The following is a 230,686-nucleotide window of genomic DNA, read 5'->3' on the forward strand; positions in this document are numbered from 1 at the left end:
ATTGAAGGAGATTATTAAAAACGTTGGCAGCATATTCGTTTCACTGATTATGATTTTTTTAAGTTTACGTGTCTATATGTATTACACCACCTTTATAAGTGACAACTTAGAAGGCGTAGGCTATTTAGTAGCCTTGGTGGCTGGCAGTTTGGCTGTGATCGATGGACCAAACATTGTCCAAAAACTCTTTGGTATCGATGCTGGATTAAAAAATGCCTGGCATGTAGCCATGGGCGGTTATTTGGCATCGAAAACCATTGGTCCACCAGCAAAGAAAGCTGTTGGAACTGTAGCTAGTGGAGGAACTAGTTCGGTCATGCATTCAGGAGCTAGTGTAGCTGGGGCCCTTGCAGGGTTGGCCGGTAGTAAAGGAAAAGGGTCAGCTCAAAATAATGAAAAGCCTAGTCCCATTCAAGGGGCAATAGGAAGAGACACAGGAGAGAAACTTGATCAAAAATCTGGAATTACTCCGTCCAATAGGGGCCCTGAACAACAGCCTCAGCCCTTACAGAAAAACAACCAAAGTCCACAAACGGGTGGAGATTCTTCAATTCCACGGAATCAAGAACAACAGTCGGACTATGTATCTAGTGGCTCCATTCCTTCTATTCATGAAGAAATGCGAGGAGAGCGAAAGCAACAATCACCGAATACTAGACCAAAACCTCGTTTACATGAGGAAATGAAAAAAGGTAATCGACAAGTGGCAGCTTCAACAGAAGTAAAGAAGTCAGTAGATCAACGATCGAATGAGATGCCACTCGTTGACCAGGGGCAGGAAAGTAAACAAGCATCACATGGAGATCAATCAAAAGCACCCACAAGTACTGATGATATTCCTATGCCGAATCAGCATCGCACCGAACAGCGTACCATGGGTCAATATATGAAAGATCGAATGAAGGAACGATTTAACAACCATCACAAGGTTCAGAGGGCCAAACGCACCTATAACCTATCACGCAATACAACAGAAAACTGGAGACGTAACATTCAAAAACGCGAGCGAGGCTCTTAACCTTGTTGGCGTTTTTGTTTTGGAAAGGAGAAGATACGTTGCATTATAAAATTCCTTCTGAAATCGGAAGCGAACTAAAAATCAACCGTCTGTTCTACCTGACGGACTTACTTGTCGTGTTAATTATGGGAGGGGGCGGTTTTACCTTGCGTTATGTCGTGCATCCCTCTTTCATTTGGTATTACGCGACCTTTTGGATCATCTTGATGATGACCTGGCTTGTCCGGCCAAAATCAAACCCGAAAATGCGTATGGTGAAAGCCTTGGGATTAGCTGTGTTTCGAGATCGTATCACCTATTGTTCTATGGATACAGAAGAAAAAGAGAAAGGGGAGTCCTAAATGACATTCTCTGAAGATCATGAAGAACAGCAAGCTCTTTTCGATGAACAGCCTTTCAAGAAACGAAAAAAGAAATACAAAGGGTCAAAGCCTCAGAACAAGAAGCGATCGAAGGCCAAAGCGTCTATCGCTGAAATTATACCGATTCGAGACATGACAGATGATGGGGCTTTTCAACTTCAAGAGGATGAACGTTATATGGATATGATGCAGCTGCAAAGCAAGGATATTTATTCTCCTTCTATGGATGAAACGGAATACGACATTATGATGATGGCCAAGTTTTTTCAATCCTACGCTGCCGACATCAAAATTGTGTCGATGAACTTCCCCGTTGATATGCAGCGACAATTAGACGCAGTGGATCGAAGGATAAAAAAGAATACTTCTCCCTTATATGAACGTTTTCTCTTTAGGAAACGCGAAGAATTAGGCTTCTTAGAACAACACCGAACAAATCGGGAGTTCTATTTATTTATCTACGCTTCAAGCCTAAAGCAGTTAACAGAATACCGGAATAACTGTCAACGTTATCTGGGGCGGGTGGCTCCATTACTTCCTTTAACCGAAGAGAAGAAAATTGATTTGCTTTATAAACTCTACAACCAAAATTCCAAACTTGAAAAAAGGGGGTAGAAGTCATGTTTAGATTTTTGCAATCTAAAACAGACCAAGAACAAACAATGTCTAAGGGTTACAATCCGTACCTACTAGCCCATATCCAACCTCAAGGAGGGATCAACTTCCAGGAGTCTTATATTCGAAAGGGGGATGGCTATGAGGCAGGTGTTCATGTATATGCCTTTCCCAAAAATGTATCGGACTTCTGGCTAGAGCCGATCTTCAATATGGAGAATGTGATTACAACGATGGATATTGTGTCGGACGATCGATACAAAATTCGTGATGGGTTAAACAAAGGGATGGCTGAACAGAACTCCAGAATGATTAATGAAAAAGACAATGCTGGTATCATCGAAGCGCAAAACCATTACGACGATTTACGAGAACTCTACAATCAGGTGTCGGAACAAGGGGAAATTGTAAAGCGTGTGCATCTCCGCCATTACGTGAGTGCCCCAACAAAAGTTGAATTAGAAGATAAAGTGAAGGCCGTTCTATCAACCTTGCAAGATGAGAACTTTCGGGGGTCGATTTTCTTAAATGAACAAGAATATGAATGGAAAGCTCTTCTTTCGAGTTATGATGACCAGTCTAAGTATCGCAACAAACGGGAAGGTCAACCTATCCCGGCGTTAGGATTAGCTGGTGGTTTTCCTTTTCACTTTACGAGTTTACATGATCCTTACGGAACGTTCTATGGAACAACTTTGACAGGGGGCAATGTGGTATTTGATTTGTTTCATCGTGATAACCAGCGCAAGAGCTATAACGGTGTCATGGTAGGGGCCATGGGTGCTGGAAAGTCAACTACACTCAAGAAGATCATGTTGGACAATGCCATTAAAGGATATAAAGTAAGAACCTTCGACGTAACCGGCGAATTTGCGGAGTTAACGGAAGCTCTAGGTGGGAAACGAATTGCCTTAGACGGATCGGATGGAGTGATTAATCCATTACAGGTGTATAGAACGGCTGAAGATGAAACGACATCATTTACACAGCACTTATCCAAGCTGACGACGTTCTATAAGTTTTTGGCCCCGGAAGCCAATGATAGTGAACTAAAAGAGTATGAGAATCTTCTAAGGCAACTCTATGAAACTACTGGACTTTGGAACGAGGATGGGAGCTCAAACATCACCCAGCAACCGGTCCACTATTATCCGATCTTTTCTGATTTCCTTACCTTTATTGAGGATCAATTATATGAGGACATTAGCGAAGGGAAGGAATGGGAACAGGTGAGTCCAGAACGAAAAAAACGTCTCGAAAGCATTGAGTTAAATATCCGTAATCTTGTCGAAACATACGCTCACTTGTTCAATGGTACGTCTACCATTGAACATTTTAATGAACAACAAGTCGTTACCTTCACGCTCCGCGGTTTATCGCAAATGCGTGCGGAGGTCTTTCAGGCTCAATTGTTTAATGTGTTGAATCTCCTTTGGGATTCGATGCTTACGAATGGCGCCCCTCAGTTTGAGGCATACAACCGGGGCGAGTTGGCCTTTGAAGATGCAGTTCGTTATTTGATTTTAATGGACGAAGCCCATCACATCATTAATACAAAAAAGAAAAGTGAAAGTGCTCTTGAATTTCTCACGATATTTAGCCGTGAGGCGAGAAAATATTTTGGCAGTTTGTTGTACGCGAGTCACACGATTCGTGACTTTGTGCCGGAAGGATCCGATCAAAGCATGGTAGAAGATATTAAGAAGCTCTTCGAACTAACCCAATACAAAATTATTATGCAGCAGGATAGTAACAACCTGGATATGATGCAGCAAATCTTCGCCGGCCAATTAAGCCAGAGTGAGTTGCATGATATTCCGTATTTGCAGACAGGAGATACGATGCTGAGCATCCGAGCCGTTGAAAATATTCGCTTTAACGTAGAGGTATCGGATGAAGAGCTCGCTTTATTCGGAGGAGGTGCTTAACTAATGCCTTGGCCTTTAGTACTGGGGCTTATACCTCGAAAAGTTTGGCTCTGGTTAATTGGTATTATAACAGCCCTGTTCCTCCTTCAAATGGTTTTATATGCTTCAGCCATCGCCACGTTAATCGGCTATCAAAAGAGTAGTGAAAGTGAAGATGTTCAATCGGTCGACGTGGTGAATGGAACCGCACAGGTTTCAGCAGCTGTAGAGCGATACCGCCCTCTATTTGAAAAGTATGCAGCCAAATATGAGGTGTCCGATTACGTAGAGTTGTTGATGGCCAAGACCATGCAAGAATCTGGCGGGAAGCTCGATGATGTGATGCAGTCGAGTGAATCCCTAGGTTTGCCACCAAATACGATTGATGACCCCGAACGAAGCATTAAAGTCGGGGTTCAATATTTTGCAGATATGTTAAAGAAAGCTGGCGGTGATGTGAAGTTAGCCCTTCAAGCGTATAACTTTGGAGGAGGATTTATTGATTATGTTAAAGAGCACAATCACGGGGAGTACAGCAAGGACATAGCGATTGAATATTCTCAGATGAAATACCAAGAGTTGAAGCATACAGGCATGTATTCCTGTATTACTCCGGAGGCAGCTGCTCTTCAAGCTTGTTACGGCGATATTGGGTATGTAGAAGCTGTTTTAAGCTACCTGAAAGGAGGAGTTGTTGAAGGAGATGTCCGACCATCAGGAGATTGGGTTCTGCCGATTGCAGGAGCATTAAAACAGACATCAGATTACGGGATGCGGAAGGATCCTTTCAATGGAACATCGACGATGCACCGGGGGATGGACTTTGCATGTACGAACGCAGTGACCCCAATCCAAAGCGTTGATAACGGTCAAGTAGTAAGAGTCAGTAATGGAGGAACGGGGTACGGAAACAGCGTGATTATCAAACACGAAGATGACTTATTTAGTCACTATGCGCATCTTTATTCTGTGGATGTAGGTCAAGGGGAGGTGGTTCAAAAGAGTGAAGAAATAGGGACTTGTGGGACCACCGGAAACTCGACTGGACCTCACCTGCACTTTGAGGTATTAACGAAAAATCAGTATCGAACCGATGTGGATCCGGCTCCATACCTTGATCTGTAAACAAGTTGTATACAGGGAGGGATATGAATGAATAAACGAGTCTTATTTGGTTTGTTTCTTGGCTTTTTAATCGCTGTTACGGGGTATAACGTGTATGCCCAAATCAACGCATCAAACGATGAACTACAAGCCAAAGTTAAGCAATTGCAAGCTAATAAGCAACAGATCTTAAAAGAAAATCAGGAGCTGAAACAGACTCTCCAACGACAACATCCAGCCAAAATTCAAGCCCGCCACCGTACATTAGTGGATCAGATATCTGCGTTTGTTGAAACAGCTTTTGTGCACAGCAAAGGGACCTATCAGGAACGAAAAAAGCAAGCTCAATCGATCATGAGTGATGAGCTGATCAACACATTTTTTCCTACAGAAACCTATAGGGGGAAAACGAATACGAGCATAGATCATGTTCAGCTATTTATTGAAACGGGCAACCTAACTAGCAACCATGCAACGGTCCTGGTTCGGTTCTATCACACTCTTCATTCTTTACAGAATGATCAAGAACAAGTGTCGGGCGTGTTTTTAGAAATAGATGTCCAAAAGCAAGATGGGCGATGGAGAGTGGTGGACTTTAAGCAAGCCACGTAGGAGGGGAAATAAATGAAAAAACAGAGGAATGTGATCACGGAAAACACATCGAAAATGTATTTAATGGGGTTAAGTATCATGACGGCGACACTTCTCTTTTTCTTATGTTCTGGATTTATATGGGGAGACCAACACCATGGGGACATTCAACAAACTCCCCTGAATAAACAGATCAACTTGAAAGGATCTGGGGACATGATTGTTGAGGGTTGGGCCTATAATCCGAACCGTCAACTTATGATTGTTACTCTAAATATAGATAAATCTACGGATCTATTAGGGGATTCATTGGCCTTTGTTGCACAAGAAAAGGCTAATCCTCAACGAAAGATTCCGACGACAGTTGAGTACCATGAAGAAGGTCAATATGTGATTAGTATTCAAGACGTAAGTCCCTCTTTCGAGGTGATGGCTTTAGACATTTACAAGCACAAAGAAAAGGATGAGATTCTTCTTGGTGATCCTCAACAGGAGCTGAAGGGAGGTGAAGAAGTCAAAGAATTAGCGCGCATCTATACCGATCAACGAAAAGTTGAAACTGATCTATCATTGACCATTCAAGCGGAACAAGAATATGAATTAGCTGCTTTAACAAGAAATATCAAACAGGCTAAACAAACCATTCAAGATAATGAAAAGCAAATTCAAAGAATCGAACAAAAACTAATTGATCTGAATCAAAAACTAGTGGAATTAGAATCAGACCGACTGTATGAAACGGGCGAAGAAAAGGAGCAAACCAATACAAGAATTCAACAAATAGAAAATGAAAAAAAGAGACTCAATAGAGAGGCCGCAGAGAACGAAGCGACTACTCAAACTATAAAGGAGAAGCTTAAGATGTTAAAAGAAAAACGAGACATGATTGATAGCTAAAATCGAAAAAAATGAGAAAAAGCATCAACACAAGGACTACACATCCCCTGTGCAGGGACCACACACCAAAGCTGGAACACGAAGGTTTGTGCCTGTTTTGGCAACACAGTGACCGCACATTTGGGGATTTTCTTGTGCCCTCGTTTTGCCCGGCTCTGCCGGGATTCACACGCCAAGTGGGAACAAAAACCCCTTATGCTCTTCTCTATATTCACTAGTATTAGTGTCTTTATCAAAAGGAGTGATTGTAATGGAAGTAAGAATTCGTTATATGGATCCGAAAACTGTTCAACGAATTGACGAACTAGCGGAAGAAAAAGGATTAAGTCGGCAAGAGTTTTTACATGCTCAGTTGCATCAGTTAGCTGTATTTCGAGAAGAGAACCATCGTGAACAAAGACTGGAGCAATTAGTCGATCGAAACATCCAAACGATGGCTCATTGTTATACAGCGATTCGAGAAATGAATGATCTCTTGCAGATAGAAGAACCAGGTGAAGAAGCATGAGTGAAAACGTAACGCCTGGAGTGGTTTTAAAAACAAAATTCGTGACCGCAAATAAAAAAGGATTCCAAGATTATGTGCAATACGTAGACCGTGAAGAGGCCAAAGGAAAGGGGGATGTTCATCGGTCCATGTTTAGTTTATATAATCACTATATGGACGATCCAAATAAAACATCTGCTTTGTTTACTCAGCAGTCGGATCATTTATCGGTGGAAGGAAAGCAGGGCATTAAATCTTTGTTTGAACAAGCTCAAAAGAAGAATAGTATCATGTGGCAGGACGTCATTACATTTGATAATGATTGGCTTAAAAACCGAGGCGTTTATGATTCAAAGACACATACCTTAGATGAAGATGCTTTAAAGCAAGTGACAAGAAAATCCATGCAGTCGATGATGAAAAAAGAGGGATTACAAGAGAGTGCTGTTTGGTCGGCGGCCATTCACTATAACACCGATAACATTCATATTCATGTGGCCACAGTCGAACCAAATCCAACTCGTGATCGAGGGAAACGAAAACCAAAAACGTTAGACGCGATGAAAAGTGAAGTGGTCAATGGATTGTTAGATCGAACGCAAGAACGAAATCAAATTAACTCGTTGATCCGTGAGCATATGGTGAATGCAAAGAAAGAGAATAGCAGCATGAAATGGAGCAATAGAGAAATGAAACCTTTGTTTCTCGACGTGTATAATCACTTACCAAAGGATAAGCGACAGTGGCACTATAGCTATCAAACGCTGAATCCTCTTCGACCAAAGGTTGATGCATTAACGACAAGGTATTTAGATAAGTATCACGCCAAAGATCTGAAGCAGCTGCATGATAAATTGGACCAAGAAGTCAACGAATTAAAACGGGCCTATGGGGATGGCCCTAAAGATAAGAAGCGATACCAACATTACAAACAAAACAAGATAGATGATCTCTATAAACGAATGGGCAATGCGTTCTTACAAGAAATGAAACGTTACGATCATCAGCGGTATCCTAGACAAAAGATACAAACAAGTGCCTCTTATAAGTCCATGCCGTCAGGAATTCAATTGCAACGTTCTTTGAAAAGCATTCAACGATCATTTGGACAAACATATGATCAGTTTGTCAATGATTTGGATCATCAGAAGTTGGAAAGAGAAATCGACAGAGAAAGGTAGGGAATATAAATGGGAAGGCGTCAAAATGTTACGCTTCATGAAGAAACGATTGGGTTAATCAAAGAGTATCAAGAACATCATCATATTCGTTATCCTGGTGAAGCTTTAGACCGTATGATTAAGGAATGGGAAGCACAGAATTCGAAGGATCATTCTCAAGAATATGTGCTGAGTTTGATGGCTCAACGTTTTCAAGACGTGTTTTCTGAAGAAATGAAGCGTTTGCGGTTAGCAGCTAATCGAAGCGATAAAAATACACAAGTCCTTCTGGAATTAATGAACGGTTTTGCGATGGACCAAAACTTAGAAAACTGCGTGACCACACCGATCTTTGAGAGCCAAGCAATGAAAGATGCGAGACAAGCGGTGGAAGAAAGAATCAGTCATCAGCGTCAAAAGAGAATCAGTGACACAGAAACTCAACCAGCAACAAGCTAATGGTATTCATGAGGAATTATCCAACAAAGGAGTTGAAGGAATGCTTTTGTTTAATAGCAATTATGAAGTAGGTGTATTTAAGCGTTTAAGTGAAAATAATGAGCTCGTGATGGACGTGGGACAGGAGGAATATACCTTAACGTTAAGTGATGAGGAAATGGATGATCTAGAGCAGCATTTAGTGAATCAAGAAAACCTACTCGTTCCTTTTCATAAGAAAACAAAGGAACTGATATTAAATACAGAACCAAATTACGATGAGGAAGAAATGGAAGAGCTCATGAACATCAGTGAGGGAGCTGGGGATCATGGCGAAGACTAAACGTCCCTATAAACAGAAATCACCGGAAAAGGTCAAAGAGGAGATCCATCGACTGACAGAGGGGATGGAAAAAAGTATTACTAATCATTTTCATTCACCTGAACAAATGAAAGAATATCTAGACTTTATGGGGAAGTTCCATCGGTATTCTCCACGTAATACGGCACTGATTGATACACAGTTTCCAGGAGCTGAAGCTGTAGGTTCCTACGCCTTCTGGAAAGACAAAGGGTTTTCCGTAAACAAAGGAGAGAAAAGTCTAAAGGTTCTCGTGCCTAATCGTTTAGGCCAGCAGTTTCAAGATGAAGAAGGCGAATGGAAACCTTTGAAATATGCGACAAAAACAGAAAAGCAGCAAGTCAAAGACGGTCAACTCGATCAACGAGATGGCCGTCTTGTTTATTCTACCGGGAGTGTGTTTGACGTTTCCCAGACAACGGCAACTCAAAAAGATCTTCCTCAAATCTTTCCTAATAAATGGATCGATGGAGAGGTTGAAAACTACAGTCAGCTTCGACAAGGAATGGAAGCTATAGCCGATAAAAACAATATTCAAATTGTAGAGCCTTATGAAGAGTTAGGGGCAGCTAAAGGCGTAAGTTACACGGGAAGAGGGGAAGTCGCTCTTAATCCGCGTAACTCGGAGCGACAAGACACAAAGACTCTGTTACATGAATTAACTCATGCCAAGCTTCATACAAAGGATAACTTGAATGACTACACGAAACCTGAGAAAGAATTTCAGGCGGAAATGACAGCTTATACCGTTGCCTCTTATTTCAATATTGATACCAGTGACTACTCATTAGATTATCTGCATCACTGGACCAAAGATCATGAATTCAAAGGCCATGAAAAACTATTACAAGAAGTGCAGTCAACAGCTAAAGAATTTATTACAACCATTGAAGAATCTATGGGCCAAGAAAAAGAGGGGGAGAAAAATATGAGTGTTAAAGAACAGAAACTTGAAATGGAAGAGGAGAAACAGGAAAGAGAGATATTACCTTCAGAAAAGCTTCGGGAAATGTACAGAAGCCAAGTGAGTAAGGATGAGAAGGATAGCGGGCCTTTTGTTAAAGAAGAAAAGGGCGAAGAGGAATATTCCCATCAAGATTTCAAAGATGCTTATAAGAAGGAGCTTATGAACTTTATTGAACCAACAGTCGGAAAAGAATTGGATAAAGAAGAAAATACTGACCGACAAGAACGTTTAAATCAGATGCGTGCTTTTCAAGAGACTCATAGTAAAGAAGAGGTGTATCAACTAAAAAAGGAATCTCTTCAAGAATTGAAAGAACTTCCATTAACGGATCGTGGTGAGCAACGACTATCGCAAATTGAAAGTAAGTTGGACCGAGAATTCAATGAAGAAAAAGATAAAGAAAATACCACTTCGGAACTAAAGAATGGAAAGGGTAATAAGGAGACTTTACAGCAAAAAGAAAAAGTAGAGGTTGAACGATAGGCAGGGAGTTTTCTCCCTGTCTTTTTTTATATCCAATTTTAGAGAGGAGGAAGTGCTGCATGGCCAAACATGTAAGCGCGGACCAAGTGGAGGTTGCTCGTAATGTGGATCTGGTAGACTATCTTGAGCGTAAAGGAGAACCACTGAAGAGAGAAGGGAGGTACTATCGACACCAAGTACATGACAGTTTAGTAATTAAAGATCAAATGTATGCCTGGAACTCCAGAGACGAAAAAGGTGCTGGAGTCATTAACTTTGCCAAAATGTTTTATGGTATGAGTTTTCCGGAAGCTGTCCTTGATCTGAATGCCCAAGGTTATAAAGTTAAAGACAATTGCCAAGAGCAAAAGTTTAAGGAGCCTTATCAATATCCTTCTCATTATGAAGTGAACGATAGGACAAAGGCTAAGTATTACCTTACGAATGAACGGAAGATTCATCCTAAGATTGTGGATTGGCTTGAAAGTAAAGACTTAATCTCGCAGGACAAGCTCGGAAATGTGGTCTTTAAGTGGAAGCAACAGGGAGAGGTTGTTGGAGCAGACCGCCAAGGAACAACACCAATGAAAGATGGTCGCATGTTTAAAGGCATTGATAAGAATAGCCATGGCTCGGCTGGATTTTCGGTGGATATTGGCAAACCTAATTCCATTTACCTTTTTGAAAGCCCGATTGATGCGCTCTCTTACTGGAGTATTAAAAAAGGAAAGTTGCAAGATACTCGTTTGGTGTCTATGTCAGGCCTTAAGCGACAGACAATGATTGATGAAATCAAGCGGATGGGGAAGGAAGGTTTTAAGGTGAATCACATCACTTTTTGTACCGATAATGATAAAGCAGGGAGGGAGTTTGCTAAAAAGTATCAACGACTAATGAGTAAAGAAGTAACTAAAATTGACTTACCTACAAATAAAGACTGGAATAGAGAAATTAAGAAAGAAAATGAGTTGGTAATAGAACGGTAAAGTGAATAACCGAAAGAAAGATAATGGTTGAAATTTTATGTTTATTAGAATTATAGTTTATATGTAAGTGATACGACTCAAAATCGTGTTCCTCACGGAGTGTCGGTTCGAACCCGACCACCGGTACTAAAGTTCTTGAATTAAAGGGCTTTCTCAATGCGTTGAGGGAGCTTTTTTGCACCTACTTCACACGATTTACCCTCCCAAAGTCGTATGTTCCAACCCGTATGGATTCCAAAGAGGAATAAAACATGAGAAGGAACTTACAATTGTCCTCGAAAGAACTTGCTACACTCCACAATGATTTTCCACTTATTCAAAGTAGCTTTCAAGATTCACTTGAATTATTCAATTGAAAAATTTAAGATATAACCTTGATCGTGAAAATGAATTTGAAAGGTTCTCAAAATTAATGAATGCTATTGAATAAATATTGGGAGTCAAGTGGTGACTATCCTCTTTTTTTATGGAACAAAATTAGACATTAGGGTACAATTTACTAAAGGAAGATTTTGGAGGCTGTATATTGAATTTAAAAAAGAAATTGATTCCTTTATTGGAGCATTGAAGGAGTCAATATATCTATTCTATTACAAAGTGAACATAAATTGCTTCAGAACGACAAGAAGACTTTACTTTTTAGTCTGCTTGAAACAATGGCAAAAAGCGTTTTTGGAGAAATGTATCCTTCCAAAGCCACAGCGTTTTGAAATATTCATACTTAGATTTTGTGAATGGAATCATGCTGAAAGAGTTAGCTTACAACAATTAGCCTTACTATTGGAAATGGACGAATCCAAGATAATGGTTAGATTAAGAGAAGAAGTTTTCAAAGAACTTGATGCTCTTTCTGTTTCTTCTCCCTTACCATTTAGCCATGATTACAAAATCGAACAGGTAAGAGCATTAATGCCAAAAGTTCAGGCCTTGAAGAATACCCGTATTATATTCATTTCACACGGTTGAATCAGTATTTGGAAGTTGTTTATGAAGTCTTCAAGCGTAAAATAACCCATCTAGTCATAGTTGGGGGTTATTTTACGCTTGCTTTAAATACAAAGAATAGTTTTATCGTAGTTCAACGTTGTCATGTTGATTCGTTTAAGGCCTCACTCGTTCATCCAAGCGAAGTATCAAAACCAGCAATACTTAATAACGTAGCAAGTGTCATTGTTGCAAACCAACATCCAAGTGGTGATATAACACCATCCCTGGAAGATATTAACGTTTTAAAGATATTAGTCGAAGCTGGAAAGCTATTAGGTATCGAAGTGCTAGTTCACTTAGTAGTAAGTAATAATAACAATTTTTACTAGCCTGAAAGAAAGAGGTCATATTTAAAGGGAGAAACCACTCCCTTTTTTCTTTAAGCTACTACATGTAATCGCTATTAAGTGAAAATGATGAGGTGTTCCATGATAGAATATTAATATAGGGAGAAAGTATGGAGTTAAGAATATTAAATATAAGAAAGTTAAAGAATAATTAGAATGTTAGAATATTAGAATGAAATTTGTAGGGAGAGTTTTCGTTGAATCAGAAACTAAATGACTTAAAGAAAAACTTATGGGAAGTAGCCGATGAATTACGTGCAAATTCTGGTTTAAAAGCATCAGCATACTCGATTCCTGTATTAGGATTAATATTTTTAAAGTTTGCAGATGATAAATACGGACAATTCGAAGATGAAATTGTCAAAGAATATGAAGCATTAAAAGGTGGAAGACGTGAAAAGAAAATAGAAGAAATTGCAATTGAAAAATGTGGGTTTTATTTACCAGAACAGTCACGATACTCCTATTTACTTAATCTAAGTGAAGAAGAGAATGTTGCTAATAAAATAAAAGAAGCGATGGAAGGTATAGAGAAGTTTTCGCCCGAATTTGTTGGCGTATTACCAAAAGATAATTATCATGATTTAAATACCGATGATAATAATAAAATTTTAAATAGGTTATTAAGAAACTTTAATGATATCCCGACAGATTTTGAAAATGATATTTTTGGAGAAGTGTATGAATACTTTTTAGGAAATTTTGCATTAGCTGAAGGACAAGGTGGCGGAGAGTTCTATACTCCAAGAACGGTTGTACGTTATATGGTTGAAGTATTGCAACCATCAGAAGGTAAAGTTTTAGATCCAGCTTGTGGCTCAGGAGGAATGTTTGTTCAAACAGCACATTACGCACAAGCTCACAAAGTTAGAAATGGCGGACAACCTTTAAATTTAAGAGCTTACGGTGTCGAAAGAACTGGTGAGACAGTTAAATTAGCTAAAATGAACTTATTTCTAAATAATATACGTGGTGAAATAACAGAGGCAAACTCCTATTATGCTGACCCGTATAATTCTTTTGGGAATTTTGATTATGTATTGGCAAATCCACCTTTTAATGTAGATAATGTGGAATTAGACTTGGTGAAGAATCAGAATAGGTTCAATACTTATGGTGTACCACAAACAAAAGGAAAAAAGCCTAAAGTACCAAATGCAAACTATTTATGGATTAACCAATTTGCGACTGCTTTAAATGAAAAGGGAAAAGCAGCACTCGTTATGGCAAACTCGGCTTCAGACGCAGGGCATAGCGAAAAAGAAATCCGTAAAGCATTAATAGAAGATGGTAGTGTTTCGCAAATGGTTGCACTTCCATCCAATATGTTCAGTACAGTTACATTACCAGCAACACTATGGTTCTTTGATAGGCAAAAGAAAAAGAAAGATGAAATTCTATTTATAGATGCTCGAAATATTTTTACTCAAATCGATCGTGCTTTAAGAGAATTTTCGGATGAACAAATAAAAAACTTAGCAATAATTAATCGCTTATATGAAGAAGATAGCGAAAGTTTTTACGCTCTTATTAAAGAGTATGAGGAAAGTAGAGATAGTGCAACATCAGATGAAGAGAAAAAGTACTTCCAAAAACAGATTGATTGGTTATTAGAACGATTTCCAGATGGTAAATACCAAGATGTAATTGGCTTATGTAAGGTAGCGACACTTGATGGTGAAGATGGCATTATCGATCAAGATTATTCATTAAACCCTGGAAGATATGTAGGTGTTGTTATAGAAGATGACGGTATGACGGCAGAGCAATTTAAAGATAATTTAGCCGATTTAAATGATGAGTTGAAAAAATTAAATGAAGAAGCAAGAGGATTAGAAGTACAAATTGAAAAGAACTTAGATAGTTTGGTGATTGAATATGAGTAAGTGGAAAGTGGTTAAGTTAGGAGATGTATGTGAGTTAATAGCAAGAGGAATTACTCCTAAATATGTAGACTCTGGGATAAAAGTGATAAACCAAAAATGTATAAGAAATTTTAACATAGAATATACAGTTGCACGTAACACTGATAAAAATAATAAATATAACAAAGAAAAATTTTTAAAAGAAAACGATATATTAATTAATTCAACCGGGACCGGTACTTTAGGAAGAGTTGCTTTTTTTAAAGGGAATAAAAAAGAGGTATTAGTAGATAGCCATGTCACTATCGTTAGACCCAATAAGGAAATAATCCCCTCTTTTCTGGCATACTATCTCCATTTAAATGAAAATGTTTTAGTTGGATTAGGTAGAGGTGCAACTAATCAACAAGAATTAAATAAATCAGATTTAGTTAGGTTGAAAATTCAATTACCTGATTTGAAAACCCAAGAAAAAATAGGGAATCTACTTTTAAAATATTATGAATCAATAAAAAACAATAATCGTAGGATTGAAATCTTAGAACAAACAGCAGAAGAAATTTATAAAGAATGGTTTGTGCGAATGAGATTTCCAGGATATAAAAATACGAAATCTGATCAAGGAATACCTGGGGGATGGGAAGTTAAGAAACTAGGAAGTTTAATTAATATATCATCTAGTAAAAGAGTCTACTCTTCTGATTATGTAGAATCTGGAGTACCATTCTATCGTTCAAAAGAAGTAATACAATTATCGAATGGAGAAACCATTTCAGATATGCTTTACATTTCAAATGAGAAATATAGAAAATTTAAAGAGAAATTTGGTGCACCACAAAAAAATGATATTTTATTAACGTCTGTTGGAACGATTGGTGTCCCAATGTTAGTTAGAAATAATAATCCGTTTTATTTTAAAGATGGAAATCTAACATGGATTCAAAGCAGTTCTAATGCTAAGTTAGCTAATTATTTATACTATTGGCTAAAGTCAGGCGCAGGTCAGCAACAAATACTATCATCTACGATCGGTACATCTCAAAGTGCTTTAACAATTGAAAATTTAAAGAGAGTTAAGGTTATTATTCCTGAGGATACTGTTCTATCAAGGTTTAACCATCTTTTAAGTGATATTATCGAAAGTATAAATAATTTTACAACTCAAAATCAAAATTTAATAAGACAAAGAGACTTACTATTACCAAGGCTTATGAACGGTACGATTGAGGTGAAGTAAAGGAGGGGAATAGTGTGAGGAAGATAATCACTGAAGATATGATAGAACAAGCTTGTATAAAAGTACTGTCTAAAAATGATTATTACAAATTTATTAATGCAAATATTAGTGCGGATAAAGTGTTTGCTTCATTAAATGTTTTAGAACATGAAGATGATGGAACAGGCCGTTCCAACATACAAGAAGTAGTATTACCACAAGTATTCTATGAAAGTTTGCAAAGATTAAATCCACAAATACCTGACCGCTATTTTAAACAAATTGTAGAGAATTTTAGACTTCCTTTTACAGATAAGGAACTAGAAGTTGTTAACTATGAAAGATATAAACAATTAAAAAATGGTATTAATGTAGAGTTCGAAAAAGACGGAAAGAAACAATATGAAACTGTTCGTATTATTGACTTTAACTGTGCATCAAAAAATACGTTTACAATTGTTTCTCAAATGTGGATTAAAGGAGAAACCCAACATCGTAGACCAGATTTACTTTTATTCATAAATGGATTACCACTTGTTTTTATTGAGCTGAAAAATTCAGATGTAAAATTAATAACAGCATACAACAAAAATTTAAAAGATTATTTTCGTGATATCCCTCAATTATTTCACTTTAACCAATTATGTGTGCTGTCAAACGCATCTGAAACAAGAGTAGGGAGCTTTACTGCGAACTACAGTCACTTCTTTGAATGGCTACGTTTAACAGAGGACGATAAAGTAAATCGACAACAAATTCGTTCAGAAGGCACAAGTATTAAGTATTTGTTAGATGATCTCTTTAAGCATGAAACTTTACTGGATTATGTTGAAAATTTTATTCTTTTTGAAAATAAACGAACGAAAATTTTAGCTAAAAACCATCAATTCCTTGGTGTTAATAATGGTATTGAATCATTTGAAAATCGTAAAAAGTTAAATGGTAAACTTGGTGTGTTTTGGCATACACAAGGTAGTGGTAAGTCTTATTCAATGGCAATGTTCATTAATAAAATTAATAGAAAAATGACAGGTAACTTCACATTTTTAATGGTTACAGACAGGCAAGACTTGGACGATCAGCTTTACAAAAACTTTTTAAGAACAGAAACTGTAACCGAAGAAGAATCGGCAAACCCTAAAAATGGTGCAGCCTTGAGAAACGATTTACAAACGAATAAACCTTTTTTATTTACACTGATACAAAAGTTTCGCTATGACAAGGGAAAGAAGTATCCGATACTATCTGAACGTGATGACATTGTTGTTATTGTAGATGAAGCACACCGTACTCAATACAAATCATTAGCGGAAAATATGAGAACAGCTCTACCAAATGCACAATATATAGCTTTTACAGGAACACCCCTGTTAGGAGCGAAAAGACTTACAAATCAATGGTTTGGTGATTATGTAAGTGAATATAACTTTGCACAATCAATTGAAGATGGTTCAACTGTTCCTTTATATTACTCAAGAAGAGTTCCTGAAGTATGGTTAACAAATGATTTTCTCGAAGATGATTATCTAGAAATAATCGAAAACGAAAACCTGGCCCCTGAAGAAGAAGAAAAATTATCTAACTACTATTCTAAAACCAATGAAGTATTAAAACGTGACGACCGTTTAAATATTGTTGCAAAAGATATTGTTGAACATTTCCCTAACAGAGGATTTTTAGGGAAAGCGATGGTTATATCAGTAGATAAATTCACTACTGTACGAATGTATGACAAAGTAAAATATTACTGGAATGAAAAGTTGAAAAAGTTATATCAAGAACGTTCCAGTTCTCCTTCAAAAGAAAAACGGGGACGACTTAATAATCAAATTAAATATATGCAACAAGTAGAGATGGCTGTTGTGGTTAGTGAAGATGGCGACGAGGAAGAAAAGTTTAAAAACGAAGGACTAGATTTTAAAAAGCATCGTGAACGGATGAATCACATAGATGAAAATGGTCATGACATAGAAGACAATTTTAAAGATCCAAACAATCCTTTATCACTTGTATTTGTTTGTGCCATGTGGTTAACCGGCTTTGACGCACCAAGTACCTCAACTGTTTATTTAGATAAACCGATGAAGAGTCATACGTTAATGCAAACAATTGCACGGATAAATAGGGTGTTTCCAGGAAAAAAATCTGGTATAATCGTTGACTACTTAAACTTATTTAAATATATGAAACAAGCTCTTGGTGATTATGCAAATCCTGTTAATGATGACGATATGCCTGTGAAAAATATTGAGGAACAAATAAAGTTATTAGAAAATGTCATTCAAGAAACGATAGGGTTTTGTAATCAGCTAAATATAAATATAGATGCAATCCTTCAAAGAAATGAAACGTTTGATCAGATTCACCTCTTTCAAAAATATATAGATATATTGCTTGATAAAGATGAATATCTTGAAGAGTTTAAGATTTATGTGAATTTATGTAAGAACATTCATGAAGCTTGTAAACCGGAAATCTTTGAATTTGATTGGAATAATAATTATCTCCCTGTTATTTTTTACTTAGGTGATATGATTAAAGCTTCTGTGAGAGAAGAAAATATAGAGAGTGCAAAAATAGCACTTGGTAGGACACTTGATTTAAGTGTGCAATCAAGCTATGTTCTAGAAGATATTGGAGAAAATAAATACGAAATTACAACAATGAAAACATTAAATTTATCAGAAATTAATACCGATGATATTCGCCAAACAATCAAAAGATCGCCATATAAGAATATAGAAATTCAAGAATTAAAATTATTCATTGAAGAAAAATTAGAAAAACTTTTAGCAGATAATAAAACTCGTACTAATTTTGTAGAACGATATAAAGAATTAATCAATCGTTATAATGCTGGTAACTCGACAAACGAAGATTATTATGAAGATTTAGTCGATTTTGTAGATAATTTAAAACAAGAAGATGAACGCCATGTCAAAGAAGGTTTGACTGAAGAAGAGCTAGAAATATATGACTTGTTAAAGAAGGATAAATTATCGAAAAAAGAAGTAGAAAAAGTCAAACTATCTGCAAAAAAACTGTACGAATCTATTAGAAATGAACAAAGCAACACTAACGTTATTGATTGGTATAAAGACGAGCAACCGAGACAAGCTGTTAAATTTGAAATAGAAAAAATCTTAGATGAAACATTACCAGAAAGTTATAATAAAGATATGTTTAATTTAAAAACAGAAGTTATTATGACTCATTTAAAGGAAGAAGCTATGATGGAAAGTGCTGTCTCTTAGTGAGTAATTAAAGTTGGGCATCGGCAGAAATGTTGGTGCCTTTTTTATAGAGTCGATCCGGGACATTACAAAATCTAAAAAACAATTCTAAGTATAGTTCAAAAATTGAGATGGGAGTATGAAGATGAGTGAAGAGCTAATAAAACAATTGTTAAAACTAGCAATCACTAAACAACTTAATTTTCTATAGGGTCTGGGACATCAGTACCTGCTATTCCATTAATGGGAGCATTTAGATGGCAAGTCAACAAATGAGCAGTTATTTAGGTTTATATGTTAGGGTTTAACCTAACATATTATTATCCATCTTAAGTCCCCCAACACCCTTCCAAGCTATTGATTTAAACACATTTAGTGGACCAATTCTGGTCCAAACTCATCAAATTTTATATAAAATGCTCCGATTCAGTCCTAATGAGCTTTTATAAATGTAGAAATAATAGTATTCATTACAAGGTTCTCGGCAACGATCACTAGGACATTCACTTTGACAAAATGGAGGTCGTTTAGGGTCACGAATTAATGTAAGCATGATCGCACTTCTGACTGGATATTGACTGGAATCTTTATATTACTACATATGTCTTATTTGACTTCGTATTAATGAAGTAAAGTTGTAACACCGATTATATAAGGGTTTTTAAGTCTTATCTTCTACTATTTGTTAATACAGTGAATGGGCGGCATTATCTACATTGCCTTAAATCCATTACGATAGAGTTTTACTAAATTCGTTTTCTAAAATGAGGGCCTTGCTGAAAGTAGCAAGGCCTATTTTATTTGCAGCAGTTGGTAAGTTGTGTTTTGCAATAGAAAAGTACATAATAATGCAATGAAAAATACATAAGCTTGCCAGCCGATTTTGTTCAGTTGTTTTGCCTTGATAAAGCATGGCTGACTCTGTAACTATCTCCCGCAAATGTAAGTACATGGGCATGATGTATAACCCGGTCAACCAAAGCTGCCGTAAGTCTCGAGTCCACAAAAATACGATTCCATTGACTAAATTCCAGGTTTGAAGTGATTATGATGCTCTTCTGTTCATACCAATCCGTGATGAGTTGAAAAAGCAGCTCGGCTCCTTCTTTACTAAATGGAATGTATCCCATCTCATCTAAAATGATTAGATCCACTTTTTTAAAGCGATTCCTAAACAGTTGGAGCTTTCCTTCTCTCCACATTCTTTCTAACATATCAACTAGATCAGACACTCGGTAGAACCGGACCTCATAGCCTTTCTTACACGCCTCCCGGCCTAACCCTGTCGCTAAATGAGTCTTCCCTGTACCTGGAGAACCTGTTAGAACTACATTCTCTTTCTGAGAAATAAAGTGTAGATCTATCAATTCAGTACGATCTAGCTGAGGAGGAAACCTTATTTGATCTCCCCATTGAAAATCCGCAAGGTTTTTATAATTAACGAACTTTGCTTTTTTAATCAGACGTTCAGCTTTTGCTTCTTCTCTTAATTCAAATTCCTTACGGAAGAGTGCTTCTAAGTATTGCGTTTCATTTTCAAATGGAATTTTTTCGTAAATGTCAGCTACATAAGCCAATCGTAAGCTTTTACACATATCCCTAATGTTCATATTCGCTGCTCACCATCCTCTTTCGCGTTTGGTTGTAATAGGTCGTATTTGGACCAATCAACGTCGTAAGGATGGGAAGTAGAATCAGAGATTCTTTCAGATTGGTGTTGGAGGAGATCATAAAACCTTTCATTAATTTCCTCCATATCATGATTGATTAATAGGCTGATCAACCAATGCAATCGTTCTTTTCGTAAAGTAAGTGATTCAATATTTAAATAAGCTGCTATGCGCCCTGGCAAATATGGGTTATATCTTGAATAAGGAACTGATCTTGGTTTGGACGCCCAGGCTCTCATAATGGAAAGCCAAGGAATATTTCGGCTTTTGTTCATATATGGACGAAAGTCCGAGTGAAGAATTTCTCCGTAAGGAGAGGCCACTTTATAACGGTCCCAATAAAGTACTAGATGAAGATAACTAAAATTATATCCTTTAGGAATATGCTCTTTCTTGCTGTCTATAGTGATTTCTCCATACTTGTTAGCCGTCACCTTCATTTCTTTAAATATCGGATAATCTTCCTCCGGCAGAGCTAGGGCATGGTTCATTTCTTCATCAAGCAATTCTTGAATACGGACTTCCTTTGAGTAGTGAATTCGCTGACGATCTTGTACTAGTTTTTCATTTAAGATATTGGTTAGATCCTCATAGCTTTCTATGATTGGAGAAGGAGTAACGAAGTTATATCTTACATATCCTACTTTATTTTCAACGTGCCCTTTCTCATTCCCCTTACGCACATTACACGCTTGGATTTCAAATCTATAGAAATTAGCGAACTGAAGAAATTCATCTGTAAAGATGGCTTCGCCATCCTTATCCCTTGCTTTAATAACGGCGGCTTTCAAATTATCGATTCTAAGCTTTCGCGGTACTCCACCCAGTCGCTCGAAGATCTTCTTTAACCCGTATAAAAAGCATTCCTGATTTTCCCCCGGGAGAGGAACAGTTAAAGCTGCATTACTATAAGGTAGGCTCATCACTAAACAATGAACATCGATAAATTTCCCGTCTTTAACAGCTTCAGTTATTCCAAAGTCCACTTGGGCTTCAGCCGGGGGGTGATTTAACCTTTCACTATTTTTATCTTTAATTTCCTCTGAATTATTCTTTCCTTCTTTCCACTCAGCAATGAAATAACAGACGGTCCGGTAGGACCCTTCAAACCCATGACCTTGAAGTTGTTGAAATATGGTCTTATTTTTCCTTCTCAGTTTTGGCTTTAGTTTTCGATCTTCTATAAGCCAGTCCGTTACGATTTCTCCCCAATGTTCCTCATACATCATTCCTTTTCGAGCCATCTGTTTTTCTTTTGGGACTTGCTCTTCATCCGCATATTTCTTGGCGGTACGCCAATTCACTTGAGCCCGATTAGCGATTTCATTAATAGAAACGTCTTCATGATTTCGTAAAGTTTTGATATGATTGATTTTAGTCATTGCTAGCAATCCTCTCGACCTCCACTGTGTTTGATTCGACACCAATTACAGTAGAGTTATATTGGATGGCTGGCAAGGCTTTTTTTTTATCTAAAAAAGAAGTGCAGAGTTATGTACGTTTTCATTGCACATCTCTGTACTTCTATATTGCACTACACATAAGTTAATGAGTTATATTCTTTTCCTCGAATAATTCCACTTCCAATCGTTCAATTCTGCTTTGTAGAACACCCGCATAACCACACATATCTAAAAATACCTCCAATAACTCTTCATCCATGTTACCTTGATGTTTTTGGATTATTTCAGCCCATTCTTCTAATTTCTTTATTACATCCTCCATATTCAACACTCCTTTTATTATCATTCAATTACTATACGACATTTAGGGAAAATCATGTTTATTAAGAGGGTTTTACGTACGAACAATGGTGTGATTTATACGGCAAAATCTATTTGTCCCTCCAAAAAGTTATTAATTTACTGTATAATTACAAAAAATGCATAATTTAGGGAGGATTTAGGTTGAGTTATGGAACTAATTAATAGGGATGCAAGTGATAAGTATGAGGGATTCAGATACCAAAAGTTTAGACTTGCGAAAAAAATGCTTGAACTCATAAGAGAAAACCCTAGAACTAATATAGTAGCTATTCCAGAATATAGAGATGATGGGTATTTAGTTGGGGAAGACGGTAAACAAATATTAGAACAAAATAAAAAGTATAGTAAAAATTTCACTTTTATCAGTGAAGAAGTCAGAAAGTCAATAGTGAACTTTCTAGATAACTATTACGAGTTAAATTGTGACCCTTTTTTGCACTTTGTATTCTTTACAAATGTTGATTATGCAGGAGAAAGGAAAAGTGAATTTCTAGGTAAATTAAGTTTGACTCCTTTAACAAAACCAGTTTTAGAATATCTAATTACTCAGCAATATGGAGATGATGTTACAGAGTTTATATCAAAGGTTGTATTACATACATATGAAAATGAATACCGCATTAATAGTAAGAAACCTAATACTTATAAGGGTTATTACCGAAAAATACTTCAAATGAAAAGTAAAGATTGGATACAGTTTCTGAAGCAAGTTACTTTTCAATTTGGGGAAGGAGACTTAGAACAATTAGTTGTTGAATTGGATGCTGAAATTAAAGAATGTAAATCCTACAAAATAGATCATGTTAATAGAGAGGAACAAGTTAGGAGCTACCTTCTAGAAAAAATAGATATGAGAATGGCAGAAAAACACGTTACCCAAAAAATGTTGACTTATGAAACAGTGAGAAATGTTTTCCTTGAGGTTAGTAGCAGGATAAGTAGTCTTGAGTTCGATGAGTTACATGTGTATTGGAGAGAAATAAATGATGAATTAGATGAGGGTAATAAATATAGAAATCTAAGAGACAAGATAAACGCAGTTTGTAGTAGCTTCAAAGAAAAGACAATGAAAAGATATAATAGAGAAGCTACAACAGTGAGGGATGAAATAAAAAAGTATGATAAAAGGCAAATAAACGCTTTGAGGTATCGTGTATATGAAAGTATGGAAAGGTATTTTGATGACTTTTATTTCAAAGATAAATATACTCATGAAGAATTAAAGTCGATAGTGAAAGATATAAAAGATGTTGTGGTTAATGATATAGAATCTTTAAAAAAGGACTTTGATTATGGAGTGAAAAATAATATAACAGTACAAAAAATTGTTTTGTTATTAATAGATGAATGTTTTTATTCTTTTGATGAGGAGTAAATTATGAGGAATTTATTCGATATAAAACGGCTTATGTATAATAACAGTGAGGATCTATACTTTATCACTTATAATATTATACTACTTTTATACCATTTACATTGTAAAAGTGAAAAAAAACAGTTTAAAGATTATAGAAAATTAGCGTTCTTAATACCAATAATTTCAGATGAAAAGAAGACAAGAATACTTATTGATTATTATAAAGGAAAAGTAACACCAAACAACAATATACATAAAGAGTTAAACAGGATTTATTACGACTCTATAGAAAATATTATATTAATTAGGTATGTTTTAGTGATTATGGAAAGAAAAGGAATAATTAATTTAGTAGCAGATACCAATAAAACAAACCTTTTTATAAATGATATTGAAGAATTTGAATTATTTGCGGAAGATAAAAGGTTTAATACTGAAAAACAGAGAATATTAGCAATAAAGAAAAATATTAATAGTTTAAGTCGCTTAAATTATATGACTTTTGTAAATGAGTTTTTTAAAAGAAATGGAGTAGCTATATGGGAAAATTAGTAATAAACTCAGTCTTATATAAAGGAAAAGAATATTTTTATAAAAATGACAGTTTTCATACAGGTGTAAATATATTGGTTGGTGATAATGAAAACGGAAAATCTACCTTTACCTACCTTATAGTTTATGGATTAGGATTAAATGTTGATTATTTTAAACATACTAGTGATGAGCCTATAAATGAAATTGTAGGTGATTCCGATAATTCTATAGAAATTGAAATAACTATTAATAATTCTAAATACGGATTAAAGAGAAATATAGGGCATAACTTAATCACTGTTTATGATTGCAAGGAAGATTCTCATGTTACATATAGTTTAATTAGAAATGGATATGTATATAAGAAGGAAGGTAAGACCTTTTCAGATTGGATTCTTGAAAAGTTAGAAATAGACATAAGCGAAATAACTCAAAATTCTAGTACGCATAAAGTTAATTACGAAGATATTATGAGATATGTGTACCATGATCAAGTTACTGATAATAGGAAAATCATAAATGAATTTGGAATAAGACCTTCAGACTTTTACAAAAACAGCAACATTATGAAAAGAAGTATTTTTGAAATATTAATGTCTGGATATAATGAACAATATTATTCGGTTTACTATAAACTAAAGGAGTTAAATAAAGACCTTCAAGAGGAGAGAGAGAAAAAAAAATCGATAGAGCTCATAAAAGGAAACTTACATGATCAAACACAGCTATTGAGAGAAGAAGATTTAACAGAAAATCTTCTTGATATTAGAAAAGAGATAAATAGACTTGAAAGCGCCAGGAAAAAAATAAAAGAAGCGGGGCATCATTTTGGGGAAGAAGTGATTGAAAGGCTAAGTGAATTGCAAAAGGAAGTCGTTGCTTTGACCCATAAGTCAAAAAATATTGAGTTTAAGTTAACTGAAGTGGAAGAAGACTTGGTTAAATCGATAAGGGTTGGTGAAGATACTAAAAGTGAAATTGAACACATTGACAAAATATTATTTACTTCTCAGTATATAGATATAATTAATGAAGATAAATGTCCATTTTGCTTGGAAAAAATTGATTTGGAAGATGGTCACTGCATATGTGGTTCAGATAAGTATCTAGATTTTTCAAGATTTATATATTCCGATAAAGAGTACATAGAAATGATGAAGTCTAAAGTTAAAACATTAGAAACTATAAATTCAACTATTAAGGACTTTCAAGATGAATATAATTCTTTAGAAAAAGATCTTTTAAAAACTAAGAAAGATATATCATTAAGCATAGAGGAAATTAAGAGTATTACAAAGGATTTAGAATATAACTCTAATGCTCAAACTATTGATGAAGTAACTGATAAGATCATTAAACTAAAGGAAAAAGAACCAGAGCTTAAACTACTAATAGAAAAAGGAAAAGAGATAAATACCTCTATTAGAAAAATGAATAGGTTAGAGAAAGAAATATCTAAATACAAGAATGAGTTACAAAGGTTAGAGGAACAAAAAGAGAATGATTTACAAGGGAATATTGATAGTTTTGAGGATATATACAGTAATTATCTAAATGACTTCTATGGTAATGAAAGTTCACCTTTTGAGGTTAAGCTCGATAGAAATTATATGCCGTTACTAGGCGAGTATAAGCATCAAAGTTTTAATGTTCCAAAGAGGCTTTTCTATTATCTTACTATGTTGAAAATGTCGCTTGATAAAGATTATCAAATTAGTCATCCTAAGCTTTTGATAATCGATACCATGAAAGATGAAGGGATAGAAATTAATAAATTAAAAAAGCTATTTACTTATTTTGATGAATTTAAGGATAAAGATTGTCAAATTATTGTCACTTGTGGATATGATGAATATACAAAGGAATTAGAACCATATTTAATTGATCGTTTAAATGATAATGATAAGTTATTAAAAAAACGTAATATTAAAAACTAAATTAATTGGGGGTGCATTTAACCAAAAGTTTAAGTTTTCACGTCTTAATTTAATGGAGCTATACTACCCTCCTAATATGAGGAAGATTTCGAGCTGAGTCATAAGATTAAAGAATAATATCATTAAAAAAATCCTTGATAGAGTAACTTTCTTAAAATAAGGTGAAAAAATAAAAGAGGTGCTATATTATTGCACCTCTTTTAAAGTAGGAAACCTATCGTGCTTAAGAGTAATTTTTTGGTCACAACATGGTCACTGTTTGTGACCATATATTAGTACTTGTCCAATTCAAAACAACTTCATCCAATGATTCCGTAGCTCAGCTGGGAGAGCGCCACATTGACAGGGTGGAGGTCTTTGGTTCGAGCCCATCCATATTAAGTGCCGGAATGGCGTGATTTTTCATCCATGGAGAGGCCGTGTGGGAGGAGTTCTCTAAAGATAAAGGGAAATTAAGTAAAGTCGCTGAAAATATTATAAACGGTGTACATCATTTACCTGAAGTGGAAAGCAGTAACGATGATGAGGAAGAGGAATTTCCGGAAGGAAAAGTCTTATACAGAATACACAAAGGGCGTGAAAGGAAGAGTAGTGCTGTTAGAAAGAAAAAAGACAAGGCAATTGAAAGTGGGAATTTAAAATGCGAGATATGTAAATTTGACTTTCATGAAACTTATGGGGAGTTAGGATAGGGTTTTATTGAGTGCCATCATTCTATCCCGTCTCAAAGTTTAAGACAGGGGATAAAAAAACTTAAAGATTTAGTTTTAGTTTGTTCTAACTGTCACCGGATGCTTCATAGGAAAACGCCTTGGTTAACAAAGAAACAATTAAAAAGTCTAATAAAATGATAGGGGAGGAATTAAGATAATGTCTGATATAGTAAAAAACCAACATTACGTGCCCCAGTTTTATTTAAATTACTTTGCAAACAAAAATGGTCGAATATTTGTCTACGATAAAATAAATGAAAAGAAATTTCCATCGAACTCAAGAGGTATTGCTAGTGAAGGTTACTTTTATGACATTATAAAAGGGAAAATGCAAAGTATTGAGAAGTATTTAAACAGAGATTATGAAAGTGCATTTAGTAAATATCTGCCCTCGTTAATTCAGAGACTTGAAAATGATGAGGATTTCTATTTAACAAGTGATGATAAAAAAGAGATAGCCTCCTTTCTTTCCTTACAATACGTAAGAACAAAAAGATTTCGTGAAGAATCGGTAAGATTATTTACTAGCCAGGATATATATCATTCAGAGGCTTTCTTACCCCCGAAAATGGGACACATAATTTTATTTTCTGACCCGGATCTATTAGACAATATTTCAGCTAACTTACTCCAAAATTATTACTGGGTAATTGGAAAGAATGAAACGAGTGAATTCTTTTATACTTCAGATAACCCTTTTGCCCAAAGGGAATCCATGAGAGAAGTTCACAAAAAACATCAGAAAGAATTTGCTGATTTTTCGTTGTTAAGTTATGAAATTGCTCTCCCTTTAACACCCAAGTATTTAATTACATTCTATATTAAAGATAAACAATTCGAAGAACTAAAAGATATAGACGGCACAGTGTACAGTTTCAATAAAGACAATGTTCAATGGTTTAATAACTTACAGTTTATGAAGTGTTATCGTCAACTATACTCATGTACTGACGACTTCACTTTTGTTGAAAATATATGGGGAATGATGGGGGGAGAGTAATGTTTTCACATATGAGCATTTAGAGGAAGTACCGATTCATTTGAAAACTAAAAATCAATTATTAGATTTAGGTTTAGAACCTGACGACCAAAATGATGGATGTACCGATCTTATGGTCTATTCAATAGATTATACCGAAGCAAATAATATGACTCCTATGACCCATCGTTTATATGGTATTGCTGACATTAAGCCTCTTCAGGTGAATGACAATACGTTAACAATCGGTAATATATGTAAATCTTTATATGACTTATCTCTGATGGAAAATGTATCGTAAACTTCCCCTGATTGTAGAAAATCATCTATCGCCCAGTATTCAGGATTGCAGATGAATGTCCAATAACCTGTTGAAAGAAGTTTATTACTATTTCTTGTTTTGACTATTTCATAAGGCTTGTACCTTTTGATATTGTCATCTGTAGTAAATCTAAAAGTTCTTTCCTTATCGTAATACCATGGTTCATCAAAAAAATCCAGAATGGACAGCATTAAAAGACTTTGTATCTTTTCCTATATACTTTTTCAACCAGTCGGCTGCTTTTTGGATGGAAGGTAATTCTATTAACTCAACACCGTTTTCAAAAATAATTACCGGTTTGTCTCTTTTATTAACTGCAATCGGCTTCCTTAATTCCATAAAACCACTCCAATTTCCATAATATTTGTTATAATATACCACACATAGATTGTTAGGGAGGCACTGAATGAAATACGTTTATGTTATAAGCTTACATAATTTAAAAACTGAAAAACTCTACAATAAGGGAAAGTTAGCAATAGAGGGGTTAAGAATATCTAATAGCAGTAAGAGGTTGGAAGATATGATAGGTAGTGATAATGGTTTTTTCAAAAAAGCAGTTGGCGAATTGGAATTTAACAGTTTGTTTGAGAATCCATACATGTACACTACGGGTAAAATCCCTGAGGGCTATTACGTTGAAGATCATATTTCAAAAGTAGAATTTTTAGATGAACATATGAGGTTAACTCAATCATATTGCAATTATCTATGGATGGAAAAAGACAATGGTGTTTCTATGGACACAGGGTTTATATATATTAAAAGTGATGACAATACTCCCGTTACTGTTACCTCTAATGTAAGATCACCTATGTTTTCTAACGCTAACTGTAATAATGAACATGTAAAGTTTACGGATGAAGAATTGACGAATGTTAGAGAATTTGTTGAAATCCTGTTCAATAACCAGCATATTGACAAGAATAGCGAAGAGACATTAGAAATATTGAACGATAAAAAACAAACAACTAGGATAGAACGTTTTCTATATTTATTGCAAGCTTGTAGGAACCAATATGATTTGTCCAGTAGAATTGCAATGTACTGTACTCTTTTTGAAACACTCCTCTCCACAAGTAAAAGCGAATTAACTCATAAGTTAGCAGAAAGGACGGCTAGGTTGTTAGGGGAAGATGTCGAGGAAAGGTTGGATATATATAATACAATTTCTGACGCTTATAAAGTAAGGTCATCCTTTGTACATGGTGATAGAATTGACAAAAATAAACTTAAGAAGATAGACGTCCTAAAAAATATCTCGACTCAATTGGATGAGTATTTAAGAAACTTGATATTGTACATATTTAGCAACGAAGAACTTAGGAACCTTTATAGTGAAGACAACACTCAGGATATAGAGAGTCGGTTTAAAGAGTTAATTCTATCCTAAAAACTGTCGAACCATAAGGAAATCACTTGTATGATTGTTATAAATCGTGTGAACAGATTTTTTTATACAAAACCAATTAATTGCGAATTACGTTTAATATCAGTCCTTGAAGATACATAAAGGTAAATGAAAATTTAAGCACGACTCAAAATCATGTTCCTCATGGAGTGCCGGTTCGACCCTGCCTACCGGTACTATTTCTAACAACTCAAACCATTGGTATGAAGGGCTTTCCATAATCGGAAGCCTTTTTATTTGCCTTTTTATTTGCCTTTTTATATAACACTTTATTGAGAGGACAAGAAGCAAGGTTGAGGAGCTAACTAAGAATTAACTTACTGATCTCTCTTTAAGAGGTGGGAAATATCTAATCACTTGAGTTCCTGGCTAAATTGTACACTTAATTGCAGAGGAATATTTTAAGAACTACCTAGCATTAATGAAAATATGAGTGAAATCTGGCTATAAAAGAGTTTCATGATGGAGTTAGAAGTGGGGCTATTACTCCTAATAAAGATACATGCCAGCTCGCGATTAACTGACATACTTTTTGACATACTATTACTCATATTTGTTTAGAATTCAATGGTAAATGTATTTTAATTGAATTCTTTGAAAGCTTTAATCTACGATTTTTTGGAGTTTTAATATACTCTATTTACTTAGAAGAAACCATGGGCGGCATGATGTGATAGCCCCCAAAACCCTTTCATCATAGGGTTTGATAACAATTTGACTGGATTTTGGCTGGTTTAAAAATTGTTAACTAGATCTACAGGCCTCTCAAGAGTTCATAAACTTTTGAGAGATTCTTTTATCCTTAAATATGAGCCGGGGGAGGTATCTTCTACAAGTCAGTTACTATCTGTCGGAGAGGTAGCGTTAACATTCCAAGTGTATGGGCATATGATGGTTTATAATCATTTGCCCATGGAGGAATGTTGTGTGAATAACTTTTCTTATATGTATCCTTACCCGAACGCCTATGCTGATGTACCAATGTGTAATTGTAGAAGTATGATGGGTCCTGATGATTGGTACATGGCAAATAGACCAGGTTATGAAAATCAATGTTGGCGATATCCAAACACGCAGGTTTATACCGGTGCTAAATTTACAGATTATGGGAAAGAGCCCTTTGTAGTGAATATTAACCAAGTTACTCAGCAAAACAATACATTTCGAACTACTATATGGACGGGAAACCATTTGCAAGTAACATTAATGAGTATTAACGTTGGAGAAGATATAGGCTTGGAGGTTCACCCTGACGTGGATCAATTTTTACGTATTGAAAAAGGCCAAGGATTTGTTCAAATGGGCAATAGCGAAGATAATTTGAACTTCATAAGGCATGTCGGTGAGGACGCTGCTATTATGGTGCCTGCTGGTACATGGCATAATCTAACCAATACAGGCAATACGCCGTTAAAGCTTTACACAATCTATGCACCGCCTGAACATCCATTTGGTACCGTCCATCAAACAAAAGCAGATGCAATAGCTGCCGAAGATAGTTATGGTTAATTATCAAAAAATAGATTTATACTACAAAAGAGCACAATTCCTGAGTGGGTTTGTGCTCTTTAGGGTACGAAAAGCGCCATAATTAAACCGAAACTTGATATCAATAGAACTTCGCAGAGCAATACTTACAAATGTAGAGTCTCAATTTGCATATAAAATCATGATAAGTTTCTTTAAAGCTGTTTATGGTTCTAAACGAGCAATATAACCAAAAATCGGCTGCTTCTTTAGATAGGTTCGCTTTGAGTAGAAAGTAGGAGAGCCATCATTTATTTGCCTCACCTACATGAATCATCTCCTTCTGTGACCGTCAAGTAAAATGACACAATTTCTGCTTGTTAATTTGAAACACTTTGCTGCCCAAATATGGTTTTTCGGTGCTTCATTCGCCAACTGTCTTCATTTAAATGAATGATTTCCACTCGATGTAATATACGATCTAGAATCGCGGTTGTAATTGCCTGATCTCCTAATAATTCACCCCATTCTTTAGGGCCTTTATTGGACGTTAATATAATCGATGTTTGATTGTACAGATCATTGATCAAATGAAAAAACATATTGGATTCCTGTTTGTCCATTGCCATAAACATTAAATCGTCAATGATAACTAGATCTGCTTCTCGTATTCTCTTCATTCTCGTTTTCGATTTCCTTGTGATTTCTTCTGTCTTTAATACATGAATGAGGTCACCCATCGTAGTAAAAATCACTTTATATCCTTGATTGAGAGCCTCAATGCCTAGCCCAATCGATAGGTGGGTTTTGCCGACACCTGGCGGTCCAAGGAAAATAATATTATATAGCTGCTCCATCCACGTTAAGTCCTTTAACTGATTTAGTTTCTTTGAACTTAATGCTTTCTGTTCTTTTAAATCGTATTCTTCCAGAGTGCTGAAAAACGGGAACGTTGCCCATTTAAACCGTTTCTCTAATAGCTTTTCTTCTCTGCGCTTTTGTTCATAGGTTGCCACATCCAGGAGAAACTGAGTAAAGGATGCGTCCTTTTGCTCAGCTTCTCTTATGAGTGTAGGAAGATGGTTAGCTGTTTCGGTCAGGCGGAGGGTTTTCATCAAATCTTGTAATTGATTCAGCTGACTCAATTAGACTCACCCTCCAATATTTCAGTATAGGCATTTACTGTTCTCTTTTGGGCTTCCGTATCCATGAGCCAGCCTGAAATCTTATTTATTGATGATACAGCCCGGGCGTTATCGTTTACTGTATCATCAGCTTGGCGTTGTCGTTTGATGTATGAAACGATATCGCTAAAATCTGTCGCACTATAAAGATTTCTTTTCACACATTCTTTCAGTGCTGCTGATAAGATTGCCCCATTGTTCTCCTTTGTCTGCTTTAAAATAATTTGCAGCTGATCTCTAATATACCGAGGGTAGTTTTGCCGGATGATATTGAGATAGTCGTATGCGGAATCTACCTCTTCAAACCGTTTCGCAACCGTATCCATAAATGCATTGATGCCTTTTGTCCGATCGCGCGAATGGCTTCTATCCTTCACTAATTGGCCTTTTCCTTCAGGGATAGTGTGTTTTGCAATCAATTCTCCTGTATCGGTAATATAGATAAATAGTTGTTTATCTTCCGTTTCCTTGATACCGACGGTATCATATTTATGGAATGTTCCAAGTGGAAGAGAATACCGATTCGACAAATAACGAATTGTATTGTCCTTATGGACGCTTCTTGTTATACTATTTTCATAATTGCTTTTGATAGTTAATTTTTCTGTGACTGGTCTCAAGTGTTGCTTTTCCAAGGAGAACACTTCGACCGGTCTTTTTTTTGTTGTGTTATGGATTTTATAGTTCCCTGTTCGGTTTAGCCACTGCCAACCCTGCTCATTCCAGGAATCAATGTTGTGAAACACTCTATGTCTCGCAAAGTTATGCTTGATAAAGCCAACCACATTTTCAATTTTCCCTTTACTTTCTGGGTCAGCTTTTCTACAAACCCGAAGGTTTAAACGCCTGGTTTCCTTATAATGTTGAAACTCTTTCGTTAAGATAAGATCCCCGCCATTTTCACTGACCACGATTAAATTATCCTGATCATAAACGATTTCTCTTGGGATTCCGCCATACCACCGAAATGCATCTTCATGTGCTTCCATCACATCCTGGGTAGTGAAAGGTCGGTCTAACCATTTTTTATATTTGTATCTCGAGTTAGACAAAACAAATGCGATAAAGCTTAGCTTCACCCCTTGATTGTCAGGTGTTCTTTGTTTTGTATGACCAAAATCAACCTGCATTTGTTCTCCCATTGGCTGGTCAGGAATAGCTTCATAATTCCGTGGTAGAGTCTCTTTCTCTATTCTATATTCAGTACGTAATTCTCTAACGTAAGCACGAACAGTGCTCTCGCCAATCTCCAGTGATTCATACCTTTCCTGTAACCAATCTTGCACTTGTGCTGCCGACATATCAGGATGTTCTCTCAGCCAGGATAAAATTAACGCTTTGTAAGGATCTAACTTTTTCTCTCTCGTTTTTATACTTTCTACCCATTCGGCCATCTCCGAAGGAGACTTCTGAAGGTTGCGGTACACCGTTGATCTTGATACCCCCAACTTTTCCGCCACCTTCGATTTACTAAACCCTTGCTTAATTAACTGTTGAATCTCCATATACATTTCCCACTTATCCACCTTTTCTGCGCCCTCCATTGATGTCTGTATAATAATCTTACATATCATACAATGGGAGAACTATATATTTTACTGGTATATTTGGGTAAATAAGTGTTTCTTCTAATCTAGCGGAAACTGTCTACTTTAGTTTAGCAGTCACACCTTCCTTCTGTAAATCAAGATTTAACAAGGAATTTAGGAGTTACATGGTATATATGTTTTGTAATAATGTTCTAACGGAGGCTAAAGAAACACGTGTCTGCGTTTTATCCTTTTCTTTGATAGCGGCGGAAAGTTGATTTATACTCTCATACAACCCTTCATACTCTTCCTCATCTCCCAATAATTGCAATGTCCATTTTTTCCCTTCATATAAACTTTTTAATTCTGTAGTCCCATTTGTTAATTGTTCCCACTCGGAATGATTTAAAGAATTTTGAAGCTCATCGATTTGATTAAAAAATATATCCCCTCCTATCCGATTTGTACATCCTGTTACGATTACCAGTAAGAATAGAAGGATTCCTTTTTTTAACATAGTTAATTCCCCCTTTTGAATGTATAGTCCTATGTTGTCCAATAATAAAGAATAGTTTCAGATCAATGTTCATTTGTTAATTGGAGGGATTTTGAATGCCAGAATTTTTATTAACCTTAATTCGTTCTATTGTTGCTTTTATCTTGCTTTTGTTCATGGCCAGAATTATGGGGAAGAAACAATTGTCTCAAGTCACTTTTTTTGATTACTGTGTAGGGATTACAATAGGGTCTATTGCTGCCAGTATGTCCGTTGATCAAAATATAAAAATCTCGAACGGGCTCATGGCATTGATTATATGGGGGCTTTTTCCCTTAATATTGGCTTTTGCAGGTCTAAAATCCAAAACAATTCTGCAGCTGACGGATGGAAAACCTTCTATTATAATCGAAAATGGGGAAGTGAACGAGAAAAATCTTAAAAAGAATCAAATGGCGATAGATGAGCTTATGCTTTTATTGAGAGAGAAAAACATTTTCAAATTGTCGGATGTTGAAATGGCTGTATTGGAAACAAACGGCCAACTAAGTGTTATGCAGAAAGCAGATCAACAGTCTGTGACGCCAAGCACCTTAGGTATGAAAGTAGAAGAGGAGCATGGTCCAACCGTTGTCATTATGGATGGAAAACTGTTGGAGAAGGGGTTATTGGCATTAGGTTATTCAAAAGGGTGGCTTCAAGATGAGATAAAAAAGCAAGGTGTTCAGGACATTGAAGATGTTTTCCTGGCACAGCTGGACTCAAAAGGAAATGTTTACGTAGACCTTTATGATGGAAAAGCTAAGTCGCCTTTGATTCCAAAAAGTTCTTTATTGGTCGATACACTTGAAAAGGTGCAGGCAGACCTTGAAAGTTATTCAAAACAGACAGACTCTGAAGCTAGGGTGCAAGTTATATACCTTCAGAAAGCGATTCGGAACGTGATACCTTATATAAAATGATAGCGTGATCTGCAACATTTGTGAGAAGAAGGAAGATAATTCATATTTGACTGAACTATTTTAAGAATAGTATCTACTCAAAGGAAAAGGGGTAAAACGAAGAGGCTTTACTCTCTTTTTCTTGATTATTGGAAGCATAAATCTAGACAATTTGTAAATGATATAATACACTACGGAGTATAGTATATAAAGCAATGTAAAGGGGGATATATAATATGGAGTTTTCACAGGATTTAAAATTACGATTAAAGCGGGCAGAAGGACAGGTCCGTGGCGTGCACAAAATGATGGAGGAAGAAAAAGAATGCAAAGATGTCATCAGTCAGCTGTCTGCAGTAAGATCGGCCGTTGACCGCACGATCGCCACAATCGTTGCTGAAAATTTGCAACGATGCATTCAAGAACAGGCGGACAAGGGAGAGGATACCACGAAAGTAGTTCAGGAAGCCATCGAATTATTAGTCAAAAGCAGATAAGAAAAGTTAAGAAGCAATTAGATTTGCTTTTTAATTTTCATCTGTTACCATACCCATAGATGTATAAGTATGAAAGGGGAGCTAAACATGTCAGATCAAAAGAAAACGACCATCGTTTTGTTTAGTGGTGATTATGATAAGGCGATGGCGGCGTATATTATTGCAAATGGAGCTGCAGCCTATGACCACGAAGTAACAATTTTCCACACGTTCTGGGGGTTAAATGCCCTGCGCAAAGATAATAAAGTGTCAATGAAGAAAGGGTTTATGAAGAAGATGTTTGGGAAGATGATGCCTAGAGGTGCCGATAAAATGGGGCTTTCTAAAATGAATTATTTAGGCATGGGGCAAAAGATGATCAAAAATGTCATCAAGAAACACAATGCCATGCCTCTACCTCAATTAGTAGAAATGGCACAAGAGCAAGATGTGAAATTGATTGGTTGTACGATGACCATGGATTTACTTGGCCTTCAAAAAGAGGAGCTCCTTGACGGAATTGAATACGCGGGGGTTGCTGCGTATATTGGAGATGCAGAAGAGGGCAATGTTAATTTATTTATATAATTTTTTTGGAGTTATTATACCTGAACACGTATAAGTATAATGGTAGGTTATAGAATTAATTGTAACTAGGAGGGAAAGTTATGAAGGAAATTACAGCAAAAGAGCTAGAGAAGAAAATAAGAGATGGAGAAAAGGTAAACATTATTGATGTGCGAGAAAATAAAGAGGTAGCACAAGGGAAAATTCCTGATGCCCAGCATATACCGCTAGGGCAAGTGCAGGATCGAATGGATGAAATCGATAAAGAACAGCATCATTATATCGTTTGCCGTTCCGGTGGTCGCAGTGGCAAAGCATGCGGTTTTTTAAGTAAGCAAGGCTATGATGTAACCAATATGGCTGGCGGTATGCTTGATTGGTCGGGAGAAATAGAGAAATAAGGAGGTATTCACATGAATATTGAAGCAAATGAACGATTAGATGCTAAAGGATTAGCGTGCCCTATGCCGATTGTCAAAACGAAAAAGGCATTAACAAACTTAGAACCAGGGCAAGTCATTGAAGTTCAAGCAACAGACAAAGGGTCTACTGCCGATATAAAAGCCTGGGCGGAAAGCACAGGACATCAATACCTTGGTACGGTTGAAGAAAGGGAGGTATTGACACACTATGTGCGTAAGGCAAGTGAATCCGAAACAAATGGAGAAACAAAACACGAGGATGTTACAGAACTAGAAGATCTTCGAAGTAAAGTAGATGGAGATGAAGATCTATCGATTTTAGATGTACGTGAACCAGCAGAATTTGCTTTTGGTCATATTCCGGGAGCTATCAATATACCCTTGGGTGAACTTGAGGAACGTTTTGAGGAATTAAATGAAGATGATGAGCTGCACGTCATTTGCCGTACAGGTAGCCGCAGTGATCTAGCTGCCCAAAAGCTAAGTGGTAAAGGATATAAACATGTAAGAAATGTTGTTCCGGGTATGGCTGAATGGGAAGGTCCAACTGATAAAACTAATTAAAAAATATATTTTTGGAGGGATAAAAACATGGCAAATACGAAAGTCGCAATTATAGCAGCTAATGGAAGTCTCTTTGATGCGTATAAGGTATTTAATGTAGCTACAGCTGCTGCAGCATCCGATGCAGAAGTAGGAATATTCTTTACGTTTGAAGGGTTAAACCTCATTCATAAAGAAGGGCACAAAAATTTGCCCTTGCCAGAAGGGAAGGAACACTTTCAAGAAGGGTTTGAAAAAGCAAACGTTCCCTCTATAGAAGAGTTAGTCGGGATCGCTCAAGAAATGAATATTAAATTAATTGCTTGTCAAATGACCATGGATGTTATGAGTTTAGAAAAAGGTGATTTTGTTGAAGGAATTGAAGTAGGCGGAGCTGCTTCATTCATTGATTATGCGAAAGACGCTAATATGTCATTAACATTTTAGGTAAGGGAGGAGAAACAAATGACTGTAAAAACGATCACAACTGGTGAGCTAGCAAAGAAAGTTGTCAATCATGAAGAGACCTTGATATTAGATGTTCGGAATACGGATGAATTTGATGATTGGAAAATTGAAGGCGGTCAAGTCAAGGTTATTAACGAACCCTACTTTAATTTGCTCGATGGGATTGAATCTGTAGAAGGGGACTTGCAAAAAGACCAAGAAGTGATCGTCGTATGTGCGAAAGGCGGGTCTTCCCAAATGGTTGGCGAATTACTTGAGGAAGCTGGCTATTCTGATGTTTATTCCCTAGAAGGTGGTATGAAAGCCTGGAGTGAACACTTAGAGCCAACAAAAGTCGCTGATTTAAACGGCGGGGGAAGCCTTTATCAATTTGTCCGTCTTGGAAAAGGTTGTCTCTCCTATTTCATTGAATCTGATGGAGAAGCTGCGGTTATAGATGCCAATCGAATGACGGATATCTATGAAACCTTTGCAAAGGAAAAAGGTGTGAACATTAAGCATCTGATCGATACCCATTTACATGCGGATCATATTTCTGGTGGACGTCAATTAGCGGAAAACGTTAAAGGTACCTATTATTTACCTCCTAAAGATGCAACAGATGTTACGTTTGACCATACAGCTCTTCAAGAAGGCAGAGATATCGTTGTAGGAAATACGACGGTAAAAGTACAACCGGTTTATTCACCGGGTCACACCCTGGGAAGTACGTCCCTCATCATTGATGACCAATACCTTCTTACAGGAGATATCCTGTTCATTGAGTCCATTGGTCGTCCTGATCTAGCAGGAAAGGCAGAAGATTGGGTTGGAGATCTGCGTGAAACATTATATAAACGATACAAAGAACTCTCTAATGATTTGGTAGTGCTCCCTGCTCACTATTCCTTTGCCAAAGAACTTGGCAAAGGTGGTAAAGTGTCTGCCCGTTTGGGAGATCTTTATCAGAAAAATTCGGGTCTTCAAGTCGATGATGAAGGTGAGTTCAGGAAAATGGTGACGGATAACCTTCCGCCACAGCCAAATGCGTATGAAAAGATTCGCCATACCAACATGGGGAAAGTAAATCCGGATGAAGAAGAACGTAGGGAAATGGAAATTGGACCCAACCGTTGTGCGGTTCACGGGTAATTAAAAGGAGGAGAAAATCATGGAAGCAGTAAAAACATTAGATGCAACAGGCTTGGCTTGCCCAATGCCAATCGTCAAAACAAAAAAAGCTATTCAGGAATTAAACTCAGGGGACGTATTAGAAATTCATGCAACGGATCAAGGAGCTAAAAGTGATCTAGCGGCATGGGCAAAATCAGGTGGCCATGAATTATTAAAAGATACAGAGGAAGATGGCGTACTGAAATTTTGGATTCAAAAAGGCTAAGAGTGAAACAAAAAGGGGAGGACCGTGTTCTCCCTTTTTACTAAGGGGGAAGAGGATGGAACTAACGTTTATTTTAACGATATTTCTCATTGGCTTTACAGGATCCTTATTGTCCGGCATGCTGGGCATCGGTGGTGCCATTATCAATTACCCCATGTTACTCTATATTCCGATCTTGTTTGGATTTGAGGGATTAAGCGCTTACGAAGTATCCGGTGTTGTGGCTGTGCAAGTGTTTTTTGCGACATTATCTGGTGTTTGGGTCTACCGAAAAGGCGGATATTTAAACAGGAGTTTAATTGTAACCATGGGGATCAGCATATTAGTTGGAAGTTTGATCGGGGGATTTGGATCACGACTCTTAACAGAGGAAGGTATCAACCTTGTATATGGGCTATTGGCGATCCTCGCTAGTGTGATGATGTTCGTCCCCAAAAAAGGCATAGATAAAGCCAATCATGAAGAGCTTCATTATAACAAGTTCGTCGCGGCTGTTTTAACCTTTGCTGTTGGAATTGGGGCAGGCATTGTCGGTGCAGGAGGGGCTTTTCTCCTTGTTCCTATCATGTTAGTCCTATTAAAAATCCCAACCAGAATAACCATTGCGACTTCATTAGCTGTAACGTTTATTTCATCTATCGGTGCCACAACAGGGAAAATAGCGACAGGGCAAGTTCCGTTCCTTCCAGCCCTTGTTATGGTGGCAGCTAGTTTAATTGCCTCACCGTTAGGAGCAACTTTAGGTAAAAAAATCAATAGCAAGTATTTGCAAGGTATATTGGCATTATTAATTTTTGCTACAACCATTAAAATTTGGTTTGATATCCTATATTAATCTTGAACGGTCTCAATATAGGATTCAAGGGCAGGGTGATATTCTTTTTTGTAATGCCCCTTAGGACAGGATTTAACCACCTGGCTAGAGAGTAAACTTGTTCGATTTACTGTTAAATGTTCTTTGCATTGAGGGCATTTGTCTTTAAATAGATTCTTTATCGTCATATATTTTTACCCCCCCTTCAAAAGGAATTTTATAAAACTCATCTGTTTACTTGGTATTATAACAGGAAATTAAACATGATAAAAACGTTAGATTGGAGAAGTGAGTAGAGTGGGAGGACACCGATTTAATCCTGAAAAGGCTGATAAATTGTTAAGCGAGGACAGACAACAGCAATTACCTTATAAACAGATCATGGATATGCTGGAGTTAAATAAACATGATACTTTAGCCGATTTAGGTGCTGGAAATGGTTATTTCACTATACCTATGGCCGAGCATACGAAAGAACCTGTCTATGCCGTGGATATTGAGCCTAAAATGATTGAGATGTTAAAGAATAGGGCATCAGAAGCCCAGGTTAACAATATTGAGTATCTCGTTAGTGATTTAGAACATATCCCAATTGACTCACAATCGGTTGATAAAGTGATGGTCTCCTTGGTTATTCATGAAGTTCCGAGTATTGAGAATGCTTTAACTGAAATTAGGCGAATTTTAAAACCGGGGGGACTCGTTTTGTTTATCGAGTGGGAAGCAATTGAAGCAGACGATGGTCCACCAATCCATGAAAAAATTCCTTCAGAGGAATTGTCTGAGGCCTTACAAACTCAGGGTTTCGACACAACAATCTTTCAACTTTATTCAAGTCATTATGCCATTAAGGCAAAATGAGTTTAAGAGGTTAGGGTAAAGGGGACCTTATACAAAGTATTAGAAAGGGGACAGTACAATGTTTCATTATACAGTTGAAGCCAATCAAACAGTTGATGAATCAGTAAAGGTATTGGAAGAGGTGCTTAGAGAGGAAAAGTTTGGCGTTCTTTGGGATTTTGATATCAAAGATACTTTGAAGAGAAAGGGATTCGATTACAATCAGAACTATAGAGTTCTTGAAGTTTGTAATCCAGAGGCGGCAAAAGAAGTTTTAACACAAAACTTTATGGTCGGTTACTTTCTTCCTTGTAAGATTGTTGTGTATGAAGAGCAAGGAAAAACAAAAATTGGGATGCCTAAGCCAACAACACTCATTGAGCTAACGGGGGATGAATCATTAAAAGCATTTGCAGAAGATATTGAGTCTAAGCTTGTTGTATGTATGGACAAAGCCGCCAATAATTAATATCACTGCGGGTAAAATGTACTAGAAGATAAATGGATAATGTTTGAATTAGAGCCCCATTTCACGGTTTATAATCGCGAAAAGGGGGCTTTTTTTGCGCGCGGATTATACCTCAATCATTATTCCTTTTTTTGAATTCACTTATTTTCATGAAACTTTCACATTCCAGTTTTATGATATACATAATTTGATTTATAAAGGAGGGGGTTCAACTGTGCCAGCAGCTTGGGTAATAGGTCCTCTGATTATTAAAAGCTCCTTCATAGTACTGTTGGGGAGCTTTATACTAGGCTTTTTCTTTTTTCGAATCATTGGTCCCTTTTCAAAGTTAGAAACAAAGCAACGATTAAATGAATTAATTTCCCTGCTTATTGTATTTGTCATTTCACTTTGGATTGGAAAGATCATAATCAACTTTTCTACATTCTTAAGTGATCCACGTGCGATACTAGCCTATCCAAGTAATTCAGAGGCCTTTTATATTGCGCTATTATTCACTTTAATATATACCGAGTACAAATTAACTGATCACTATCAGGAGTTTCTAGTTCTACTCCTATCATTTATGTACGTTTTCCTATCTGCTTCCTTTGTTAATAAATTTATTCACATTACTTGGGGGTATGGTGTAGAGGATTGGGGCTACCTAATGTTATTGGTTACCCTCTTGATTGTCCTGATCCTGCTTCAGGGCAAGATAACAATTGCGCAACTGACGTCTGTCAGTATTTGGGGATGGAGTCTAGGGCAGTGGTTCCTATCCGTTTTTTATCAGACAAGTGTTTTTCAATTTGACTTAGACCAGAAGTTTTATAGCGTTATTTTTATTAGTAGTATAATATTATTTTTTTATAGAAAGAGGGTTACATAAATGGATGCTGCAGCTGATATTACGATATGGCTTGCCTTAGGTGCGGGTATTCTGTCTTTCCTCTCCCCGTGTACCTTGCCTATTTTCCCAGCGTACCTATCTTACATTACGGGGATGAGTGTGAAGGAAATTCAGGATCAAAATGAATGGAAGATACGTAGCAAATTGTTGTTGCATGCTGTTTTCTTCTTGCTTGGTGTTTCGATGATTTTTATTAGCCTGGGTGTAGGTGTCTCCTTTTTGGGACAATGGATCCAAGGACTGTTATCAGGTGAATCTGGATTATTCCTCCAACGGATTGCTGGTCTTTTTATTATCATTATGGGACTTTTCGTTGCAGGGTGTCTCCAAGTGACATCGTTTATGAAGGAAAAACGTTACCACTTTTCTAAAAAGCCAGTTGGGTATTTAGGGACTATCTTCGTTGGAATGGGTTTTGCAGCAGGGTGGACACCTTGTATTGGTCCGATCTTTGCATCCATTCTAGTTGTAGCAGCTAGTAATCCAACGCAAGGAGCCTTATATACGATCATGTATGTCATCGGGTTTGCGATCCCGTTTTTGGTACTTACCTTTTTCCTTGGATCCACAAAATGGATTGTACGATATAGCCGAAAAATTATGAAAGTAGGGGGAGCCGTTATGATTGTTATGGGTGTATTTCTATTTACAGGGCAAATGGCTCGCTTATCTAACCTTTTATTGCGGCTGGTACAAGATAGTTGGTTCTCTAACTTAGGATAAAAGGAGGGATTTACACATGAAAAAGACGTTAATTATCATTGTTATGATTGGAATGTTTGGATGGGCAGTGTATGATCTTGCTTTTCAAGCGGATTCTAAATCAAATCCAAATACAAGTGAAGAAATGGAACAAGAGGTACCTGACTCTTCTAATGATAAGGTGAACAACACTTCCGGTACAGAAGCTTCCGTTGGACTAAACATAGGTGATATCGCTCCCGACTTCAAGCTTCAGACGTTAAAAGGTGAGAACGTAAAATTATCAGATTACCGCGGAAAACGAGTAATGGTGAATTTTTGGGCTACTTGGTGCCCTCCATGTCGAGCTGAAATGCCGGATATGGAGAAATTCTATCAAAATAAGGACGTGGTAATTTTAGCTGTTAATTTGACTCAGACAGAGGGCAATTTGCAGGAGGTGAAAGACTTTGTGAATGAGTATAGGTTATCGTTTCCTGTATTATTAGATAATGAAAGCAAAGTGGCTATGAATTATGAAATACGCCCGATCCCAACTTCTTTTATGATTGATTCAAATGGAATCATTCAACACAAAGTCCTGGGTGCGTTAAATTACGAACGTATGGTTCAAGAGTTCAAAAAGATGAAATGATCCTCTCTTGTTAAGTACAATAAGGTGGAGGTGATCCCATGAAACAAACCATATTAGTTGTAGAAGATGATCCATTAATCCGTGAACTTGTTAGTATTTACTTAAAAAAAGCCGATTATGAGGTAATAGAAGCTTCTGATGGGGAAGAAGCAAAGAAAGTCTTTTTAGCTTACCATCCATGTTTAATAATTCTCGATTTAATGCTGCCTAAACTGAGTGGGGAAGCATTGTGTAAATGGGTTCGGGAACAGGAACAAACTGAAGTGTCGATTATCATGGTCTCTGCTAAAGCACGTACTAATGATAAGATTAGTGGATTAAAATTAGGTGCGGATGATTATTTAACAAAGCCGTTTGATCCTGAAGAACTTGTCGCACACGTTGAAGCAGTTCTGCGGAGAACGGGACAGTTTTGTCAAAAGATTGTCTATGAAGGCCTGTGCATAAAGCCGCGAAAAGGAGAAGCTCTACTTTACGATGAGCCACTTAGTTTGACCAAACATGAATTCAATCTTCTTTATCATTTTATGGAAAATCCAAATGTGGTTCTTTCGAGAGAAGCTTTAATTCATCAACTATACCCCTTAGCTGATAAAACGATTTTGGATCGTACCATTGATGCACACATTAAAAAGCTTCGGGTGAAAATCGAGGATAATCCTGCATTACCAAAACGTATCTGTACTGTTCGAGGAATGGGGTATAAGTTTGTTCAATAAAATGTCATGGCTTCCAAAACGATTTTTATGGCGTCTAACCCTTTTAAATATAGCTGTTGTTTCTGCTTTTATCGTTCTTAGTAGTTGGGCTATTTATAACACGGCTTGTTTTTAGTCGATGGAATGGCATTTATGAATGTCGATAAACAGGCCCAATTTAATTCAACTCTTTTTCATTATTTATGGATTTTCAGCCTTACGGCGATTGTTGTTGGTAGTATGATCCATTTTTACTTAACAAAAAAACTGATACAACCGTTAAGAGAGTTGATTGAGTCTACTAAAAGTATGAAACGAGGCCATTACCCAAATCCTATTGAAAGTAACTCCAAGGATGAAACAGGGGAATTAATAGGACACTTTAATGGGTTAGTAAGGCAATTACAGAACAATCACCAACATCGACAAAAGCTAGTATCTGACTTATCGCATGAATTCCGCACGCCCTTATCTAATTTAAAAGGATACCTTGGTGCTTTAAAAAATGGTGTGATTGAAGGTGATCAACACCTGTACCAATCGCTTTATGAAGAATCTAAGCGTCTTACCAACATGCTTGAACAGCTGGAGCAATTAAAGGAATGGGATTATGTCTCACACCAATCTTTTTCCGAAAAAGAGTCTGTAGATATGGCTTTATTAATTGATCAGTCCGTAGAGATGTTTCGATGGTCCCTAGAGAAAATAGGGGTTTCAGTAGACGTTCAAGCAGATCATGGGAAGGTGAATGTCTATAATGAAGGGATCCAGCAGGTTATCAGTAATTTGCTCGACAATGCCATTCGTTACTACCAAGGTTCTGGCCCAATTGTGATCAAGGGTAAATTACAGGAGTCCGAATACAAGGTTTCCGTTGCAGGTCCGGGTCAACCTATACCGACAGAAAAACAGAACAAAATATTTGAGCGATTTTATCGAGTGGATTCCTCTCGTAACCGCGAAACAGGAGGGACAGGGTTAGGGTTAGCGATAACAAAAGAAATTGTAGAACATCATAATGGAAGGGTTGGCGTCAGTTCAAGATGTAATCATCATACCTTCTGGTTTATTTTACCTCTTTGTTAATATTGATTACCAAGGACTTCTCAGCAAAGGACTTTCTTATATAAAACACCAATAGGTAGATCCAATAATTTAGCAAAGTTAAGTCATACCTGTCCCTAAAAAGTATTTACAATCTGATATTTTAATTTTTAGGAGCTGACAATTCTTAAACAGAGCATAAACAATTAGAAATAAAGTTGCGGATAGACCACGCATTGTAACAACTTGTGTTGGTGTAAAGCCTATTTCATAGAGATACGTTACAAATACACTGATTATTCCTCATAACGATGCCCCGGCACTAATTAATAACAATGTGGATTTGTTTTCCATCGGTCTATTCCTCCACTGTAATTTTTTATGTCTTTTTATTACTTATACAAATGAAGAGACAGACGCCCCTCAGGATACTTTCTGTGTCGCTGCATAAAGTTCATCCTCTTTCTTCGGTATGGTTAAGAAAATGACAGCAACAATTATGCAAATACCTCCTAACAGTTGGTAGGCTCCGAATGATTCGTTTAACCAGGTCACTGAAATGATTGCGGCCACCAGAGGTTCAATGCTAGCTAAAATGCTGGTTTCTGTGGGAGATAGGTATTTTAAGCTTCCGATATAAGATAGAAATGAAAGAGTTCCGGTTATAATAATTAAGATCATCATAGAGAAAGTGTTCATGGTTAATGTTTCGGTTAGGGAGTAAACACTAAATGTTTGGTGAGATAAAAATAATACTACTCCTCCAATGAACATGCCCCAGCCGACAATGACTACGGTCCCCCACTGGTTGATAAGAGACGCAGGATGGAGTGTATAGAAAGTAAAACCAAGCATCGTCAGAACACCAAAGACGATGGCTTTTTTTGATAACATAACATTCTCCACTGATCCATTGGTAATCAAAAAGTAGAGTCCCGTTAATGCTGTAATGATAGCTAGGAATTGCGTAAGAGACGGCAGTCTTTTAATCTGAATGGCGACGTAAATGGTGATCAAAACGGGTCCAAAGAATTGAAACAGCATCGCAGTGACGGCATTGCTTACGTGGATGGCTTCAATGAAGGCATATTGAGCTCCCAGCATGCCAAAAACAGCAAAAATAATAAGTTGGATCCAATGACGGGGGTGCTTCCAAATCCCGAAAACATTCTTCTTACGGAAGAATAGGTAACTCAAGATAAAAAAACCTGCTAACAACAATCGAACGACCAAAAAGTTTATGGATGATAATTCAGTATGATGAAAGAGCCATTGAATCATAGGACCGGACAGTCCCCATAACGCTGCGCCACTAATAATCATTATAAGACCTATACGGCGGGATTTCTTCATGATGGAGTCCCCCTTGTAATTTTTTCTTGATTTTAGCAAAAAGAACTGGTTAATATGGATGTATTATAATTAAAAACTGATACTATTGTAAGTATCAGTTTTATCAAAAATAATGGGGTCAGTAATATATGTTGGAATTAACACCGAAGCTTAATCCACATGGTGGAGAACCGTTATATGAACAGTTATATCACCATATTAAACAAGAAATGGAATTGGGAAATTTAACATCTGGGACAAAGCTTCCTTCTAAGCGAAAGCTATCCCATCATCTGCAAATCAGTCAGAATACAATTGAAACTGCTTACGGACAGCTTGTTGCGGAAGGTTACATAGAAGCACGCCCCCGCAAAGGGTTCTTTGTATGTGAAATGGAACAAAACCTATACGAGATACAGAGAAGCGTCCAGTACGTAGAAGAAAGATTATACGGTGACCATGATTTTACCTATAATTTTGCTTATACAGGGGTGGATACCGATTCATTTCCATTTGGACTATACCGTAAGTTAGCAAGTGAAGTAATACAAAACGATAATAAAGCTGTGTTAATGATGGGGCACCCGCAAGGTGAATGGGAGCTGCGACAAACCATTGCGGAATATATATACGAATCCCGTGGTGTGCGATGTTCTCCAAGTCAAATTATTGTCGGAGCCGGGACGCAATATTTAATGAAAATTTTATTTCAGCTGCTGCAAGGTAGTATTTTTGCTGTGGAAGATCCTAGTTATCACCGTAAAATGGTTACGTTCGAAAAGGAAACAAAGCATGTAGAGATGGTCCCGCTCGATGAAGACGGGGTGCTTATCTCACATTTAGAGGAAAGCGAGGCGGATGTGGCAATTGTTACACCCTCCCATCAATTTCCATGCGGGATGATTATGCCTATTTCAAGGCGAATGCAGCTGCTAAATTGGGCGGAAGAGAAGGAAGAACGTTATATAATTGAAGATGATTATGACAGTGAGTTTCGCTATAGAGGGAAGCCAATTCCGGCATTGCAAGGGTTGGACTCAAATGACAATGTGATATATATGAGCACATTTTCTAAAGCGTTACTGCCATCGTTGCGTATAAGTTATATGGTTCTGCCTAAACCGCTTGCTCAAGTGTACCAAAAAGACTATTTCTTTTATGCGCAGACTGTTTCACGAATTGATCAGGAAATTTTACAGAGGTTTTTACAGGAGGGGTACTGGGAAAGGCATATCCAGAAAATGAGGGGTGTCTATCGTAAGAAAAGAGATGCACTTGTTTCAGCGATTTCAACATATTTTCCGGAATGCGCCGAAATCATTGGTCAAGACTCGGGCTTGCATATATTGGTACGTGCCAACAATGGTATGACAGAGCATGGACTCATTGCACAGGCGGCAATATACAGTGTAAAAGTATACCCTGTTTCGGATTATGGGATGAATGATAACAAAACAGTACTACTTGGCTTTGCGGCTTTGTCTGAGAAAAAAATACAGAAAGCCGTTCAGCTGTTGTCGGAAGCATGGTTTGGGTAGATGTTAAATAAATAGTAGGCTAAGCTCATCTTCTAGATAAGAAAATAGGATTGGGGGGGAAAACCAATGAACTCAAAGGCTTTCTTTATGGCATTCATCACAATTATGATATGGGGATCGACTTTTGCTGCTATTCGTGCCAGCTTACATGGCGGCTACACTCCAGGACATTTAGTCCTTATACGTTATCTTATAGCGTCAGGAGCTTTTCTCCTTTATGCTCTGTGGCCAAGCGTCCACTTTCGGTTACCGAAAAAGGAAGACCTAATCAATATCTTCATCCTTGGATGGATTGGTATTAGTATCTATCATCTAGGGGTAACGTTTGGTGAACAAACCATTTCAGCCGGAACAGCAGGAATGCTGATTGGTTCAGCTCCAGTCTTTACTGCATTAATTGCTGTCATGGTATTAAAAGAACGTCTGGGCTTTTTTGGGTGGATAGGTCTAGGGATTGGTTTAACGGGGATTATATTAATTACCCTTGGATCCGCAGGTCCAGCCTTAGACATCTCCGGAGGAGCATTTCTAGTATTAATGGCCGCTGTCGCCACATCGATATTTTTTGTATTTCAAAAACCTTTCTTAAAACGTTATCGTCCGATTGAATTGACGGCTTATTTTACATGGGCGGGGACGTTACCATTTTTTTGTTTCTTTCCTGGACTCTTTCAATCCGTTCAAACCGCAACGATGGAAGCCAATCTATCAGCCCTTTATGTCGGCATTTTCCCCGCGGCGATTGCTTATGTCACATGGGCAACTGCTCTTTCGTTAGGTAACGCTAGTTCCGTTACTAGTATGATGTATTTGGAACCAGCGATAGCGATCCTCATTGCATGGATTTGGCTTCATGAGTGGCCCAGTACCCTTTCCCTTGTTGGGGGAATTATTGCAATTTCCGGCGTAATTATCGTTAATGGGTTAGGAAGAAAGTCTCGAACGCCAATAAAGAACACAGTATAAGAATTGAATAGTTATGATCAGATTGAATTGTTTTCGCCTTAGGAAGCATACGTAATTAATCTATCAAGCGAGTGAATCCAATCATTAGTCTAGGAAAGCATATGAAAATTGTCGTGTGCAACTCGGTCTATTTTCCGTGTCGCGCAAAAAGGTGTTATATTTTAGGACTTATATTAATGTACTATTCCAGATAGGAAACATACCTGTAAAGGAATGAGTTAATGGGTTTGATTTATAAGCTTTTTAAATAGTAGCCCGATTCCTATCCCCGGCGCCACGCACAATATGGGTAACCACATGGGGCCCAATAATACACCCATGACCCTCAAATCCGGAGAATAGATTAGTCCAACAGTTACGAAGTAGGCAGAAATTACAAATGGCAAAAATGAAAAAGGTTTTTTTCCACCCCCGGCATCTTTATAAGCATCCCATGCCGAAAACATATAAAGACATGGATAAAACATTAACCATTGATAATTCGTTTGTTCAATCGCTTTGTCAATTTGCCCATGAAAACTTAAAAGGATTACTTTGTTAAAGTTGGATTGAACATTCACCAGAAATTCCAGTGCAATTAAAAGGAAGCCTTTAAGGAACTTACCATTTAAAATTTGTCCAAAACCTGGAAATGCAATACTCCAAAAAAGTCTTTCATATTTATTATATTTATTCATACTACCCATCCAAATAATAGAAGTTATGTTTATTCACTTATAATTCCCTAGGGGTATCTTCCTAATGCTACAGAAAGAGAAAGACAATGCGTATATGCATTGCCTATATACCTTTAACTAATCTATTCTTTTGATAGTTTTCTCCTGTCTGCTGCTTGAGGGGGTTCTTCCATCCACCCATGTTCAATCATGATCTTGCCTCCATCTTCAGCAAAGTCAAATGTATCTTTCATTATTTTATTCAATTTTAATGTTAAGTCATTCCGCATACTGAATGCAGATCCGAAAGTATTCCCACTGAGACTAAAGACAGATAACATATTGGTAATATACATCATTAACTTATCAGAAAAAGGTGAGAGGGTTGATTCTGTTATTTCACCAGCCCAAATGGAGGGCGGGTGAATATCACTTTCCAATAAGATATCTTGCATGGTGGTGGTGACCTGCTTGGCAAGTTCTTTTCCTCTAGCAAAGTATTTCTTCGATTGATCATTCTCGGCAACTTGTGCAAAGCTTGTCATCAACTGTGTTCCAATTGCATTAATTTCTAGAGATTGATACAGTAAACCAATTTCTACCGTATTAAGAACCCGTTTCGGCTTTAAAATGTTCATACCGCTCATATAGCTTGTCTTATCAACATACTCAACTTCTTTTGGTAAAGGAACAATTGGCGGGTGGATCAAAATTCCCTGTTCCAAAAGGTATTCCGTGACCTGATTAGAGGTATCTTGTAAATCATCAATAAACCTATTATATAACTGGCGAATATCCTTTCGGTAAGACATCCCCAGGTGCAAAGTATACAAGCCCATCAAAACCTCAGTCATCGTACGTATAAAAAACAAATCAAAACCACCGTCATATAATCGGGGAGCTTCTTTGTTTACGTCCTTTCCAGTATATCCTTCAGGAACCACGGCACCTTCCCTTTCAAAAACGGTTTTGATTGCCTCAACATTTAGGGTTTCCTTATTATAATGGTTTTGAAATATTGATTTTACTACTTCATCATTACTTAGTTCAAGAAAATACTCTAAGACTCTTAGCAGCATTGTTTTTTCCATATAAGCCTGCCACAAATTCCCTAATTCGGAAGCTGATATTTTAGCTTGTTCACTGTTCAAGTCTAATACCTCCCTAAAATTCAAATTGTATATCAATTATAACTTTCCCCATTTTATGGTTTTTAATAATGGGATGCTGTTCATACAAATTCAAAATCATAGGAGTGTTAAAAAAGCTGAGGGCGATCAGTTAAATAAGCTTAAGGTGTTTTATTGGCTATATTTTTACATGTTGGTGAAAGATGGCTAAACAAAAAGAGTAGACAAGCCATGATGTAATCTTTCTAAGATCCTTTGATCTACATGAGGAGTGGAACACTGCAAAGAATGTGGATTAGAATTTCGCTAGTTTTAGTCCATATTAGTTGGTTTTCCGTCTAACTGCATCCTTGAAAACGTTTTTTTAGGGCTTTATCCTAATAAATTACTGTTAGTCTTACTATGTGAAGAGACGCCTAAATGGGAGGTCAAATCGATCTGACCACCAAAAAGACGGTGACCACATAATTGACCACGTATTACCTAAAAGGGTATGAAAATGGACGAAATTGCTTTAGGTATTGGAAGGGGATTTATTGGTATTTGTCAGTTATGAATGGGAACGTATGTTTGTGAAGTCGTGTGATTAAACGAGTGATGTAAAAGTATGAAAAACCCTTAAACTGGAAATTCCAGGTTTAAGGGTTTTTGTGTTTACTAATGGAGCTGTTACTTCTCATGGAAAATATCAGAAATAAAACTGGTCAACGTCTGGGCTTAGCTAGCAACAATTTATGTGAAAGCAGCCATAGTTTAAAAACCTTGTGGCTAAGGTGAAAAGTTCTAGAAGTTATTTCTCTCCTTTTCACACTTATAGGCGATCGTACATATTATTTGTCTAAAGAGGTGGTGAACGATGGAGGGAAAAAACGTGAATGTGGAACATGATCCTTTTGCGATAGAGCATGAAGAATGGAAAAAAAGACAAATAAGATCTAGGTTCAAACAATTACTTACAATTTCTTCGCCAATATTTATCTTAATTTTATGGGAGTTCTTATCTAGAACAGGGCTAGTTGATGCAAGGTTTTTCCCGCCGCCGACAGAAATAGTAGGAACGTTTGTGGCGATGGGAACTAGCGGGGAGTTATATAACCACATAGGTATCTCGTTATATAGAATATTTGCTGGGTTTCTGCTTGGGGTCATCCCTGGAGTAATCCTTGGCCTTTTAATGGGATTGTATTCTCCGCTGCGTCATTTCTTTTCGCCGCTTGTCATGGCGCTTATGCCGATCCCGACATTGGCCTTATTGCCCATAATTTTAATTATTTTCGGAGTTGGTGAAGTATCCAAAATTGTAACGATCGCAGGAAGTGTGTTTTTTCCGGTGGTCATCAATACAGTGGCAGGTGTCGTGAATATTGACCGGATTTATTTAGATGTAGCGAAAAACTATGGAGCTAATTCTAAAGATTTCTTCTTTAAAATTGCATTGCCAGGATCTCTTCCGGTCATGATCGAGGGAATTCAAATGGGGCAGGCTATCGCGTTGCTAACCATTGTAGCTGCTGAAATGATGGGCGCCAATTCTGGGATTGGATATTTGATTTGGACCTCATACAATGCTTTCTTATTGAAAGAAATGTATGTCGGCCTTGTACTCATTTCGTTCTTCGGATATCTATTCTCGCTTATATTAAGAGGGTTTCAAAGAAAGTTATTGCCATGGAGGTAACAGAGCGGAGAGGTGATGACATGGATCATAAACCGAAAATTGCGATTCAGGATCTGACGAAAGTGTTTTACAAGAAAGCCAGTAGTGTTACAGCTTTAGAAGAGATCACGATGGACATTGAAGATGGAGAGTTTGTTTGTTTAATTGGACCGAGCGGGTGTGGGAAAACGACATTGCTGCGAATTCTTGCTGGCCTGGAAAACCCAAGTACTGGTACATTTACCATTGACCAAGGGAAGGAAGACCGTCCGCTGCAATCTATGGTCTTTCAAGAACGAGGTGTAATTCCTTGGTTAACGGTGGAAGAGAATGTGGCTTTCGGTCTTAAAATGAGACATTTACCGAAACAGACAGTCAAAGAAAGGACCGCCTATTATTTAGCCAAAGTTGGACTTGGTAAGTTTGCGAAGCTGTATCCAAAAGAGTTATCTGGCGGGATGAAGCAGCGGGTCAGTATAGCACGAGCTTTTGCTAATGATCCGGAAATATTATTAATGGATGAACCTTTCGGCGCTCTCGATGAACAAAATAAATTTATTCTTCAAGAAGAATTATTAACGATATGGTCAGAAACGAAAAAGACAGTCCTTTTTATTACACATAGCATCGATGAGGCTTTATTGCTCAGTGACAGGATTCTATTAATGAGTTCTCAACCTGGGAGAATTATCGCTGAAAAGATTATTGATTTACCTCGTCCGAGAACGATGGAACAAGTTCGAGCCAATCAGACGATGGCAGATAACTTCGTTGAAATTTGGAATCACTTGCAAGACGAAGTGCAAGGTTCAAGAGTTTAAGTAGATAAGAGGAGAGATGGAACATGAAAAAGTTAACAATCCTTTATGTGCTTCCGTTGTTATTGTTTATTTTAGTTTTTAGTGGATGTTCTTCTGGACAGTCCGATCCATCTTCGGACCAAGGACACTCAGGGGATAAAGTTACGAATGAAGTAAATGAAAGCAATCCATCCGGTGACTTAGCTCCGCTTAAAGAGAAAGCAACTGTTGTCATCGCGGAAGATGGCTCAGCTTCTGGAGCGGGATTTTATATCGCCAACGAGAAAGGGTACTTTGAAGACTACAATATTGAAGTGGAATTTGTGCAATTCGCAAATAGTGATGATATGCTTCCTGCCCTGGCTGCCGGGGAAATTGATATTGCAGGGGGAGTTTCAACAGCATCATTTTTTAATGCGATTGCTCAAGGAATTGATGTAAAAATTATTGCTGATAAAGGGCACAATATTAAAGGAGATTCTTACTTTTCTTTTGTTATTCGCAACGACTTAAAGGATGAAATAGAGGAGTATTCCGATTTTAAGGGTAAGCGTATTGCCGTCTCTTCCCAAAATGCTGTAGATGATTATATATTTCATAGAATGTTAGAACATGCCGGTTTAACAGAAGAAGATGTCGAGTTTGTATTGATGTCAGACTTTGGTAATATGCTCGCTTCAATTGGCAGCGGCTCTGTTGATGCAGCGCTTCAAATTGAACCTCTTATTACTCAGGGGATTCAAGAGGGGATTCATACACGATTTGGTGATACAACTGACTATGCGCCAGAAGCACAAATCGCTATGGTACTAGGGGCACCTGATTTCATTAAAGAAGAAACAAATGTGTCACTGCGTTTTATGGCAGCGTATTTAAAAGGAGTTCGTGATTACAATGATGCCTTTATTAAAGGGGAAGGAACCGATGAAATCATTGAGATCATGACGGAATATACGGCGCTGAAAGATCCAAATCTATGGGGGGAAGTTGCGGTAACAGGATTAAATCCAAATGGTGAAATGTTTATAGAAGACATTAAGAAACAATATAAGATGTATAAAAATAATGGAGCGATTCGAGGAGAGATAGATTTCGAGAAAGCGATCGATACCTCTATAACTGAAAGGGCGGTTGAAAAGATCGGAAAGTATGAAAAATAAAAAAGGAAAAAAGCAGCTGGAATAGAAAACAATCCCAGCTGCTTTTTATATATGTTTACATAATGTTTTTCACGGAAATTAAGATGGATGTTTTTGTTGCAGCAGAAATCGGAAGTAATTTTCAATTTGATTAATTTCTTCAGTTTGAACAGTAAGCCATGCTTCTTTATCGAAAATGACAGGTTTATCATAGCCTTTGTCTTTTAAGAAGAGTTTGATCTCTCTCATTTCATCCTCTTTTTCGTCGCTTAACCCCAGAAGGTAGTCGGCGGTCGTCCTTAAGGCATAAGCAATTTTTGAGAGATCCTCAAGATCTGGCGAAGTATATTGACGTTCCCAGTTCGATACAACTTGTGCGGAAACGCCTACCTTTTCAGCAAGCATCGTTTGAGTCAGATGTCTCTCTTTTCTTAATGACCGAATGCGTTGATAAATCAAGTCAAACGCCTCCTTTCTGCTATTATAGCACATTAGTAACGAAAGTCGATACCTTAACTAACGAGATATTTTACAACAACTAACGGTTTACGTTACTATGATTAACGCAAACCGTTAGTTGTAATTTGGAAGACGCGTATAACGTGATTGTAGTATAATGGAAGCGGCAGGAAGGGGGGGTTGAATATGAAGGACAAGGTAGTAAGTATCGTTGGACCTACTGCGGTTGGCAAATCAAAATTGGGTATTGAAGTGGCTAAACGTTTTAATGGAGAAGTCATTAGCGGAGATTCGATGCAGATATACCGTGATATGAACATTGGGACAGCTAAGGTAACAGAGAAGGAAATGGAAGGTATTGTTCATCACATGATCGACATAAAGGATCCTGAGCAATCATTTTCTGTTGCAGAGTTTCAAAATCGAGTTCAATCACTTATCAAAGATATTGCTTCTCGGGGGAAATGCCCTGTACTAGTGGGCGGCACGGGGTTGTACATAGAAGCAACCTTACATAATTTTAACTTTTCTACTCAAGAGAAAGATGCACGTGTGCAAGAACGTCTTGAAAACCAACTTAAAGAGTGTGGGAAAGAACAAATGTACCAGCGTCTAGTAGGAATCGACCCTATCCAAGCAGAGAAAATTCACCCTAACAATGAGCGGCGGGTTTTAAGGGCACTTGAAGTTTATGAAACGACTGGAAAAACGATGAGTGAATATCAAGAACAGCAACAGGCGGCATCGCCTTTTCACCCTGTTGTTATCGGCCTTGAAATGGAGCGGGAGTTGTTATACGAACGTATTAACGACCGTGTCGACCAAATGATGGAGGAAGGCTTGCTTGAGGAGGTTCGAATGCTCTATGATCGTGGTTTGGAAAAGCATCAATCGATGAGTGCCATTGGTTATAAGGAGTTTATCCCGTACTTTAAGGGTGAGTGTACGCTGGAACGTGCTATAGAGCTTTTAAAACGCAATTCCAGGCGCTATGCTAAGCGGCAGTATACCTATTTCAAAAATAAACTGAGTGTTACCTGGTATGAGATACATCCGAATGGTTATAAGGATAAATTTGAAAAAATATTAAACGATTTAGCAGGAATGCTGAAGAAAAGCTAGAATGATACTAATATAGATAGAAAAGAGGAGGAAGATTCATGGCTCAATCCGTAAACATTCAGGATAATTATTTAAATCAATTAAGAAAAGAACGTATGCAAGTGACGGTTTTCTTACTTAACGGCTTCCAATTGCGAGGAATAGTGAAAGCTTTTGATAACTTTACGGTATTACTTGAAACGGATGGTAAACAACAATTAATTTTCAAGCATGCCATTTCCACTTTCGCACCAGTGAAAAATGTTGCGCTTGATAAGGAATAGAGGTCGATAACGAGCACAGTGTTGTGCTCGTTTTTCTGTGTAAAACCTTCTAGGCTTGCTTGCATTATAGTACTGGTCGTGTTTTTACTGGGCGAATGCACAGATTCTTCATACCTAGCGTATGATACAGGGAATGAGGAGGGATCGATGTGTATCCACAAGCTAAAGCGGCACGCCCAGGCGCGATTAACATCGTACTGAATGAAGCGAAAGGGAAGGCGGATGCCGTGCAAAGTCCTTCTGTGAAGGGAAAGCATATGGCTCCTTTTCGAAAAATTGATCACTACTTTAAGTCGATTATCGGCTTGCAAGAATTAAAGCACAGTGTAAAAGAAATCTACGCACAGGTACTGATTGCTCAGAAAAGAAAAGATATGGGCTTGAAATCGAATGGTCAGGTGCTGCACATGGTTTTTAAGGGGAATCCGGGAACAGGTAAAACCACGATTGCGCGAATGGTTGCAGCGCTGTTTCAGGAGATGGAGGTTTTGGAAAAAGGGCATTTTATAGAAGCTGACCGCAGTGATCTCGTGGGAGAATATATTGGTCATACAGCTCAAAAAACAAAAGATTTAATCAAAAAGTCTCTCGGAGGGGTGCTCTTTATAGATGAAGCCTACTCGCTCGCGCGTGGCGGGGATAAAGATTTTGGCAAAGAAGCGATTGATACGATTGTGAAGTGCATGGAAGATCATCATGATGAATTGGTGATTATTCTGGCAGGCTATCCGTATGAAATGGATAATTTCATGAGGATGAACCCGGGTCTTGCTTCGCGTTTTCCTATCCAGCTCGATTTCGATGATTATTCAGCAATGGAACTATCAGCCATTGCAGATCATATGGTTCAAGATAGAGATTACGTGCTTTCCCATCAAGCCAGCAAAAAACTGTATGAACATTTGGTGTCTGTTTGTTATCACTCAAAGCATAATTTTTCAAATGCGAGATATGTTAGAAATATCATAGAAGAGGCAATTCGTAAACACGCTTTCAGGGTAGCGAGTTATTCTACTCACGAAAGAGCGATCTTAACTACGCTTGAAGCGGAAGACTTTCAACTATTATCTGAGAAATCGAGCTATCACTAAGAGAATTGTGTATGCATCCACCTTCTCTGATATGATAGAACAAACATGCTTCATAAAGAAAAGGGTGAATCCAATAGGAATGAAAGAACAAATTATACTCGTAGCAAGAAAAGACCCTGCCCAACAAGAGGAACGGTTTACTTCTTCTCTGGAGGAATTGCGATCGTTAACAGAAACCGCCGGAGGAGAAGTTAAAAAAATCATGGTTCAGAAGCGAGAGCGAATTCACCCGGCTACTTACATTGGTGAAGGAAAGCTAGCTGAGATAAAAGAAGAAATCGACCGGAGTGAAGCGGATATTGATATCGTTGTTTTTAATGACGAGTTATCGCCTGGTCAACTCCGGAATATCTCTGATCGTTTGGAGAAGAGGGTCATTGACCGCAGTCAGCTAATTTTAGATATATTTGCACGCCGCGCACGAACCAAGGAAGGTAAGCTCCAAGTTGAACTTGCTCAGCTGCAATATTTACTGCCGAGACTTGCTGGGCAAGGTACGGAGCTTTCTAGACTTGGCGGCGGAATCGGGACGAGAGGGCCGGGTGAAACGAAGCTTGAGACAGATCGGCGTCACATTCAGCGTCGTATTGATGATATCAAACGCCGCCTTCAAACCGTTGTCAAACAACGGAACCAATATCGAAAAAGGCGCGAAGATAACTATGCCTTTCAAATAGCAATCGTTGGGTACACGAATGCCGGTAAATCTACATTTTTTAATAAAGTGACAGATAGTGACTCGTTTGAAGAGGACCTCTTGTTTGCTACACTCGATCCATTAACTCGGCAAGTCAGCCTGCCTTCGGGTTTTAAGGCGCTTATTTCTGATACAGTTGGTTTCATTCAAGACCTGCCAACGACATTAATTGCTGCTTTCCGTTCAACATTAGAAGAAGTGACGGAAGCGGATTTTATTATTCATATGGTGGACTCCTCTCATCCAGACCATTTAGAACAGGAAAAGACTGTCCATAGACTTTTAAAGGATTTGCAAGCAGACCACCTGCCATCCCTAACTGTTTATAATAAAAGAGATCTCCTGCAAGATGACTTCATCCCTGGTGCATTCCCGTCCTTGACGGTAAGTGTGCAAGACTCGATTGATATCAAACGAACCCTTGATAAAGTAGAGAGTGTTTTAAAAGAAGAATGGTATGAATATAACGTATTTATCCCTGCTTCAAAGGGAAAACAGCTTCAGCAATTTAAACAAGACAGTATTGTTGCCTCGGTTAAGTTTCATGAAGGTCAGGAAGGATATGCCTTGCACGGTTTTATCCGTCCGGATCATCCGCTGAAAAATAAGATTATAAATAGTTAGGAAGAGAATGATGAATGAACTTATGGAATTAGCAGAGCGTCAGGTTCGCTCGCAACACGAAGATGTACAAGCATTAGTAGAAAAAAATCAACGAAAAGTACTGGATGCTTTTCAAAAATTGAAAGTGTCGGATTCTCACTTCAACCCCACCACAGGTTATGGGTATGACGATTTCGGAAGAGATACTCTGGAGGAGCTATATGCTGAGATTTTTTCAGCGGAAGATGCTCTCGTCCGATCGCAAATAATCTCAGGGACACATGCGATTACCACGGCTCTTTTCGGTGTTTTGAGACCAGGAGATGAGCTCGTGTACATGACCGGAGAACCGTATGATACGTTAGAGGAAGTTATCGGAAGTAAAGAGGGGCGGGATAAAGGGTCATTGTCTGATTTCGGGATCGCTTATCAAGCGGTTCCTTTAAAGGATAACCGGGAAGTGGATCTGGACTTAGTTAAAGAAGCGGTTTCTGAACGTACTAAGGTTGTCGCCATTCAGCGCTCTAAAGGTTATGCGGATCGACCATCCTTCACAATAAGTGACATAAAAGAGATGATCCGTTATGTTCGATCGCTAAAAGACGAAGTTATTATATTTGTGGATAACTGCTATGGTGAATTTGTCGAGGAACAGGAACCTGTGGAAGTGGGGGCTGATCTTATAGCGGGCTCACTCATTAAAAATCCGGGCGGAGGTCTTGCGCGGATTGGTGGTTATATTGCTGGGAGAAAACAGCTAATTGAGTTGTGCAGTTATCGATTAACCGCCCCGGGTTTAGGTAAGGAAACAGGAGCCAGTTTAAATACATTACAAGAAATGTATCAGGGAATATTTTTAGCCCCTCACGTCGTTGGAGAGGCATTGAAGGGGGCTATTTTCACCTCTAAGTTCCTTGATTCGCTTGGATTTTCTACTTCACCACGATTTGATGAGCCGCGTACGGACCTTATCCAATCGGTTAATTTTGATAATGCTGAACAGATGGTTCAATTTTGCCAGGCTATTCAGGAAGCCTCGCCGATCAATTCTCATGTAACACCTCATCCAAGCCCGATGCCTGGATATGATAGTGATGTCATTATGGCGGCGGGGACATTCGTACAAGGAGCTAGTTTAGAACTAACTGCTGACGGTCCTCTCAGAGCTCCTTATACAGCCTTTGTTCAGGGCGGATTAACATATGCTCACGTTAAAATTGCTGTAAGCCGAGCTGCGGAAAAATTAATCCAATCAGGTTTTGCCGCACCCAAAACACCTTTAAAAAACTGAAGGCTATCGTCTTCAGTTTCTTTATACAACTTCATGTTAGCTTACCTAACATAACTTGACATGTTAATTGCGATAGTTATATAATATATGTAGAATTTCTTTTGGGGGTGGCAAATCGATGAGTGATCAAATTCGTCGTTCCATGCCGTTGTTCCCGATGGGGATTGTACAATCCTTAACTGATCTTTCTGCCCGGCAAGTCAGGTATTATGAACAGCATCAGTTAGTAAATCCAGTAAGATCAAACGGCAATCAGCGGCTTTTTTCATTTAATGATGTCGATCGTTTGCTTGAGATTAAGGACCTTATAGAAAAAGGTGTGAACATGGCTGGGATTAAACAGGTGCTTACACTTACCCATCAGCCGGAGAAGGAAACGTACAGTGGAGAAGAAGTGGAAGTTCGTAATGAACTCACTGATAAAGAACTTCGCCGTATGTTACAACAAGAACTTTTCACCGCGGGAAGGCAAGGCAAGGCTAGTATAAGGCAGGGAGAGTTATCTAGATTCTTCCACTAAAGACATAGGAGGAGACACATGGGATTAACAAGAGATGAAATTTTCAAGAAGATTGATGAGGAAAATGTAAAGTTTATCCGCTTACAATTTACGGATATGCTAGGTACGATTAAGAACGTGGAAATACCAGTAAGTCAAGTGGATAAAGCCCTTGAAGGTATGATGATGTTTGACGGGTCTTCCATTGAAGGTTTTGTTCGTATTGAAGAGTCAGATATGTACTTAGTTCCAGATCTTGATACATTCGTTGTATTCCCTTGGTCATCCGAAAAGGGAAAAGTTGCACGCTTCATTTGTGATATTTATAACCCTGATATGACACCATTTGAAGGTTGCCCGCGTTACAATTTAAAACGTAACCTGAAGAAGATGGAAGAGCTAGGATTCAACGCTTTTAACATTGGAACAGAGCCTGAATTTTTCCTATTTAAACTTGATGTTAACGGTGATCCTACCATGGAGCTGAACGATAAAGGCGGTTACTTTGATTTGGCGCCAACTGACTTAGGAGAAAATTGCCGCCGTGATATCGTGCTTGAGCTAGAGGAGATGGGCTTTGAAATCGAAGCTTCTCACCACGAAGTGGCTCCAGGTCAGCATGAGATCGATTTCAAATATTCTGATGCAATAAAGCATTGTGATGACATCCAGACCTTTAAATTAGCCGTTAAAACCATTGCCCGCCAGCACGGGTTGCACGCAACATTTATGCCTAAACCATTGTTCGGAGTGAACGGATCAGGGATGCACGCTAATATGTCATTATTTAATGAAAATGGCAATGCTTTCTTTGATGAGAACGGTAAGGAGCAGCTATCTGATGTAGCTTATCAATTTACAGCTGGTATTGTGAAGCATGCGACTAACTTCACAGCCGTAACCAATCCAACGATTAATTCTTATAAGCGTCTGGTTCCTGGTTATGAAGCTCCTTGTTATGTGGCATGGTCCGGTCAAAACCGTAGTCCTCTCGTTCGTGTTCCGACTTCACGCGGTTTGAGTACACGTATTGAAGTGCGCAGTGTTGACCCTGCAGCTAACCCGTATATGGCGATGGCCGTATTGCTTGCTGCTGGACTCGATGGAGTTGAGAACAAGCTGGAAGCTCCTGCTCCCGTTGATCGCAATATTTATGTGATGGACAAAAAAGAGCGTGAAGCACACGGCGTTAAAGATTTACCTGCTACCCTTTCTGACGCGCTTCTTGAGCTGCAGTCTGATGAGGTCATGGTAAAAGCTCTTGGTGAACATTTGTTTGAACATTTTATTGAAGCTAAAGAAATCGAATGGGATATGTTCCGTACGCAAGTTCACCCTTGGGAACGCGAACAATATTTGCAAACCTATTAATACTGATCCCCATGAAGCCGTGTGGCTCATGGGGCTTTTTATGTAGTTATTAAAAAATCCGGAAGCCATTGAGTGGCTCCCGGATTTTTTAATGGACTGTGCGATAAAGTCCGACTACTTTGCCTAGTATCGAAACATCATTTAGTATAATCGGTTCCATCGTTGCGTTCTCAGGCTGCAAGCGAATATGCGTTTTCTCTTTGAAAAATCGCTTAACGGTAGCTTCTTCCTCTTCTGTCATAGCTACAACGATGTCGCCATTTTCTGCTGTTTGCTGTTGACGAACAATGACCATATCTCCATTTAAAATACCCGCCTCAATCATACTATCTCCCTGAACAACAAGGACGAAAGTATTTTCATCAGCTCCTGCCAATGAGTCCGGAAGAGGCACATACTCTTCAATGTTTTCTATAGCAGTGATCGGTGAACCAGCTGTTACTGTACCAATAACCGGGGCATAAGAAGCTTCACCCCTTGGGATGTTCTGATCTTCTTCTAAGTCAATGACCTCTATGGCTCTCGGTTTCGTAGGGTCTCTCCTTAAATAACCTTTTTTCTCTAATCGCGAAAGGTGGCCATGCACGGTTGAGCTTGAAGCAAGGCCGACAGATTGTCCAATTTCTCTTACGGAAGGGGGATAGCCCTTCAATAAGACCTGTTCTTTAATAAAATCTAGTATAGCTTGCTGACGTTTTGAAAGTTTATTCATAGACTGCCACCTCGTACATAGGATTATAGTAACCACATTGTACCATGTGGTTGTGAAAAACACAAACAAGCGTTCGAAAATTCTTGACAGGAACGACTGTTCGTATATAATAAAAAGTAACAAACGCGAACAAACGTTTCTGGGAACGGTTGTTCTAATCGGGAGGATGAATCATATGTTTAACAAACTTTCAAAGCTCGATATTACGTATATTCTATTGTTTGCGGCAAGTTTAGCTTTTTTATATTTCTCTATGGTCACAAGTATATAAGTAAGTTATCCTTGATTTGATTCAACTAAGAGGTGAGACATCATGAAAGCAGTTCTTTATTGTCGAGTAAGTACTGAGAAGGAAGCGCAAGTTTCTTCCCTAAAAAGACAACGGAGTGAATTAATGCAGTTGGCTGAGCATCAATCCATAGAAATAGTAGATTGCATTGAAGAGCAAGCCAGCGGCTATGAAATCGAAAGAGAAGGTGTCTTCCGCTTGTTAGACCATTTTTCAGATGGACGAGCAGAGGCCCTTCTTATTCAAGACGAGACAAGGTTAGGTAGAGGGAACACAAAAATTGCGCTGTTTCATCAGCTGCAAAAGCTCGGAATTCGTATTTATTCACTTTCCCATGAAGGGGAGTTACAAATTTCTGAATCAGATTCGATGGTTTTACAGATTGTAGGGATCGTTGAAGAATATCAGCGAAAGATACATAATATGAAGATTAAGAGAGGAATGAGAAAGGCCGTCCGGGAAGGGTACGATCCTAGTCATAACTTATCGAATCAGCACTTGGCTCCAGGAAGAGAACGGCGTGTTTTTCCGATAGAAGAAGTGGTGCGATTAAGAAACAACAAGTTAACTTTTAAAGAAATAGCGGCAACGTTGCGAGGACTCGGCTATGATGTTTCCAAAGCAACCGTTCATCGCAGGTATCAGGAGTTCGTCTCCCTTGAAAAACAGCAAGAGGACAGGTAATATATGAATTAGAACAAGGGTCATTTGGCGCTTGTATTTTTCATGGCGAATACCAGGTAAGGGGGTATGGGCAAAATGTTATCTAATGAAAAGCTTAACAGAATTAATGAACTAGCCAATAAATCAAAACAGGAAGGCCTAAATAAGGCTGAAAAAGAGGAGCAGAAAAAGCTGCGTCAGGAATATTTAAAAAATGTTCGGAGCTCCTTTAAAAACCAGCTTAAGGGTATGACAGTTGTTGATCCAGAAGGCAATGATGTTACACCGGAAAAGGTTAAAAAGATGCAGCAAAACGAGAAAAAGCATTAACAAGGAATGCCGTACCGATTGAAGGGTGCGGTATTTTTGTTTATCTTAGAGAAACTGGGGGAAAATACTTGAGAAGTTTAAGATAATTTGTAGAAAAACGATAACAATGCTTGTCACTTGTTCATTTTCATTATAGGATTATACATGGTACATATACGGAATTTGAAAGGAGAATGTTTACATGGCAGCAAGCCTTGAACAGACATCTATTAATACAATACGTACACTTACGATTGACGCAGTTGAAAAAGCACAATCGGGGCATCCGGGAATGCCGATGGGTGCCGCTCCAATGGCATATACACTTTGGACTCAATATATGAACCATAATCCGAAGAATTCGGACTGGTTCAACCGGGATCGTTTCGTTTTATCAGCGGGACATGGATCTATGCTTCTTTACAGTCTGCTGCATCTATCTGGCTATAATGTCACGATTGAGGACATTAAATCGTTCCGTCAGTGGGATTCAAAAACCCCTGGTCATCCAGAAGTAGGCCATACTGATGGGGTAGAAGCCACCACTGGACCATTAGGTCAAGGAATTTCCATGGCCACGGGTATGGCGATGGCAGAAGCTCATCTGGCAGCTAAATATAATCGCGACAACTATAATGTTGTAGATCATTATACATTCTCCATTTGTGGCGATGGTGACTTGATGGAAGGCGTGTCTCAAGAGTCTGCTTCTTTAGCCGGGCATCTAGGGCTAGGGAAGTTAATCGTCCTTTATGATTCAAACGATATTTCCTTAGACGGCGACTTAGATCGTTCCTTTAGTGAAAGTGTTGAAAAACGTTATGAAGCATACGGCTGGCAAGTCATTCGTGTTGAAGATGGTACAGATACTGAAACCATTGCTCAAGCAATTGAGCAGGCCAAACAAAATACAGAGCAGCCCACCATGATTGAGGTTAAAACAGTGATCGGGTACGGCTCCCCTAATAAATCGGGTAAATCTGCTGCTCACGGTGCACCACTGGGAGAAGAAGAAATTACAGCCGCGAAACAGCATTACAACTGGGAGCACGAATCATTTCATGTACCGGATGAAGTTTATAATGACTTCAAATCAAAAGTACAGGAAAATGGTGAAGAAAAAGAAGCGCAGTGGAATGACCTTATGAAACAATACAAGGAAGCATACCCTGAGCTTGGCAGGGAACTTGAGCAAGCCATCAATGGCGACCTTCCGGATAATTGGCAGGATAGTCTCCCATCGTTTACGGCTGGCGAAGATAGCCCGGCAACTCGTGCAGCTTCCGGAAAAGTTATCAACGCATTATCTAAAACAGTGCCTTACTTTTTTGGAGGAAGTGCTGATCTAGCCGGTTCTAACAAAACAACAGTAGAAGGAGAAGAAGATTTCTCCCGCAACGATTATTCAGGCCGTAATGTTTGGTTTGGCGTCCGCGAATTTGCTATGGCTTGTGCGTTAAACGGCATGGCTCTTCATGGCGGTTTAAAGGTTTATGCTGGAACATTCTTTGTCTTTAGCGACTACTTGCGTCCTGCATTGCGCTTATCTGCTATCATGAATTTACCTGTAAACTATGTATTCACTCATGACTCAGTAGCTGTTGGAGAAGACGGCCCAACTCATGAACCTGTTGAACAGCTTGCTTCCTTAAGAGCAATCCCGAACCTATCACTGCTTCGTCCGGCAGATGGGAATGAGACAAGTGCTGCTTGGAGAGTTGCTCTTGAGTCAAATACGACACCTACAGCTCTAGTGCTGACACGTCAAGGATTGCCAACACTTGAAGGTACGAAAGAGAATGCCTATGAGGGCGTGAAGCGCGGAGCGTATATCCTTAGCGATTCTGATAAGGAAACGCCTGATGGTATCTTGCTTGCTTCAGGGTCTGAAGTACAACTGGCAGTGAAGGCTCAATCAGAACTCAAGACAAAAGGGTATGACGTAAGAGTTGTGAGTATCCCATCATTTGATCGCTTTAGGTCGCAAAACCAAGAATATCAAGAAAAGGTTTTACCAAATGCTGTTAGAAATCGTCTTGCTATTGAAATGGGAGCATCATTTGGCTGGGAGCGCTATGTAGGTCTTGATGGAGCTGTCATCGGAATTGATACATTCGGTGCATCAGCACCAGGAGACGAAGTCATTAAGAATTATGGCTTTACAGTAGAAAATGTCGTCAAACATGCTGAAAGTTTAATGAACAAGTAAATACAACAGCGGACTACTGCATGCTAGTATGCGGTAGTCCCCTTTTAAGTTTTTATAATTCTGACAAAAATCGTAGATCAAGTAAGCCATAATGTGACAAATTATTCGCTCTATGCTCTGTATAATCGTGAGCAAGGAGTGATAGAGCTATGCATTTTGTCATTTATGCGATTAAACAAGAAGTGTGTGAACACTATTATTATAAAGTAGAATTAATTAAGCGATTTTTTGAAGAATGCTTACATGCCCCTCATTCAGGGTTGCTCCAAAAGCAATTAGATTATATAACGGAAGATTTTTCGTTCAAGCAATGGTTTGCGGATCGCTCTAATGGCTTGCGCAACACACCATTCTCTATTAATGCGAATGGGGAATTATTCAAACACGGGCAGAATTATGATATCATTATCAAAAAGAATAGCAGTTGTCTATTACAGTGTGACAGTCTCTGGCAAGCAGAACGAGTGTTATTTCAACCATTAAGGATGTGCGACCAGTCGTTTTTTATTGTAGAAGAAAGTGGAGAGCATTACGGGTGGATTTCCCCTCTTTCAAGTCAGCGTTTGTTATCGTAAAATGTTCTATTGTATTACTGTGAGCATTTTACTATACTGTTATGGGAGACCAAACGAAGGAGGAAGACGAAGAGATGACTTTAGGCATAGTTTGGGTTATTATCATTGCCGTCTTGGCCCTCGTAGGTGGAGTAGCCTTGGGCTTTTTCATCGCGAGAAAATATATGATGAACTATTTAAAGAAGAACCCGCCAATTAATGAACAAATGTTGCGTACGATGATGATGCAGATGGGACAGAAGCCATCACAGAAGAAGATCAATCAAATGATGCGGGCTATGAACAATCAGCAGAACAAATAACAAGTAGAGACCTTCTCTTTCATACCATATGAAGAGAAGGTTTTTTGTGGATGGCTGAGTTTGTGAAGAGGATATGGGCATACTTCATGATATGTTCACATCTGATTCATCGTTTTTTAAATGCTGATTTGATACAATTAGGTTCGAGTCTATAATGGGGGGCCGTGTTATGACAGATGTGAATATTTTGTTAGCTTTTGGAGCGGGCTTTCTTTCTTTTATATCACCATGTGTTTTACCTTTGTATCCTGTTTTTCTTTCCTACATAACTGGAATGAGCGTAAGTGAGTTAAAAGAAGATAATGGTATGCTAAAGAAAAGAAGTATGGTTCATACCATTCTATTCTTGCTCGGCTTTACTACGATTTTTCTGATCTTAGGTTTTTCTGGGTCGTTATTTTCTCAATTTTTCATCCAAAACGAAGCCATCATCAGAAGGTTGGGAGCTATTCTAGTGATTTTCTTTGGTTTTGTGATTATCGGGGTATTTAATTTTAAATTCCTCATGCAGGATCATAAGATCACTTTTAAAAACCGGCCTGCCGGCTATATAGGTTCTTTTATTATTGGACTTACTTTCTCGTTAGGCTGGACGCCTTGCATGGGACCGATCTTAGCTGCTGTACTGGGACTGGCTTCAAACAGTCCAGAGTTATTTCTCGTTATGATGGTTTCCTATTCCTTAGGTTTTTCTATTCCTTTTTTCGTTCTATCCTTCTTTGTTGGAAAATTAGACTGGATTAAACGACACAGCGGTAAAATTATGAAAATTGGTGGATATATTATGATTTTGATGGGAATTGCTTTGTATTTTGATTGGATGGCGAAGCTGACTTCTTATCTTGCTGGTTTATTTGGGTTCCAAGGCTTGTAAATCGTAGCATTTCAATGGATTTTATATTATGATGAAGATATTGAAACTGTATAAGGAGTTTATTTATGATTAGGACGAATGATTTAATTTTAAGAACAACTACCTCTCTTATTGCGTTCATCCTGTTCGGGTTCTCAGCTTATTTATTTTTTGCGGGACACAACGCGCCAGGAGGAGGTTTCATCGGCGGATTGATGGCTGCTGCAGCACTAGTCTTGATGTACATGGCATATGGGCTTAAAGCAATGGAGAAGGTAATTCGTGTTAACTTTCGGTATATGATCTTTACTGGATTATTAATTGCTGTTGCTACAGGGGTCGGATCATTTATATTTGGAGAACCTTTTTTAAGTCACACGTTTGCCTATTTTCAGCTGCCTGTTCTAGGCCGGACAGAGCTTGCTACAGCCCTGTTATTTGATTTAGGTGTGTATTTGACGGTAATCGGGATTTCCATGACAATTATTTTGGCTGTGGCAGAGGACCGGGAATAACTTTCGCTAAAGAGAATCTAAATTGCAGGGATTTTGCCGGCTCTTTAGTGAAGAGTACTCCATGTTTATTGAGCAAAATTGATCAGGAATAGGAAGAAAGAGTGAAAACTTTATGTTTTGGATAATTTCAAGCACAGTAGTAGCCGCATGTATGGCCACGGTCATGATTTTTGTTCGTCTACGGGCATCTAAAAAGCCTGCCAGCGTAAAGAAAATCATTTTACCGCCGCTTTTTATGAGTACAGGGGCCTTCATGTTTTTCTTTCCAGTCTTTCGCGTAGAGTGGGGGCAAGTTGCAGAGGCTGTTTTAGTAGGTGTGATCTTTTCGGTTTTTCTGATCCGCACCTCAAAATTTGAAGTAAGGGAAGATAACATCTATTTAAAGCCTTCAAAAGCATTTGTAGTTATTTTATTTGGGTTACTGATTTTACGTATCATCCTTAAGTTAATTATAGGTCAGACTATAGCTTTTGGGGAAATGAGCGGTATGTTTTTTCTGCTTGCTTTTGGAATGATCGTTACATGGCGTCTGGCTATGTTAAGACAATACTTACAGTTAGAGAAAACGTTATAAGCAGCAAATGTGAAAGCCTCCTAGGAGGTTTTCTTCTTTTAGACTAAGCGAAATTAAAAAAGATCGTACCGTGTTTAGCGGTCCGATCTTTTTTATCGTTCAAACAAAGGTTGATAGGGGGTAATATCGATATCTTTTTCTTTTAGCTTCTTGATGAGAAATTTGTGATCCCGTTTAGGAGTCGCGAGAATATAGCCTTCTATGATTACATCCTGCGTAATTTTAGAGCATCTCTTTTCCAGGGCCACCTGCCCAATTCTGCCCGCAATCTTCTGTTTGGCTATATCACGGAAGAGCTCGGGCACAGGACTCACAAGTTCTTCAAGCAAGGCTTTTTGCTCGGTGTTCCACATGTGAATGGTTTGTTCAATATAATGTTCTTCCCAGTCGATCGTCGACTTACCATCTTCTTTCGGCATCCGTTTAAGGAATTTACGGAACATAAAAAAGCCGCCAATTCCCATGAGAACAACCATGATGACAATCCACCCGATAATAAATAGGGCAAAGCCACCTGACATACAATCACCTGTTTCGTTTTTTATGCTTATTCTTTCTACTACTCTAATTATAAAAGCATTGTCAAAGAAAGACAAGCAGTGATCTTGTGAGAAAACTTTCGCTATACTAATAATGGCGTCTAAATATTTTACATATTAATCGTTTTCATTTAAAATAGATGGTGCCTATTTGTGAACTTTCGCGAAAAAAGGAAGCAAATGTACAAATTTGGGGAATGGGGATGCTGATATACAGCTCACCATTTAATTTTGATGAGGGGGTAAAAGGAATATGGCTAACAGCGCATTTAATGCTCGCAAACAATTCGACTTAAATGGCAAAACGTACAACTACTACGACTTAAAAGCCTTAGAAGATGCGGGACATGGCAAGATTTCCCGTCTGCCTTTCTCCATTCGTATTCTGCTTGAGTCTCTGCTCCGTCAACATGATGGACGTGTGATTCAGGATAGTCACGTGGAGAGTCTAGCAAACTGGGGAACTAGTAAAGCAAAAGGGGAAGATGTTCCATTTAAACCTTCCCGTGTTATTTTACAGGACTTCACAGGGGTTCCGGCTGTTGTTGACCTTGCTTCACTTCGTAAGGCAATGGTTGATATGGGAGGAAGCCCAGATGAAATCAACCCAGAAGTACCGGTGGATCTAGTTATTGACCACTCTGTACAAGTTGATAAATATGGTACGGCTGATTCATTGAACATTAATATGGAATTAGAATTCGAACGAAATCAGGAGCGTTATGAGTTCCTTCACTGGGCTCAGAAGGCATTTAATAACTACCGTGCTGTTCCGCCTGCAACTGGAATCGTTCACCAAGTAAACTTAGAATACATTGCAAATGTCGTTCATGCGAAAGAGAACGATGAAGGCACTGTTGATACTTATCCAGATACACTTGTCGGTACAGACTCCCATACAACTATGATCAATGGTCTTGGTGTCCTAGGATGGGGTGTTGGTGGTATTGAAGCAGAAGCAGGAATGCTTGGCCAGCCATCTTACTTCCCTGCACCAGAAGTTATTGGAGTGAAGCTGAACGGCAGCTTCCCACAAGGTACTACTGCAACAGACTTAGCGCTCAAAGTTACACAGAAGCTGAGAGAACAGAATGTTGTTGGTAAATTCGTTGAATTCTTCGGACCTGGCTTGCAGGAAATGCCGCTTGCTGATCGTGCGACGATTTCAAACATGGCACCAGAATATGGGGCTACTTGTGGTTTCTTTCCAGTAGATGGCGAATCTCTAGAATATATGCGTTTGACAGGCCGCAGTGAAGAACAGATTGAGCTTGTTGAAAAGTATTGTAAAGAAAACAACCTCTGGTATGATCCATCTCAGGAAGATCCAGAATTTACATCGCTAGTGGAAATTGAATTAAGTGAGCTTGAACCTAACCTATCAGGTCCTAAGCGTCCGCAAGATTTAATCCCGCTTTCTCAAATGAAGGAATCATTTAACAAAGCAATTACTGGCCCAGCAGGTAACCATGGCTTTGGTCTAGATGAGTCTGAATTTGATAAAGAAGCTGAAGTGAAATTCGAAAACGGCAAGAAAGCTGTAATGAAGACAGGAGCACTGGCTATTGCAGCGATTACATCTTGTACAAACACTTCAAACCCGCACGTTATGCTAGGTGCTGGCTTAGTAGCTAAAAAGGCAACTGAAAAAGGTCTTGAAGTGCCTGAATATGTGAAAACTTCACTAGCACCAGGTTCTAAAGTTGTTACGCGCTACCTTGAAGATTCAGGGTTAATGCCTTACTTAAACCAATTAGGGTTTAACCTTGTAGGGTACGGTTGTACGACATGTATCGGTAACTCTGGTCCATTGCTTCCTGAAATTGAAAAGGCGATTGCCGATAGTGATCTGACGGCATCATCCGTTCTTTCAGGAAACCGTAACTTTGAAGGACGTATCCACCCGCTAGTCAAAGCAAACTATTTGGCTTCTCCGCCGCTAGTTGTTGCTTATGCCCTTGCCGGTACGGTTGATATCGATCTCAAGAAAGAAGCGCTAGGTACGGATAAAGATGGCGAACCTGTGTACTTTGATGATATCTGGCCTACACAAGAGGAGATCAAAGCTGAAATTTCTCGTGCAGTAACACCTGAAATTTTCCGTAAAGAGTATGAAAATGTCTTTAACTCTAACGAGAAGTGGAATGAAATCGATACAACAGACGAACCGCTTTACGACTGGGACGGAGAATCTACTTATATCCAGAACCCGCCTTTCTTTGAAGGGTTGTCCCGTGACCCAGAAACGGTTAAACCCCTTTCTGGTATGCGTGTAGTGGGTAAATTCGGCGATTCTGTTACAACCGACCATATTTCTCCAGCTGGTGCAATTCCAAAAGATATGCCTGCAGGAGAGTATTTACAGGAAAAGGATGTCTCACCGCGAAACTTTAACTCCTACGGTTCTCGTCGAGGTAACCATGAAGTAATGATGCGCGGAACATTTGCGAACATCCGTATTCGTAACCAATTAGCTCCTGGTACCGAAGGCGGGTTCACTACGTACTGGCCGACAGAAGAAGTAATGCCGATTTACACTGCAGCAATGAAATATAAAGAGGATCAAACACCTCTTGCTGTGATTGCTGGCGATGATTACGGCATGGGGAGCTCCCGTGACTGGGCCGCTAAAGGAACAGATCTTCTTGGCATTAAAACGGTTATAGCCCAAAGCTTTGAACGCATTCACCGTTCTAACCTTGTCATGATGGGCGTACTGCCATTGCAGTTTAAAGATGGAGATACGATCGATTCACTAGGATTAACAGGTCGCGAATCCATCGATGTTCAGATTGACGAATCTGTTAAGCCGCACGACTTAGTGAAAGTAACGGCTACGGATGAAGAGGGTAACAAGAAAGAATTTGAAGTTATTGCCCGTTTCGATAGTGAAGTAGAAGTAGATTACTATCGTCATGGCGGAATTCTTCAAATGGTACTACGAAATAAATTAAGCTAAATAGCTTCTAAAAAGGTCCGCTCGTACTTGAGCGGATCTTTTTTATGAAATATTTTCAAACAATAAGCATCAAAGCTTTACAAAGCACTGATATGGTTTATATTGTTATGTATGAGAAATCACTTTACCGACTGTATTATTATAATTTAGCCTATAACTATTTTGTTTCAATAGGCATGTCTGCTAATTCGCTATGATATGTATAAGTAGAAGCGTCCTTTCTATATATGATCAATACTTAAAGGATGGGTGATGAATGGGAAAACAAATCGGTGCGGGACTCTTTTTAATTGTATTACTAGGTGTGGTAGTTTTTAATATATTTACAGAAGAAGACAGGGATCCTGCTGCAGATGAGACTGCTGAGTATAATGTTTCAGGTGATCCTTCACAGGAAGGGACGGCCATCACGCCGCCGAACGCCCCTGACGGCCTTGAAGTGGGCGAAAAAGCTCCTGATTTCACGTTAAAGACGCTCGATGGAGAAACGTTGAGTTTATCTGATTTACGCGGCCAAAAAGTTATGTTGAACTTTTGGGCCACATGGTGTCCTCCATGCCGTGAAGAAATGCCAAGAATGGAAAAGTTCCATCAACAATATGGTGACGAAATTAAGATTGTTGCTGTAAATGCCACCGGATCTGAGAGCAGTATAAATAAAGTAGAAAAATATATCCAGGAAGGAGGCTACACTTTTTCAGTTGTCTTGGATAAAGAACTAAGTGTGAATAACGATTATCAAGCTATTGCCCTTCCGACTACGTACTTTATTGGAACAGATGGTGTTATTCAGCAGCCGCGTAAAGTAGGTCCGATGAGTTATGACTACATGGTAGAAATGATGAATACATTAAAATAGGAATATTTTGTTTAAATTATGGGAATCCTTTGTTCTTAAAGGAGAGATTCTCATGAGAAGAAAACACAAATTATCCTATAGCGAACAAGTTCAGGAAAATATTCGTTTAATTAAAGAAGACGAAAAGTTATTGGACCAAATCGAAGAAAGAATTGAACAGCGTCACCATAAACGTATAAAGCAGATCCCTTCATAATAGAGGGATCTGCTTTTTCTTATGAGTGTAATGGTCCTGGGCAAGTTAATCTACATTAAAGAACGGCTATGTTAAAATGAAGAACAGTGACAAATGGGATAAGGGAGCGTTATCTACTCGTTACCTTCTACTTTATATCTATTACATACTACCAGGAAGGGATGTGAAATCATGGATGAATCCACCCTTAGACATTGGGCCAGTCTGGATACAGTACCTCCCATAACAGAAATTGAAGCATTAAAGCTGATGGATGATCAGACTGAACTCGATCAGGACATTAAAGTACGCCTTTACATCGTGCTTGCATACTATCGCATGCAGCGTCACCAAGATAAGGATCCACTTGCTGATCAGTTTATTGAGGAGGCTCGGGTCATGCAGCCTGATAACTCCTTAGTTCGTGATCTATACGAATCCATTCAGTTGTTAAGAGCTTATCGTATTTTGAAAGACACGCCCTATGAACAATGGCTGCTTCACGAAACAGACCACGATTCTACTAAAGGGAAAAAAGCCCGAGTTATGTACAATGATGTGGATGCGGTCCAACAACAATGGGATGAGGGGCTCGTTGCTAAAACTCTTATTGATGCAACTAGTCACAGACTCAAACTTTATCAGGAAGTATATGAGCACCTTTCATCTTTAAAGGCTATTCTAGCCGAGGCACTCGATTCCATTGAACATCGCCGTATCCATATCCCGGTAAAACAAGTGAATGAAAAGGCGAGAAAGCTTACTGAATATGAGGAGGAACTGTATCAACGATTGCCGTCATTTTTAACGGTATCCGTCGATGTCAATCCAATTGAATCGCTTGAGAGTATGGTAGGGTTACAAGACGTAAAAAAATATATGACGAGATACTATCAATTTTTAAAATATCAGCAGCAGCGTAGAAATTTTGGTTTTTCTATGGTGGATGACCCTGGTCTTCACATGATTATTACAGGGAATCCCGGCACAGGAAAAACTACGATAGCCCGCTTGCTGGCGAATATCTATTACGATTTGGGTATTCTTGATACGAGAGATGTAGTGGAGGTTAATCGTTCCCATCTCGTCGGTTCATACGTAGGTCAAAGTGAAGAAAACACGCTGAATTACGTTCAACAGGCAGTCGGCGGTGTGTTATTTATTGATGAAGCTTATAGTTTGAAGCGAGAGGGGCAAACGGGGAACGATTATGGTCAAGCTGTAATAGATACGCTTGTATCGGCAATGACGAGCAAGGAATATGGCGGGAAATTTGCTGTTATTCTAGCGGGATATCCTGAAGAAATGAGGCAGTTTCTCTGGTCCAACAAGGGTTTGCGCAGCAGGTTTCCTGAGCAGAATCATATTGAGCTCCCAAATTATCAAATGGACGAGCTCCTGGAAATTGCTGAATCAATCGCCCTGGAGAATGACTTCTTTTTTACCGAAAAGGCACTAAGACTATTTGAAACACTCATTGAAAAAGAGCGAGTGGATGAGTCATTCGGTAATGCGCGAACCGTGCGTAACCTTGTGTTAAAAACAATCTTCCAAAAAGGTGCCACCGAACAATTAGAGGATAAACACCATTGGCTGGATCATATGAGGATTCAAGAAAAAGATTTAAGCTTTGATGATAATCCAGACGAACTATCGACATCACCTATGGAGCGTCTGAAGTCACTGATTGGTTTAAGCAATGTAAAAGAAGAAGTGAAAAAGCTTTCAGCATTTGTCCACTCTCAACAAAAAAGAAAAGAACGCGGCTATCCAGTTGTACCGATCCAGCTCCATTCCGTGTTTTTTGGAAATCCAGGTACAGGGAAAACAACTGTTGCAGATATCTACGCACAAGTTTTAAAAGAATGCGGATTGTTAAAACGAGGACATGTCGTGGTCGCTTCAAGAAGTGATCTCGTTGCCGGCTATGTTGGTCAAACAGCCATCAAGACGAAGCGGAAAATTCGCGAAGCTTTAGGCGGTGTGCTTTTTATTGATGAAGCCTATGGATTATATAACGGCGGGCGTGATGATTTTGGCAAAGAAGCGATAGAAACGTTAGTAGACGAGATGACTCGTCATAATGAGAACCTTGTCGTTATATTAGCTGGCTACCAACAAGAGATGAAGCAATTGATTGCCAGTAATCCTGGGTTATCATCACGCTTTAAAAAATATTTATTATTTCCAGACTATGATCAACAGCAACTGCTGGACATGTTAATCTATCAAACTTCGCAGTATGGATATGATTTGTCCGAAGAAGTTGAACCATATTTATTAAATCAGTTTCAATCACATAAAATAGAAGGAAATGGTCGTTTTATCAATAATCTTGTCAATGAAGCAATTCAATATCAGGCCATCCGTTTAATGGAAGAAGAAAGCTGTGGCTGGAACACGCTCACACTAGATGATTTAACAAATGCATGGCACAACGTGCGAAGGGAGTAGTCATAAAAATGAAACAACAAAATAGGACTACAATAAAAGTTCGCTATCAGGAAACAGATATGATGGGGGTGGTGTACCACGCCAATTACTTAGTATGGTTTGAGATGGGACGAACAGCATTTATTGAAGATCTTGGTTTTAAATACCATGAAATTGAGCAGCAAGGGGTTTATTCTCCGGTAGTGGATGTGTCGATCCATTATCAAAAACCTGTCCGTTATGGTGATGATGTCCACGTGCTGACATGGGTAGAAGACTATGATGGACTTCGAATCACCTATGGGTATGAAGTGAGACACGACAGTGGAGAAGCAGCTGTAAAGGGTACAACTAAACATGTGATTGTTAAGCAGGACAGCTTCCGCCCAGTTTCTATACGCAGAAGCTTCCCCGAGTGGCACGAAGCCTATCTCCAAGCCATGGAGTCACAAGCGTAATGGCCTTTGGAGTAAAAAGACAGGAGTTGCAACAGTGGAAAAGGCAGGTCCAAAATGGTGAGATTGCTTTCTTAACTCATTACTGGATTGATGAAAGGTTTCCCGGTTGTGATACAGTAACGAAGGTTGGCTGTTCAGACCTCAATAAACTAATCGAGTGGGGCAAACAGTATAAACTGCAGAAAGAATGGATTCATCACGATCCTTCTTACCCGCATTTTGATCTATTTGGAGCTCGACAATATGCCATCTTAGCAAGTGAGAACCAATGGGAACAAATCAGGCGATTTTCGTTAGATAAAAAGTAAGACGCCGTCGCGTGACGGCGTCTATTATTTTTCATAATGAAAAGAAGGTTCATCCCATTTCTCATCTAATTGAACTTTTAATGAATGCTGATCAAAGTACCATTCGTCGTCTTTTTCAATGAAATAGTTAACATGGTTGACTTTCGCAGTGGCAAGAGGCTCTCTCATTTCATCTTCACGAATAGCCAATGAAAAGCCTGGCTGCAAACCACCCACTCCTCCATAGCGCACATAAAAGCGTATAGAAGTATCCTCATCGATATCTAATTCATCCTCATACCATTTGGCTGCATCTTCTGTTACGACTAAATTCATAAGTTCATCTCCTAATCTAAGCCTCGTATAATCTTGTCTATCCTTAAACCGAGTGAGATAAACATTCAGAATAGAACGCACGTCTTGACTTAACGTTCCGAGTCTTCTTTGCTGCGATGATTGTGGAGTGGAACTGGATCAAATCCTCCTTTATGAAAGGGGTGGCATTTTAGCAGACGCCGGATCGTCAAGTAAGTTCCTTTCAACAAACCAAATCGCCTCAGTGATTCAAGGCTGTATTCTGAACAAGTCGGTTGAAAACGGCAGGAAGGTGGTGTCAATGGGCTGATAAACTTACGGTAAAACGTAATGGGTCCAATTAGGATATACTTCATGACCTGTTACTTCGTTGTATTTTCCTGTTTTTTGTCATAACTTAACGTAGCAACGGCATCATGTAAATGAATAGATTCTTCATTGCGACAGCTTACCTCAAAAGCCTCCACAAAGCTATACTCATACAAATCAGCAGCAACAAGGCGGACAATATCTTCAACAAAGCGAGGATTCTCATAAGCCTGCTCTGTGACCATTTTCTCGTCAGGTCGTTTTAAAACGGGATGGATTCTTGCACTGGCATTGCTTTCAGCAGCTTCCAGTAAAGCAGCTTTCCAATCAGTTTGCTGTTCATCAAAGTCTTCAGTAAGCTTCACGCTCATTGATACATTGCCGCGCTGGTTATGAGCACTATACTCACTAATTTCTTTAGAGCAAGGACATAAAGTAGTAATTTTACCAGTCAGCTCAACTGTTACATCATAGCCTGTGGTTTGATCGTAGAGTACTTTGATTGTGGCATCGGCATGGTTCATTCCAGCTAAGTCAGAATAAGGACCTTTTCTTTCGAAAAACCATGGGAAAGACACCTCGACTTCTGCATCTTCCTGTTTCAAGCGCCCAGCCAGCTCTTTTGTAAACTTCTTCAATGTTTCAATATCAATGGCAAACCCTTCATTGTGGTACTTGTCGAGCTGCTCAGTAAAGCGGCTCATATTGGTTCCTTTGCTTCCTTGAGTGATCGAGGAGCCAAAGGTAAACGTTCCAATCGTCGTCTGGATTTGCGGTACGAGCTGACTCGGAATTTGAATGGGGTGTTTCACATTGGAAATGCCCACCATGTCGATGTTAAATAAGAAATCCTTTTTGGAGTTTTGTAGATCAACCATCTTCTCTTTTTGTTCAGGTTTCGTGCGGGGCCCTGGATCCACAGAGCCGAAAAGTTTATGTCGTTCCTTCTTTGAAGGGAGTTGTTTGTTTTTATTCAATTCAGTTTGATTCATAGCGATGACTCCTTTTTTGACCTTCGTTATACGTCAAAGTATACAATATGTAGCAATAATTATACAATTTATTGCTTTGTCAATGTGTGTTCATTTTACACTTTTCAGAAGAAAAAAGTCTACAACAGTTCACCTGTCATAGACTTCTTTCACATCCAAGTTATTTTTGGCTCTGTTTTGTTTATAATCCGCTTGATATTTGCCAAGTGGCGATAGATCACGAAGATTGTAAATAGTGCGATGAGAATCGTTAACCCATATTCCTGAAATAAAATAGACACGACCACTGAGACAATCCCGGTGATCATGGATGAAAGCGACACATACTTGCTAATATACAGGACGAGGAAAAAGGTTGCTAACATAATAATAAAAATAATTGGATTAATACCTAACACGACACCTCCAGAAGTGGCGACCGCTTTACCGCCTTTAAATCCTGCAAAGAGAGGATACGTATGGCCAATCACGGCAAATATTCCAATGATTAGAGTAATAACATCGGATCCCATAAAAAACGGCAAGGCTGTGGCGATCGTTCCTTTTAACATATCTGTACTGGTTACGAGCAACCCTGCTTTAATGCCTAATACCCGAAACGTATTAGTACCTCCAAGATTGCCGCTTCCGTGCTCGCGAATATCGATACCGTAGCCTATTTTACCTACAAGCAGACCTGAGGGTATTGATCCAAGCAAATAGGCTATGATGATGTAAATGGCGTACTCCATGCTGCACAACTCCTTAAGTCTTGAAAAATCGGGTAAGGGAGACTCCAGGGGTACATCCCTTTTTTATATAGTTTATCATTATATCTGGCGTGAAAGAACAACAAATTAACCGAGCCTGTAACCTGCTTTTATTTTCTTTACAACGTACATCCTTTATGATTAATCTAGAAAGGATCGTATGAATATGAATCGCAGGAAAAAAGTATGGCTTTGGGTTTTTGTTGGATGTTTGCTTCTGCTCGGCGCAATTATATGGTTATATCCATTCCCATCGAACGAAAAGATTGAGTTTTCTTCCTATGAACACCCGTTGTTTTATGAAGGAAAGTCGGAATTTCATGGGATGATGAAAGATGAGCGCCTTTACATACCTATTGAATATGTACGTCAGGCTTTGGATAAACCTGTCGTTTATGATCAGAACAGTAATTCTATCATCGTTACTACGGCAGAGAATGTTTATCAAATTAACATGGGCGAGCCTTTTTATATAAAGAATGATAGATTGATAGACCTTTTTTATCATCCTGTCCTCGAAACAGAGGGAAGTCGATGGATCGCTGCGGAATTTCTTCAAACTATATATGCTTTATCAATTAAAACGTATCCAAATGGTGCTGTCCATACCTTTTCGCAAGGGTTTGAAAAGAAAAAAGCAAAGGTTAAGTCAGACTCAGAAGAGTATGAGCTTAATGTCAGAAGTGAACCGACTGTAACGTCATCCTATTATACCAGTCTGCAAGGATTAGACAAGGTCACCGTTCTTAAAAAGAAGCAGGATTTCTATCTTATTGTGACTCCTTCCGGCTATACAGGGTATGTTCCCAAAAGTTCTCTCGAGATTAAAGGTACATTCACTGTACAAACCCAGAAAGAACGAGAAAAAAGAGAAGTGCCAGGTGAAGTCATCCAGCCTATTCATCTTGCCTGGGACGGGATTTATACCGAGCAAGCAAATCCAGACGAGCTCCCAAATCGACCTGGGATTACTGTGCTTTCTCCTACTTGGTTCACCCTTGTTAATGACAAAGGTGAGATTCACAGTCGTGCCTCAGCTTCCTATGTACAATCCGCCCATTCAAACGGAAATCAAGTATGGGCACTTTTTTCGAATGGCTTTGATCCTGAATTAACTTCTAAAGTATTGCCTACTTATCAGAAGAGGACAAAGATGATACATCAGCTATTACGATTCGCAGAAAAGTATAACCTGGATGGAATCAACCTGGATTTTGAAAATGTCTTTCAGGAAGACGGCAAATGGTTTACACAATTTGTGAGAGAACTTACACCTAGGGCCCATAATCAAGGGTTGGTTATCTCGGTAGATGTCTCATTTATTTCTAACAGTTCTCAGTGGTCGGAATTTTATGAGCGGGCTGAATTGGCGGAAGTTGCTGACTACTTAATCGTAATGGCTTACGACCAGCACTGGGCTACTTCGCCGCAAGCAGGCAGTGTAGCTAGTCTTCAATGGGTGGAGCAGAATTTGCAAGAATTGCTTGAGATTGTCCCGAAAGAACACCTTCTATTAGGGATTCCTTTATACACCCGGTTATGGGAGGAAAACAATGGGGAGGTAAGTTCTACTGCATTAACAATGGAAGAGGCCGAACGCTGGGTGGAAGATAAAGGATTAACACCTGAGTTAGCTGAGTCAACGGGCCAGGAATATGTGCAGACGACAATCGATGGTACGACCTATAAAATGTGGCTTGAAAATGAAATATCTTTAAAGAAACGGATAAATCTGATGGAAAAATACAAGTTAGCAGGAATTGCCTCATGGAGTATTTCCTTTGCTGATCGAGAGGCATGGGAATTTATAAATGAGCAACTATACGAAGAGTAAGGCTGATTCATATCGCGAAAATCCTCGAAATGTTTCAGTTTATGGAAATGTGGGAAGATATAGTTGATGTTTTATAAAGAAAAGAGGGGGAAGGTCATGATTACGTTTAAGGATGTGACGAAAACATATCCTGATGGCACCACAGCCATTAAATCTATCCAACTAGAAGTACAAGAAGGAGAATTATTAGTCCTAATTGGTCCAAGCGGATGTGGTAAAACAACGACGATGAAAATGGTCAATCGCTTAATAGAACCTACAGAAGGATCCATTCACATACATAATCAGGATATTAGGGAGTATAGTATTCATGAGCTCCGCTGGAATATTGGTTATGTACTGCAAGAGATTGCTCTGTTTCCGCATATGACGATTGAGGAGAATATTTCCGTCGTTCCTGAAATGAAGAAATGGAAGAAGAAAGATTTATCAGGTCGAATAGATGAGTTGCTTAATATGGTAGGCTTAGATCCTGCTATTTATCGAAAACGTAAACCGAGTGAACTTTCCGGTGGACAACAGCAGCGCGTCGGCGTGTTACGTGCTCTAGCAGCGGATCCTGACATCATTTTGATGGACGAGCCGTTTAGTGCGCTCGATCCGATCAGCAGGGAACAGCTGCAGAAAGACATAAGACAATTGCAGCAGGAGATTAAGAAAACAATTATTTTTGTCACCCATGATATCGACGAAGCAATGGCGATCGGGGATCGTGTTTGTTTAATGAAGGAAGGCGAGATCGTTCAGCTTGACCAGCCTCAGAACTTAATTTTACACCCTGCTAACTCCTTTGTTGAGAACTTTATAGGTGAGAAAAAGTCCCCCTGGCAAACGGCTGTTGATGTCATCATGGATCAAACAGAGCCGCAGGTTTATACTGCAGACGACATTGCTGCGGGAAATATTCCGCAAGAAGGAACCTTTGCCATAAAGTCTGACAATGGCCAGTTTACGTTTGGGCTCCATAATGGAGAAAAGGTAGATCTGCCATCGCTAAGCCACGATATGTCGCTGCGCGAGGCAACCCAAGTTTTTGAAGATGTAGATTACCCGCTTCTCCCTGTAGTTCAAAACGGAAAGTTAATTGGAACACTCTCCTATAAAGATATAGTGCGTCACCTAAAGCAGCAAACAAAGACAGATAACGGGGTGATCCGCACATGAATACATTTATCGAAGTGTTCCAGCAAAGACAAGATGTTTTCTTTGATAAAATTTGGGAGCATTTGCAGATTTCCATTATTGCCCTTGTCATTGCTACTTTAATTTCGGTCCCGCTTGGCCTGTTGTTAACAAGAAATCAACGTGTTGCCGAGCCAATTATAGGGGTAACAGCTATCATGCAGACAATACCGAGCCTGGCTGTGCTCGCTTTTCTTATTCCATTTTTCGGAATAGGTAAAACACCTGCTATCATTGCTTTGACAGCATATGGCCTGTTACCAATCTTAAGAAATACGTACACCGGTATTAAAGAGGTTAGTCCAGCCTTGAAAGAAGCCGCTACAGGGATGGGAATGAGTTCGTTTAGACGGCTGTCAAAAGTTGAACTTCCGTTAGCTATGCCGGTAATTATGGCCGGAATTCGGACATCAATGGTATTAATTGTCGGGACAACGACGATCGCGGCGCTCATCGGTGCTGGAGGATTAGGGGATTTGATTCTGCTCGGTCTTGACCGCGGCGGTGATATCAACTTAATTTTATTAGGAGCGATTCCAGCAGCGTTACTTGCTATCATATTGGATTTGATTCTGCGTTTATTTGAACGAACATCCGCGAAGTCAGGCTTCAGGTCGCTTGTAAGTCTGCTTGTGATTGCAGCGTTAATTGCCGTTGGTCCTTTAGCCTTTGGCGGTAAAGTACAGAACGACCTTGTCATCGGTGGAAAGATCGGTTCTGAACCTGCTATCTTAGCTAATATGTATAAATTATTAATTGAAGAAGAGACAGATTTAAATGTTGGGTTACAGACGAATTTAGGGAAAACGAATTTGGTCTTTAGTGCCTTGCAAGAAGGAAGTATTGATATTTATCCTGAATTTACCGGAACAGCGCTTGTTACTTTGTTAGGACAACAAGCACAAAGTAATGAACCTAATGAAGTCTATCAGCAGGCTAAGCAGGGAATGGCTGAAGAATTTAACATGGCTTATTTGAAACCCATGCAATTTAATAACACCTATGCAGTCGCTACAACTCAGGAATTGGCTGAACGTTATAACCTTGAAACTATAGGTGATCTTAAACGTATTGAAGAGCAGATCAGCGCTGGCTTTACTCTCGAATTTAAGGATAGAGAGGATGGTTATCAAGGAATGAAGGAAGTTTATAACCTTAATTTTGGAGAAGTGATTACGATGGATCCAGGGTTAAGACAGGGAGCCATTTCCAGCGGAGAAGTAGACATTATCGATGCTTATGCTACAGCAGGATATATGATCGAGCTAAACTTAAAGGTCTTAGATGATCCTAAGCATTTATTCCCGCCATATCAAGGTGCTCCTTTAATGAGGCAGGAAACTCTCGATCAATATCCACAGCTTGCTGATGTTTTGAATCAGTTAGCTGGCAAGATTACCGGTGATCAGATGCGCCAAATGAACTATGAAGTAAGCTTTGAAGATCGTGACCCGGAAAAAGTGGCACGTGAATACCTTATCAGTGAAGGACTGTTGGAAGAATAAGGAGGGTCAATCATGGTTACAAATCCAGATCAAGAACAGATTCGAAACCTGTTGCAGGAGTCCAAAACGATCGCAGTTGTTGGATTATCAGATAAAGCCCACCGCACGTCTTATCAGGTTAGTGAAGCCATGCAGCGTGCTGGGTATAAGATCATACCCGTGAATCCTACTATAGAGAATTCTCTAGGGGAAAAAGCCTACCAGCAACTAAGTGATGTAGAAGAACCAATTGATATTGTCAATGTGTTCAGAAGATCTGAATTCCTTCCAGGGATTGCAAAGGAAGCAGCTCAAATGGATATTAAAGCTTTATGGGCTCAACAAGGGGTTATTCATCAGGAAGCTTATGAAATCCTTGAAGATCATCATGGCATGGTCATCATGGATATGTGTATTAAAGTAGCTCATTCAATTTTAGCCGGCAAATGAAAATTTTTAGGAAAATCCCTGCTGTAGCAGGGATTTTTTGCGCGATTTTTGATAAATTTATTTGCGTCTTAGAATAAAACCGCTACAATATAACAAGTGATGTATTTATAAAGGTGTGCAAAAAGTTCTTGTGACGGTACAAAACGTAACGTTCTAAGAAGACCTTTTCATACGGCAGCTTGTTGAACTTGATGCATATAGCGTTTACACATGAGAACATTTGTTCTATTATAGATTTAGATTGTGTCGTTTTTAGAAAGGAGCCGATGGGAAATTGTCGAAGCAAAATCAAACTTATTCAGATGATTCCATACAAGTATTAGAAGGGTTGGAGGCTGTCCGGAAGCGGCCGGGGATGTACATTGGGTCAACGGATCAGCGGGGTCTTCACCATTTAGTTTTTGAAATCGTAGACAATGCTGTGGATGAAGCTTTAGCTGGGTTCGGTCAGCAAATGTCCGTCGTTCTTCATAAAGACGGGAGCGTGTCGGTTAAAGATGAAGCTCGTGGTATGCCTACTGGTATGCACAAGACGGGGAAACCTACACCTGAGGTTATTCTGACTGTACTGCACGCAGGCGGCAAGTTTGGTCAAGCTGGATATAAATCAAGCGGAGGCTTACACGGTGTCGGTGCTTCCGTTGTAAATGCTTTATCGCAATGGCTGGAAGTGTCTATTTGCCGTGATGGAGAGAAGTATTATCAGCGATTTGAACGTGGCGGGATTCCTGTTACGACCCTTGAACATAAGGGGAAAACACGAAAAACAGGTACGACCATTCGGTTTAAGCCGGATGAAACGATTTTTTCGGTGAAGAAATTTAACTTTGAAACCCTCTCCGAACGCCTGCGGGAAGCGGCTTTTTTGTTAAAAGGCTTTCGGATTAATTTAGAGGATGAACGTGAAGGGATAAAAGAGTCCTATCAATATGATGATGGGATCGAATCGTTTGTAGCTTATTTGAACGAAGAAAAAGATACACTTCATCCGATTGTTTCTTTTGAAGGAAAACATTCAGAGATTGAAGTGGACTTTGCTTTTCAATTCAATGATGGTTTTGCCGAAAGTATTCTTTCCTTTGTCAATAATGTCCGCACAAAGGATGGCGGTACACACGAATCAGGTTCGAAATCTGCGATCACTCGTGTATTTAATGACTACGCGAGAAGGGCCCAGCTGTTGAAAGAGAAGGATAAAAATTTAGAAGGAAACGATATACGTGAAGGATTCACAGCTATCATATCGGTTAGAATTCCTGAAGCCCTCCTCCAGTTTGAAGGCCAGACAAAGAGTAAGCTGGGGACATCAGAAGCCCGGTCTTCCGTAGATGCAGTTGTTGCAGAGCAGCTTTCATACTTTCTAGAGGAAAATCCAGATGTTGCTTCGATGCTTATTAAAAAAGCGATCAGGGCTAAAGAGGCCAGAGAAGCAGCAAGAAAAGCAAGGGAAGATGCGAGATCAGGGAAGAAACGGAAGCGAAAAGATGCTTTGTTAAGTGGCAAGCTGACTCCTGCCCAATCCAAAAATGCAGCGAAAAATGAATTATACCTCGTTGAGGGTGATTCGGCCGGTGGGTCAGCGAAGCAAGGCCGGGACCGTAAATTCCAAGCGGTACTCCCGTTACGAGGTAAGGTTATCAATACAGAAAAAGCTAAGATCGCGGATATTTTTAAAAATGAAGAAATCTCAACGATTATTAATACCATCGGCGCTGGTGTCGGCGGTGATTTTACGTTAGAGGATTGTAATTATGATAAAATTGTCATTATGACAGATGCAGATACGGATGGTGCCCATATCCAGGTGCTGTTATTAACTTTCTTTTACCGGTATATGCGTCCTTTAGTAGAAGCGGGTAAGATATTTATTGCTCTTCCGCCTCTATTCAAGGTGTCAAAAGGGAAAGGGAAGAAAGAAAAAACCGAATATGCCTGGGATGAGAGCGGCATGCAGAAGCTGATGAAAGAGTTTAAAAATGGTTATACGATTCAACGATATAAAGGTTTAGGTGAGATGAACGCTGGTCAGCTGTGGGAAACGACGATGAATCCGGAAACGAGAACATTGATTCGAGTTACGATCGATGATCTCGCTCGGGTAGAGCGTCGGGTCACAACGCTGATGGGGGATAAGGTAGAACCTCGCCGTAAATGGATTGAATCCCACGTTGCTTTTGGTCTAGAAGACGAAGCAAACATTCTAGAAAACGATAAAATCCAGACATAAAAGGGGGATTTTCTGTTGGCTGAGGCAGAAAAATTTTTAGATTTACCATTAGAAGAAGTATTAGGCGACCGTTTTGGACGCTACAGTAAGTATATTATTCAAGAACGCGCACTTCCTGATGCCCGCGATGGATTAAAGCCGGTTCAACGCCGAATTTTATACGCGATGCACCAAGAAAAGAATACACATGATAAGGCTTATCGGAAGTCAGCAAAAACCGTCGGTACAGTAATCGGGAACTATCATCCGCACGGAGACTCATCTGTTTATGAGGCAATGGTTCGTCTGAGTCAGGAATGGAAAGTGCGTAAATCGTTAATTGAAATGCATGGGAATAACGGAAGCGTGGATGGAGATCCACCCGCTGCCATGCGTTACACGGAGGCAAGGTTATCAAGTATATCTTCAGAACTACTTAGAGATATTGAAAAAGACACGGTGGAACACATCCCAAACTTCGATGATACCATTCAAGAGCCGACTGTATTACCGGCTAAGTTTCCTAATTTGCTTGTCAACGGTTCTACAGGTATCTCGGCCGGTTACGCCACTGAAATCCCACCCCATAACCTTGGGGAAGTTATTGATGCTGTGATCATGAAGATTGATAGACCTGATGCTGGTTTGGATGCGTTAATGACAAAGCTAAAGGGACCTGATTTTCCTACGGGTGGAACCATTCAAGGGATCGAAGGCTTAAGGAAAGCTTACGAGACTGGAAAGGGAAAAATTGTCCTGCGTGGCCGTGCAGCTATCCAGACTGTGCGCGGTGGCCGTGAGCAAATTGTTATTGATGAAATCCCTTATGAAGTAAATAAAGCTACGCTAGTGAAGAGGATGGATGAGCTTCGCATTGATCGAAAAGTAGAAGGTATTTCTGAAGTGCGTGATGAAACAGATCGTACAGGTATGAGAATCGTTATTGAGCTTAAGAAAGATGCCAACAGTGAAGGGGTTCTCAATTACCTGTATAAGCATACAGATTTGCAAATCACCTACAATTTTAATATGGTAGCTATTCATGATCGCACACCTAAATTGATGAGCTTACCGCTGATGTTAGATGCTTACATTCAGCATCAGCGCGAAGTCGTGACACGTCAATCTTTGTATGATTTGAATAAGGCAAAGCGACGCGCCCATATAGTGGAAGGCCTCATCAAAGCAATTTCGATTCTGGATGACGTCATTGCCACGATTCGAAGTTCAAATGACAAACAAGATGCGAAAAAGCGATTGATGGCAGCCTATGATTTTACAGAAGAACAAGCTGAAGCTATCGTAACTTTGCAGCTTTACCGCTTAACGAATACAGACATAACAGAACTGCAAAAAGAAGCGGAGGAGCTTCGAAACCAAATCAGTTATTTAGAGAAATTGTTAGCGAGTGAACATGAACTTTTTAAAGTAATCAAAGCAGACCTGCGAGCTATGAAGAAACAGTATAATGATAACCGCTTGACACAAATTGAAGAAAAGATACAAGAATTGAAGGTTGATCTTGAGGTAACTGTAGCAAGTGAAGATGTACTTGTTTCTGTTACAAAAGACGGCTATATTAAGCGGACAAGCTTACGATCTTATGCTGCCTCAAACGGCAAAGACTTTGCTATTAAGGATGGAGATCATATACTCAGATTGTCTGAAGTTAACACGACAGATAATTTGCTGCTGTTTACAAATCTCGGGAAATATTTATTTATACCTGTGCACAAGCTTCCAGACATTCGCTGGAAGGATCTCGGACAGCATATCGCGAATCTCGTTTCGATTGAGAAAGAAGAATATATTGTAGAGGCACTGCCAATCAGGGAATTTAAAGAAAGCGAATACTTGATCTTCTTTACTAAAAATGGAATGGTCAAGAAGAGTGAGCTAAGTTTATATCAAGCCCAGCGTCATTCCAAGCCATTGGTTGCCGTTAACTTAAAAGGAGCAGATGAAGTTGTAGATGTTCATGTCACTTCAGGGGATGCTCATTTGTTCATCGCTTCAAACAAGGCCTATGGACTCTGGTACCATGAGGAAGAAGTAAACGCAGTCGGACAGCGGGCAGCAGGTGTGAAAGCGATTCAGCTTAAAGAAGGCGAACACGTAGTTTCTGGACAAGCGTTTGACGCTGCGCAAGACCCGTCTGTCGTCATCACCACCCATCGAGCTGCAGTCAAACGAATGCGACTGAAGGAATTTGAGCAAACCACAAGAGCAAAACGTGGCGTCATCATGTTAAGGGAGCTTAAAAAAAATCCGCATCGACTTATCGATTTACATGTCGTTTCAGCTCAGGATAAACTCGTTATAAAAACAGAAAATGAAATATTGGTTACAGTAAATCCTATGGACTTTAAGGCCAATGATCGTTACAGCAATGGATCGTATGTGTTAGACACGGAACAAAACGGTCAAGTAACAGAGGCCTGGATTCAGCCAGAATATGAAAGTCCTTTTGCTACTGAAGACGAAAAGTAGCGGCCAGCCCTTCTCTAGCGGAGAAGGGTTTTTTATATTTCCGGATTTTTGAAGTTTTTATAATATTGTTTTTTCTGAAAAATATGATAAACTGAATGTATATTCACAAATGAGGGGATGGTGTATGGCTAAATTACGGGATACAATCATAGAAACGTCTCTCATTTTATTTGAGCAAAATGGCTTCCATGGTGTAACAGTCAATCAAATTGTAAACGCGTCCCTTACGTCAAAGGGAGGATTTTATCACCATTTCAAGTCTAAGGACGAACTTCTTTTTGTTATCCATGACACTTTTATTACATACGTTCTGAAAGAAGCAAAAGCAGCCAACCAAACACATGCTTCACCTGTTGACAAGATACAATCGATCGTTCGGGCTTTCGTAAAAGTATTTGACTTATATAAGCCGCATATTTCTGTTTTTTATCAGGAAAATCTTTATTTAAAGCCGAAATATGAAGATCAAATCAAGCAGAAGCGCGATCAATTTAAGCAAATGGTGCTGCGGGTGATAGAAGAAGGACAGCAGCTCGGTTATTTTCGTAAAGAATTACCAGCGATTATTACCAGCATGGCAATTTTAGGAATGGTGAACTGGATTTACAAGTGGTATAAGGAAGATGGTGATTACAGCATTGAGCAGATTGCCGATGTTTATGTGGATATAATTCTTCACGCATTGCTGCCTGCTGCAGAGGAGGAAGAGTATCGACAAACCATGTTACAAGTTCCTTTTTTTTACTCTATAAAGTAAACGCTTACAAGATTATTTTTTTGGCTAATACAGACCAACTGGTCGGTCTTTCACATTAAGGAGGAGCATTATGAATTTCGAATTAACGAAAGAACAAGAAATGACGAGGAAAATGGTCAGAGATTTCGCCGATGGGGTAATTCGTCCGCGAGCAATCGAAATTGATGTGAATGCAGAGTTTCCCAAGGACATTTTTGATGAAATGGGCAAACTCGGGCTGCTTGGTATTCCTTTCCCGGAGGAATATGGCGGATCCGGAGGGGATACTGTGTCATATGCCCTGGCTGTCGAGGAGATCGGCAAGGTCTGTGGCTCGACGGGACTAAGTTATGCAGCAGCTGTATCGCTAGGCGCGAGTCCGCTGTATTATTTCGGGACGGAACAACAAAAGCAACAATACTTAACGCCCCTGGCTAAAGGGGAAACACTTGGCTCCTTCGGCTTAACCGAACCTAACGCTGGATCTGATGCTGGGGGGACAAAAACACGTGCAGTTCTAGAAGGTGATCAGTATGTCATCAACGGAGAGAAATGCTGGATTACAAACGCTAAGTATGCGGACACCATTACAGTGACAGCTGTTTCCGGAAAAAGGGAAGACGGAAGAAATATTATTTCCGCTTTTATTATTCCGAGGGATACACCGGGCATGAAGATTTCCAGCCCCTATGAAAAGATGGGCGTTCGCGGCTCTAACACATGTGAAATTATTCTTGAAGATGTCAAAGTGCCGAAAGAAAATATTCTTGGGGACCCTCAGGGTGGTTTTAAACAATTTCTGCATACTCTTGACGGTGGGAGAATTTCCATTGCTGCCCTAGCAGTGGGAATTGCGCAAGCTTCACTAGATAAAGCACTAGCTTACGCAAAAGAAAGAAAACAGTTTGGAAAGCCAATTTCTGATTTTCAAGCCATTCAGTTTAAATTATCTGATATGGCAATGGAAGTGGAACTTGCTCGAAATATGGTGTTAAAGTCAGCCTGGCTTAAGGATCAAAAGAAATCGTTTACAAAAGAGTCGGCCTATGCCAAGCTATTTGCATCGGAAACAGCCTTCCGTTCTGCCAACCAGGCGATCCAAATTCACGGAGGATACGGGTATATGCGTGAGTATGAGGTGGAGAGATATTTAAGGGATGCCAAACTGCTTGAAATCGGGGAAGGTACATCTGAAATCCAACGCTTGGTTATTGCTCGTCAGTTAGGCTGTTAATATTTTTGAGGAGGTTATTCCATGTCGTCCCTTTTACAAATGACTGTAGGTGAAGTGGTAGAAAAACAGGCGGAAATGTATCCGGACTATGAAGCGATGGTATATCCGGAGTTAAATCTAAGGAAAACGTATCGGGAATTTAATGATATGGCAGATAACGCTGCTAAAGGTTTGATGGCTCTAGGAATAGAGAAAGGGGAACACCTGGCTATTTGGTCAGATAATAAACCTGAATGGCTCGTCACTCAATTTGCTACGGGAAAAATGGGTGCTGTACTTGTAACCGTGAATACAAATTATCGAGCTCAGGAACTCGAGTATCTGCTGAAACAGTCTGATGCCACTACGCTCATTCTGGCGGAAGAATTTAAAGGAACATCCTATGTCGATATTTTAAAAGAAATCTGTCCGGAACTGGATTCCTCCATAAAAGGTGATCTGCAGAGCGACCGGCTGCCATATTTGAAAAATATTATCGTGCTGGGTGATAAAGAGTATCCGGGTTGCTTTTCCTGGCAAGATATTATTGATATGGGCCGTTCTATCTCCTCCGAACAATTGGACAAGCGAAAGGAATCTTTATCCTATAAAGATGTTATTAATATGCAATATACTTCAGGAACGACGGGATTCCCTAAAGGGGTTATGCTCAGCCATTACAACATCGTCAATAATGGTAACCAAGTCGCTGATTCTATGAAACTTACAGAGAATGACCGGCTCTGTATTCCGGTTCCTTTCTTCCATTGTTTCGGCTGTGTTCTGGGCACAATGGCAGCTGTTTCAAAGGGTGCAACGATGGTAATTTTAGAACAGTTCAATGCAGAAAAGGTATTAAAAGCTGTCAAGGAAGAGCGTTGTACAGGGCTTCATGGAGTGCCGACTATGTTCATTGCTGAATTAAATGATCCTAGTTTTGAAAAGTACCAACCCGACACGTTGAGAACTGGGATTATGGCAGGGTCCACATGTCCGATGGAAGTTATGAAAAACGTAATGAATAAAATGGGTGCAGAAGAAATCACCATTGCATACGGGCAGACAGAATCATCGCCTGTCATTACTCAGACACGGACGGACGATTCGGTTGAACGCAAAGTAGGTACAGTCGGGCGAGTTCATCCAAATGTGGAGATAAAAGTAGTCGACCCAGCTACTGGGGAGGAAATGGAGCAAGGAATACCTGGAGAATTGTGTACGCGAGGGTACCTAGTGATGGAAGGGTATTACAAAAATGAGGAAGCAACTGCTGCAGCAATCGATCAGGATGGCTGGCTTCATACGGGGGATATTGCCGTGATGGATGCGGAAGGTTACGTGCAAATCACCGGCAGAATGAAAGATATGATCATTCGTGGTGGTGAAAATATCTACCCACGTGAAATAGAAGAGTTTTTATATCAGTATCCAGATGTTCTTGATGTTCAGGTCATTGGCGTTCCTGATCAAAAGTATGGTGAGGAAATCATGGCGTTTATCATTACGAAAGACGGGGCTGAAACGAGCGAACAGGACATCCGGACATTCTGCGATGGACAAATTTCAAAACATAAAATTCCAAAATATATCCGGTTTACAGATGAATACCCGATGACAGCCAGTGGCAAAATTCAAAAGTTCAAGCTGAGAGAAGATGCACTGGATTTTATTAATTCTCATTCATAGGAGGGATTGCTTTGTTTTCTAAAGTATTAATTGCAAACCGCGGTGAAATTGCATCAAGAGTGATCCGCACTTGTGCCAGGTTAAATATTAAAACGGTAGCCGTTTACTCGGAAGCTGATCAGCATGCACCCTATGTGGAAGAAGCAGATGAGAGCTATTTAATTGGCAAACCGCGTGTGAATGAATCATATTTGAACGCCGATAAAATAATACAGGTTGCTCAAAAATCAGGAGCAGAAGCCATTCATCCTGGTTATGGGCTGTTAAGTGAAAATGCTGATTTTGCTAGAAAAGTTCGTGAAGCCGGAATCACGTTCATCGGGCCTTCCGCTGATGTGATGGCAAAAATGGGCGATAAAATTGCGGCTCGAAACGAAATGAAGCAAGCAAGGGTTCCGATTGTACCTGGTACAGAAGAAGCTGTAGCTGATGTAGAAGCAGCCAAGGCCATCGCTAAAGATTTTGGCTATCCGCTTATGCTTAAAGCTGCCGCTGGCGGGGGTGGAATCGGGATGCAGGCTGTTAAGAACGACCAGGAGCTCGAAAAGGCCTTTGAAGGCAACCAAAAGCGTGCTGAAACATTTTTCGGAAATGGCAAAATGTTTATGGAAAAGCAGATTATCGATCCAAGGCATATCGAAATTCAAGTGTTAGCTGACGAGTTCGGAAATGCTGTGCACTTATTTGAGCGGGAATGTTCCATTCAACGCCGCCATCAAAAAGTTGTCGAAGAGGCTCCTTCCCCATTTTTATCAGAAAAAACAAGACAGCAGATGGGGGAAAGCGCGCTTAAAGCTGTTCACTCTCTCGGTTACGCCAATGCAGGTACGATTGAATTTCTAGTGGATAAAGAGGAGAATTATTATTTTCTAGAAATGAACACACGCCTTCAGGTAGAGCATCCCGTAACGGAAGAAATCACGGGACTTGACCTTGTAGAACAGCAGCTGCGGATTGCTGCGGGAGAGAAGCTGGCAATAACACAGGACGACCTCTCGATCCAGGGTCATGCGATTGAAGTACGCATTTATGCTGAGGATTCGAATACGTTCTTTCCATCCCCAGGACAAATAACAAACTTAGTATTACCGCAAGGAGAAGGGATTCGTCATGAATTAGCTGTCCATGGCGATTCACAGGTCACTCCTTTTTATGACCCTATGATTGCGAAGCTTGTCGTCAGCGGGGCCTCTCGTGATGAAGCGATCGGTCGGCTGACCAAAGCGCTTCATCAATATGAAGTGCAGGGGATCAAAAATAATGTCATGATGCTAAAACGTATCATTACACATGAGAAATTCAAACAGGGTGACACGAAGACATCATTTATTGAAAACTACTATTTACCAACTCTCACAAATCACTAAGGAGGATGAACAATGAACGAAGTAAAAGCATCTATGGCAGGCAGTGTTTGGAAGATCGTAGCTCAAGCAGGAGATCAAGTGAAGAATGGGGAGGACATCGCGATTTTAGAATCGATGAAAATGGAAATCCCAATTCCTTCGGAGGCTGATGGAACTGTAAAAGAATTGAAGGTATCAGAAGGCGATTTTGTTAATGAAGGCGACGTTATTGCCATTATTGAATAAATAGGAGCGGGTAAGATGTTCAAGCGGCCGGAAAAAGTCACCATTAAAGAAGTTGGCCCTCGTGACGGGCTGCAAAACGAAAAGACGAGTATCGCCACGGAAGACAAAATTGAATGGATTAATCAATTATCGGAAGCGGGCTATGACTATATAGAGATTAGTTCATTTGTTCATCCGAAGTGGATCCCTCAACTGAAAGATGCAAGAGAAGTTGCCAAAGGTATTACCCGAAAAAAAGGAATTACTTATGCAGCACTGGTACCGAATATGAAAGGTCTTGAAGCAGCGCTTGAAACCAATGTAGATGAAGTATCTGTATTCATGTCCGCAAGTGAATCTCATAACAAAAACAATATTAACAAAACCATTGAAGAAACATATCCAGTACTTGAAGAAGTAGTTAAAGAAGCAAAGGCAAGTAACAAACGAGTACGGGGATATGTTTCAACAGTGTTCGGATGCCCATATGAAGGGGATATTCCACCAAGTCAGGTGTTGAGTGTATCCAACAGGCTGTTTGACATGGGAATTGATGAGCTGTCGCTCGGAGATACGATTGGTGTAGCGAATCCGCATCAAGTTGATGAGACCCTGCAATTTTTAAAAGGGAAACTTGATTTTTCTAAACTGGCCATGCATTTTCATAACACACAGGGAATGGCTTTAGCCAACGTCTTAGTTTCCTTACAGCATGACATTAAAATATTTGACGGTTCCTTAGGTGGTCTTGGCGGCTGTCCTTATGCCAAAGGAGCTTCCGGAAATTTAGCTACGGATGATTTAGTTCACATGCTTGAATCGATGGGTATTGAAACAGGTATTGCTCAAGGGAAGCTGCTGGAGGCGGCCAGCTTTATTCAAGACAAACTTGGCAAGTCTCTGCCGAGTCACCAAATGCATGTGCACAAATGAATTCAGTAACGGAGGTGTATGTCATTGAGTCCATTAGTTACTCTTGAAATCACGGATGAACGAATTGGGTACCTTACCTTAAATAGACCTGAGGCCGCGAATAGTCTGTCTACTGCTTTATTAGATGAACTCACAAGCGTACTTGCAGAGGTAAACCACTCTGACGCCAATGTACTCATTGTAACAGGAAGCGGTGAAAAAGCCTTCTGTGCAGGAGCTGACTTAAAGGAAAGGGCCGGGATGTCACAAGATGAAGTCGTTCAAACAGTGGAGAAAATTGGGGATGCGATCCGTAAGCTGGAACAGATCGAGATCCCAACCATTGCTATGATCAATGGCGCAGCATATGGAGGAGGACTTGAACTTGCTCTTGCCTGTGACCTTAGAGTGTTGACTTCTAATGCCAAGGTAGGGCTGACCGAAACGTCGTTAGCGATCATTCCAGGAGCGGGCGGCACGCAGCGATTGACACGTTTAATCGGCTTAGGGAAAGCAAAAGAAATGATCTTTACTGCAAAGCCGATCCAGGCTGATAAAGCTCTGACGATTGGTTTAGTTGAAGGCGTTTATACAACTAGTGAGCTAAAAGCTGAAACCCATGCACTTGCTGCGCAAATCGCTAAAAACGGTCCAATTGCGTTAAAACAGTCAAAGAAAGCGATCCAACATGGCAGTCAAACGGACTTGGCTACAGGTCTTGAAATCGAGCGAATGTGTTACAAGCGAACCATTCCGACAGAGGACAGGATCGAAGGATTGCAAGCTTTTAAAGAGAAGCGAAAACCTGAATACACAGGTAAATAAACGATAAGGCGGTGGACGAGATGAACGAAACATTAGAACATATGAACGAAAAAGTATCTTCAGGCGGTTCGCCAAAATATCACGAAAAAAATCAAGAAAAAGGCAAGATGTTTGTTCGGGAGCGTCTGAGTCAATTATTTGATGATGATTTAAACATTGAGGATGCCTTTTTTGCAAACTGTATGGATGGTTCTCTTCCAGCAGATGGTGTTGTGACAGGGATTGGTAAAGTCAACGGGGAACAAGTTTGTGTGATGGCTAATGATTCTACTGTAAAGGCGGGTTCCTGGGGTGCTCGTACTGTAGAGAAGATTATCCGTATTCAGGAGACGGCGATGAAGCTAGAGATCCCGATGCTTTATTTAGTGGATTCAGCTGGAGCGAGAATAACTGATCAGGTTGAAATGTTTCCTAACCGCAGAGGAGCAGGACGTATTTTCCATAACCAAATTAAATTATCCGGGCGTGTCCCGCAAATTTGCTTGCTATTTGGTCCATCAGCCGCAGGAGGAGCCTACATACCTGCATTTTGTGACATTGTAGTGATGGTGGATGGTAATGCCTCGATGTACTTAGGGTCACCTCGAATGGCTGAGAAAGTGATTGGCGAGAAGGTGACACTTGAGGAGATGGGCGGTGCTAACATGCATTGTTCTGTTTCTGGTTGTGGAGATGTGCTGACTAAGGACGAACCGGAAGCGATTGCTTATGCAAGGAACTATTTATCCTATTTTCCTTCAAACTTCCGCCATCCAGCTAAACGACAAGAACCTGTTAGGCCCGCTTCATTAGAAAAAACGATTTCGGAAATCATCCCAGATAATCAAAATGCTCCCTTTAATATGTATGACCTTATCGACCGCTTAATTGACGAGGGATCATTTTGTGAAATTAAAAAGAAATTTGCTCCTGAAATCATTACAGGGTTATCGCGAATTGATGGCCGCACCGTAGGAATTATTGCCAATCAGCCGAGAGCGAAAGGCGGAGTATTATTCCCGGATTCTGCCGACAAATCGGCTAAGTTTATGCAGCTTTGTGACGCCTTTAATATTCCGCTGCTCTTCCTGGTAGATATTCCAGGGTTCATGATCGGAACGAAAGTAGAACGGGCAGGGATCATCCGACATGGTGCAAAAATGTTATCAGCGATGAGTGAAGCAACCGTTCCTAAGATCTCCGTAATTGTGCGGAAGGCCTATGGAGCAGGTCTTTACGCAATGGCTGGACCAGCCTTTGAACCAGATGCTTGTATAGCACTTCCATCTGCACAAATTGCGGTAATGGGACCAGAAGCAGCTGTTAATGCGGTTTATGCTAATAAAATTGCTGAACTTGATGAAGCAGATCGTCCTGCTTTCATTAAAGAAAAACATGAAGAATATAAAGAAAACATTGATATTTATCGGTTAGCGTCAGAATTAGTTGTAGATGATATTATTCAACCCGATCGCCTGAGGGATGACTTATCTTTACGGTTTGAAGCTTATTCCAACAAGAATGTTACATTTACTGAGCGTAAACATGGTGTGTATCCTGTATAAAAAAGTAAATCCACTACCTTTCAATAGGTAGTGGATTTTTTAATAGTTTTCTTTATTTGTTTATAAGATAATTCTGTCCGATCGAGCGAATTTCGTTTACGGCATCAGGGTTCTCGAGGGCACTCAAGTCTCCGGATGGTTCATTTAAATAAGCTGATTTAATGGCTCGTCTCATGACTTTAGCATTTCGTGTTTTAGGTAAATCCTGAACAGCAAATACTTTTTTAGGGGCAAGAGCTTTCCCAAGCTTATGAGCTAAATAATCTCTGAGTTCATCGATTAAAGCCGTTGTCTGTTCTTGTTTTAATACAACAAATGCTACAGCTTCTTCGCCTTTAACTTCATGAGGAACACCAATTACACCGGCCTCAATTACGGCGTCGTGGGATACAAGTACGGATTCGACTTCTGCAGGTCCTAAACGTTTTCCTGCTACGTTTAATACGTCATCGGACCGGCCGGTGATCGTATAGTATCCCTCTTCATCAACTGTTACCCAGTCTCCGTGAACCCAGGTGTCTTCAAATTTGCTCCAGTAGGACTGTTCGTATCGTTCATTATCTTTATAGAATCCTTTCGTCATACCGACCCACGGTTGTTTTAAAACGAGTTCGCCAACTTCATTGACTAGCGATTGTCCATTGTCGTCATACACATCCACGTCCATGCCAGGCAATGCTGCGTTGAATGTTACGGGCTGAATCGGCTTAACAAGAACATTTCCGAATATGCCTCCAGAAACTTCAGTTCCACCGGAGTAATTAAAAATAGGAACTCTGGAATGACCAACGTTTTTAAATAACCATTGCCACGGTTCAGGATTCCAAGGTTCTCCGGTTGAACCGATTAGTTTTAAGGACGATAAGTTATGTTTTTCTATCCAGTCAAGCCCATGCTTACTCATGGATCGAATCAGGGTTGGAGAAATACCAAGGTGTGTCACCTCGTAACGTTCAACCAACTCCCATAGTCGATCTGGCTGGGGATAGTCAGGCGTTCCTTCAAACATAACGATTGAAGCACCGTTCATTAAACCCCCATATACGAGGAATGGACCCATCATCCATCCCATATCGGTGTACCAAAAAAACGTATCCTCTGAAGTAACATCCATACATAACCCGGCATCAAAAGCAGATTTGATGGGGAAACCAGCATGTGTATGAAGAACCCCTTTTGGCTTGCCTGTGGTTCCGGATGTATAAATGAGCATATACGGATCATCTGCTGAGGTTGATTTCGTCTCATATGTTTTATTATGATCTTTCACTTGATTATAGGTTAGATCGCGCTTGTCCTTCCAAGTAACATTCTGCTGCGTACGTTCGACTACAATCACATGCTCGAGTGAATCACAAGCATCTGCAGCCATGTCAGCTTCATCTTTCATATTAATGGATTTACCTCTGCGGTAAAAACCATCGGCCGTAATTAATACTTTTGATTCAGCTGCCTGGATTCGTGTCGCAATCGCTTCAGATTTATAGCCGGAAAAGGTTGGGCAAAATATCGCGCCGATTTTCGAAACGGCCAGCATAGAAATCAGCGTCTCTGGAAGCATGGGTAAATAGATGGTCACAACATCGCCTTTTCCTAATCCTAGTTTATCTAACCCATTTGAAAACGCATTCACTTCTTCGTAGAGTTCAGCATAAGTAAATGAACGTTTCTCTCCATCATCGCCTTCCCAGTAAAGGGCGATCTCATGTTTCTTATCATCGTTTTGAGCCCACTTGTCAAGAGCGTTGTGAACCACATTCATCTTTCCGTTTACAAACCAATCAGGATATTTAATTCCAGAGGAAAGGTCGAGTGTTTTTGAGTACGGCTGATCCCATTCAATACCAAGCTCCGATACAGCTTGGTCCCAGAACCAGGCGATATTCTCAGTTGATTTTTTCTGAAAGGCATCATAATCTTCATAGCCGTGTTTCTTCATCCATTTGTACAGTCGTGTGTTCTGTTTCTGTTCATTTGTAGGAATCCATGCTGCTTCGTATGTAGACATATTAATCCTCCTAGTTTGATCCTAATTATCAGAAATATCCTAATTATAGTATAACTGAAAACGGTTCATAAATGAATGATACTTCATGTTATTTTGAAAAATATCGGCCGGGACGAGGATAGTTTTCGATCAACATGGTATAATTTTATTGTTTTGTCAGTCATTTAGTGATAAAGTCAAAATCGGATGAAAGTCGAAGGCGAATAACGAATATTTCCAAGTTGATTTGAAACATTTATTATTACCATCGATTTTAAAAGAATGTTATTCTATAAGTGAAATAGTTACTTGTAGATATGGAATTTAGGAGGTAGATTATGAGAATTATTGTAGCAGGGGGAGACGGGTTCTGTGGTTGGCCAACCGCATTGTACCTATCCAAACAAGGACATGATGTAACGATTGTCGATAACTTGGTACGCAGAAAGATTGATGATGAGTTGAAATCTAATTCTGTAACACCAATTGCCACATTAGAAGAACGAGTAGCAAAATGGAAAGAACTGACCGGAAAAGAGATTCAAACGTTTATCGGGGATCTCAATCATTACGATTTTCTTCGTGAAGTATTCCGCCAGACAAATCCTGATGCTTTCGTACATTTTGCTGAGCAGCGTTCAGCCCCATACTCTATGATTGACCGTGAACACGCCGTTTACACGCAGTCAAATAATGTAATCGGGAACCTAAACGTCCTTTATGCGATTAAAGAATTTGCTCCAGAATGTCACCTCATTAAGTTAGGAACAATGGGAGAGTATGGTACACCGAACATTGATATAGAAGAAGGATACATTGAAATCGAACACAAAGGACGGAAAGATTTGCTTCCTTATCCGAAGCAGCCTGGTTCGTTCTACCATTTATCCAAAGTACATGATAGCCATAATATCATGTTTGCTTGTAAAATCTGGGGTATCCGTGCAACTGACTTAAACCAAGGTGTTGTTTATGGATTACATACAGATGAAACGAAAATGGACCCTGCACTTGCGAACCGCGTCGATTATGATGGGGTATACGGAACAGCTTTAAATCGTTTTATTAATCAAGCTGCAATTGGTCATGATATTACGGTATATGGCAGCGGCGGACAAACACGTGCCTTTTTAAATATTGAAGATACCGTGCGTTGTGTGGAAATTGCTGCAGAGAATCCGGCAGACCAGGGCGAATTTCGTGTATTTAACCAATTTACAGAATGGTTCTCCGTTAATGATCTGGCTGAGAGAGTTCAGAAGATCGCTAAAGAAGAGGGACTTAACACGCAAGTTAAAAAGATTGAAAACCCTCGTATTGAAGCGGAAGAGCATTATTATAATGCAGTAAACACGAAGCTTCGTGATCTTGGTCTGGAACCGCATCTGCTTACAGATGATGTAATTCGCGATATTTTACAGGTGGCTGTGGATAATAAAGACCGTATTATTGAAGAGAATGTTTTACCATCTATAACTTGGAAGTAAGGAGTTAACTGCTTTGAAAATCGCCATCATAACAGAGACATTTTTGCCATCAACGGATGGAGTCGTAACAAGACTGAAGGAAGCAATCAAATATTTGCGCAAACAAGATCACGACGTTATTGTTATTGCTCCAGACCTGGGTGTAACAGAATATGAGGGTGCGATTGTCGAGGGCGTGAAGACGACGACAATGCCTTTTTATCGTTCGAAAAAGTTTTCAATGCCGCAAAAAAAAGTGAAGAGTCTCCTTCAAAAGCATAATCCTGATTTAGTTCACGTCGTCAATCCTGCGTTTGTTGGAGCTGCGGGGGTCTACTATGCCAGCAAGCTGAACTACCCTTTACTTGCTTCTTATCATACGCATGTGCCTAAGTATTTAAATTATTATCGACTATACCCATTTGTCCCGGCAGTATGGTGGTATTTTCGAAAGCTGCACAACTTCGCAGATTTGAATTTATGCACTTCGAAGGCAATTCAAGGTGAACTACACGAGAAAAACTTTCACAATGTCCATGTATGGGACAGGGGTGTTGCCATTGATCATTACCACCCCCATCACAAAAATGGAGCAATGCGGGAACGGCTTTCCGGCGGTGAAGCAAGCAACAAACTTCTTGTGTTCGTTGGAAGATTGGCACCGGAAAAGGAAATTGAAAAGATCAAACCACTTCTTGAAGAACGCGATGACTTGTCCCTTGCTATTGTAGGCGATGGTCCGAATAGAGAAACACTTGAGAAAACATTCGCGGGTACAAACACCGTTTTTACTGGTTTACTCCATGGTGATGAATTGGCTCAAGCTTTCGCTTCTTCTGATGCCTTAATATTTCCATCCGTGACGGAAACGCTTGGACTTGTGATATTAGAATCGATGGCGTCCGGATTGCCAGTCATTGCAGCGAAGAGCGGACCGACAATGGAACAGGTTGAAGATGGACGTACAGGGCTATTATTTGAAAATGAAAACACAGCTAGTATGATCGCAGCAGTCGATCGTTTAGAAGATGAACAGCTATATCAGTATTTGAGCGAGAACGCCAGAAAAGAAGCAGAAAAACACAGCTGGCAAAAACCAGCCAAGCAAATTCTCAACTATTATTATCAAACATTAGAGGTTTACCAGCAAAACCAGGCAAAACCAACAAAAAAATCAAAGGTTAAAGTCACAGAGTAAAGGCTCTGTGACTTTTTCTGTCTGATACATAAATACTCTCTCTTGAAACTTAGTAGCAACTCCGAAACCTTTGAAAAAACATCTACAATCATCATTGGACCCAAAGGTGAAAATACGATTTTAATTGTTCACAAACAATAACCACTCTAAAGAATTAACAAGAGTTTGTACAGATAGAAATATTATTGGTGAAGAGTATCTTTCCCTGCAGTATTATCATTCCATTTGTATGTGAACTCTTTGTGAAAAACCGCCCAATTGTTTGTAATAACATGAAGAATCAGTTACTTTAGGAGTGAATGACCACTCAGTCAAAATTTGAGTGTCATGTATAATGAAAACGTTGGAAATTTGAGAGGAGAATAAATAATGTCATCCATCAATGGAAAACAGGAAACAAATGATCAGTTATTCTCACCAGAGTTCAATCAAAATCCCTACCCAGCTTTCAACAAACTAAGACAAGAAGATCCTATTCATCAAACATTATTGCCAAACGGGAACTTTTCTTGGATTGTAACACGTTATGATGACGCTGTAGCCGTTCTAAAGGATCCTCGTTTCATAAAGGACTATACGTACTTTCTGGGGGAGGAACAAGAGGAAGAACAGACAGAGTCGAATATTTTTGTTAAAAACATGCTTTTTTCTGATCCACCTGACCACAAACGACTGCGTGGGCTCGTTCAAAAGGCTTTTACACCTAAAATGATTGAAGGTTTACGAGGAAGAATTAAAGAAATCACGGATGATTTACTTGATAAGGTAGAGCCAAATGGGAAGATGAATTTGATCGATGATTTTGCTTTTCCTTTGCCAATTATTGTCATTTGTGAGATGCTTGGTGTTCCTAGTCAAGACCGTAACAAGTTTCGGACCTGGTCAAACACACTTGTAGAAGCTTCTAATGATCCAGAAGAAGCTGCGCAGCTTCAAACCCATATGGCAGAATTTGTGATGTATCTTAAAGAGTTAATTGCTATACGTCGTCAAGATCCTAAAGATGATATGATCAGTAAATTAATCCAATCTGAAGAAGAAGGAGACAGCCTTTCTGAGCAGGAACTTTATGGTGTTATCTCCTTACTGATCATTGCTGGTCACGAAACTACAGTCAATTTAGTTACAAATGGAGTATTGGCCTTACTTGAAAATCCTGAACAAAAGCAGCAGTTAATAAACGATCCATCATTAATTGAGTCAGCACTGGAAGAATTTCTACGTTATAACGGTCCAGTTGAATTCAGTACAGACCGCTGGGCTGCTGAAGATGTGGAGTTACGAGGGGAAACCATTGCTAAAGGAGACCATGTGATTGTTGCATTGGACTCAGCTAATCGTGACTCGGAACAGTTTGAAGATCCAGATGTATTTGATATTACTCGCGGTAAAAGCAAGCATCTGGCTTTTGGAAAAGGAATTCATTTTTGTCTGGGGGCTCCACTTGCCAGATTAGAAGCAGAGGTGGCTGTAACAACATTATTAAGACGTATGCCTGGTCTTCAATTGAATACAACTTCTGAAAAATTGGAGTGGCGTCCTGGAATGCTGATGCGCGGTTTAAAAGAATTGCCTGTAGCATTTTGATTAAAAACACTGCTGGATTATAGTCCAGCAGTGTTTACCACTTGGTTTAAAGGATTATTTTTCTGCATATAAATCTGTTGTTGTTTTTTCCCTTGATGATAGACCTTCGAGAATCATTTTCTTCATATAACCATGGAATACAAACTCTCCTATAGTAATGGCTACAGCTAAAAAGAATGAGACTGTTCCTAACGGTACGGATTCTTCAAATAATAAGGATCCTAATATCCAAATCCAAAAAAAGGCTACTCCCATATCAGCTACTGTCGCTATCATATTTCCTAACTTAGGCAAGATAAACAAGTCACCTATTATAAATGAAACGATTGTTAAACCTATGCTTGTGATTAAAATGTCTGCCAAAGAGATTCCAAAGAATACCCCTAAGAAGAACCATAATATTGCGGTCATCATCACAAGTTTTATGAAAAATGCTTTAATATACTTCATGATATCCTCCTTCTAATTTCTCTACATTATGTTGTCCTTTTTCTTTTCATTTAATCGAATCAATGACTTAAATATGAAGTGCTTGTTGATAATTATTTCCAGGATTCCATAAATCACGCGTGCCAAGATGAGGTAATACATTCTTTTCAACTGTATAGAGGGTCAATGCGAATGAAATCACAAAAACATCCACACAATACTATGGATGTTTTAACTAGAAAGGAGAAATAGTCATGCCACAACAACAAGCTCAACAAACTCTTCAACAGATTGCTCAGATCGCTCAGCAGCTTCAACAACAAGAACAGCAAAATGCTCAACAGCTCCAACAATCACAACAACAAGGTGGAGCCAATATGAGCGCGCAACAGCAAATGGCTCAACGCGAACAAAATGCTGCCCAGCAGCTTCAACAAATTCAACAACTTGCTCAACAGTGTCAACAGCAAATGAACCAGCAATAAGGAGAAGATGATCCTTTAGCCCCGTATCGCAGCGATACGGGGCTATTTAACTTGGCAAAATAGAAGGCTCTCACTTCATATCTGTCATTTACTTTAGATGACCAACATAAATCTAACTAGATCCAGATTAAAAAGCTTTCGATTTAAAGTATAAAAAATAGCAGCAAAATTTTAGGTTTGAGCAATGACAAACGGGGTAAAAAGTTAGCATTAGTATGAAATGAGAAACCGAAGTAGGCAGAATCACTTTTTAGTCTAGCATGTAAGACCATTGGCTATTTTTACATCCTAAATCATGGAGGAGGAATAATGATGAACATCACTCCTGATCAGAAGAAAAAAGTTCTACCGGTGACTACTGATCAGCAACGTATGAATGCTCTTATTTCTGAATTGACAAGGAGTAAAAAGAAAATAAAAAAAGATGAAAAGGCCTATTACGACGAAAAAAAGGATAAAAAAGTCATCGAGCAGTATTATGGCGAGATAAATTTTAACAACGTAGACGAAGATGACTTTTTAAACAAGTTAGGGAATCTCCTTAAGGAAACCCATACGAATCCATTGTCATATGATCCAAGCGAGTATGTTTACCCATGGGTAGATTTGAGACCAGACGGTGATCTAATCAGTATTTATTCCGGAAAACAGAGGCGTCCTGAAGACGTTATGCGTGAGGATTATGAAACCTCCTTACGCCGCCAACAAGAAGTAGAAAAAGCAAATGAAAAAGACAGTGAACAGATTGAGTCAGAACTTTTCCGTATTGAAAAGGAGTTCAAATATAATTGTGAGCATGCTGTGCCTCAATCCTGGTTTAATGAACAGGAACCGATGCGTGGTGATCTCCATCATTTATTTACCTGTGAACCTGTATGTAATTCAATTAGATCTAATTATCCTTATTATGACTTTACTGATTATACTCCAGGAAACATAAGTGTGGAACGCGTAGAGGAGTCTTGCGGGAAAGCTGAAGAGGAATTATTCGAACCTGAATTTGCAAAGGGAACTGTTGCAAGAGCCATGCTGTATTTTCTTCTTAGATACCCTGATCAGATCGAGCAGAAATATCAAAAGAAGATTGATACAGAGCTGTTGCTGAATTGGCATCAAAAGTTCCAGCCCTCACTTTATGAAAAGCACCGAAATCAAGCGATTTATCAACTTCAGGGGAACCGTAATCCATATATAGATTTTCCTGAGATGTTTTTATAAACAGAGAATGCACAAGTAAGCATATTATTTATTCTGGATTCCTGTCACGAGTCAACCTCCTGAAAACATATGTTACCAATGAGGTTTACGTTAAGACAGGAGGAGAACAATGTATTCTCATTACTTTAATTGGCCACAAGTCAATTCACATGGATATCATCCATATCTAGCCTATCCTTTCCATAATTACAGGGGCTATGTACCATATTATTACCGTCAACAGCCGGTGAGGGGGCAAGCTACTTGGACAGAAGGAGGACAGGTTACACAATGTGGAATTCCGTGGTCAGAAAATCACTATATGACAGCAGCTGTCGGAGAAAATTCACCTTATCAATGTGGGCAAACACTTAAGATTAGAAACTTAGCTTCCCAGAGGGAAGTACTAGTAACCATTGTAGACAAAGTGCCAGGGTATCCTCCAAATAAAATTAATTTGCATCGTCAAGCTTTTCAAACATTGGGTGGTAATTTAGACGCGGGTGTGATCAATATTGAAATCACTCCATCACCTGAATTAGAGCAAGAAAAGTGGGGGAAATATTTATTAGAAGTTACTCAGACTGCCTATCCTGAGTATAATGTAATTGAATATAATTCAGTAGGGAAAACGCAATTATCTGCCACACAAATAAAAGAAACATATGAATATATATTAACTTCCCCACAGGAACGTATTAAGGTGCGAGGAAATGTTATTTATAATCCTGACACCGACAGAGTGATTTCATTTGATATTAAGGAAGTATGAGCAGCATAATACCTTATACAATGAAATTGTAAACAGGCATGGAGCTTTTGAAGCATACATGCCTGTTTTATTTGGATTATTTACTTGCCTTCGTCCTTGAGTTCTTCACGTAAACTTTCAATACTTTCTTCACGTCGTTGATTCTTTTCCTGAATTTGATTCATTTCGTCTTGGCTCATTTCTTCAGAGTGTGCTTTTACATAATCATTTGCTTCATCCATATTTTGCAAAGTGTGACCGATATTCTTTTCAATTCTTTCTTTATTATTAGAACGGTCGTCTGGTTTTGCCATGATTGATACCTCCTTTTTTGCCGGTATAAATAGTATGCACGGGGGCAAAGAGTCTATGTATCAGGTTGGAAAAGATAAAGGTGTGTTACTATTAATTAAAGACCAAATCAGTTGAACAGGAGGAATTTAACATGTGCAAACACCATCCTTTTGTTAAGGGAGTAAACGTTGATCAACATACAAAATGTGCCCATTATCATACAGATGTCGATATTATCGCGATTAAATTTTACTGCTGCAATGACTATTTTGCTTGCTATTTTTGCCATCAGGAAGTTTCAAACCATAATGTTTCAAAGTGGCCGCAAAGCCGCTGGAATGAGCGAGCTATTCTATGTGGAAGCTGTAAACATGAATTAACCATTTCTGAATATATGGCCTCTACAAATTGTCCTCATTGTGAAAACCGTTTTAATGAGAAATGCAGTAATCACTTTCATCTTTACTTTGAGATGACAGAGCCACCTTCAGACACCACGTGCCATTCGTAAAATATTTTAAGTTTATTTTTAAACATCCGTATCTTTCAGCAGACTTTTTCCGTTTATACATATGAAAGACATTTTAGAGGAGGTAAAAACATGCGGCCGCTTGTTCATAACACTCCAATTGCAAGAGAAACAGATTTTGAGTCAGCTATAGAGAACCATATACCTGATTTACAGAAGTATTGTCAATCCCTTACCAAATCAAAATGGGAGGGGGAAGATCTCATGCAGGATACGTTAGCAAAAGCTTATAAAGCATGGACTAGGAGCCAAAGACCGATTGTTAAAGCCTATTTATTTCGTATTGCTTCAAACACTTGGATTGACGGGCACCGTAAAGTCAAAGTGAAAGAGGATTTCGTCAAAGACCTATCAGTATTTAGCCAAAAGGATGCATCCATTTCTGATTCTGTATGCCGGGCCATAGAATTGCTTCTTAGAGAATTAACTCCAAAACAGCGAGTAGTCTTGTTACTCGTAGAAGGACTAGGGCTTACTTCAAAAGAAACCGCAGAAATGCTATCTGACAGTGAAGGCTCAATTAAGGGTACGCTCCATAGAGCTCGTAAAAAGGTAAAAAAGATAAAACACTCTTACGAAAATTTAGACTTTGCGGAAGAGGATCCGGTTCAATACGTGACCGCACTTCGTAATGGAAATCCTTCTACTTTTGTGCAGCTTTATCACCAAGAAACACAGGGTTTACGGATGATGATGAGAGACGCTACGTCAAAGCTTACTATTCTGCCAATAGTTCTTACGATTACTGGAGAGACTTGTGCATATTTGTTGATTTCCTTTGCCACAAAAAAAGGGGATATCATGTTTATTCCTTTTTATCAAGAAGAGTTATTTTCTTTGTTGTTACAAAATGAAGAAGTCAGTAAAGGATTACCACTTGCTAGTTAGAAAGGTGTGGATACTTATGTCAAATGTGATTCCATATGTAGTGGAGCAATCAACGAGGGGAGAACGCTCCTACGATATCTATTCACGTTTATTAAAGGACCGAATCATTATCCTAGGGAGTCAAATTGATGATGCCGTTGCAAACTCAGTTGTAGCTCAGCTGCTATTTTTAACGGCGGAAGATAATAATAAGGATATTCATTTGTATATTAACTCCCCTGGAGGATCGATTTCTGCAGGAATGGCGATTTATGATACGATGCAATTCATCAAGCCGGATGTGTCAACAATTTGCACAGGATTAGCTGCTTCCATGGGCGCATTTCTCCTTTTAGCAGGGGAAAAAGGAAAACGGTACGCTCTCCCGAACGCTGAAATGATGTTACATCAGCCTTTAGGAGGAACAAAAGGTCAAGCAACGGATATTAAAATCCATGCTGATCACATAATCAAAACGAGAAAGACCATAAACAAAATCATATCAGAGCGTACAGGTCAGCCGCTCGAAAAAGTAGAGAAAGATACGGAAAGGGATTATTTTCTTACAGCTGAGGAAGCGAAAGATTATGGTATCATTGACAAACTGATGGCCCATGGAGAATAGTAGTTATACCATAAATAAATTATGTTAATAATAACATAGAAATTGATGCGCAAAATCGATACAACGATTTTGCGCTTATTTTTTGGGAAGTCCCGCCTCTAATTAGATAATTTTGGGACCTTTGTAGTTTTTATCAAATAATATGTCTATAAAATAGATACATACATATTCATGTACTAGAGCAGTGAGAGGAAAGAGGTTTGTTTGAAAGGTAATATAAACAAAATGATTTGGAGTGGTTAGGATGGACCTATTAAGAGAGGATGATAATGTTAAAATAGATAGAATTTTAAAGATAGATGACACGGAAAAATTTCTTCTTGAGCTTCAAAATTACTTATCCAGCAAACCTATAGAAAAAATAGATTTGTGTTTCTACAAAGATATTGAAATGTTGGATACGGAATTAAACAGGCTAAACATTGATGAGAAAAGGTTATTACAAATAAAAGTAACGGCATTAATTACGTATCTTGATGAGGTCAGTAGCATTCATTTACCATCACCCTTTATCATAGGGGTATTCACGGCTGTCATCTCTTTAATTCTTGGCGTCATGATAAAGGATTTAGCAGCATTTCCAGTGTGGATAATTTTCGGAATTATCATTTGCTTCGTTTTGTTTATCCCAGGCATATCTTGGTTAAATTTGATCCAATCTGGAAAGGATGCAGAATTTAAACAAGCCCTTACAACGCTTCATAGCATATTAGATATACGAAGTTAACTAAAATAATTAAGTTGGGTGTTTTCCAATATAGAAAACACCCTTTTAATATCGACGGTAACGAAAACGTATTATAATTACTATATTTATCGAAATTTTCTGGTAAAATGTTACTTATAAAAATGGTTATACATAATTGATCATTGTTTACTTAGTCGAAAACTGGAAGGGACGATGTCTATGACGATAAATCTCAGGCCAATGAATAAAGAGACATTTAATAGTTATTATCAAACTTCCATAGAAGATTATGCTGAACAACATGTTATAGCCGGGAATTGGAAGGAAGAGGATGCACGTTTACTGGCAAAGAATCAATTCGAACAATTGCTGCCGAATGGTCTACATACTAATGAACATACTCTTTTTTCTATACATGAGGATGAGGTAAACATCGGGGTTCTGTGGCTGCATGTTTATACCAATAATGGTGTGAAGCAAATGTTTATTTATGATATAAAATTAGATGAGAATCAGCGAGGTAATGGATATGGAACATCCACAATGGAGACTCTGGAGGACTACGCACAGGGTGAAGAAGTTAAACAAATCCAGTTACACGTTTTCGCTCATAATAAGCGAGCGATCGCCCTTTATAAGAAAGTTGGGTATGAAGTGTCGGGTAATTATATGATAAAGAATCTTTCATGATGAATATAAGAGAAGAGTTACTACATTTTTTTCTAGTATAGTTCAGGAAAGAGGGGAAACGTGTGAACGATAAACACAAAAAAACAACTATAGATGGAGATCAAACTATGAAAGAAGATGGGTTATTAGCTCTCTTCCATCAAGAGCTGCGTCTAGAAGCCAGTACACCAGGTTATACAAGAGAAGTCACAGAGCACCTTGTGCGTCATGTAGCCAAACAGAAAAATGAAAAAGGCTTTATTATATGCTCCCATGTAAACGCGGAAAACGCTGCTGAGATCATTGATTATGAATTGGATTACTTCAATAATCTTGACCAAGAATTCGAATGGAAAGTTTATAGCTATGATCAGCCGCATAATCTCAAAAATCTTCTCATACAGAAGGGCTTTGAAATGGAGGAAGAGGAGGCTCTTATGGTGCTCGAACTTAATAAGCAGCACCATTTGATAACTAGGCCAGCTTCTGTTTTTGTAGAAGAAATTAGGGATATGGAAGGAATTGAAGAGATTATTGCCTTAGAGAACACAATATGGGGAGAACCCCATAATGAATTAGGGGAAAAGCTCTGGAGAGATAAACAAAATGATCCAGATTCTTTATTTCTTTATGGGGTATATGATAAAGGCTTCCTTGTTAGTGCCGCCTGGATGTATATTGAACCAAATTCCTCTTTTGCGAGTTTGTGGGGTGGTTCTACATTACCATCCCAACGCGGAAAAGGTTATTATACTGCATTATTAGCTGTCAGGGCCAAACAAGCATATGGATGCGGACGAAAATACCTAACAGCAGATGCTCGACCGATGAGTCGGCCGATTCTCGAAAAGTATGGATTTGCCTGCTTAGCTTATACTTACGGCTGTCATTCACCTTCACATAAGTAAATCAACAGTAAGGATTACTAGTGCACGACTAAGTAATCCTTTTTAGATTCTTGTAATGATCTTAAATCGTAACGTATTATTTCAGTACCCTAGATAAATAAAATACATAAAATCGATTGAGATAACATCAATAATATAAGGGTGTTTATTAAATTTCATTCGAGGTGGTCTGAATGGCACAAAAAGTTTTGCTATTTGGGGACATAGGGATTGATGACACGATTGCAATTATCTATTCTTTTTTCAACAAAGATATTGAATTAGTAGGAATCGTTGCTGATTATGGGAATGTATCCAGAGAAACAGCTGTAAATAACGTGTACTATTTATACGATCTTTTTGGAATTGAAGATGGGCCGCCTATTATTGGCGGAGCAGAAGTACCGATGACTGGTGAATATCCAAGGTATGCCCCGGAAGTTCATGGCGAATCTGGTCTTGGGCCTATTACACCATCAGATTATGAGGGCGAGAGTGAAAACTTTTTTGAGATCGTGAATCTAATAGAGAAATATCAAGATGACCTCATTATAGTAAATATTGGAAGACTTACATCTCTTGCCACAATGTTTATTCTGTACCGATCTCTTATGAAGAAAGTGGATGGTTTTTATATTATGGGTGGTGCCTTCTGGGTACCTGGTAATGTAACTGCTGTGTCAGAAGCTAATTTTTATGGAGATCCTGTTGCCGTTCAAATTGTACTCAGGTATGCTCACAATGCAACTATTATACCGCTAAACGTAACTCAACAAGCGATTGTAACTCCGGAAATGGTGGACTATATTGCTTATAAAGGTAAAACGAAAATCATTAAACCATTGTTAGATTACTATTATGATTTTTATAAAGAAAGTAATCCAGGTATTCAGGGCAGCCCAGTACATGATGTTCTAACAGTAATGGCATCGATAAGGGATGATTTGTTCACATACGAAACCTTTCCCATTCATATCGTCGAAGCTACCGAAGAAATCCAAAGAGGGCAAAGCATTGCAAATTTCATGGAAAGTGATATAGCTGAATCTGATGAATTAGATAAACCACACAGAATAGCTTTCGAGTTAGATTATCCCAAGTTTTTTAATGATTTTATGAGCGTCATGACAGGGGAACCATTCAACTCAAAGAATTCAGGCTAATAAAAAGCTGTTTACGAAAACGAGAAATTCTTTTTCATAAGAATGGTCATATTTGTGTAATGAATAAATGCTGCACGATGGTAAATCAAGGAAGGGGGTATCAATTGCCAGCATTCGGCCCTCTTGTATTTCCCTGTTGATGGCGAACGAGGGGAGGAAGGAGATGCCCATACCTTCTTGAATAAATCTTTTTGCAGCGTGTGACTTAGTAATCCTAAGAAACCTGGAGGACGGAACTTGTCTTTGAATTTCCCTTTTTAATAGATCCCAGTATCCAGGATGGTGATGTGTGAAAATGATGGACTTGTTCATAAGTTCATAAGGGTCCAAAACTGGAGCATTCTCTGAATCATACCCATCGTGAGGGACTGCTAAAGTTATCGAATCACTAAACAACTTTTTACAAAATAAGCTGCCACTGCTGCTGGGCAAGCAAGAAAAAGCAATATCTACTTGATCATCTTCAATCATTTTTTGTAATTGAGAGGATTCGGTAACTTGAATGGCCAATTCTATGTCCTGGTTTTTCTCCTGATATCTACGGATGATACTTGGAAAAATACTATCAATTAATAATGGAGTCATCCCAATTGTAAATGTTTTATGATACCCTTGTTTAACACTTTTCATCTTTTGTAAGACATTTTCGTAATTTTGTATAAGGCTCATTGCTTCGATACGAAATATTCTTCCAAACTCAGTGAGTTGAATATGCCTGCCTTTTTTCTCAAACAATGTTTCCTGCAATTCCTCCTCAAGCTGTCTTATATGAAGACTTACTGCCGGTTGAGTGATGTAAAGTTTCTCAGCCGTTTTCCTATAATTAAGCTCTTCCGCAGCTATTGAAAAAGTGTTTAACCATTTTATTTCCATTTGACTCCTCCTATAAGTAATGCTTATTAAATTCATCATCATTACTTAATTTTTATTATGATACTTCTATCTTACAATAAAAAGAGAGGAGGGGATATTATGTTTAACCCTGGTTTAAAAGGTGTTACTGCTGCGGAAACGTGTTTGAGTCAAATAAATGGTGAAAAAGGGGAACTGTATTATCGTGATCAGTCAGTTCATGATCTAGTTGGGAGGTATAGCTTTGAAGAAATTAGTTATTTCTTCATAAAAGGAAGGTTTCCGGATTCAAACGAGTTACAATCACTGAAAAAAGTACTGATAAAAGAACGCAGCCTTAGCAGCGAAATTAAGAAATGGATTGACCACTTAGTTAAGAAACAATCGATAACAGCAATTATTCGTTCAGCTGTTTCTTTCTTAGATGATTCAGAAGATCGGTGGCCAATTCAAACCCATGAAGCTTATCGGTTGTTGGCAAAACTGCCTACGATCGTTGCTTATAGTTATCGTAAGAAAATGAACCTAGAGACAGTAGAACCAGATCATCAATTAGGTCATGTTGAAAATTTCCTTTATATGTTATTTGCAGAACGAAAAACGAAAGAAGAGGTTCAAGCACTTGAGACATATATGATCTTGACCGCAGAACACGGAATGAATGCATCTACGTTTTCTGGAAGAGTCGTTACATCTACCCAAAGTGATATCTATTCTGGCATAACGGCTGCAATCGGAGCTTTAAAAGGACCGTTACATGGGGGCGCGCCAACTGGTGTATTAGATTACATTGACGAAGTAAAACAAAAATCTGTTGAAGAAGTAATCAAAGCAAAGTTGGCCAATGGTGAAAAAGTAATGGGATTTGGCCATCGAGTTTATAAAGCAACAGATCCTAGAGCTGAAGCATTAAAAGCAATGTTGCTAATTATTGAACCTAAACCAAATTGGATTGATTTTACATTAAAAACAGAAAAAGAAACTTTTCAATGGTTAAGTGATTTAAAACCTGGCCGAAGACTATATGCAAACGTAGAATATTACGCAGCATCGTTAATGAAAGCCATTGGCATTCCGTCAGAATTATTCACACCGATTTTTTGTTGCAGTCGAATCGTCGGTTGGACTGCGCACATTATAGAGCAATCGAGAAATAATACGATTTTCAGGCCTGAAGCTAAGTACATGGGAAACAAGTAAAATTTATTATTCTGTCTCACTATCATAAGTTTACTTAGGTAATGAGATAGAATTCATTTCAAATTAATGAGTGCTTATAATATATATTATGTCTACCCGAAAAAATAAAATGTAAATTATATAATTATTACTTTCCATCACTTATTTTCAATTTCAGATAGTCTATTTTCAGTAAACCGAATATATTTTCTTTCTAAGTAAAGTCCTTTATCTTTGTATATCCAGTCAGAAAATCGTTTAACGTTTTCATACCCACTTATATATAAACGATAGTGTGTATCGAAAGATTTGAAAATGGGCTCAATCCTTTTGATAACAAGAATATCGAAAAGAGATTCCATGAAATTTAATGATCCCCCTACTATATTTACGAATTCTTTTTGTTCGTAAATGCAGCCGTCACCATCAAAGTATCCTCTGACAAAATGTGAAAGGTATTGCTTCGGGACATGAGGAAACTTTAAATCTAATGACTTCTTTGGTTTTATATTGTGTAATTCCATTATATCTGTTTTCATAATTTTACTGTTCAATGTGAGGATGTATATTTTTGTTGTTTTACTTTGTATAATTGGATGGTTCGATTTCATTTCTAAGCCGGGGACCGCGATTAAACAAAGTCGTTTTCCGTAATCATTTTTCAAAAACAGAGGCGTTACGTCTTTGTACGACAACAGAGGGATACGTGGATTTAGTAACTGAACTGACCCCTAAGGATGTGCAACAGGTTGAATCCTCACCTTATGCTAAATTGGTTACTTCAGAAGGGAATGAAGTAGTTACAGGGATCTTTAATCGGTTTCAATCTGATGTTGACTTGGACGACTATAATCTGCGTATGGCCATAAATATGGCTATTCGACGCGATGATATTAGTCAGAATGTGTACGGAGGATATGCCACCCCTGCATTAACGCCGCCCTGGGCATATGCTTTCCAAGAGGAGTTAGAACCGATTATGTATAGCAGACAACAATCCCGCCAGCTATTTGAAAGCTCAAGTTATCCAAAATCCAGACCTTTAAAAATAGTAGCCTTTAAGAAACAGGAAAATCTATTACTGGCCGTGGCTGCCCAAATAGAAGAAACTTTATCCATTTGGGTTGAAACTATAGTTATTCCAGTACAAGAAGAAACGAAATGGAAACGGGTAGTCGCTGAAAAGAAACTCACTCCAGGATGGGATATTTTAATAGCAAGTGCGACAACACAATTTTATGAAGGGACTCCTGCTTTTTTTCACAGAGAACTTTTTGGTTTTGACGGAGCCCTTCGAACAGGGCCGAAACTGCCAGAATTTGATGATAGAGAGATGGTAAATCAAATTCGGCGTAAGGAGTTACTTGCGGCAGCAAAGGATGTAGATCGATTTGTATATCAAAATGCTTTATCGCTGTTTTTATGCGTGCCGCACAAGCTCTACGCAGTAAATAGACATGTTGAATTTAAGCCTTATCGAACTACCTTTGAGCTTGCTGAAACAGAAGTCAGAGAAATGCATTGGTCTCGTAGGAGATAACCTATAAAAAGGAGGCTGCCATTTTGAAGTGGCAGCCTCCTTTTTACCTATTCTTTCAAACCATCTTCTGTCGAAACCCACTTCGTAACATTGTTAAAATGTTTTCGAGCACCTGCAGGTACATTTTTTTCTGGATATCCAATATAAAGAAAACCTAAAACTTCTCCGTCTTCAGGGAGTCCGAACAAGTCTTTCATAAGTGGATCATATGTTGGCTTGCCTGTTCTCCAAAACCCTCCCAAACCTAGTGCATGAGCAGTTAAAAGCATATTTTGAATAGATGAATAGACAGCACCATATTCTTCTTTTGCAATTACCTTCGGGTCGTCCGCAGGCTCAGCAGCCACCACGATTACAGCTGGCGCTCGGAATGGCTTTTTCATTCTTTTAGCTAATTTCTTCTGGTTAACCTCTGTTGATGGATCGTCCATATCTTTTTCAGCAATTTTTGCTAATACCTCTCCTAATGGTTTCCTTCCTTCACCAGTTAGTACAAAAAAGCGCCAAGGCTCTGTTCTGTGATGACATGGAGCCCAAGTTCCGGCCTCGAGAATTTGTTCTAATAATTCTTGAGGCACAGGTTTATCTGAAACTAACCCCACACTTCTTCTTGTTTTGATAGCTTCTAATACATCCATTATGATATCCCCCTTAGAAAGTATTTCTTTTATATTGCTAGTGTATGATTGATTTATATAAAAAGGATTCACATATAGTTTACTATACATGAATCCTTTCAACTACTAATATCTATTTTTTATGAAACAACGTCGTATCCTTGCTCCTCAATCGCTTCATTCATTTCAGATTCACTAATACCGTCTTCGTAAGTGACATGTACTTTGCCTGTTTCAAGATCAACGTCGACACTTTCCACACCATTTAATTCTTTAAGTGCTCCTTTAACAGCTTTTTCACAATGCGCACATGTCATTCCTTCAACTTGTATCGTTTTAGTTTGCATGATAAATTTCCTTCTTTCTTGATCATTTTTGAATTTTGACTCGTTTCAAACGTAATGAATTACTTACAACACTTACTGAGCTAAATGCCATTGCTGCTCCTGCTAACCAGGGAGCTAGTAATCCGGCAGCTGCAATAGGAATACCAGCTGAATTATAAAACAAGGCCCAGAATAAATTTTGGCGAATATTCTTCATCGTTTTTGTACTAAGTTCAATCGCCTTAGCAATTAAATTCAGATCACCACCTAAGATGGTGAGATCAGCTGTTTCAATAGCTACATCAGTTCCTGTACCTATAGCGATCCCAATATCAGCAGTAGCGAGAGCTGGTGCATCATTAATGCCATCTCCCACCATTGCTACACGCTTGCCCTGCTGCTTGATTTGATCAATATGGTATGCCTTCTCTTCAGGGACGACTCCAGCTATAACGCGATCAATTCCCACTTCCTCAGCGATAGCCTGAGCAGTTTTCTCATTGTCACCCGTTAACATAATCAATTCCAAACCTAAGTTTTTTAATGTAGCTAAAGCTTCTTTTGACTCTGATTTAACTTGGTCAGCAACGGCGATTACACCAGCAGTTTCATCGTTAACAGCAATTAGCATTGCCGTTTTTCCTTGAGACTCCCATTGCTCCATTGTTGTTTCATACTTGGAAAAATCAATACGATCTCTCTCCAGTAACTTTCTTGTTCCCACCAGGACCCGTTCGTTTTGAATGTCAGCTGTAATACCATATCCGGGTATAGCTTCAAAATGATCCACTTGCAGAAATTCACTATTCTTTGCTCGACCATAATTCACAATAGCATCTGCAAGAGGATGTTCTGATTGAGCCTCTGCACTCACTAACAGGTTAAGGACTCGTTCATTATCTTCAAGAAAATCGGTTACTTCTGGTACTCCTTTTGTAATAGTTCCTGTTTTATCAAAAACAATGGTATCCAGCTTATGGGTCGTCTCAAGATACTCTCCGCCTTTATATAAGATCCCCATTTCAGCACCTTTACCTGTACCCACCATAACAGAAGTTGGTGTAGCTAAGCCAAGAGCACAAGGGCAAGCGATTACTAACACAGCGATGGACGCTTCCAGTGCCAAAGCTAATTCACCTGGGCTGATCACAATAATCCAAAGGATAAATGTTAACACGGCAATTCCAACAACAATCGGCACAAAATATCCTGAAATGATGTCAGCCAGTCGCTGAATTGGCGCCTTTGAACCCTGAGCTTCTTCTACAACTTTAATAATATTGGAGAGTGCAGTATCTTTACCTACCTTGGTTGCTTTTATCTGGACAGTTCCGTTTTTGTTAATCGTTGATCCAATAACTTGATCATTCATTGCCTTTTCTATAGGAAGAGACTCCCCGGTAATCATAGATTCATCTGCAGTCGTTCTACCTTCCGCAATGATTCCATCGACTGGGAATTTCTCTCCCGGCTTAACGAGTACAAGATCATCAACTTGAACTTGATCAACAGGAAGTCTGATTTCTTCTCCGTTTCTTAGTACCGTGGCTTCTTTAGCTTGAAGGTTTAATAATCCTGAAATTGCCTGAGTCGTGCGACCTTTCGCGACAGTTTCAAAATATTTACCTAATAGAATTAAAGTAATTAAGACGGCACTCGTTTCAAAGTAAAGATTAGGCACAACATTAGGATTAATTAAAAATCTAATCAATTCGGCTACACTATAGAAATAAGCAGCACTAGTACCAAGCGCAACTAAAACGTCCATATTTGCTGTCTTGTTGGAAAGGTTTTTATACGCGCCTTTATAAAACTGCCAACCGATTACAAACTGAACGGGTGTTGCTAACGCTAATTGAAGCCATGGATTCATGAAAGCATGAGGCAATGGTAAACCAAACAAATGCTTCGCCATTGTCATTAAAAGCGGAAGTGATAGCACAGCTGAAATCAGCAGTTTTACCCTTTGCTGTTTGATCTGCTGCTCTTTATGGGATTGCTTGCTTTCACGATCTCCACTAAGTTCCGCATCATAACCTAATTTTTGTATTCGTGCGATGATATCCTCTATCTCCAATAATCCAGAGCGGTATTCCACCTGCCCTGTTTCATTGGCCAAGTTAACAGATGCATGCTCGACTCCATCCATTTTGTTTAAAACTTTCTCGATTCTTGTTGAGCAGGCAGCACAGGTCATACCGGTAATATCCAGCTCAACGGTTTCTTTCTCAACACCGTAACCAAGTTTATTGATTCGCTCCTCGATCATGTCAGGATCAATTTGACTAGGGTCATATTGAATGGTGGCGTTTTCCATAGCTAAATTGACTTGCGCCTCGATTCCTTCTGTTTTGTTAAGTACCTTTTCTATTCTTGTAGAACAGGCGGCGCAGGTCATGCCGGTAATTCCGACATTTATTTTCTTTTGTTCACTCACGAGCCATCCCCCCTTTTTTTACTTGGAGAACTGCTGAATAACTTTCATTAGCTCATCAATAGCTTCTTCGCCTTCACCCTTTTTTATGGCACCGGCAACGCAATGATGGGTGTGTCTTTCTAACAAGGAATACCCTACCTTGTTTAAGGCATTATTTATAGCTGAAATTTGTACAAGGACATCCACACAATAGCGATCATTTTCTACCATCTTTTGGATGCCCCGTACTTGACCTTCAATTCGTTTCAGACGATTGATAACAGCCTGTTTTTCATCATCTGTCCTTGGAGTTAATGGTTGTTTTCCACTATTTTCAGGTAATGTATGCTCATCCATTTATGACGCTCCTTTCTTATCTACATATAATATACCCCGTACAGGTATTATCAGTCAACAAATTAAAACTATGTATTTTAATAACTATTGAAGTTTAACTTAATACTGATACGGGGTATATAAACATCGTAAATCAGATGAGAGGTGATTAGATGTTAGAGGTTATTTCATGGATCGCATTAGGAATAGGAGTGATAAGTTCCTTAATTGTTATCATGGATATTATCAAACATCCACAAATGATGACAATCATGAATGTAGTATGGCCCATTAATGGTTTATTCTTTGGTCCTTTCGCTTTATGGACTTATTTTAAATGGGGGCGGCTAAAAGCTAAAAATCTAGAACTCGAGGACAATCGCGGCAGGCCGGCAAAGGTATTCGTGTCCACTAGTCATTGTTCGGCAGGCTGTACATTGGGGGATGCTGTTGGTGTACCCATTGTTGCTTTAACAGCCATGACTATTGCAGGGTCGACTTTATTTGCTCATTATATAGTTGAATTTATTTTAGCCTATGTGTTCGGTATTATTTTTCAATTTTATGCGATCTATCCAATGAATAAAAAGCAGGGTATCATAGGATCGATAAAAGAAGCAATTAAGGCCGACTCCTTTTCTTTACTTGCATTTGAAATAGGCATGTTCGGATGGATGGCCATTGTTCATTTCTTGCTTTTTACGGAACCTCCAAAGCCAAATCAACCTACTTACTGGTTTATGATGCAAATTGCCATGGTTTTAGGGTTTCTAACTAGCTACCCTGCCAATTGGTTATTAGTTAAACAAGGTATTAAAGAAGAAATGTAGAACAAATTTAGAAATAGCATTACAACCATCTAACAGAAGTGTATGTAAAAAGCTGGCAGGATCCTATTTTTCCTGTCAGCTTTTTTTACTATGGAATTCTAATGAAGGTTATTGTTAACCGTAGTGAATATGAGATTAATAATAACGTGAGCCATTACTTTATTAATCATGTTTTAAGACAGTTTGCCCGTCTGATTGGGCGACTTTACCTTCTTTCATAAGCTTCCCAAGAGCCCGTTTAAAAGCAGATTTACTAATATGGAAAGTGTCTCTGATTTCATCGGGCTGGCTTTTATCGGTGTACGGCATTACGCCGTCATGTTCAACTAGATAATCGTATATTTGTTCCGCATCAGGGTCCATACTATACTGTTTTAAAGGCCGTAATGAAAGATTTAAAGTTCCATCATCTTTCACATCGATTACTCGTCCTTCTATGGTCTCACCTAATCGGGGTTCGACTTTTCGTTCGAAAGGGTGAATAAATCCACGATAACCTTCTTCTGTTAGAACAAAAGAACCCGCTTTAGTAGATCGGTAAACACGACCTACAATGGTTTCATTTACTAAAGTTTTGGGGGCAGTAGTAAGGTCTTCTAACACTTCCCCTTCTGAAATGGGTTCCGCAAAAACCCTTCCTTTCTTATCCTTCTCTAGACTTACAAATAACCAATCTCCAGTTTGTGGCCAAACGTCTTTTAGTGCTGGCAAATGGTCTTTGGATACAAGAAATTCTTTATCTACGCCAATATTTACGAACGCACCTAGGTTCCTCACCACTTCTTCTACCTCTGCCCAGCCATAGGTGTCTAAACGAACTTCAGGCAAAAACATTGTTGCAGTGAGTGCCTTATTTCTGTTGACATAAACAAAAACAATTACACTTTCTCCTATTTCTTCAATTTCTTTATTTACTTGAATATGAGGAAGCAAAACTTCTTCCTCACCTTTTCTGATTATAAACCCTTCTGCAACCCTTTTTGTTACGTTCATAGATTGGATTGTACCAATTATAGACTCTTTCATATCTACACCTGCTTTTCCATTCTGTTTTTTAGTTCAGAACCTACGCATATCAAAATAGTTAGTTCTCTCTATCAGCTATATAGTCTGCCAGTAGCTGGTAAGACCGTTTCTTGGCGTTAAAATCAAAGATATTTGTAATGATTAGAAACTCATCGGTTTGGTAAACGTTTTCTAATCTTAAAAGCTCTTGATAAACTTTCTCCGGCGTACCAATAATCGCTCTTTGCCGATTACGTGTTATTTTTTCTAGTTCACTAGCTGTAAAGGTATGATCCTTTACTTCTTCTATAGAGGGGACGCGAGTTTCCAGCCCCTTCTCTACTTGTAAAAGCCACATATCCTGACTCAACGCAAGCTCTTCTGCCTCTTCCATTGTCTCGGCACAAACAACGAATACACACGCATTTACTTTTGGATGTTGCAGTCCTGCTGAAGGTTTAAATTTTTCACGATATGCAGTCAGAGCCTCAACAGCATGTGTGGGATTAATAAAGTGTCCAAATGTAAAACCTGTCCCATTAATAGCCGCGTGTCTTGCTCCGCGTTCAGAGAGGCCCAATACCCAAATATCAGGATTAGTCGTTGTATGAGGTCGAGCTGAAACTCCATAATAGTCGTGTTCTTTTGGTATGGTTCCATTTAGAAACCATTGTAATTCCTTCACCTGTCTTGAAAAAGAACTTAACGGTTTATTCACCCCATCTGTTAACGCTGCTCTCGTTCTCTGGCCTCCCCCAGGTGATCGGCCTAAGCCTAAATCAATCCGGCCAGGAAATAAAGCTTCCAATACTTTAAAAGTTTCGGCTACCTTGAGTGGGCTGTATTGCGGTAAAAGAACGCCACCGGAGCCAAGGCGGATTCTAGAAGTTTGAGAAGCTATTCTGGTTATCATAATTTCAGGAGAACTGACAGCTAAGCCATTTGTGTTGTGATGTTCTGCAACCCAGTACCTATGATATCCCAGTGACTCTGCCCATTGAGCCAATTCGATGGAATGCTGCAGTGCATCTTCAGCTGTTTGGCCCTTTGAGATCGGACTCTGGTCTAGCACACTTAACTTCATAATGATTCCCCTTTTATTCCTTTACACTAGTATGTACGGGTATATTTCATTCTACTGATAAACTTCGTTCATTATCTGATTTAAAATGGCCAATTGTTCTTCGAATAAAATTTTGTATCGTTTCTTTAGTACATCAAATTCTTCTTTCCCTTCATCTGTTAAGGAATACCAATAGACTTTCTGGCGTTTTTTTTCATATGATTTATAACCGTCTTTCCTATGAAGAAGACCTTCTTCCGTCATATCATGCAACGTATCTAGTAAAGTTGACGGGGCTGGAATCCAATTGTTTGTCAACTTATGAAATTCTTCTTTAAAATGCTCACTAATCATTGGTTGACGAACTTGTAGCAAATGCATAATATAGAACTTAGTGAATTGAGCTGCACTCATATTTAAGGCAAATTTTTTCGGATTATTTTTATGCGACAACGCAACCTCACCCCTTTTGTGTTATACCTTTATTTTATAATAAAAAGGAGTAGGTTTGTCTACTGATAAGGACCTTTGTTCGGTTATTGATATGTTTTTTTTTACGTTTCGGAGTTGCTACTAAGTATTAATCAAGAGTCATTAAATTGTTCATAAAAGCGTTCACGTTTTTTCGATTTTGAAGAATAATTATTTGGGCGTGATGACAATGCTGTTCTATTGCCGTTATCGCTTTGATCTTTTTTGTATTTGGATAGTCCCATACATATTTAAGAAATGACAGCTCCATACGTTCAGGGCAGCCTGGCGCCAGATCTACACGCGTTTTACCCATATGTCTCAACCATCGTGTAAGGACACTGCGTAAACAAACATATCGATTAATATTTAGAAAAATAATGGTATCAGCCAGCTGTAATCTTGGCCCCCATACACCACTATAGTTCCCTTCAATCACCCATTCTTTCTTTTGCAGATACATATCTTGTTTCTCAGCTAATTCCTCCATGGTAGATTCTTTCCATCCTGGTTTCCAAAATAGCCGATCCATATGTACAACATTGTATTGAAAAGCCTGACCAATTTGCTTTGCTAAGGTAGATTTTCCTGATCCAGCTGAACCAATGATAGCTACTCGCTCCATCTTGTTCCCCTCCATGTACTAAGACTGTCACATTGCTAACTTATATCTAACCTTTGCTTAGAACTTAGAAGATTGCTTTCACAAGTTCATATACTCTTACATAGTTTATCAGTATCTGCATTGTAATAAAAGAAATGTCGTTTTTTGAAACTTATGACACTAATCTTTCGTCTATAGTACTGAAAGCATTCATTTTTGCAAGAAAAAAACTCACCATTGTGGGGGCAATAGTGAGCTTTTCTCCTTTATCTTCTATTAGTTAAGAACGTTTTTTACTTATTCACTTAGAACCTTTACGGTTACAGTTTGTCTTCCAAAGTTTAAGGCATCTTGACGGTTTGGCATATATACATCAATGCGATTTCCGTTAATGGCTCCACCAGTATCACCGGCAATAGCCACTCCATAACCTTCAACATACACTTTAGAACCTAATGGAATAACATCCGGATCTACAGCGATTACTTTCTGGTTAGGATTTGCATTAAGGTCGATACCTGTTGCCGTTACACCACTGCAGCCTGTGCAATTAGCCGTATAAGCTGTTGCTTCTGCCGTGAATTCCTTAACTACGTCATTACTGGAAGATTGTTCACTGGATTGTTCTGCTTCAGCTGAAGTGTTTACTGGCTCAGCCTCTGGTGCTTCTTCTTGTTCAGGTGCCGGAGCTTCTTTCTGTTCTGGCTCAGGTGCTGGAGCCGGAGCTTCTGCTTTTTCAGGAGCTGGCGCTGAAGCTGCCTGGGCTTTCACTGCAAATTGATCACCAGGATGAATAAGTGTGCTTGAAAGGTTGTTCCAAGCCATTAGTTGGTCTACAGTTATGTTATATTTTTCAGAAATACCGTAAAGGGTATCTCCAGATTTAACTGTGTACGTCTTGGATGTTTCTACTGTAGCCTCACTATTACCAGATACGGTTAGTTTTTGATTCGGAACTATTAAATTTGAGTTTAAATTGTTCCATTTCTTAAGTTGATCAACTGTTACATTTTTATCATTAGAGATACCCCAAAGAGTATCACCTTTATCGACTGTATATTCTTCAGCACTAACGGAAGTTGCGAACGCTCCTGTTAATGCAGCAGTAGCAGCTAGAGAAAAAACTGATTTTTTCATAGATTTGTGTCCTCCTCTTAATTGATGAGTTGTTTTAACCACAATTAAGATACTACCAGATATATAGAATTTTTTAAGAACAAACAGCTAACAGTTTCTTTTCAACTGTGACACTTTTTTTGCACTGAAGTTACAAAGTAGGCATTTATCTCTATAATATTACTATAATTTATATCTATTAGTCTTTGAATGTCGAATAAAGGGACTCTTATTATACTTTTCAATAGGAAAATTTAAATATTATTGAAGTGTCAACAGACTTCCATACAAAAAACCTGCTTTATTTTTAAAGCAGGTTTTTTGTATGAAATTACCTATTCTGATAGTGCAGCTACCTGTTTCTGAACAGCTGGATCTTGTAAATACTCATCATAAGACATTTCTTTGTCAACTATACCTTGAGGTGTCAGCTCAATAATACGGTTAGCTATAGTTTGGATGAATTCATGGTCATGAGATGCGAATAAGATTGATCCTTTGAAATTAATTAATCCTTTGTTTAAAGAAGTAATGGACTCAAGATCCAAGTGGTTTGTCGGCTCATCTAGCAGAAGAACGTTTGCTCCTGACAGCATCATTTTAGACAGCATGCAACGAACCTTCTCTCCTCCTGAAAGGACATCCGGTTGTTTCAAGGCTTCTTCACCGGAGAATAACATACGGCCTAAAAACCCTCTAAGGAATGTTTCGGTTTCATCCTCAGGTGAATACTGTCGCAGCCACTCTACTAAGTTCATATCGGATCGTTCAAAAAACTTGGAGTTATCTTTAGGAAAGTAGCTTTGGGAGGTGGTTATTCCCCACTTAAACGTTCCTTCATCAGGCTCAACTTCCCCCATAAGAATTTGGAAGAGTGTCGTCTTTGCGACTTCATTACTTCCTACAAAGGCTATTTTATTATCCTTATTCATCGTAAAACTTACGTTATTTAAAACTTTAACTCCATCAACTGTTTTAGATAAGTTTTCTACCGTTAATAAATCATTTCCAATTTCCCGATCTGCTTTAAAAGCGATATAAGGATATTTCCTTGATGAAGGCTGAATATCATCCAAGGTAATCTTCTCAAGCAATTTTTTTCTAGAAGTGGCTTGCTTAGATTTCGATGCATTTGCACTAAATCGAGCAACAAATTCCTTAAGATCTTTAATTTTTTCTTCTTTTTTCTTATTTTGTTCCTCAGCCATTTTTTGTGCCAGCTGGCTTGATTCATACCAGAAGTCATAGTTCCCAACATAGATTTGAATTTTACCAAAATCTAAATCGGCAATATGTGTACACACATTATTTAAGAAGTGTCGGTCGTGAGAAACTACAATTACGGTGTTCTCAAAATCAATTAAGAAATCTTCTAGCCATTGAATGGCTTTAATATCCAAGTGGTTCGTCGGCTCATCCAGCAAAAGGACGTCCGGGTTGCCAAACAAAGCCTGCGCAAGGAGAACCTTGACCTTTTCAGAACCGGCTAACTCTTTCATTTCCTTAGCATGCAGATCTTCACTAATTCCAAGTCCGGTTAATAAACGGGCAGCTTCAGATTCTGCTTCCCAACCATTCATTTCAGCAAATTCACCTTCGAGTTCAGCCGCTCTCATTCCGTCTTCTTCTGTGAATTCGCCTTTCATATAAATGGCGTCTTTCTCCTGCATGACTTCATAAAGTCGTGTGTGACCCATAATAACAGTCTCAAGCACCTTATACTCGTCGTACTCAAAGTGGTTCTGCTTAAGGACAGCAAGCCGCTGGTCGTTCTTTAAAGAAACATCACCTGTTTGCGGTTCTAGTTCCCCGCTTAATATTTTTAGAAATGTAGATTTACCAGCGCCATTTGCCCCAATTAATCCATAGCAATTTCCAGGCGTAAATTTTATATTAACATCCTCGAAAAGCTTCTGATCGCCAAAACGAAGACTAACATTAGTCACATTTAACATAACGAATCCTCCAGTATCTCAGTGTATAACATTCAAATTATATCATTCATTATTGTGATCGAATAGGCTTTTTATTAGTTTTGTCCTGCAATTTCGGTGTTTCACTTATCCATTCATTAAATAGTTGGAAATCCGCTTCTACTACTTTTTGATAATAAGCGGACCACACCATGAGCTGCTGAATAAATCGAGTCCTATTCGACTCAATCTCATGAAGAATCGCTTCTTCACTGTGATGATCCATCAAGCCGTCTTCGATATCTACATCAGCACGAGCATGAATTTTCGCTGTGATTTTCGCCATTGTCTTAACCGTGTCCACCATGGAATCAAATTCCTGTAAATCATCATCCCTTAACTCGTTGGTGAAAAGTGACCGCTCCCGGACATAAAAATCATGTCCGTTAAATGTCAGATATCCTAAATAAGGATCGGCTTTGTGATGCATCGCCTGCTGTGTATGAACAACACGTCGACCTTGATGTTGATTTTCTTTCCAAAACGTCTCATCATAAGGAAAAAAGTAAGCAGGAATAGGTGTTCTTGCTTCTTTAGCTTCCAGAATAATATTAGAATGACCCTCGCCTGCAATCATAATATAGTATCTTTCAAGTCCTGTCGATCCAATCCCGGCTCCTGCCTTTTTCATGACATCTTTAACAGCATAGAACTGAGGGTGTTTTTTGATGTTAGATGAAATGGATTCGATATAATCTTCCCACACACGGAGGAACTCCTCTTTTTCCTGATGTGATAAGTCAACTAAGTTATCATCATCGATCGCAGTCTTTATGGAATCAAATTGAGCTGCTGAAGATTCCACTTCGGTTGAGGTCCACTTCTCTTCAAGGTTATGAAGGACGTTTTGGATCGGACCACTCGTGTTAGCTTTCGTAAATTGTAACTGAACGGGATCCTCTTCTCCAGAATAGAACCTTTGCAACTGACCGATATAGTCGTTTAAAAAAGACTCCACAAACTCTTCTGTATCATCTCCAGTATAGCCGTGTTGACTGCTCATTAAACGAATGCTGACTACCATACGCAGCACATCATATAAATAAGATCCAAAATATCCCTCATCAAAATCATCTACGTCAAACACAACTTCTTTCTTTTCATTTTGAAAAGCACTGATATTATCGAAGTGAAGGTCTCCTAATAACCAAGTAGGTTTGTTCTCAGGTGTATGAAACGTAAAGGGCAGACCTGTAACGTCATAATAGAATAAGTAAGCACTTCCTCTAAAAAAGCTGTAAGGGTCCTTACTCATTTTCCTATACTTGTTGCCTCTATCTTCATCCGACAGCCCCATTAGCTTGCCGTCAAACTGATTAAATATCGTAGCTAATAATTGCTTTCTCAAATATCTTTTTGTTTCTGTAATTTCGTTTCGAATGCCGCTACTCATTGTTTCACTTCCTTTTTTCGATGAATCCGATCCACCCCCAGTATAAAAGCACAGTTTATAATGTACAAAAAAAGAATCTTCAGACTAAAAATACTAAGAACTTTACCATGTCTTCCTGTCAGGCTAGCACATAAAAAAAGACCCTCAAATGAGAGTCTTCACTTCCTACGACTTGTAATATAAGCTGTTATTCTCGACTACTTGAAGCACTTTGCTGCTTGCTTCCATTTCATTTCCGCAAATCGGGCAAATTGCTTCTTCATCTGTTCTGAAGTTATCTCTCATCCAGCAGTTGCAATCGTCTGATTTACATACCCAAATTTTTGTTTCTTCTTCAACTATTTCAGCCTGGTTCTTTTTACCGAATGCCATACGTTTCGAAACCTCCTCTGGACATGAAAGAATTATGTAAAAGAGACTGACTACCACTCGAGTCAGTCTCTTTACACCTTATAATTTAGTTACATTAGCAGCCTGTGGTCCACGGTTGCCTTCAGTAATCTCAAATTCAACTGCTTGGCCTTCTTCCAGGGACTTAAATCCCTCTTCTTGGATCGCGCTGAAGTGAACGAATACATCGTCTTCTCCTTCAACTTCGATAAATCCAAAGCCTTTTTCAGCGTTAAACCATTTTACTGTACCAGTTTTCATAAAAATGGGTCCTCCAATGTTTCTTAAAATTAATATGCGTTCCATAAGAAATGAAAAAAATCACATATTATAAAAAGTACCAATAGGCATTGATCACTCTTTATAATAGGTGATTCATTATATGTTTGGCACAAATTAATATTGTCTATTATCATACTATAGTTCACCGGTGAAGTCAACTTCAGGCGCATACACCTGCTCTATTCATTCTATACAAAGAGTCAAAAGTTTATACGTGCTTTTTTAAACTTTTTCAATCACCCCACAGGCAATTCTCTTGCCAGCATCCCCGCTAGGTTGAGATTGATAGTCATCAGGACCTTGATGGATAATAACAGCTTTCCCTATTATATCTTCAACATGAAATCGATCCGTGAAGAAAATCATTCTTGAACGACCCTGATTGGAAAATAATACCGGGAAGTCTCCAGCATGATTGCCATGAGGCTGATCATCGGGATTCCAATGTCCGCCAGCGGATTGGAAAGGATTTTCACCATCACCAATTTCACATGCTCCGTTTTCATGAATATGAAAGCCATGTGGTCCAATCTGAACGCCATTTTTCACTTGAAAGTCAGGAAGGCCTTCTACCTGAACAAATACCTCCACCCCATATGGACGTTGATAAAATTGCACAACTCCTCTTAGTTCAGGAGCAAGCGGACTGCTTTTAAAACTTACTCGTGCCTGCTCAGGCTGATAATTAGGTCTGATGGGTGGATACGGATGTTGATAATACATGGCATCTCCTCCTTTTATACCAATATATGCAGCGAATCTTCAAAACATGTCCTTTCAAATTTACATCAATATCACGATGTGCTACACTCCATTTAATGTCTCAACAAGTAAAAGGAGAGATGACATGAAAAAAATATGGATTACATCGTTAATCGCTGTACTTGCTTTATTTAGTTTGGCTGCCTGCTCAGGAGGAGACAACTCTGAAAGTAGTAAAAAAGAAGAAAATGCCAAGAGTGAGAAAAGTGAAGGTGAGAGCAAGACAGGTCCTGTTGCAACCGTAAACGGACAAGAAATTCCGCGTAAGGAGTTTAATCAGCAGCTAGAAGGTACTAAACAGCGATATAAACAAATGGGTATGAAGATTGAAGGTAAAGAGAAACAAATGGAACAAGGTGTAGTTAACCAACTTATCGGAATTGAGCTATTAAGTCAAAAAGCAACGGAAGCAAATATTAAAGTATCAAAAGAAGAAGTAGAAAAAGGATATGAACAATTTGCCTCCAAATTTCCTTCTGAGGAAGAGCGAAAGAAAGCTCTTGAAGAAAGCGGCATGACCGAAGATAAAGTGAAAAAGCAATTAGAGGAAAATATCAAAATTCAAAAATATGTAGCAGAAAATACGAAAGAAGTTACAGTAAGTGACGAAGAAGCCAAGAAACAGTATGAGTCTATGATGAAAGGTCAAAAAAATGCTCCTAAATTCGAGGAAGCCAAAAAACAAATCAAACAGCAAATCAAGAGTCAAAAGCAAGGTCAGCAAGTTACAAAGCTTGTCGAAAAACTTCGTAAAGAAGCAGATGTGAAAGTGACCCTATAACTATATAAATGAAAAAGAAGATCCTGGAACGAACAAGTCCAGGATCTTCTTTTTCATTTTATCATATGATTTCTTTTAATTTATCATGTTGTTCTTGCAAATAAGTCACGTTAACAGGGTGTTTCAAACTATATGTTAGCCTGTTGAAACTATGATCTAATTCCTTTCGCCAATTGTCTCTAGCCGCTTGTAAAGACAGTAGACATTGCTCTATATAGTACTGATCTATAGTATGTTTTACCTTGTAAATCGCATCATGAAGCGACGGGCTTACCCGCTCACTGAACTTCTCCTTCATCCGCTCCTTCTCATTAAGCTCAAAAAATGATTTTGTTCCTTTAAATAGTTGTAATACATCAGCAAGCTCTTTTTCATGAAGCGACAGCTTTTGATCTATATCAGGTGGAGCAATCGTATTCCATTCAAAGCTGCTTAGGGTTAGCGAACGGTTAATCCTTCGTATCTCTTCTTCATAATCTTTCTTATACTGCTCCACTAACTCCTTAATAAATACTTCGATTCTAAGGGTTACAGCCTTTATTTCCTGGTTCATTTCAAATTCCACTTCGTGCAACAGTTCACCTGCCGACTCCTCAATTTGTTCTTTAGCTTCTGAACGATCCCCCTTAATGACTGCGGGGTTAAAATGGTTCTTAAAATAATCATTGAAGTTTAACATCATTCGCTGGTGAACAAAATGCAGTTGTTTATCCACTTTTTGTGTTATTGCTTTTTCTCCTCTTGCTTCTGATTTTTGCTGAAGCACTTGCTGAGCTCTGCTTTGTTCATCCTCTAACATGGTAAGCTTCTCTTCCCTATCCTGCTCGCTAAGCCTGGCATGCTCGATAATGGTTTGTAAAGAAGATACCGCTTCGTTAAGATCATGTTCGATCGAATGATGGAGTACTTCTGTTAGTTCCTCTTGCAAAAATCGTTCAAATCGCTCTTCAAAAGGAAGTAAGCCGCTGTTTAATCTTTCATGGGTTTGCTTTTCCTTTAATCCTTGCAAACTCGATAATGAATAGATACGCGGTTTGCGAATTTGAAACTGAAGGAGCTGTTCCTGCAAATAACGTTCAACTTGGTGTTTTTCCTCCTCATCTTCAGCTAAATCTGCCGCATTGATAATGAAAAACATTTTATCCATAGAGAATGCATCCTTCACTCGTCCAAGCTGCGTTAAAAAGGATTGATCTGCTTTTGAGAACGGATGATTGTAATAAGTTACGAAAAGAATGGCATCAGCATTTTTAATATATTCAAATGATACATTGGTATGGCGGGCATTTACAGAATCCGCCCCTGGGGTATCCACAAGTGTTATACCTGCAAGTGTCCATTCACAATCATAATGAAGCTCCATCCACTCAATAAAGCATGATTTTTTTTCTTCTGACACGAATGCTGCAAAACGATCCAATGTTATGGTCATTTCCTGACTAATTTTAGGAGCCATTTCTTCATAACCAGCCAGAAAAGCTTGAAGAAATGATCGCTTTTTGTGATCCAGCTTCTGCAGTTTGTTTTCTTCTAACGAAACAATGTCTTGATAGGCTTCTTCTAGACTTCTATAGCTTTTAAGCACTTTCTTACCAGCAAAGGCGAGGTCTTCCAATAACTGTTCTTCGCCTTTAACTCTGACTGTCACTGTCCCATGAGGATGCTGCTTTGATGAGGCTGTGATCTTATTGATCGTTGCGGTAGTTGGATTAGGAGATACCGGTAATACTTGCTCTCCTAATAATGCATTGGCAAATGATGATTTTCCTGCACTAAAGGCTCCGAATAAAGCGATCGTATATTGCTGGTGGTCAAGCCTCCGCTGTTTCCCGCGAAGCTGAGTGACCAAATACTCAAAACCATCAAGGTTGCTTAACACGTCCTGTGCCTCGACAAGTTTATGGTGAATATGTGTCTTTTTCGTTACAGCTGTTTCTCGAAGTTCCTGAACTTCAAGATCGTCTGGTTTCACTACACTTGGCTTTGCTTCCTGATATTCCAGCTCATGACTGGACTGAACCTTTATACGTGACTGCAAATTCTGAAGTGCGCGGTCAACTTGATTTTCGATCTCTTTGTTAGGGGCTTGTTCCGTAAATGTATGCCGTAACTGCTGCTCAACTTCCTTAATTGCACCTTCCAGTTCAGAAAGTTCTTCTTCTGCTTGTGATTTATGCTCATATGCCTTAAATAACTGTTGATGGGCTTTCGTTTCAGCTTCATTTCTCTGCTGTAGCAGTCTCTCTACCTGTTCCCACCATTGATTCAACTGGCTGCGGCCATAGCGTTGAATATCTTTAGACAATTGATCGGTGTATCGAAGGACATACTCCCCCGTAACAGAGGCACCCGTTTCAATTAATTGTTGTAATCTGGATGACGGATACTCAATGTCGAAGGATTGGGTGTCATGAATAATCGTACTGTCGGCTATCGCATTTTCCTCGAGCAACTGCATCATCCGTTCACGTAATGGCCAGGTTACATTTTTTTCTATCGTCTGCTTTAATTGCTCATGAAAGTTTTCAAATCGAAAATCTCGCTCTTCTTCCGTTTTTTTCTTCGTAAGAATAAAACCTACTTTAAATCCAGGCTGCATCGATTCCAAATATAAACGAGCATACTCCCGTAATTCACTTGGCATTAGATAAGCATTCGATAAAAATGCGAGCACTCTATTTTCGAATTGTTCTCGAGTTTTCGGTATTCTCTCCTTCTGAGCTTCTAGCAAAGACCCTGTCTCGTCGGCCTCCTGTTCCGCAATGATTTGATCATCATAGCCGATCTGGTTATAAAGGGTATCCATTTGCTCTTCATAAATTGATCTGTAATCACTAACGCTTTCACAAATAATGGCAGAAGCATGATGTAAAGCCATTTGATTTGGTGAAGCATTCTTAAACACCGTTCGGAAAGTTTCGCTGACTTGTTCAATTTGATTAGCTGAATGGGTTTGTTCTTTTAACGATGTATAAAAAATGTGCTCAGGTTCAATTCCCCACATGTCCAAGGAATTCTTAACACTTTGCTGAAATTGGGCAAAAGTTAACTCCGCTTCGTTATGTTTATCCACTTGATTAATAATGATGGCAAACGGAATCTGACGTTGTTGCATTTCCAGTAAAAAGCTTAAATTGACTTCAGATTGAACATGATTATAATCCATCACGTAAAACATGTAGTCCATTAAGTGCAGAGAAGATTCGGTAATAAACCGATCTGCGTCCCGCGTTGAATCAACCCCTGGTGTGTCTAATATTTTCACATGGGAAGGAATTTCAGTTAATGGTCGTTGAATATCAAGGCCGGTTATTTTTTCTCCTTCTCGGCACATTGCCTGAATGGTTTTGATATCAATAGACCCCTCATATTTGACCGGGTCATGCTCACTGAAATAGGCAATCGTCGCTTCAGGTCCATTCGATAATTTAACAATGTTTGCACTCGTTGGAATCGGACTAGAAGGCAATATGGAATGATCGACAAGATGGTTAATCATCGTTGACTTGCCCGCTGAAAAATGTCCTGCAAAACCGATCATTATTTCTTGCCTAGTCACCTTTTCAATTAGTTCCAGGACTTTGTTAGCTTGGAACTGGTTATATTTTTCAAGTTCACTGTATAACGATTCTAACCTGGCAATCGTATTAGTATGGGCATCTATGGTGGACACAGACATTGCTTTTAATCTCCTTTATGTCTTGTATGTTACTTATTAGTTTACTCAAGATCGATGGAAACTCTCAAGTTTAACTTCATTTCTTACACATAAAATAATTATCGATGTAGTTCTAATTCTTTCATATACGTTGACATCCCTTGAACAGGGAATGAAATGGTAAACAATTCCTGAAGTTGATTTTTGTATCGAGTTGATACATAGGGAAAAGCTCCTCGATAAATTTCTTTTGCATAGTGAAAGGGTGGAACTTTATCTTCCCGCTTATTGATAACTGTAAATGTCAGTGCAAGATAGGTTCTGCCCTGTGACATAACTTCGACAATAGTGGGTCTATAATGTCCTTCATAAACCCCTTCACGATCATATAAGTAATCGACTGCCGGAGGTGTTACCTTATAGAGGACCCCTTCCACAGAAGATAAATGATCTTCTTCGATATCAGCCCTGCCGCCATCGTGAACATGGTGAGAGAATCGCAAACGAAAATGGGCTAAACTAGCTCCGCCCACTACGTCTTCAAACAACGCTTCCACCCCAGCTTTTCTGATCCGTTCAAGATCCATACAGGACCCATACGCAAAGTAAAACATATCGTTACCTTCCGGATATCGATCTAGTTTCCAATTACCATGGGGCAGGGCCTCCCCATCTTCCATTTCTTCTCCGCCTGTATATACTACGGCGCCGCAGCTTTCATGGTCTGTATGTACTGTAACTGAATTCCGTTCATAGACTGCTCCCGCGGCCCCGTTATATTCATCAAGTTGTTCCATTATGTGATCACCGACTTCATGTAGTTCACCATAAACAGTTCCGGTTTGGGTAAGCTTTACGTAAGCATCGCAGGCATGACTTTTAAATAGAGTTGCCATTATTCGAGCTTGTGTACATAAAAGCGTTGAATCATCTAAGCGATCATGATCATTGTCTCCTTTACAAAATGATCCATAAACAAATAAACGCACCATTATCCCTCCTTTATGATCGTTGAATAAGCAGGAAGCTGATAAGCGCTTTTCGCAGACAGTACAGCTTGAATAACAGCTTGTTCAACGACGAGGGCCGCTAAATAGCTCAATCCATTTAAGTCGACCTTCACCTGATTTGTTGTCATCGCAAATAATGTATCTCCATCCACAAATGTATGAGCAGGACTAATCGTTCGAGCTAGTCCATCATGAGCAATTGAAGCCAGTTTATTAGCTTCAGGCTTAGATAATGCAGCATTACAAGTGATGACCCCAATGGTCGTATTTCCGCTAAAACGATTCGTCTTTGCCGTATTCATTTGGTCCAGAAGAACCTGTTTGCTGTCTAGGAAACATCGCTGCTTGCGATCGTACGCCCCTGCTAGGAAGTTTCCTGTAGTTGGGTCGACTACATCCCCGAAGCTGTTCACGGCTACGACCGCCCCGATCTTTAACTCTCCCACCTCGATCGCATAATGGCCCACTCCACCTTTCATAGCATAGGAGGCTCCTAATAATTTACCTACAGATGCTCCCGTGCCTGCTCCCACGTTTCCTTTTAAAAAGGGCACGTTTAGAAAGGCATTTCGTGTTGCCAGCTGCCCCATTTCACGGTCAGGGCGGACTTTTTCATCACCAACCATCAAATCAAATAAAATGGCGCCGGGGACAATCGGAACCCTCGTGACCTGTACATCAAAGCCAACTCTTCTTCTTTCAAGCTCATTCATGACTCCTGACCCAGCCTCTAGACCGAAGGCACTTCCCCCAGCTAAAAATATTCCATGCACTTGTTCGACAAGATTCTCCGGGTTCAAAGCATCCGTCTCCCGGGTGCCAGGTGAGCCGCCGCGCACAGCCACGCCTGCTTTTGCGCCGTCTACGCAGACTACAACTGTACATCCTGTAGCCGCTTCCTTGTTATCTGCATGACCGAAAGCGAATCCATCAATAGAGGTAATTGGAATTTCATTCACGGCGTTCTATCCTTCCTTATGTTTGCTTTTTTATAAAAAAGGTAATCTTAATCTATGGAGGTGTAAATATGCCACGTAAACAGATGGTTGTTCATGGCAGAGTTCAAGGGGTTGGATTCCGAGCTACCACAGAACAGATCGCATCTCAGTACAGTCTTACTGGCTGGGTGAAAAATAGTTCTGACGGAACCGTAGAAATAGTAGCTGAAGGAAGTGAACAGGAACTCGCCTCGTTTATAAAGGTAATAGAGAAAGGACCAAACCAGTTCGCTAAAGTCCAATCACTTGATATAACTGATTTAGAAAGTGAAATGGGCTATGAGAACTTCAAGGTGCTTCATTAAAGAGTGACCGCAGATCAGATTTCTGCGGTCCTCTTTTCATTCGTCCATATTGTTCGAAATGATACATGAATGACTTACTGAACTAGTTATTCCTATTTATGCATAGGTCTTACAATAACTTCATTCACATTCACATAGGAAGGCTGTATAACGGCATAAGCTACAGCTTTTGCAATATCCTCTGAATTCAGCGGAGTCATTTCTTGCTTTTTAAACATATCCAGCACGTCGCCGTCTGTGATGTGTTCCGTTAACTCTGTATCTACGGCCCCTGGAGAAATATTGGTTACTCTGACACCTGAACGTGATAGTTCTTTTTCCATGCCCATGGACAGAGCTTTTACTGCATATTTTGTCGCGCTGTACACCGTACTTGACGGAAATACTTCATGCCCCGCTACAGAGGAAACATTAACGATATGTCCTCCTTCTTGAGCTAACATCTCAGGCAGTGACGCATGAACACCATAAAGAACTCCTTTAATGTTTACATCAACCATCTGTTCCCATTCATCTACGTGATCATTTTTTAAGAAAGACAACAGCATGACACCTGCGTTATTTATATAAATATCAATACTGCCAAAGTCATCTTTCGTTTCTTTGACTAGGTTCTCCACATCAGATCGTTTCGTGACATCTGTTTCAACTACTTTAGCTCTTACATTATATTGCGTCTCTACGTCATCAGCGAGCTGCTGCAAACGTTCTGCTCTTCTGGCAGCGAGAACGACATGAGCTCCTTCTTCCGCTAAATGTTTAGCGATGGACTTGCCAATCCCGCTGCTTGCCCCTGTAATAATGGCCGTTTTATTCGTTAATTTCCCCATTATCGTAACCTCCTTTATGACTCCTCCTCTTATTTACCCGTTTTGTAAGGGAACTATTCATAGATTAGGAGATTCTAGGTATGAAAAAGTCACCTCTACAGGATAGAGGTGACCACTAGTATGTGTGTACTACTGTTCTTCAAAGAACTTGCGGTTTAATTCAATGTATTTATTTTCCTCTTCAGGAACTTCGTCTTCAATGTAAATTGCCTCAACAGGGCAAACCGCTTCGCAAGCCCCGCAGTCGATGCAAATCGCAGGATCAATGTAAAACATATCTTTCCCTTCTTCGATACAGTCGACCGGGCATACATCAACACATTCTCCTGCTTTTTCATCTTTACAAGGTGAAGTTATAACAAATGCCAACGGGATCTCCTCCTTCTTTTATAAATACAAAAGTGCTCCTATTAAATACACACCCTCTAAGGCAGTAATTTAAACACTACTTTTTTTATGATAACGGTTATAGCTGGAAAGTGCAATTTTTGCGCCAATTTTGTTGAAAAAAATCATTTCATCTTTAGTCTTTCCAAACTCGTTCGACGGTATATTCTCCACCCTGTTTTTGTATTAAGAAAATATCGGGTCGTGAAAGCCGCTTCCAATCCATAAACCCAATTTCACGATTATATTTTTGCAGAAGCAAGGCTAGTAAATTGCCATGCGTGACTAGCAATACATTGCCTTCCACCCCGGCTTCTAATTCATCAATAAGCGACAGTACTCTCTCTTTTGCTTCTAAAGAGGATTCTCCACCAGCCATCTTAAGTTCGGGGTCCTTGAAGGTATCATGAAGAACTTCTTCCCAGTCATCAAGAGGATCACGGCTCAAGATTCGTTCTTCTAGACGCTCATCTTTCTCGATGGTTATGGCGTTATTCTCCGCAAACGGTTTTATCGTTTCGATCGCACGTAAAAACGGGCTTGAAATGATCCGATCGATTTCATAACCTGAATGCTCGAGAAATGCTGCTAACACTTGAGCTTGACGTATTCCTAATTTCGTTAAAGGTGAGTCTTCATGCTGGCCTTCTGTTTCACTATGACGGACTAATATTAATTTGTCCATGAGTGGACCATCCCCCTTATTGCTTATCATATTCCTATTATCGCTGATGTCGTACATATTGACAAGGATAGACAGATCATTTGTTCTTTTTCTATACAAAAATATAAAACAGCTGAGTCACCACGCTCAGCTGTTACTTACTTCCTTAAAATAGTGTTTGTAAAAACCTCCAACTCGGCCGGAGTTATCAACAATAAAGTAAAATTCATCACTCTCATTTTTTACATCATATGTTTGACCAGGTGTCAGCACATTGTTAACGACGAATTTTTCAGCATCGTTATGTACACACTCAATTTGTTTAATGGTTTTATGATTTTCCCAATTTTTGTGAATCATCGTAACCCTCCTTATTTATTTCTATCATACATTGATTTTTAGCATGAAACAATCACTCGAGCGGTTTACTGCAGCGGATGATTTAGTATAACCCGATCAACCTTTCATGTTTACCCATTTCTGTTTATTGAACATCCATTCCAATACAAAGGGCATAAACAGGACAATCGTCAGCAGGCGGATCGTTTGTAATGAACTTACGATGGCAGGGTCTGCCCCTGCATCCTTAGCAGTTAGTGCCATTTCAACCAGTCCTCCGGGGGCTAAGCTTAAAATGGCTGTAGTCAGCGCCATGTCCGTCCACTCTGATAATATAAAGCCAAATAAAAACGATAGGGAAATTAACAGCAAGGCAAGCCCAAAAAAATAGCCGCAATATCGCCCTGCACGAATCACGTCGTTTAAGACAATTTTATGTCCTAAGTGAACACCGATCATAAGTTGAGCACCTATAAATATGGAATCTGGCAAAGGAAGTAGGGCGATTCCAATCGTTTGACATATGCCAATAAGAAGCATCGGTACAATAATGAGAGAAGCAGGAATTTTGTCTCTTAACACATATCCCGCCACAAGGCTTGCTAAATAGATTAACAGCGTCCAAAAACTCCCTGATGCAGTCTCCGTTTCAACAGCCACGGCAGCTGATTCATTCGTATATAACCAATGCGTGGCAGCAAACGGAATAATAAATAGGACCGATAACAGGCGAATCGTATGAAAAATGGTAATTAATACCGTGTTCCCCTGTAAAGACTCACTCACAGCTATCATAGCCGATAATCCTCCAGGTACACTGCCGATTAAAGTGGTTTTCGCTTCCATAGCTGAACGCTTGGATAGCACGAAAGCAAAGGAAAGACTTGTAGCCATAATGGCAAATGAGAAAAGTGTGTATGGCATTAAATAAGGCCCTATATTTGCCCATGTCTCCGATTGGAAAGTCAGGCCTATTTGAATCCCGAGCAGCCAAAAGGCAAGATCTCGCAGCAATGAACTAGATTGAGTCTGATGATCGATCTTTATTTTGTACAGTATTAATAATGTAACCGGACCAAGAATCCAAGGAAGCGGCAAAGCTAAAAAAGCAAAGAGCAAGCCTCCAATAAGAGCAATTAAGTACGTAAGGATATAGTTTTTCCTCAAAGATTACTACCTTCTTCCATCGTCAAACTGAATAATCAAAATTGCATTAGTATAACCGCTTTCCATTTGAAGAAAGCGGTTATCTACACTTGATTCGGCAAGTTAATCCTGATTAAATGCAGTAAACAAATGGGTTAAATAACCATAGCCCTCTTCCTCCATGCTTTCTACAGGGATGAAGTTCAGAGCAGCAGAGTTGATGCAATAACGTAAACCACCCGCTGCCTTAGGGCCGTCTTCAAAAATATGACCTAGATGCGAATCTGCTTTATCACTTCTTACTTCTGTACGAATCATACCGTGCGACTGATCCAGCAGTTCATTGACCTGCTGCTTTTCAATCGGCTTCGTAAAGCTTGGCCAGCCACACCCTGCATCATATTTATCTTTTGAACTAAATAAAGGCTCACCAGATACAATATCAACATAAATTCCTTCATGTTCATTATCATTGTATTCATTCTGAAAAGGACGTTCCGTAGCATTTTCCTGAGTTACCGCAAATTGAACATCCGTCAATCGACTTTTCAGTTCTGTCGGATTCTTCTTGTAGCTCCAATGATCTTTAATAAAGTCAGCTCTGCCGGACCCCTTTTTATAACGTTTATAATGATAGGAATTTTTCCGGTGATAATCTTGATGTTTATCTTCTGCCGGGTAAAATGTGGCCGCTGGTATAATTTCAGTCACGATTGGCTTGTTAAATTTACCTGAGTCCTCAAGACGTGCCTTGCTTGCTTCGGCGATTTGTTTTTGATTGTCATTATGATAATAAATGGCTGTCGTATACGAATATCCTCTATCAGCAAATTGGCCAGCTTCATCCGTGGGATCAATTTGCTGCCAAAAAATTTCCAGCAGACGTTCGTAAGAGAATACCTCAGGGTTGTACACAATTTGCACAGCCTCACGATGACCGGTCGATTCGGTTATAACTGACATATATGTTGGATTCTCCGTGTGTCCCCCTGTGTAACCAGAAGTGACAGACTCAATGCCGGGACGTTCCTCAAATGGCTCCACCATACACCAGAAACACCCTCCAGCAAATGTTGCTTTTTGTAGTTGTTGTTTCATCCTCCAGCCTCCTTCAATGAATTTTTCAGGTTTCTTCTATTTTTTCTAATTCCATAAAAAAAATCAAGAAACATGCCCAGCCGTTTAAATATATAACTTAGGCTGGGATGTTCCTTGTCGTTTCCTCTTTTTTGTCTTTTCTTGATCTACGCTTTCACTTTCACTTTTACTTGATAAATCTTCACTGTCTTCTTTATCGTTCGTTTCCTCATCAGATTCATTCATTAACTTCATCATATTAATCATTGCTGGGATGTTCTTAACCATTGGTCCGTATTGCTGTACCATAGGAGCTGCTGACTGCACTGCCTTTAAAGCTCCCTGTAGATGCCCGAGCCAGTTTCCGCCTCCAGCTGCTGTCTGTGCCGCAGCGGTTGGTGGAAATGCATTCATGAAGGAACCGCCGCCAAACCTTGATGCATCACCATAAGACCTTGCACCGCCACGATTCAAAAAGGGAGCAAGAAATTTCTGTATCCCCTGAGGCTGCTGATAGCCGGGGTTATATCCTCTTCCCCAGCCCATTGGGCCTTGAGGCGGCGGTGGATTTCTATAAAACATACTGGACCCCTCCGTCACTGTTTTAACATAGCCTATGCGCAATGCTGCGCAGCTGAGTGGGCTATTAAAAAACCTCATGTTCCTCGAGCACCCAGTTAATAGGCTCCTCATCAATAGACTGGAGAAATCGATTCGTCTTTGAAAACGGCCGGCTGCCAAAGAAACCCCGATGTGCGGATAAAGGACTCGGATGCACAGATTCAATGACTGCATGTTTGCTGCGATCCACAGAGCTGGCTTTTTCTCTCGCATGCTTTCCCCATAAAATAAACACTACAGGCTGGTCCCTCTCGTTTAACGCTTCGATAACGCGATCGGTAAACCTTTCCCACCCGATTCCTTTATGGGAATGAGCCTGATGAGCTCTGACGGTAAGAACTGTGTTTAGGAGCAGCACACCTTGTTCAGCCCAACCTTCTAAATTGCCGTGGTTAGGTGGTCTCACCCCTAGGTCATTCGCCAATTCCTTAAAGATATTGCGAAGTGATGGCGGAATCGTTATACCTTCCTTAACAGAGAAGCTGAATCCATGTGCCTGCTCTACTCCATGGTAAGGATCTTGTCCAATAATAACTACCTTTGTATTTTCAAAAGAAGTTTTATGAAAAGCAGCATAAATATCGTTCATATGGGGAAATATTTTATGTGTTCCATACTCCATTTTCAAACGTTCTCTTAATTTTAAATAATATGGCTTGCGAAGCTCCTCTTCAAGGATTGCAGCCCAATCGTTATGAAAGATTCTCATGCTCATTCCTTTCTTTATTTCCATTATTTCATGTCTGTCTTTTAGTTATTTCCCGGGCAAGCGCAGGAAGTGACAAACGCCGAATTCTTCATTCTTATCAGTTGACGGAATAGAGTGAAATTAATCGGTATTTGCAAATCGTTGTATTGTTTTTTAGAATAAGTTCTTCTATAATACCTGTACCGATTTGATCAGCTTTAATATTTCTTCTTACTTCCAGCTTTTCATTCATAGGAAATAGTTTGTAGCCGTCAAAGACGATCTGGAACAAATTATCATCTGCGTGAACCCTTTCTTCTTTTCCCTCAGTAATTAACGACCATTCCATGGATAGCGGTGTAGACATAAAGCACCCTCCCTTATTTAATCTTCGTATAACTTAATTCTTACTGAAATGTAAACTCAACGGTGGACCCCTCATGAGTTGAATGGATATGAAGTTTAGCAGGAATCTCCTCTTTCAGCTGGGAGACGTGAGATATAATACCGAGCATCCTGTTACCATCTTGTAACCCTCTTAAACAATCAATCGCCTGTTCAAGAGACAATTCATCTAATGTACCAAATCCTTCATCGATAAAGAGCGTATCAAGTTGGACTCCGCCTGCATGGGATTGAACTACATCAGCCATACCAAGAGCTAAACTCAAACTTGCTTTAAACCCTTCTCCTCCTGATAATGTCCTCACTGAGCGCTGCTGCCCAGTATGATGATCAATCACTTCTAAATCCAAACCACTTTGAGCACCTTTTTTGGCAATTTCCTGGCTTCTAACCAATTGATAGCGATGGTCTGTCATTTGATCTAGACGAATATTAGCCTGAATTAAAATTTCATCCAGGTAAGAAGCAAGCACATATCGCTCTAAAGAAAGGCGTAACGGATTGTTTCCTTTGGCCAGATTGGCCAGTTCTGCTAGATCGTAGTATTGTTTCGCTTTATCTCTTTGCTGTTCCAGTAATGATTGCATGGTGTTCTGAGCATCTTTATTTTGTTTATAATTGATTTCTAATTCATTGATTTCTCGTTGTTTATCTTGAACTTGTTGCTTCTTATACTGCCATTTTTGTTCTAACTCATCAAGCTTAGGTCTCTCTTGATCAGTCAGACGTGAAGATACTTCTTTGTTTCTTTCTAGAACTACAGCCTTCCGTTCTTGGTACTCCTTTAGCTTTTCGTTAAGCGAACGAACTTCTTCTTTAGGCAGTAATGCATGTTGGTACTTCTCAACTGACTGAAATTCAAATTGGTCAAGCGTTTGATTAAATTCCTTTTCTTTATCCGAAAGAACAGATTCTGCTTTTTGGACGAACTGCTGAACTTGCGCTTCCTGTGTTGCAGCTTCCTTAAACATTTGATCAACTTTATTAAAATGCTCATGGACCATTTCCCACACCTGTAAAGCCTCACGGTATTGTTTTTCATGAGCAGCCACAAGCTGATTCATTTGTTCGCGGTCTGTTGTTTCAAAAGAATAAGCTTGTTTCACTTCTTCTCGTCGGGTTGAAAAATGAACCCTTTCTTGCTGGAGAAAGTGATATTGCTGAGTATGTTCGTCTTCCGCTTTTACCACTTGTTCAAGTTTATCCTCAAGCTGATTCAGTTGTTTCGCCGCTTCTTGAATCGTAATCAGCTGTTGGTCTAGTTCATGAAACTTATGTTCTTTTGATTTCAATTGCTCGCAGACTTCAGTATAGTAGTTGTCCAATGCTTCTCGGGATCGATCAGCAATATGGTCATCAAATGTTGTAATTAAGCTATTGACAAGCTGCTTTTGAGATTCTCCCTCTGCCTTGATTGTTAATAACTGTTCCTGATCTTTTTGGAAAATTTTATCGTGCTCCTCAAACGCCTCTTTTAGTACATCTATTTCCTCACCACTTAGAACGCCAGGTGGTTTAGCTGCTAGAGAAGGGTGCTCATGGGATCCACAAACAGGACAAGCTGCCCGGTCTTGCAAGTCACTTGCCAGATGATAAGCATGATGCTGTTTCAAATCCTCAATAGCAGCTTCATATTTTTCCTGAGCACTTTTGCGTTTCGCTTTCTTTTCATTAAACGTTTGCACTAAAGATTGATAGCGTGATCGCAAGTCAAGCAGCTTTTTCCATTCTTTTTTGAGTGAAGACACATCTTCTTTTCGTCGTATCAAGGCATCGAGTTGTTCTTTATGATGATATCTTTCAGCAGTAATCTCTCTCTCAGAAGCAGCTTTTTCTGCAAATCTCTGTTTTAGCTTCAGGTACTCTTCTTTACTCCCTTTTAATTCCTTCAACTTATTTTCTTCCCTTGTTAAGTCTTCATCACATTTCTTCAGCTTGTCATCTAATGTGAGAAGCTTATCCAGGTTTTCTCTCATGTTGCTGCTTTGTTTCCATTGCTCTTTTAACTGTTCACGATAGGATTCGTTTCCCGCCTCTTGTTCATAACTTGCTGCCACTTCTTTGAGGCTTTGTTCAATTTCAAGCTTTCTCTGCTCCTTAGACTGCTGATCACGCTTAAGATCTGTTAACTCTTTCTGCCTATCCTTTACTTGATGTTCGTAAGGAAGAACTTCCAACGCTTTCTCAGCAGCTGCTATCTTTTGCTCTATATCATGAAAATATTGATGTTGATCAGCCAGCTCCGCTGCTTCTTTTTGCAGCGCTTCTTGTTCTTTAAATAATTCCTCTACTGTTTTCGCATCATAGTATAATTCCTGAGCACGTTCGGTCTCTTTCATAAGCGACGCCAACTGCGATGTTCGTTCATTTTTATGCTGCAGCTGATTAGCAAGATGGTTGTTCAGTCGATTAAGAATATGATCAGGATCTTCGGCTTTCGTATCCGCAGTCTTCTCTTCTCCCCAGTTAATTCGATTGACGGCTTGATCAATTTTCCATTGAAACTGCTCAATCTCCTCCTGCAAAGATCTTGAAGATTGCTTGAAATAATCTGTGAGTTCCTCATAAAAGTGCGTTCTGAAAATCCGCTGTAAAATTTCTTCCCGTTCTTTACTATTTTCGGAGATTAGCTTTCTGAATTCACCTTGGGGGATCATAATCATCTTTCGAAACTGTTCATAGTCAAGACTAAGCAACTGTTCTATATGCTCATTGACTTCTTTAATCTTAGATGCAAGTAATTGAGGGCCATGTGGTTGAATCATATAAAGCTCTGCCCTTGTAGGCTCCTCCTTAAATCCTTCGCCGCGCTCTTTCTTTTTCAGTTGTTTCGGCATACGGACAATTCTGTATTCTTTTCCCCTCAAGCGAAAATGGAAGTCAACAAATGTCGTTTCATCCGGTTCGGAAAAATGGCTGCGTAACGTATCCTGGTCTCGATCAGTTCCACTGGCTCTGCCATATAGTGCAAAACACATGGCATCGAATATAGTAGTTTTACCTGCACCAGTCGGGCCAGTAATTAAGAAAATAGATTCTTCCCCTAACTCTGTAAAATCAATGACTTGCCGAGTTTTATAGGGACCAAAGGCATTCATTGTAAGAGACAATGCTTTCATTTCTACTGCCCCCTTTCTTGATGTTTTAACGTTTCAATGGAATCTTCCACAAGTTTTTTACGGTGTTCAGGAATTGGATCCTCCTTAATTTCTTCATAAAAAGAGGCGAAAAGAGTAGCTGGAGACAAACGCTGGCGTTCTTTCATCTTCTGGATGTCCTCTGACTGTTTAGGCTGGGGGGAAAGCTTTCGCTCCAGGTACAAGATATTAGGATATAGCTTTCTCAGTTTTCCCATTGGATCAATTAACTGGCCATCATCAAGCAGACGAACATGTAAATAACTCTCAGGATGATCTGCGGCGTCTCCTCGTATCAGATCGTCAAAATAGCCTTCGATTCGTTCAAAATCACGTATGGGCCGAAGCGGCACTCTATCTATTTCAAGCTCTCCCTTTTCGTTGATATCAACAATCGTCACGGATTTATTGTGAGTCACTTCAGAAAAAGAGTATTTTAAAATGGATCCACTATAACGAATCTTTTCTGCACCGACCCTTTGGGACTGATGTAAATGACCCAAAGCCACATATGTGAAAGGCTTAAACAGTTCTGTATCAACGTATGGACTCCCGCCAATCATCGACAACCTTTCTTCCGATTCAGATTCCATACCACCGGCAAGAAATGCATGACCGATCCATATGTGGCGTTCATCCATATCGTACTGTTCGGAAATAAAATTAATTAGCTTTTCAGCCGCTTGCTGATGTGAACGTACTTCGGGATCATTAAATTGATAAGCCACTTCCGCTGGCTCCACATACGGAATGAGATGGAAGTGAATCGGGCCGCCTCCATCATAAAGAGTCACGGCTTGATATTCCTTCGAGAGTTTAGTATCAAGGAAAAGCTGCTGTTTTCTAAACAATTGTGAACCAAATTCGAGTCGATCTGGACTGTCATGGTTTCCCGAGATTGCAAGAACCGGGATGTTAAAATCGTTAATGATTGTCGTTAGTGTGTCATTTAACAGTTCAACCGCCTGCTTGGGCGGAATAGCACGATCGTATAAATCACCCGCGATGATGATCGCGTCAGGGCGTTGTTCTTCAACGATTTTGAGGAACTGCTCCAAAATATAGCGTTGATCTTCCGTCATATACACATTATTAACGATTTTCCCTAAATGCCAATCTGCAGTATGTAAGATTTTCAAAAGGACCCCAACTTTCTTCATCATAACTTGATAGATTATAGCCTCTATTATACTAGATTCAGTCAAAGCTTGAAAAAATAAAAGATATCCACCGAAGGGATATCTTTATAAGCTTATTCACTTTCTTCTAATTGGTAGGATTCGTATAAGCGGTCAAAAACGGCTAAAGCATTTGTAAACGGAATATTCCACTCTAAATAGCTGCTTAATTCATGGTACGAAGTAGCCTGTTTAGGAAAACTGTGATCTTTAAACATCCAATCAGCAAGCTGCTTCTCATCGTCTGCCTGCTTGTTTCCGCGATAACGCATCATATAATGGTAAAACGATCGCATATTCTCTCTCCTTTATAATCATACTTTGAGCAAATAAAATATAGTTTCGAAGTCATGCCATCAGGAATTAATCTTCCATAAATTCCTGATGCGCCTTAAGTTTCTTTCTATAAACGACTCGAGATAATATTATGCTTATTTCATACAAAATAATCAAAGGAACCGCCACAACAATTTGCAGCACAAAATCAGGAGGCGTAATCATTGCCCCAATAATAACCAGAACAAAGTACGCATACTTTCTGATTTTGATAAGAAATTCTGGATTGACGAGGCCGAGACTTGTCAGGAACATCACGACAATCGGAATTTCAAAGAGCAGAGCGAATGGAATAGTCACGCGAAAAACGAACTTAAAGTAACGTTCGACCGTAAACAATTCATTAAACATCCCATCATTTAATGACAGTAAAAATGGCAAGATCAGTTGGACAAACACTGTATATCCGAAACTTAAACCAGCAATAAACAGTAAGAAAACGGCAGGTATGTATGCTAGAGAAATCTTTCGCTCTTTAGGCGTAAGGGCTGGTTTTACGAATAACCAAAGCTGCAAACTGAGCATAGGTAACGTGGCAATTAACGCAACAAGGCTGGCCATAGAGAAAAAGATCCAAATAATTTCCCCGGGACTTGTCATATTGAGTTCAAACGGAATATCTCGTTCAAAGAAACTATAGATTTCCCTTACATAAATAAATCCTAAAATAAAAAAGAGAATAAACGTAGCCAATGTCCAAATAATTCGCTTCCGAAGTTCACTAAGATGGTCGGTTACGTTCATCTCTATATCGTTATGATTATATTGTTCATCAGACATTTTCTGCACCTCCAGGCGATCTAGGGCCTGACACAAAGAAGATGTAAGAGCTGATTTCCCCCTTACATCTTGCCGTGTTATTTACTTATTTTTGTCCTCTTTCTTTGAATCCTGATCATCAGACATCATATCACCGGTAGCTTTCTTAAATTCTTTAAGAGAACTTCCAAATGCCTTCCCGATTTCAGGCAATTTGGATGGTCCAAAAATGACTAATGCAATAATTAAAATCAAAATCAGACCCGGCACACCAATATTAGATAACATCTAAATCACTCCCGGTATGGTAATTAACTCTTTTTGTTAGAATCCGTATCATTGAACAACTGCTTAGCTTCAGATATCTCTTTCTGAGCATCCCCCGATAAATCTCGGGCAGAATTTTTAAATTCTTTCAATGTTTGTCCTGTTGCTTTTCCGATCTCAGGCAATTTCTTCGGCCCGAAGACAACTAGTGCAACAAGTAAAATAAGTATTAATCCAGGAATTCCTATACTTGACAGCATGTCATTCACCGTCCTTTTAAAAAGAAGTAAATCTTTTCATTAATTAGATTCTATTATGGGAATAAATTGCTAAGTTATGCCAATTACAAACCTGCTATTTCTCTCAGAAAAAAGCTTGTCCTAATCATATCATGTTCTCGATAAAATGTCTTTTAGTTATAAATATTTTCTCAAAAGAGTGCGGGCGCTGACATACTCATCTTGTGTATTCATATTAAAAAAATGATCGCCTGCCATATCTCTAGAAATGGATTGAAAGTCCGAGATGTATTGTACGTTGATTTGATTAAGCAATGAGCGCATACTTCGCTGTTCGTCTTGTAATAATTGCTCAACTACCGGAAGCAGCCTTCTACTGTAAATCCCTGAGAGTGGTTGAAGTCTGTCTTCATAGAAGGGCACAAGAGCTTGTGTTTCTGTAGAAGCCTCTTTAAACATACTATAGAAAACTTCCTTCTGGATAAACGGTGTATCACAGGCTGACAATAAGACGAAAGGTTCGGATCCATGATTCAGAACAGCATGTAAGCCGGCTAGCGGTCCGGCATCCACAAAAGTATCATGTACTACCTCAATAGCAGGGTCAATTGTTGGACATGGCTGACCCCGATTGATGACTACTCGAGCACAACATTGAGATAATTCACTAGTAATCCGCTCGATCACCGTTTGCTCCCCCAGAGGAAGAAGGGCTTTATCCGTGCCCATTCTTGTAGAACCACCACCCGCCAGTATGGCCCCGCAAACTTCACTCGGTTCGATCATCAGGCTCTCACCCGGTCATAAATTCTAAAATAATAATCGTAGGGGTTTTTTTCATCCTTAATGCCTTTCGTTTCCTTAACCAGGCGCCAATCAGCTTCTTCATAGGGCGGAAAATAAGCATCTCCCTCAAAGGCATGATCTATATATGTCATATACATTCGATCTGCATAAGGAAGCATCGCCTCGAACAGAACACCGCCGCCGATCACAAACCACTCTTTTTCAGGATAGGTTTGATTGAGCTTAATAATCTCATCAATCGAATGAATGATTTCACACCCTTCGACTTCATATTCTTCCCTTGAAGTCAGAATGATATGTTTTCGATTAGGAAGAGGTTTTCCAAAGGAATCAAATGTTTTTCTTCCCATAATGATCGTTTCATCCCATGTGGTTTCTTTAAAAAATTTGAAATCGTTAGGAATATACCATGACAAGTCATTATCTTTACCAATTAATTGATTCTTATCCATTGCAAACACAAAAGAAATCATTTATCTGCTCCTCAAGTAATAAGTGATAGTCGACCTTTTACTTTCATCTGTTTTGATCCACGTAACGTGTAGCAAGTCAAAAATATCATACAGCTACCGGGGCTTTAATTCCTGAATGCGGGTCATATCCTTCCAGCTTAATATCTTCAATAGTAAAGTCAAACAGATTGGATTTATCCTGATTAAGAAAAAGTTCAGGTAATGCACGAGGCTCCCTTTTAAGCTGAGTTTGAATCTGCTCAAGATGATTACTGTAAATATGAGCATCTCCGAGCGTATGGATAAACTCTCCTACCTCGAGGTTACATTCATGAGCAATTAAGTGTGTCAATAACGCATAGCTCGCAATATTAAAAGGAACCCCGAGAAATATATCTCCGCTTCTCTGATAAAGCTGACAAGATAAGCGGCCGTTGGCAACATAAAATTGGAACATCGTATGACAGGGCGGCAACGCCATATTTGAAGGTACATCTTCAGGATTCCACGCCGTCACAATATGCCTTCTGGAGTCGGGGTTTGTTTTGATACTGTGGATAACATTAGCCAGCTGGTCAATCGTTTCCCCTCTTGACGTCTTCCAGTCACGCCATTGCTTCCCATAAACGGAGCCTAAATTTCCAAAACGCTCACTAAAGTCATCTTCTTTAAGAATACGTTGTTTGAACTCGTTCATTTCTTGCTCATATACTGTTTTAAATTCTGGATCACGTTGAATACGTCTGCCAAAATCTGTCATATCCGGTCCATCATACTCATCGCTTTTCGTGTAAGATTCAAAGGCCCATTCGTTCCAAATATTATTGTTATGCTGTAACAAATAACGAATGTTCGTATCTCCATGGATAAACCAGAGCAATTCACTTACGATCAGACGAAAAGGAACCCTTTTAGTTGTCAGAAGCGGAAAGCCTTCCTGTAAATTGAATCGCATTTGATAACCGAAAGCAGAGTATGTACCGGTTCCTGTTCTGTCTTCCTTCCTAGTTCCGTTATCTAACACATGCTTACATAAATCTAAATAACTCATCTCGTTCTGACTCATTACTTGTTCCTCCTATTATTCATTGACGCCTTCCCACTCATCCAAAAAGCGCTGCAAATAATCCACCATAAATTGGTGACGTATTTGCGCTTCTTCCCTTGCACTCTTTGTATGGATCAAATCAGACAATTTCAGCAGTTTATCGTAGAAATGCTGAATCGATCCGGCTGTCTCTTTGCCTTCCTGGTGAATTAATTGACTATGGGCACCTCCAAAGGCAAAGGTTCTGGCAATTCCAATGGCACCGATGGCATCAAGTCGATCAGCATCCTGAACGATTTTCCCTTCCAATGTTTTTGGTGTTTGACCTTTAGAAAAGGAAACATCCTCCATAGCCATTTTAATTTGCCGGCATACATGCTCCGTGATTCCTTGTTCAGATAGAAACTTCACGGCATGTTTTCTGGCTTGCACAGGTTCTGGAAACAATTTGGCATCCCCTGCATCATGCAGCCACCCCGCAACTTCACAAATAAACGGGTCTGCCCCCTCTTTTTCAGCAAGCACCTTTGACCAATGGGCCACCCTTTTCATGTGGTAATAGTCATGGCCAGTCGGGTCGCTGTCAAACAGTACATGTACGTAATTTTCTATAGTTGTTTTCAGTGGCTCTTTTATCACGCAAACACCTCTAAAACTGAAATAAATCCATTTGTCTGGGATTCAATTCTGTATAATTAATTTCGAGTAACTCCTGAAATTGTTTAGCATTATCAGCCGCATCTCCTCCAGAATTATTATTAAATAGTGCAGTAATATAAGGAGTTTGCTGTTCAAGCGTCCGGATTCGTTCTGCCCACTCGGTTAATTCTTGCTCATTATAACGATACAGAAAACGGACCTTCCTCCAATCCTTGCGTCCATTTTTATTCCAACCATGTACGTTCCTTCCGTGAAAACGAATTAACGTCTTTGTAGGATGAGTGGGTTCTGCAACTAGAGGAATTGATCCTTCCCCTGCCTGAGGCTCGTCACAGATGGTATGAATCCATTCATGCTCTTTCATAAATGATAAGGTTTGTTCTTTATATTGGGGGTCAAACCATGTCCGGTTTCTAAATTCCAGTGCTAACGGATAAGGTTCGAGCCACTCCTTAAGCATCCGCAGCTTTTTAATATGTTCTTTCTTTACATCAAACCAGGGAGGAAACTGAAATAACAATGCATTAATCTGACCAGCCTCATGCACTGGTTGGATCGACTCTTCATAACGTTTCACCAGGTCTCGAGCTTCCTGCACAGATCTCGATTTTCTGTCATGACCTGTTAGCTGCTGAAATGCCTTAATTACAAAAGAGAACCGATCCGGCGTTTGCTTTAGCCATTTCTGGTAATGGGTGATGGGCTGGATTGCATAAAAGGCTGTATCAACTTCAACAACAGGAAAATGAGAAGCATAACTTGCCAGCTTCTCCTCAGGTCTAATCTGGTCCTGATACAAACCAGGATGATCTCCCCATCCTGTTAACCCAATTTGAATGCTCAAACCTTTTCCCCTCCCTAAGTGAACTTGCAACATCAGTCGCTATTTTTCGCTAAATAGATTGTATCAAAAAACTACCCCCTCTGACGACAAAATTTGTCCAGAGAGGGTAGTTGCTTAAAACAACCCAGTTATCAAACCGGCATCTGTAACATCCATATGTAAAGCAGCAGGTTTCTTAGGGAGCCCTGGCATTGTCATGACATCACCTGTTAAAGCTACAATAAAGCCAGCCCCTACTGATGCTCGCAATTCTCGAACTGTTACTGTAAATCCTTCAGGCCGTCCCAGCAATTCAGGGTCATCCGATAGAGAGTATTGAGTCTTTGCCATACAAATAGGCAGATTGTGATGACCTTCTTTGTATAATTGCAGGAGTTGTTTTCTAGCTTTTTGAGTAAAGTCCACGTGGCTCCCACCATAGATTTTAGTAACAATTTTATGAATCTTCTCCTCAATCGAGTCTTCCAGATCGTAGGTATAAGATAGGGTGCCAGTTTTCTTCTCACAGCCTTCTATGACTTTTCTGGCTAACTCTATACCACCTTCTCCTCCTTTTGAAAAAACATCTGCTAGCGCGACCTCCACACCGTTAGAGTTACACCAGTACAGTAGAAAGTCGAGCTCAGCCTCTGTATCAGTCGGAAATTTGTTGACTGCCACTACGAATGGCAAATTGAATTGCTCAATAGTCTCAATATGTTTCTTTAAATTTGAAATCCCTTGGTTTAGTGCTTCAATATTTTCTTCTTCAAGGTGATTTCTGTCTACCCCGCCATGCATTTTCAATGCTCTTATAGTTGCCACGATCACTACTGCAGCTGGTTCAAATTCCCCTGCACGTGTCTTAATGTCTAAAAATTTCTCTGCTCCTAAGTCCGCGCCAAATCCCGCCTCTGTCACAACATAGTCCGCAAGCTTTGCTGCGATTTTCGTTGCCATTACACTATTACAGCCATGAGCAATATTAGCAAATGGTCCCCCGTGAATTATAGCAGGAGTATTTTCTAACGTTTGAACGAGGTTGGGTTTAATGGCATCCTTCAACAATAAGGTCAAAGCCCCTTCAAATCCGAGTTGGTGGACAGTGACAGGTTCCTTACCGTATGTATAGCCAACAACAATCCGGGACAGCCTCTCCTTTAAATCCTGAAGGTCGTCTGCCAAACAAAGAATCGCCATGATCTCAGAAGCCACTGTAATCGTAAATCCATCTTCACGCGGCACACCTTGCGTCGGACCTCCTAAACCGACATTAACATGTCTTAGAGCTCGATCATTAATATCAAGGACGCGTTTCCATACCACTCTTCTTGGATCAATCTGTAATTCATTCCCTTGGTGGACGTGGTTATCAATAAATGCGGCTAATGCATTATTCGCAGTCGTAATGGCGTGAATATCACCAGTAAAGTGTAGGTTTATTTCCTGCATCGGGACAACTTGCGAATACCCTCCTCCAGCTGCTCCTCCTTTTATTCCCATTGTAGGCCCAAGCGAAGGTTCCCTTAATGCAATAATCGCTTGATGACCTAAACGATTTAAGGCTTGGCCCAAACCGACAGTTACCGTTGATTTCCCTTCACCCGCGGGAGTTGGATTAATGGAAGTTGTTAAAATGACTTGGCCAGCAGGTCTGTCGGATAGTTTATTCAGTAAACCGTCCGATAATTTCGCCTTATAATGCCCATATGGTTCAAAATCATCGGCTTCTAATAACAGCTTTGAAGCAATATTACGAATAGGTTGCATTTCAGCCTCCAGAGCAATATGTATATCTGATTTCATTTTGTCATTTCCCTTCCTTTCCCTTGATTAGTTATAGTATAACTTACATTCAAGAGGAGCTTTAGAGTATTTTCCAAAATAAGATAATTAAATTTTCATACAATTAACATCATACATATTGACTACAATTTCAAGATACGATATATTATTTTATAAGCAAATAAGATGAACGGAATGATAAAGGACAAGGCACTGCCCATAGACACGTTGGTTTTTATTATTCCATGTGTCTATGGGTTTTTTTGTTTATCTTACTTTGTAATTTCCACGTTTTACGTGCAAGATTTAGGAGGATATGTGTTATGCAAAATGGTACAGTAAAATGGTTTAACGCAGAGAAAGGTTATGGATTTATTCAAGTAGAAGGCGGAGACGATGTATTTGTTCATTTTTCTGCAATTCAAGAAGAAGGTTTCAAGTCCCTCGAAGAAGGCCAGGAAGTAAATTTCGAGATTGTCGAAGGGGACCGCGGACCTCAAGCATCTAACGTTGTTAAACAATAAATATTGACTGTAAGCGCCATACTAAAAAGGTTGGCGCTTTTTTTATTGAAATAAGTGAAAAATCACCGTATAATCAATGGCTGTTGCAGCTGTTCTGCAACATTATTCCATGTAAATATAGGAGGATCTCTCGGTGAGTAATGAATGGTTATGGCTTTTATTTGCCCTTTTAAACTTCACCCTGTTACTCGCAATCTACAGGATGTTTGGAAAAACAGGGTTATTCGTATGGATCGGTATGGCAACCGTCATAGCAAATATACAAGTTGTTAAAACGATTGATTTATTTGGCATGACCGCCACATTGGGAAATATTCTGTATGGGACAGCATTTTTGGCAACAGATATCCTAAATGAAAAGTATGGAAAACAAGATGCTAAAAAGGCTGTTTGGATGGGGTTTTCTACATTAATTATTATGACGATTGTGATGCAGTTATCCATTCAGTTTATACCTGCCGAAAGTGATATAGCTCAGCCTGCTCTAATGACTCTATTTGGCATTGCTCCTCAGATTGCTGCGGGCAGCCTATTGGCTTTTATTGTTAGTCAATATTTTGACGTCTGGTTTTATGACAGGTTAAAGAAACTGTTTCCAGGTGATCGCTCACTGTGGATTAGAAACAATGGGAGTACGATGCTCAGTCAGCTCTTAGACACTGCTATTTTTTGCGGGATCGCATTTTACGGTTTGTATCCCTTTGACGTATGGTTTGAAATTTTTCTAACGACGTACTTCATTAAATTTATTGTGGCAGCAATGGACACCCCATTTATGTATGCAGCTAAAAAAATTAACCATAGAGCATCCAATTAGGAGGGGTAGCAAGTGATTGAAGTGTACACGGACGCTTCTACTAAAGGAAATCCTGGACCGAGTGCTGCCGGGATTTATATTAAGCAAAATAAACAGCACTTTGAATATGGAGTATATCTCGGAGAGTATACGAATCACGAAGCAGAGTTTTTGGCCGTTATTAAAGCCCTGGAGATTTGCCAACAATCGTTTGCAGGTGAAATTCTATCAGTAAGATCAGATTCGCAAGTCGTCGTATCTACTGTCGACAAAGGGCATACGAATAATCCAGCTTTTGAGCCGCTGCTGCAACACATCAATCGTTTGCAAGATCCTTTCCCGTTTGTATTTTATAAATGGATTCCGGAAAAAACAAATAAACATGCAGACCGACTCGCGCGGGCTGCGCTTAAGAGAAGCTAACCTAGTTCAAACCCAGGTTAGTTTTTTGATGTTGAATCCAACCCCCGCTCCTCTAATGCTATGTAAGCTGATTTTTTTGAAGTGATTGCAGTCGATGACAGGTGTTCCAATACGCTTATAAAAAAACTAGGATCAAATGTATGCTGAAATTTGAGTGTTTCTTTTAAAGCAAGCATGACCTTCCACTCCTCGACATTCGTTGAGTTCTTTCCGAAATAAATGAAATGGACATCTTCATCTGAAAGCTTAAAGCCTTTTGACCACAAGTCTTCCAGGTAATAAGCCAATGATTCTTTTTGCCTCATAGTATGCTCCTTGTAACAAAATTATCTCAAGAATTGACATTCATCGACAAAATTCTCCTCTGCCTGCATTTCATTATAACAAATTAAAGCCAGGTTGTAGTTACCTGACTGAAATGGAAAGCTAATTGGGTAGTGCACGTTAGATTATTCTTTTTTTCGTTCGAAATTTAGCAACTTCTAACACCGATTGAGCAGAAGGTAAGCCAAACTTAGCTAATACCCAGACCATCAAACCCGTATAGATACATACGATACCTAAGATCAATAACATCATCATTATACCACCTCTAATTGATAATGATTTTCATTAATAATTAGAAGTGTATCAGATACATATTTATATGGCAATCATTCAATTTAAATTTTCAGAACCTTTACGAAGTACTCTCTCTTCCGCCGGAATCCGTATCGCTAATACGAAAAGATGTAGAATGGGAAAAATCAATGCAGTAAGATAAGCATGAAACATTAGAGGAATGAAAAACAATTCCAAAAATACAACAACATAGTTCGGGTGCTTTACATATTTATATGGACCTCTAGAAACAAGCTGCTCTTTAGGAATGACGATAATTCTAGTGTTCCAGCGCTTGCCTAAGCTTGTTATACACCACACTCTAAGAAGCTGGAGAATAAGAAATGAAATAAAAGCAATGGGAAACAGCCAGCTTATTTCATAGTCAACTGCTAGCCATTCCACTAGAATAGCTAAAAAGAATAACGTGTGCAGCCCAATAAATAGCGGGTAATGTCCTGATTCAAATTCGACACCTCCCCGTTTTAGCATCCAGGCTTTATTCGATCGGGCTATCACTAATTCTGCTAATCTTTGAAGAACGATGAGGCCAAATAGTAACGCAAGCATTTAGCTCCACTCCAGACTGACAAGCTCAGATGTAAAGCCAGGGCCTAAGGAAGCCATAATAGAACGTGTTTTTCGTTCAGGATTACTTTTCATAGCTTGCTCAAGCACAAAATGAACGGTAGGTGAGGACATATTACCATGTCCTCTTAAAATATTTCTGGAGTAGTCCAATGCACTCTTAGGGAGATTCAACACCTCTTCATAGGCTTCCAGTACTTTTTTTCCACCCGGATGCGCAACGAGAAAAGGGATTTGCTCCACGTCCCAGTCCATCTGCTGAAGAAAATCTTGTACATGTATAAACCAAAAATTCCGCACTAGGTTTGGAATACTTTTGTTAAATACTACTTCAAATCCTGTGTTCACAACTTTCCAACCCATTACTGACTGACTTTGCGGCTTCGTTCTTGTACTTACATGCTCTATTTTTGGGACAGTAGCGGTTTGGCGCCCAACCAAAGGGGATGCCTCTCCCGCCATTAAAACAGCGGAAGCGCCATCTCCAAACAATGCAGTTCCTACAAAATTGCTCACGCTCGAATCATTGGGCTGAAATGTTAAACTGCAAAGTTCAACACAAACGACTAACACGTTGCTTCTCTTAGCTCCTTCCAAGTATTCATGAGCTTTAGCAATTGCACTAGTTCCTCCTGCACAACCAAGTCCAAATATTGGAGTCCGTTTGATTGATTGTTTGCACCCTAACTGGTCGATTAGATAGGCATCAAGCGTAGGGGTTGAAATACCTGTAGAGGAAACGACAATCATATGATCGATCAGATTTGGATCTATTGCTTGCGTAAGAAACTCTTGGCTGCTCAAACATTTTCTAATCGCCTGTTCACAATACCAGAGAGCACTAGCTTGGTAGAGATCGTTACTTTCTTTCAGCGAATGGTCATTTTCATACCAGGACAATTCAGCTGATAATTGACGCCGCTCTATATCAGCATGTTCAAAGATCGGCATCAGCCTATTTTTCTCATGATTTGACATGGGAAAAACACGATGAACAAGCTTTTGAATTTCTGACTGTGTATAATGATAATCAGCGGTTTGAATACCTGTTGAAAGTATGTAGGACATGTGAACACCTCTTTTTACCTTAAGGTGCCCTATTTAGTGATATTTATAATTTAAAAACCGTATATAGTCATTCCTCCATCAACAAAAAGAGTCTGTCCTGTCATATAGTTCCCAGCATCGGATGCTAAAAAAACGGCAGCACCAGTGATTTCTTCAAGTTTCCCGATACGTTTTAAAGGTGTTCTGTCTAAAATATCCGCTACATAATCTTCGTCTTTTAGTAACTGTTCTGTTAATGCGGTTTCAAAATACCATGGACCGATCGCGTTCACATTAATCTGATCTGACCCCCACTCCATTGCCAGGTTTTTGGTCATTTGGATTAATGCACTTTTGGTCATGGCATAAACAACACCTGTCCTTAAAGCGGTATGGCCGCCTACTGAAGAGATATTAATAATTTTACCCCTTTTCACCTGCTTCATAGTTTTAGCAGCATATTGAGCTAAGAAAAAGGCGCTTTTCATATTGGTAGAAATAATCTTCTCCCACTCTGCTTCTGATACATCCTCTGCCAGACTTCTAATATTCATCCCGGCATTATTTACCCATATGTCGAGTGAACGGCCATCACGAATTTTGTCTACTGCTTCGATGATGCTTTCATAGTCGTTGACGTCAGCTTGTACAGTCCAAGCTTTCTGCCCATAGAATTCTATTTCACTTTTTGTGTTTAGTAAGTCCTGTTTACTTCTGGCAATTATTATTACATCTGCCCCGGATTGAGCAAAAGATATGGCTGTAGCCCGTCCGATCCCTTTTGTTCCACCTGTGACGACAGCTAAGTTGTTATCTAATCTGAAATTTGGTAAGTACATAGGAAACCTCCTGAAACTGAATATTCAATATTTTTTTACTTTTTTCCTAATTCTTTACATTTACAATAGTTACCATTACACTGTATTTTGTGAAGATTATAAAAAGGGGGAAACAGAATGAAGAAATGGTTGTTTGCTATCGGATTGACCGCTGCATTAGTTTTGGCTGGCTGCGGAAGCTCTTCTTCAGAAGAAAAAAGCACTTCAGGTGCGGAAGAAACGAGCAGTCAGGAAAATAAAAGCAATGAAAAGGCCGTAAAGAAAGAAATACTTAATGAACAAATGAACATGGCAAATACTTTCAGACCGCAACATTCAAAAATTGCCAACTATTTAACGCTTGCTGCTGATGAAGAGTCCACTACAGAAGCTATAAAAACAGCAGGCAAAGAAGCGATAACAGCATCAGAAAAAGCAGCAGAATTAGCTGAATCTTACAAAATCAAATCTGACCTTCCAGAAAAAATTAAAGCTCAATATGAGGAGGCACTACCTTCTCTTCAAGCTTACTATTCCGAAGTAGGAAAAGCTCTCAATAAGAGTATAGAGAATCCCGACTTTACTACGGCCAACGAAAAGTTCGATAAATTTCAACAGAAACTTGATGGTGTATATAAAGACGCAGGACTCCTTGCAACTGATTTAATGGGAGAGTTTTCATAATAAGTGTACCCGGCTGTTGCCTGAAACAGCCGGGTTTTTTATTTATAACTTATATATTTCCTGATATTTGTTCGTTAAATAGCTAACTAAGTAGTCAGGATTTAAACCCTCGCCTGTCACATCATTAATTATTTCTAGCGGTTTTTTCATTTTTCCGAATCTATGGATGCGTTCTGTCAGCCATTGTTGAATTTGTTTGAAATCTCCTTTTTGAATCACATCATTGAAAGATATTTCCTGCTTCATTGTATGATGAAGTTGGGCTGCATACATATAGCCTAGGGAATAAGAAGGGAAATACCCAAAATCCCCACCAGACCAGTGAATGTCCTGCAAAATCCCTTCTGAGTCATTTTGAGGTGTAACACCGAGATAATCCCGCATTTTCTCATTCCATAAACCTGGTAAATCTTTCACTTCGATTTCACCGCCAATTAACGCTTTTTCCAGCTCATAGCGAATCATAATATGCAGAGAATAAGTAAGCTCATCGGCCTCGATTCTGATCATGGAGGGTTTTACTTCATTTACAGCTCTATAGAAGTCCTCTAGGCTGATGGAAGAAAATCGATCGGGCGCGTGTCTTTTGAACAACTCATAGTGATTTTGCCAAAATGGCTTACTTCTCGCAACTAAATTTTCCCAAAATAGTGATTGAGATTCATGAATCCCCATAGAGGTTCCGGTGGCAAGGGGAGTAAATGCTAAGGCTGGATCAATATTTTGCTCATAAAGGGCGTGTCCTCCTTCGTGAATTGTACCGAATACAGCCGTCCGAAAGTCTTTTTCATCATATTTTGTCGTTACACGAACATCATTAGAATTTAGACCAATTGCAAAAGGATGAACAGTTTCATCTAAACGTCCAGCCTCAAAGTTATAACCCATATGTTCTAAGATTTCGTAGCTGAATGCTTCTTGTTTGTCTTTAGGAAAATGCCCCTTTAATAAAGAAGGGTCAGGTTGGTCTGTCGCCTGATTAATTTGTTCCAGCAATTCAGTTAAAGCTTTGCGAACCTTCGGAAAAACTTGATCGAGCACCTCAACCGTTACCCCTGGTTCATAATTGTGAAGCAGGGCGTCATACTTATGATGATCATAACCCCAGTAGTCTGCAAAACGACGGTTATACGAGACAAGCTTCTCTAAGTATGGCTGGAAACCTTTGAAATCATTAGATTCTTTTGCTTCAGCCCATATAGATTCTGCTTTGGATTGTAACGTCACATATGCTTTGTACTCTTCTACAGGGACTTTCACGGTTCGTTCGTAGGTTTCTCTGGCCTCTTCGACGGCTTTGTTTACTATCGGATCTGTTGAAGCATCAGTCAGAGCATCTAAGTACTCTTTCATTTTTTCCGATGTTTGTATTTCATGGACTTTTTGAGATAACACACCAATTACTTCTGATCGTTGATCGACTGCTCTTTTAGGTGCTTTTGTGCGCAAATCCCAAGCCATTAGTCCAATTGCTTCTTCATAAGAGGCTTGTTCTTTAAGCAGATTCTTAAACTCTTGTTCAATTGACTGGCTCATAACTCTCCCCCTATTAACTTGCCGGATTTCAAGCTGTTAAATCATTAATGACAAATTGGAGGGACATTGATTACCCTCACTTTTTAATAAAGCGATTATTTCACCTTTTTTCCAAAGTACTGGTAGTAATCTGTTTTAATGAAACCATTAAAGAGCTTACGCTTCTTCGTGGCCTTCTTCCCATATATCGATTCAAAGTTTTCATGAGAAGTGAGGATGTACGTGCTCCAAGACGGATAATCTCTCATGATCACACCTAAATCACGGTACATCTCTTCGACTTCCGGTCGTTCCCCCATTCTTTCACCATAAGGAGGATTGGATATCAGATAACCATTTTCCTGTCTCGGGCGAAAATCCTTCACTTGCATTTGCTTCCATTTTACAAGGTCACCAAGTCCTGCTTCGATGGCATTGTTCTCTGCAATTTGAATCATGTCGTGGCTAATATCAGATCCGGTAATAGCTAACGGTTGATCATAATTAGCAAAATCCTCAGCTTCCTCGAAAGCCTGATCCCAATAATTTTGTGATACAAACTCCCAGTTTTCTGATGCGAATTCTCGATTGAAGCCAGGCGCAATATTTTGACCGATTAGCGCCGCCTCTATCGCAATCGTTCCTGACCCACAAAAAGGATCCACAAATGGCTCGTCTGGATGCCAATTAGTGATTTGAATTAATGCCGCTGCCAACGTTTCCTTCAAAGGGGCCTCCCCTTGACCGACACGGTAGCCTCGTTTGTGTAAGCCGCTTCCTGATGTATCAAGAGTAAGCAAGGCTTCATCTTTATGTATGGCAATTTCAACGCGGTAAAAGTCACCCGTTTCCTTTAAAATAGAAGCTACCCCATATTTTTTCTTTAACCTTTCAACAATCGCTTTTTTAACGATTGATTGGCAATCGGGCACACTATAAAGTTTAGATTTAACTGACTTACCAACAACCGGGAATTCTCCATCTTCAGAGATAAATGCCTCCCAGGGAAGGGCTTTTGTTTTTTCAAACAATTCATCAAAGCTGAAGGCTTTAAATCTGCCAACTAGCAGCTTTACACGATCAGCTGTCCGAAGCCATAAGTTAGCACGGGGAATGGCAGATACAGGGGCAGTAAATACAACACGGCCGTTCTCTACTTGTACATCTTCATATCCTAAAGTACGAACTTCCCGTGCAACAATTGCCTCAAGTCCCATTGCAGCTGTTGCAATCAAAGTTACATTTTGTGACATGATGTTCCTCCTATAAGTAAAAATAAAAACACCCTTCCTCCTAGCATGTTGGCTTAAGAAAAAGGGTGTTATTTCATGTTGATTCATTGACCTTTGAATACTCTGTAAGCCATGTTCTGTTCCATCGTACTGCAAACGGCGGTCAACCTCGTACTCCGGTGGTAACCATCTATCTGCCGCTGATCGCGGCCTTTCATCAGGTTGAATTCCCTTCAAAAAGTGCCCCTACCTTAATTTGGGTTGCTCGCTCGTGGGGTTTACCTCGTTCCACCCAAAATATTTCTATTTTGGCTCCGTCACTGTGGCACTTTAAAGGTAGCGACACCCTATCCTATAAGGACTTAGGTGTCTTCCCTGCCGTTAACTTAGAAGTTACCCTGACTTATGGTTTCGTCAGGCACGAACACTACAAACATCTCAGTTTGTGCGAGCATGGACTTTCCTCTGCCTCACAAAAAGTAAAGCAGCGATTACCCGAGTATTCAAATGTGCATCATTCTTATGCGTGGCTCGTTAAACAGTCACGTTCTTATAGTATAGCAAATAGAACTTGGGCTGTCACCCGGTAATAATAGGAATTTATTCTTCTGCATACTTCTTACCAAAAACCGCCTTTTCCAAGTTAGACACTCGCTTTAAGATATCATAATTAACTTGATGATTATTATTCGTTACCTGTCTTGATCGCTGCGGCGGTGCCGCTTCTCTTGTCGGCGATTTCTTTAAGCGGTCATTTTCCTGGATCAGTCTGTCTATCTCTTTGTTAAATGTTTCATAATCCTGAATCACTTGATCCAGGAATTCATCCACTTCTTCCTGATTGTACCCACGCATAGACGTCTTAAAGTCTTTTTCTAATATCGTTTTTCCATCCAAATTAAACTTCTCATCACTCATTGCTCTCACCTCTGTTCAACACATTACTTATATTTTTTCAAAAGCTGGCTTCAATGTCAATTTAATCCGCGTTAAATTTACTAATTATTGACTCCAGAATTCCGGATTTCTCATGCGTAACTCTTCGACTGTTTCTTCTAAATCTACTGGAGTTATGTAGATTAGATCATAGGAATGATGTTCTAAATAAGTTTGGACAAGGTTCAGGAAATATTGCGGTGTCCCAGGCGTATCCTCATCATAAAGTATCATACAGCCATCTGAATGTTCGATAAGGAATTGATCCCTGGCACGGAATTGGTATGGTCCTTCATATTCCTTCTCATAAATGGGCTTATAAAAATCAGCTAGTTCTGTAATTTTATCATAAACAAGCTGAAGTTGATCAGGCCATTTGGAATGTTGGTTCTGAAAGGGGGGGATGACACCAAGCTTGATGGGATATTCCTCTTTAAGATCTACTATAACTTCCGCTGCCCAGAGCTCCACGCCCATCTGACCAGAAAGAATTATCCACTCAAGACCTTCTTCTATTAATTGAACCAACCTTTTCTTGATCGTTTCCTTTACAAAATCAACTTTAGGATCATCGTGTTTGAAAATACCCATTTCCATAGGCTTGTACCCGGTTAAAACCATTGTTCTCATGTCATCACTCTCCCTCCCTATTGTATGATAGTTTTTCCTAATATTACACCCTTAATTTCCTGGATAAAAATAAGCCACTAAACAAATTAGTGGCTTATACTTTATTCCTCTGGCATGTTAAATGGCTGAGGGGGCATAGGAATGGATGGCATAGAATCCATTTGTCCCTGCATTTGCCCCTGAGACATTCCCATAGGTTCTTGTTCCATTTGGGCATCCATCCAGTTATAGCCCTGAGGTTCCATACCTTGAGGCATATAATAATCCTCTACATTATAATTATTCGTTTGTGAAACGGTGTGAGGGAAGTAATGATAATTATTTAATAAATGATGATTTTGTATCGTCAAATGGGAGGGGTGGATATGGTCCATATTCTCCACAAAGTAATTATCTTGAACACAATGATGCATTGGGTAAATAACCGGACGGCAGTGTCTCACATGAGGACATTGATGATGATACATTCGTAAATCACTCCCTTATATCTTTTCCTAACAGCCTATGTCACAAATACTGAGATTGTACTGGGCATATACCCGAATATCTACAATTATCGAACAAAAACTATACAATCAAAAAAAGACTGTCCATCTATAGACAGTCTTTCAAGTTATTTCGTTTCTTCCTGCAAATCCTTAGAAGAAAATGAGAATGGCAGCAACTCTTCCATAGAGACCGTTCTTGTATTTCCATGAAGGTTAGTTGTATGAATCTTACCATCTGGATTAAAAAACTCACTCATAACCTGACGACAGGCTCCACATGGAGGAACCGGACGCTCCGTATCTGCAACGACAGCTATCTCCTTAAACTCATGATGGCCATCAGCTATAGCTTTAAATATCGCTACCCGTTCAGCACAACAAGTTACAGGATATGCTGCATTCTCAATATTACAGCCTGTATATAAGGTACCATCCATCGTAAGCAAGGATGCTCCTACCTTAAACTTGGAATAAGGAACATAGGCTCTTTCTCTTATTGCTTTGGCTTCTTGTATTAATTTTGCTTTGTTCAATCAGGTTCCCTCCCTCATATTGGGAAGACTATTATAAAAGATTGCACACGCTTTGTAAAGCGGTTTCACGTTGTTTTACCGCTATTTTTCCAAATCATTCAAGACCATATCCAGAACATAGTGGGAAGATTGATGCAGTTCTTTAAAACGCTTCCTTTCTACATCATGATAATAACTGTGTAATATCAACATTTCTATATTTTCATGGGTCGATTTCACCTGATTGGGATGCACAGATACACTTCGACTTTTCACAAATTCCTCGGCTTCTTCTAACCATTGACTCGTCAACTCAAACATGGGAGCCGTTTCGCTTTTTACTTTATGAAAAAATTCCAAGCTTTTTGTATCTGCTGGATCCTCTGCTTTTATAAATTGCTCATGAAGATCATCAATCATCTGTTTAATCTTTATGGTCGTTTCTTGAAGTGACATTTATTTTCCAACACCTTTTTCTTCAACCATACCATTTATAAGCTGCTTTAATCAAAAGCTTACCCTGCAGATCTACGTCTGGCAGATGCTACATACTTTTTTACGTGTAGTTGCTGTTGTTCTTTTCTTACCTCTTTTAACTGATCACGCAGGCGTAAGACTTCCTCTTTAAAGAGATCAATCTCTTTACGGTGTGATACTGCCATTGTAAACACCGCTTCATCCGCTTTAAGAGAGATTCTTTTTTCCATCTGGGAGAACTTGTTCCTCAACAGGTCCAGCTGCTCTTCGTACAAGGCCATGGAAACAACAGATTGTTTATCCATTCATTATCCTCCTTTAAAAGCTTGTTAAGGTTAAAATTCTCCATGCCCTGCATAACTCCTTCCCACATGACAAGACTAGAACTAATGCTACAAAACAACTTACCTTACGTAAGGTATCGACAACAAGAATGTCTTAATCATGGACATATCCCTTAACAAATAAACCATGATTATGAAATGTCGATTTATTGTCAAATAGTAATTCATAGGACTCACCCTATGATGAAAGGAGGTCGCATTCAATGCCGAAGAAGAAGCCAAAAGAAAAAAAGAAACCCACTCCGGCTAAAACTGATAATCCTAAGTTATCAGGGGAAGACCGCCCATCCACTTAACCATAAAGGGAGGCGCTTATGTTTACTAAATCCCGCCTCCCTTTCCCCCATAAAACTCTTCTTCTGTTCGAATTTATGTGTTTGGTGCAGCAAAAGGTGTAAAAATAAAGGATTATTTGTTGTTATTTGCGGGAAAAAGTATAATAGAGTGAAACTTCATCGTATCCTAAAACGTTTAATAGGATATGAAGATGCATCCCCATATTTTCTGTTACACTTGGCGGCTTTTTTTTGGTATGATACCCTCATGGCATTAGGGAGGGAAGTACTTTGAATTATCCCAATGGAAGAAAAGGCGTAAGCCAGAGTTCGTTAAAACAAGGGAAAACAAAGGCCACTTTTAGTAATAGAGGTATGACATTAGAAGAGGATATTGCATTAACCAATGACTATTATCGACACGCAAATATTGCAGTTGTACACAAAAAACCGACACCTGTCCAAATTGTAAATGTAGACTATCCAAAAAGAAGTGCAGCAGTCATTAAAGAAGCATACTTCAAACAGGCTTCAACAACGGATTTTAATGGAGTTTATCGAGGTCGTTATATTGACTTCGAGGCGAAGGAAACAAAGAATAAGACCTCCTTCCCCTTAAGCAACATCCATCAGCATCAAATTGATCATATGCGTGCATGTGACACTCACGGAGGCATATGCTTTATTATTGTCAAATTTGCCGTGTATGAAGAGGTTTATTTTCTACCCGCAGTCAAACTTTTTTTGTATTGGGATGATCAATTTCAAGGCGGGCGAAAATCAATTCCCTATGATCAAATGAAAGTTGAAGGAGAACTCATCCCCTTTCATTATCAAGCAAGGGTTGATTATGCTGCTGCTTTAGATAAGCTCTATTTTTGAATTGGAGGAAGAGCAACATGGCCAACGATAGCCAATCAAGAAGTGCAAGACGCAAGCAAATAAAGTCGAATAAAAAGGGAACGAAAAAACCGACTTTCAAACGCATCGTAATGATTCTCTTGACGATAGGGATCGTTCTTATGATAGCCGTAGGCGGCTTATTTACCTATTACATTGTAACGGCGCCTGAATTAAATGAAGAGCAATTATCTGATCCTATTTCGTCAAAACTGTATGATAAAAATGGTGATTTTATAACGGACCTGGCCGGTGAGCAAAGAAGGACTAAAGTCAGCTATAACGACCTTCCGCCTACACTTATTGATGCGGTTTTAGCCACCGAGGATGTCCGATTCTTTGAACATATTGGAATAGATTTCAGGCGTATTGCCGCCGCTGTCATCGCGAATATTAAGGAAGGATTCGGGGCTGAAGGTGCCAGCACTATAACACAGCAAGTTGTTAAACGTTCCTTTTTATCAAGTGATAAGACATTAAAACGTAAAGTACAGGAACAGTATTTAGCTGTTAAACTAGACCAGGAATACTCCAAAGAAAAGATTTTAGAAATGTACCTTAATAAAATTTATTATGGACAAGGTGCCTATGGGGTAGCTGAAGCAGCGCAAACTTATTTTGGCAAAAACGAATTGAGTAAATTAACATTGCCTGAAATAGCTATACTAGCGGGATTACCGCAACGGCCTTCTGCCTACAACCCATATAAAAATCCAGAACTTGCGAAACAACGAATGAGCGTTGTACTTAGTCTGATGGTCCAGCATGGGAAGATCAGTGAAGAAGAGGCTGAGAAGGCAAGACAAACGAATGTGGAAGATCTACTAGCTGAACAAACTGAAAGAGAGTCACCATATAAAGCATTTATCGACCAGGTTCGAGAAGAAGTAGAAGCAAAAATGGATGGTGCCAACATCTACAAAGATGGCTTGAAAATCTACACAACATTAGATCCTGAAGCCCAGAAATATGTTGAGCAAATGCTCGGAAAAGAAAGCACAATTAATTGGCCAGATGAAAAAGTTGAAACTGGTATAGCGGTGACCGACACCCAAACAGGTGCTGTTCGAGCTATTGGTGGCGGCCGAAACTATAAAGAGGGTAACTTTAACTATGCTACAGATACCCAAAGACAGCCAGGATCAACCTTAAAGCCAATCACAGCTTATGGTCCAGCTATTCAATATAATAAACTGTCAACTTACCATCAGATTAAAGACGAACCGATAGATATTAACGGGTACTCCCCTAATAACTATGATGACAGGTTCCGTGGATGGGTAAGTACGCGTTATGCTCTCAGTCGTTCCTTGAATATTCCAGCTGTGAAAACATTGCATGAAACAGGTATTGATAAAGCACAGAAATTTGCGGAAGGACTAGGCATTAACTTCAAAGATGATCAGATGTATTTAAGTGATGCGATCGGCGGAGGAAATGCAGAAGTTAGTCCCCTACAGCTAAGCGGTGCATATGCAGCGTTTGGAAATGAAGGAGTTTATAACGAACCGTATACAGTTAGAAAAGTAGAAGTTCCCGGCCAAGGAACGGTTGACTTAAAACCTGAACCTAAATCGGCCATGAACAGCTACACGGCTTATATGATTACATCCATGTTACAAACAGTAATGTCAGAAGGCACAGGAACTGCAGCCAACGTCCCAGGACTTCCTGAGGCAGGTAAAACGGGTACAACCAATAGTGAAACCGACGATGGGACTGACATTGTTCCAGATTCCTGGTTCAGCGGTTACACGACAAATTATTCGATATCGATATGGACCGGTTATCCAAAGGGATACCAGAATTTATCCGAAGCAACTCAAGATATCCCTAAACAGCTGTTTAAGTCGGTTATGAGCCATATCTCAGAAGGAACAGAAACAAGCGACTTCCAAAAACCTGGATCCGTTGAAAAGGTTGAAGTAGAAGAAGGGTCACGCCCTGCTAAACTACCTAGCCCATATACTCCGGAAAGTCGTATTGTAACGGAATTGTTCCACGTTGATAATACTCCGTCTCAAGTTTCTCAAGTCTTTCAGAAGCTTGAACCAGTTCAAGATCTGTCAGCTTCCTATGATACGGAGGCACAGGCGATTAACCTTGAATGGGGCTATGAAGAACCTGAAGGAGTCTCATTTGAAGTAACGGTATCCATTGATGGCGGAGAAGCAAGACAACTTACGAGAACGAAAGATAGTACGGTGGAGATCACAAATGCTCAACCTGGCTCCACCTATGAATTTACGGTAACAGCCATAAGTGATAATGAGAATGCAGAAGATAGTGATCCAGCTACTGCCAGTGTAGACATTCCTGCTGAGGATGGAGCCGAAGAAAATCCTGAAGAGGATAATCCCGAAGGTGAAAATCCTGAAGATGAGCAGAATAACGAAGGCAATGAAAACAATGGCAATCAGAACGGAAACAATGGTAACAACGAGAATAATGGAAATAATGGTAACGAAAATGGTAATGAAAACGGCAACGATCAAGGAAATGGAAATCAAAATGAAAATCCTGACGAAGGTAATACAGGTGATGGGGAAGGAAATAATGAAGAACAACCCCCACCAGAAGAAGGAGAACAGCCGCCCGAGGAGCCTCAGCCTCCTCAAGAGGGTGGTGAACAACCACAGCCGCCTGAGGGGCAAGGTGAAGCTGCATAAGCATAAAAATCCCACTATCAACTTGATAGTGGGATTTAATTATTATAAAGTTTTTCCTTTTTCCGCATCCGCTTCTGCCCTTCCCTGCAAAGATGCAGCAATGGACATTCCTCACATTGAGGACGCTGAGCCTTACAGTGGTAACGTCCAAAGAAAATCATTCGATGATGGGTATCACTCCATTCCTCTTTCGGAACTTTACGCATCAACGTCTTTTCTACCTCTAATACAGAATCTTTATACCTGCAAATGCCCAGGCGCTTTGAGACCCGTTCAACATGCGTGTCCACCGCAATAGCCGGTTCCTGAAACGCCACTGAGGCTACAACATTCGCTGTTTTTCTTCCCACACCCGCTAAGCTTTCAAGCTCTTTCTTCGTCGATGGCACTCTGCCATCAAACTTTTCAATGATGGTATGGGAGAGCTTTTGAATATTTTTAGCTTTATTTCTATACAATCCAATAGATTTAATGTCATGCTGTAACTCCTCTAGAGGAACAGCGAGATAATCTTCGGGATTTTTATACTTTTGAAATAATTGCGGAGTAACTTTATTAACTAAAGCATCTGTAGCCTGGGCTGACAATACAACTGCCACGAGAAGTTCAAAAGCATTGCTGTGAGTCAGCTCACATTCAGCATCAGGAAACATTTCTTCAAATGCATCTAAACATTCTCTTATTTGACTTTTATTAAGCATAACGTTTCTCCTATGAATCCTCCTCTAACCAATTATAGTATAACGATACATCTCTTTTCGGCTTTGTTTTGGCAGAGGAAGCATTTTTTACTTGGCCTTGTCTGAATTGCTTACCATGCTGACGAGCCTGGTCAACAGTTTGGATTCCTTTTCGCTTCCACTCTCTTAGAATCCGGTCGATATATTTAAAGTTAAGTTTCCCCATCAACACAGCTTCTCTTAATGCTGCTTTTATAAGAGCTGGCGCTTGTTCTTCCTGATCCAGCCAGATATTAATATTCTCTATTTCAAAAGGTGATAATGGCCGACCGAACTCTTGCTCGAATAAAGGAAATAAATTTTCTGTCTGCTTTTTGTCATCAGAATAGGAATTTGTACGTTCCACAAATAATTTTTCCCATAGCGGCTCTAAAGAATATGATTCATTTATGACTAGTTGTTCACTATGTTTCTGCTCGATCGTAACGAATTGTTTTTGCATTAATTTTCTTAATACCTTTGAACAGTCCTGGCTTGAAAAAGAAAGATATTCAGCTAATTGTTCAGGAGTTGGAAAAGGATTCCCCTCCAGGTAAAAACGATGAATTTGCAGCAAAACAACTAGCTCATGCTCATCCATTCCTAATCGCCGATATTGCAGTAACAACTGTTTAGGGATCATCATTTGGTGATTTATGATGTCCTCGAACCTTTGATATTTCGCCAAGGTGTTCACCTCATTCTGTGGTGGTTATAGAAGGAAAAGCACCGATAGCTATAACATAACATATCGGTGCCTCTACTCTATTAAGGATATAGTCGATTCAACAAACGAGGAAATGGAATTGTTTCCCTCACATGTTCCACACCCGATATCCAGGCAACTGTTCTCTCTAACCCTAAACCGAAGCCTGAGTGGGGTACACTCCCATATTCACGAAGTTGTAAATACCATTTGTAAGCATCTCCTGTTAGTTCATGCTCTTCATAACGCTTACGCATGAGCTCAAGATCATCAATTCGCTGGGAACCGCCAATTATTTCTCCATATCCTTCCGGTGCAATTAGGTCAGCACATAAAACAACTTCAGGCCGATCCGGATCAGGTTTCATGTAAAATGCCTTAATTTCGGCAGGATAGTTCGTAATAAATACTGGCTTTTCATAACTTTCAGCAATTGCTGTTTCATGTGGGGCCCCGAAATCTTCTCCCCATTCGATATCCTCAAAACCCTTCTCCTTTAAGAGATCAATTGCTTCATCATAACTAATTCTAGGAAATGGTGCTTTAATCTTTTCAAGAACACTTGTATCACGGCCAAGTGTTTCCAATTCTAAAGCACAATTTTCAAGAACTGCTTCCACCACATGAGTGACATACTGTTCTTGGACTTCTAGACTATCATCATGATCCATAAAAGCCATTTCCGGCTCAATCATCCAGAACTCGATAAGGTGACGACGAGTTTTTGATTTTTCCGCTCTAAATGTTGGTCCAAAACTAAATACTTTACCAAAGGCCATAGCTGCTGCTTCCATATACAGCTGACCACTTTGGGACAAGTATGCATCTTCGTCGAAGTATTTAGTATGGAATAATTCTGTAGTCCCTTCTGCGGAAGAACCAGTTAGTATCGGGGGGTCAATTTTGACATAATTATTCGTATTGAAAAACTCATAAGTTGCTCGAATAATTTCGTTTCTAACTTTCATCACCGCATGCTGTTTCTTAGATCGCAACCACAAATGCCTGTGATCCATTAAAAACTCTGTCCCATGTTCCTTAGGTGTAATTGGATAGTCTACGGCTTCATGAATCAATTCGAAGTGGTTCACTTGTATCTCATATCCAAAAGAAGAGCGGGAATCTTCCACAATTACTCCTGTGACATAAAGAGAAGACTCCTGAGTTAGAGCTTTCGCCTCTTGAAACTTTTCTTCTCCAATATCATTTTTAACTACGATTCCTTGCATAAACCCTGTACCATCACGCAGTTGCAAAAAAGCTATTTTCCCGCTTGATCTTTTATTATGGAGCCATGCCCCGATGGTTACTTCTTCGCCCACATGCTTTGAAACTTCTGCAATTGTTGTTTTCATGAGATTCCCTCCAAACTTGTTAACTATCTGATTGATTTTTTTCGACAAAACGCTTCAAACGTTTGGCAGCTTCCTCTAATTGGTCGATCGAAGTGGCATAAGAAAGTCTTACATTCTCTGGTGATCCAAAACCAGATCCAGGTACGAGAGCCACCTTTTCTTCCTCAAGTAACGCGGTTACCCATTCATCTACCGAATTAAAACCGCATTTTTTTGCAGTTTCTATTACGTTAGGGAACAAATAGAAAGCGCCTTTTGGCTTCTCGCATGATACACCTGGTATTTCCAACAGCCAGGTATGTAAAGCATCCAATCTTTCATGGAAAGCCTGACGCATTTTTTTCACCTCTTCGTTGGAGCCCTTGTAAGCTGCTAAGGCTGCATATTGGGATATTGAAGTAGGATTAGATGTCGAATGTGAAGCCATATTTGTCATAGCCTTAATGATCTTAGCCTGTCCCAAAGCATAACCGATTCTCCAGCCCGTCATAGAATGGGACTTAGAAACACCGTTTATAATGATTGTTTGTTTAAATAATTCATCTGATAACTGAGCCATAGACACATGTTGATCGTCAGAATAAATCAGTTTTTCGTAAATTTCATCGGAAACAATTAAAATATCATGCTTCACACACACTTCACCAATCGCTCGAAGTTCTTCCTCTGTATAGATCATTCCAGTCGGATTACTAGGAGAATTGATAATAACAGCTTTTGTTTGTTTAGTAATCGATTCCTCAAGCTGTTGAGGTGTCATTTTGAACTGATTTTCTTCTTTTGCTTTAACGATAACAGGGGTGCCTTCTGCCAATTTGATCTGTTCAGGATAACTTACCCAATAAGGGGCAGGGACAATGACCTCATCTCCTTTATTCAACAATACTTGAAACAAGGTAAATAAGGCATGTTTTGCACCTGTGGTCACAATGACTTCATCGGTGGAATAGTTCAGATTGTGATCTTCTTTCATCTTTGACAAAATGGCCTCTTTTAAATCGGGGATTCCTCCTGAAGGTGTGTATTTCGTTAAACCTTCTTTCATAGCGTCTGCCGCTGCAGCAATAATATGATGAGGAGTATTAAAATCCGGCTCCCCTGCTCCGAGACCTATCACATCATGTCCTTCTGATTTTAGTTCTTTTGCTTTAGCAGTTATCGCCAATGTAGATGATGGTGTTAGTGTTTGTACGCGCTTAGCTAATTCCATGAAACTCATCCCTTCGTTTAAGTTTGAGGCTGGCGAAATGCAAACCTTTGGATCGGCTTGCCGTTCTCAGCCTTTACATACTCTAAAACATATCTTTGATTTTCATCGATATAAGTAAGTTCCCATGCTGGGCTATTCTCTTCATAGGCAAGTTGTATATCTAAAAATGAACAACTGGAACAGTTAGCCTGCAGCTCTTTTTTTAATTGATCAGAGGAGACCATGGTGCTGGTATTGATTGTTGTAAGCACTTTCGCATTATTAAGGTTAATAAAGGCAGCCAATTCCTCATCACTTTCAGTTTTGCCGCGAACGATATGGATTGGCCGTTCGCCATTGTAACTCGTTACGTCTGAAACACTAGCAATATTCGTCTTGGATAAAGCCAGACTTTTAGCTTCACTATATCCTTCAGTGTGATTGCTTTGGATTTGTACATACATCCACGTTAGTAAACATCCCGAAAGTAAAATCAATAAACCGACGATTAAAAGAACCCACTTCAGCCAGCTAGGTGCGGTATATCGTGAAGACTGCTGTTTCATTATCATCTTCATCTAGAGCCAGTCCAAACATTAAATTTTGTTCTTTCAGTGTACGGTTAAGTGTATCAACAACCTTATACAGATCGTCTGATTTCTGAATCCTTACAGTTGAAAGGGTTTCGATCTTGTTTTCCATATTTACATCCCCCATCGTCTTTTCCAAGGTTCTTCATCGGTACATACGTAAAATATTATAACAGGAATTATACTGAAATTAGATAGAGATTCGTTATTTTCCTTCATATCCACTTCTCCATATCCTGAACTAACTTAGATGTCGATTGATAAGTCAGTGGAATTTCGGGAATCGAGGAAATAAAATATTTTCCGTATTTGGCTTCAATTAATCGCTGATCACATACAAAAACTATCCCGCGATCGGTAGTCGAGCGAATTAATCGTCCAAACCCCTGTTTAAATCTTAATATTGCGTGAGGAAGAGACTGTTCCATAAATGGGTTAAGGCCCTTACTCTTCAGTCTAGTGTCCCGCATGATCTGGGCAGGCTGATCAGGAGGGTCAAAAGGCAGACGGGCGATTACTAAACATGATAGATCATCGCCAGGAATGTCGACGCCTTCCCAAAAAGAGCTGGTCCCTAATAAAATTGCCTGATCAAATGTTTGAAAGTTCTTTTTCAGGCGATCTCTGCTGCCACTCGAGATTCCTTGAGCAAATATCATAAATTCCTCAGGAGCTGCTACCTCCTTGAGTAAATAATAGGTTTTTTTCAACATCTCATAAGACGTGAATAATACAAGCATGCGACCGTTTGTAACTTGAGCTATTGAATAGATCGCTTCGCTTATAGAATAGATGAATTCTTCTGTCTCTGTCTTAATACTAGGAAAGTCATTTGGAACCATAAGCCTGACATGCTGTTCATAATTATATGGGGATGGTATAGATAGTTCTTGCAGGTCGTCCCTCGTTTCTAATCCTAACAGCCGTTTCATATAATTGAACGACCCGTTCGCGGTCAAGGTAGCACTCGTTAAAACTACACTCTTTTTTGTTGCATATAACTTTTCATTTAATTGCTCAGCTACGTCTAAAGGCTCACTATATAAATAAATCGAGTTAGACGCCCCATCAACATCAATTTCAATCCATTTTACCGTTTCCCCGCCGAGGTCGAAAAAGTTTTCTAATTGGCGGATAATGGTTGAACACATCTCTGTATGATTAATCAGCCTCTGCTTTAACACCTGTACTTCTTCACTATGGTCACTTGTAACTAATGATTCGAGAACCTCTATCAAAGCAGCTGTCTCTCTTTTAATGGAGTGAATAGGTGCGAGAAACCTCTGAGTCATTTCGTAACTAGTGTAAACAAACTTATCGTCGTTGGATTCTTTAAGTAGAAATTGAACGCGGCCAACATCACTTTTCGATTGTTTGTTATTGTGAACAGATTTTACCTTTCGAAAGAGATATCTCGATAAATGGTTTAACTCTTCTTTTGCTGCTTCTACGTAATGACTGCAGTGATCGAGTTGTTTCTTCACATCTACATTGAGGGATTTGAATACTGCAGGGTGAAACAATTCATTAAATTGGGTTAACTGCCGCTGCAGCTCTTTGTAGTTCAAGCGAATACCAAAGTAACGACTGGCTACGGACTCTAAATGATGGGCTTCATCAACTAGCACCCGATCAAAAACAGGAAGTCTTTGTTCATGACTAATCAGATCCAGGCAAAGCAGGGAATGGTTAGTAATGATTATGTCAGCCTGTGCAGCCTTTTCCTCTGCCCACTGCCAATAAGAGGAAGGGTCTTGTTTATCAGATTTCGTGTTTGTTGACGCTTCCGAGGAAATTTTATGCCAAAATTGCTGACCGCTTGAAGGCAGCTGAATTTCATCAATGTCTCCAGTACTCGTATGGGTTAGCCATACTAAAATCATAGATTTTGTTAAGGAAACATCATAATTATCATGATAAGACCTTTCTAACTCATAACTGAAATGCAGCAAACTAATATAATGACTTTTTCCTTTATATAAGACTGCTTCCAGCGGCCGCCCTACTAATGCTTCCAGCCGCGGAATTTCTTCTTCTAACAACTGATTTTGTAAGGAAGTGGTGTGAGTAGAAATCATGACTCTCTCTTTATGATTGATTGCATAATGTACGGTAGACAATAAGTAGGCAAGAGACTTTCCGATTCCTGCCCCAGCTTCTATCAAAGCATGTTTCTCCTCATTAAAAGCCTTATACACGGCTTCTGACATTTGTTTTTGCCCATCTCTCGTTTCAAAGCGGCTTATAATTTGCTGTAAACCTTCTTTACTTTCATATGCATGATGAATCCATTCACTAAACGGAGGCTGCTGATCTCGAGTAACTTTGGAATACAACCGTCTTTTCTTAATTGGTATCCCATAGTGAATATCAAATCTGTCTACAACTTGATGATTGTATCTGTTTTTCTCAATAGCTTTTTCAATTAAGGATCTCATATCACTCTTGAGTTTATCTGACAATCTCAACAGATGCACCAGCGTCCGTTCAGGTAACCCCTCTAATTCAGTTAATAATATCGTGAGCAAGTCAGCCGTTACCGCAGCATCAGATAAGGCCCGGTGCGGATTATCGTGTCCTATGTGCAAAAGCTGCGCCAGTTGTCCTAATTTAAAACTTGGTGATTCGGGCAGAAAAATGCGGGAAAGTTCAACTGTATCTATTAATTTATTATGTAATGCAGGAAAACCGCACCGCTTGAGTTCCTCATTAAGAAAACTTAGATCGAATTCAATATTATGGGCAACAATATAGCAGTCCTTCAATAAATGATATACGTCCTCAGCAATTTCTGAGAACAACGGAGCATGGATTAGGTCTTCATCTTTAATCCCCGTTAAGGATGTAATAAATGGAGGAATCTCGCGTTCCGGAAAGATCAGGCTTGAAAATTCTTTGACCGTCTTTCCCTCTTTCATAATTACGATACCGATTTCAATCATTCGATCCTGTTTTGATAATGCATTACCAGTGGTCTCCAAATCAACTATAGCAAAGGTAGACAAGTTAGAACCCCCCTTTTTCGTACACTTGTTATGTATTCTAGCCCTGTTTAATTCAGTATTCACTAGTCTAAAACCATTCATGTAAATGAAATCACTTTTTTTCTCCACTTCCATGGAGCCCTGTCTAATCAGCATCGGCGGGGCAAAAAAGTAAGGACCTGAACCCCTGATAGGAGCTAAGATCCTTCCCATACCACTCATACGAACTCCTAATTACAAAGGCATTGCTGTAAGCGGAGGCTCCTCTTCTAAAAGTTCAAGCAATTCATTACCTTCACCCATAATTGCGATCTTAGGTTTAAAATCTGCCAGTTCCTCTTCAGTCAACATGGCATAGGAGACAATAATAACAATATCATCCGGCTGAACTAACCGTGCTGCTGCCCCATTCAGGCAAACAACACCACTTCCTCTTTCACCGGCAATAACATATGTTTCCAGCCGTGAACCATTATTATTATTAACGATTTGAACTTTCTCATGTGGAAGAATTCCTACACGATCCAATAGATCCTGATCAATGGTTATACTGCCCACATAGTTCAAGTTTGCTTCTGTAACCCGTGCACGATGAATCTTAGCTCTCATCATTGTGCGAAACATGATGACGCCCCCTCCTTGCTCTTTACCCTAACGTCTTAATCCCATATTCATCAAAGATTACATTGTCAATGAGTCTTGCCTTTTGAAAATGTACTGCTGTAGCAAGAATCACTTGTTGATCGATCGTTTCAACTTGCTGTAACTTCGGATAGGATAATAATTCAATATAATCTATTTTACCATGAGTTTTCTTTTCAAGAAACTGTCGAACTTTTTCGATCACTTTCTCTGGATTATTCTCCCTATTCTCTACATGCTGCCTTCCATATTGCAATGCTTGTTGAACATAAGGGGCTTCTTTTCTTTCCTGATCAAGCAGGTTCACATTCCGACTGCTTTTCGCTAACCCATCTTCTTCACGTACCGTGGGAACAGCAATCAGTTCAATAGGGAAATTAAAGTCTTCAAGTAAAGCATCAACTACAGCGATCTGCTGGGCATCCTTCAATCCAAAGTAAACTCTGGAAGGACGAACGATATTAAATAATTTCGTCAAGACGGTCGCCACTCCATCAAAATGTCCTGGACGGCTTCTCCCGCATAACACATCTGTTCTTCTAACCACAGATAATTTTATGGAGAGCGGAGTTGGGTACATCGTCTGCTCTTCTGGAAGAAAAATAACGTCGACCCCATGTTTCTCTGCTATTTCTTTGTCATGCTTCTGATCACGAGGATAAGAGTCTAAATCTTCGTTCCCACCAAATTGGAGCGGATTGACAAAAATACTTAAAACGACTAGGTCGTTTTCCAAGCGCGCTCTCTTCAAGAGTGCCTCATGACCTTCATGTAGAAATCCCATAGTAGGTACAAAGCCGATTTTTTTTCCTTGTGCAATCCATTCACTTGTTCTCTGCTGCAATTCTTTAATATTTGTGGTGATCTTCATAACTATTCTCCTTAGTTTTCTGGCAGCAAGGAGGTATCCATTGTAAAGCTGTGCTGATCTTGGGGAAAATCCCCCTTCCTCACTTCTGATACGTATTGACTTACAGCATCAGTCATTTGATCGTTGCTGTTTAGATACGGTTTCACAAACTTAGGCAGACGCTCCACACCATACTTCAGGACATCATGGTAAACTAGTACCTGCCCATCACAGTCTACACCTGCCCCAATTCCAATTGTAGGAATAGAAAGATTCTCAGAAACCCGTTTCGCAAGCTGTTTTGGAACACATTCTAATACAAGTGCCATGGCCCCTGCTTGCTCGATTTCCTTAGCTTCTTTTATCAACTTCTTAGCTGCCTTTTCGTCTTTCCCCTGTACTTTATAGCCTCCTAGAACATGAACAGATTGAGGAGTCAGCCCTAAATGTCCGACTACAGGGATCCCTCCTTCGGATAACCGTTGAATCACCGGTACTATTTCACCAGCTCCTTCAAGTTTCAACGCTTGCGCGCCCGTTTCTTGAAAAAGCTTTGCTCCATTTTTTAGAGATTCTTCTAGAGAAATGTGATAAGACATAAATGGCATATCAACCACAACAAATGTGTCCGCGGCCCCTCTCCTTACCGCTTTGCCATGATGAATCATGTCGTTTAGCGTAACCGGAATTGTAGAATCATATCCTAATACAACCATACCCAGGCTGTCACCAACCAGTATCATATCCGTTCCTGCTGACTGAGCAACTTTAGCTGATGGGTAATCATAGGCGGTAATCATCGTTATTTTTTCCTGGGCCTGTTTCATTTTAAGCAGGCTGTGCTTATTAAGCATTATATCCACCCTCTCCCCAATGAATTTCTGCTGAATACAGCTTTTCGACATTACCTGTTTCATCTCGTGCCAGCAAGGCTCCATCAGGTTCTATCCCTACTAATGTAGCCTGCCAAGTTTTCCTCATGGTGGAGACGGTCACTGTTTCGCCAATTTTGTAACCGTATTCTTCCCATTTCGGTTTTACTTCAGAGAAGCCATTTTGGATAAACTGATCATATGTACGTTCAAACTGACGTAATATACGTTGAATTGTTTGCTGGATTGACCATTCTTGTTGTGACTCTATCAGAAGAGAGGTAGCTTTATGCTGTAATTCTTCGGGAATATCTGCTTCTGTTTGATTCACATTCATTCCGATACCTAGCACTACATACTGAATTTGGTCTTGTTCAGCTTGCATTTCTGTTAAGATACCTGAAACCTTTTTATGATTAACCAATAAGTCGTTTGGCCACTTAATATAAGGAGTTATTGAGGACCGATCAGCTATAACCTCAGCTAACACCGTGGCGGCCAGTAAAGTAAGTTGAGGCGCTTGATAAGGAAGCAATTCAGGACGTAACAAAATACTCATCCAAATACCCTTCCCTTTAGGGGAATCCCAATTTCGAGCCATTCTTCCTTTGCCCTGCACCTGTTGATCAGCTATAACGACCGTTCCATGAGGTTTTCCTTGTTTGGCTAATTGATGAACTACTTCTTGTGTGGAAGCTACTTCAGGATAATGATGAAGGTTATGACCGAGCCAATCTGTATTCAGCCCCCACTGAAGAGTGTTCTCACTTACCTTATTAGGGAACGAAATGATTTTATATCCCTTTCTTTGAACCGCTTCAATTTCATAGCCGTCTTTTTCTAGCTCTTTCATATGTTTCCAGACGGCTGTTCTTGATATTTGCAAGCGCTTCGATAAAGCTTGTCCAGAGATATGGCTTTGTTGTTCATGTAACAGTTCAATTAATTGTTTACGGGTGGATTCCATTGATCGACCCACTCCTTTATTTGTTCATATTGGTTTGGCAATTGTTTGTTTACTACAGCATATTCTATTTTCTCAATACCAGATTTAATCCAGGGTCCTTTTTGCCTTTGAGGCCATAGCTTTATTAAGTCCTGAGCTCCAAATGCTAAATCGTTTCGTGACTGGATCGGAAGTTCAGCTGCGACCTTAATTAGACGCTGCTCTTCAATCTGATATCCTAATGCTCTTAACAAGTTGGCGAATGAGGGGATCAGGGGTTTCGGCAATTGATAACTGAGCCAATGAGTAACTTCATTCTTTTGTTGAAACTCATGTAACGCATTGTGCAATGAAAAGGAATCCCTTTTGACTTTATTAGACTGTTTCCAACTCTTCACCCATTGATGTATATCTACCGAATTGTCTTGTTCGTAATAATAAGCGATCAATACAGCGAATCCCTCTAAACGATCTTCCGGTATAATTTTTTGCAATCGTGGACTTTTAGAAAAAATTGGAAGCTGTGAATAAACACCAAGTCGACTACATAATTGCAGACCTTTTCTAAAGTCTTCACCTGCTGTCAGTTTGGCAAATTCAACTGCTATTCGTTCTATAGCAATATGGCCAAGTTTAGCTGCTTGACTTTCTATAGCTGTACTTACTTCTGAATCAACCTCGAATTGAAGCTGGCTTGCGAACCTCAAGGCCCGCATCATTCGTAAAGGATCTTCACTGAAACGGGTCTGAGCGTCTCCCACTGCTCGAATACGCTGATTTGTTAGATCCTCTTTTCCTGCATAAGGATCAATGATATCCCCTTTATGATCCATAGCCATAGCGTTAATGGTGAAGTCCCGTCTTGACAAATCTTCCTTTATTGATTGTACAAATGACACTTGATCAGGATGCCTGAAATCGGTATAGCCTTGCTCTGTTCGATACGTCGTCACTTCAAAAGATTGTGATTGGTAGCGGACGAGTACTGTTCCGTGCTCTATCCCAATCGGAATAACATGCTCAAAAACCTGAGCTACCTGATGTGGGAGGGCTGACGTAGCAATATCAATATCACCGACGGATCGGCCTAAAACAAGGTCACGTACGGCTCCCCCCACTATGTGCCCTTCATATCCTTTGTCATGAAGTTGTGTTAATAAGCTAAAGGCCGATTGAAAGAGCGGATCATTGTACATCATCTAACACCTTACGATAAAGCGCTTCATATTGTTCAACGATGGCAGTTGAAGCAAACTTATCTCTTACAAATTGCTTCGCCTGTTCCGAAAAGTGATCATGCATAGCAGAGTCCCCTAATATTTTTTCTGCAAAATGAACAACTTGTTCCGTATTTCCTAGCTCTGTAATAAATCCAGTTTCCCCATGATTGATAACTTCAGGTATTCCACCGATATTTGTACCGATACATGGGACACCGCACGCCATGGCTTCTAATAATACGAGACCAAAGCTTTCTTTTTCTGATAAGAGCAGCTTCAAATCAGAAATGGAAAGCAACTCACTTACATTTTCCTGTTTACCAAGGAAAAGTACTTGATCTTCTATTCCTAATTCTTCTACTAGTTGATAACAGGCAGCATACTCAGGACCGTCACCGACGAGGATAAGTTTGGATGAAATATTTTTTTGAATTTGAGCAAATGCCTGAATGACGTCAGGAACACGCTTCACTTTCCTGAAATTAGAAATATGGATGATCACTTTTTCATCCCTATCGATATGATATTGGGCCTTGAGTTCATCATTCGGCTGTCTGTAGTATTCTCGTTCGTCCACAAAGTTATAGATGACGTCCATTGTCTTTTCCGTTTTTAGCATCTCTTGAGTTTGCTTCACTAAACTTTCTGATACAGCCGTAACACGATCAGATTGTTCAATTCCGAATTTAATCATCTGTTTTAGACTTGAATCAATGGCTAGTACTGTAATATCTGTACCGTGCAGAGTCGTAACAATTTTAACATCATGATCAGCCATTTGCTTGGCTAAAATCGCCAATACAGCATGTGGCATTGCATAATGGACATGCAGGACATCGAGTTTTTCGCGATTAATAACCTCAGCCATTTTATTAGCCAGCGCTAAATCATAGGGAGGATGCTGAAAAACGGGATAGCTGCTTACCTCTACTTCATGGTAATAAATGTTTGGATAGACTCGATTTAACCGAAATGGGACTTGTGATGTAACAAAGTGGATTTCATGTCCTCTTTCAGCTAATATTTTCCCTAATTCGGTTGCAATTACCCCTGATCCCCCAACAGTGGGATAGCAGGTTATTCCTATTTTCGACATACAATTACACCTGATCTTTCTTTCCAAACTTTTCTTTTACAATGTCTCGCCAGTGAAAATCTCCACGGTCTAAACCCCTAATAAAGATTTCAGCACTGGCTAAATTTGTAGCCAATGGGACACGATGCACATCACAAATACGCAGCAATGCACTTACATCCGGTTCATGGGGTTGAGCCGTTAGAGGATCTCGAAAGAAAATAACCATATCAATTTCTTCCTGCGCAATTTTTGCACCTATTTGCTGGTCGCCTCCAATAGGGCCAGATTGAAACCTGTATACATCTAACCCTGATGCTTCGGAAATTCTTTTTCCGGTTGTACCAGTGGCAAATAACTGATGTTTCCGTAATATATGCTTGTACGCTGTGGCAAAATGGATGATTTCTTGTTTTTTCTCATCATGCGCAATTAATGCTACATTCATGCCATAACCCCCTATTAATCGAGTAAATGCTCAAGACCATATACAAGTGTATCGATAGTCATTACTTCAGTAGCTGCCAACTTAACACCTGACATAAACGATTCGCGATGAAGGGAATCATGCTGGATAGTCAGTGTTTGTCCAAGACCGCCAAATATTACCTCTTGATGGGCTACAAGGCCTGGGAGTCTGACACTGTGTATTTTCATTCCATCCACATCTGCCCCCCGTGCGCTTTGTAATGTTTCTTTTTCTTCAGGATGTCCTTGCAGGTGTGATTCTCGTTCTTCTTTAATTAACTCAGCTGTCTTTATTGCAGTCCCGGATGGGGCATCAAGTTTTTGGTCATGATGCTTTTCAATAATTTCAACGTCAGGGAAATGTTTAGCGGCCCATTTAGAGAATTGCATCATTAACACTGCACCTACTGCGAAGTTTGGTGCAATAACCGCTCCAAGTTGTTTGGATTCACTCAGATTCGTTACTTCATCCAGTTGTTCTGCAGTAAAGCCTGTGGTTCCTACCACTGGTCGAACTCCATTTTCAAGGGCCAGCTTCGTATGCTTATATCCAAATTCAGGAGTAGTTAAATCGACCAGCACATCAGCATTTACTTCGCTGAGACAGACTTCAGCATCTGTATAGATTATAGCATCTAATTCCGGCAATCCAGCAATTTCATTGATGTTTTTTCCTTCATGTTTGCGGTCAATGCATGCCACTAGTTGAAATTGGTCTTCTTTAGCAATCATTCTAAGTGCTTCTTGTCCCATTTTCCCTCTAGGACCAGCTACAATTACATTAATCTGTTTCATTCTGTATTTCCTCCATCCTTTCGTGTCCAGCGATTTTTATCTCTTGTTTCAATTTTGCTCATAGACCTTTCAAATGCATCAGATAAATCAATGTCAAGAGAATTAGCAAAGCATGTAAGTACGAAAATGACATCTCCCATCTCTTCTTCTAATGCTTTTTCGCCCTCCGATGACTTCTTTTTCTTTTCACCATAACGATGATTGATTTCTCTAGCCATCTCCCCTACTTCTTCAGTTAGTCGTGCCTGCAAAGCCAATGGGGAGAAGTATCCCTCTTTAAATTGTGATATGTATTGATCTACACGCTGTTGTATATCTTCTGTAGTGTACTTCATCATCCACTCCCCTTTTTTATGCTACCATTCCTTCTTAAATGGTAGCCAAAAGCAGAGCTTTTGACAAATTATTAAACTTTTGACCATTGTAGCCTGCAAATCACTTGTTTATAATATAAGTCGTGTAACTTTTTTGGAGGTGTTGGATGTGCATGTATTTGGCTTAAAGATGAAAAATGTTTTGTTTATTATAGTTGGTGCAGCCATATTTTCATTTGGATTGGTCCACTTCAACATTCAAAACGAATTAGGAGAAGGTGGTTTCACCGGTATTACTCTATTACTTCTCTACCTGTTTAATTGGGATCCCGCATTAATGAATATTCTCTTAAACATCCCTGTCCTGATTATCGGTTGGCGTATTCTCGGAAGAAATACTTTTTATTACTCATTAATAGGAATTGTCGCTGTTTCCCTATTTATCCGTTTATCACAAATATACTTAATTGAAATTGATCTAGCATCAGACTTAACCTTAGCTTCTTTGTTTGCAGGAGTTTTTGCCGGGATTGGCTTGGGCATCATCTTCCGCTATGGCGGAACAACCGGAGGTGTCGACATCATCGCAAGACTCATCCATAAGTATTTAGGCTGGAGTATGGGCCGTGCTATGTTTGTTTTTGATGCCATCGTCATCTTGATCTCTATTATTACCTATCTGAATCCTATAAAAGGAATGTACACTCTTGTAGCCGTTTTCGTTGGGGCAAGAGTAATCGATTTCATTCAAGAAGGAGCTTATGCTGCAAGAGGAGCTACCATTATTTCGCAAAAAAACGACCAAATTTCAAACAAGATCAATAAAGAAATGGATCGAGGAGTTACCGTACTACAAGGAAAGGGATCCTTTACAGGCTCAAACCGGGACGTTCTATACTGTGTAATTGGAAAGAATGAAATCGTACGATTAAAGACCCTCATTAACACCATCGATCCTCATGCTTTTGTTGCTGTCAGCCATGTTCATGATGTTATCGGTGAAGGTTTCACCTTAGACGAAAACAAAAACCCGATAGAAGAATAAAGAGTAAATAAAAACCCATTGTTCCAATAATACGGAACAATGGGTTTTATCTATTCTTGTGGACTATTCTTCATTCATCCCTACGAACATAAATACAAACCTTAGTAATTCAGCTAAAGCAACTAGTGCCCCGGCTACATATGTCATAGCTGCTGCATTGAGTACCTTCTTCGTCTTTCTTTCCTCATCATTACGGATAATACCCGTCGATACCAGCTGCCCCATCGCCCTGCTTGAAGCATCAAATTCTACTGGTAAGGTAATCAGCTGGAACAATACGGCCGCTGCAAAAAAGATAATTCCTGCTAAAGCAAGGCCAGTCATACCGAGTAAAAATCCACCGATGATTAAAAAGATAGAGATGTTTGAACCAAAACTGGCTACAGGTACTAATGCACTTCGGAAACGTAGAAACGCATATTCCTGAGCGTCCTGAATCGCGTGCCCTACCTCGTGGGCAGAAACAGCTGATGCAGCCATCGACCGGCCGTGGTAATTACCTGAGGATAACCGAATTACTTTAGAACGCGGATCATAATGATCAGATAACATTCCTTTTACTTCCTCAACTCGAACATTAAACAAGCCATTATCATCTAGAATTTTTCGAGCAACCTCAGCACCAGTCATTGATGATGAAGTCGGGACTTTAGAATATTTTTTATATGTGCTCTTCACACGAGAAGAAGCCCAAATGGGTACAATTAACAAAATCGCAAAGTAGATTAAAAAACCTGCCATCTTCATTCCTCCATCTTGGATGTAGACTACAATTATATAGGTTAATTTTAGTCAAAAGTGACTGAAAAATCAACTATTAAGTTTGTCACGAGCATGTTTTTCCCGTTTCTCTGCGACATATTTTCTCGTCCCAACATAAATAAGCGTAATGAGTATTGTAGTCCCAATAATGGCTGCTGTCCATAGGAAGGCGTCAAAACCTATGAGCGAAGACTTATCATCGAGCAGCTTGTCCAATTGATTATCAACCTCTTGCTTGGCCGCTAAAGTTTCGCTTCTCGTGTAATCTTCTATGGACTGTGAAACAGGCTTAAACTCGTCTCGTTCTAAATACAACTTCAATGTTGGCAAAAGTGACTGCCAACGAGAAGCTATGTCCGCCACCGGCACATCCGCTTGACTTAATTGCTCTCGCAGGGAGTGGAGTTCATTACGAATTGAATCTTCAGGACGATGACTTCCTACTATATTCACATAAAATAAAAACTTATTCACTTCCGAATTACTTATATCTTTTTGCTCCTTAACAATCGGTTGAATGAGCTCATAAAACGTTTCCTGATGCTGTGTTGATAAAGTATTTATATATTGTTCCATTTCTGTACGGCGGTTATTCACCATTCGATTGGCCAGCCCGTATTTTTCATCCTCCACTAAATGACGGTATTGATCCGAAAATTCACTCCATGTATTATGGTCAGCGTAAATATGCTTCGAGTCATTGAAGCTTGGAACAAACAGGCTTAAACAGACAACGAAACAAAGCAGAAGAGCCCGTCCCATCACACTCGCCCCCTCATATTCTATCTTATTCGAATGTATATGAGAGAAGAGGAAAAATTAGACCGACTCGATTTGTCGATATCTTTGTGTCATGATATAACAAACCGCAATACAGAAAATACTTAACCAAAATGTAAAATACCCAATTTGATTCATATGTTCCATAATAGAAGGATAAATTGGCATTTGTTCAAACACATAATCAATCACATCATTGTGTAATGTCCAAATCGCGGCAACTATAATATGTCGGGTCCGTATTTTATAAAAGGGGGTATAAAGCAGTCCTTGTATAGCCATAGCTCCGTGAGAAGCGATTAGCATATAACCCGTCCAGGGAAGTGAGCCATACTCCATAAACGTCAAACCATTCATGACAACTGCCCAAATGCCGTACTTTAATAACGTAATCACGGCAAGGGCTTCTATATAAGGTACACTCTTATGTAACAAATAAAAACCTAAAAAGATAGTGAAAAACAAGCTTGCCGTAGGACTGTCCGGTACGAAAATCAGAAATATCGGTTCCGTAACTGCCAGCTGGCTTTCATACCAAATGTAACCGTAAATCGTACCTGACAAATTAATGATAAACAACAGCATGAGAAAAATGCGATTTGTTAATATGTATGTATAAATTGTCTTCATAAGATCATAGCACTCCTATAATAAACAAACCGTGCTCGTTCATAGGAGCACGGTTTGTTTTACATCCTTTATTTACTATTACTCTGAGCCGGATTCTTGTCCACCTGAACCAGAACCTTTTCCACCGGCTCCTTGTGCTTTAATAAATTCAGCAAGTTGCTGAAGCTCTTCATCAGATCCCTTAAACACACCCGCCGGCATTTCACCGATACCATTACGTGCTATGTCTTTAATTTGTTCAACTGACATTGCAGTATCTAATAAAGATGGATAGTTTCCCTGTCCCTGAAGTTGATCTCCGTGACAACTCATACAGTTAGCTTCATAAATAGCATATCCTGGAGCTTCGGTATCTACCTCTGCCTCTACAGCTTCAACATTTACAGCATACTTTTCTGAGCGTTCAGCATAGTCGGCATGTTCAACAGCTTCATATGTCAACCAGAAAGTTGCGATGAAACCTAACATCATAAGTCCAACTGAGATTGGACGCTTCGATGGACGACGACCCGGTCCGCGATCAAGAAATGGAGCTAACAGCAATGCTCCAAATGCTAGTGAAGGTATAATAATTGCCCCGATGACAATAAAGTTTCCTCCAGCATATTGATACTTCAGGAATTGATATAAGAATAAGAAATACCAGTCAGGCAACGGAATATAACCAGCATTGGTTGGATCAGCCTGTTGCTCAAGCGGTGATGGGTGAGCAGCAGTTAAAATTAAAAACCCAATCAGGAATACCGAACCAACTAACCATTCTTTTAGAAGGAAGTTTGGCCAAAATGCTTCCGTACGTCCAGGGTATTCTGAGTAATCTTTTGGTAAATTGGCTTTTTGTTCAGCGGGAATTCGTGAATCCCCGACGAACTTCATCCCTTTTCCCCTATGCACAGCGTTCCCTCCTTTAAATCACTTCATTTTATAGTGGACCGGAAATACCTTGCTTACGGATTAACATAAAGTGCACGGCCATTAATCCGAATAGTGCAGCTGGCAAGAAAAATACGTGAATCGCAAAGAAACGGGTTAATGTTTGCGCCCCAACAATGGTTGGGTCTCCGGCAAGCAGCGTTCGTATTTCATCACCAATAAACGGTGTGGCTGCCGCAATCTCAAGACCTACCTGTGTGGCAAAATAAGCTTTGTTATCCCATGGGAGCAGGTAGCCAGTAAACCCTAACCCGAGCATAACAAAGAATAATAAAACACCAACGACCCAGTTCAATTCTCGCGGCTTCTTGTAAGCCCCCTGGAAGAATACCCGTAATGTATGTAGAAATAACATTACAATAACAAGACTCGCACCCCAGTGGTGCATCCCACGCACAATTTGTCCGTAAGCTACTTCTTTTTGTAAATAATAAACGGACTTCCAGGCGTTTTCGATATCAGGTACATAATACATAGTTAAAAACATACCGGATAGAATTTGAATTACTGTAATAAAGAATGTCAATCCGCCAAAACAATAAACAAATGCAGAGAAATGATGGGCTGGGTTGACATGCTCTGGTACTTCATGGTCGGCGATATCACGCCAAAGCGGAGTGACGTCTACACGCTCATCGACCCAGTCATAAATCTTTTGTAGCATGAATTACGCCCCCTGTCTTGATTGAGTTTCTCCGAGATAAAGCATGTTTTCTTTGACTTTGGTCTTGTACACCGGTAATGGTGCAGTAGGTGGTGTTCCCGGAATGTTGACACCATCTTTTGTATACCGACCGCCGTGACATGGGCAATAGAATTGGTTAGGGTATTCCTGATTGGAAGCCCAGTCTACAGTACACCCTAAGTGCGTACAAATTGGTGAGAGTGCTACAATCTCATCATTTTCATCTCTGTACACCCATGCAGTTTTTTGTACTTTTGACTCATACCATGCATCCACTTGTTCAACCTGCCATTCAAAACGCTGTGGTTCATTTGTAAGTTCATCAATTGGTGCTACAGAATGAAACTCTCCAGCAGCTTGCGGCGTCAATACCGGATCAATGGCAAAACGAACCATTGGCGCAAGCATTCCAGCAGCCATAAAGCCACCTACACCAGTCAGTGTGTAGTTTAAAAATTGACGACGGGATACTCGTTTTTTATCGCTCATTCTTTTCCCCCCTCTATGCTGTAATCCATGCGACATGGATCGTTTACATACAGTTTACTAGGACATTACTATGATAGCGCAATCTTAAGGCGGGGTCAATGAATTCTCAAGTGTTATCTCAACTTTTACTAGTTACCAATAAGCTTGAATTAATTCATTAACTTGCTTCACTTGTTCTTTAACAAAAGATTGAGTTTCAGTAGATTGTAAGTCCCCATTTGCTTTACCTGGTATCCATAGTAAGTGCCCAATTAAATGACTTTCATACCTTTTCCATTTTGGATCTAACGTGAAAAGAAAGATATGTTGAAAAGGCTGTTGTTGAAAGTGTTCGATCCACTTATTAACACGGGTTATTTCTTCTTCATGCTGGTTCGTCAAGTAATGATACTCGGGGGCTAAGAATATTCTTCCCCGGTATTCTTTCTCAATTAAGTTCGTGAAGATCTGAATGAGTTCTCTCTGAAATGCTTCCTGAATCATTTTCTGCTCTGATGCTGGATCGAAGGGGATTAACGGAATTAGCACCGTATCCACATATTGTTTTTCTGGAAGGTATTGCTTCGTATCCTGCTTTGTCCATTGCATGTCCTATCACTATCCTTTCTTACTTGTCCTTATTTTACTAAAAAAAACAAAAAATAAAAGCTGGGAGGATAAAAAATCCTCTCAGCTTTTCAAGTTAAGTGATTTATTAACTTCTATTAATTCGTTACTTAACACAATGAATTGAGTTTGGTCACCTTCCATTAAGGCAAGGTCAATTTGTTTTTCAAGCTCTCTTTTTCTAAACGTCATCAAACTGGAATGGAGAAATTTATCAGCTTCTGCTTTATCACGATCGTTTACATAATAATCTTTAGGTAAATATGGATTATCTTCTAGCACGAGGGCATACATAGAACATTTATGGGCATCTTCGAAATTCATCTGAATATAAACTGGTTCTTCTTGGTTCATTCTCAAGTCATGAAATGATTTCTCAGCATCATTGGTCATGACTTGCCCTTTGTAAAATCTGAACGGCGGATCTTGTACCCCTTGAGCGCTAATCTCCATTCCTCTTGGACACAGTTTAACTTCTTGTACAAAATGAACGTAAGAAAGCAATGATTCATGATTGATCAAATAATTGAGAATCCAAACACTTTCTCTTTTCTTTAATTGGTAATTGTTCAGAAACCAACGAACAAAGTCCTTTTTTTCATTAACAGAAATAGGTGTTTGCATCGGCGCCCCTCCTGCGCTTAATTGATCACATTATTCTTCTTTCAAACGGCTGACAAAGTCTTCTATTTCAGTATCGGTTGGATCGACAGCCAGGTACTCTTCTAAGACTTGACGTCCTTCATTCATTTTTCCTTCTTCTACTAAGAAATATCCATAAGATTTAAGGAAAACATCGTCCTCTTTAAGTGAGGGATAAGCATTTTCATAATGTACGAGTGCCTGCTTATAATCCTCAACTTCCTCATACGCTTTAGCCAATTCGAATAAATAGAACGGATCTTCTTCACCAAGAGTAATTAATTGATTAATTAAGTCTATGATGGCCTCATAATCTTCATCACTTTTATAATTCTCGATTAGGAAAAGCACCGCTTCTTTATAACCTGGATCTAAAGCAACTGCTTCTCTCATCAAACGGTAGCCCTCTTCCTTTTCACCTGATTTGTGATAAAGCGTTCCAGCCAGGTGGTACAATTCCTTATTAAACTCATCTTTAGCTAACCCTTCACGAACCATTTCCAGGGCTTCTTTTGCCATTCCTTCTGCATTGTAGGCTTGGGCTAATAGTGGATAAACAGACTGGAAATAGGGATCCTCCTTAATAAGACGCTCCCATACATGAATCGCAATATCATTCCGGAAAGCCTGAAATGCAACAAAACCATAACGGAACATCACATCCGGATTATCTTCCTCCACCTTCTGAAAGTAGTCAAGAGCCTGTTCAAATTCTCCGGTAGCTGCGTATGCTTCTGCCAGCCTTGCCGCAACCTCGATATCAGCAATGACCGGCTGATGATGGAAGGCATTTTCATAAAATGGAATACTCTTATTGTATTCACCATTGGAAAAAGAAAGTTCTCCTAAAGCGAAATCAATAACCGCTTCATTTGGTTCTACTTGCTTTGCTGTTAGTAATTTCTGTTCAGCTACTTCAAATAGTCCTTGTGACTGGTAAAGATCAGCAAGCTGGATAAGTGCTTGTAAATAATCTTCATCCTCCGGACCAAACTGATCTAAAATCTCTATTGCTTCATCGTCTTCTTCTAGATCAATATGGATCTCCGCCATCATAACCTTTAGTTCCTGCTCTTTAGGGTAGCGCTGGATTAATTCGTGTAAGATTAATTTGGCTTCTTCAAGCATCCCCCACTGAATATACAGTTCAGCAATAGTGAATCGTTCTTCTTCGTCTGCTTCAGGCAGATAAGTTTGCAAGGTGTGTAGGGCTTTTTCTGTTTGCTTGGCTTCCATTTGATGGATAGCTTTTTGAATCTCTTCCATAATGACTTCCTCTCTAGCATTTGTAACAAAATCAGACGGTCTATGAACGATTAACAATGTAGTTCCCTAGTAGATTTCCTTCTTTGTTACCATCCAACTGACTTTTCATAATTTATATTTATACAAAATGCTGGTAAATTGAACCTTTATAATGGATGCCTGGCACAATCGTCTGCACTTGCTGATTAACTTGTACAATTTGCCCACGCATAACGGTAACATCTGGAACAGCCTCATAATATCTAAAATCAGCGTGATCAGCAACCATCAAGCCTTCTTCATCATAGTAAAGGTTGTAATCCGCATAACCGCTATCCATAAACCCGCCTTTGTAAGGGAAAATCCCACTGTCTTTAAGGTTCGCTTTCGATAACGGTGCTTCTGATAGAGCGTTAGTTACTCTAATGATACCATAATGTTCGCATAATTTTATCCACAATTTATCGTGAATCCTCTCTCTCTTTCTACTATTTCTGACAAGGAGGCCAAACGGTATTCGTTTATGGGATTGAGCCTGTACTAACCAGTCCCATGCGACTCCTTTCAACTCGTCTTCGTCTTCACTATCGATAAGTATGAAAGGACAGGATTCCCTGGCAAAATAACGTACCATTTCTTGTGTAATTGACTGTGGTTTGATGGTAGGAACAAACATATAATCAATGGGTAAATACTTAAATTGCTTTACGAACTGCTGATAAATGGCTTTAAAATGAAAACTGCTATGGATAGGAAATTGGATGAGGAGAAGGGTACACCCCTTTTGTACATAACGTTGACTATCTTCGATTAATGAAGGGGATTGACTTAACGGCATGTCTAAATCAAGCATCACGTGACCAGGTGTAGCGACAAATCCAGTAGCATCCATTTGTTTACATTCGTAATTACTGGATGAACGCTTCGTAAAATGCTGCTGAGAAACGGAAATCTGCCTGGTAATAGCCTGGGTGCCTTTGAGTGTTTGTACATAAAACCAATATGCTCCCATACGATACCTCCAACAAGGCTTTTTACATCGTATGAGAGCAAACTTTACTCTATGAAAATTTTTACTTCATAACCTGTGATAAATGATCAAAAAAACTAGGATAGGAAATGTTTATACAATCCTTGTCTTCAATCAAAACTTTTGATCCTGTAATCAGTGAGGCAACAGCTGCCATCATGCCAATTCGATGATCTCCAAACGATGGAAGTACGCTTCCGGACAATGGAGTGGGGCCGTGAATAATTAATCCATCTTCCATGGCTTCTACATCGGCGCCTAAAGCTGTTAAGTTGTTCGTCACAGCTGCGATTCGATCCGTCTCTTTCACCCTTAATTCTTTGGCATCTTTGATTACTGTCGTGCCCTCAGCTTGAGTAGCAGCTAAGGCTAGAATCGGGATCTCATCAATGAGATTAGCAATTAAATCCCCCTCAATGGTTACCGCATGCAGTGAGCTTGAGCGAACAGTAACATCCCCCACTGGTTCATGGCCAACCGTCCATTGATTCGAAATGGTCAGATCAGCACCCATTTTTTTTAATGCCGTGATGATTCCATCTCTTGAGGAATTCAACCCTACCCTTTTGATAGTAATTTCACTGTCTTTTGTTAAAAGTCCAGCGACGAAAAAGAAAGCGGCCGAGGAAATATCTCCAGGGACATGTATGTCAGCAGCGACCGGCTGCTGATTTCCAGGTATTGTATGGGTTTGTCCCTGTGATGTAATGGAAATCCCATACTGAGGCATAAGCATTTCTGTATGGTTTCGTGTAACCCCTTTTTCATAAACAGTGGTTTCTCCCTCAGCTAACATTCCCGCTAATAACACAGCAGATTTTACTTGAGCACTTTTAACGTTCAAGTTTACCTTTGACCCTGTTAGCTTTTCCCCTGCAAAAGCTAAAGGTAGACGAGCAGCCTCTTCCCGTCCGTATATTTTTGCGCCCATTTGCTCAAGGGGAACCACAACACGGTCCATCGGCCTTTTAGCAAGGGATTCATCTCCGTAAGCTGCCGTAAAAAAAGGCAGAGCGGCCAATACACCGCTCATTAACCGGGCCGTAGTACCAGAGTTTCCAAAATAAATCGGTGTTGTTGGCTCTTTTAACTGGTTAATGCCTTGTCCATAAATGGTCAGCCTATCGTCCGACTGATCAATGCGTACACCAAGTTTTCTAAAAGTCTCGACCGTACGGAGGCAATCCTCTCCTGTTAGAAAATTATAGACATGTGATGTCCCTTCAGCCAATGCCGAAAAAATAACAGCACGGTGAGATATGGACTTATCTCCCGGAACTTGTAACGTACCATGCAATCCCCTTGTAGAGGGGTGTAACTCGACAGTACTCATATTAACGACCTCCTTAGGCTTGAATGGTTACCTCGTAACCATTGTCCATCAGCAGCTGATAACTGTTCTGCTGCTCTTCTCCTGTCTGAAAGCTAATTCGTAAAGCACCTGTGATTCCTTCTCTGATTTCAAGTATTCGAATATTTTTAATGCTAATATCTTGTTGAGCAAGTAATTGGATTACATTCTGGATAGCACCCGGCTGGTCATGTATATCAACATAGATGTCATAAAATGCCGGAATAGCTCCTTTCTCACGGAAGGGAAGCCCATCACGAAATTTTTTTGCTTCCCCCAGGTATTGAAGCGTTAGTTGCGATTCCTCATGGTAAAGCAACTGCTTCATTCGCTTCATCTCCCCGATCCAGTCATCAAGCATTTGGATCAATAGCTTTTTATTTTGAAAAAAAATATCCTGCCATAATTCAGGATTACTTGAGGCGATTCGTGTGATATCTCTGAAACCCCCTGCAGCTAAATGCTCTAGCGAAGGATGTGTTTTTTGCCACTCCCGTGCCTGATGAACGAGAGATGAAGCAATTAAATGGGGAAAATGAGAAATAACAGCTGTCATTTCATCATGCTCTTTAGTAGAAAGTGTTAAAAATCTAGCTCCAGTAGTGGAGAATAGTTCCTTTAATGTACGAGCATCTGACTCATCTGCTCCCTTTGCCGGTGTGAGTACGAAGATTGCATTCTCAAACAAATGAGGTTTAGCTGCCGTGTATCCCTGTTTATGCGACCCTGCCATTGGATGCCCGCCCACAAAGGATATAAATGGATTTGTGAGCTCCTGTGCGGCTTGTAACACCTGACTTTTCACCGATGACACATCTGTAACAAGTAAAGGTTTGTCAATGCTAAGTTCGTTAAGCTGATGTAGATAATCGATCGTTACGGAAATCGGTGTCGCCAGAATTAACACATCTGCTTGACCTACTCCTGAAGCGAAGTCTTCTGCGAATTCATGAACCACCCCTTGATTCTTAGCAAGGGAGAGGTTTGCGTGATCGGCATCCATTCCGATCACTTTCACCTTTTTTTCCCTAGCTACATTCATAGCAAGTGATCCCCCGATCAGCCCTAGGCCAACTATAAATATAGTTTTGCTCATTTTACGTGATCCTCAAGTTTTTGCTTCATCGCTTGTTGGAGAAGTACCATGTCTTCTTTGCTTCCAATAGTCAATCTTATGGAATTCGGAATACCAAGTGCCTCGCCAGAACGAACAATAAATCCTTTACTCAGCAGGTGTTCAAACATTTCGTCCCCGCTCATCGGTAAATGGATCAGAACGAAATTTGCTTCAGATTCATAATAATTCAAGTTATTTTCATCTAGAAAAGCTAACAAATCTCGTTTATTTCTTCGGTTTTCACTCGTTGTTTCTTCAATAAAGGATTGATCATTTAAAGCGATAATGGCTGCCGCTTGAGCAATCGATGAAGTATTGAAAGGTTCCCTCGCTGGTTCAAGACTATGTATGACATTACGGTTTGCTACCCCATATCCAACTCTAAGCCCTGCTAAACCATAGGCCTTTGAAAAAGTACGCAGAACCATTAGATTCTCATATTGCTGTAAAGCTTGAATCGAATCAAACGTGTCCTCCGTCACCATATATTCGTAATAGGCCTCATCAATAACAACCAAGACATGTGAAGGACACTTCTCCATAAAATCGTGAAGAACACTTTTAGATATATGAACTCCGGTCGGATTATTTGGTGTACATAACCAGATCACTCTCGTATTTTCATCAACTTGCTGAAGCATTTCCTTTAAGTCATGATGTCCCTCAACGACAGGAACTTCCCGCACCTCTGCTCCTTCAATTAGCGCATTATGACGATATTGAGGAAAAGTAGGTCTTGCCATGACCGTATTTGCTCCTGGTTCCAGAAAAGCACGACAGATAATTTGCACCACTTCGTCAGACCCGTTTCCAAAGATAAGCTGTTCTTCCTTCACATTAAGAAAAGAAGCTACTTTTTCACGCAATGTAGCTGCATAGCCATCAGGATATTTTTCAAGTTGGGCGATCAATTCAGGCAGCTGCTGTTTAACTTGTTGGGAAAAGCCAAAAGGGTTCTCGTTTGAAGCTAGCTTTACTATTTTATCTAGTCCATATTCACGTTTTACCTCTTCAATCTGTTTTCCAGGTTTATACGGGGTCATTTGGTTCAAAATCGCTTTTGACTTCATAAACTACGGGTCCTCCTTAATTTTTCAGATCGGGTCTCAGCTGAGTTGCATGATAATGATAAACATGGTTAACTTCTGTCTGATCAAGTGAAGTATCAACCGTGACCATAACGCGGATACATTTGACCAGACTTTGGGGAACTGGAATCTCCGTCATGCACATGACTGGTACATATGTCCATCCCTCAAGCAGCCGTAAAGATTTCGCTGGAAAAGCTGCATTAAGATCCTCGGTTACTGTAAACAGGACAGAGGTCACCTTCTCGGGTTTTATATCATTCTGAGAAATAATGTCGATCATAAGTTCGTGTGCTTTTTCTACAATTTCTTCCCCATTATTTTGATCAACTGTTGTGGCTCCTCTCACACCTCTGATCAATCAAGCGTCCCCCCTTCAACTTTTATAAAGTCAGTCATGAACTGAATTAGTTCCCTATCTTCCAATGGCGCAACAGCAGGAGAACCAATTTGATTTAGTAAGACAAAATGGATGGTGCTGCCTACTGTTTTCTTATCCCACTTCATTTTTTCAATAGTACGTTCTGGATCTATTTGAGAGATAAGGTGGAGCGGATAACGATTATGACGAAGCCAGGCAGTATAGGAGTTGATCGGTAAATCAGCACTCAATTTCTGCTCACTAATTTTCATCGCAAACAGAATTCCTATGGCTACGGCCTCTCCATGAGTAATCTCTCCATATCCAAACTCTGCTTCTAAGGCATGAGCCAAAGTATGCCCTAGATTTAAATGTTTGCGCAAGCCTGCTTCTCTTTCATCAGCTTCAACAACCTGCGCTTTCACGCTGATGCCCGAAGTCAAATGTTCTATCAGCTCTGTCTGATCTACCTCTGATAAAGATGTGTGCATTAATTGTTGAAACCATTTATGATCACTTAGCAGTGCATGCTTCACTACTTCACCAAACCCTGACCTGACTTCCTGGCTTGTTAAGGTATTCATAACTTCCGTATCATAAATGACTTGTACAGGGCTGTAAAAACTACCAATCAAATTTTTCCCCTTGTGATGATTAATAGCTACTTTACCACCTACACTGCTGTCGTGAGCTAAGATAGATGTAGGTACTTGTAAGAAGTCAACTCCTCGCAAGTAAGTAGCTGCTACAAAACCAGTCAGATCACCTATCATTCCCCCTCCAAGCGCCACAATCAAGGATTGGCGATCCAACTGTAATTCAAGACATCGATCCAGCAAGCTGCTGTAACAGGCCATACTTTTCGACCCTTCACCTGCTGGAACTATTTCGAATGAGACTTCAGTATTCTCTCCAAAGGCTGAGATCACGTCATTTAAATAAAGAGGAGCGACATTTGAATCCGTAACGATAAACACTTTGGCATATTCACTTTTTAATAAATCAGAAATTTTATACCGTAATCCACTCCCAATATTGACGTCATACTGATGTTGAAATGACTGAATCGTTAATGTAGTCATCTAGAAACTGCGAACCTCCTTCCGATAATCATCTACCGCCCGTTTTAAGCGCGGAAAATAATCAGAAGGGAATTCTTCCGTAATAGCTTTAGCTATTTCAAAGGCAACAATATGCTCCATAACAACCGAAGCTGCCGGAACCGCACATGAATCTGAACGTTCAATACTAGCCTGAAAAGATTCCTTTGTCTCAATATCGACACTTTGAAGTGGCTTATATAGAGTTGGGATGGGTTTCATAACCCCTTTTACAACGATTGGCATTCCTGTAGTCATTCCGCCTTCAAAACCACCGAGACGATTTGTTCTTCGATAATATCCACGTTCTTCACTCCATAAAATTTCGTCGTGGACTTCGCTGCCATTCCTTCTTGCCGCTTCAAAACCAAGTCCAAACTCTACACCCTTGAAAGCATTAATACTCATAACACTTCCAGCGATTCTTCCATCCAGTTTTCGATCATATTGGACATAGGAACCTAACCCTGGCGGCATTCCCTCTACATATACTTCAGCAACTCCGCCAATCGAGTCTCCCTCTTTCTTAGCTTGATCAATGGCTTCCATCATTTTACCTGCTGCCTGTTCATCAAATGTTCGTACAGGAGAAGCCTCAGATATAGCAGCTCGCTCTTGAACAGACAGGGTCTCATCCACTTCACTAACAATGCCTGCAATCTCTCGAACATAACCGGCTACTTCGATTCCAAGTTCGCGCAGTAATACTTTCGCAACAGCGCCAGCCCCTACTCTAGCTGCAGTCTCACGTGCTGATGAGCGTTCTAAAACATTACGCATATCGCGATGGCCGTATTTCAAACCGCCGTTAAGGTCTGCATGCCCAGGTCTTGGTCTTGAAATGGTTCGCCTGACTTCAGCTTCCTCAGCTAATGGTGCATCACCCATAATATCACGCCAATGTTTAAAGTCGTCGTTATGTACCACTAGTGAAATTGGTGAACCTAAAGTGTACCCATGGCGAACACCACTCGTGATTTCAACTAAATCTTTTTCAATTTGCATCCTTCGCCCGCGGCCATGCCCTCCTTGTCTGCGGATAAGTGATTCATTAATCTGATCTGCTACGAGTGGCAAGTGTGAAGGTACTCCCTCGATAATCGTCGTCAGCTGTTTTCCATGTGATTCTCCAGCCGTTAAATAACGCATATACGACAGCCCCCTGTTGTAATTTTTAAATAATACTATATCATACACATCGAGATTTGTGTGCTTTAACGTTGCAAAGTTCTAAAAAATAATAAAAAAACTTCGGTTAAACTCCTTGATTACAAAGGCTTGTAACGAACGGACCCTGTTTAATCCTTTCTATAAAAAAATGTATCAAAAGATTTTAACCGGTATTGATGTGGGGAAAATATTTGTTCTGTGCTTCCTACAAAGAAGATGCCATCTTTATTTAAAGCTTTACTAAATTTAGTGTAGATCGTTGATTTCGCATCTTCTGTAAAGTAAATAAGAACGTTTCTGCATACGATCAAATCATTTTGCGGTTCATACTGGTCAGCCAGCAAATTATGTTTTTTAAAAGTAACACATGATTTTATATTGTTGCTAATTTTATATAAACTTTGTTGCTTTGTAAAATACTTCTGCTTCATTTTTTCTGGCATTTCTCTTAAAGCTCGTTCAGGATAAACTCCAAGTTTGGCTCGCTGAATAGCCTTTTCATCAATATCTGTAGCAACAATTTTAATTTGATCAATGGGAAGGTATTGATTAAGTATGATAGCTAACGTATACGGCTCCTCTCCCGTTGAACAAGCCGCGCTCCAAATTTTTATATGTTTACGCTTTTTTAGTAGATGTGGTACAACTTTATTTTCGAGAACTTCCCACCTCTGTCTATTCCGGTAGAACTCGGAAACATTGATCGTAATTCTGTCTAATAATTCATTAAACAAACCCGGATTTTTATGTAAAGACCTATAGTATTCTTGAAAATCCGCAAATCCCTTTTTATCACGTAAGGACGTTAACCTCCGTTTCATCTGCGCCTCTTTATAAAGATATAAATCAATTCCTGATTTCAGTTTGAAATTAGCTACAAATTCCTGGTAGTCATGACTCATGTATCATACTCCTTACCCTCTGTTTATCTTAATAGATTACTGCAACGAATAGGATGTGTAAATCATTTAGCCATAAAAAAAACGCCTTTAAACAAGGCGAATTTTTCGTCGTATTAATAAACCCAGGCTGAGTTGTCTTTGTTATAAGTGTTAAGTTCTGCTTGTTCGAAAAATAGATTGATTTCGCGTTCAGCGCTTTCAATGGAATCTGAACCATGAATCACGTTCTTTCCAACTGTTACACCATAATCACCGCGGATCGTTCCTGTTGTGGCATCCTTAGGATTAGTTGCTCCCATCATTTGCCTCGCTGTAGCAATAACATTCTCACCTTCCCATACCATAGCAAATACTGGTCCGGAAGTGATAAAACTAACAAGTTCTCCAAAGAAAGGTTTATCACGATGCTCACCATAATGTTCTTCTGCAAGGGAGTCTTTAATTGTCATTAGTTTTGCTCCAACTAGTTTATAGCCTTTTTTTTCGAACTTAGCTACAATTTCTCCGATTAGATTTCTTTGTACGCCGTCTGGTTTAACCATTAGAAAAGTCTTTTCCATATTTACCACCCCATGATTATGTATGATTTGAAAGCGCTTTTAACAAGCGCCAATAAAGATTCTACCAAAGAAATTGGATTGTGGCAATCCATTATGCACGTCTTTTACCAATATACTTGGCAATTCCTTTTAAGGTTTGCTTAGCACGAATATTTGGTAACTTTTCCAATGATTCATAAGCCTTATTTAAATATTGATCACTTACTGCCAGGGAACGTTGAATTGAACCGTTGGACTGGATCTCTTTAATTAGCGGCTCGATGGCAGCAGAAGTAAGCTCAGTGTTACTATTAAACACATGTTGAGTTTGCTCTTTAAACTTACTATCTTCAAGAGAAAATAGAACTGGCAAGGTTATATTTCCTTGCAGTAAATCACTGCCAGCTGGTTTACCCAGTTCTTTCTCGGAGGCGGTAAAATCCAGCACATCGTCAATAATTTGATAAGACATCCCAACATAGTAGCCGTAGCGGTATAATGCTAGCTCTTCTTCCTTTGAAACATTTGCAGCAATAGCCCCCAGCCGACAGCTGGCGGCAATAAGAATAGCTGTTTTTCTTTTTATTCGGCGCAAATAGTTCCTGAAATTCTGCTCTACATTATATTTGTCCTGGATTTGTTCAATTTCACCGAGACATAACTCCACCATTGTCTTTGCTAAAATCTGGTGTGCTCTAGGGTTATCAAGAGTCGATAAGTTTTCCAGTGAACGAGCAAAAATGTAATCCCCAGTGTACATGGCAATTCGATTATCCCATTTAGATTTAATAGTAGGTTCGCCTCTTCGCAATTCTGCTTCATCAATTACATCGTCATGAACGAGCGAAGCCGTATGTATAAGTTCGAGTGACACAGCGACCGCTTTCATCCGCTCAAGATTATAATCTCCGAATTTGCCTGCCAGTAAAACAAAAACCGGCCGTATCCGTTTTCCACCTGCTTTTAGCAGCTGACTGGAGGCTTCTCTTAGAACGGGATTCTCCGATTGGATCGTTTCGTTAACTGCCTCTTCAATTTTATATAAATCTTGCTTTAAAAAAGAGTAAATCATGGCTAATTTCATATTTCTTCATCCTTGATCATAACGATTGCTTTTCCCCGAGGTGCATAGCGGCGACTCCGCCTGTAAACGACTTCACCTTAACATTAGTCAGCCCTGCTTGTTGAAACATTGCTGCTAGCTCATCCTTACCTGGAAAATCTTTTGCTGATTCATGAAGCCAACTGTATTCCTGATAACTCTTAGCAAACAACTTACCAAATAGCGGCATAATGTTTCTGAAGTAAAAATAGTAAAGTCGTTTAAATACAGGGCTCTCTGGTTGTGATGTTTCTAAACAAACTACCTTGCCGCCAGGCTTCACCACACGATGCATTTCTTTTAATACTTGCAGGTAATCCGGTACATTTCTCAACCCGAAGCCAATCGTGACAAAATCAAACTGATCATCGTCAAATGGCAGTTCCATAGCATTCCCGTGCTCAAACTCTACATGTTTCATTTTAGATTGCAGCTTCTTTTTTATGCCAACTGAGAGCATATTTACACTAAAGTCAAGGCCTACTACCTTCCCTGAAGGCCCGACCTCTTCAGCCAGCGCCATAGTCCAATCTCCAGTCCCGCAGCATACATCAAGCGTATGATCCCCTTTAGAAACGTTCATTCGCTTCATGACCTCTTTACGCCATAGTCTGTGCTGTTGGAAGGAAATAATAGAATTCATACGATCATAACGCTTGTAGATTTTCTCGAATACGTGATGAACACGTTCTTCCTTTGTCTGTTGCTGCATCATTTACCCTTCCTCTACAATATGCTTCTCATAAAATTTGTGATGAATAGCGGTATGGATATAAGATTTTAACCAATTAAAATGAATCGGAAGCTGAGATACGGTAGCTTCTAGGCGAGTGATATGTTTTTGCAGCATTTGCTCTAGACTTACCATCACTTGACCGCTTGATTCTGGTTTTCTAACCAGCCTATCTATCAGTGGAGAAAATTTACCTTCCTGATAGCTTGTCTTCTCATCAATCAGTCTTTTCGCTAACAGCCACTCTCCTGCCATATCATTAATAGTCGTCTTTTGTACATACGAGGCTACTCGTTGAATTAACAAGGATTCAATTTTCTTTAAGGAGATTAAAAACTCCTGGAACGAGTCTACATCTTTGTAATAGAGCTCCATTTTTAATTCATTAATTTCCTTAATCGCTCCAGCTAGTGTTCGAATCATAGGTATATCGTTAAGCTGTGATAGCAAATAGTAATATAGGCCACTGTAATAGTCACCGGCAAGCACAGTGAGTTGGCGTGTACGAATCGTTTCCTTCTCATCATCATCGTCAGTCAATGTGACAAGATCATGAGTGTCGAGAGCGATTTGAACAAGCATCGTTGTAATCACGTACTGTTCTTTTTTCACAGGAGATAGGGTTGTATGATCCATGATAGAAGACAGAATAACCAGCTTGTCTTCATCAATAACTGGCTCTGGAATAAATTTCGCCAAAAAGGGGTGGCGAACTTGAGAGGCAATTTTTTGTTTTAATTGTTTGAGATTCACTTCTGATGTGTTCACCTATATCACCTGATCCCTTTCATAAACACGGTTAAAGCACATCAATTATACCATAAATCGATGCGTGAAGCTGTTGTTATGTAGGATAAGATCTAAACATGGCAAAATTACTCTGCTTCTGTTGACATCTCTCCATGACGAGTTTGAATGATGGCCTTGCCCCGAACTTTAACAGCTGAGGTATGCTCAGTAAACTGGGCAATCATTATTTCTCCACGATCTAGTTTTTCTGAATGATGGAAGCGAGTGTCCGTGCCTCTGGTTAACCCTATTACGTTCACACCGTCCTCTTCAGCTTTTATTACGAAAAAATCATTTTCGGATGCAGTCATCAATCTATCCCCTTTCTTCTAGTCATACTATCTCTTATTCCTTATATTATGTCAAAGATTCACGCTTTTTGCTATCAAAAAAAGGGTGCTAAAGTTAGCACCCTTTCGGCCCTATGTAGCCATTATTTAACGGCGTCTTTAAGAGCCTTGCCTGGTTTGAAAGCAGGAACTTTGCTTGCGGAAATTTCGATTTCTTCACCTGTTTGTGGGTTACGACCTTTACGAGCCGCACGCTCACGTACTTCGAAGTTACCGAATCCGATTAGCTGTACTTTCTCACCATCTTTTAGTGATCCCATGATAGATTCAAATACAGAGTCAACTGCTTGAGTTGCATCTTTCTTAGAAAGCTCTGCTTTTTCTGATACAGCGTTAATTAGATCAGTTTTATTCATGACATTCACCTCCTCCCAAGAAGGTTGCTTTCATTCAAGTGAAATTACTTTCACTTAAAATGCTTATTTAACAGTCATCATGTGATGACAAGCCTTATAATAAACGAGTTTGCCACATAATTCAATAGAGAATCGTTTATAAATCGCATAGTAAAGCGATTCTCCTAGTTTTTCAACCGTTTTATAAGGTTGTTTTCAGCGATAATGCCCGAACAGCAAAAACCTCCTAAACCCTATTATATCAAGGTTTTAGGAGGTTTTTATTGAAATTTACACTTTAAGATTGTATGTTGCTGCAAAAATCCATCTAAGCAGATAATTTTTTTCAAAAAAAATTAAAAACGGCCCGCTTAGGAGCCGTTATAAGATAATCGCAATCATTCCGCCAGATCCTTCATTGATGATTCTCTCTAGTGTATCTTTCAATTTGTATCTGGCATTTTCTGGCATAAGTGAAAGTTTTGCTTGAATCCCTTCTCTTACGATGGAGCTTAGAGATCTTCCAAAAATATCCGAATTCCAAATGGAAAGTGGATCTTCTTCAAAGTCTTGCATTAAATAACGAACAAGCTCTTCACTTTGTTTCTCTGTGCCTATAATCGGAGAGAACTCTGATTGTACATCCACTTTAACCATATGGATCGATGGAGCTACCGCTTTTAGCCTGACACCAAACCTTGAGCCTTGTCTAATGATTTCCGGTTCATCCAAGGCCATGTCCTCAAGGGTTGGTGCTGCGATTCCATATCCTGTCTGTTTCACCATTTGCAACGCATCTGCAACTTGATCATATTCTCGCTTTGCATGCGCAAAGTCCTGCATAATTTCAAGAAGGTGGTCCTTTCCTCTAATTTCCTCCCCAACGATCTCTTTCAACACATGATCATATAAGTGTTCAGGGGCCTGCAAATCAATTTCTGCAACGCCTTCACCAAGATCCATCCCCGAAATATGGGCGCCCGTAATATGCTCATACTGGTCAAAATTTCCGATAACATGATCAACATCACGGAGCCGTTTAATATCCTGAACCGTCTCTTCAATTGCATTTTGTAAATTATTCCGCAGCCAGTGTCTGGAATCAAGCACCATCACCCAGCTAGGTAAATTGACGTTCACCTCTAGAACAGGAAATTCAAACAAGGCTTCACGAAGTACGTTCTGCACATCCTGCTCACGCATGCTTTCCACAGATAAAGCAAGTACTGGAATGTCATATTTCTCAGCCAGTTCCTGTCTAAGTCTTTCTGTGCTTTCATGATGAGGCTGTGCAGAGTTTACGACCATAATAAATGGCTTACCAACCTCACGAAGTTCCTCAACGATCTTTTCCTCTGAAGCGACGTAATCTTCACGGGCAATTTCCCCGATTGTTCCATCCGTTGTGACGACCACACCAATCGTAGAGTGCTCCTGAATCACTTTATGTGTGCCTATTTCTGCTGCTTCATGAAAAGGTATAGCCTCTTCATACCATGGTGTATGAACCATTCTAGGTCCATGTTCATCCTCATAGCCAACCGCTCCATCTACCGCATAACCTACACAGTCTACCATTCTTACTCGAATGTCTAAGTGTTCATCAATATTAATTGTGGCAGCCTGATTAGGTACAAATTTAGGCTCTGTTGTCATAATTGTCTTACCGGCCGCACTCTGAGGAAGTTCATCCAGAGCTCTCTCTCTTTCCGATTCCTCTTCCATATTTGGAATGACTACAAGCTCCATAAATTTTTTTATAAACGTCGATTTTCCTGTACGTACAGCACCGACTACCCCTAAATAAATATCTCCATTCGTCCGTTTGGAAATATCGCTAAAGATATCTACCTTCTCCAAAGGATCCCCTCCCAGATAATATTTCACCTCATACAAGCCTGGACACTCTCATTCTATGACTGGTTGCTATCGGATTATGCCAGATATTTTAGAAGTTATCTATATTTATTAGACGGAGGTGCGAATCATGCACAATTGATTAAGCCTACGAAAAACAAATTCACTTCCATGGCTTGGACAAAACTGAATAAAACATAAAATAATCCGAACATTTCTATTGAAATCAGTTCGGATTATTTGTGTGTGACTAAAAAAGAATTCTACCATCGCTCCGCCAAAACACTTCGCTTTCCGTGGGCACGGCCGCAGCTTCCTCGGAAAGCAAAGAACGCTTTCCTGCGGGATCTTTGGCTCGCGCTGTTCCCACAGGAGTCTACGTATTTTGACTACGCTAATGATCTGCATTTAAACTATTCAATTTTACATCGTTGGTTATTTGGTATTATCGCTTTACTTATGTCCCAGACTCTTTAAGACAATTATGATGGAAGCTGAGACATAAAGATAGGCTCACCATTTTTTATGGAATATGGTTCAGAATAGGCGGGGGCAAACGGGGCATAATCTGTAAGTAAATACCGGATGTCGTCCCCTGTTGTATAGTTGTGATCTTTATTACGTATATATTCATACAAATCTTTTCTATAATCAATAAAGAGCTTTCCACGCTCATTAATGTAAATCGGCAGCATCTGTTGAGAATAAGGACTATCTACTGCAGGCGGTTCGTCAAGCCCCAACGCTTCATAATCCAAGCTATAGACACCCTTTGCAATCTGTTCCTTAAAGGGCGGGTATTTATGTTCTTGCTGATAAAATCGAACCTTCGTTTTCAATGAACGAATAGCCTCTGATGTTCGCAAATCAACCAGTTTCACCGTTGGGTTCTTTTCAGGAGTAATCAATGTGTATTCATAGTTACCGCCATTGATAAATGCAGTTCCAGGAGCCTCACCGATCAGTCCATTTTGCTGAAGTTTGCTAAAGTCTATCGGGTACTTTAAGAAAATAGGGGTATCCTGGTCTTTCGTTTTAATGGGCAACAATCCTGATTCCTGCTTTCTGTACTGATCAACAGCTTTTTGAATCGTATTTAATTGCGCCTGATTGGGCATCTGATTCTTCTCTAGCTTTGAATCTGGATATAAACAGCCTGTTAATAAAAAAGCGATTAGAGGTATTATCATCAACTTTAAAATATTCATATGGTTGACCTCCTTATTACATTATGACGTTGGACCACTAAATACAATATACATGATTACAATTCCGCCAAAAATCATAAATAAGTAGGCGAAAATTCCAGTAATTATAGAAAACAGCCCTTTAGACTTGTAGCGACTTATGTAAATCAGTCCTATTGCAATAAATAAAGAAAGTATTCCAGCAAACGATATGTACATCTTTAACATGGATAAAGACATGCTATTTCCTCCTATACTCATAAGCACTCTGAGGTATTATATCATAGGTTGTCCATCGAGCGTAGACAAAAAATCCGGAGCTTAAAAGCTCCGGCACGACTAAATAATTCCCCATTTAGCTCTTTCATAATAAAAGCTACGGGTTATTGTATGCGTCTTAGCAAGGGACCGCCTCCTAAAAGCGCCTACATATTACTATCCTTTTAAAAATTTACTAAGCGTATTCATATCTAGAGGCATATTTTGCTTAACAATTGCCTCCACAATTTTGTCTTCTTTTTGTTTTGAAACAGGCTTACCAGCAATAGATGATAACTGCTTGACTAATTGGCGGACTGTTTTTTCATCAGTAAAGTCAGCATGCTTTACAGAGTCCGCCACTTTATAAACATCATCTGGGTTGATGTTTGCTTTCTTTTGCAAATGATCAAAGATATTCTTCTGAAAACCGCTCATTATTTTGACCTCCTCGTGCAATTGTTTCTTGGTAGTATATGCACGAGAAGAGCGATGTGTTAGTTATGCATTTGATCATCTAAAATATTTGTTAAGTCCTCCATTTCACGACGTCGAATTCGAGTCATTAGCTGAGTCACAACATCTTTGGGATCAGCTTCTTCAAATAAGACACTGTAAATCCCAGCTGTTATCGGCATATCTACATTCTGTGTTTTGGAGAGTTGAAAAGCAGCTTTCGTAGTGCGAACCCCTTCTACAACCATGCCCATATCCTCAAGTACTTGATCCAGATTGGCTCCTTGGCCAAGTTTATAACCAGCTCGCCAATTTCGACTATGTGAACTTGTACACGTAACGATCAAATCGCCAATTCCTGTCAGGCCTGAGAAAGTTAGAGGATTTGCCCCCATAGAGGTTCCTAGTCTTGCAACTTCGGCTAGGCCTCTCGTAATTAAAGCTGCCTTAGCATTGTCTCCAAATCCAAGACCATCAGAAATACCGGCACCAAGTGCAATAATATTCTTTAACGCTCCGCCGAGCTCAACACCGACCAAATCTGGTGACGTGTAAACTCTGAACTGTTCATTAATAAATAAATCCTGCACTGTGGAAGCAATGTTCAAGTCTTTAGCCGAGACCGTTACTGTAGTCGGGTGTTTTAAACTTACTTCCTCTGCATGGCTTGGACCAGAAAGGACAACAATATCATGATACAACTCTGCTGGAATTTCTTCTGATATAACTTCAGACACACGCTTATACGTCTCCGGTTCTATTCCTTTCGATGCGTGAGTAATCGTTACTTTTTGGGATAGATGAGGAATAAGCTGTTGACACACTTCACGCATTGCTTTCGTTGGCACAACAAGAATAATGTGTTTTACATCAGACGTCACCGCAGCTAGATCCGAATATGCAGTAATATTCTCTGGAATTGTGATATCCTTTAAATATCGTTCATTTCTATGAGTTCTGTTCATTTCTTCAGCATGATCCTCGCGATGTGTCCAAAGATGAACCTCATGGCCATTATCTGCTAACACGAGGGCCAGCGCTGTTCCCCAGCTTCCTGCTCCTAATACAGCAACCTTTTCCATGATTCCATTCTCCTCTCGAATTTATTTAACTTCTCCTTCTAGCAAAAATCTTTATAGGTGTTCCTTCAAATCCAAATGCTTCACGAATTCGGTTTTCCAGAAATCGTTCATAGGTGAAGTGCATCAATTCCGGATCATTTACAAATACCACAAAACTCGGCGGTTTTACAGATACCTGTGTAGCATAGAAAATTTTAAGCTTTTGGCCCTTAATCGATGGGGTCGGATTCATGGCCAGTGCATCCATAATGACTTCATTTAAAACACTGGATTGAACCCGTTTAGCATGATTTTCGCTTGCTTCAAGTACTCTAGGTAATAAAGTATGTGTCCGTTTTTTGGTTTTAGCGGATAGAAATACAATTTGAGCATAATCCAAAAACCTAAAGTTTGAACGGATATCATCTTCAAATTCTTTCATTGTTTTTTCGTCTGTTTCAACGGTATCCCATTTATTCACAACAATGACCACTGCTTTACCAGCTTCGTGAGCATAGCCGGCAATTTTTTTATCCTGCTCCTGAATGCCTGCCTCTGCATCAATCAATGATAAAACTACATCTGATCTTTCAATTGCTTTTAATGCCCGAATTATACTGTATTTTTCAGTAGCCTCATAAATTTTACCCCGTTTACGCATGCCCGCTGTATCAATGATAACGAAGTCTTTTCCATCTTTCGTAAACGGTGTATCAATCGCGTCTCGAGTCGTTCCTGCTATCTTACTTACGATAACACGATCTTGACCTAGTAAAGAATTCACTAAAGAGGATTTGCCTACATTCGGTCTGCCAATCAAACTAAATCGGATAATGTCCTCATCTTCCTCTGTTTGATTGAGTTCAGGGAAATGTTCAACTGCCGCATCCAGCAGGTCACCTAAACCTAATCCATGGGTACCTGAGATCGGAAATAGTTCCCCAAACCCTAGAGAATAGAATTCATAAATATTTTCCCGCATTTCAGGATTATCAACCTTGTTTACCGCCAGCACAACTGGTTTATTAGATTTAAATAAAAGTTTGGCTACTTCTTCATCAGCCCCAGTAATGCCATCTCTGCCATTTACCATAAAAATAATAACATCAGCCTCATCAATAGCAACTTGAGCCTGGGCCCTCATCTGCACAAGCAGAGGCTCATCTCCTAATTCAATTCCACCTGTATCAATGAGATTAAAGTTCGTAGTTAACCATTCAGCCTCAGCATATATACGATCACGGGTAACACCCGGCGTATCTTCTACAATTGAAATTCGGTCCCCCACCAGTCGATTAAAAATAGTTGATTTCCCGACATTAGGCCGTCCGACAATTGCGATAACTGATTTTCTCATGAAAGGATCATCCTTTCTTTCATCCAAGTTAATTTTAATATGACTTATTTCTTACAAAAAAATACTGCTCTTTAATGGAGAAGCCCTTTTAGCTTCCAGCCATAAGAACAGCAGACATCATCTAACTTTATTATAGTAGCAAATTCTTAATAAATATACAATTGCTTTCTTATCATTTGACATTGAAGATGATAGGTTTGTTTATGCATAAATTCTGCGTTTATTACGCTGTTGACGTTTTAGTTTTACTAATGATCGTTTGATTTGGTAAATCCCCTGTAAGAGAAATAGCAATATAATCCCTTTTCCTATTACTAGATTCATTTCAATTAAATTCATATAATCAGCGGTCTGATAGTAGGTCAAAACTAAAGTTGACCATATGGTTCCTAAGGAATTTACTAATATCCACAAACCTATCTGGCTATAGAAAGGGAACCCCATCTTATGAACAATATAAATAACCCCGACGAGCAGCCACTGTATAGCAGGAAAAAGTGACCATACAGGATTAACTAAGAAAAACAGCTGAACTCCGGCACATAATAGACTAAAGGAAAAGGGTAAGGCATGATACCAAAGTTGCTTTTGTTCAATCCAGAATATAAGTCCAAACAGGGAAAGCACCCCAAGCAATGTATAAGTGGATACATCATGATTATTATTCAGATGGGAAAAACTAATCATTTGAAACGCAATGAACACTATAAGTATATCTCGCTTTATGGTGTTTCGATTTAGGAAAAAGTATGCAAGTATCATTAAAAACCAGGCATACCAATAGTAAGTAACCGCCATATCCCTCTCCTCCTACATTCCTAGTATGGCGGCAAACCTCCTTCAGTAAACGTAAAATCAATCCTTAAGCCTCAGGCTTCTCTGTTCTATCCAATCTTTTGTTTTTCCTGTTGTCACGTGAGGCTTCCCTCGTAAACTGCTAATTTCTGAAGCCCCTAACAGCATCATGGCCATTTTCAACTCTCTCGTTATAAAATGAATATCTGAGACGACTGCTTGTTCACCCTGCTCGACAAGAGTACGGAGTAAAGAGCCAGCCATCCCAAATGCATCCGCTCCAAGGACTAACGCTTTAGCACCATCCAGCCCGTTGCGAATTCCACCAGAAGCCAACATATGAAGGTTCTTTGTAATATGGCCGGCCTCCATTAACGATATAGGAGTAGGAATTCCCCAATTCTCAAACGAACTCAAAGGCTGCTCACGCCGCAGGTTTTCAACGCGTGAGAAGTTTGTCCCTCCTCTTCCTCCAACATCTATATATGTAACCCCTAATGAGCTAAAATGATCAACTGTTTCCTTGCTCATCCCATAGCCTACTTCTTTTATAATCACAGGAATATGAAGGGAACGGACAATATTTTCAATATTTATTGAACGTTTCGTAAAATCACGATCACCCTCCGGCATAATTAATTCCTGTAATGTGTTCACGTGAATTTGTAATGCGTCAGCCTTAATCATATCCACCGCATCTAATGCTTGTTCTACTGATGCCTCACTGCCTACATTTGCTAAAATTACCCCATTAGGATTCTCTTTTCGTACGATTTCAAAGCTTGGCCGTTCTATTTTATCTTTAATTGCAGCCATTTGAGAGCCAACTGCCATGCCGATGCCTGTTTGAGCTGAGACCCGTGCCAGGCTTTGGTTAATCTCTATCGTTTTCTTTCCGCCTCCACCCGTCATCGCGTTAATAAAAAGAGGGGAACTTAAGTTAAGTTCCCCTACTTTCGTACTTAAATCGAGATGCTCCCAATGCAAATCGGTAAGGCTTTGATGAATTAATTCAATATCATCAAAATGATTATATGCATCTCTTTTATGACTGAGTGCGTGACGGATATGGTCAAGTTTTCTTTGCGATCTTGACATATCTATCACCATCCACTATTTTTTATATTTGTCTAATTGATCACCGATCATATCGCTGAGAGAGAAGCCTGAACTGTCTTCTTCTTTCTGATACTGTTTAATCTCTTCACGGCTTTGGTCTCGTTCAAGCTCTTTCATACTTAATGAAAGGCGTTTAGCACCACCGTCCACATCAAGTACTTTAACGTTTACAGTTTGTCCTTCTTCAAGAACTTCCCCAGGTGTACCAATATGGCGGTTGGAGATTTGTGAAATATGCACTAAACCTTCCACCCCTGGAAGCACCTCAACAAATGCTCCGAAGCTAACAAGTCTTCTTACAGTTCCTTCGAGCACTTCTCCCTGATTGACACGCTCCTCAATGTCATGCCAAGGACCAGGCTGAGTGGCTTTTAAAGAAAGTGAAATCCTTTCATTATCTCGATCTACAGAAAGAACCTTCACATTGACAGTTTGCCCTTCTTCGACTACATCTGAAGATTTCTCCACATGTTCATGGGAAAGTTGAGAGATATGCACAAGCCCATCAATACCTCCCAGATTGACAAAGGCACCAAAGTCCGTCAGTCTTTGAACAGTTCCTTCGATAACCTGTCCTTCCTCAAGTGACTGCAGTACTTCCTGTTTTCTGGAAGACTCTTCTGCTTCAACTACGGCACGGTGAGAAAGAATGACACGATTTTGTTCGCGGTCAAGTTCAACCACTTTCAAACTAAGGTTTCTTCCTTTATATTCTTCAAAATCTTCAACGTAATACGTCTCTACTAAGGAAGCTGGGATGAAGCCACGGAGACCAATATCCACGACTAGTCCACCTTTAACGACGTCTTTTACTTCTGCTTCGAAGATTTCTCCGCTCTCAAACTTAGCTTCAAGTTCCTGCCAAGCCTGATCTGCATCTACCGCTCTTTTTGAAAGAACGATTTCATCATCTTCTACTTTTTTAACCTGCAGAGTTAACTCGTCTCCTTCGTGTACTACGTCGGAAGCCTTTTCTACATGCAAGCTGGATAATTCACTGATGGGAACAATTCCTTCCACTTTATATCCAACATCTACAAGGACTTGTTTTTCTTCAATCTTCACGACCTTACCAGTCACGATATCCCCTGCAGAAAATTCTTTCATTCCTGATACTTCATGGTTCATTTCATCCATACCAAGCTACCTCCTTCAATTTCCGACACAACCAAAATACAGAAATGCCCTTTTGTCTAACTTCTAATATTTGGAGCAGTTTGTCAAGTGATTATGCTTTTTTACGATGAAATTCATGCAATTGTCTGATTTCTTCCATTATTCGATCTGTAACGACTTTAGCAGATGCTTTTTGCTCGCGGTATTCAGTCATATCAATCGGTTTCCCATACACCACTTTAAGCGGTTTGAATTTCTGATAAGGCCCAATGATGGCACAAGGAACAATTTGGGCATTAGATCTTAGCGCAAAGAAACCCGCTCCTGCCAGTCCTTCTCCTACTACACCATTTTTCTGTCTGGATCCTTCTGGAAACAGACCAAGGGTGTGGTTATCTTTAAGAATCTCCAGACCTTTTCTTAGAGCATTTCGGTCGCGCATTCCGCGTTTGATCGGAAAAGCATTTACGCTTTTTAGCAGTTTTTCGAGAAAGCGGGTTTTAAAAAGTTCTTCTTTTGCTAAAAAATAAACATTACGACTGTTTGTAATCCCAACAACAGGAGGATCAAAATTAGAAATATGATTCGAACAAATGATTACAGGCCCATCCTTAGGTATATTTTTTTTGCCGACTACTTTGATTCGATACAAAGGAAAGAAAACGAGACTACAGACTAATTTCCCCAATTTGTACAAATTCACACTTTATCCCTCCCTGATTTGCTTTTTCTTTACAATCATAACGATTTGGCTGACAACCTCGTCGATTGTCAGCGAAGTCGTATCAACTTCGATCGCATCCTCTGCTTTCACTAATGGAGCTGTCTCTCGTTTTGAATCAATTTCATCGCGTTTTCTAATCTCCATCTTTAACTGATCCAAATCAGAAGTAAAACCTTTCTCAAGGTTTTCTTTATGACGGCGTTCAGCCCTCTCCTCTACAGAAGCAATCATAAATATTTTAACCTCTGCATCTGGAATTACATGTGTTCCGATATCGCGGCCATCCATTACCACTCCGCGTTCCTCTACGAGTTCTTGCTGTCTCTTCACCATTTCTTCACGTACTTCACGATGTTTGGCCACGATAGAAACCTGGCTAGTTACTTCATTTGTCCGAATATCGAGGGAAACATCCTGGTCGTCCATCATCACATGTTGGCCGTCATGTTTTTGGATGAGCTCTATATCTGTAGTTTTTAATAAATCAGCCAGCTCAGTTTCTTTTTCAAGATCCGCACCTAATCGTATCGCCTTAAGTGTTAACGAACGATACATCGCTCCTGTATCTATGTAAATGTACGATAATTGATGCGCCACTCGTTTCGCTACAGTACTTTTTCCTGCTGCGGCCGGCCCATCAATTGCTATTGCTAAAGGTAAATCAGGTTTCATAAAAATTTTCCTCCATCTTCTCAGTGCCACATACGAAAGCGCACCTACTTAGAAGAAAGCGCGCTTGTATCTTACGTATTAATAGCCTGCTATATACGTAAATCACTTTATTTATTCCTTTAAAGAATAACAAAAAACTACACGGAATTCCATTATAATGTGACTAATTTACCGTTCGTCTTTTCATATACATCTGCTGCTCATAACAATACTGAATAATAGCTTGGCGATTCTTTTCAGTAATGTCGATAAACTCAATCGAAACACTGTTCTGCCTCCCCTTAGATGTCCCAGCTCTAATAACCTTTCCCTTTGTTTCAATATATCGGTACTGCCCGGAATTCATGGCTAAGACCAAGGTGACGTTCAACATCTGGCCAGGTAAAAGACTATGATAGCCCGAAGGTATGATAGCAGCTCCGCCTCCGCTGATATCCTGAGTAACGGTAGTGAAACTCTTCATCGGCTTATCCTCTGTTTGGATGGCCGTATCAACAGATGCTTCTACTCTTACGTATTTTCGTCTCTGGATTCGTTCAAGATGGTCAATATCTGGGGACGTCAATACGAGCACAGGTATATTTACAACCTTCCTTGCCACTACTTCTGTCTCAAACCGATAAACCGAGCTGTCTTCCCCCAAGAAGTTAGCGTAAAATTCAGTTCCCTCGAAGAAGAAGCTGGTTTTCCCAGAGTCCATTTTTACAGGGTAATCAATAAAAATATAATTTTTTTCTTTATCAACAAGTTTACACTTGTACCTTTCCGGTTCGTTTTGACTTCGTTTATACAATTCCAATGTGATGGGGGTCCCCACTTTCATAATACCCATCCCTCTCTTCAGTGCGACTTTAGTATTACATATATTATCGCAAAACTTCCTTCAAAAAGGAATAACAGGGATAAAAGAATTAGTTAATGAAGTTCAAATACTAAACATAAAAATAGAGAGCTGCTCCATGAAGTGCCCCCAAACTTTCGTATATTATCAAAAATTTGGGGTACATTTCATTTTGTGCAGCCCTCTTCTTAAAGAGAAGTTTTAAATTTAGGTTCAACGGAATGGAGAATTTCTACTTTCTCCTCAGTTCCATCCCATGCGTTAATAAAAATCCGATAGGTTTCGTTATCCATAGTTGTCATAAACTCATAACAAAGCACTTGCTCTTCCGCTTCATTTTCGATCACAGATAAGTGTTGTTCACGAATTTCCAGATTCGGATTTACTTTTTCTCGTGCTTCCTCTTCAGAAATCGCTGGTTCTTTTAATGCATCATCATCGTGGTGGCTATAATAATCGATAGCTGTGAGGCCAAGCAGATCTCCATTATCGAGTGCTACTTTTACTCTAACAGAGTCAGGATAATGACGAATACCGTCTTTGCTGTAGACAAATCGATAGACACCCACGTGCTCATACTGATTACTTTCAACCAGTTCTACATCAGTTAAGTTAATCCGTTCTAAATACGACTTGGCTTTCTCAGATCCTTTATACAGGCTGATCTTGGGCTCTTTTACCTTCCGGCTGATCATAACTGTTAATGGGTGACCGCCTTTTTTCGTTATATCAATATAGCCGTTTGTATCACCTTTTTGGTAGGAAGCTGTAAACGTATCAATATTTGCGCCTTTACCACTACTGGTAAGCGTTAAGTCCGACTTGTCAACACCTTTCAACCATTTAGTCGCAATACCTCTGGCTTGTTCTTTGGTAATCTTTTCCCCTTTAATTTTATTTAATTCCTTTTCTGAACCAGTTGAAACAATACCAGTCTGCATATTGGTTTCGTGATACCCTTCCATAGATTTCTCAACAGTTTTAAACCCATTGATAATCGTATTATCACCATTTTCGTCACTTGTTGCTAAAGCCAGCTGTACATCCATCCAGCGCAGATTCTCGCTTAATACCATGCTTTGAACCTGTCGGAGTTCTTTCTTAATTTCACCTGATTGTTTATAAAGAGCTTCAAGACCCTTTAATTCCTCTTCCGTAAGAGGTTTTTTTTCTAAATCCCTTACAGCCGTATTGTACGAAAAATCTCCAATATTAGCTAAAAACTCTTCAGTCTTATTAAAGGGAAGCAATGTTAATGGGAGCTGCCCTACATTTGATTTAGCTTCAGATGTAAGTCTCCAAATCTCCGCCAATTGCGGGGAAATTTGAGCTCTCGTATTCATAGCCAACGTGGCCCCAATCTTGTCATGCAACAAATCCATGTCATAGGTAAGCTCATGAAAGGCACGTTGATAATTGTTCTCTGCTTGTAAAAGTATGGCATTTTTTTCTTGATGTTCTTTATATCCAAAAACTCCAAGACCGATTATCGTGATTGCTAACACAGTTATTGTAATCCAGCGAAACATGTTCCCACCTCCTATTTACATACAGAATATATGTTTTCCAATTCGCTTAATCTGCGGTCGTGACCATATCCAATCAGATGTAGCTGTATTCGGGTTAAAATAATACAAAGCTCCGCCTGATGGGTCCCAGCCATTAATGGCATCGAGGACAGCACGTTTTGATGTTTCATCCGGCGTTAACCAAATTTGACCGTCACTAACTGCTGTGAATGCACGCGGTTCAAAAATTACTCCTGAAATCGAGTTGGGAAACGATGCACTTTCCACCCGATTTAAGATCACCGCTGCAACAGCTACTTGCCCGATATATGCTTCACCTCGGGCTTCACCGTGAACAGCATTTGCCATCAGCTGGATATCATTCTGTGAATAACCACTTGGAACATTAACCGCGGTTGGTTCCTGTGGTGGAGATGCCGGCTGTTGTTGTTGCTGTTGTGACTGTTGTTCTTTCGAAGGCTGTTCTGTCTGTTGTTTATTAGGCATGCCTCCATAATGAGTGAAGTCGTTACCTTGACGGATTTGCTTCTTAACATACCCTTTATCATACTCGCTGGCTTCTACTAATTTTTCTTTGACCTTAGGACCAGCCAGACCATCCACTTTCATTCCAAATTCATATTGAAAATTTCGAAGAGCCCAGTACGTTCCCCAACCAAACACTCCGTCAATCTCTCCATTGTAAAATCCTAAATATTGCAAACGAGCCTGCAATTCAATCACATCATCGCCAACAGCACCGTGTTGAATGACTTGATTGGAAAAGGCATGAACTGGTTTGATATGATTCAACTCAGCAAATGGTTGAATGAATAATACAAACATTAAACAAAACATCACTGTATTTTTCCAAATCATCTTGCTTCCACCCCTGACCATTACATATATTTGTAGCGTTAGTTTTTATCAAAGTTGCTACTTTATACATGTGAAAGCTATTCCTGTAAGATAGGTGGATAGTAAATAAAAAAGCCTCCCTTAATGAAAAAGGAGACTACTCATTTTTATACGTATGAATAAGCTGTTCATGATGCTGGTTCGCTAATTTGATTTTTCGCACACCAATTAACCAGAGAATAATCATGAACGGAATGACATAATAAAGCCATTCATTTGAAACAACAAAGTAACCATAGAAACTATGCAGTAAAAAAGGAATGAGAAACGCTAAAAAGATATGTAATTTACGGTGTTTGGAAGAAAACTTTGCCTTCCCCATATAATAACCCATCAACACACCAAATAATGCATGGGAAGAAACAGGGAATAGAGCACGGAAGAAAGCAAATTCGATTCCATTTGCAAATAGGTAGATAATATTTTCCAGCGTGGCAAATCCTAAACTAATCGCGACCCCATAAATAATTCCATCATAATGATGGTCAAATGAAGTGTGATAAAAAATAACGAACATAAAAACAAACCATTTAAAAAATTCTTCTAACAGTCCGGCTAAGAAGAACGATTTTAATAGGGGTGTTTGAAACAAGCCTTCACTTTCGAAAGCATATTGAATAAACAGCAGCGGAAATACTAGAAGTGCACCAAATATAAACATTCGTATGATTAGAGGCAAGGGCTCAAGTTCTATCCGCTTACTTAAATAAATAAAGGTCATAAGTGCAATAGCCGGAGCAATCGCCACGGTTAGTATGGCCATAATCCATCCGCCCTCTCTTTCTTTCCCACTCAATTCATCGTATCATGAAGAAGTAAGAAAAGGAATAAGAAACGAGTAGGCAGGTGATAACGTATGAAACGGATTTTGATCATTCATACAGGTGGAACAATTTCTATGAAAGAAAATAAAGAAACAGGTGAAGTTAATACGGATGGTAATCATCCTTTAGAAGAGATTTCTTCTTTTTTGTCGGGAACAACAATTATTGAAGATGAATTTTTGTTTCATCTCCCATCTCCCCATATCCGGCCAGATCACATGTTAATGCTGGGCCGCTTTATTCATGAGAAGCTGGCAAAAGATAGGTTTGATGGAATCGTGATTACACACGGAACCGACACTCTAGAAGAAACAGCCTATTTTCTTGATTTGTTTTTACAAACAAAAAAACCAATCATTGTTACAGGGGCTATGCGTTCAAGTAATGAAATTGGTTCAGACGGACTTTATAATTTATTAACGGCTATCCGTGTTGCGAGTTGTGATGAGGCTCAGGACAAAGGTGTATTAGTTGTCATGAACGATGAAATCCATACTGCACGTAATGTAACAAAAACATCTACGAGTAACGTAGCAACTTTTCAAAGTCCTCAATATGGACCTATAGGTATCACTACGAAGCAGGATGTTTTTTTTCATCATAAGACAACCAGTCACGACTCTTATCCAATTCAACAAATAAGCAAAAAGGTTTCCCTGATTAAGGCTTATGCAGGCATGGACGGGATATTAATTGACGCGGCACGAACTGGCGGAATTGATGGAATGGTAATTGAAGCATTAGGACAAGGAAATTTGCCTCCGGAAACAGTCGGGTCTATTAAGGAAACCATACAGGCGGGAATTCCTGTTGTGCTCGTCTCCAGATGCTATCAAGGTATTGTACAGGACACTTATAGTTACAAAGGGGGCGGGAGACAACTTAGGGAAATGGGAGTTATCTTTGCAAATGGGCTTACTGGACCAAAAGCCAGAATCAAGCTTATGGTGGCATTGGAAATGACAAACAATCCAATCGAATTATCTCCGATGTTCAGTTATTAAAAATCAGTAAATAGCATAATTTACGATAAAAACAGGATCATGGAATATATCCACGACCCTGTTTTTATTTTTGAGAGATATCTTGTGCGATCTGACCACCATGAAAACGTCCATTCTCGATGAATATTTCATTATTATTGAAACCTGCTGCTATTACACCTGCTATATAAATACCAGGAACATTCGTCTCCATTGAATGTTCATTGAATGATGGGCGTCCTGATCCTTCCTCTATCGTTACTCCCATGCTTGTTAGGAATTCATGATCTGGACGATATCCTGTCATAGCAAAAACAAAGTCATTCTTGATGCGCTTCTCTGTTCCCTGACATTCATATTTGACTTCTTTGCTGTTGATTTCTAAGACATTTGCACAGAAATCCATGTGAACGATTCCTTTTCGGACAAGTGCTTCGAATTGTGGAAGAATCCATGGCTTAATACTTTTTGAATAATCTTCCCCACGATAAAGCACCGATACCTTTGCTCCTGCCTTTACCAGCTCAAGAGCTGCATCCGCAGCAGAGTTCTTCCCGCCTATAATGACTACGTCTTTATCATAATAAGGATGGGCCTCTTTGAAGTAATGCTTGACTTTGTCAAGATCTTCTCCTTTTACATTCATATAGTTTGGCTGGTCGTAATACCCTGTAGCCACAATAACGTATTCAGCAAAGTATTCTACTGATTCCCCAGTATTTTTAGCCGTGCAAAGTTGAAAACCATTCTCTGATTTCTGAACTGATGTTACTTTTTCAAACGCATTTACACGTAATTGTTCACGCTCAGCTACTGCTCTGTAATAGGAAAGAGCTTCGTTTCGTACAGGTTTTTGACGCTCCGTAATAAATGGGATCTCGCCAATTTCAAGCTTTTCACTCGAACTAAAAAATGTTTGATGGGTAGGGTAGTGATATATGGAATTGACTACATTACCCTTTTCAATAAGTAACGGGTCAATACCTTGTTTTTTTAATTCTATGGCTGCGCTCATTCCACAGGGTCCAGCCCCAATGATAATTACCTTTTCATGTAACACTCTTGTCACTCCTCTTTCCTTGCCTGCAAATGAAAATCTCCTACCATATGAATGATAGGAGATTTAACAAATGGAATCAACTTATATCCATCCACGGAACCTAGAAGCCTCAGCCATTTTACGTACGCCAACCATGTAGGCGGCAAGTCTCATGTCCACCCTGCGGTTTTCTGAGGTTCGAAAAACATTATCAAAGCCCTTAACAATTACTTTATGAAGCTTTTCTTCTACTTCTTCTTCCGTCCAATAGTAGCCCTGGTTATTTTGAACCCATTCAAAATAGGAAACCGTAACTCCGCCTGCTGATGCAAGTACATCTGGAACGAGAAGGATGCCTCTATCAGAAAGTATTTTAGTTGCTTCAAGTGTTGTTGGTCCATTGGCTGCCTCAACAACGATTGTTGCTTTTATGCTATTAGCATTTTTCTCTGTAATCTGATTCTCAATCGCTGCTGGAACGAGGATATCACAATCAAGTTCAAGTAATTCTTCATTCGTGATGGTGTTTTTAAACAAATTGGTTACGGTTCCGAAACTATCACGACGATCAAGTAAGTAGTCAATATCTAACCCATCTGGATCATGCAGTCCACCGTAGGCATCAGAAATACCAATGACTTTAGCTCCTTTGTCATGCATGAACTTAGCAAGAAAACTACCGGCATTTCCGAAGCCCTGCACTACAACTCGTGCACCTTCTACGTCGATCCCTTTTTTCTTGGCTGCTTCTTCAATGCAGATGGTAACTCCTTTGGCAGTTGCCGTTTCCCTGCCATGTGATCCACCTAACACAATTGGTTTTCCTGTAATAAACCCAGGATTGTTAAATTCGTCAATTCGGCTGTATTCGTCCATCATCCAAGCCATAATTTGCGAATTTGTAAATACGTCCGGTGCGGGTATATCTTTTGTCGGTCCAACGATTTGGCTGATGGCGCGAACATATCCGCGACTGATCCCTTCGAGTTCCCTGAAGGACATTTCTCGTGGATCACACACAATTCCACCTTTACCGCCGCCATAAGGTAAATCAACAATTCCTGCCTTTAAACTCATCCAAATTGACAGTGCTTTTACTTCTTTTTCTGTGACGTTCGGGTGAAAACGAACACCACCTTTAGTTGGCCCAACAGCGTCATTATGCTGGGCACGATAACCAGTAAAAATCTTTATCGAATCATCATCCATCCGCACTGGAATTCGAACTGCCATCATGCGAACGGGTTCTTTTAAAAGATCATAGACTTCATTTGGATACCCTAGTTTATCAAGTGCTTTTTTTACCACTGTCTGAGTGGAATTTAATACATCAAATTGATCGTTCTCGGCTACCATGCATTTACCTCCTATATCAAACCATTCACTTTACGGTCATCTTTCAGTCAATAGTATACACCTTACGCACTATTATGCAAAGCAAATTTGAGTCATTTCATACGCAATTTCAACTGAACTGTAAGCGATTTCATTCATTTACTTTTATTTTCACAAGAAAGCGTGACAAATTGCTCAATAAGATCATCATAACTCCACCCAATAACTTGGGCTGAATCAGGAAAAAGACTGGTCGGAGTCATACCAGGCAGCGTATTCACTTCAAGAATAATCGGTTCCTGCTCTTCATTAATAATAAAATCAACTCGGGAATATACATTACAACCTAATAACTGATGTGCTTGAATCGCTTCTGCCTGTAGTCTATCTGTTAGGGCTTGCTCTATTTCGGCTGGTACGATATGTTCGCTTCCCCCCGGCTGGTACTTGGAATCAAAATCATAATAGTCGTTTTTAGGAATGATCTCTATAATAGGCAGTGCCTTTTCGTTCCCTTGACTTCCTACCACAGGTACTGTTACTTCTCTGCCACTAATATAATCCTCCACTAACACTACTGGATCTGAAAGTAAGGCTTTTTCAATTGCTGGCTCAATTTGTTCTTCTTCTTTAATAATAGACAGCCCGAGCGTAGATCCTTCCTGATTAGGTTTAATTACAAAAGGCAGCGAAAAAGTTGACTTAATTTCGGAAGCAATTTCGCTTTTATCTTTATAATGATCTTGATGAAAAGATTTACTCTTAGCAGTCAGAATTCCATTATTAGCAAATATTTGTTTAGATTTTGATTTATCCATTGCTAATGCTGAAGCTAGTACTCCTGAGCCCACGTAAGGAATCTCAAGCATATCCAGCAAGCCTTGAACCTTGCCGTCTTCCCCGTGTTTACCATGTAATCCTAGAAATACAAGATCAACATTTAATTGTAATAATTCATCCAACCTACCTGGGTTGAAGTCTATGCCAGTAACATCATGGCCCCTATTTTGTAACGCTTTAATAATTCCTTTACCTGTAGAGAGGGATACTTCACGTTCACCAGAAATACCGCCATATAGAACCGCAATCTTCATTCCTGACACTCCATTTCTCCAAAAACTATGTTCGCTTCCATATTATCTTAACATGTTCACTACACTGCTTCTATTTAAAAAAACAAATAAAAAGAACGAAGCTTAATCACAGCATCGTTCTTTTTGTAAATCAGTTTGAAAAATAGGTATAAATATTTTGCATTGCATCATTTTTCATAACAATCTTTCCATATTCGATCAATCTGTGGGAAGTAACAGCTGAAGCGGAGGCAAACTCAGATAATAAGGCAATCACCTGCTCAGGATCAAGATGCACAATAGTCTCATCATCCAGCATCATATAGTAATGATTGTGATAGGAAAAAACATCTCCACCGTAAACGCCTAACTGATACAGTTGCAGGCCTGCCTGAATAACATCCTCAAATTCATCAAAGCAAAACATCATTTCATTACTTTCATCTAATGTCACTTTCATTTCAATATAATCTTCATCTTCCTCCATATAATCAGAATCTGATTTTGTAACAACTACTAACATGCCTTGGGCCTGTAGTAAATAAACTTGAACGAGAAGAACTCCATTTAACTCTACACCGAGTTCAATGCCAGCATCATACATCATATCACTAAACACGCGATGTACCCTCGGAAGGTCTTCCCATAACTCATCACGGGTTAGACCTCTGTCCGTTAAATCATCAAAAGTCAAAAATATTTTGAACTTTTCGTTGGACATTCTTTCTACTCGCATGTAATCGCCCCCCTCGGTAAAGGATACCTTTATCTATATCTTATGATACCTGCTTTAATTATGGCACTTTTTTTAGCATTATATCCATGATTGTGCTATAGGACAATAGTTAATTAATTGTTCGCCTATTTAGTGTGGTGTAAGTCTTATCAAATGAACTTCCGGTGCAGTACCGAGCCTCAGCGGAACTAACGATGTTCCATAACCTTCACTATTTAAGTAAGAAGTGCGTACTCCATCCTCCCATCGGCCGCGAGAGTATGGTCCTTTATCGAAAATTCTAATCTGACCACCATGAGTGTGACCTGTTAGGATTAGATCATAACTTTCATAAACAGAATCAGGAAACTCCGTTAAAAAAGCTGGTTCATGGACAACCAATATGTTTGCCTTCTGTGAAGATAGCAGAGCAGGTATGGATGCTTCACTAAAGTAAGGGTCAATTCCGCTTAATGTCAGTCCGCTTCTCCCTAAATATGTCCACTCATTGGAAAGCGGAATAACTCCTTTCTTTCTAAGGAAAGAAATAATGGGTTCAGGTTTAAACTCGTGGTCATTGTTGCCAGGGATAAAATATATCGGCGCGCCCCAAGTTTGTAATCGCTTGATGTTTTCGGAAAGCTTCTTGCCAGTCACCCGGCGATCAGCCAGATCTCCACCAATAATGACAGCATCAACGTCATTGATCTTAGCAAGTGTTTGATCGTTTATCAAGCGATTATGGATGTCGGAAATATAAAAAATTGTATAAGGATCTTTAATAGAAACTTTGCGACTGTGTATTCTTACTTTATCAGATTCGGCTGTGCGGTTCATTTTGAAGATAAGCCATAAACCTATAAGGAAAGCCCTATAAAAATAGCGTATATAGATCACACTTTTATTTAAACATTATGATGAGACACAATTAAGGCCGCCATGTGCTCCCACACAGCGACCTTTTTTATACCTCTTTAACGCTAAGTATTCGAAAGCCCGTTTTTTCCAGCTTTTTTGTGAATTGCTCAATATTGTCTCTATTTTCAACCTTTAAAACAATACGGCGGGCAAGTTTGTCGGTTTCATCAAAGGTGGCAAGTGAAATAACATTTTCATGATAACTTTTAATAATATCCCCTAAACGTTCTATTCGGCCTTCCGATTCTTCTGAGGTAAAGGCAATTCGTATTCCCTTCTTCTTAGCACCGAATGCACTTTCAAATTGTTCTATGACATCAAACCGTGTAATTAGACCTTTAAAGTTCTGGTGGCCATCTACAACGGCTAACAATGGAAACCCTTTAAATAAAGGAAGAGTTCGTTCAAACACTTCTTCATCATCTATTGAGAGTTCCTTGTATAAAGCAACATCCCCTGCCACACAGTCGTTTAAGAATGCTTCTTTTTGCTGATCACTTTCAAAATAAGCTCGGTAGATGATTTCCCTGGAGATCATTCCGATGAATTTCTGGTCTTCAAGGACTGGCATTGCATGCAAGTCATATTTATTCAACCGTTCCAATACTTGTTTCAGATATTCTTCTTTTTGAGTTACATATGATTTGTGTATAGGTTTCATAATGCTTTTAACAAACATAGACTCACCCCTAAGTTTTTATCGTCTAACTAAATATATTCGACATCAACTATCATTCTCCTGCCAGCTGACACGGATTTGTCTAGTAAAAGATCAGAGAGCCCATTGATTGCCGTTCTATCTTTTCGAATAAACTTCAACCATCTCTTATGCCAATTCGTGAGCCAGGTCTTGATGAAAGCTCGTACTCTTCCTCATTTCCTAATACGAATCGCCAATGCTAATATAAAATCAATCATAAAATGTGTCGTAATCGTAACTGGTAAACTGTGAGTTAGTTCGTACATGTAACCAATTAAGAAACTAACACAAACAACAGAAAAGAATAATACAACTTTCGTTAAATAACGAAAATGAATGATCGCAAAAATGAAGCTTGCAATTAAGTATCCAAATTCTGTTTGAATTACCCCACGAAAAAGCAATTCTTCCGAGCATGCAATAAGCAAAGTCAACCATATAATCTTAGTAACAGGCTGGCTTTTAAAAACCTTCTCATTAATGCCCCCATCATCATAATAACGTTGAGGCATATACGCCATCAATACAAAGTCAACAAGCAGAACGCACACCGCTGGTAAAATCCCATAATATAACCACTCATGAACAGATAAGTGGAACAAGGTTATCCAATCGAAAAAAAATGATTCGAACAAGATCAAGCTTAAGATAAATGCTAAGACAAATAGAATGAGCTGGGTGTACACTAAGTGTTTTGTAATCTCTCGATTTGACATTTGCTTAATTAATTGTGCTTGATTAGTCCGTTGCATGATAGTCTCCTTGGTGAAAAATCTTTGCTAACCGAGACCTCCAGTCGTCAGTAAATCTAACAGAACTGGCTTCTGAATCTAACTTCATGTCTTCCATACGAAAACCACAGTTGCTGCAACATGCTACTTCCGGAGTTCTCGTTTCTGGTTGAAAAGGGGAATAAAGCTTTTTCCTTTTACAATCTGGATGATGAAGCCAACTTACCATTTCCTGAAGCTTCCTATTTTTATACTTCCATCTGTTCTGAAGAATCCACCGTATCTTCTCAGCAGTTCGTGTCCATTCATGTTTATCCGTTATATTAGGATGATGATTAACTAACTTCTCCTGCTCCAGCTGATATTTAATAAAATTCCACTGTGTTTCAGATAACTTAAGTTCTTCAGCTATTTCTTCATCATTCAATATCGAGTCTTGGCTATCAACAATGTCATACAATGAATGAAGAATTCCCTCGACATCCTCTGGTTTTACCAATTCATTTTCAATAAACATTTGCGGCAAATGATAATCACCAGGAGTGTACAACATCAAACTTGCACAAGGCTTTCCGTCTCGCCCAGCTCGACCGATTTCCTGTATAAATGATTCCAGTTCTGATGGGAAATGATAATGAATCACTCTTCGGATGTTTGATTTATCAACCCCCATGCCGAATGCACTTGTACAACAAATCACGTCCAGCTGATCGTTCATGAACTGTTGCTGGACGAGGAGACGGTCCATTTGCTCCATCCCCCCATGATAAAATGCGATTCTTTGATCCACTCTCGATTTTAGCTCTTCTGAAATACGTTCGGCCCACATTCGACTAGAGAAGTAGATCATAGTAGGAGATTTATTATGTGATAATACTTGAGTAATTCGCTCTAATTTTTCTTCATGACTTGCAGTTTCTTCTATAGCAAAACTCATATTTACTTTGTCCATTGGATAGACAACTGCGTCCATCTCTGGCCGGGCTAACTGTTCCTTAATATCCGTTTGCACCTCAGGAGTTGCCGTGGCACTTAGAGCCAGAACTACAGGGTTACCAACCTGTTTAATCGAGTGGCTTAGTTTTAAATAGTCAGTCCTGAACTCATGACCCCATTGCGAAATACAATGGGCTTCGTCAATAACAAATAAGTCAACATGCATCTTTGTCAAATGATACATCACGGATTTATTTTGCAGCATTTCAGGGGAAAGGTAAATTAGGGAATATTGATCCAGCTGTTCTAATACCTTACGCTTTTCTTTATAATCCATAAAGCTGTTTATGGCAATAACCGACTTGAGTCCACCAGCTTTCATTTGCTTCACCTGATCAACCATTAGTGAGATAAGCGGTGACACAACGACCGTGCTTCCAGAAAACAGTAGAGCAGGCAGCTGAAAACAGAGTGACTTTCCAACACCAGTCGGTAAGATACCCAATACATCTCTTCCTTCAAGTATCTTTCCAATAATCTCCTCTTGGCCCTGTCTAAACTGACGGTAGCCAAAATGTTTATAAAGCTTCTCTTTTAAATCAAGATTACGCATACGACATTGGCTCCTTTTTCGCTGCTGCTAGAACTAATCGAAGTTCAAAGTAAGAAAATTGACCTTGAAATGATTCGAAAATCCTTTTCAAACGTCTTGTTTGCAGACGAGAGGCTGATGCCAATATAGCCTGTTCATGCTCTTCATTGATAAATGGGCGGATTGAGAAATCTGGAACGACTAATGCAGCTTCGATTACATGATCTTGTATAGTACTTAGTTTTAACTTTCGGATAGCTGCAATACTCTCTAATGTAAATCCCTTCTCCAGAAATTGATACGTTCTTTTTGCGGAATGGGTGATGAGACTTGAAGAAGACAAACCTTCCAGACAAGTTGCTATTGCTGGGTAGTGTGATCGGCTGATTCGACATTGTTCGTACAAGAAATAGGATACATGTGATAGCAATATATCGACTTCCTGTTCCGATAGATTATGATCGCGTGCAAGTTGTTCTCTCGTTTCCCCTATAATCCTTCCCCCTGTTAATCTGCTTGTAAACAGGGCTGCTTCGACTTCAGTCCGTTGACCGAGTAAATTCGCTAATTCTTTATATAGTTGTTCTTCTACTTCTTTCATATTTTCTTTAATTCGGCTATAGTGTTGTTTGACCCATTGTTGAATCGTAGGCTGCTCAATAATAGGTAAAAAAGCCCGATTATTCACTGACAGATTTGTCACGGTTTGAACCAGTAATCGAAGCCGGCCTTCGAATATTTGCACATTTGCGGCATCTGACATGCCTGAGAAATACTCAGGGCGCGATCCTTGATAGGTGGCAAGATAGTCAACCCCGTCTTTTGTCAGCGAGGCAAACTGATCTTTTTCTATTAAAATTAACTCATTATCAGCAGCTTCTTGGATAATTGCCGCAAGTTTTGGCTTGGAAAGACTTGGACATATACCAAAAAAACGGTCAATACCATAAACGCGAGCATCTTGCAGAGTTTGAGCTGAACGTTTTCCCTTTAATAAGTGGAAAATTCCTGATATTGTACGCTCCCTTTTCATTTGGTTTATACATGCTAAAAGGATATATAGAAACAAGTGATCCCTCCTTCTGCTGCTTATCTATTGAAAAGTTCGAATCCTCATCTTACAATGGCTATGTAGCAAATTTTAATAAACCTTTTGCCCCTCTGAGAAATAACTTCACGAGGTGACATATGAAGGAGGTTAATTTTTGGCAAAGTTTACAATGGTTGACCAGGATACATGTATTGCTTGTGGAGCATGCGGTGCCGCTGCCCCTGATATTTTTGACTATGACGATGAAGGGTTAGCTTACGCCTTGCTTGATGATAATATGGGGAACGAAGAAGTTCCTGAAGTTTACGAAGAAGATATGGAGGATGCATTTGAAGGCTGTCCGACAGACTCCATTAAAATATCTAATGAGCCTTTTGATGGCGATGCTCTCAAGTTCGAATAAAATCTCCCTTCTTTTAATAAAGAAGGGATTTTTTATTCATTTTTAGTAAGCTGACTATATCTAAACAGCGTCGCTTCTTTATCAAAACTTGAGTACCAGCGGTTTCCAAGTTCATCAATAATTCGGTAATGCTGACTAATTACATTCTGCTGGAGTTTAAACCTTTTTCTCTCCTCGCTTGTCGTCCACCACACTCTACCCTTTATAACCCTCTTTTCAGTGCGCTCCACCTGATTGTGAGCAATGGTTTCAATGATTTCGAGTGGTGCATCTCCCAGCAAGCCTTTCAGGACATCGCTTTCCAGAAATAAGGCACATACCGCTACAACTGTCGTCCAACTAGCGAATGTTCTTCCCTTTTCAATTTGTACGAGCGTCTTCTTTGATAGTCCCAGGATCGCAGCCATACGGTCCTGAGTATACCCATACTCAACACGTATTAATCTGATTTTCTTCGATACCTGCTGTATCAATTGCTCTCTATCCATACCACCGTCTCCTCATATATCATTTTATCATGCCCATCAATATTATACTATTGATATACGCATGAAGAAGATCCAGGTATTTACATGAGTCAATTCATAATGGCTCTTTCACAAAAATAAAGACTGACAGATCACTTACATCGAACGACCCCACGTCGTGTGGGTTCGCGGAAAGCGGATTATTTCGCGACCACCTTCCCCTCATCCAGATGATGAATAAGAAAATAACCCGAATTGAATAATCAGTTCGGGTCATTTAAGTGCCATCCTCTACCTATTCCTCTGCGGGAACTGGGTTCAGCCCCTTCGGTGTTTCCACCGTTTTACTCAGTTCATATGGACCTAACTTGCCGATTGACGTGTTTTCGAATTCAACCCGATCATAACCGAAATGCTGAGCGGTCATTAAAATAGATTCTATAGCTGTCAGCATTTTTTGTTTATCAACAGACTCGGGATGATTAAGTTCGACGATGAGTTCATTGCCTTCTTCATGGGCAGATTGAACAGTCACCTCAGGTGGTAAGGGAGAATCCACTTTTGGATCCTTCTCATCTTTCTTTAACTCTTTTAATGCGGTGCTTATCGTACTCTCATTCTTGATCGATACGGGAACAAAAAAGGAAGTGTCACTTGAAGAAGGCTTAAATACTTTGAAAATGAAACTCCCCTCTTCGATAACTGACAATGAAGACAATTTTCCATAACTGCCCAGTGATACCTGTGAGCCGTCCTCCGTCTGAATGGAAATCTCCTCAACATTGTAAGGCTCCACTGACCATTTAATACTGTTAACAATTGAAGTGCTCATCGCATTTCCGCTAACCGAAAAGTTATTGGGAAAAGTCACCTGAGCCTTATCCTCGTTTTCATCAATTGAAATGGTTATATTTTCAAGAATGTTTTCTGATAAACCAAGCTGCTCTGTATTGATATTGCTTCCTTCTCGTTCATTCTTTTCAGATACAACCGTAAGAGGAACGATATGTTGAACACTCTGATCAACGGCTGCCAAAGGCTTCATATTACTAGAAATATCCTCTACTACCATGCTTTGCAACTCATGGGCAGTAGACTCCTGATTCGTTTTTAAAGAAAGATCATTTCCGCTGCTAAAACTTTTCGACTTTTCAAGCTTAAAATTATGCTGTTCAGCAGATTGCGGTTGATCGATTGCACCTTCCTTCACGGAATAATATGAAAAAGGGACTACTACGGCCAGAATGAGCACTGCAATGACGGAAGCTATACCAGGAAAAAGCCACCTTGGCCGTCCTGAAGAATTTTGGTTAGAGTCGTTGGTGATCAGGCGATAATAATCATCTTTACTTTTTGTATCTTTAATTTGCGGGAGCTCATGCAGCATTTTTTCTATACGTGAATCTTGTTCATCATTATGCTTCATGCTCACTATCCCCCTTTACACCTAATCGTTTCTTTAAAGCCAGCATTCCCCTATGCTGAGTAGTTTTAACCTTACTCTCCGTAAACTGCAAAATAGCTGCGGTTTCTTGTATCGTCATACTCTGTATATACCGTAAGATAATGACACTTTTTTGATCTACCGTACACTGATCTAATGCTTCGTAAACTTCTCTCATTCTGT

248 protein-coding genes and 1 other RNA gene (2 of these 249 only partly in view) are annotated in these 230,686 nt (G+C 39.5%); 109 read left to right on the forward strand and 140 right to left on the reverse strand.

The window, feature by feature from the left end:
- The 18 genes from B5354_RS16710 to B5354_RS16795 all read left to right on the forward strand — a co-directional run.
- A protein-coding gene (locus tag B5354_RS16710; protein ID WP_079529937.1) for a pLS20_p028 family conjugation system transmembrane protein crosses the window boundary here: on the forward strand, positions 1 to 1,018 show its 3' portion. Its footprint begins 875 nt before the window's first position; only the last 1,018 of its 1,893 coding nucleotides appear in the window; its start codon lies off the left edge, out of view; the stop codon is at positions 1,016 to 1,018.
- 38 nt (positions 1,019 to 1,056) lie between these two features.
- Entirely contained in the window at positions 1,057 to 1,359 is a 303-nt protein-coding gene (locus tag B5354_RS16715) for a DUF5592 family protein (protein ID WP_079529938.1), read from the forward strand.
- A complete protein-coding gene (locus B5354_RS16720) occupies positions 1,360 to 1,995 on the forward strand; it encodes a hypothetical protein (RefSeq protein WP_079529939.1) in 636 nt (211 codons plus the stop codon).
- Between the two features lie 5 nt (positions 1,996 to 2,000).
- On the forward strand, positions 2,001 to 3,923 hold the full coding sequence (locus B5354_RS16725; RefSeq protein WP_079529940.1) for a VirB4 family type IV secretion system protein: 1,923 nt from the start codon (positions 2,001 to 2,003) through the stop codon (positions 3,921 to 3,923).
- A 3-nt stretch (positions 3,924 to 3,926) separates the two neighbouring features.
- Positions 3,927 to 5,027, forward strand: a complete 1,101-nt coding sequence (locus B5354_RS16730; RefSeq protein ID WP_079529941.1) for a lysozyme family protein — start codon at positions 3,927 to 3,929, stop codon at positions 5,025 to 5,027.
- 27 nt (positions 5,028 to 5,054) lie between these two features.
- Positions 5,055 to 5,618, forward strand: coding sequence for a hypothetical protein (locus B5354_RS16735; RefSeq protein WP_079529942.1), 564 nt, complete (start codon positions 5,055 to 5,057; stop codon positions 5,616 to 5,618).
- Positions 5,619 to 5,630: 12 nt separating this feature from the next.
- A complete protein-coding gene (locus B5354_RS16740; RefSeq protein WP_079529943.1) occupies positions 5,631 to 6,494 on the forward strand; it encodes a coiled-coil domain-containing protein in 864 nt (287 codons plus the stop codon).
- Between the two features lie 250 nt (positions 6,495 to 6,744).
- Positions 6,745 to 7,002 carry a hypothetical protein gene (locus B5354_RS16745; RefSeq protein ID WP_079529944.1) on the forward strand — a complete coding sequence of 86 codons (258 nt, stop codon included), beginning with the start codon at positions 6,745 to 6,747 and terminating at the stop codon, positions 7,000 to 7,002.
- The gene (gene mobP2 / locus B5354_RS16750; RefSeq protein ID WP_079529945.1) at positions 6,999 to 8,162 is read left to right on the forward strand and encodes a MobP2 family relaxase; all 1,164 of its coding nucleotides are present in this window, start codon (positions 6,999 to 7,001) and stop codon (positions 8,160 to 8,162) included. Before B5354_RS16745 ends, mobP2 begins: the two co-directional genes overlap by 4 nt.
- Positions 8,163 to 8,171: 9 nt before the next feature.
- A complete protein-coding gene (locus tag B5354_RS16755) occupies positions 8,172 to 8,600 on the forward strand; it encodes a hypothetical protein (protein WP_079529946.1) in 429 nt (142 codons plus the stop codon).
- A 40-nt stretch (positions 8,601 to 8,640) separates the two neighbouring features.
- Positions 8,641 to 8,922, forward strand: a complete 282-nt coding sequence (locus tag B5354_RS16760) for a hypothetical protein (protein ID WP_079529947.1) — start codon at positions 8,641 to 8,643, stop codon at positions 8,920 to 8,922.
- Positions 8,909 to 10,390: an ImmA/IrrE family metallo-endopeptidase gene (locus B5354_RS16765; protein WP_079529948.1), complete on the forward strand. Its 1,482-nt coding sequence runs from the start codon at positions 8,909 to 8,911 to the stop codon at positions 10,388 to 10,390. The genes B5354_RS16760 and B5354_RS16765 overlap by 14 nt, the downstream gene beginning before the upstream one ends.
- Positions 10,391 to 10,449: 59 nt before the next feature.
- Positions 10,450 to 11,355 (forward strand): toprim domain-containing protein, encoded by a 906-nt coding sequence (locus B5354_RS16770; protein WP_079529949.1) that lies wholly within the window; start codon positions 10,450 to 10,452, stop codon positions 11,353 to 11,355.
- 447 nt (positions 11,356 to 11,802) lie between these two features.
- Positions 11,803 to 12,321, forward strand: a complete 519-nt coding sequence (locus B5354_RS16775; RefSeq protein ID WP_079529950.1) for a hypothetical protein — start codon at positions 11,803 to 11,805, stop codon at positions 12,319 to 12,321.
- An 8-nt stretch (positions 12,322 to 12,329) separates the two neighbouring features.
- Positions 12,330 to 12,671: a JAB domain-containing protein gene (locus B5354_RS16780; protein ID WP_139377157.1), complete on the forward strand. Its 342-nt coding sequence runs from the start codon at positions 12,330 to 12,332 to the stop codon at positions 12,669 to 12,671.
- Between the two features lie 215 nt (positions 12,672 to 12,886).
- A complete protein-coding gene (locus B5354_RS16785; protein WP_079529951.1) occupies positions 12,887 to 14,575 on the forward strand; it encodes a type I restriction-modification system subunit M in 1,689 nt (562 codons plus the stop codon).
- On the forward strand, positions 14,568 to 15,791 hold the full coding sequence (locus B5354_RS16790) for a restriction endonuclease subunit S (protein ID WP_079529952.1): 1,224 nt from the start codon (positions 14,568 to 14,570) through the stop codon (positions 15,789 to 15,791). The genes B5354_RS16785 and B5354_RS16790 overlap by 8 nt, the downstream gene beginning before the upstream one ends.
- Positions 15,792 to 15,805: 14 nt before the next feature.
- Complete coding sequence (locus tag B5354_RS16795) at positions 15,806 to 19,024, forward strand: type I restriction endonuclease subunit R (RefSeq protein WP_139377158.1); 3,219 nt, start codon at positions 15,806 to 15,808, stop codon at positions 19,022 to 19,024.
- An 866-nt stretch (positions 19,025 to 19,890) separates the two neighbouring features.
- On the opposite strand, the gene istB (B5354_RS16800) is transcribed toward B5354_RS16795, so the two are convergent.
- From istB (B5354_RS16800) to B5354_RS16810, 3 genes are all read right to left on the reverse strand, one after another.
- Positions 19,891 to 20,613, reverse strand: coding sequence for an IS21-like element helper ATPase IstB (gene istB, locus B5354_RS16800; RefSeq protein ID WP_079529953.1), 723 nt, complete (start codon positions 20,611 to 20,613; stop codon positions 19,891 to 19,893).
- Positions 20,610 to 22,055 (reverse strand): IS21 family transposase, encoded by a 1,446-nt coding sequence (gene istA, locus B5354_RS16805; protein ID WP_342743024.1) that lies wholly within the window; start codon positions 22,053 to 22,055, stop codon positions 20,610 to 20,612. The genes istB (B5354_RS16800) and istA (B5354_RS16805) overlap by 4 nt, the downstream gene beginning before the upstream one ends.
- Positions 22,056 to 22,218: 163 nt before the next feature.
- Complete coding sequence (locus tag B5354_RS16810) at positions 22,219 to 22,398, reverse strand: hypothetical protein (RefSeq protein ID WP_079529955.1); 180 nt, start codon at positions 22,396 to 22,398, stop codon at positions 22,219 to 22,221.
- A gap of 189 nt (positions 22,399 to 22,587) precedes the next feature.
- Between B5354_RS16810 and B5354_RS16815 the strand changes: the two genes are divergently transcribed.
- The 6 genes from B5354_RS16815 (at position 22,588) to B5354_RS16845 (ending at position 28,260) form a co-directional block, all read left to right on the forward strand.
- Positions 22,588 to 23,814: a phospholipase D-like domain-containing protein gene (locus tag B5354_RS16815; RefSeq protein WP_079529956.1), complete on the forward strand. Its 1,227-nt coding sequence runs from the start codon at positions 22,588 to 22,590 to the stop codon at positions 23,812 to 23,814.
- A gap of 3 nt (positions 23,815 to 23,817) precedes the next feature.
- Entirely contained in the window at positions 23,818 to 24,348 is a 531-nt protein-coding gene (locus B5354_RS16820; protein ID WP_079529957.1) for a hypothetical protein, read from the forward strand.
- Positions 24,336 to 26,267, forward strand: a complete 1,932-nt coding sequence (locus B5354_RS16825) for an AAA family ATPase (protein ID WP_079529958.1) — start codon at positions 24,336 to 24,338, stop codon at positions 26,265 to 26,267. Before B5354_RS16820 ends, B5354_RS16825 begins: the two co-directional genes overlap by 13 nt.
- A 698-nt stretch (positions 26,268 to 26,965) precedes the next feature.
- Positions 26,966 to 27,118: an HNH endonuclease gene (locus tag B5354_RS21125; protein ID WP_079530620.1), complete on the forward strand. Its 153-nt coding sequence runs from the start codon at positions 26,966 to 26,968 to the stop codon at positions 27,116 to 27,118.
- A gap of 19 nt (positions 27,119 to 27,137) precedes the next feature.
- Positions 27,138 to 27,980 carry a DUF4238 domain-containing protein gene (locus B5354_RS16840; RefSeq protein WP_079529960.1) on the forward strand — a complete coding sequence of 281 codons (843 nt, stop codon included), beginning with the start codon at positions 27,138 to 27,140 and terminating at the stop codon, positions 27,978 to 27,980.
- A gap of 40 nt (positions 27,981 to 28,020) precedes the next feature.
- The gene (locus B5354_RS16845; protein ID WP_079529961.1) at positions 28,021 to 28,260 is read left to right on the forward strand and encodes a hypothetical protein; all 240 of its coding nucleotides are present in this window, start codon (positions 28,021 to 28,023) and stop codon (positions 28,258 to 28,260) included.
- Positions 28,261 to 28,446: 186 nt separating this feature from the next.
- Here B5354_RS16845 and B5354_RS20575 read toward each other — a convergent pair whose 3' ends face one another.
- A complete protein-coding gene (locus tag B5354_RS20575) occupies positions 28,447 to 28,620 on the reverse strand; it encodes a hypothetical protein (RefSeq protein ID WP_176142524.1) in 174 nt (57 codons plus the stop codon).
- 67 nt (positions 28,621 to 28,687) lie between these two features.
- Between B5354_RS20575 and B5354_RS16850 the strand changes: the two genes are divergently transcribed.
- Together B5354_RS16850 and B5354_RS16855 are read left to right on the forward strand one after the other, a co-directional pair.
- Positions 28,688 to 29,674, forward strand: a complete 987-nt coding sequence (locus tag B5354_RS16850; protein WP_079529962.1) for a HEPN domain-containing protein — start codon at positions 28,688 to 28,690, stop codon at positions 29,672 to 29,674.
- Between the two features lie 930 nt (positions 29,675 to 30,604).
- Complete coding sequence (locus tag B5354_RS16855; protein ID WP_079530621.1) at positions 30,605 to 31,201, forward strand: cupin domain-containing protein; 597 nt, start codon at positions 30,605 to 30,607, stop codon at positions 31,199 to 31,201.
- Positions 31,202 to 31,539: 338 nt separating this feature from the next.
- Here the strand turns inward: B5354_RS16855 and istB (B5354_RS16860) are convergent, their stop codons facing one another.
- The 3 genes from istB (B5354_RS16860) to B5354_RS16870 all read right to left on the reverse strand — a co-directional run bounded on the left by istB (B5354_RS16860) (position 31,540) and on the right by B5354_RS16870 (position 34,389).
- Positions 31,540 to 32,274: an IS21-like element helper ATPase IstB gene (istB, locus tag B5354_RS16860; protein ID WP_425432124.1), complete on the reverse strand. Its 735-nt coding sequence runs from the start codon at positions 32,272 to 32,274 to the stop codon at positions 31,540 to 31,542.
- Positions 32,275 to 32,300: 26 nt separating this feature from the next.
- The gene (gene istA, locus B5354_RS16865; RefSeq protein ID WP_079527943.1) at positions 32,301 to 33,869 is read right to left on the reverse strand and encodes an IS21 family transposase; all 1,569 of its coding nucleotides are present in this window, start codon (positions 33,867 to 33,869) and stop codon (positions 32,301 to 32,303) included.
- A gap of 184 nt (positions 33,870 to 34,053) precedes the next feature.
- A complete protein-coding gene (locus B5354_RS16870; protein ID WP_079529963.1) occupies positions 34,054 to 34,389 on the reverse strand; it encodes a DUF4363 family protein in 336 nt (111 codons plus the stop codon).
- Between the two features lie 95 nt (positions 34,390 to 34,484).
- On the opposite strand from B5354_RS16870, the gene B5354_RS16875 reads away from it, so the two are divergent.
- The 16 genes from B5354_RS16875 to B5354_RS16950 all read left to right on the forward strand — a co-directional run bounded on the left by B5354_RS16875 (position 34,485) and on the right by B5354_RS16950 (position 45,298).
- On the forward strand, positions 34,485 to 35,330 hold the full coding sequence (locus B5354_RS16875; RefSeq protein WP_079529964.1) for a YetF domain-containing protein: 846 nt from the start codon (positions 34,485 to 34,487) through the stop codon (positions 35,328 to 35,330).
- Between the two features lie 215 nt (positions 35,331 to 35,545).
- Positions 35,546 to 35,806 (forward strand): metal-sensitive transcriptional regulator, encoded by a 261-nt coding sequence (locus B5354_RS16880; RefSeq protein ID WP_079529965.1) that lies wholly within the window; start codon positions 35,546 to 35,548, stop codon positions 35,804 to 35,806.
- 87 nt (positions 35,807 to 35,893) lie between these two features.
- Complete coding sequence (locus B5354_RS16885) at positions 35,894 to 36,373, forward strand: DsrE/DsrF/DrsH-like family protein (protein WP_079529966.1); 480 nt, start codon at positions 35,894 to 35,896, stop codon at positions 36,371 to 36,373.
- A gap of 80 nt (positions 36,374 to 36,453) precedes the next feature.
- On the forward strand, positions 36,454 to 36,753 hold the full coding sequence (locus B5354_RS16890; RefSeq protein WP_079529967.1) for a rhodanese-like domain-containing protein: 300 nt from the start codon (positions 36,454 to 36,456) through the stop codon (positions 36,751 to 36,753).
- 12 nt (positions 36,754 to 36,765) lie between these two features.
- Complete coding sequence (locus B5354_RS16895; RefSeq protein WP_079529968.1) at positions 36,766 to 37,338, forward strand: sulfurtransferase TusA family protein; 573 nt, start codon at positions 36,766 to 36,768, stop codon at positions 37,336 to 37,338.
- Positions 37,339 to 37,365: 27 nt separating this feature from the next.
- The gene (locus tag B5354_RS16900; protein WP_079529969.1) at positions 37,366 to 37,764 is read left to right on the forward strand and encodes a DsrE/DsrF/DrsH-like family protein; all 399 of its coding nucleotides are present in this window, start codon (positions 37,366 to 37,368) and stop codon (positions 37,762 to 37,764) included.
- 18 nt (positions 37,765 to 37,782) lie between these two features.
- Complete coding sequence (locus B5354_RS16905) at positions 37,783 to 38,916, forward strand: MBL fold metallo-hydrolase (protein ID WP_079529970.1); 1,134 nt, start codon at positions 37,783 to 37,785, stop codon at positions 38,914 to 38,916.
- Between the two features lie 19 nt (positions 38,917 to 38,935).
- Positions 38,936 to 39,163, forward strand: coding sequence for a sulfurtransferase TusA family protein (locus B5354_RS16910; protein WP_079529971.1), 228 nt, complete (start codon positions 38,936 to 38,938; stop codon positions 39,161 to 39,163).
- A 55-nt stretch (positions 39,164 to 39,218) separates the two neighbouring features.
- Positions 39,219 to 39,998 (forward strand): sulfite exporter TauE/SafE family protein, encoded by a 780-nt coding sequence (locus tag B5354_RS16915; RefSeq protein WP_079529972.1) that lies wholly within the window; start codon positions 39,219 to 39,221, stop codon positions 39,996 to 39,998.
- 276 nt (positions 39,999 to 40,274) lie between these two features.
- Positions 40,275 to 40,838, forward strand: coding sequence for a class I SAM-dependent methyltransferase (locus B5354_RS16920; RefSeq protein WP_079529973.1), 564 nt, complete (start codon positions 40,275 to 40,277; stop codon positions 40,836 to 40,838).
- 58 nt (positions 40,839 to 40,896) lie between these two features.
- Positions 40,897 to 41,286, forward strand: coding sequence for a DUF302 domain-containing protein (locus B5354_RS16925; RefSeq protein ID WP_079529974.1), 390 nt, complete (start codon positions 40,897 to 40,899; stop codon positions 41,284 to 41,286).
- A gap of 214 nt (positions 41,287 to 41,500) precedes the next feature.
- Positions 41,501 to 42,157, forward strand: a complete 657-nt coding sequence (locus B5354_RS16930; RefSeq protein WP_139377160.1) for a hypothetical protein — start codon at positions 41,501 to 41,503, stop codon at positions 42,155 to 42,157.
- Positions 42,158 to 42,901 carry a cytochrome c biogenesis CcdA family protein gene (locus tag B5354_RS16935; protein WP_079529976.1) on the forward strand — a complete coding sequence of 248 codons (744 nt, stop codon included), beginning with the start codon at positions 42,158 to 42,160 and terminating at the stop codon, positions 42,899 to 42,901.
- A gap of 16 nt (positions 42,902 to 42,917) precedes the next feature.
- A complete protein-coding gene (locus tag B5354_RS16940; RefSeq protein ID WP_079529977.1) occupies positions 42,918 to 43,514 on the forward strand; it encodes a TlpA disulfide reductase family protein in 597 nt (198 codons plus the stop codon).
- Between the two features lie 38 nt (positions 43,515 to 43,552).
- A complete protein-coding gene (locus B5354_RS16945; RefSeq protein WP_079529978.1) occupies positions 43,553 to 44,233 on the forward strand; it encodes a response regulator transcription factor in 681 nt (226 codons plus the stop codon).
- 132 nt (positions 44,234 to 44,365) lie between these two features.
- The gene (locus B5354_RS16950) at positions 44,366 to 45,298 is read left to right on the forward strand and encodes a HAMP domain-containing sensor histidine kinase (protein WP_245804812.1); all 933 of its coding nucleotides are present in this window, start codon (positions 44,366 to 44,368) and stop codon (positions 45,296 to 45,298) included.
- A gap of 381 nt (positions 45,299 to 45,679) precedes the next feature.
- Here the strand turns inward: B5354_RS16950 and B5354_RS16955 are convergent, their stop codons facing one another.
- Positions 45,680 to 46,609: a DMT family transporter gene (locus B5354_RS16955; protein WP_079529979.1), complete on the reverse strand. Its 930-nt coding sequence runs from the start codon at positions 46,607 to 46,609 to the stop codon at positions 45,680 to 45,682.
- 128 nt (positions 46,610 to 46,737) lie between these two features.
- Between B5354_RS16955 and pdxR the strand changes: the two genes are divergently transcribed.
- Positions 46,738 to 48,126 carry a MocR-like pyridoxine biosynthesis transcription factor PdxR gene (gene pdxR / locus B5354_RS16960; protein ID WP_079529980.1) on the forward strand — a complete coding sequence of 463 codons (1,389 nt, stop codon included), beginning with the start codon at positions 46,738 to 46,740 and terminating at the stop codon, positions 48,124 to 48,126.
- Between the two features lie 66 nt (positions 48,127 to 48,192).
- The gene (locus B5354_RS16965; RefSeq protein WP_074734246.1) at positions 48,193 to 49,092 is read left to right on the forward strand and encodes a DMT family transporter; all 900 of its coding nucleotides are present in this window, start codon (positions 48,193 to 48,195) and stop codon (positions 49,090 to 49,092) included.
- 218 nt (positions 49,093 to 49,310) lie between these two features.
- On the opposite strand, the gene B5354_RS16970 is transcribed toward B5354_RS16965, so the two are convergent.
- Positions 49,311 to 49,769 (reverse strand): hypothetical protein, encoded by a 459-nt coding sequence (locus B5354_RS16970; protein WP_079529981.1) that lies wholly within the window; start codon positions 49,767 to 49,769, stop codon positions 49,311 to 49,313.
- A gap of 122 nt (positions 49,770 to 49,891) precedes the next feature.
- A complete protein-coding gene (locus tag B5354_RS16975) occupies positions 49,892 to 50,899 on the reverse strand; it encodes a DUF3231 family protein (RefSeq protein WP_163530782.1) in 1,008 nt (335 codons plus the stop codon).
- A gap of 835 nt (positions 50,900 to 51,734) precedes the next feature.
- On the opposite strand from B5354_RS16975, the gene B5354_RS16980 reads away from it, so the two are divergent.
- The 3 genes from B5354_RS16980 to B5354_RS16990 are packed head-to-tail and all read left to right on the forward strand — an operon-like array spanning position 51,735 to position 54,495.
- On the forward strand, positions 51,735 to 52,556 hold the full coding sequence (locus tag B5354_RS16980; protein WP_079529983.1) for an ABC transporter permease: 822 nt from the start codon (positions 51,735 to 51,737) through the stop codon (positions 52,554 to 52,556).
- 20 nt (positions 52,557 to 52,576) lie between these two features.
- Positions 52,577 to 53,356 carry an ABC transporter ATP-binding protein gene (locus tag B5354_RS16985; protein WP_079530622.1) on the forward strand — a complete coding sequence of 260 codons (780 nt, stop codon included), beginning with the start codon at positions 52,577 to 52,579 and terminating at the stop codon, positions 53,354 to 53,356.
- Positions 53,357 to 53,379: 23 nt separating this feature from the next.
- Entirely contained in the window at positions 53,380 to 54,495 is a 1,116-nt protein-coding gene (locus tag B5354_RS16990) for an ABC transporter substrate-binding protein (protein ID WP_079529984.1), read from the forward strand.
- Between the two features lie 78 nt (positions 54,496 to 54,573).
- On the opposite strand, the gene B5354_RS16995 is transcribed toward B5354_RS16990, so the two are convergent.
- Entirely contained in the window at positions 54,574 to 54,933 is a 360-nt protein-coding gene (locus B5354_RS16995) for a helix-turn-helix domain-containing protein (RefSeq protein ID WP_079529985.1), read from the reverse strand.
- Positions 54,934 to 55,119: 186 nt separating this feature from the next.
- On the opposite strand from B5354_RS16995, the gene miaA reads away from it, so the two are divergent.
- From miaA to glnA, 7 genes are all read left to right on the forward strand, one after another.
- Positions 55,120 to 56,055, forward strand: a complete 936-nt coding sequence (gene miaA, locus B5354_RS17000; RefSeq protein ID WP_079529986.1) for a tRNA (adenosine(37)-N6)-dimethylallyltransferase MiaA — start codon at positions 55,120 to 55,122, stop codon at positions 56,053 to 56,055.
- 38 nt (positions 56,056 to 56,093) lie between these two features.
- Positions 56,094 to 56,318 carry an RNA chaperone Hfq gene (hfq, locus tag B5354_RS17005; RefSeq protein WP_079529987.1) on the forward strand — a complete coding sequence of 75 codons (225 nt, stop codon included), beginning with the start codon at positions 56,094 to 56,096 and terminating at the stop codon, positions 56,316 to 56,318.
- A gap of 149 nt (positions 56,319 to 56,467) precedes the next feature.
- Positions 56,468 to 57,409: an AAA family ATPase gene (locus tag B5354_RS17010; protein WP_245804813.1), complete on the forward strand. Its 942-nt coding sequence runs from the start codon at positions 56,468 to 56,470 to the stop codon at positions 57,407 to 57,409.
- Positions 57,410 to 57,488: 79 nt separating this feature from the next.
- Positions 57,489 to 58,730 carry a GTPase HflX gene (hflX, locus tag B5354_RS17015; RefSeq protein WP_079529988.1) on the forward strand — a complete coding sequence of 414 codons (1,242 nt, stop codon included), beginning with the start codon at positions 57,489 to 57,491 and terminating at the stop codon, positions 58,728 to 58,730.
- Positions 58,731 to 58,737: 7 nt separating this feature from the next.
- Positions 58,738 to 60,000, forward strand: a complete 1,263-nt coding sequence (locus tag B5354_RS17020) for a methionine gamma-lyase family protein (RefSeq protein ID WP_425432144.1) — start codon at positions 58,738 to 58,740, stop codon at positions 59,998 to 60,000.
- A 118-nt stretch (positions 60,001 to 60,118) separates the two neighbouring features.
- Positions 60,119 to 60,520 carry a MerR family transcriptional regulator gene (locus B5354_RS17025; protein WP_079529990.1) on the forward strand — a complete coding sequence of 134 codons (402 nt, stop codon included), beginning with the start codon at positions 60,119 to 60,121 and terminating at the stop codon, positions 60,518 to 60,520.
- 18 nt (positions 60,521 to 60,538) lie between these two features.
- Positions 60,539 to 61,870 (forward strand): type I glutamate--ammonia ligase, encoded by a 1,332-nt coding sequence (gene glnA, locus B5354_RS17030; RefSeq protein ID WP_079529991.1) that lies wholly within the window; start codon positions 60,539 to 60,541, stop codon positions 61,868 to 61,870.
- 88 nt (positions 61,871 to 61,958) lie between these two features.
- Here glnA and lexA read toward each other — a convergent pair whose 3' ends face one another.
- Positions 61,959 to 62,582 (reverse strand): transcriptional repressor LexA, encoded by a 624-nt coding sequence (lexA, locus tag B5354_RS17035; protein ID WP_079529992.1) that lies wholly within the window; start codon positions 62,580 to 62,582, stop codon positions 61,959 to 61,961.
- A 313-nt stretch (positions 62,583 to 62,895) separates the two neighbouring features.
- On the opposite strand from lexA, the gene B5354_RS17040 reads away from it, so the two are divergent.
- The 8 genes from B5354_RS17040 to B5354_RS17075 all read left to right on the forward strand — a co-directional run bounded on the left by B5354_RS17040 (position 62,896) and on the right by B5354_RS17075 (position 68,871).
- Entirely contained in the window at positions 62,896 to 63,555 is a 660-nt protein-coding gene (locus B5354_RS17040; RefSeq protein ID WP_079529993.1) for a YneB family resolvase-like protein, read from the forward strand.
- A 75-nt stretch (positions 63,556 to 63,630) separates the two neighbouring features.
- Positions 63,631 to 63,864: a DUF896 domain-containing protein gene (locus B5354_RS17045; RefSeq protein WP_079529994.1), complete on the forward strand. Its 234-nt coding sequence runs from the start codon at positions 63,631 to 63,633 to the stop codon at positions 63,862 to 63,864.
- A gap of 181 nt (positions 63,865 to 64,045) precedes the next feature.
- Positions 64,046 to 66,052: a transketolase gene (tkt, locus tag B5354_RS17050; protein ID WP_079529995.1), complete on the forward strand. Its 2,007-nt coding sequence runs from the start codon at positions 64,046 to 64,048 to the stop codon at positions 66,050 to 66,052.
- A gap of 149 nt (positions 66,053 to 66,201) precedes the next feature.
- Entirely contained in the window at positions 66,202 to 66,627 is a 426-nt protein-coding gene (sirA, locus tag B5354_RS17055; protein WP_079529996.1) for a sporulation inhibitor of replication protein SirA, read from the forward strand.
- A 74-nt stretch (positions 66,628 to 66,701) separates the two neighbouring features.
- The gene (locus tag B5354_RS17060; RefSeq protein ID WP_079529997.1) at positions 66,702 to 66,929 is read left to right on the forward strand and encodes a YneF family protein; all 228 of its coding nucleotides are present in this window, start codon (positions 66,702 to 66,704) and stop codon (positions 66,927 to 66,929) included.
- A 169-nt stretch (positions 66,930 to 67,098) separates the two neighbouring features.
- Positions 67,099 to 67,803, forward strand: a complete 705-nt coding sequence (locus B5354_RS17065; RefSeq protein ID WP_079529998.1) for a cytochrome c biogenesis CcdA family protein — start codon at positions 67,099 to 67,101, stop codon at positions 67,801 to 67,803.
- 65 nt (positions 67,804 to 67,868) lie between these two features.
- A complete protein-coding gene (locus B5354_RS17070) occupies positions 67,869 to 68,297 on the forward strand; it encodes a Na(+)/H(+) antiporter subunit B (RefSeq protein WP_079529999.1) in 429 nt (142 codons plus the stop codon).
- A gap of 112 nt (positions 68,298 to 68,409) precedes the next feature.
- Positions 68,410 to 68,871: a CcdC family protein gene (locus B5354_RS17075; protein WP_079530000.1), complete on the forward strand. Its 462-nt coding sequence runs from the start codon at positions 68,410 to 68,412 to the stop codon at positions 68,869 to 68,871.
- A gap of 92 nt (positions 68,872 to 68,963) precedes the next feature.
- Here the strand turns inward: B5354_RS17075 and B5354_RS17080 are convergent, their stop codons facing one another.
- Positions 68,964 to 69,392, reverse strand: a complete 429-nt coding sequence (locus B5354_RS17080; protein ID WP_079530001.1) for a DUF2621 domain-containing protein — start codon at positions 69,390 to 69,392, stop codon at positions 68,964 to 68,966.
- 271 nt (positions 69,393 to 69,663) lie between these two features.
- Here B5354_RS17080 and acnA point away from each other — a divergent pair, with 271 nt between their 5' ends.
- The 6 genes from acnA to B5354_RS17105 all read left to right on the forward strand — a co-directional run bounded on the left by acnA (position 69,664) and on the right by B5354_RS17105 (position 76,602).
- A complete protein-coding gene (gene acnA, locus B5354_RS17085) occupies positions 69,664 to 72,369 on the forward strand; it encodes an aconitate hydratase AcnA (protein WP_079530002.1) in 2,706 nt (901 codons plus the stop codon).
- A 256-nt stretch (positions 72,370 to 72,625) separates the two neighbouring features.
- Positions 72,626 to 73,228, forward strand: coding sequence for a TlpA family protein disulfide reductase (locus tag B5354_RS17090; RefSeq protein WP_079530003.1), 603 nt, complete (start codon positions 72,626 to 72,628; stop codon positions 73,226 to 73,228).
- 52 nt (positions 73,229 to 73,280) lie between these two features.
- Positions 73,281 to 73,424, forward strand: coding sequence for an FbpB family small basic protein (locus B5354_RS20310; protein WP_139377161.1), 144 nt, complete (start codon positions 73,281 to 73,283; stop codon positions 73,422 to 73,424).
- Positions 73,425 to 73,595: 171 nt separating this feature from the next.
- On the forward strand, positions 73,596 to 75,857 hold the full coding sequence (locus tag B5354_RS17095; protein ID WP_079530004.1) for an AAA family ATPase: 2,262 nt from the start codon (positions 73,596 to 73,598) through the stop codon (positions 75,855 to 75,857).
- 8 nt (positions 75,858 to 75,865) lie between these two features.
- On the forward strand, positions 75,866 to 76,294 hold the full coding sequence (locus B5354_RS17100) for an acyl-CoA thioesterase (protein ID WP_079530005.1): 429 nt from the start codon (positions 75,866 to 75,868) through the stop codon (positions 76,292 to 76,294).
- The gene (locus B5354_RS17105) at positions 76,294 to 76,602 is read left to right on the forward strand and encodes a hypothetical protein (RefSeq protein ID WP_079530006.1); all 309 of its coding nucleotides are present in this window, start codon (positions 76,294 to 76,296) and stop codon (positions 76,600 to 76,602) included. The genes B5354_RS17100 and B5354_RS17105 overlap by 1 nt, the downstream gene beginning before the upstream one ends.
- A gap of 24 nt (positions 76,603 to 76,626) precedes the next feature.
- On the opposite strand, the gene B5354_RS17110 is transcribed toward B5354_RS17105, so the two are convergent.
- The 4 genes from B5354_RS17110 to plsY all read right to left on the reverse strand — a co-directional run bounded on the left by B5354_RS17110 (position 76,627) and on the right by plsY (position 78,928).
- Complete coding sequence (locus tag B5354_RS17110; RefSeq protein ID WP_079530007.1) at positions 76,627 to 76,917, reverse strand: HesB/YadR/YfhF family protein; 291 nt, start codon at positions 76,915 to 76,917, stop codon at positions 76,627 to 76,629.
- An 89-nt stretch (positions 76,918 to 77,006) separates the two neighbouring features.
- The gene (gene yidD, locus B5354_RS17115; protein WP_079530008.1) at positions 77,007 to 77,252 is read right to left on the reverse strand and encodes a membrane protein insertion efficiency factor YidD; all 246 of its coding nucleotides are present in this window, start codon (positions 77,250 to 77,252) and stop codon (positions 77,007 to 77,009) included.
- A 6-nt stretch (positions 77,253 to 77,258) separates the two neighbouring features.
- The gene (gene folE2, locus B5354_RS17120) at positions 77,259 to 78,197 is read right to left on the reverse strand and encodes a GTP cyclohydrolase FolE2 (RefSeq protein ID WP_079530009.1); all 939 of its coding nucleotides are present in this window, start codon (positions 78,195 to 78,197) and stop codon (positions 77,259 to 77,261) included.
- A 149-nt stretch (positions 78,198 to 78,346) separates the two neighbouring features.
- Positions 78,347 to 78,928: a glycerol-3-phosphate 1-O-acyltransferase PlsY gene (plsY, locus tag B5354_RS17125; RefSeq protein WP_079530010.1), complete on the reverse strand. Its 582-nt coding sequence runs from the start codon at positions 78,926 to 78,928 to the stop codon at positions 78,347 to 78,349.
- 184 nt (positions 78,929 to 79,112) lie between these two features.
- On the opposite strand from plsY, the gene B5354_RS17130 reads away from it, so the two are divergent.
- The 14 genes from B5354_RS17130 (at position 79,113) to B5354_RS17195 (ending at position 97,079) form a co-directional block, all read left to right on the forward strand.
- Entirely contained in the window at positions 79,113 to 80,780 is a 1,668-nt protein-coding gene (locus tag B5354_RS17130) for a glycosyl hydrolase family 18 protein (protein WP_176142525.1), read from the forward strand.
- Positions 80,781 to 80,876: 96 nt separating this feature from the next.
- A complete protein-coding gene (locus tag B5354_RS17135) occupies positions 80,877 to 81,944 on the forward strand; it encodes an ABC transporter ATP-binding protein (RefSeq protein WP_079530012.1) in 1,068 nt (355 codons plus the stop codon).
- Positions 81,941 to 83,467 carry an ABC transporter permease/substrate-binding protein gene (locus B5354_RS17140; protein ID WP_079530013.1) on the forward strand — a complete coding sequence of 509 codons (1,527 nt, stop codon included), beginning with the start codon at positions 81,941 to 81,943 and terminating at the stop codon, positions 83,465 to 83,467. The genes B5354_RS17135 and B5354_RS17140 overlap by 4 nt, the downstream gene beginning before the upstream one ends.
- A gap of 12 nt (positions 83,468 to 83,479) precedes the next feature.
- Complete coding sequence (locus B5354_RS17145; protein ID WP_079530014.1) at positions 83,480 to 83,896, forward strand: CoA-binding protein; 417 nt, start codon at positions 83,480 to 83,482, stop codon at positions 83,894 to 83,896.
- A 274-nt stretch (positions 83,897 to 84,170) separates the two neighbouring features.
- Positions 84,171 to 86,123, forward strand: a complete 1,953-nt coding sequence (gene parE / locus B5354_RS17150; protein WP_079530015.1) for a DNA topoisomerase IV subunit B — start codon at positions 84,171 to 84,173, stop codon at positions 86,121 to 86,123.
- Between the two features lie 15 nt (positions 86,124 to 86,138).
- The gene (gene parC, locus B5354_RS17155; protein WP_079530016.1) at positions 86,139 to 88,592 is read left to right on the forward strand and encodes a DNA topoisomerase IV subunit A; all 2,454 of its coding nucleotides are present in this window, start codon (positions 86,139 to 86,141) and stop codon (positions 88,590 to 88,592) included.
- 124 nt (positions 88,593 to 88,716) lie between these two features.
- A complete protein-coding gene (locus tag B5354_RS17160) occupies positions 88,717 to 89,349 on the forward strand; it encodes a TetR/AcrR family transcriptional regulator (RefSeq protein WP_079530017.1) in 633 nt (210 codons plus the stop codon).
- Between the two features lie 70 nt (positions 89,350 to 89,419).
- Positions 89,420 to 90,562, forward strand: a complete 1,143-nt coding sequence (locus B5354_RS17165) for an acyl-CoA dehydrogenase (RefSeq protein ID WP_079530018.1) — start codon at positions 89,420 to 89,422, stop codon at positions 90,560 to 90,562.
- A gap of 21 nt (positions 90,563 to 90,583) precedes the next feature.
- Positions 90,584 to 92,227 (forward strand): AMP-binding protein, encoded by a 1,644-nt coding sequence (locus tag B5354_RS17170; RefSeq protein ID WP_079530019.1) that lies wholly within the window; start codon positions 90,584 to 90,586, stop codon positions 92,225 to 92,227.
- 11 nt (positions 92,228 to 92,238) lie between these two features.
- Positions 92,239 to 93,594, forward strand: a complete 1,356-nt coding sequence (locus tag B5354_RS17175) for an acetyl-CoA carboxylase biotin carboxylase subunit (RefSeq protein WP_079530020.1) — start codon at positions 92,239 to 92,241, stop codon at positions 93,592 to 93,594.
- Positions 93,595 to 93,606: 12 nt separating this feature from the next.
- Entirely contained in the window at positions 93,607 to 93,819 is a 213-nt protein-coding gene (locus B5354_RS17180; RefSeq protein WP_079530021.1) for an acetyl-CoA carboxylase biotin carboxyl carrier protein subunit, read from the forward strand.
- A gap of 15 nt (positions 93,820 to 93,834) precedes the next feature.
- Entirely contained in the window at positions 93,835 to 94,731 is an 897-nt protein-coding gene (locus tag B5354_RS17185) for a hydroxymethylglutaryl-CoA lyase (RefSeq protein WP_079530022.1), read from the forward strand.
- A 24-nt stretch (positions 94,732 to 94,755) separates the two neighbouring features.
- Positions 94,756 to 95,535, forward strand: coding sequence for an enoyl-CoA hydratase-related protein (locus B5354_RS17190; RefSeq protein WP_079530023.1), 780 nt, complete (start codon positions 94,756 to 94,758; stop codon positions 95,533 to 95,535).
- Positions 95,536 to 95,555: 20 nt separating this feature from the next.
- Complete coding sequence (locus tag B5354_RS17195; protein WP_079530024.1) at positions 95,556 to 97,079, forward strand: acyl-CoA carboxylase subunit beta; 1,524 nt, start codon at positions 95,556 to 95,558, stop codon at positions 97,077 to 97,079.
- A 52-nt stretch (positions 97,080 to 97,131) separates the two neighbouring features.
- On the opposite strand, the gene B5354_RS17200 is transcribed toward B5354_RS17195, so the two are convergent.
- A complete protein-coding gene (locus B5354_RS17200; RefSeq protein WP_079530025.1) occupies positions 97,132 to 99,087 on the reverse strand; it encodes an AMP-binding protein in 1,956 nt (651 codons plus the stop codon).
- Positions 99,088 to 99,404: 317 nt separating this feature from the next.
- On the opposite strand from B5354_RS17200, the gene B5354_RS17205 reads away from it, so the two are divergent.
- The 3 genes from B5354_RS17205 to B5354_RS17215 all read left to right on the forward strand — a co-directional run bounded on the left by B5354_RS17205 (position 99,405) and on the right by B5354_RS17215 (position 103,317).
- Positions 99,405 to 100,553, forward strand: a complete 1,149-nt coding sequence (locus tag B5354_RS17205; RefSeq protein WP_079530026.1) for an NAD-dependent epimerase/dehydratase family protein — start codon at positions 99,405 to 99,407, stop codon at positions 100,551 to 100,553.
- Positions 100,554 to 100,566: 13 nt separating this feature from the next.
- On the forward strand, positions 100,567 to 101,730 hold the full coding sequence (locus B5354_RS17210; RefSeq protein ID WP_079530027.1) for a glycosyltransferase family 4 protein: 1,164 nt from the start codon (positions 100,567 to 100,569) through the stop codon (positions 101,728 to 101,730).
- 369 nt (positions 101,731 to 102,099) lie between these two features.
- On the forward strand, positions 102,100 to 103,317 hold the full coding sequence (locus tag B5354_RS17215; RefSeq protein WP_079530028.1) for a cytochrome P450 family protein: 1,218 nt from the start codon (positions 102,100 to 102,102) through the stop codon (positions 103,315 to 103,317).
- A 54-nt stretch (positions 103,318 to 103,371) separates the two neighbouring features.
- On the opposite strand, the gene B5354_RS17220 is transcribed toward B5354_RS17215, so the two are convergent.
- A complete protein-coding gene (locus B5354_RS17220) occupies positions 103,372 to 103,767 on the reverse strand; it encodes a DUF2512 family protein (protein WP_079530029.1) in 396 nt (131 codons plus the stop codon).
- 233 nt (positions 103,768 to 104,000) lie between these two features.
- Between B5354_RS17220 and B5354_RS17225 the strand changes: the two genes are divergently transcribed.
- From B5354_RS17225 to B5354_RS17235, 3 genes are all read left to right on the forward strand, one after another.
- The gene (locus B5354_RS17225; protein WP_079530030.1) at positions 104,001 to 104,231 is read left to right on the forward strand and encodes a hypothetical protein; all 231 of its coding nucleotides are present in this window, start codon (positions 104,001 to 104,003) and stop codon (positions 104,229 to 104,231) included.
- Between the two features lie 312 nt (positions 104,232 to 104,543).
- Positions 104,544 to 105,449 (forward strand): endonuclease I family protein, encoded by a 906-nt coding sequence (locus B5354_RS17230; RefSeq protein WP_245804814.1) that lies wholly within the window; start codon positions 104,544 to 104,546, stop codon positions 105,447 to 105,449.
- Positions 105,450 to 105,558: 109 nt separating this feature from the next.
- On the forward strand, positions 105,559 to 106,200 hold the full coding sequence (locus B5354_RS17235; RefSeq protein WP_079530032.1) for a DUF3889 domain-containing protein: 642 nt from the start codon (positions 105,559 to 105,561) through the stop codon (positions 106,198 to 106,200).
- 80 nt (positions 106,201 to 106,280) lie between these two features.
- Here the strand turns inward: B5354_RS17235 and tlp are convergent, their stop codons facing one another.
- Entirely contained in the window at positions 106,281 to 106,493 is a 213-nt protein-coding gene (tlp, locus tag B5354_RS17240) for a small acid-soluble spore protein Tlp (protein WP_079530033.1), read from the reverse strand.
- Positions 106,494 to 106,624: 131 nt separating this feature from the next.
- On the opposite strand from tlp, the gene B5354_RS17245 reads away from it, so the two are divergent.
- The 7 genes from B5354_RS17245 to B5354_RS17275 all read left to right on the forward strand — a co-directional run bounded on the left by B5354_RS17245 (position 106,625) and on the right by B5354_RS17275 (position 111,901).
- Entirely contained in the window at positions 106,625 to 106,984 is a 360-nt protein-coding gene (locus B5354_RS17245) for a CHY zinc finger protein (protein ID WP_079530034.1), read from the forward strand.
- Positions 106,985 to 107,074: 90 nt separating this feature from the next.
- Positions 107,075 to 107,890: an RNA polymerase sigma factor gene (locus tag B5354_RS17250; protein ID WP_079530035.1), complete on the forward strand. Its 816-nt coding sequence runs from the start codon at positions 107,075 to 107,077 to the stop codon at positions 107,888 to 107,890.
- Positions 107,891 to 107,906: 16 nt separating this feature from the next.
- Positions 107,907 to 108,494: an ATP-dependent Clp endopeptidase proteolytic subunit ClpP gene (clpP, locus tag B5354_RS17255; protein WP_079530036.1), complete on the forward strand. Its 588-nt coding sequence runs from the start codon at positions 107,907 to 107,909 to the stop codon at positions 108,492 to 108,494.
- A 244-nt stretch (positions 108,495 to 108,738) separates the two neighbouring features.
- Positions 108,739 to 109,221, forward strand: coding sequence for a hypothetical protein (locus B5354_RS17260; protein ID WP_079530037.1), 483 nt, complete (start codon positions 108,739 to 108,741; stop codon positions 109,219 to 109,221).
- A 174-nt stretch (positions 109,222 to 109,395) separates the two neighbouring features.
- Positions 109,396 to 109,872, forward strand: a complete 477-nt coding sequence (locus B5354_RS17265) for a GNAT family N-acetyltransferase (RefSeq protein ID WP_079530038.1) — start codon at positions 109,396 to 109,398, stop codon at positions 109,870 to 109,872.
- Between the two features lie 62 nt (positions 109,873 to 109,934).
- Positions 109,935 to 110,759 carry a GNAT family N-acetyltransferase gene (locus tag B5354_RS17270; RefSeq protein ID WP_245804815.1) on the forward strand — a complete coding sequence of 275 codons (825 nt, stop codon included), beginning with the start codon at positions 109,935 to 109,937 and terminating at the stop codon, positions 110,757 to 110,759.
- A gap of 173 nt (positions 110,760 to 110,932) precedes the next feature.
- A complete protein-coding gene (locus tag B5354_RS17275) occupies positions 110,933 to 111,901 on the forward strand; it encodes a nucleoside hydrolase (RefSeq protein ID WP_079530039.1) in 969 nt (322 codons plus the stop codon).
- Here the strand turns inward: B5354_RS17275 and B5354_RS17280 are convergent.
- Positions 111,893 to 112,774 carry a LysR family transcriptional regulator gene (locus B5354_RS17280; RefSeq protein WP_176142526.1) on the reverse strand — a complete coding sequence of 294 codons (882 nt, stop codon included), beginning with the start codon at positions 112,772 to 112,774 and terminating at the stop codon, positions 111,893 to 111,895. The genes B5354_RS17275 and B5354_RS17280 overlap by 9 nt on opposite strands.
- Positions 112,775 to 112,873: 99 nt before the next feature.
- On the opposite strand from B5354_RS17280, the gene B5354_RS17285 reads away from it, so the two are divergent.
- Entirely contained in the window at positions 112,874 to 113,953 is a 1,080-nt protein-coding gene (locus B5354_RS17285; protein ID WP_176142527.1) for a citrate/2-methylcitrate synthase, read from the forward strand.
- A gap of 137 nt (positions 113,954 to 114,090) precedes the next feature.
- Here B5354_RS17285 and B5354_RS17290 read toward each other — a convergent pair whose 3' ends face one another.
- Positions 114,091 to 114,543 (reverse strand): LAGLIDADG family homing endonuclease, encoded by a 453-nt coding sequence (locus B5354_RS17290; RefSeq protein ID WP_079530042.1) that lies wholly within the window; start codon positions 114,541 to 114,543, stop codon positions 114,091 to 114,093.
- Here B5354_RS17290 and B5354_RS17295 point away from each other — a divergent pair.
- Positions 114,525 to 115,472, forward strand: a complete 948-nt coding sequence (locus B5354_RS17295) for an ABC transporter substrate-binding protein (RefSeq protein WP_079530043.1) — start codon at positions 114,525 to 114,527, stop codon at positions 115,470 to 115,472. The two genes, B5354_RS17290 and B5354_RS17295, sit on opposite strands and share 19 nt — an antisense overlap.
- A gap of 47 nt (positions 115,473 to 115,519) precedes the next feature.
- Here B5354_RS17295 and B5354_RS17300 read toward each other — a convergent pair whose 3' ends face one another.
- The 4 genes from B5354_RS17300 to B5354_RS17315 all read right to left on the reverse strand — a co-directional run bounded on the left by B5354_RS17300 (position 115,520) and on the right by B5354_RS17315 (position 119,188).
- On the reverse strand, positions 115,520 to 116,110 hold the full coding sequence (locus B5354_RS17300; RefSeq protein WP_079530044.1) for a nitroreductase family protein: 591 nt from the start codon (positions 116,108 to 116,110) through the stop codon (positions 115,520 to 115,522).
- A 119-nt stretch (positions 116,111 to 116,229) separates the two neighbouring features.
- Positions 116,230 to 116,436: a copper chaperone CopZ gene (gene copZ / locus B5354_RS17305; protein WP_079530045.1), complete on the reverse strand. Its 207-nt coding sequence runs from the start codon at positions 116,434 to 116,436 to the stop codon at positions 116,230 to 116,232.
- A 22-nt stretch (positions 116,437 to 116,458) separates the two neighbouring features.
- The gene (locus tag B5354_RS17310) at positions 116,459 to 118,852 is read right to left on the reverse strand and encodes a heavy metal translocating P-type ATPase (protein ID WP_139377162.1); all 2,394 of its coding nucleotides are present in this window, start codon (positions 118,850 to 118,852) and stop codon (positions 116,459 to 116,461) included.
- A gap of 18 nt (positions 118,853 to 118,870) precedes the next feature.
- Positions 118,871 to 119,188 (reverse strand): metal-sensing transcriptional repressor, encoded by a 318-nt coding sequence (locus tag B5354_RS17315; protein WP_079530046.1) that lies wholly within the window; start codon positions 119,186 to 119,188, stop codon positions 118,871 to 118,873.
- Positions 119,189 to 119,340: 152 nt separating this feature from the next.
- Between B5354_RS17315 and B5354_RS17320 the strand changes: the two genes are divergently transcribed.
- A complete protein-coding gene (locus tag B5354_RS17320; protein ID WP_079530047.1) occupies positions 119,341 to 119,997 on the forward strand; it encodes a DUF4396 domain-containing protein in 657 nt (218 codons plus the stop codon).
- 162 nt (positions 119,998 to 120,159) lie between these two features.
- On the opposite strand, the gene B5354_RS17325 is transcribed toward B5354_RS17320, so the two are convergent.
- The 10 genes from B5354_RS17325 to B5354_RS17370 form a co-directional block, all read right to left on the reverse strand.
- Positions 120,160 to 121,023 (reverse strand): CvfB family protein, encoded by an 864-nt coding sequence (locus tag B5354_RS17325; protein ID WP_079530048.1) that lies wholly within the window; start codon positions 121,021 to 121,023, stop codon positions 120,160 to 120,162.
- Positions 121,024 to 121,081: 58 nt separating this feature from the next.
- A complete protein-coding gene (locus tag B5354_RS17330) occupies positions 121,082 to 122,089 on the reverse strand; it encodes an LLM class flavin-dependent oxidoreductase (RefSeq protein WP_281252774.1) in 1,008 nt (335 codons plus the stop codon).
- Between the two features lie 48 nt (positions 122,090 to 122,137).
- Positions 122,138 to 122,518, reverse strand: coding sequence for a PadR family transcriptional regulator (locus tag B5354_RS17335; RefSeq protein WP_079530050.1), 381 nt, complete (start codon positions 122,516 to 122,518; stop codon positions 122,138 to 122,140).
- Positions 122,519 to 122,645: 127 nt separating this feature from the next.
- Positions 122,646 to 123,161 (reverse strand): NB-ARC domain-containing protein, encoded by a 516-nt coding sequence (locus B5354_RS17340; protein WP_079530051.1) that lies wholly within the window; start codon positions 123,159 to 123,161, stop codon positions 122,646 to 122,648.
- Positions 123,162 to 123,437: 276 nt separating this feature from the next.
- On the reverse strand, positions 123,438 to 124,277 hold the full coding sequence (locus B5354_RS17345; protein ID WP_079530052.1) for a 3D domain-containing protein: 840 nt from the start codon (positions 124,275 to 124,277) through the stop codon (positions 123,438 to 123,440).
- A 314-nt stretch (positions 124,278 to 124,591) separates the two neighbouring features.
- Positions 124,592 to 126,211, reverse strand: coding sequence for an ABC-F family ATP-binding cassette domain-containing protein (locus tag B5354_RS17350; RefSeq protein WP_079530053.1), 1,620 nt, complete (start codon positions 126,209 to 126,211; stop codon positions 124,592 to 124,594).
- Positions 126,212 to 126,260: 49 nt separating this feature from the next.
- The gene (locus B5354_RS17355) at positions 126,261 to 127,622 is read right to left on the reverse strand and encodes a DUF2252 domain-containing protein (RefSeq protein WP_079530054.1); all 1,362 of its coding nucleotides are present in this window, start codon (positions 127,620 to 127,622) and stop codon (positions 126,261 to 126,263) included.
- A 165-nt stretch (positions 127,623 to 127,787) separates the two neighbouring features.
- On the reverse strand, positions 127,788 to 127,994 hold the full coding sequence (locus tag B5354_RS17360; protein ID WP_079530055.1) for a cold-shock protein: 207 nt from the start codon (positions 127,992 to 127,994) through the stop codon (positions 127,788 to 127,790).
- A 78-nt stretch (positions 127,995 to 128,072) separates the two neighbouring features.
- Positions 128,073 to 128,273, reverse strand: a complete 201-nt coding sequence (locus tag B5354_RS17365) for a cold-shock protein (RefSeq protein ID WP_079530056.1) — start codon at positions 128,271 to 128,273, stop codon at positions 128,073 to 128,075.
- A 243-nt stretch (positions 128,274 to 128,516) separates the two neighbouring features.
- Positions 128,517 to 129,017, reverse strand: a complete 501-nt coding sequence (locus tag B5354_RS17370; RefSeq protein ID WP_079530057.1) for a superoxide dismutase family protein — start codon at positions 129,015 to 129,017, stop codon at positions 128,517 to 128,519.
- Positions 129,018 to 129,141: 124 nt separating this feature from the next.
- On the opposite strand from B5354_RS17370, the gene B5354_RS17375 reads away from it, so the two are divergent.
- On the forward strand, positions 129,142 to 129,837 hold the full coding sequence (locus tag B5354_RS17375; RefSeq protein ID WP_176142528.1) for a SurA N-terminal domain-containing protein: 696 nt from the start codon (positions 129,142 to 129,144) through the stop codon (positions 129,835 to 129,837).
- 61 nt (positions 129,838 to 129,898) lie between these two features.
- Here B5354_RS17375 and B5354_RS17380 read toward each other — a convergent pair whose 3' ends face one another.
- From B5354_RS17380 to B5354_RS17390, 3 genes are all read right to left on the reverse strand, one after another.
- Complete coding sequence (locus tag B5354_RS17380) at positions 129,899 to 133,516, reverse strand: dynamin family protein (protein ID WP_079530059.1); 3,618 nt, start codon at positions 133,514 to 133,516, stop codon at positions 129,899 to 129,901.
- A 98-nt stretch (positions 133,517 to 133,614) separates the two neighbouring features.
- Complete coding sequence (locus B5354_RS17385) at positions 133,615 to 134,484, reverse strand: gamma-glutamylcyclotransferase family protein (protein ID WP_176142529.1); 870 nt, start codon at positions 134,482 to 134,484, stop codon at positions 133,615 to 133,617.
- A 2-nt stretch (positions 134,485 to 134,486) separates the two neighbouring features.
- Entirely contained in the window at positions 134,487 to 135,464 is a 978-nt protein-coding gene (locus tag B5354_RS17390; protein ID WP_079530061.1) for a P1 family peptidase, read from the reverse strand.
- A 68-nt stretch (positions 135,465 to 135,532) separates the two neighbouring features.
- Between B5354_RS17390 and B5354_RS17395 the strand changes: the two genes are divergently transcribed.
- Positions 135,533 to 135,808 carry an acylphosphatase gene (locus B5354_RS17395; RefSeq protein ID WP_079530062.1) on the forward strand — a complete coding sequence of 92 codons (276 nt, stop codon included), beginning with the start codon at positions 135,533 to 135,535 and terminating at the stop codon, positions 135,806 to 135,808.
- A gap of 92 nt (positions 135,809 to 135,900) precedes the next feature.
- Here B5354_RS17395 and B5354_RS17400 read toward each other — a convergent pair whose 3' ends face one another.
- The 21 genes from B5354_RS17400 to B5354_RS17500 form a co-directional block, all read right to left on the reverse strand.
- Entirely contained in the window at positions 135,901 to 136,638 is a 738-nt protein-coding gene (locus tag B5354_RS17400) for an SDR family oxidoreductase (RefSeq protein WP_079530063.1), read from the reverse strand.
- A 129-nt stretch (positions 136,639 to 136,767) separates the two neighbouring features.
- Positions 136,768 to 137,007: a ferredoxin family protein gene (locus B5354_RS17405; RefSeq protein WP_079530064.1), complete on the reverse strand. Its 240-nt coding sequence runs from the start codon at positions 137,005 to 137,007 to the stop codon at positions 136,768 to 136,770.
- A 154-nt stretch (positions 137,008 to 137,161) separates the two neighbouring features.
- A complete protein-coding gene (locus tag B5354_RS17410) occupies positions 137,162 to 137,710 on the reverse strand; it encodes a histidine phosphatase family protein (RefSeq protein WP_079530065.1) in 549 nt (182 codons plus the stop codon).
- A 126-nt stretch (positions 137,711 to 137,836) separates the two neighbouring features.
- A complete protein-coding gene (locus B5354_RS17415) occupies positions 137,837 to 138,049 on the reverse strand; it encodes a DUF6501 family protein (RefSeq protein WP_079530066.1) in 213 nt (70 codons plus the stop codon).
- 96 nt (positions 138,050 to 138,145) lie between these two features.
- Positions 138,146 to 139,195, reverse strand: a complete 1,050-nt coding sequence (locus tag B5354_RS17420; protein ID WP_079530067.1) for an AbrB family transcriptional regulator — start codon at positions 139,193 to 139,195, stop codon at positions 138,146 to 138,148.
- A gap of 102 nt (positions 139,196 to 139,297) precedes the next feature.
- Positions 139,298 to 140,272 carry a peptide-methionine (R)-S-oxide reductase MsrB gene (gene msrB, locus B5354_RS17425; RefSeq protein ID WP_079530068.1) on the reverse strand — a complete coding sequence of 325 codons (975 nt, stop codon included), beginning with the start codon at positions 140,270 to 140,272 and terminating at the stop codon, positions 139,298 to 139,300.
- 84 nt (positions 140,273 to 140,356) lie between these two features.
- Complete coding sequence (locus tag B5354_RS17430) at positions 140,357 to 140,833, reverse strand: YqfQ family protein (protein WP_245804816.1); 477 nt, start codon at positions 140,831 to 140,833, stop codon at positions 140,357 to 140,359.
- A 64-nt stretch (positions 140,834 to 140,897) separates the two neighbouring features.
- Positions 140,898 to 141,581, reverse strand: a complete 684-nt coding sequence (locus B5354_RS17435; protein ID WP_079530069.1) for a uracil-DNA glycosylase — start codon at positions 141,579 to 141,581, stop codon at positions 140,898 to 140,900.
- A 97-nt stretch (positions 141,582 to 141,678) separates the two neighbouring features.
- Positions 141,679 to 141,927, reverse strand: a complete 249-nt coding sequence (locus B5354_RS17440) for a DUF2584 family protein (RefSeq protein WP_079530070.1) — start codon at positions 141,925 to 141,927, stop codon at positions 141,679 to 141,681.
- Positions 141,928 to 141,967: 40 nt separating this feature from the next.
- Positions 141,968 to 145,084 (reverse strand): AAA family ATPase, encoded by a 3,117-nt coding sequence (locus B5354_RS17445; RefSeq protein WP_079530071.1) that lies wholly within the window; start codon positions 145,082 to 145,084, stop codon positions 141,968 to 141,970.
- A gap of 2 nt (positions 145,085 to 145,086) precedes the next feature.
- Positions 145,087 to 146,241, reverse strand: coding sequence for an exonuclease SbcCD subunit D (locus tag B5354_RS17450; RefSeq protein WP_079530627.1), 1,155 nt, complete (start codon positions 146,239 to 146,241; stop codon positions 145,087 to 145,089).
- A gap of 113 nt (positions 146,242 to 146,354) precedes the next feature.
- Positions 146,355 to 146,576, reverse strand: a complete 222-nt coding sequence (locus B5354_RS17455; RefSeq protein ID WP_079530072.1) for a YozE family protein — start codon at positions 146,574 to 146,576, stop codon at positions 146,355 to 146,357.
- A 67-nt stretch (positions 146,577 to 146,643) separates the two neighbouring features.
- Positions 146,644 to 147,396, reverse strand: a complete 753-nt coding sequence (tatC, locus tag B5354_RS17460; protein WP_079530073.1) for a twin-arginine translocase subunit TatC — start codon at positions 147,394 to 147,396, stop codon at positions 146,644 to 146,646.
- Positions 147,397 to 147,477: 81 nt separating this feature from the next.
- Positions 147,478 to 147,663: a twin-arginine translocase TatA/TatE family subunit gene (gene tatA, locus B5354_RS17465; RefSeq protein ID WP_079530074.1), complete on the reverse strand. Its 186-nt coding sequence runs from the start codon at positions 147,661 to 147,663 to the stop codon at positions 147,478 to 147,480.
- 23 nt (positions 147,664 to 147,686) lie between these two features.
- Entirely contained in the window at positions 147,687 to 147,902 is a 216-nt protein-coding gene (gene tatA / locus B5354_RS17470; RefSeq protein ID WP_079530075.1) for a twin-arginine translocase TatA/TatE family subunit, read from the reverse strand.
- A 156-nt stretch (positions 147,903 to 148,058) separates the two neighbouring features.
- Positions 148,059 to 148,667: a molybdenum cofactor guanylyltransferase gene (mobA, locus tag B5354_RS17475; RefSeq protein ID WP_079530076.1), complete on the reverse strand. Its 609-nt coding sequence runs from the start codon at positions 148,665 to 148,667 to the stop codon at positions 148,059 to 148,061.
- Entirely contained in the window at positions 148,667 to 149,161 is a 495-nt protein-coding gene (locus B5354_RS17480) for a dihydrofolate reductase (RefSeq protein WP_079530077.1), read from the reverse strand. The genes mobA and B5354_RS17480 overlap by 1 nt, the downstream gene beginning before the upstream one ends.
- 85 nt (positions 149,162 to 149,246) lie before the next feature.
- A complete protein-coding gene (locus tag B5354_RS17485) occupies positions 149,247 to 150,206 on the reverse strand; it encodes a thymidylate synthase (protein WP_079530078.1) in 960 nt (319 codons plus the stop codon).
- 15 nt (positions 150,207 to 150,221) lie between these two features.
- The gene (locus B5354_RS17490) at positions 150,222 to 150,827 is read right to left on the reverse strand and encodes an HD domain-containing protein (RefSeq protein WP_245804817.1); all 606 of its coding nucleotides are present in this window, start codon (positions 150,825 to 150,827) and stop codon (positions 150,222 to 150,224) included.
- Positions 150,828 to 150,837: 10 nt separating this feature from the next.
- Positions 150,838 to 151,692 (reverse strand): DUF72 domain-containing protein, encoded by an 855-nt coding sequence (locus B5354_RS17495; protein ID WP_079530079.1) that lies wholly within the window; start codon positions 151,690 to 151,692, stop codon positions 150,838 to 150,840.
- Positions 151,693 to 151,806: 114 nt separating this feature from the next.
- Complete coding sequence (locus tag B5354_RS17500; protein ID WP_079530080.1) at positions 151,807 to 153,477, reverse strand: formate--tetrahydrofolate ligase; 1,671 nt, start codon at positions 153,475 to 153,477, stop codon at positions 151,807 to 151,809.
- Positions 153,478 to 153,779: 302 nt separating this feature from the next.
- On the opposite strand from B5354_RS17500, the gene cspD reads away from it, so the two are divergent.
- From cspD to B5354_RS17515, 3 genes are all read left to right on the forward strand, one after another.
- Positions 153,780 to 153,980 (forward strand): cold-shock protein CspD, encoded by a 201-nt coding sequence (gene cspD, locus B5354_RS17505; RefSeq protein ID WP_079530081.1) that lies wholly within the window; start codon positions 153,780 to 153,782, stop codon positions 153,978 to 153,980.
- Between the two features lie 133 nt (positions 153,981 to 154,113).
- The gene (locus B5354_RS17510) at positions 154,114 to 154,797 is read left to right on the forward strand and encodes a queuosine precursor transporter (protein WP_079530082.1); all 684 of its coding nucleotides are present in this window, start codon (positions 154,114 to 154,116) and stop codon (positions 154,795 to 154,797) included.
- A 12-nt stretch (positions 154,798 to 154,809) separates the two neighbouring features.
- Positions 154,810 to 155,199 (forward strand): ribonuclease HI family protein, encoded by a 390-nt coding sequence (locus tag B5354_RS17515; protein WP_079530083.1) that lies wholly within the window; start codon positions 154,810 to 154,812, stop codon positions 155,197 to 155,199.
- A 17-nt stretch (positions 155,200 to 155,216) separates the two neighbouring features.
- On the opposite strand, the gene B5354_RS17520 is transcribed toward B5354_RS17515, so the two are convergent.
- From B5354_RS17520 to B5354_RS17535, 5 genes are all read right to left on the reverse strand, one after another.
- Positions 155,217 to 155,504, reverse strand: coding sequence for a DUF6123 family protein (locus B5354_RS17520; RefSeq protein ID WP_079530084.1), 288 nt, complete (start codon positions 155,502 to 155,504; stop codon positions 155,217 to 155,219).
- A gap of 139 nt (positions 155,505 to 155,643) precedes the next feature.
- Positions 155,644 to 155,778, reverse strand: coding sequence for a hypothetical protein (locus B5354_RS20940; RefSeq protein WP_281252763.1), 135 nt, complete (start codon positions 155,776 to 155,778; stop codon positions 155,644 to 155,646).
- A gap of 78 nt (positions 155,779 to 155,856) precedes the next feature.
- Positions 155,857 to 156,369, reverse strand: a complete 513-nt coding sequence (locus B5354_RS17525; RefSeq protein WP_079530085.1) for an isoprenylcysteine carboxyl methyltransferase family protein — start codon at positions 156,367 to 156,369, stop codon at positions 155,857 to 155,859.
- Complete coding sequence (locus B5354_RS17530) at positions 156,370 to 157,455, reverse strand: type III polyketide synthase (protein WP_079530086.1); 1,086 nt, start codon at positions 157,453 to 157,455, stop codon at positions 156,370 to 156,372. It lies immediately after the preceding gene.
- A 50-nt stretch (positions 157,456 to 157,505) separates the two neighbouring features.
- Complete coding sequence (locus B5354_RS17535) at positions 157,506 to 158,273, reverse strand: SDR family NAD(P)-dependent oxidoreductase (protein ID WP_079530087.1); 768 nt, start codon at positions 158,271 to 158,273, stop codon at positions 157,506 to 157,508.
- A 117-nt stretch (positions 158,274 to 158,390) separates the two neighbouring features.
- Here B5354_RS17535 and B5354_RS17540 point away from each other — a divergent pair, with 117 nt between their 5' ends.
- On the forward strand, positions 158,391 to 158,936 hold the full coding sequence (locus tag B5354_RS17540) for a hypothetical protein (RefSeq protein WP_079530088.1): 546 nt from the start codon (positions 158,391 to 158,393) through the stop codon (positions 158,934 to 158,936).
- A 42-nt stretch (positions 158,937 to 158,978) separates the two neighbouring features.
- On the opposite strand, the gene B5354_RS17545 is transcribed toward B5354_RS17540, so the two are convergent.
- The 9 genes from B5354_RS17545 to B5354_RS17585 all read right to left on the reverse strand — a co-directional run bounded on the left by B5354_RS17545 (position 158,979) and on the right by B5354_RS17585 (position 165,031).
- Positions 158,979 to 160,472, reverse strand: coding sequence for a carboxypeptidase M32 (locus tag B5354_RS17545; protein WP_079530089.1), 1,494 nt, complete (start codon positions 160,470 to 160,472; stop codon positions 158,979 to 158,981).
- Positions 160,473 to 160,567: 95 nt separating this feature from the next.
- Positions 160,568 to 161,704, reverse strand: a complete 1,137-nt coding sequence (locus B5354_RS17550) for a THUMP domain-containing class I SAM-dependent RNA methyltransferase (protein ID WP_079530090.1) — start codon at positions 161,702 to 161,704, stop codon at positions 160,568 to 160,570.
- A 100-nt stretch (positions 161,705 to 161,804) separates the two neighbouring features.
- Positions 161,805 to 162,186, reverse strand: an RNA gene (gene rnpB / locus B5354_RS17555) — RNase P RNA component class B.
- Between the two features lie 97 nt (positions 162,187 to 162,283).
- The gene (gene gpsB, locus B5354_RS17560; RefSeq protein ID WP_079530091.1) at positions 162,284 to 162,601 is read right to left on the reverse strand and encodes a cell division regulator GpsB; all 318 of its coding nucleotides are present in this window, start codon (positions 162,599 to 162,601) and stop codon (positions 162,284 to 162,286) included.
- Positions 162,602 to 162,685: 84 nt separating this feature from the next.
- The gene (locus B5354_RS17565; protein WP_079530092.1) at positions 162,686 to 163,249 is read right to left on the reverse strand and encodes an SLOG family protein; all 564 of its coding nucleotides are present in this window, start codon (positions 163,247 to 163,249) and stop codon (positions 162,686 to 162,688) included.
- A gap of 101 nt (positions 163,250 to 163,350) precedes the next feature.
- Complete coding sequence (locus B5354_RS17570) at positions 163,351 to 163,716, reverse strand: CotD family spore coat protein (RefSeq protein WP_079530093.1); 366 nt, start codon at positions 163,714 to 163,716, stop codon at positions 163,351 to 163,353.
- Positions 163,717 to 163,862: 146 nt separating this feature from the next.
- Complete coding sequence (gene cdd / locus B5354_RS17575; RefSeq protein ID WP_079530094.1) at positions 163,863 to 164,270, reverse strand: cytidine deaminase; 408 nt, start codon at positions 164,268 to 164,270, stop codon at positions 163,863 to 163,865.
- An 81-nt stretch (positions 164,271 to 164,351) separates the two neighbouring features.
- Positions 164,352 to 164,705, reverse strand: coding sequence for a DUF1798 family protein (locus B5354_RS17580; RefSeq protein WP_079530095.1), 354 nt, complete (start codon positions 164,703 to 164,705; stop codon positions 164,352 to 164,354).
- A 59-nt stretch (positions 164,706 to 164,764) separates the two neighbouring features.
- Positions 164,765 to 165,031, reverse strand: a complete 267-nt coding sequence (locus B5354_RS17585) for a hypothetical protein (RefSeq protein ID WP_079530096.1) — start codon at positions 165,029 to 165,031, stop codon at positions 164,765 to 164,767.
- A gap of 605 nt (positions 165,032 to 165,636) precedes the next feature.
- On the opposite strand from B5354_RS17585, the gene recU reads away from it, so the two are divergent.
- Both recU and B5354_RS17595 read left to right on the forward strand, forming a co-directional pair.
- Complete coding sequence (gene recU, locus B5354_RS17590; protein ID WP_079530097.1) at positions 165,637 to 166,227, forward strand: Holliday junction resolvase RecU; 591 nt, start codon at positions 165,637 to 165,639, stop codon at positions 166,225 to 166,227.
- A gap of 17 nt (positions 166,228 to 166,244) precedes the next feature.
- Positions 166,245 to 168,914: a penicillin-binding protein 1A gene (locus B5354_RS17595; protein ID WP_079530098.1), complete on the forward strand. Its 2,670-nt coding sequence runs from the start codon at positions 166,245 to 166,247 to the stop codon at positions 168,912 to 168,914.
- A 35-nt stretch (positions 168,915 to 168,949) separates the two neighbouring features.
- On the opposite strand, the gene nth is transcribed toward B5354_RS17595, so the two are convergent.
- From nth to B5354_RS17675, 16 genes are all read right to left on the reverse strand, one after another.
- Positions 168,950 to 169,615: an endonuclease III gene (nth, locus tag B5354_RS17600; protein ID WP_079530099.1), complete on the reverse strand. Its 666-nt coding sequence runs from the start codon at positions 169,613 to 169,615 to the stop codon at positions 168,950 to 168,952.
- A gap of 10 nt (positions 169,616 to 169,625) precedes the next feature.
- Complete coding sequence (locus tag B5354_RS17605) at positions 169,626 to 170,321, reverse strand: DnaD domain-containing protein (protein WP_176142530.1); 696 nt, start codon at positions 170,319 to 170,321, stop codon at positions 169,626 to 169,628.
- Positions 170,322 to 170,401: 80 nt separating this feature from the next.
- Positions 170,402 to 171,694: an asparagine--tRNA ligase gene (gene asnS, locus B5354_RS17610; RefSeq protein ID WP_079530100.1), complete on the reverse strand. Its 1,293-nt coding sequence runs from the start codon at positions 171,692 to 171,694 to the stop codon at positions 170,402 to 170,404.
- A 19-nt stretch (positions 171,695 to 171,713) separates the two neighbouring features.
- Positions 171,714 to 172,904, reverse strand: a complete 1,191-nt coding sequence (locus B5354_RS17615; protein ID WP_079530101.1) for a pyridoxal phosphate-dependent aminotransferase — start codon at positions 172,902 to 172,904, stop codon at positions 171,714 to 171,716.
- Between the two features lie 17 nt (positions 172,905 to 172,921).
- The gene (locus B5354_RS17620; RefSeq protein WP_139377163.1) at positions 172,922 to 173,449 is read right to left on the reverse strand and encodes a cell wall elongation regulator TseB-like domain-containing protein; all 528 of its coding nucleotides are present in this window, start codon (positions 173,447 to 173,449) and stop codon (positions 172,922 to 172,924) included.
- Positions 173,415 to 173,585, reverse strand: a complete 171-nt coding sequence (locus B5354_RS17625) for a YpmA family protein (protein WP_079530103.1) — start codon at positions 173,583 to 173,585, stop codon at positions 173,415 to 173,417. The genes B5354_RS17620 and B5354_RS17625 overlap by 35 nt, the downstream gene beginning before the upstream one ends.
- A 103-nt stretch (positions 173,586 to 173,688) precedes the next feature.
- Positions 173,689 to 176,478 carry an ATP-dependent DNA helicase DinG gene (gene dinG, locus B5354_RS17630; RefSeq protein ID WP_079530630.1) on the reverse strand — a complete coding sequence of 930 codons (2,790 nt, stop codon included), beginning with the start codon at positions 176,476 to 176,478 and terminating at the stop codon, positions 173,689 to 173,691.
- Between the two features lie 213 nt (positions 176,479 to 176,691).
- Positions 176,692 to 177,081, reverse strand: coding sequence for an aspartate 1-decarboxylase (panD, locus tag B5354_RS17635; RefSeq protein WP_079530104.1), 390 nt, complete (start codon positions 177,079 to 177,081; stop codon positions 176,692 to 176,694).
- Positions 177,082 to 177,103: 22 nt separating this feature from the next.
- Positions 177,104 to 177,970, reverse strand: coding sequence for a pantoate--beta-alanine ligase (panC, locus tag B5354_RS17640; protein ID WP_079530105.1), 867 nt, complete (start codon positions 177,968 to 177,970; stop codon positions 177,104 to 177,106).
- Positions 177,971 to 177,981: 11 nt separating this feature from the next.
- Complete coding sequence (gene panB / locus B5354_RS17645; RefSeq protein WP_079530106.1) at positions 177,982 to 178,803, reverse strand: 3-methyl-2-oxobutanoate hydroxymethyltransferase; 822 nt, start codon at positions 178,801 to 178,803, stop codon at positions 177,982 to 177,984.
- The gene (locus B5354_RS17650; RefSeq protein WP_079530107.1) at positions 178,796 to 179,788 is read right to left on the reverse strand and encodes a biotin--[acetyl-CoA-carboxylase] ligase; all 993 of its coding nucleotides are present in this window, start codon (positions 179,786 to 179,788) and stop codon (positions 178,796 to 178,798) included. Before B5354_RS17650 ends, panB begins: the two co-directional genes overlap by 8 nt.
- Positions 179,764 to 180,963 (reverse strand): CCA tRNA nucleotidyltransferase, encoded by a 1,200-nt coding sequence (locus B5354_RS17655; protein WP_245804818.1) that lies wholly within the window; start codon positions 180,961 to 180,963, stop codon positions 179,764 to 179,766. Before B5354_RS17655 ends, B5354_RS17650 begins: the two co-directional genes overlap by 25 nt.
- Entirely contained in the window at positions 180,953 to 182,083 is a 1,131-nt protein-coding gene (bshA, locus tag B5354_RS17660; RefSeq protein ID WP_079530109.1) for an N-acetyl-alpha-D-glucosaminyl L-malate synthase BshA, read from the reverse strand. The genes B5354_RS17655 and bshA overlap by 11 nt, the downstream gene beginning before the upstream one ends.
- A gap of 4 nt (positions 182,084 to 182,087) precedes the next feature.
- Positions 182,088 to 182,510, reverse strand: coding sequence for a methylglyoxal synthase (locus B5354_RS17665; RefSeq protein ID WP_079530110.1), 423 nt, complete (start codon positions 182,508 to 182,510; stop codon positions 182,088 to 182,090).
- A gap of 14 nt (positions 182,511 to 182,524) precedes the next feature.
- Positions 182,525 to 183,325, reverse strand: coding sequence for a 4-hydroxy-tetrahydrodipicolinate reductase (gene dapB / locus B5354_RS17670; protein WP_079530111.1), 801 nt, complete (start codon positions 183,323 to 183,325; stop codon positions 182,525 to 182,527).
- Positions 183,322 to 183,660: a nucleotide pyrophosphohydrolase gene (locus tag B5354_RS17675; RefSeq protein WP_176142531.1), complete on the reverse strand. Its 339-nt coding sequence runs from the start codon at positions 183,658 to 183,660 to the stop codon at positions 183,322 to 183,324. Before B5354_RS17675 ends, dapB begins: the two co-directional genes overlap by 4 nt.
- Positions 183,661 to 183,829: 169 nt before the next feature.
- On the opposite strand from B5354_RS17675, the gene B5354_RS17680 reads away from it, so the two are divergent.
- Complete coding sequence (locus B5354_RS17680; RefSeq protein ID WP_176142549.1) at positions 183,830 to 184,684, forward strand: YitT family protein; 855 nt, start codon at positions 183,830 to 183,832, stop codon at positions 184,682 to 184,684.
- Positions 184,685 to 184,747: 63 nt separating this feature from the next.
- On the opposite strand, the gene B5354_RS17685 is transcribed toward B5354_RS17680, so the two are convergent.
- The 38 genes from B5354_RS17685 to prsW form a co-directional block, all read right to left on the reverse strand.
- The gene (locus B5354_RS17685; protein WP_079530114.1) at positions 184,748 to 185,425 is read right to left on the reverse strand and encodes a zinc metallopeptidase; all 678 of its coding nucleotides are present in this window, start codon (positions 185,423 to 185,425) and stop codon (positions 184,748 to 184,750) included.
- 69 nt (positions 185,426 to 185,494) lie between these two features.
- A complete protein-coding gene (locus B5354_RS17690; RefSeq protein ID WP_079530115.1) occupies positions 185,495 to 186,208 on the reverse strand; it encodes a sporulation protein YpjB in 714 nt (237 codons plus the stop codon).
- 57 nt (positions 186,209 to 186,265) lie between these two features.
- On the reverse strand, positions 186,266 to 186,856 hold the full coding sequence (gene lhaT, locus B5354_RS17695; protein WP_079530116.1) for a lipoprotein heptaprenylglyceryl N-acetyltransferase LhaT: 591 nt from the start codon (positions 186,854 to 186,856) through the stop codon (positions 186,266 to 186,268).
- 78 nt (positions 186,857 to 186,934) lie between these two features.
- Positions 186,935 to 187,750, reverse strand: a complete 816-nt coding sequence (locus B5354_RS17700; RefSeq protein WP_079530117.1) for a menaquinol-cytochrome c reductase cytochrome b/c subunit — start codon at positions 187,748 to 187,750, stop codon at positions 186,935 to 186,937.
- A gap of 28 nt (positions 187,751 to 187,778) precedes the next feature.
- Positions 187,779 to 188,453, reverse strand: a complete 675-nt coding sequence (gene qcrB, locus B5354_RS17705) for a menaquinol-cytochrome c reductase cytochrome b subunit (RefSeq protein WP_079530118.1) — start codon at positions 188,451 to 188,453, stop codon at positions 187,779 to 187,781.
- A 3-nt stretch (positions 188,454 to 188,456) separates the two neighbouring features.
- Entirely contained in the window at positions 188,457 to 188,963 is a 507-nt protein-coding gene (locus tag B5354_RS17710) for a QcrA and Rieske domain-containing protein (protein ID WP_079530119.1), read from the reverse strand.
- Positions 188,964 to 189,095: 132 nt separating this feature from the next.
- A complete protein-coding gene (locus tag B5354_RS17715; protein ID WP_079530120.1) occupies positions 189,096 to 189,551 on the reverse strand; it encodes a DUF2487 family protein in 456 nt (151 codons plus the stop codon).
- Positions 189,552 to 189,632: 81 nt separating this feature from the next.
- Entirely contained in the window at positions 189,633 to 190,193 is a 561-nt protein-coding gene (locus B5354_RS17720; protein WP_079530121.1) for a ReoY family proteolytic degradation factor, read from the reverse strand.
- A gap of 30 nt (positions 190,194 to 190,223) precedes the next feature.
- The gene (locus B5354_RS17725) at positions 190,224 to 191,477 is read right to left on the reverse strand and encodes a tetratricopeptide repeat protein (protein ID WP_079530122.1); all 1,254 of its coding nucleotides are present in this window, start codon (positions 191,475 to 191,477) and stop codon (positions 190,224 to 190,226) included.
- Positions 191,478 to 191,595: 118 nt separating this feature from the next.
- Positions 191,596 to 192,468, reverse strand: a complete 873-nt coding sequence (locus tag B5354_RS17730; protein WP_079530123.1) for a hypothetical protein — start codon at positions 192,466 to 192,468, stop codon at positions 191,596 to 191,598.
- A 61-nt stretch (positions 192,469 to 192,529) separates the two neighbouring features.
- Positions 192,530 to 193,819: a 3-phosphoshikimate 1-carboxyvinyltransferase gene (aroA, locus tag B5354_RS17735; protein ID WP_079530124.1), complete on the reverse strand. Its 1,290-nt coding sequence runs from the start codon at positions 193,817 to 193,819 to the stop codon at positions 192,530 to 192,532.
- A gap of 13 nt (positions 193,820 to 193,832) precedes the next feature.
- Positions 193,833 to 194,933 carry a prephenate dehydrogenase gene (locus tag B5354_RS17740; RefSeq protein WP_079530125.1) on the reverse strand — a complete coding sequence of 367 codons (1,101 nt, stop codon included), beginning with the start codon at positions 194,931 to 194,933 and terminating at the stop codon, positions 193,833 to 193,835.
- The gene (gene hisC / locus B5354_RS17745; RefSeq protein ID WP_079530126.1) at positions 194,930 to 196,024 is read right to left on the reverse strand and encodes a histidinol-phosphate transaminase; all 1,095 of its coding nucleotides are present in this window, start codon (positions 196,022 to 196,024) and stop codon (positions 194,930 to 194,932) included. The genes B5354_RS17740 and hisC overlap by 4 nt, the downstream gene beginning before the upstream one ends.
- Before the next feature lie 16 nt (positions 196,025 to 196,040).
- A complete protein-coding gene (gene aroH, locus B5354_RS17750; RefSeq protein WP_079530127.1) occupies positions 196,041 to 196,403 on the reverse strand; it encodes a chorismate mutase in 363 nt (120 codons plus the stop codon).
- On the reverse strand, positions 196,400 to 197,485 hold the full coding sequence (aroB, locus tag B5354_RS17755; protein ID WP_079530128.1) for a 3-dehydroquinate synthase: 1,086 nt from the start codon (positions 197,483 to 197,485) through the stop codon (positions 196,400 to 196,402). Before aroB ends, aroH begins: the two co-directional genes overlap by 4 nt.
- Complete coding sequence (aroC, locus tag B5354_RS17760) at positions 197,486 to 198,652, reverse strand: chorismate synthase (protein WP_079530129.1); 1,167 nt, start codon at positions 198,650 to 198,652, stop codon at positions 197,486 to 197,488.
- A gap of 149 nt (positions 198,653 to 198,801) precedes the next feature.
- Positions 198,802 to 199,575 (reverse strand): CheR family methyltransferase, encoded by a 774-nt coding sequence (locus tag B5354_RS17765; protein WP_079530130.1) that lies wholly within the window; start codon positions 199,573 to 199,575, stop codon positions 198,802 to 198,804.
- 113 nt (positions 199,576 to 199,688) lie between these two features.
- Positions 199,689 to 200,135: a nucleoside-diphosphate kinase gene (gene ndk, locus B5354_RS17770; RefSeq protein WP_079530131.1), complete on the reverse strand. Its 447-nt coding sequence runs from the start codon at positions 200,133 to 200,135 to the stop codon at positions 199,689 to 199,691.
- Between the two features lie 91 nt (positions 200,136 to 200,226).
- On the reverse strand, positions 200,227 to 201,198 hold the full coding sequence (gene hepT / locus B5354_RS17775; protein ID WP_079530132.1) for a heptaprenyl diphosphate synthase component II: 972 nt from the start codon (positions 201,196 to 201,198) through the stop codon (positions 200,227 to 200,229).
- Between the two features lie 16 nt (positions 201,199 to 201,214).
- Entirely contained in the window at positions 201,215 to 201,928 is a 714-nt protein-coding gene (locus tag B5354_RS17780) for a demethylmenaquinone methyltransferase (protein WP_079530631.1), read from the reverse strand.
- A 3-nt stretch (positions 201,929 to 201,931) separates the two neighbouring features.
- Complete coding sequence (locus B5354_RS17785) at positions 201,932 to 202,717, reverse strand: heptaprenyl diphosphate synthase component 1 (protein WP_245804819.1); 786 nt, start codon at positions 202,715 to 202,717, stop codon at positions 201,932 to 201,934.
- 107 nt (positions 202,718 to 202,824) lie between these two features.
- A complete protein-coding gene (gene mtrB / locus B5354_RS17790; protein ID WP_079530133.1) occupies positions 202,825 to 203,049 on the reverse strand; it encodes a trp RNA-binding attenuation protein MtrB in 225 nt (74 codons plus the stop codon).
- 122 nt (positions 203,050 to 203,171) lie between these two features.
- Positions 203,172 to 203,444, reverse strand: a complete 273-nt coding sequence (locus B5354_RS17795) for an HU family DNA-binding protein (RefSeq protein WP_079530134.1) — start codon at positions 203,442 to 203,444, stop codon at positions 203,172 to 203,174.
- 360 nt (positions 203,445 to 203,804) lie between these two features.
- Positions 203,805 to 205,283: a stage IV sporulation protein A gene (spoIVA, locus tag B5354_RS17800; protein ID WP_079530135.1), complete on the reverse strand. Its 1,479-nt coding sequence runs from the start codon at positions 205,281 to 205,283 to the stop codon at positions 203,805 to 203,807.
- Between the two features lie 479 nt (positions 205,284 to 205,762).
- Positions 205,763 to 206,488, reverse strand: a complete 726-nt coding sequence (locus tag B5354_RS17805) for a hypothetical protein (RefSeq protein ID WP_079530136.1) — start codon at positions 206,486 to 206,488, stop codon at positions 205,763 to 205,765.
- Between the two features lie 21 nt (positions 206,489 to 206,509).
- A complete protein-coding gene (locus B5354_RS17810) occupies positions 206,510 to 206,707 on the reverse strand; it encodes a DUF2768 domain-containing protein (protein ID WP_079530137.1) in 198 nt (65 codons plus the stop codon).
- A 195-nt stretch (positions 206,708 to 206,902) separates the two neighbouring features.
- Positions 206,903 to 207,163, reverse strand: coding sequence for a stage VI sporulation protein F (locus B5354_RS17815; protein WP_079530138.1), 261 nt, complete (start codon positions 207,161 to 207,163; stop codon positions 206,903 to 206,905).
- A 59-nt stretch (positions 207,164 to 207,222) separates the two neighbouring features.
- A complete protein-coding gene (locus tag B5354_RS17820) occupies positions 207,223 to 208,263 on the reverse strand; it encodes an NAD(P)H-dependent glycerol-3-phosphate dehydrogenase (RefSeq protein WP_079530139.1) in 1,041 nt (346 codons plus the stop codon).
- Between the two features lie 25 nt (positions 208,264 to 208,288).
- A complete protein-coding gene (gene der / locus B5354_RS17825; protein WP_079530140.1) occupies positions 208,289 to 209,599 on the reverse strand; it encodes a ribosome biogenesis GTPase Der in 1,311 nt (436 codons plus the stop codon).
- Between the two features lie 201 nt (positions 209,600 to 209,800).
- Complete coding sequence (locus B5354_RS17830) at positions 209,801 to 210,397, reverse strand: YphA family membrane protein (protein ID WP_079530141.1); 597 nt, start codon at positions 210,395 to 210,397, stop codon at positions 209,801 to 209,803.
- 57 nt (positions 210,398 to 210,454) lie between these two features.
- Entirely contained in the window at positions 210,455 to 211,492 is a 1,038-nt protein-coding gene (gene fni / locus B5354_RS17835) for a type 2 isopentenyl-diphosphate Delta-isomerase (RefSeq protein ID WP_079530142.1), read from the reverse strand.
- Positions 211,493 to 211,507: 15 nt separating this feature from the next.
- Positions 211,508 to 212,650 (reverse strand): 30S ribosomal protein S1, encoded by a 1,143-nt coding sequence (rpsA, locus tag B5354_RS17840; RefSeq protein ID WP_079530143.1) that lies wholly within the window; start codon positions 212,648 to 212,650, stop codon positions 211,508 to 211,510.
- A gap of 91 nt (positions 212,651 to 212,741) precedes the next feature.
- Positions 212,742 to 213,332 carry a lysophospholipid acyltransferase family protein gene (locus tag B5354_RS17845; RefSeq protein ID WP_079530144.1) on the reverse strand — a complete coding sequence of 197 codons (591 nt, stop codon included), beginning with the start codon at positions 213,330 to 213,332 and terminating at the stop codon, positions 212,742 to 212,744.
- 3 nt (positions 213,333 to 213,335) lie between these two features.
- Positions 213,336 to 214,025: a (d)CMP kinase gene (cmk, locus tag B5354_RS17850; RefSeq protein WP_079530145.1), complete on the reverse strand. Its 690-nt coding sequence runs from the start codon at positions 214,023 to 214,025 to the stop codon at positions 213,336 to 213,338.
- A 163-nt stretch (positions 214,026 to 214,188) separates the two neighbouring features.
- Positions 214,189 to 214,848: a flagellar brake protein gene (locus B5354_RS17855; protein ID WP_176142532.1), complete on the reverse strand. Its 660-nt coding sequence runs from the start codon at positions 214,846 to 214,848 to the stop codon at positions 214,189 to 214,191.
- Between the two features lie 206 nt (positions 214,849 to 215,054).
- Complete coding sequence (ypeB, locus tag B5354_RS17860; protein WP_079530147.1) at positions 215,055 to 216,395, reverse strand: germination protein YpeB; 1,341 nt, start codon at positions 216,393 to 216,395, stop codon at positions 215,055 to 215,057.
- A gap of 15 nt (positions 216,396 to 216,410) precedes the next feature.
- Complete coding sequence (sleB, locus tag B5354_RS17865; protein WP_245804843.1) at positions 216,411 to 217,220, reverse strand: spore cortex-lytic enzyme; 810 nt, start codon at positions 217,218 to 217,220, stop codon at positions 216,411 to 216,413.
- A 169-nt stretch (positions 217,221 to 217,389) separates the two neighbouring features.
- Positions 217,390 to 218,058 (reverse strand): glutamic-type intramembrane protease PrsW, encoded by a 669-nt coding sequence (prsW, locus tag B5354_RS17870; protein WP_079530632.1) that lies wholly within the window; start codon positions 218,056 to 218,058, stop codon positions 217,390 to 217,392.
- A 90-nt stretch (positions 218,059 to 218,148) separates the two neighbouring features.
- Between prsW and B5354_RS17875 the strand changes: the two genes are divergently transcribed.
- Positions 218,149 to 219,120 (forward strand): asparaginase, encoded by a 972-nt coding sequence (locus tag B5354_RS17875; RefSeq protein ID WP_079530149.1) that lies wholly within the window; start codon positions 218,149 to 218,151, stop codon positions 219,118 to 219,120.
- Between the two features lie 64 nt (positions 219,121 to 219,184).
- On the opposite strand, the gene B5354_RS17880 is transcribed toward B5354_RS17875, so the two are convergent.
- From B5354_RS17880 to B5354_RS17920, 9 genes are all read right to left on the reverse strand, one after another.
- Complete coding sequence (locus B5354_RS17880; protein WP_139377164.1) at positions 219,185 to 220,159, reverse strand: YpdA family putative bacillithiol disulfide reductase; 975 nt, start codon at positions 220,157 to 220,159, stop codon at positions 219,185 to 219,187.
- Between the two features lie 81 nt (positions 220,160 to 220,240).
- Positions 220,241 to 221,494, reverse strand: coding sequence for a Glu/Leu/Phe/Val family dehydrogenase (locus B5354_RS17885; protein WP_079530150.1), 1,254 nt, complete (start codon positions 221,492 to 221,494; stop codon positions 220,241 to 220,243).
- 134 nt (positions 221,495 to 221,628) lie between these two features.
- Positions 221,629 to 222,567 (reverse strand): D-alanine--D-alanine ligase, encoded by a 939-nt coding sequence (locus tag B5354_RS17890; protein ID WP_079530151.1) that lies wholly within the window; start codon positions 222,565 to 222,567, stop codon positions 221,629 to 221,631.
- 130 nt (positions 222,568 to 222,697) lie between these two features.
- On the reverse strand, positions 222,698 to 223,282 hold the full coding sequence (locus B5354_RS17895; protein WP_079530152.1) for a genetic competence negative regulator: 585 nt from the start codon (positions 223,280 to 223,282) through the stop codon (positions 222,698 to 222,700).
- A 129-nt stretch (positions 223,283 to 223,411) separates the two neighbouring features.
- On the reverse strand, positions 223,412 to 224,098 hold the full coding sequence (locus B5354_RS17900) for a metallophosphoesterase (protein WP_079530153.1): 687 nt from the start codon (positions 224,096 to 224,098) through the stop codon (positions 223,412 to 223,414).
- A gap of 127 nt (positions 224,099 to 224,225) precedes the next feature.
- Positions 224,226 to 224,858 carry a CBS domain-containing protein gene (locus B5354_RS17905; RefSeq protein WP_079530154.1) on the reverse strand — a complete coding sequence of 211 codons (633 nt, stop codon included), beginning with the start codon at positions 224,856 to 224,858 and terminating at the stop codon, positions 224,226 to 224,228.
- Positions 224,859 to 225,052: 194 nt separating this feature from the next.
- Positions 225,053 to 225,631, reverse strand: coding sequence for a CPBP family intramembrane glutamic endopeptidase (locus tag B5354_RS17910; RefSeq protein ID WP_079530155.1), 579 nt, complete (start codon positions 225,629 to 225,631; stop codon positions 225,053 to 225,055).
- Positions 225,618 to 227,159 (reverse strand): RecQ family ATP-dependent DNA helicase, encoded by a 1,542-nt coding sequence (locus B5354_RS17915; protein ID WP_079530156.1) that lies wholly within the window; start codon positions 227,157 to 227,159, stop codon positions 225,618 to 225,620. Before B5354_RS17915 ends, B5354_RS17910 begins: the two co-directional genes overlap by 14 nt.
- Complete coding sequence (locus tag B5354_RS17920; protein WP_079530157.1) at positions 227,152 to 228,207, reverse strand: YpbB family protein; 1,056 nt, start codon at positions 228,205 to 228,207, stop codon at positions 227,152 to 227,154. The genes B5354_RS17915 and B5354_RS17920 overlap by 8 nt, the downstream gene beginning before the upstream one ends.
- Before the next feature lie 136 nt (positions 228,208 to 228,343).
- On the opposite strand from B5354_RS17920, the gene B5354_RS17925 reads away from it, so the two are divergent.
- Positions 228,344 to 228,592 carry a ferredoxin gene (locus B5354_RS17925; protein ID WP_079530158.1) on the forward strand — a complete coding sequence of 83 codons (249 nt, stop codon included), beginning with the start codon at positions 228,344 to 228,346 and terminating at the stop codon, positions 228,590 to 228,592.
- Positions 228,593 to 228,624: 32 nt separating this feature from the next.
- Here B5354_RS17925 and B5354_RS17930 read toward each other — a convergent pair whose 3' ends face one another.
- The 3 genes from B5354_RS17930 to sigX all read right to left on the reverse strand — a co-directional run.
- Positions 228,625 to 229,080 carry a helix-turn-helix transcriptional regulator gene (locus tag B5354_RS17930; protein WP_079530159.1) on the reverse strand — a complete coding sequence of 152 codons (456 nt, stop codon included), beginning with the start codon at positions 229,078 to 229,080 and terminating at the stop codon, positions 228,625 to 228,627.
- A gap of 274 nt (positions 229,081 to 229,354) precedes the next feature.
- Positions 229,355 to 230,485 carry a GerMN domain-containing protein gene (locus B5354_RS17935; protein WP_079530160.1) on the reverse strand — a complete coding sequence of 377 codons (1,131 nt, stop codon included), beginning with the start codon at positions 230,483 to 230,485 and terminating at the stop codon, positions 229,355 to 229,357.
- Positions 230,475 to 230,686, reverse strand: the final stretch of a protein-coding gene (gene sigX, locus B5354_RS17940; protein WP_079530161.1) for an RNA polymerase sigma factor SigX. 322 nt of this gene lie beyond the right edge of the window; the window shows 212 of its 534 coding nt (coding positions 323-534); its start codon lies beyond the right edge, outside the window; the stop codon is at positions 230,475 to 230,477. The genes B5354_RS17935 and sigX overlap by 11 nt, the downstream gene beginning before the upstream one ends.

The sequence above is a fragment of the Halobacillus hunanensis genome (assembly GCF_900166655.1).
GTDB classification, from domain to species: Bacteria; Bacillota; Bacilli; order Bacillales; family Halobacillaceae; genus Halobacillus_A; species Halobacillus_A hunanensis.

Excerpts from the sequence above, each read along its gene's own strand:
- B5354_RS17685 (WP_079530114.1), bottom strand. The coding sequence starts at position 185,425 with ATGGCAGGTTTTTTAATCTACTTTGCGATTTTGTTAATTGTACCCATT.
- B5354_RS17500 (WP_079530080.1), bottom strand. The coding sequence starts at position 153,477 with ATGAAATCAGATATACATATTGCTCTGGAGGCTGAAATGCAACCTATT.
- B5354_RS17070 (WP_079529999.1), top strand. The coding sequence starts at position 67,869 with ATGATTAGGACGAATGATTTAATTTTAAGAACAACTACCTCTCTTATT.
- B5354_RS17910 (WP_079530155.1), bottom strand. The coding sequence starts at position 225,631 with ATGCAACGGACTAATCAAGCACAATTAATTAAGCAAATGTCAAATCGA.
- B5354_RS17105 (WP_079530006.1), top strand. The coding sequence starts at position 76,294 with ATGGCCTTTGGAGTAAAAAGACAGGAGTTGCAACAGTGGAAAAGGCAG.
- B5354_RS17345 (WP_079530052.1), bottom strand. The coding sequence starts at position 124,277 with ATGAAAAAATCAGTTTTTTCTCTAGCTGCTACTGCTGCATTAACAGGA.
- B5354_RS16810 (WP_079529955.1), bottom strand. The coding sequence starts at position 22,398 with ATGGAGGATGTAATAAAGAAATTAGAAGAATGGGCTGAAATAATCCAA.
- B5354_RS17795 (WP_079530134.1), bottom strand. The coding sequence starts at position 203,444 with ATGAATAAAACTGATCTAATTAACGCTGTATCAGAAAAAGCAGAGCTT.
- pdxR (WP_079529980.1), top strand. The coding sequence starts at position 46,738 with ATGTTGGAATTAACACCGAAGCTTAATCCACATGGTGGAGAACCGTTA.
- B5354_RS17455 (WP_079530072.1), bottom strand. The coding sequence starts at position 146,576 with ATGCGATCGTTTTACCATTATATGATGCGTTATCGCGGAAACAAGCAG.
- B5354_RS16990 (WP_079529984.1), top strand. The coding sequence starts at position 53,380 with ATGAAAAAGTTAACAATCCTTTATGTGCTTCCGTTGTTATTGTTTATT.
- B5354_RS17710 (WP_079530119.1), bottom strand. The coding sequence starts at position 188,963 with ATGAGCGATAAAAAACGAGTATCCCGTCGTCAATTTTTAAACTACACA.
- B5354_RS17185 (WP_079530022.1), top strand. The coding sequence starts at position 93,835 with ATGTTCAAGCGGCCGGAAAAAGTCACCATTAAAGAAGTTGGCCCTCGT.
- sleB (WP_245804843.1), bottom strand. The coding sequence starts at position 217,220 with ATGTTTGTATTATTCATTCAACCATTTGCTGAGTTGAATCATATCAAA.
- B5354_RS17815 (WP_079530138.1), bottom strand. The coding sequence starts at position 207,163 with ATGAGCGGTTTTCAGAAGAATATCTTTGATCATTTGCAAAAGAAAGCA.
- B5354_RS17195 (WP_079530024.1), top strand. The coding sequence starts at position 95,556 with ATGAACGAAACATTAGAACATATGAACGAAAAAGTATCTTCAGGCGGT.
- B5354_RS16840 (WP_079529960.1), top strand. The coding sequence starts at position 27,138 with ATGTCTGATATAGTAAAAAACCAACATTACGTGCCCCAGTTTTATTTA.
- B5354_RS17350 (WP_079530053.1), bottom strand. The coding sequence starts at position 126,211 with ATGTTAAATGTGACTAATGTTAGTCTTCGTTTTGGCGATCAGAAGCTT.
- nth (WP_079530099.1), bottom strand. The coding sequence starts at position 169,615 with ATGCTTAATAAAAGTCAAATAAGAGAATGTTTAGATGCATTTGAAGAA.
- B5354_RS17535 (WP_079530087.1), bottom strand. The coding sequence starts at position 158,273 with ATGTACTTACCAAATTTCAGATTAGATAACAACTTAGCTGTCGTCACA.
- B5354_RS17140 (WP_079530013.1), top strand. The coding sequence starts at position 81,941 with ATGAATACATTTATCGAAGTGTTCCAGCAAAGACAAGATGTTTTCTTT.
- B5354_RS17130 (WP_176142525.1), top strand. The coding sequence starts at position 79,113 with ATGAATCGCAGGAAAAAAGTATGGCTTTGGGTTTTTGTTGGATGTTTG.
- B5354_RS16940 (WP_079529977.1), top strand. The coding sequence starts at position 42,918 with ATGAAAAAGACGTTAATTATCATTGTTATGATTGGAATGTTTGGATGG.
- B5354_RS17905 (WP_079530154.1), bottom strand. The coding sequence starts at position 224,858 with ATGTTTGTTAAAAGCATTATGAAACCTATACACAAATCATATGTAACT.
- B5354_RS17225 (WP_079530030.1), top strand. The coding sequence starts at position 104,001 with ATGCCACAACAACAAGCTCAACAAACTCTTCAACAGATTGCTCAGATC.
- B5354_RS16870 (WP_079529963.1), bottom strand. The coding sequence starts at position 34,389 with ATGTTAAAAAAAGGAATCCTTCTATTCTTACTGGTAATCGTAACAGGA.
- B5354_RS17805 (WP_079530136.1), bottom strand. The coding sequence starts at position 206,488 with ATGAATATTTTAAAGTTGATGATAATACCTCTAATCGCTTTTTTATTA.
- B5354_RS17585 (WP_079530096.1), bottom strand. The coding sequence starts at position 165,031 with ATGGATAAACAATCTGTTGTTTCCATGGCCTTGTACGAAGAGCAGCTG.
- B5354_RS16950 (WP_245804812.1), top strand. The coding sequence starts at position 44,366 with ATGAATGTCGATAAACAGGCCCAATTTAATTCAACTCTTTTTCATTAT.
- B5354_RS17480 (WP_079530077.1), bottom strand. The coding sequence starts at position 149,161 with ATGATTTCTTTTGTGTTTGCAATGGATAAGAATCAATTAATTGGTAAA.
- B5354_RS17915 (WP_079530156.1), bottom strand. The coding sequence starts at position 227,159 with ATGCGTAATCTTGATTTAAAAGAGAAGCTTTATAAACATTTTGGCTAC.
- B5354_RS17100 (WP_079530005.1), top strand. The coding sequence starts at position 75,866 with ATGAAACAACAAAATAGGACTACAATAAAAGTTCGCTATCAGGAAACA.
- acnA (WP_079530002.1), top strand. The coding sequence starts at position 69,664 with ATGGCTAACAGCGCATTTAATGCTCGCAAACAATTCGACTTAAATGGC.
- panC (WP_079530105.1), bottom strand. The coding sequence starts at position 177,970 with ATGAAGATCACCACAAATATTAAAGAATTGCAGCAGAGAACAAGTGAA.
- clpP (WP_079530036.1), top strand. The coding sequence starts at position 107,907 with ATGTCAAATGTGATTCCATATGTAGTGGAGCAATCAACGAGGGGAGAA.
- B5354_RS17380 (WP_079530059.1), bottom strand. The coding sequence starts at position 133,516 with ATGTCTGTGTCCACCATAGATGCCCATACTAATACGATTGCCAGGTTA.
- msrB (WP_079530068.1), bottom strand. The coding sequence starts at position 140,272 with ATGAAACAACAACTACAAAAAGCAACATTTGCTGGAGGGTGTTTCTGG.
- B5354_RS17025 (WP_079529990.1), top strand. The coding sequence starts at position 60,119 with ATGAGTGATCAAATTCGTCGTTCCATGCCGTTGTTCCCGATGGGGATT.
- B5354_RS17375 (WP_176142528.1), top strand. The coding sequence starts at position 129,142 with ATGAAAAAAATATGGATTACATCGTTAATCGCTGTACTTGCTTTATTT.
- B5354_RS16935 (WP_079529976.1), top strand. The coding sequence starts at position 42,158 with ATGGATGCTGCAGCTGATATTACGATATGGCTTGCCTTAGGTGCGGGT.
- aroB (WP_079530128.1), bottom strand. The coding sequence starts at position 197,485 with ATGACTACATTAACGATTCAGTCATTTCAACATCAGTATGACGTCAAT.
- B5354_RS17165 (WP_079530018.1), top strand. The coding sequence starts at position 89,420 with ATGAATTTCGAATTAACGAAAGAACAAGAAATGACGAGGAAAATGGTC.
- B5354_RS17690 (WP_079530115.1), bottom strand. The coding sequence starts at position 186,208 with ATGGGACGGGCTCTTCTGCTTTGTTTCGTTGTCTGTTTAAGCCTGTTT.
- B5354_RS17065 (WP_079529998.1), top strand. The coding sequence starts at position 67,099 with ATGACAGATGTGAATATTTTGTTAGCTTTTGGAGCGGGCTTTCTTTCT.
- B5354_RS16770 (WP_079529949.1), top strand. The coding sequence starts at position 10,450 with ATGGCCAAACATGTAAGCGCGGACCAAGTGGAGGTTGCTCGTAATGTG.
- B5354_RS17290 (WP_079530042.1), bottom strand. The coding sequence starts at position 114,543 with ATGAAATCGAACCATCCAATTATACAAAGTAAAACAACAAAAATATAC.
- B5354_RS17415 (WP_079530066.1), bottom strand. The coding sequence starts at position 138,049 with ATGATTCACAAAAATTGGGAAAATCATAAAACCATTAAACAAATTGAG.
- B5354_RS16755 (WP_079529946.1), top strand. The coding sequence starts at position 8,172 with ATGGGAAGGCGTCAAAATGTTACGCTTCATGAAGAAACGATTGGGTTA.
- B5354_RS17315 (WP_079530046.1), bottom strand. The coding sequence starts at position 119,188 with ATGGATGAGCATACATTACCTGAAAATAGTGGAAAACAACCATTAACT.
- B5354_RS17780 (WP_079530631.1), bottom strand. The coding sequence starts at position 201,928 with ATGCAGCAACAGACAAAGGAAGAACGTGTTCATCACGTATTCGAGAAA.
- B5354_RS17260 (WP_079530037.1), top strand. The coding sequence starts at position 108,739 with ATGGACCTATTAAGAGAGGATGATAATGTTAAAATAGATAGAATTTTA.
- B5354_RS17715 (WP_079530120.1), bottom strand. The coding sequence starts at position 189,551 with ATGCAATGGACAAAGCAGGATACGAAGCAATACCTTCCAGAAAAACAA.
- B5354_RS16915 (WP_079529972.1), top strand. The coding sequence starts at position 39,219 with ATGGAACTAACGTTTATTTTAACGATATTTCTCATTGGCTTTACAGGA.
- aroC (WP_079530129.1), bottom strand. The coding sequence starts at position 198,652 with ATGCGTTATTTAACGGCTGGAGAATCACATGGAAAACAGCTGACGACG.
- B5354_RS17160 (WP_079530017.1), top strand. The coding sequence starts at position 88,717 with ATGGCTAAATTACGGGATACAATCATAGAAACGTCTCTCATTTTATTT.
- B5354_RS16825 (WP_079529958.1), top strand. The coding sequence starts at position 24,336 with ATGGGAAAATTAGTAATAAACTCAGTCTTATATAAAGGAAAAGAATAT.
- ypeB (WP_079530147.1), bottom strand. The coding sequence starts at position 216,395 with ATGTTTCGCTGGATTACAATAACTGTGTTAGCAATCACGATAATCGGT.
- B5354_RS17440 (WP_079530070.1), bottom strand. The coding sequence starts at position 141,927 with ATGTCTACACCGCTATCCATGGAATGGTCGTTAATTACTGAGGGAAAA.
- B5354_RS17250 (WP_079530035.1), top strand. The coding sequence starts at position 107,075 with ATGCGGCCGCTTGTTCATAACACTCCAATTGCAAGAGAAACAGATTTT.
- B5354_RS16880 (WP_079529965.1), top strand. The coding sequence starts at position 35,546 with ATGGAGTTTTCACAGGATTTAAAATTACGATTAAAGCGGGCAGAAGGA.
- B5354_RS17615 (WP_079530101.1), bottom strand. The coding sequence starts at position 172,904 with ATGGAATTAGCTAAGCGCGTACAAACACTAACACCATCATCTACATTG.
- B5354_RS17665 (WP_079530110.1), bottom strand. The coding sequence starts at position 182,510 with ATGAATGTAGCATTAATTGCGCATGATGAGAAAAAACAAGAAATCATC.
- B5354_RS17725 (WP_079530122.1), bottom strand. The coding sequence starts at position 191,477 with ATGGAAGAGATTCAAAAAGCTATCCATCAAATGGAAGCCAAGCAAACA.
- B5354_RS16725 (WP_079529940.1), top strand. The coding sequence starts at position 2,001 with ATGTTTAGATTTTTGCAATCTAAAACAGACCAAGAACAAACAATGTCT.
- mtrB (WP_079530133.1), bottom strand. The coding sequence starts at position 203,049 with ATGACTGCATCCGAAAATGATTTTTTCGTAATAAAAGCTGAAGAGGAC.
- B5354_RS17620 (WP_139377163.1), bottom strand. The coding sequence starts at position 173,449 with ATGAAACAGCAGTCTTCACGATATACCGCACCTAGCTGGCTGAAGTGG.
- B5354_RS16985 (WP_079530622.1), top strand. The coding sequence starts at position 52,577 with ATGGATCATAAACCGAAAATTGCGATTCAGGATCTGACGAAAGTGTTT.
- B5354_RS17395 (WP_079530062.1), top strand. The coding sequence starts at position 135,533 with ATGCCACGTAAACAGATGGTTGTTCATGGCAGAGTTCAAGGGGTTGGA.
- B5354_RS17075 (WP_079530000.1), top strand. The coding sequence starts at position 68,410 with ATGTTTTGGATAATTTCAAGCACAGTAGTAGCCGCATGTATGGCCACG.
- istB (WP_079529953.1), bottom strand. The coding sequence starts at position 20,613 with ATGAACATTAGGGATATGTGTAAAAGCTTACGATTGGCTTATGTAGCT.
- hepT (WP_079530132.1), bottom strand. The coding sequence starts at position 201,198 with ATGAAATTAGCCATGATTTACTCTTTTTTAAAGCAAGATTTATATAAA.
- B5354_RS16820 (WP_079529957.1), top strand. The coding sequence starts at position 23,818 with ATGAGGAATTTATTCGATATAAAACGGCTTATGTATAATAACAGTGAG.
- B5354_RS17740 (WP_079530125.1), bottom strand. The coding sequence starts at position 194,933 with ATGAGCAAAACTATATTTATAGTTGGCCTAGGGCTGATCGGGGGATCA.
- hisC (WP_079530126.1), bottom strand. The coding sequence starts at position 196,024 with ATGAAGTCAAAAGCGATTTTGAACCAAATGACCCCGTATAAACCTGGA.
- panD (WP_079530104.1), bottom strand. The coding sequence starts at position 177,081 with ATGTTTCGCACAATGATGAGAGCTAAGATTCATCGTGCACGGGTTACA.
- B5354_RS17170 (WP_079530019.1), top strand. The coding sequence starts at position 90,584 with ATGTCGTCCCTTTTACAAATGACTGTAGGTGAAGTGGTAGAAAAACAG.
- B5354_RS17320 (WP_079530047.1), top strand. The coding sequence starts at position 119,341 with ATGTTAGAGGTTATTTCATGGATCGCATTAGGAATAGGAGTGATAAGT.
- B5354_RS17810 (WP_079530137.1), bottom strand. The coding sequence starts at position 206,707 with ATGTCTTTATCCATGTTAAAGATGTACATATCGTTTGCTGGAATACTT.
- ndk (WP_079530131.1), bottom strand. The coding sequence starts at position 200,135 with ATGGAAAAGACTTTTCTAATGGTTAAACCAGACGGCGTACAAAGAAAT.
- B5354_RS16875 (WP_079529964.1), top strand. The coding sequence starts at position 34,485 with ATGCCAGAATTTTTATTAACCTTAATTCGTTCTATTGTTGCTTTTATC.
- B5354_RS17930 (WP_079530159.1), bottom strand. The coding sequence starts at position 229,080 with ATGGATAGAGAGCAATTGATACAGCAGGTATCGAAGAAAATCAGATTA.
- B5354_RS17145 (WP_079530014.1), top strand. The coding sequence starts at position 83,480 with ATGGTTACAAATCCAGATCAAGAACAGATTCGAAACCTGTTGCAGGAG.
- lexA (WP_079529992.1), bottom strand. The coding sequence starts at position 62,582 with ATGAATAAACTTTCAAAACGTCAGCAAGCTATACTAGATTTTATTAAA.
- B5354_RS16890 (WP_079529967.1), top strand. The coding sequence starts at position 36,454 with ATGAAGGAAATTACAGCAAAAGAGCTAGAGAAGAAAATAAGAGATGGA.
- tatA (WP_079530074.1), bottom strand. The coding sequence starts at position 147,663 with ATGTTATCTAATATTGGTGTGCCGGGTCTGATTTTGATTTTAATTATT.
- B5354_RS17370 (WP_079530057.1), bottom strand. The coding sequence starts at position 129,017 with ATGTATTATCAACATCCGTATCCACCCATCAGACCTAATTATCAGCCT.
- B5354_RS17625 (WP_079530103.1), bottom strand. The coding sequence starts at position 173,585 with ATGGAAAACAAGATCGAAACCCTTTCAACTGTAAGGATTCAGAAATCA.
- B5354_RS17215 (WP_079530028.1), top strand. The coding sequence starts at position 102,100 with ATGTCATCCATCAATGGAAAACAGGAAACAAATGATCAGTTATTCTCA.
- B5354_RS17720 (WP_079530121.1), bottom strand. The coding sequence starts at position 190,193 with ATGCAAACACCTATTTCTGTTAATGAAAAAAAGGACTTTGTTCGTTGG.
- B5354_RS16850 (WP_079529962.1), top strand. The coding sequence starts at position 28,688 with ATGAAATACGTTTATGTTATAAGCTTACATAATTTAAAAACTGAAAAA.
- B5354_RS17265 (WP_079530038.1), top strand. The coding sequence starts at position 109,396 with ATGTCTATGACGATAAATCTCAGGCCAATGAATAAAGAGACATTTAAT.
- B5354_RS17855 (WP_176142532.1), bottom strand. The coding sequence starts at position 214,848 with ATGAAAGTGGGGACCCCCATCACATTGGAATTGTATAAACGAAGTCAA.
- B5354_RS17890 (WP_079530151.1), bottom strand. The coding sequence starts at position 222,567 with ATGAAGATTGCGGTTCTATATGGCGGTATTTCTGGTGAACGTGAAGTA.
- bshA (WP_079530109.1), bottom strand. The coding sequence starts at position 182,083 with ATGTCGAAAATAGGAATAACCTGCTATCCCACTGTTGGGGGATCAGGG.
- tatA (WP_079530075.1), bottom strand. The coding sequence starts at position 147,902 with ATGCTGTCAAGTATAGGAATTCCTGGATTAATACTTATTTTACTTGTT.
- B5354_RS17060 (WP_079529997.1), top strand. The coding sequence starts at position 66,702 with ATGACTTTAGGCATAGTTTGGGTTATTATCATTGCCGTCTTGGCCCTC.
- B5354_RS17080 (WP_079530001.1), bottom strand. The coding sequence starts at position 69,392 with ATGTCAGGTGGCTTTGCCCTATTTATTATCGGGTGGATTGTCATCATG.
- hflX (WP_079529988.1), top strand. The coding sequence starts at position 57,489 with ATGAAAGAACAAATTATACTCGTAGCAAGAAAAGACCCTGCCCAACAA.
- B5354_RS17135 (WP_079530012.1), top strand. The coding sequence starts at position 80,877 with ATGATTACGTTTAAGGATGTGACGAAAACATATCCTGATGGCACCACA.
- B5354_RS17820 (WP_079530139.1), bottom strand. The coding sequence starts at position 208,263 with ATGGAAAAGGTTGCTGTATTAGGAGCAGGAAGCTGGGGAACAGCGCTG.
- fni (WP_079530142.1), bottom strand. The coding sequence starts at position 211,492 with ATGTCAAGATCGCAAAGAAAACTTGACCATATCCGTCACGCACTCAGT.
- B5354_RS16885 (WP_079529966.1), top strand. The coding sequence starts at position 35,894 with ATGTCAGATCAAAAGAAAACGACCATCGTTTTGTTTAGTGGTGATTAT.
- B5354_RS16730 (WP_079529941.1), top strand. The coding sequence starts at position 3,927 with ATGCCTTGGCCTTTAGTACTGGGGCTTATACCTCGAAAAGTTTGGCTC.
- B5354_RS17900 (WP_079530153.1), bottom strand. The coding sequence starts at position 224,098 with ATGAACCGCACAGCCGAATCTGATAAAGTAAGAATACACAGTCGCAAA.
- B5354_RS17360 (WP_079530055.1), bottom strand. The coding sequence starts at position 127,994 with ATGGCATTCGGTAAAAAGAACCAGGCTGAAATAGTTGAAGAAGAAACA.
- B5354_RS17200 (WP_079530025.1), bottom strand. The coding sequence starts at position 99,087 with ATGTCTACATACGAAGCAGCATGGATTCCTACAAATGAACAGAAACAG.
- B5354_RS17650 (WP_079530107.1), bottom strand. The coding sequence starts at position 179,788 with ATGGAATCCACCCGTAAACAATTAATTGAACTGTTACATGAACAACAA.
- B5354_RS17020 (WP_425432144.1), top strand. The coding sequence starts at position 58,738 with ATGATGAATGAACTTATGGAATTAGCAGAGCGTCAGGTTCGCTCGCAA.
- B5354_RS17400 (WP_079530063.1), bottom strand. The coding sequence starts at position 136,638 with ATGGGGAAATTAACGAATAAAACGGCCATTATTACAGGGGCAAGCAGC.
- B5354_RS17280 (WP_176142526.1), bottom strand. The coding sequence starts at position 112,774 with ATGGAAATAAAATGGTTAAACACTTTTTCAATAGCTGCGGAAGAGCTT.
- B5354_RS17245 (WP_079530034.1), top strand. The coding sequence starts at position 106,625 with ATGTGCAAACACCATCCTTTTGTTAAGGGAGTAAACGTTGATCAACAT.
- B5354_RS17595 (WP_079530098.1), top strand. The coding sequence starts at position 166,245 with ATGGCCAACGATAGCCAATCAAGAAGTGCAAGACGCAAGCAAATAAAG.
- B5354_RS17090 (WP_079530003.1), top strand. The coding sequence starts at position 72,626 with ATGGGAAAACAAATCGGTGCGGGACTCTTTTTAATTGTATTACTAGGT.
- mobA (WP_079530076.1), bottom strand. The coding sequence starts at position 148,667 with ATGATCGAACCGAGTGAAGTTTGCGGGGCCATACTGGCGGGTGGTGGT.
- B5354_RS16945 (WP_079529978.1), top strand. The coding sequence starts at position 43,553 with ATGAAACAAACCATATTAGTTGTAGAAGATGATCCATTAATCCGTGAA.
- B5354_RS16910 (WP_079529971.1), top strand. The coding sequence starts at position 38,936 with ATGGAAGCAGTAAAAACATTAGATGCAACAGGCTTGGCTTGCCCAATG.
- copZ (WP_079530045.1), bottom strand. The coding sequence starts at position 116,436 with ATGCAAACTAAAACGATACAAGTTGAAGGAATGACATGTGCGCATTGT.
- B5354_RS20310 (WP_139377161.1), top strand. The coding sequence starts at position 73,281 with ATGAGAAGAAAACACAAATTATCCTATAGCGAACAAGTTCAGGAAAAT.
- yidD (WP_079530008.1), bottom strand. The coding sequence starts at position 77,252 with ATGAAGTATATCCTAATTGGACCCATTACGTTTTACCGTAAGTTTATC.
- rpsA (WP_079530143.1), bottom strand. The coding sequence starts at position 212,650 with ATGGATGAAATGAACCATGAAGTATCAGGAATGAAAGAATTTTCTGCA.
- B5354_RS17545 (WP_079530089.1), bottom strand. The coding sequence starts at position 160,472 with ATGAGCCAGTCAATTGAACAAGAGTTTAAGAATCTGCTTAAAGAACAA.
- sirA (WP_079529996.1), top strand. The coding sequence starts at position 66,202 with ATGCATTTTGTCATTTATGCGATTAAACAAGAAGTGTGTGAACACTAT.
- miaA (WP_079529986.1), top strand. The coding sequence starts at position 55,120 with ATGAAGGACAAGGTAGTAAGTATCGTTGGACCTACTGCGGTTGGCAAA.
- B5354_RS16925 (WP_079529974.1), top strand. The coding sequence starts at position 40,897 with ATGTTTCATTATACAGTTGAAGCCAATCAAACAGTTGATGAATCAGTA.
- istA (WP_342743024.1), bottom strand. The coding sequence starts at position 22,055 with ATGACTAAAATCAATCATATCAAAACTTTACGAAATCATGAAGACGTT.
- B5354_RS17045 (WP_079529994.1), top strand. The coding sequence starts at position 63,631 with ATGTTATCTAATGAAAAGCTTAACAGAATTAATGAACTAGCCAATAAA.
- B5354_RS17520 (WP_079530084.1), bottom strand. The coding sequence starts at position 155,504 with ATGAGGCAAAAAGAATCATTGGCTTATTACCTGGAAGACTTGTGGTCA.
- B5354_RS17435 (WP_079530069.1), bottom strand. The coding sequence starts at position 141,581 with ATGAGAATCTTTCATAACGATTGGGCTGCAATCCTTGAAGAGGAGCTT.
- B5354_RS17230 (WP_245804814.1), top strand. The coding sequence starts at position 104,544 with ATGAACATCACTCCTGATCAGAAGAAAAAAGTTCTACCGGTGACTACT.
- der (WP_079530140.1), bottom strand. The coding sequence starts at position 209,599 with ATGAGAAAATCAGTTATCGCAATTGTCGGACGGCCTAATGTCGGGAAA.
- B5354_RS17540 (WP_079530088.1), top strand. The coding sequence starts at position 158,391 with ATGAAGAAATGGTTGTTTGCTATCGGATTGACCGCTGCATTAGTTTTG.
- istB (WP_425432124.1), bottom strand. The coding sequence starts at position 32,274 with ATGAAAACCCTCCGCCTGACCGAAACAGCTAACCATCTTCCTACACTC.
- B5354_RS17680 (WP_176142549.1), top strand. The coding sequence starts at position 183,830 with ATGAAAAATGTTTTGTTTATTATAGTTGGTGCAGCCATATTTTCATTT.
- tkt (WP_079529995.1), top strand. The coding sequence starts at position 64,046 with ATGGCAGCAAGCCTTGAACAGACATCTATTAATACAATACGTACACTT.
- B5354_RS16760 (WP_079529947.1), top strand. The coding sequence starts at position 8,641 with ATGCTTTTGTTTAATAGCAATTATGAAGTAGGTGTATTTAAGCGTTTA.
- B5354_RS17525 (WP_079530085.1), bottom strand. The coding sequence starts at position 156,369 with ATGCTTGCGTTACTATTTGGCCTCATCGTTCTTCAAAGATTAGCAGAA.
- B5354_RS17205 (WP_079530026.1), top strand. The coding sequence starts at position 99,405 with ATGAGAATTATTGTAGCAGGGGGAGACGGGTTCTGTGGTTGGCCAACC.
- B5354_RS17410 (WP_079530065.1), bottom strand. The coding sequence starts at position 137,710 with ATGGACAAATTAATATTAGTCCGTCATAGTGAAACAGAAGGCCAGCAT.
- B5354_RS17580 (WP_079530095.1), bottom strand. The coding sequence starts at position 164,705 with ATGTCACTTCAAGAAACGACCATAAAGATTAAACAGATGATTGATGAT.
- B5354_RS17355 (WP_079530054.1), bottom strand. The coding sequence starts at position 127,622 with ATGAGTAGCGGCATTCGAAACGAAATTACAGAAACAAAAAGATATTTG.
- B5354_RS16895 (WP_079529968.1), top strand. The coding sequence starts at position 36,766 with ATGAATATTGAAGCAAATGAACGATTAGATGCTAAAGGATTAGCGTGC.
- B5354_RS17675 (WP_176142531.1), bottom strand. The coding sequence starts at position 183,660 with ATGAAGTACACTACAGAAGATATACAACAGCGTGTAGATCAATACATA.
- B5354_RS16900 (WP_079529969.1), top strand. The coding sequence starts at position 37,366 with ATGGCAAATACGAAAGTCGCAATTATAGCAGCTAATGGAAGTCTCTTT.
- B5354_RS16765 (WP_079529948.1), top strand. The coding sequence starts at position 8,909 with ATGGCGAAGACTAAACGTCCCTATAAACAGAAATCACCGGAAAAGGTC.
- folE2 (WP_079530009.1), bottom strand. The coding sequence starts at position 78,197 with ATGAATCAAACTGAATTGAATAAAAACAAACAACTCCCTTCAAAGAAG.
- tlp (WP_079530033.1), bottom strand. The coding sequence starts at position 106,493 with ATGGCAAAACCAGACGACCGTTCTAATAATAAAGAAAGAATTGAAAAG.
- B5354_RS17485 (WP_079530078.1), bottom strand. The coding sequence starts at position 150,206 with ATGAGTCAGAACGAGATGAGTTATTTAGATTTATGTAAGCATGTGTTA.
- B5354_RS17550 (WP_079530090.1), bottom strand. The coding sequence starts at position 161,704 with ATGTCACAAAATGTAACTTTGATTGCAACAGCTGCAATGGGACTTGAG.
- B5354_RS16855 (WP_079530621.1), top strand. The coding sequence starts at position 30,605 with ATGGAGGAATGTTGTGTGAATAACTTTTCTTATATGTATCCTTACCCG.
- qcrB (WP_079530118.1), bottom strand. The coding sequence starts at position 188,453 with ATGCTACAAAAGATTTATGACTGGGTCGATGAGCGTGTAGACGTCACT.
- B5354_RS17730 (WP_079530123.1), bottom strand. The coding sequence starts at position 192,468 with ATGGGAGCATATTGGTTTTATGTACAAACACTCAAAGGCACCCAGGCT.
- cmk (WP_079530145.1), bottom strand. The coding sequence starts at position 214,025 with ATGAAACCTGATTTACCTTTAGCAATAGCAATTGATGGGCCGGCCGCA.
- B5354_RS17300 (WP_079530044.1), bottom strand. The coding sequence starts at position 116,110 with ATGGATGTATTAGAAGCTATCAAAACAAGAAGAAGTGTGGGGTTAGTT.
- B5354_RS17885 (WP_079530150.1), bottom strand. The coding sequence starts at position 221,494 with ATGGTAGCCGAGAACGATCAATTTGATGTATTAAATTCCACTCAGACA.
- B5354_RS17570 (WP_079530093.1), bottom strand. The coding sequence starts at position 163,716 with ATGTATCATCATCAATGTCCTCATGTGAGACACTGCCGTCCGGTTATT.
- asnS (WP_079530100.1), bottom strand. The coding sequence starts at position 171,694 with ATGAAAACAACAATTGCAGAAGTTTCAAAGCATGTGGGCGAAGAAGTA.
- B5354_RS16905 (WP_079529970.1), top strand. The coding sequence starts at position 37,783 with ATGACTGTAAAAACGATCACAACTGGTGAGCTAGCAAAGAAAGTTGTC.
- B5354_RS16735 (WP_079529942.1), top strand. The coding sequence starts at position 5,055 with ATGAATAAACGAGTCTTATTTGGTTTGTTTCTTGGCTTTTTAATCGCT.
- B5354_RS16815 (WP_079529956.1), top strand. The coding sequence starts at position 22,588 with ATGGAACTAATTAATAGGGATGCAAGTGATAAGTATGAGGGATTCAGA.
- glnA (WP_079529991.1), top strand. The coding sequence starts at position 60,539 with ATGGGATTAACAAGAGATGAAATTTTCAAGAAGATTGATGAGGAAAAT.
- hfq (WP_079529987.1), top strand. The coding sequence starts at position 56,094 with ATGGCTCAATCCGTAAACATTCAGGATAATTATTTAAATCAATTAAGA.
- mobP2 (WP_079529945.1), top strand. The coding sequence starts at position 6,999 with ATGAGTGAAAACGTAACGCCTGGAGTGGTTTTAAAAACAAAATTCGTG.
- gpsB (WP_079530091.1), bottom strand. The coding sequence starts at position 162,601 with ATGAGTGATGAGAAGTTTAATTTGGATGGAAAAACGATATTAGAAAAA.
- B5354_RS17325 (WP_079530048.1), bottom strand. The coding sequence starts at position 121,023 with ATGAAAGAGTCTATAATTGGTACAATCCAATCTATGAACGTAACAAAA.
- B5354_RS17285 (WP_176142527.1), top strand. The coding sequence starts at position 112,874 with ATGTTTAACCCTGGTTTAAAAGGTGTTACTGCTGCGGAAACGTGTTTG.
- B5354_RS16980 (WP_079529983.1), top strand. The coding sequence starts at position 51,735 with ATGGAGGGAAAAAACGTGAATGTGGAACATGATCCTTTTGCGATAGAG.
- B5354_RS17365 (WP_079530056.1), bottom strand. The coding sequence starts at position 128,273 with ATGAAAACTGGTACAGTAAAATGGTTTAACGCTGAAAAAGGCTTTGGA.
- B5354_RS17875 (WP_079530149.1), top strand. The coding sequence starts at position 218,149 with ATGAAACGGATTTTGATCATTCATACAGGTGGAACAATTTCTATGAAA.
- B5354_RS17445 (WP_079530071.1), bottom strand. The coding sequence starts at position 145,084 with ATGAAAGCATTGTCTCTTACAATGAATGCCTTTGGTCCCTATAAAACT.
- B5354_RS17180 (WP_079530021.1), top strand. The coding sequence starts at position 93,607 with ATGAACGAAGTAAAAGCATCTATGGCAGGCAGTGTTTGGAAGATCGTA.
- B5354_RS17655 (WP_245804818.1), bottom strand. The coding sequence starts at position 180,963 with ATGTACAATGATCCGCTCTTTCAATCGGCCTTTAGCTTATTAACACAA.
- B5354_RS16790 (WP_079529952.1), top strand. The coding sequence starts at position 14,568 with ATGAGTAAGTGGAAAGTGGTTAAGTTAGGAGATGTATGTGAGTTAATA.
- B5354_RS17275 (WP_079530039.1), top strand. The coding sequence starts at position 110,933 with ATGGCACAAAAAGTTTTGCTATTTGGGGACATAGGGATTGATGACACG.
- B5354_RS17565 (WP_079530092.1), bottom strand. The coding sequence starts at position 163,249 with ATGAGAACAATGGTTTTAACCGGGTACAAGCCTATGGAAATGGGTATT.
- B5354_RS17765 (WP_079530130.1), bottom strand. The coding sequence starts at position 199,575 with ATGAGTCATGACTACCAGGAATTTGTAGCTAATTTCAAACTGAAATCA.
- B5354_RS20575 (WP_176142524.1), bottom strand. The coding sequence starts at position 28,620 with ATGGAATTAAGGAAGCCGATTGCAGTTAATAAAAGAGACAAACCGGTA.
- B5354_RS17220 (WP_079530029.1), bottom strand. The coding sequence starts at position 103,767 with ATGAAGTATATTAAAGCATTTTTCATAAAACTTGTGATGATGACCGCA.
- tatC (WP_079530073.1), bottom strand. The coding sequence starts at position 147,396 with ATGTCTGATGAACAATATAATCATAACGATATAGAGATGAACGTAACC.
- B5354_RS17935 (WP_079530160.1), bottom strand. The coding sequence starts at position 230,485 with ATGAAGCATAATGATGAACAAGATTCACGTATAGAAAAAATGCTGCAT.
- B5354_RS17095 (WP_079530004.1), top strand. The coding sequence starts at position 73,596 with ATGGATGAATCCACCCTTAGACATTGGGCCAGTCTGGATACAGTACCT.
- aroA (WP_079530124.1), bottom strand. The coding sequence starts at position 193,819 with ATGAGTACTGTCGAGTTACACCCCTCTACAAGGGGATTGCATGGTACG.
- B5354_RS17895 (WP_079530152.1), bottom strand. The coding sequence starts at position 223,282 with ATGCGAGTAGAAAGAATGTCCAACGAAAAGTTCAAAATATTTTTGACT.
- plsY (WP_079530010.1), bottom strand. The coding sequence starts at position 78,928 with ATGGAGTACGCCATTTACATCATCATAGCCTATTTGCTTGGATCAATA.
- B5354_RS16720 (WP_079529939.1), top strand. The coding sequence starts at position 1,360 with ATGACATTCTCTGAAGATCATGAAGAACAGCAAGCTCTTTTCGATGAA.
- panB (WP_079530106.1), bottom strand. The coding sequence starts at position 178,803 with ATGCTTAATAAGCACAGCCTGCTTAAAATGAAACAGGCCCAGGAAAAA.
- B5354_RS20940 (WP_281252763.1), bottom strand. The coding sequence starts at position 155,778 with ATGATGTTATTGATCTTAGGTATCGTATGTATCTATACGGGTTTGATG.
- B5354_RS16970 (WP_079529981.1), bottom strand. The coding sequence starts at position 49,769 with ATGAATAAATATAATAAATATGAAAGACTTTTTTGGAGTATTGCATTT.
- B5354_RS16740 (WP_079529943.1), top strand. The coding sequence starts at position 5,631 with ATGAAAAAACAGAGGAATGTGATCACGGAAAACACATCGAAAATGTAT.
- dapB (WP_079530111.1), bottom strand. The coding sequence starts at position 183,325 with ATGAAACAGATTAATGTAATTGTAGCTGGTCCTAGAGGGAAAATGGGA.
- B5354_RS16745 (WP_079529944.1), top strand. The coding sequence starts at position 6,745 with ATGGAAGTAAGAATTCGTTATATGGATCCGAAAACTGTTCAACGAATT.
- cspD (WP_079530081.1), top strand. The coding sequence starts at position 153,780 with ATGCAAAATGGTACAGTAAAATGGTTTAACGCAGAGAAAGGTTATGGA.
- B5354_RS16965 (WP_074734246.1), top strand. The coding sequence starts at position 48,193 with ATGAACTCAAAGGCTTTCTTTATGGCATTCATCACAATTATGATATGG.
- B5354_RS17235 (WP_079530032.1), top strand. The coding sequence starts at position 105,559 with ATGTATTCTCATTACTTTAATTGGCCACAAGTCAATTCACATGGATAT.
- lhaT (WP_079530116.1), bottom strand. The coding sequence starts at position 186,856 with ATGAAGACAATTTATACATACATATTAACAAATCGCATTTTTCTCATG.
- B5354_RS17430 (WP_245804816.1), bottom strand. The coding sequence starts at position 140,833 with ATGTTTTATAGAAATCCACCGCCGCCTCAAGGCCCAATGGGCTGGGGA.
- B5354_RS17110 (WP_079530007.1), bottom strand. The coding sequence starts at position 76,917 with ATGAATTTAGTCGTAACAGAAGATGCAGCCAAATGGTATGAGGATGAA.
- B5354_RS17040 (WP_079529993.1), top strand. The coding sequence starts at position 62,896 with ATGAAAGCAGTTCTTTATTGTCGAGTAAGTACTGAGAAGGAAGCGCAA.
- B5354_RS17530 (WP_079530086.1), bottom strand. The coding sequence starts at position 157,455 with ATGTCCTACATACTTTCAACAGGTATTCAAACCGCTGATTATCATTAT.
- B5354_RS16955 (WP_079529979.1), bottom strand. The coding sequence starts at position 46,609 with ATGAAGAAATCCCGCCGTATAGGTCTTATAATGATTATTAGTGGCGCA.
- B5354_RS17340 (WP_079530051.1), bottom strand. The coding sequence starts at position 123,161 with ATGGAGCGAGTAGCTATCATTGGTTCAGCTGGATCAGGAAAATCTACC.
- B5354_RS17830 (WP_079530141.1), bottom strand. The coding sequence starts at position 210,397 with ATGGCGGTTACTTACTATTGGTATGCCTGGTTTTTAATGATACTTGCA.